The 187,591-nt window shown below is 58.7% G+C and carries 151 protein-coding genes and 10 pseudogenes; 80 read left to right on the top strand and 81 right to left on the bottom strand.

What is annotated here, in order from left to right:
* A pseudogene (locus PY650_RS08800) lies at positions 1-98 on the bottom strand (electron transfer flavoprotein subunit alpha/FixB family protein); the annotation flags it as partial.
* A gap of 240 nt (positions 99-338) precedes the next feature.
* Positions 339-2,375: an NADH:flavin oxidoreductase gene (locus PY650_RS08805; RefSeq protein ID WP_285878743.1), complete on the bottom strand. Its 2,037-nt coding sequence runs from the start codon at positions 2,373-2,375 to the stop codon at positions 339-341.
* Between the two features lie 149 nt (positions 2,376-2,524).
* On the opposite strand from PY650_RS08805, the gene PY650_RS08810 reads away from it, so the two are divergent.
* The 7 genes and pseudogenes from PY650_RS08810 to PY650_RS08840 form a co-directional block, all read left to right on the top strand.
* Positions 2,525-3,154: a TetR/AcrR family transcriptional regulator gene (locus PY650_RS08810; protein ID WP_285878744.1), complete on the top strand. Its 630-nt coding sequence runs from the start codon at positions 2,525-2,527 to the stop codon at positions 3,152-3,154.
* A gap of 13 nt (positions 3,155-3,167) precedes the next feature.
* Positions 3,168-3,962 carry a pyrroline-5-carboxylate reductase family protein gene (locus PY650_RS08815; protein WP_285878745.1) on the top strand — a complete coding sequence of 265 codons (795 nt, stop codon included), beginning with the start codon at positions 3,168-3,170 and terminating at the stop codon, positions 3,960-3,962.
* A 71-nt stretch (positions 3,963-4,033) separates the two neighbouring features.
* Entirely contained in the window at positions 4,034-5,035 is a 1,002-nt protein-coding gene (locus PY650_RS08820) for an ABC transporter substrate-binding protein (protein ID WP_285878747.1), read from the top strand.
* 93 nt (positions 5,036-5,128) lie between these two features.
* The gene (locus tag PY650_RS08825) at positions 5,129-6,016 is read left to right on the top strand and encodes an ABC transporter permease (protein WP_285878749.1); all 888 of its coding nucleotides are present in this window, start codon (positions 5,129-5,131) and stop codon (positions 6,014-6,016) included.
* A complete protein-coding gene (locus PY650_RS08830; protein WP_285878750.1) occupies positions 6,009-7,091 on the top strand; it encodes a quaternary amine ABC transporter ATP-binding protein in 1,083 nt (360 codons plus the stop codon). Before PY650_RS08825 ends, PY650_RS08830 begins: the two co-directional genes overlap by 8 nt.
* A 27-nt stretch (positions 7,092-7,118) precedes the next feature.
* Positions 7,119-7,232 (top strand): annotated as a pseudogene (locus tag PY650_RS08835) (hypothetical protein); the annotation flags it as partial.
* Positions 7,233-7,252: 20 nt separating this feature from the next.
* A pseudogene (locus PY650_RS08840) lies at positions 7,253-7,495 on the top strand (Ldh family oxidoreductase); the annotation flags it as partial.
* A gap of 255 nt (positions 7,496-7,750) precedes the next feature.
* Here PY650_RS08840 and PY650_RS08845 read toward each other — a convergent pair.
* Together PY650_RS08845 and PY650_RS08850 are read right to left on the bottom strand one after the other, a co-directional pair.
* Positions 7,751-8,803, bottom strand: a pseudogene (locus PY650_RS08845) (S-adenosylmethionine:tRNA ribosyltransferase-isomerase).
* Complete coding sequence (locus tag PY650_RS08850) at positions 8,800-9,522, bottom strand: SDR family NAD(P)-dependent oxidoreductase (protein ID WP_285878752.1); 723 nt, start codon at positions 9,520-9,522, stop codon at positions 8,800-8,802. Before PY650_RS08850 ends, PY650_RS08845 begins: the two are co-directional and overlap by 4 nt.
* Positions 9,523-9,608: 86 nt before the next feature.
* Here PY650_RS08850 and soxR point away from each other — a divergent pair, with 86 nt between their 5' ends.
* Together soxR and PY650_RS08860 are read left to right on the top strand one after the other, a co-directional pair.
* A complete protein-coding gene (gene soxR / locus PY650_RS08855; protein ID WP_285878754.1) occupies positions 9,609-10,043 on the top strand; it encodes a redox-sensitive transcriptional activator SoxR in 435 nt (144 codons plus the stop codon).
* A 291-nt stretch (positions 10,044-10,334) separates the two neighbouring features.
* Positions 10,335-12,431: a carboxy terminal-processing peptidase gene (locus tag PY650_RS08860; RefSeq protein ID WP_285878755.1), complete on the top strand. Its 2,097-nt coding sequence runs from the start codon at positions 10,335-10,337 to the stop codon at positions 12,429-12,431.
* Between the two features lie 251 nt (positions 12,432-12,682).
* Here the strand turns inward: PY650_RS08860 and PY650_RS08865 are convergent, their stop codons facing one another.
* The gene (locus tag PY650_RS08865) at positions 12,683-13,369 is read right to left on the bottom strand and encodes an SDR family NAD(P)-dependent oxidoreductase (protein WP_285878757.1); all 687 of its coding nucleotides are present in this window, start codon (positions 13,367-13,369) and stop codon (positions 12,683-12,685) included.
* A 22-nt stretch (positions 13,370-13,391) separates the two neighbouring features.
* A complete protein-coding gene (locus PY650_RS08870) occupies positions 13,392-14,231 on the bottom strand; it encodes an alpha/beta fold hydrolase (RefSeq protein WP_285878758.1) in 840 nt (279 codons plus the stop codon).
* Between the two features lie 403 nt (positions 14,232-14,634).
* On the opposite strand from PY650_RS08870, the gene PY650_RS08875 reads away from it, so the two are divergent.
* Positions 14,635-15,255, top strand: a complete 621-nt coding sequence (locus PY650_RS08875; protein WP_285878760.1) for a CGNR zinc finger domain-containing protein — start codon at positions 14,635-14,637, stop codon at positions 15,253-15,255.
* A 238-nt stretch (positions 15,256-15,493) separates the two neighbouring features.
* Here the strand turns inward: PY650_RS08875 and PY650_RS08880 are convergent, their stop codons facing one another.
* On the bottom strand, positions 15,494-16,393 hold the full coding sequence (locus tag PY650_RS08880) for a GNAT family N-acetyltransferase (RefSeq protein ID WP_285878762.1): 900 nt from the start codon (positions 16,391-16,393) through the stop codon (positions 15,494-15,496).
* Between the two features lie 238 nt (positions 16,394-16,631).
* On the opposite strand from PY650_RS08880, the gene argE reads away from it, so the two are divergent.
* The 6 genes from argE to PY650_RS08910 all read left to right on the top strand — a co-directional run bounded on the left by argE (position 16,632) and on the right by PY650_RS08910 (position 23,224).
* A complete protein-coding gene (gene argE, locus PY650_RS08885; protein ID WP_285878763.1) occupies positions 16,632-17,756 on the top strand; it encodes an acetylornithine deacetylase in 1,125 nt (374 codons plus the stop codon).
* A gap of 20 nt (positions 17,757-17,776) precedes the next feature.
* Positions 17,777-18,700 carry a 2-hydroxyacid dehydrogenase gene (locus PY650_RS08890; RefSeq protein WP_285878765.1) on the top strand — a complete coding sequence of 308 codons (924 nt, stop codon included), beginning with the start codon at positions 17,777-17,779 and terminating at the stop codon, positions 18,698-18,700.
* A gap of 22 nt (positions 18,701-18,722) precedes the next feature.
* Complete coding sequence (locus tag PY650_RS08895; RefSeq protein ID WP_285878768.1) at positions 18,723-19,079, top strand: cupin domain-containing protein; 357 nt, start codon at positions 18,723-18,725, stop codon at positions 19,077-19,079.
* A gap of 142 nt (positions 19,080-19,221) precedes the next feature.
* Positions 19,222-20,685, top strand: a complete 1,464-nt coding sequence (locus PY650_RS08900) for an aldehyde dehydrogenase family protein (protein ID WP_285878769.1) — start codon at positions 19,222-19,224, stop codon at positions 20,683-20,685.
* An 11-nt stretch (positions 20,686-20,696) separates the two neighbouring features.
* On the top strand, positions 20,697-21,737 hold the full coding sequence (locus tag PY650_RS08905; protein WP_285878770.1) for a tartrate dehydrogenase: 1,041 nt from the start codon (positions 20,697-20,699) through the stop codon (positions 21,735-21,737).
* A 29-nt stretch (positions 21,738-21,766) separates the two neighbouring features.
* On the top strand, positions 21,767-23,224 hold the full coding sequence (locus PY650_RS08910; protein WP_285878771.1) for an NAD-dependent succinate-semialdehyde dehydrogenase: 1,458 nt from the start codon (positions 21,767-21,769) through the stop codon (positions 23,222-23,224).
* Between the two features lie 91 nt (positions 23,225-23,315).
* On the opposite strand, the gene PY650_RS08915 is transcribed toward PY650_RS08910, so the two are convergent.
* Both PY650_RS08915 and PY650_RS08920 read right to left on the bottom strand, forming a co-directional pair.
* Positions 23,316-24,590: an NAD(P)/FAD-dependent oxidoreductase gene (locus tag PY650_RS08915; protein WP_285878773.1), complete on the bottom strand. Its 1,275-nt coding sequence runs from the start codon at positions 24,588-24,590 to the stop codon at positions 23,316-23,318.
* A 14-nt stretch (positions 24,591-24,604) separates the two neighbouring features.
* Positions 24,605-25,273, bottom strand: coding sequence for a haloacid dehalogenase type II (locus tag PY650_RS08920; protein ID WP_285878775.1), 669 nt, complete (start codon positions 25,271-25,273; stop codon positions 24,605-24,607).
* A 314-nt stretch (positions 25,274-25,587) separates the two neighbouring features.
* Between PY650_RS08920 and PY650_RS08925 the strand changes: the two genes are divergently transcribed.
* From PY650_RS08925 to PY650_RS08955, 7 genes are all read left to right on the top strand, one after another.
* Positions 25,588-26,427 (top strand): GNAT family N-acetyltransferase, encoded by an 840-nt coding sequence (locus PY650_RS08925; RefSeq protein ID WP_285878776.1) that lies wholly within the window; start codon positions 25,588-25,590, stop codon positions 26,425-26,427.
* 13 nt (positions 26,428-26,440) lie between these two features.
* Positions 26,441-27,814, top strand: a complete 1,374-nt coding sequence (locus PY650_RS08930; protein ID WP_285878778.1) for an aspartate aminotransferase family protein — start codon at positions 26,441-26,443, stop codon at positions 27,812-27,814.
* 235 nt (positions 27,815-28,049) lie between these two features.
* On the top strand, positions 28,050-28,772 hold the full coding sequence (locus tag PY650_RS08935; protein WP_285878780.1) for an HAD-IA family hydrolase: 723 nt from the start codon (positions 28,050-28,052) through the stop codon (positions 28,770-28,772).
* 66 nt (positions 28,773-28,838) lie between these two features.
* A complete protein-coding gene (locus tag PY650_RS08940; protein WP_285878781.1) occupies positions 28,839-30,449 on the top strand; it encodes an ABC transporter substrate-binding protein in 1,611 nt (536 codons plus the stop codon).
* Positions 30,450-30,547: 98 nt separating this feature from the next.
* Positions 30,548-31,498, top strand: coding sequence for an ABC transporter permease (locus tag PY650_RS08945; protein WP_285878782.1), 951 nt, complete (start codon positions 30,548-30,550; stop codon positions 31,496-31,498).
* Positions 31,495-32,346 (top strand): ABC transporter permease, encoded by an 852-nt coding sequence (locus PY650_RS08950; protein WP_285878784.1) that lies wholly within the window; start codon positions 31,495-31,497, stop codon positions 32,344-32,346. Before PY650_RS08945 ends, PY650_RS08950 begins: the two co-directional genes overlap by 4 nt.
* A gap of 2 nt (positions 32,347-32,348) precedes the next feature.
* Complete coding sequence (locus PY650_RS08955) at positions 32,349-34,004, top strand: ABC transporter ATP-binding protein (RefSeq protein ID WP_285878786.1); 1,656 nt, start codon at positions 32,349-32,351, stop codon at positions 34,002-34,004.
* Between the two features lie 24 nt (positions 34,005-34,028).
* On the opposite strand, the gene PY650_RS08960 is transcribed toward PY650_RS08955, so the two are convergent.
* Complete coding sequence (locus PY650_RS08960; RefSeq protein ID WP_285878788.1) at positions 34,029-34,505, bottom strand: Lrp/AsnC family transcriptional regulator; 477 nt, start codon at positions 34,503-34,505, stop codon at positions 34,029-34,031.
* Positions 34,506-34,737: 232 nt separating this feature from the next.
* On the opposite strand from PY650_RS08960, the gene PY650_RS08965 reads away from it, so the two are divergent.
* Positions 34,738-36,063, top strand: coding sequence for an NAD(P)/FAD-dependent oxidoreductase (locus tag PY650_RS08965; RefSeq protein ID WP_285878789.1), 1,326 nt, complete (start codon positions 34,738-34,740; stop codon positions 36,061-36,063).
* Positions 36,064-36,122: 59 nt separating this feature from the next.
* Positions 36,123-37,031, top strand: a complete 909-nt coding sequence (locus tag PY650_RS08970; protein WP_285878790.1) for a LysR family transcriptional regulator — start codon at positions 36,123-36,125, stop codon at positions 37,029-37,031.
* Between the two features lie 38 nt (positions 37,032-37,069).
* On the opposite strand, the gene PY650_RS08975 is transcribed toward PY650_RS08970, so the two are convergent.
* Genes PY650_RS08975 through PY650_RS08990 form a run of 4 tightly spaced genes read right to left on the bottom strand, consistent with a single transcriptional unit; the run spans position 37,070 to position 42,836 of the window.
* Positions 37,070-38,437 (bottom strand): FAD/NAD(P)-dependent oxidoreductase, encoded by a 1,368-nt coding sequence (locus PY650_RS08975; protein ID WP_285878792.1) that lies wholly within the window; start codon positions 38,435-38,437, stop codon positions 37,070-37,072.
* Positions 38,434-38,760, bottom strand: a complete 327-nt coding sequence (locus tag PY650_RS08980) for a (2Fe-2S)-binding protein (protein WP_432761508.1) — start codon at positions 38,758-38,760, stop codon at positions 38,434-38,436. The genes PY650_RS08975 and PY650_RS08980 overlap by 4 nt, the downstream gene beginning before the upstream one ends.
* A complete protein-coding gene (locus tag PY650_RS08985) occupies positions 38,757-40,745 on the bottom strand; it encodes a hydantoinase B/oxoprolinase family protein (RefSeq protein WP_285878794.1) in 1,989 nt (662 codons plus the stop codon). Before PY650_RS08985 ends, PY650_RS08980 begins: the two co-directional genes overlap by 4 nt.
* A gap of 6 nt (positions 40,746-40,751) precedes the next feature.
* Positions 40,752-42,836 (bottom strand): hydantoinase/oxoprolinase family protein, encoded by a 2,085-nt coding sequence (locus PY650_RS08990; protein WP_285878796.1) that lies wholly within the window; start codon positions 42,834-42,836, stop codon positions 40,752-40,754.
* A 213-nt stretch (positions 42,837-43,049) separates the two neighbouring features.
* On the opposite strand from PY650_RS08990, the gene PY650_RS08995 reads away from it, so the two are divergent.
* A complete protein-coding gene (locus PY650_RS08995) occupies positions 43,050-44,153 on the top strand; it encodes an NAD(P)/FAD-dependent oxidoreductase (protein ID WP_285878797.1) in 1,104 nt (367 codons plus the stop codon).
* A gap of 101 nt (positions 44,154-44,254) precedes the next feature.
* On the opposite strand, the gene PY650_RS09000 is transcribed toward PY650_RS08995, so the two are convergent.
* The 9 genes from PY650_RS09000 to PY650_RS09040 form a co-directional block, all read right to left on the bottom strand.
* Positions 44,255-45,496, bottom strand: a complete 1,242-nt coding sequence (locus tag PY650_RS09000; protein ID WP_285878799.1) for a Zn-dependent hydrolase — start codon at positions 45,494-45,496, stop codon at positions 44,255-44,257.
* The gene (locus tag PY650_RS09005; protein ID WP_285878801.1) at positions 45,493-46,335 is read right to left on the bottom strand and encodes a BtpA/SgcQ family protein; all 843 of its coding nucleotides are present in this window, start codon (positions 46,333-46,335) and stop codon (positions 45,493-45,495) included. Before PY650_RS09005 ends, PY650_RS09000 begins: the two co-directional genes overlap by 4 nt.
* Positions 46,332-47,237: a ribokinase gene (locus PY650_RS09010; protein WP_285878802.1), complete on the bottom strand. Its 906-nt coding sequence runs from the start codon at positions 47,235-47,237 to the stop codon at positions 46,332-46,334. The genes PY650_RS09005 and PY650_RS09010 overlap by 4 nt, the downstream gene beginning before the upstream one ends.
* 3 nt (positions 47,238-47,240) lie before the next feature.
* Complete coding sequence (locus PY650_RS09015; RefSeq protein WP_285878804.1) at positions 47,241-48,011, bottom strand: glutamine amidotransferase; 771 nt, start codon at positions 48,009-48,011, stop codon at positions 47,241-47,243.
* A gap of 33 nt (positions 48,012-48,044) precedes the next feature.
* Positions 48,045-49,130 (bottom strand): phosphotriesterase family protein, encoded by a 1,086-nt coding sequence (locus PY650_RS09020; protein ID WP_285878806.1) that lies wholly within the window; start codon positions 49,128-49,130, stop codon positions 48,045-48,047.
* A gap of 3 nt (positions 49,131-49,133) precedes the next feature.
* The gene (locus PY650_RS09025; RefSeq protein ID WP_285878807.1) at positions 49,134-50,072 is read right to left on the bottom strand and encodes an ABC transporter permease; all 939 of its coding nucleotides are present in this window, start codon (positions 50,070-50,072) and stop codon (positions 49,134-49,136) included.
* 83 nt (positions 50,073-50,155) lie between these two features.
* Complete coding sequence (locus tag PY650_RS09030) at positions 50,156-50,950, bottom strand: ATP-binding cassette domain-containing protein (protein WP_285878809.1); 795 nt, start codon at positions 50,948-50,950, stop codon at positions 50,156-50,158.
* 90 nt (positions 50,951-51,040) lie between these two features.
* Positions 51,041-51,982: an ABC transporter substrate-binding protein gene (locus tag PY650_RS09035; RefSeq protein ID WP_285878811.1), complete on the bottom strand. Its 942-nt coding sequence runs from the start codon at positions 51,980-51,982 to the stop codon at positions 51,041-51,043.
* Between the two features lie 137 nt (positions 51,983-52,119).
* The gene (locus PY650_RS09040) at positions 52,120-52,737 is read right to left on the bottom strand and encodes a cupin domain-containing protein (protein ID WP_285878812.1); all 618 of its coding nucleotides are present in this window, start codon (positions 52,735-52,737) and stop codon (positions 52,120-52,122) included.
* 276 nt (positions 52,738-53,013) lie between these two features.
* Here PY650_RS09040 and PY650_RS09045 point away from each other — a divergent pair, with 276 nt between their 5' ends.
* The 3 genes from PY650_RS09045 (at position 53,014) to PY650_RS09055 (ending at position 56,052) form a co-directional block, all read left to right on the top strand.
* On the top strand, positions 53,014-53,967 hold the full coding sequence (locus PY650_RS09045) for a helix-turn-helix domain-containing protein (RefSeq protein WP_285878813.1): 954 nt from the start codon (positions 53,014-53,016) through the stop codon (positions 53,965-53,967).
* Between the two features lie 132 nt (positions 53,968-54,099).
* On the top strand, positions 54,100-55,608 hold the full coding sequence (gene adh / locus PY650_RS09050; protein ID WP_285878814.1) for an aldehyde dehydrogenase: 1,509 nt from the start codon (positions 54,100-54,102) through the stop codon (positions 55,606-55,608).
* A gap of 84 nt (positions 55,609-55,692) precedes the next feature.
* Entirely contained in the window at positions 55,693-56,052 is a 360-nt protein-coding gene (locus PY650_RS09055; RefSeq protein WP_285878815.1) for a DUF779 domain-containing protein, read from the top strand.
* A 321-nt stretch (positions 56,053-56,373) separates the two neighbouring features.
* Here PY650_RS09055 and PY650_RS09060 read toward each other — a convergent pair whose 3' ends face one another.
* The gene (locus PY650_RS09060) at positions 56,374-70,680 is read right to left on the bottom strand and encodes a beta strand repeat-containing protein (RefSeq protein ID WP_285878816.1); all 14,307 of its coding nucleotides are present in this window, start codon (positions 70,678-70,680) and stop codon (positions 56,374-56,376) included.
* A gap of 411 nt (positions 70,681-71,091) precedes the next feature.
* Between PY650_RS09060 and PY650_RS09065 the strand changes: the two genes are divergently transcribed.
* Positions 71,092-72,135 (top strand): type 1 periplasmic-binding domain-containing protein, encoded by a 1,044-nt coding sequence (locus tag PY650_RS09065; RefSeq protein WP_285878817.1) that lies wholly within the window; start codon positions 71,092-71,094, stop codon positions 72,133-72,135.
* Between the two features lie 256 nt (positions 72,136-72,391).
* Positions 72,392-73,342: a transglutaminase-like cysteine peptidase gene (locus PY650_RS09070; protein WP_285878818.1), complete on the top strand. Its 951-nt coding sequence runs from the start codon at positions 72,392-72,394 to the stop codon at positions 73,340-73,342.
* 40 nt (positions 73,343-73,382) lie between these two features.
* Here PY650_RS09070 and PY650_RS09075 read toward each other — a convergent pair whose 3' ends face one another.
* The 5 genes from PY650_RS09075 to PY650_RS09095 form a co-directional block, all read right to left on the bottom strand.
* Positions 73,383-74,036 carry a ribbon-helix-helix domain-containing protein gene (locus tag PY650_RS09075; protein ID WP_285878819.1) on the bottom strand — a complete coding sequence of 218 codons (654 nt, stop codon included), beginning with the start codon at positions 74,034-74,036 and terminating at the stop codon, positions 73,383-73,385.
* Positions 74,037-74,044: 8 nt separating this feature from the next.
* Entirely contained in the window at positions 74,045-75,346 is a 1,302-nt protein-coding gene (locus PY650_RS09080) for an HlyD family type I secretion periplasmic adaptor subunit (protein ID WP_285878820.1), read from the bottom strand.
* The gene (locus PY650_RS09085) at positions 75,346-77,499 is read right to left on the bottom strand and encodes a type I secretion system permease/ATPase (protein ID WP_285878821.1); all 2,154 of its coding nucleotides are present in this window, start codon (positions 77,497-77,499) and stop codon (positions 75,346-75,348) included. Before PY650_RS09085 ends, PY650_RS09080 begins: the two co-directional genes overlap by 1 nt.
* Before the next feature lie 28 nt (positions 77,500-77,527).
* Positions 77,528-78,883 carry a TolC family outer membrane protein gene (locus PY650_RS09090; RefSeq protein WP_285878822.1) on the bottom strand — a complete coding sequence of 452 codons (1,356 nt, stop codon included), beginning with the start codon at positions 78,881-78,883 and terminating at the stop codon, positions 77,528-77,530.
* Positions 78,884-79,432: 549 nt separating this feature from the next.
* Positions 79,433-80,785: an acetyl-CoA hydrolase/transferase family protein gene (locus tag PY650_RS09095; protein ID WP_285878823.1), complete on the bottom strand. Its 1,353-nt coding sequence runs from the start codon at positions 80,783-80,785 to the stop codon at positions 79,433-79,435.
* 337 nt (positions 80,786-81,122) lie between these two features.
* Between PY650_RS09095 and PY650_RS09100 the strand changes: the two genes are divergently transcribed.
* On the top strand, positions 81,123-81,608 hold the full coding sequence (locus PY650_RS09100; RefSeq protein WP_285878824.1) for an adenosine-specific kinase: 486 nt from the start codon (positions 81,123-81,125) through the stop codon (positions 81,606-81,608).
* Positions 81,609-82,291: 683 nt separating this feature from the next.
* Here the strand turns inward: PY650_RS09100 and PY650_RS09105 are convergent.
* Entirely contained in the window at positions 82,292-83,641 is a 1,350-nt protein-coding gene (locus PY650_RS09105; RefSeq protein ID WP_285878825.1) for a carbohydrate porin, read from the bottom strand.
* Between the two features lie 221 nt (positions 83,642-83,862).
* On the opposite strand from PY650_RS09105, the gene PY650_RS09110 reads away from it, so the two are divergent.
* Together PY650_RS09110 and PY650_RS09115 are read left to right on the top strand one after the other, a co-directional pair.
* Complete coding sequence (locus tag PY650_RS09110; RefSeq protein ID WP_285878826.1) at positions 83,863-84,117, top strand: hypothetical protein; 255 nt, start codon at positions 83,863-83,865, stop codon at positions 84,115-84,117.
* A gap of 200 nt (positions 84,118-84,317) precedes the next feature.
* Entirely contained in the window at positions 84,318-86,363 is a 2,046-nt protein-coding gene (locus PY650_RS09115) for an SPFH domain-containing protein (RefSeq protein ID WP_285878827.1), read from the top strand.
* A 102-nt stretch (positions 86,364-86,465) separates the two neighbouring features.
* On the opposite strand, the gene PY650_RS09120 is transcribed toward PY650_RS09115, so the two are convergent.
* The 4 genes from PY650_RS09120 to PY650_RS09135 form a co-directional block, all read right to left on the bottom strand.
* Positions 86,466-86,963 carry a GNAT family N-acetyltransferase gene (locus PY650_RS09120; protein ID WP_285878828.1) on the bottom strand — a complete coding sequence of 166 codons (498 nt, stop codon included), beginning with the start codon at positions 86,961-86,963 and terminating at the stop codon, positions 86,466-86,468.
* A 271-nt stretch (positions 86,964-87,234) separates the two neighbouring features.
* The gene (locus PY650_RS09125) at positions 87,235-87,714 is read right to left on the bottom strand and encodes an RrF2 family transcriptional regulator (protein WP_285878829.1); all 480 of its coding nucleotides are present in this window, start codon (positions 87,712-87,714) and stop codon (positions 87,235-87,237) included.
* A gap of 163 nt (positions 87,715-87,877) precedes the next feature.
* A complete protein-coding gene (locus PY650_RS09130) occupies positions 87,878-88,015 on the bottom strand; it encodes a GTP cyclohydrolase I (protein WP_285878830.1) in 138 nt (45 codons plus the stop codon).
* A gap of 47 nt (positions 88,016-88,062) precedes the next feature.
* A complete protein-coding gene (locus PY650_RS09135) occupies positions 88,063-88,257 on the bottom strand; it encodes a tunnelling fold family protein (RefSeq protein ID WP_285878831.1) in 195 nt (64 codons plus the stop codon).
* A gap of 666 nt (positions 88,258-88,923) precedes the next feature.
* Here PY650_RS09135 and PY650_RS09140 point away from each other — a divergent pair.
* Together PY650_RS09140 and PY650_RS09145 are read left to right on the top strand one after the other, a co-directional pair.
* Positions 88,924-89,112: pseudogene (locus PY650_RS09140) on the top strand (LysR family transcriptional regulator); the annotation flags it as partial.
* A 108-nt stretch (positions 89,113-89,220) separates the two neighbouring features.
* Positions 89,221-90,339, top strand: coding sequence for an HPP family protein (locus PY650_RS09145; RefSeq protein ID WP_432761509.1), 1,119 nt, complete (start codon positions 89,221-89,223; stop codon positions 90,337-90,339).
* Positions 90,340-90,371: 32 nt separating this feature from the next.
* On the opposite strand, the pseudogene PY650_RS37355 reads toward PY650_RS09145, so the two are convergent.
* The 3 genes and pseudogenes from PY650_RS37355 to PY650_RS09160 all read right to left on the bottom strand — a co-directional run bounded on the left by PY650_RS37355 (position 90,372) and on the right by PY650_RS09160 (position 93,250).
* A pseudogene (locus tag PY650_RS37355) lies at positions 90,372-91,046 on the bottom strand (PLP-dependent transferase).
* Between the two features lie 93 nt (positions 91,047-91,139).
* The gene (locus tag PY650_RS09155) at positions 91,140-92,432 is read right to left on the bottom strand and encodes an SAM-dependent methyltransferase (protein WP_285878833.1); all 1,293 of its coding nucleotides are present in this window, start codon (positions 92,430-92,432) and stop codon (positions 91,140-91,142) included.
* Between the two features lie 581 nt (positions 92,433-93,013).
* Entirely contained in the window at positions 93,014-93,250 is a 237-nt protein-coding gene (locus tag PY650_RS09160; RefSeq protein WP_285878934.1) for a hypothetical protein, read from the bottom strand.
* Positions 93,251-93,390: 140 nt separating this feature from the next.
* On the opposite strand from PY650_RS09160, the gene PY650_RS09165 reads away from it, so the two are divergent.
* From PY650_RS09165 to fabI, 5 genes are all read left to right on the top strand, one after another.
* Positions 93,391-93,813, top strand: a complete 423-nt coding sequence (locus PY650_RS09165) for a MarR family winged helix-turn-helix transcriptional regulator (protein WP_285878834.1) — start codon at positions 93,391-93,393, stop codon at positions 93,811-93,813.
* A 346-nt stretch (positions 93,814-94,159) separates the two neighbouring features.
* The gene (locus PY650_RS09170; protein ID WP_285878835.1) at positions 94,160-96,409 is read left to right on the top strand and encodes a DUF3141 domain-containing protein; all 2,250 of its coding nucleotides are present in this window, start codon (positions 94,160-94,162) and stop codon (positions 96,407-96,409) included.
* Between the two features lie 60 nt (positions 96,410-96,469).
* On the top strand, positions 96,470-97,435 hold the full coding sequence (locus tag PY650_RS09175; protein WP_285878836.1) for a phosphate acetyltransferase: 966 nt from the start codon (positions 96,470-96,472) through the stop codon (positions 97,433-97,435).
* 4 nt (positions 97,436-97,439) lie between these two features.
* A complete protein-coding gene (locus tag PY650_RS09180; protein WP_285878837.1) occupies positions 97,440-98,609 on the top strand; it encodes an acetate/propionate family kinase in 1,170 nt (389 codons plus the stop codon).
* Between the two features lie 55 nt (positions 98,610-98,664).
* Positions 98,665-99,447 carry an enoyl-ACP reductase FabI gene (gene fabI / locus PY650_RS09185; RefSeq protein ID WP_285878838.1) on the top strand — a complete coding sequence of 261 codons (783 nt, stop codon included), beginning with the start codon at positions 98,665-98,667 and terminating at the stop codon, positions 99,445-99,447.
* Between the two features lie 106 nt (positions 99,448-99,553).
* On the opposite strand, the gene PY650_RS09190 is transcribed toward fabI, so the two are convergent.
* Positions 99,554-99,856, bottom strand: a complete 303-nt coding sequence (locus PY650_RS09190; protein ID WP_285878839.1) for an alkylphosphonate utilization protein — start codon at positions 99,854-99,856, stop codon at positions 99,554-99,556.
* Between the two features lie 167 nt (positions 99,857-100,023).
* The gene (locus PY650_RS09195) at positions 100,024-100,950 is read right to left on the bottom strand and encodes an NADP-dependent oxidoreductase (protein ID WP_285878840.1); all 927 of its coding nucleotides are present in this window, start codon (positions 100,948-100,950) and stop codon (positions 100,024-100,026) included.
* Positions 100,951-101,135: 185 nt separating this feature from the next.
* Here PY650_RS09195 and PY650_RS09200 point away from each other — a divergent pair, with 185 nt between their 5' ends.
* Genes PY650_RS09200 through PY650_RS09210 form a run of 3 tightly spaced genes read left to right on the top strand, consistent with a single transcriptional unit; the run spans position 101,136 to position 103,427 of the window.
* Positions 101,136-101,804, top strand: a complete 669-nt coding sequence (locus tag PY650_RS09200) for a GntR family transcriptional regulator (protein ID WP_285878841.1) — start codon at positions 101,136-101,138, stop codon at positions 101,802-101,804.
* Between the two features lie 10 nt (positions 101,805-101,814).
* The gene (locus tag PY650_RS09205; RefSeq protein ID WP_285878842.1) at positions 101,815-102,909 is read left to right on the top strand and encodes an LLM class flavin-dependent oxidoreductase; all 1,095 of its coding nucleotides are present in this window, start codon (positions 101,815-101,817) and stop codon (positions 102,907-102,909) included.
* An 11-nt stretch (positions 102,910-102,920) separates the two neighbouring features.
* Complete coding sequence (locus tag PY650_RS09210) at positions 102,921-103,427, top strand: flavin reductase (RefSeq protein WP_285878843.1); 507 nt, start codon at positions 102,921-102,923, stop codon at positions 103,425-103,427.
* Positions 103,428-103,431: 4 nt separating this feature from the next.
* On the opposite strand, the gene pepT is transcribed toward PY650_RS09210, so the two are convergent.
* Complete coding sequence (pepT, locus tag PY650_RS09215; RefSeq protein WP_285878844.1) at positions 103,432-104,664, bottom strand: peptidase T; 1,233 nt, start codon at positions 104,662-104,664, stop codon at positions 103,432-103,434.
* Between the two features lie 323 nt (positions 104,665-104,987).
* Here pepT and PY650_RS09220 point away from each other — a divergent pair, with 323 nt between their 5' ends.
* The 4 genes from PY650_RS09220 (at position 104,988) to PY650_RS09235 (ending at position 112,600) form a co-directional block, all read left to right on the top strand.
* Positions 104,988-106,466, top strand: coding sequence for a gluzincin family metallopeptidase (locus PY650_RS09220; RefSeq protein WP_285878845.1), 1,479 nt, complete (start codon positions 104,988-104,990; stop codon positions 106,464-106,466).
* A gap of 86 nt (positions 106,467-106,552) precedes the next feature.
* On the top strand, positions 106,553-107,179 hold the full coding sequence (locus PY650_RS09225) for a nuclear transport factor 2 family protein (RefSeq protein ID WP_285878846.1): 627 nt from the start codon (positions 106,553-106,555) through the stop codon (positions 107,177-107,179).
* A 275-nt stretch (positions 107,180-107,454) separates the two neighbouring features.
* Positions 107,455-109,326 (top strand): hypothetical protein, encoded by a 1,872-nt coding sequence (locus tag PY650_RS09230; protein WP_285878847.1) that lies wholly within the window; start codon positions 107,455-107,457, stop codon positions 109,324-109,326.
* 109 nt (positions 109,327-109,435) lie between these two features.
* Positions 109,436-112,600, top strand: a complete 3,165-nt coding sequence (locus PY650_RS09235; protein ID WP_285878848.1) for an ATP-binding protein — start codon at positions 109,436-109,438, stop codon at positions 112,598-112,600.
* A 79-nt stretch (positions 112,601-112,679) separates the two neighbouring features.
* Here PY650_RS09235 and PY650_RS09240 read toward each other — a convergent pair whose 3' ends face one another.
* The 3 genes from PY650_RS09240 to PY650_RS09250 form a co-directional block, all read right to left on the bottom strand.
* Positions 112,680-113,198, bottom strand: a complete 519-nt coding sequence (locus PY650_RS09240) for a DUF992 domain-containing protein (protein WP_285878849.1) — start codon at positions 113,196-113,198, stop codon at positions 112,680-112,682.
* Positions 113,199-113,444: 246 nt separating this feature from the next.
* Positions 113,445-114,707 carry an adenylate/guanylate cyclase domain-containing protein gene (locus PY650_RS09245; protein ID WP_285878850.1) on the bottom strand — a complete coding sequence of 421 codons (1,263 nt, stop codon included), beginning with the start codon at positions 114,705-114,707 and terminating at the stop codon, positions 113,445-113,447.
* Between the two features lie 252 nt (positions 114,708-114,959).
* The gene (locus PY650_RS09250; protein WP_349644484.1) at positions 114,960-117,065 is read right to left on the bottom strand and encodes a putative bifunctional diguanylate cyclase/phosphodiesterase; all 2,106 of its coding nucleotides are present in this window, start codon (positions 117,063-117,065) and stop codon (positions 114,960-114,962) included.
* Between the two features lie 402 nt (positions 117,066-117,467).
* Here PY650_RS09250 and PY650_RS09255 point away from each other — a divergent pair, with 402 nt between their 5' ends.
* On the top strand, positions 117,468-118,634 hold the full coding sequence (locus tag PY650_RS09255) for a M20 aminoacylase family protein (RefSeq protein ID WP_285878851.1): 1,167 nt from the start codon (positions 117,468-117,470) through the stop codon (positions 118,632-118,634).
* 62 nt (positions 118,635-118,696) lie between these two features.
* Here the strand turns inward: PY650_RS09255 and PY650_RS09260 are convergent, their stop codons facing one another.
* The gene (locus PY650_RS09260) at positions 118,697-119,521 is read right to left on the bottom strand and encodes a heparin lyase I family protein (RefSeq protein ID WP_285878852.1); all 825 of its coding nucleotides are present in this window, start codon (positions 119,519-119,521) and stop codon (positions 118,697-118,699) included.
* A gap of 1,099 nt (positions 119,522-120,620) precedes the next feature.
* Complete coding sequence (gene repC / locus PY650_RS09265) at positions 120,621-121,955, bottom strand: plasmid replication protein RepC (protein ID WP_285878853.1); 1,335 nt, start codon at positions 121,953-121,955, stop codon at positions 120,621-120,623.
* On the opposite strand from repC, the gene PY650_RS09270 reads away from it, so the two are divergent.
* Positions 121,950-122,339, top strand: coding sequence for a hypothetical protein (locus PY650_RS09270; RefSeq protein ID WP_285878854.1), 390 nt, complete (start codon positions 121,950-121,952; stop codon positions 122,337-122,339). The two genes, repC and PY650_RS09270, sit on opposite strands and share 6 nt — an antisense overlap.
* A 7-nt stretch (positions 122,340-122,346) precedes the next feature.
* On the opposite strand, the gene repB is transcribed toward PY650_RS09270, so the two are convergent.
* From repB to PY650_RS09285, 3 genes are all read right to left on the bottom strand, one after another.
* The gene (gene repB / locus PY650_RS09275; RefSeq protein WP_285878855.1) at positions 122,347-123,378 is read right to left on the bottom strand and encodes a plasmid partitioning protein RepB; all 1,032 of its coding nucleotides are present in this window, start codon (positions 123,376-123,378) and stop codon (positions 122,347-122,349) included.
* On the bottom strand, positions 123,375-124,598 hold the full coding sequence (gene repA / locus PY650_RS09280) for a plasmid partitioning protein RepA (RefSeq protein ID WP_285878856.1): 1,224 nt from the start codon (positions 124,596-124,598) through the stop codon (positions 123,375-123,377). Before repA ends, repB begins: the two co-directional genes overlap by 4 nt.
* Before the next feature lie 326 nt (positions 124,599-124,924).
* Positions 124,925-125,287, bottom strand: coding sequence for a DUF488 domain-containing protein (locus PY650_RS09285; protein WP_285878857.1), 363 nt, complete (start codon positions 125,285-125,287; stop codon positions 124,925-124,927).
* A 213-nt stretch (positions 125,288-125,500) separates the two neighbouring features.
* On the opposite strand from PY650_RS09285, the gene ltnD reads away from it, so the two are divergent.
* Positions 125,501-126,439 carry an L-threonate dehydrogenase gene (gene ltnD / locus PY650_RS09290; protein WP_285878858.1) on the top strand — a complete coding sequence of 313 codons (939 nt, stop codon included), beginning with the start codon at positions 125,501-125,503 and terminating at the stop codon, positions 126,437-126,439.
* Between the two features lie 119 nt (positions 126,440-126,558).
* Here ltnD and PY650_RS09295 read toward each other — a convergent pair whose 3' ends face one another.
* Positions 126,559-127,029, bottom strand: coding sequence for a MarR family winged helix-turn-helix transcriptional regulator (locus PY650_RS09295; RefSeq protein ID WP_285878859.1), 471 nt, complete (start codon positions 127,027-127,029; stop codon positions 126,559-126,561).
* Between the two features lie 150 nt (positions 127,030-127,179).
* On the opposite strand from PY650_RS09295, the gene PY650_RS09300 reads away from it, so the two are divergent.
* Positions 127,180-127,467 (top strand): hypothetical protein, encoded by a 288-nt coding sequence (locus PY650_RS09300; protein WP_285878860.1) that lies wholly within the window; start codon positions 127,180-127,182, stop codon positions 127,465-127,467.
* Positions 127,468-128,031: 564 nt separating this feature from the next.
* The gene (locus PY650_RS09305) at positions 128,032-129,258 is read left to right on the top strand and encodes an SLC13 family permease (protein ID WP_285878861.1); all 1,227 of its coding nucleotides are present in this window, start codon (positions 128,032-128,034) and stop codon (positions 129,256-129,258) included.
* 219 nt (positions 129,259-129,477) lie between these two features.
* On the opposite strand, the gene PY650_RS09310 is transcribed toward PY650_RS09305, so the two are convergent.
* From PY650_RS09310 to PY650_RS09355, 10 genes and pseudogenes are all read right to left on the bottom strand, one after another.
* Positions 129,478-130,470, bottom strand: a complete 993-nt coding sequence (locus tag PY650_RS09310) for a Tim44 domain-containing protein (protein ID WP_285878862.1) — start codon at positions 130,468-130,470, stop codon at positions 129,478-129,480.
* A 51-nt stretch (positions 130,471-130,521) separates the two neighbouring features.
* Positions 130,522-130,887: a hypothetical protein gene (locus tag PY650_RS09315; RefSeq protein WP_285878863.1), complete on the bottom strand. Its 366-nt coding sequence runs from the start codon at positions 130,885-130,887 to the stop codon at positions 130,522-130,524.
* Between the two features lie 95 nt (positions 130,888-130,982).
* The gene (locus PY650_RS09320) at positions 130,983-131,450 is read right to left on the bottom strand and encodes an invasion associated locus B family protein (RefSeq protein WP_349644485.1); all 468 of its coding nucleotides are present in this window, start codon (positions 131,448-131,450) and stop codon (positions 130,983-130,985) included.
* 98 nt (positions 131,451-131,548) lie between these two features.
* Positions 131,549-132,025 (bottom strand): DUF4189 domain-containing protein, encoded by a 477-nt coding sequence (locus PY650_RS09325; protein ID WP_285878866.1) that lies wholly within the window; start codon positions 132,023-132,025, stop codon positions 131,549-131,551.
* Positions 132,022-132,720, bottom strand: a complete 699-nt coding sequence (locus tag PY650_RS09330; protein WP_285878867.1) for a hypothetical protein — start codon at positions 132,718-132,720, stop codon at positions 132,022-132,024. The genes PY650_RS09325 and PY650_RS09330 overlap by 4 nt, the downstream gene beginning before the upstream one ends.
* A 14-nt stretch (positions 132,721-132,734) precedes the next feature.
* Positions 132,735-133,310 carry an invasion associated locus B family protein gene (locus PY650_RS09335; protein WP_285878869.1) on the bottom strand — a complete coding sequence of 192 codons (576 nt, stop codon included), beginning with the start codon at positions 133,308-133,310 and terminating at the stop codon, positions 132,735-132,737.
* Between the two features lie 46 nt (positions 133,311-133,356).
* Positions 133,357-133,786 (bottom strand): annotated as a pseudogene (locus PY650_RS09340) (YadA-like family protein); the annotation flags it as partial.
* Positions 133,787-133,861: 75 nt separating this feature from the next.
* On the bottom strand, positions 133,862-134,773 hold the full coding sequence (locus PY650_RS09345; protein ID WP_285878870.1) for a pirin family protein: 912 nt from the start codon (positions 134,771-134,773) through the stop codon (positions 133,862-133,864).
* 184 nt (positions 134,774-134,957) lie between these two features.
* Positions 134,958-136,439: an amidase gene (locus PY650_RS09350; protein ID WP_285878871.1), complete on the bottom strand. Its 1,482-nt coding sequence runs from the start codon at positions 136,437-136,439 to the stop codon at positions 134,958-134,960.
* A 218-nt stretch (positions 136,440-136,657) separates the two neighbouring features.
* Positions 136,658-136,940: pseudogene (locus tag PY650_RS09355) on the bottom strand (flavin-dependent oxidoreductase); the annotation flags it as partial.
* A gap of 168 nt (positions 136,941-137,108) precedes the next feature.
* Between PY650_RS09355 and PY650_RS09360 the strand changes: the two are divergent.
* A complete protein-coding gene (locus PY650_RS09360; RefSeq protein WP_285878873.1) occupies positions 137,109-137,666 on the top strand; it encodes an AAA family ATPase in 558 nt (185 codons plus the stop codon).
* 122 nt (positions 137,667-137,788) lie between these two features.
* On the opposite strand, the gene PY650_RS09365 is transcribed toward PY650_RS09360, so the two are convergent.
* From PY650_RS09365 to PY650_RS09390, 6 genes are all read right to left on the bottom strand, one after another.
* Positions 137,789-138,025: a hypothetical protein gene (locus PY650_RS09365; protein ID WP_285878874.1), complete on the bottom strand. Its 237-nt coding sequence runs from the start codon at positions 138,023-138,025 to the stop codon at positions 137,789-137,791.
* Between the two features lie 161 nt (positions 138,026-138,186).
* Positions 138,187-138,957, bottom strand: a complete 771-nt coding sequence (locus tag PY650_RS09370) for a 2-keto-4-pentenoate hydratase (protein WP_285878875.1) — start codon at positions 138,955-138,957, stop codon at positions 138,187-138,189.
* A 267-nt stretch (positions 138,958-139,224) separates the two neighbouring features.
* Positions 139,225-139,500 (bottom strand): metal-sensing transcriptional repressor, encoded by a 276-nt coding sequence (locus PY650_RS09375; protein WP_285878931.1) that lies wholly within the window; start codon positions 139,498-139,500, stop codon positions 139,225-139,227.
* 195 nt (positions 139,501-139,695) lie between these two features.
* Positions 139,696-141,042 carry a cation diffusion facilitator family transporter gene (locus PY650_RS09380; RefSeq protein ID WP_285878877.1) on the bottom strand — a complete coding sequence of 449 codons (1,347 nt, stop codon included), beginning with the start codon at positions 141,040-141,042 and terminating at the stop codon, positions 139,696-139,698.
* 241 nt (positions 141,043-141,283) lie between these two features.
* Positions 141,284-142,624, bottom strand: coding sequence for an ATP-binding protein (locus PY650_RS09385; protein WP_285878878.1), 1,341 nt, complete (start codon positions 142,622-142,624; stop codon positions 141,284-141,286).
* Positions 142,621-143,298: a response regulator transcription factor gene (locus tag PY650_RS09390; protein WP_285878879.1), complete on the bottom strand. Its 678-nt coding sequence runs from the start codon at positions 143,296-143,298 to the stop codon at positions 142,621-142,623. The genes PY650_RS09385 and PY650_RS09390 overlap by 4 nt, the downstream gene beginning before the upstream one ends.
* Before the next feature lie 413 nt (positions 143,299-143,711).
* Between PY650_RS09390 and PY650_RS09395 the strand changes: the two genes are divergently transcribed.
* Together PY650_RS09395 and PY650_RS09400 are read left to right on the top strand one after the other, a co-directional pair.
* Positions 143,712-144,578 carry a glycosyltransferase family 25 protein gene (locus tag PY650_RS09395; protein ID WP_285878880.1) on the top strand — a complete coding sequence of 289 codons (867 nt, stop codon included), beginning with the start codon at positions 143,712-143,714 and terminating at the stop codon, positions 144,576-144,578.
* Positions 144,575-145,315, top strand: coding sequence for a glycosyltransferase family 25 protein (locus tag PY650_RS09400; protein ID WP_285878881.1), 741 nt, complete (start codon positions 144,575-144,577; stop codon positions 145,313-145,315). Before PY650_RS09395 ends, PY650_RS09400 begins: the two co-directional genes overlap by 4 nt.
* A 76-nt stretch (positions 145,316-145,391) precedes the next feature.
* Here the strand turns inward: PY650_RS09400 and PY650_RS09405 are convergent, their stop codons facing one another.
* The 4 genes from PY650_RS09405 to PY650_RS09420 form a co-directional block, all read right to left on the bottom strand.
* Positions 145,392-145,940, bottom strand: a complete 549-nt coding sequence (locus tag PY650_RS09405) for an HdeD family acid-resistance protein (protein WP_285878883.1) — start codon at positions 145,938-145,940, stop codon at positions 145,392-145,394.
* A 46-nt stretch (positions 145,941-145,986) separates the two neighbouring features.
* Positions 145,987-147,243 carry an arginine deiminase gene (locus PY650_RS09410; protein ID WP_285878884.1) on the bottom strand — a complete coding sequence of 419 codons (1,257 nt, stop codon included), beginning with the start codon at positions 147,241-147,243 and terminating at the stop codon, positions 145,987-145,989.
* 14 nt (positions 147,244-147,257) lie between these two features.
* Positions 147,258-148,691 carry a basic amino acid/polyamine antiporter gene (locus tag PY650_RS09415; RefSeq protein WP_285878885.1) on the bottom strand — a complete coding sequence of 478 codons (1,434 nt, stop codon included), beginning with the start codon at positions 148,689-148,691 and terminating at the stop codon, positions 147,258-147,260.
* Positions 148,692-148,886: 195 nt separating this feature from the next.
* Positions 148,887-150,314, bottom strand: a complete 1,428-nt coding sequence (locus tag PY650_RS09420) for a basic amino acid/polyamine antiporter (protein ID WP_285878886.1) — start codon at positions 150,312-150,314, stop codon at positions 148,887-148,889.
* Positions 150,315-150,695: 381 nt separating this feature from the next.
* Between PY650_RS09420 and PY650_RS09425 the strand changes: the two genes are divergently transcribed.
* The 3 genes from PY650_RS09425 (at position 150,696) to PY650_RS09435 (ending at position 153,675) form a co-directional block, all read left to right on the top strand.
* The gene (locus PY650_RS09425) at positions 150,696-151,034 is read left to right on the top strand and encodes a hypothetical protein (RefSeq protein ID WP_285878887.1); all 339 of its coding nucleotides are present in this window, start codon (positions 150,696-150,698) and stop codon (positions 151,032-151,034) included.
* A gap of 133 nt (positions 151,035-151,167) precedes the next feature.
* Positions 151,168-152,538: a metal-dependent hydrolase family protein gene (locus tag PY650_RS09430; protein WP_285878888.1), complete on the top strand. Its 1,371-nt coding sequence runs from the start codon at positions 151,168-151,170 to the stop codon at positions 152,536-152,538.
* 93 nt (positions 152,539-152,631) lie between these two features.
* Positions 152,632-153,675 (top strand): AI-2E family transporter, encoded by a 1,044-nt coding sequence (locus tag PY650_RS09435; RefSeq protein WP_432761510.1) that lies wholly within the window; start codon positions 152,632-152,634, stop codon positions 153,673-153,675.
* Here the strand turns inward: PY650_RS09435 and PY650_RS09440 are convergent.
* Positions 153,672-155,417 carry a metallophosphoesterase family protein gene (locus PY650_RS09440; protein ID WP_285878890.1) on the bottom strand — a complete coding sequence of 582 codons (1,746 nt, stop codon included), beginning with the start codon at positions 155,415-155,417 and terminating at the stop codon, positions 153,672-153,674. The genes PY650_RS09435 and PY650_RS09440 overlap by 4 nt on opposite strands.
* A gap of 161 nt (positions 155,418-155,578) precedes the next feature.
* Positions 155,579-156,097 carry a DUF1269 domain-containing protein gene (locus tag PY650_RS09445; protein WP_285878891.1) on the bottom strand — a complete coding sequence of 173 codons (519 nt, stop codon included), beginning with the start codon at positions 156,095-156,097 and terminating at the stop codon, positions 155,579-155,581.
* Positions 156,098-156,604: 507 nt separating this feature from the next.
* Between PY650_RS09445 and PY650_RS09450 the strand changes: the two genes are divergently transcribed.
* Both PY650_RS09450 and PY650_RS09455 read left to right on the top strand, forming a co-directional pair.
* Entirely contained in the window at positions 156,605-157,381 is a 777-nt protein-coding gene (locus PY650_RS09450; protein ID WP_285878892.1) for an SDR family oxidoreductase, read from the top strand.
* Between the two features lie 149 nt (positions 157,382-157,530).
* Positions 157,531-158,589, top strand: a complete 1,059-nt coding sequence (locus PY650_RS09455; RefSeq protein WP_285878893.1) for a helix-turn-helix transcriptional regulator — start codon at positions 157,531-157,533, stop codon at positions 158,587-158,589.
* Positions 158,590-158,726: 137 nt separating this feature from the next.
* Here PY650_RS09455 and PY650_RS09460 read toward each other — a convergent pair whose 3' ends face one another.
* On the bottom strand, positions 158,727-159,866 hold the full coding sequence (locus PY650_RS09460) for a helix-turn-helix transcriptional regulator (protein WP_285878894.1): 1,140 nt from the start codon (positions 159,864-159,866) through the stop codon (positions 158,727-158,729).
* Between the two features lie 632 nt (positions 159,867-160,498).
* Between PY650_RS09460 and PY650_RS09465 the strand changes: the two genes are divergently transcribed.
* From PY650_RS09465 to PY650_RS09475, 3 genes are all read left to right on the top strand, one after another.
* Positions 160,499-161,170 carry a helix-turn-helix domain-containing protein gene (locus PY650_RS09465; protein WP_285878896.1) on the top strand — a complete coding sequence of 224 codons (672 nt, stop codon included), beginning with the start codon at positions 160,499-160,501 and terminating at the stop codon, positions 161,168-161,170.
* A gap of 156 nt (positions 161,171-161,326) precedes the next feature.
* A complete protein-coding gene (locus PY650_RS09470; RefSeq protein ID WP_285878897.1) occupies positions 161,327-162,604 on the top strand; it encodes a glycoside hydrolase family 5 protein in 1,278 nt (425 codons plus the stop codon).
* Positions 162,605-162,816: 212 nt separating this feature from the next.
* A complete protein-coding gene (locus PY650_RS09475; RefSeq protein WP_285878898.1) occupies positions 162,817-164,559 on the top strand; it encodes a GMC oxidoreductase in 1,743 nt (580 codons plus the stop codon).
* A 159-nt stretch (positions 164,560-164,718) separates the two neighbouring features.
* On the opposite strand, the pseudogene PY650_RS09480 reads toward PY650_RS09475, so the two are convergent.
* From PY650_RS09480 to PY650_RS09500, 5 genes and pseudogenes are all read right to left on the bottom strand, one after another.
* Positions 164,719-164,865, bottom strand: a pseudogene (locus PY650_RS09480) (NnrS family protein); the annotation flags it as partial.
* A 136-nt stretch (positions 164,866-165,001) separates the two neighbouring features.
* On the bottom strand, positions 165,002-165,793 hold the full coding sequence (locus PY650_RS09485; RefSeq protein ID WP_285878900.1) for a sulfite exporter TauE/SafE family protein: 792 nt from the start codon (positions 165,791-165,793) through the stop codon (positions 165,002-165,004).
* A gap of 66 nt (positions 165,794-165,859) precedes the next feature.
* Positions 165,860-166,300 carry a DUF6691 family protein gene (locus tag PY650_RS09490; protein WP_285878901.1) on the bottom strand — a complete coding sequence of 147 codons (441 nt, stop codon included), beginning with the start codon at positions 166,298-166,300 and terminating at the stop codon, positions 165,860-165,862.
* Positions 166,300-166,728: a YeeE/YedE family protein gene (locus PY650_RS09495; RefSeq protein ID WP_285878902.1), complete on the bottom strand. Its 429-nt coding sequence runs from the start codon at positions 166,726-166,728 to the stop codon at positions 166,300-166,302. The genes PY650_RS09490 and PY650_RS09495 overlap by 1 nt, the downstream gene beginning before the upstream one ends.
* Before the next feature lie 5 nt (positions 166,729-166,733).
* Positions 166,734-167,672 (bottom strand): MBL fold metallo-hydrolase, encoded by a 939-nt coding sequence (locus PY650_RS09500; protein ID WP_285878903.1) that lies wholly within the window; start codon positions 167,670-167,672, stop codon positions 166,734-166,736.
* Positions 167,673-167,799: 127 nt separating this feature from the next.
* Between PY650_RS09500 and PY650_RS09505 the strand changes: the two genes are divergently transcribed.
* The 9 genes from PY650_RS09505 to hemN all read left to right on the top strand — a co-directional run bounded on the left by PY650_RS09505 (position 167,800) and on the right by hemN (position 177,367).
* Positions 167,800-168,447, top strand: coding sequence for a peroxiredoxin (locus tag PY650_RS09505; protein ID WP_285878904.1), 648 nt, complete (start codon positions 167,800-167,802; stop codon positions 168,445-168,447).
* Entirely contained in the window at positions 168,444-168,851 is a 408-nt protein-coding gene (locus PY650_RS09510; RefSeq protein WP_285878905.1) for an ArsR/SmtB family transcription factor, read from the top strand. Before PY650_RS09505 ends, PY650_RS09510 begins: the two co-directional genes overlap by 4 nt.
* A 148-nt stretch (positions 168,852-168,999) precedes the next feature.
* The gene (locus tag PY650_RS09515; protein ID WP_285878906.1) at positions 169,000-170,040 is read left to right on the top strand and encodes a patatin-like phospholipase family protein; all 1,041 of its coding nucleotides are present in this window, start codon (positions 169,000-169,002) and stop codon (positions 170,038-170,040) included.
* 3 nt (positions 170,041-170,043) lie between these two features.
* A complete protein-coding gene (locus PY650_RS09520) occupies positions 170,044-171,498 on the top strand; it encodes a GntP family permease (RefSeq protein WP_285878907.1) in 1,455 nt (484 codons plus the stop codon).
* Positions 171,499-171,623: 125 nt separating this feature from the next.
* Positions 171,624-172,136 carry a universal stress protein gene (locus PY650_RS09525; protein ID WP_285878909.1) on the top strand — a complete coding sequence of 171 codons (513 nt, stop codon included), beginning with the start codon at positions 171,624-171,626 and terminating at the stop codon, positions 172,134-172,136.
* A 167-nt stretch (positions 172,137-172,303) separates the two neighbouring features.
* A complete protein-coding gene (locus PY650_RS09530; protein WP_285878911.1) occupies positions 172,304-172,630 on the top strand; it encodes a Rossmann-fold NAD(P)-binding domain-containing protein in 327 nt (108 codons plus the stop codon).
* A gap of 2 nt (positions 172,631-172,632) precedes the next feature.
* Entirely contained in the window at positions 172,633-172,896 is a 264-nt protein-coding gene (locus PY650_RS09535; RefSeq protein WP_285878932.1) for a hypothetical protein, read from the top strand.
* Between the two features lie 905 nt (positions 172,897-173,801).
* Positions 173,802-175,481: an FAD-dependent oxidoreductase gene (locus PY650_RS09540; RefSeq protein WP_285878912.1), complete on the top strand. Its 1,680-nt coding sequence runs from the start codon at positions 173,802-173,804 to the stop codon at positions 175,479-175,481.
* A 533-nt stretch (positions 175,482-176,014) separates the two neighbouring features.
* Positions 176,015-177,367, top strand: coding sequence for an oxygen-independent coproporphyrinogen III oxidase (gene hemN, locus PY650_RS09545; protein ID WP_285878914.1), 1,353 nt, complete (start codon positions 176,015-176,017; stop codon positions 177,365-177,367).
* Positions 177,368-177,508: 141 nt separating this feature from the next.
* Here hemN and PY650_RS09550 read toward each other — a convergent pair whose 3' ends face one another.
* Positions 177,509-177,952 carry a pseudoazurin gene (locus tag PY650_RS09550; RefSeq protein WP_285878916.1) on the bottom strand — a complete coding sequence of 148 codons (444 nt, stop codon included), beginning with the start codon at positions 177,950-177,952 and terminating at the stop codon, positions 177,509-177,511.
* A gap of 67 nt (positions 177,953-178,019) precedes the next feature.
* On the opposite strand from PY650_RS09550, the pseudogene PY650_RS09555 reads away from it, so the two are divergent.
* A pseudogene (locus PY650_RS09555) lies at positions 178,020-178,727 on the top strand (HAD-IC family P-type ATPase); the annotation flags it as partial.
* Between the two features lie 216 nt (positions 178,728-178,943).
* Here the strand turns inward: PY650_RS09555 and PY650_RS09560 are convergent.
* A complete protein-coding gene (locus PY650_RS09560; RefSeq protein WP_285878917.1) occupies positions 178,944-179,603 on the bottom strand; it encodes a CBS domain-containing protein in 660 nt (219 codons plus the stop codon).
* Positions 179,604-179,899: 296 nt separating this feature from the next.
* On the opposite strand from PY650_RS09560, the gene PY650_RS09565 reads away from it, so the two are divergent.
* Together PY650_RS09565 and PY650_RS09570 are read left to right on the top strand one after the other, a co-directional pair.
* The gene (locus PY650_RS09565; RefSeq protein ID WP_285878919.1) at positions 179,900-180,733 is read left to right on the top strand and encodes a universal stress protein; all 834 of its coding nucleotides are present in this window, start codon (positions 179,900-179,902) and stop codon (positions 180,731-180,733) included.
* A gap of 177 nt (positions 180,734-180,910) precedes the next feature.
* Complete coding sequence (locus tag PY650_RS09570) at positions 180,911-181,243, top strand: hypothetical protein (protein ID WP_285878921.1); 333 nt, start codon at positions 180,911-180,913, stop codon at positions 181,241-181,243.
* 25 nt (positions 181,244-181,268) lie between these two features.
* On the opposite strand, the gene PY650_RS09575 is transcribed toward PY650_RS09570, so the two are convergent.
* Entirely contained in the window at positions 181,269-181,994 is a 726-nt protein-coding gene (locus PY650_RS09575; protein ID WP_285878923.1) for a response regulator, read from the bottom strand.
* 145 nt (positions 181,995-182,139) lie between these two features.
* On the opposite strand from PY650_RS09575, the gene PY650_RS09580 reads away from it, so the two are divergent.
* On the top strand, positions 182,140-182,895 hold the full coding sequence (locus tag PY650_RS09580; protein WP_285878925.1) for a Crp/Fnr family transcriptional regulator: 756 nt from the start codon (positions 182,140-182,142) through the stop codon (positions 182,893-182,895).
* Positions 182,896-182,916: 21 nt separating this feature from the next.
* Positions 182,917-184,839, top strand: coding sequence for a hybrid sensor histidine kinase/response regulator (locus PY650_RS09585; RefSeq protein ID WP_285878926.1), 1,923 nt, complete (start codon positions 182,917-182,919; stop codon positions 184,837-184,839).
* A gap of 43 nt (positions 184,840-184,882) precedes the next feature.
* Here the strand turns inward: PY650_RS09585 and PY650_RS09590 are convergent, their stop codons facing one another.
* The gene (locus PY650_RS09590; RefSeq protein WP_285878927.1) at positions 184,883-185,200 is read right to left on the bottom strand and encodes an ATPase inhibitor subunit zeta; all 318 of its coding nucleotides are present in this window, start codon (positions 185,198-185,200) and stop codon (positions 184,883-184,885) included.
* 694 nt (positions 185,201-185,894) lie between these two features.
* On the opposite strand from PY650_RS09590, the gene PY650_RS09595 reads away from it, so the two are divergent.
* Together PY650_RS09595 and PY650_RS09600 are read left to right on the top strand one after the other, a co-directional pair.
* On the top strand, positions 185,895-187,424 hold the full coding sequence (locus tag PY650_RS09595) for a bifunctional aminoglycoside phosphotransferase/ATP-binding protein (protein WP_285878928.1): 1,530 nt from the start codon (positions 185,895-185,897) through the stop codon (positions 187,422-187,424).
* A 75-nt stretch (positions 187,425-187,499) separates the two neighbouring features.
* Positions 187,500-187,591, top strand: a 92-nt coding sequence (locus PY650_RS09600) for a MerR family DNA-binding transcriptional regulator (protein ID WP_285878933.1), incomplete at its 3' end; no start/stop codon positions are given.

The raw sequence follows: 187,591 nt of genomic DNA on the forward strand, positions 1-187,591 counted from the left end.
GAGATGATGATCTTCGCAGATGTCAGTTCCGGACGATCGGAGGTCGATAGCGCGTCCTTGACGAAGGTCGACAGACCGGGATTGGCGACCGCAGGGATCTCTCGACGCACAGGGTGTCAGACAGGAACTCGCTAGACCGGAAGAGGGCTGCCACTCCCTTCCCTTTGCACATCCGGGTGTTCCAGCGCCAAAAAGATTTCCAGGATCGAACAACGGCCCTCCGCATGCCTCACACATTGGTCGAAGGCTGCGAATGTAGCATTGATGAAGTGCTGCAGGTCCTCATTTCTTGGATTCATTCCGTCCCCTCCCAGCGGATCGACCAATCGTTCCGCGCGCTAGATGTCCTTCGCGATCCGAAGGCCATCGTAGATCGCCGCATGCGTATTGCGGGCCGCGACGGCATCACCTATCCGGAACAACTGAAATTTCCCTTCAGGGTTGCGAACGACAGACTGGGATCTTCCCGAAAGAAGCTGGTCGTGTGAAATTTCGCCGAAGTTGCTGGAGAGCGGCTTCAGCTCGAAATACAGCTCGTCGAGCGGAATGGTGCCGTGATTCACAACGATCTGGTCGACGACGCGCTGCTTGGAAACGCCCCCGTAGTCGCTTCCGATATTGGCGACGATCTGGTTGCCGTTCTTCTCAGCCGACTCCAGCCGGAACGTCACAGTAAAAGTGACATCGAGCTTCTGCAGCGAGCGCATGTACGGAACGAGGTTCATCGCCATGACTTCCGGCGCGAAAGAGCGGTCGGGCGTCATGATTTCGACCTTCGCTCCTGCCTTTGCCAGGAATTCAGCAGCCTGCAAACCCGCATGATCACCAGCGTCATCGAAGATCAGAACATTCGTGCCGGGTTTTGCGTCGCCTGAGATGATATCCCAGGACGAGACGACAAGTTCGTTTCCCTTTGAAAGAATCTCCGTATGTGGCAGGCCGCCCGTCGCGATGATGACGACGTCCGGATTTTCTGCGGTGACCGTTTCCGCTTCTGCCCAGGTATTGAAGTGGAACTTGACGCCATGCTTCTCGCATTGGCTCATGCGCCAGTCGATGATGCTGATCATCTCTCGCCGGCGATCGCTGCGCGCTGTAAGTCGGATCTGGCCGCCCGGATCGTTCGTGGCCTCGAAAACGACCACTTCATGCCCGCGCTCGGCCGCAACACGCGCCGCCTCAAGACCGGCCGGACCGGCTCCGACGATGACAACCTTCTTCCGGACGTCGGCCTTCGACACGATATGCGGCATGGTGAGCTCACGACCTGTCGCTGCATTATGAATACAATAGGCCGCGCCACCCTGGTAAATGCGGTCGAGACAATAATTCGCGCCGACACAAGGGCGAATGTCCTCCTCGCGTTTTTCGATGATTTTCCGCACGATGTGCGGATCGGTCATATGAGCCCGGGTCATTCCCACCATGTCCACTTTTCCGGCGGCAATGGCATGACGGGCGGTGGCAACGTCTGGAATTTTCGCGGCATGGAACGTCGGGAAGTTCGTTGCCGCGCGAATCTCGCCGGCGAAATCGAGATGCGGCGAATTCGCCATGCCCTGAATCGGAATGACATCGGTCAGGCCCGGATCTGTGTCGATGTGGCCGCGGATGACGTTCAGGTAGTCGATGAGACCGCTATCGCGCAGCCGCTTGGAAATTTCGATGCCTTCTGCCTTGCCGGTACCGCCGGGAAGACATTCGTCGGCCGTATACCGCACGCCGACAATAAAGTCGTAGCCTACGCGTTCACGTATCGCCTTGAAGACGTCCAGACCGAAGCGCATACGATTTTCCAGTGGGCCGCCATAGGAACCGTCGAGTTCGTTGGTGAGCGGTGAAGCGAACTGATCGATCAGATGGCCATAGGCCTCCAACTCCACCCCATCCATGCCACCAGCTTTCATGCGTTCGGCCGCATCCGCGAAGTCCTTGATGATGCGCTCAATATCCCAGTCTTCGACCTTCTTTGGAAACGCGCGATGCGAAGCTTCACGATGATGCGATGGTGCGACAACCGGTAGCCAATCGCCTTTGTCCCAACGCGTGCGACGCCCGAGATGGGTCAGCTGGATCATGATCGCCGCGCCCTCTTCGTGCACGGCATCCGTCATTTCCCGGATCCAGGGAACGATCTCGTCCTTATAGGCGAGCAGGTTATTGAAAACCGGCGGGCTGTCCCTCGAAACCGCGGCAGACCCGGCCGTCATTGTCAGGGCGACGCCGCCCTTTGCCCTCTCCACCGTGTAAGCCCGATACCGCTCCTTCGGCATGCCATCCTCCGGATAGGCTGGCTCATGCGAGGTCACGATGATGCGGTTGCGAAGCGTGAGATGCTTGAGCTGATAAGGCTGAAGCAGAGGATCGTTCGACATGTGTCGGGCTCCGGTTTATGGCTTGTTCGCGCTCGACGCTAGGGCAAAATGTACATTAATGTCAATAAAGAAAACAAATAAGTACGCAGCGTCGACATATATGTACATTTTTATTGAATCGGGTTTCGATTTTTGTTAGGAGATAGCTTATGGAACAGGTTTTGAATGACAGCGGCTGGCGTGGTTCGCAGGAAGGATGGTTGGAAGCCGCCTACGATTCCCTACTGGAATCAGGCGTCGATTCAGTAAAAATCCTACCGCTCGCCAAAAGGCTGAACCTTTCACGAACCAGCTTTTATTGGTTCTTCAAAGATCGTGAGGAACTGCTGAGCGCGCTGCTTGCACGCTGGCGGGAAAGAAATACTGGCGGCGTAATCAAGCAATCGGAAGCTTACGCGGAATCGCTCGCCGAGGCGATGCTAAACGTGTTTGATTGCTGGCTCGACAGGAACCTGTTCGACTCGAAATTCGAGTTTGCGGTGCGCAGTTGGGCGCTACAGTCGGAAGATATACTTGCCGAGGTTCAAAAGGCCGATCAGCTCCGGCTTGATGCTCTGAAGCGGATGTTCATCCGCTTCGGCTACGAAGAGGATCCGGCCGATGTCCGTGCGCGCACGACCTATCTTGTCCAGATCGGTTACATTTCGATGCAATCGAACGAAGACACCGCGATGCGTATGAAGCGCATCCCCGAATATATCGCCATCTATACCGGCCAAGTGCCCCAGCAAAGAGAGCTTGACCGCTTCTTTGCGCGTCATGGCCATAAGCCCGAGTGAGAGGAAAGTGGTGATGGATGGTGCTTTGCGGATTGGCATCATCGGTGGTGGCGGCTGGCTCGGCGGGGCGATTGCCGGTGCATTGCTTGATACCGGCGTGGTTGGGCCAGAGCACCTCGCCCTTTCATATCGGCGCGAACGGCCGGCGCGCTTAGGAGCTTCTTTCTGGACCGCAAATAATCAGGCACTCGTCGACCGATCGGATGTGATCGTTCTCTCCGTCCGCCCCTCCGACTGGCCTAGTATCGCCGTCAATGCACATGACAAGCTTATCATCTCCGTTATGGCCGGAATTCGCCTGGAGCAATTGGCGGCACGCCACAAGACCAAGCGTGTGGTTCGGGCCTTGCCGAACGCAGCGGCGGAAGTCGCCAAATCCTATACGCCATGGATTGCCTCGGGTCAGGCCGGTGAAGACGACCGAAAAATTGTGAGGGCCATATTTGATGCCTGCGGGACGCAAGATGAAGTCACAAGCGAAAGCGACATTGATTATCTGACCGGCCTGACCGGCTCGGGACCGGCGTTTCCCGCCCTGTTGGCCTCAGCGATGATGCGTGATGCGGTCGCTTACGGCCTGCAGAAAGAAGTCGCGCTACGAGCGGTCAGTACTGTGTTTATAGGGGCCGGCCGTTTGCTGGAGCGGCGCGACGATAGTCCCGATGCCATTGTTGAAGCGTTGGTGAACTATCGCGGCACAACGGCAGCGGGCATCGAGTCCATGCGGGCGACAGGCTTCGAAGCAGCCGTCGCCGAAGGCCTTTCGGCAGCGTTCCAGAAATCGGTGAGCATGGGGAAAGCCTTCTGACGACCGCTGGGGTGGGTTAACGCGGCGTCCCTCCCCCGGGGCAGTAGAACGCCGCAACAGAGGGAACGAAAATGAAGAAACTACTTGCATCCACATGTCTGGTATTCGGCCTTTTCGGTGGAGCGTCGATTGCAAACGCCGCAGAATGCGGGAGCGTCACCATCGCCAGCATGAACTGGCAAAGCGCGGAGGTTCTGTCGAACCTCGACAAGATCATTCTCAACGAAGGATATGGTTGCAGCGCCGAGATCACCGTCGGCGATACGGTTCCGACCATCACCTCCATGGCTGAAAAGGGCCAGCCGGATATCGCTCCGGAAGCCTGGATCGATCTTCTGCCGGAAATTGTCAAGAAAGGCACGGAAGAAGGCAAGCTGGTTATCGCCGGCACGTCCCTGCCCGATGGCGGTGTGCAGGGCTGGTGGATCCCGAAATATGTCGCAGACGCGCATCCGGATATCAAGACGATCCCGGACATGCTGAAACATCCTGAGCTCTTCCCCGATCCGGAAGACCCCAAGAAGGGTGCCATTTTCAACGGTCCGCAGGGATGGGGTGGCACCGTCGTTACCTCGCAGCTCTACAAGGCCTTCGGCGCCGAGAAGGCCGGCTTCACGCTCGTCGATACCGGATCGGCCGCCGGCCTCGACGGTTCGATCGCCAAGGCTTATGAGCGCAAGGAAGGTTGGGTCGGCTACTATTGGGCTCCGACCGCCCTGCTCGGTAAATACGCGATGGTGAAGCTCGATGCCGGTGTTCCCGGCGATGCGACCGAATGGAAGCGCTGCAACACCGTCGCGGATTGCCCTGATCCGAAGCCGAATGCATGGCCGGCCGACCATGTTGTGACGCTCGTGGCCAAATCCTTCTCCGAGAAGGTCAGCCCCGAGGTCATCGACTATCTCAAAAAGCGCTCCTGGAGCAACAATACCGTCAACAAACTGATGGCCTGGATGACCGACAACCAGGCGAGCGGTGAAGACGGCGCCAAGCACTTCCTAAAGGAAAACAAAGACATATGGACAAAGTGGGTTTCGCCGGAAGCGGCCAAGAAAATCGAAGCGACATTGTAGTCGCCCAATCAAGCGGTGCGCGAAAAGCGCACCGCTTCTCAACTGCCGATAAAATAAAAAAAGACCACGGCACTTAAGAATAAGGGGAACGTTATGGAATGGTTTTATAAATTCCCGCACATGGACGACGATGCGCTGCGCAATCTAAAGAAGGCGATCGACGACGGCTTTCGCACCTTCACCCGCGCCTATGGCGACTCGATCGAGAACTTTTTCTCCCCTTTGCAGCATTTTCTGATCGCGTCGGAACGGTTCATGACACAGACGCCCTGGCCGATCATCACCCTGATCATCCTGGCGATCGCCTGGGCGGCAAGCCGCAGCCTGAAGGTCGTCCTCGGCTGTCTCGTGACACTACTGTTGATCGGTTATTTCGACATGTGGGACGACACCATGCGCACGATCTCGATGATCTTCGTCTGCACCTTGCTGTCGGTCGCCATCGGCATTCCGATCGGGATTTTGATGTCGCGGTCGGACAGGGTGCAGAGAGTCGTCAATCCGATCCTTGACGTCATGCAGACTATGCCGAGCTTCGTCTACCTCATTCCGGTGGTCATGCTTTTGGGCATCGGCAAGGTGCCGGGACTCATAGCGGTCGTCATTTACGCCATCCCCCCGATGATTCGACTGACCGATCTCGGTATCCGCCTCGTCGACAAGGATGTGCTGGAAGCGGCCGACGCCTTCGGATCATCGGGCACGCAGAAGCTATTCAAAGTGCAGTTGCCGCTCGCTCTGCCCACCATCATGGCCGGCATCAACCAGACGATCATGATGGCGCTCGCCATGGTCGTCGTCGCCTCGATGATCGGCGTGCAGGGGCTCGGCCAGCCGGTGCTCAAAGCCATCGCCAACCAATATTTTACTTTGGGCATCTTCAACGGCCTTGCCATCGTCGGCATTGCCATCATCTTCGATCGGGTCAGCCAGGCCTACGGCAAGCGGCTCCAGAAACATCGGGAGACGGTCCATGGCTGACACGCACTTCAACGGCATCAAGATCCGTCATCTCTATAAGATCTTCGGACCGGAAGCGACGAGGCATGTCGAGGCCGTCAAGAACGGCGTCAGCAAGATCCAGCTCAACGAACGGTTCGGCCATGTTCTGGGGCTGAAGGACATCAACCTCGAAATGCCCTCCGGCTGCATCCAGGTGATCATGGGGCTGTCAGGCTCGGGCAAGTCCACGTTGATCCGGCACATCAACCGCCTGATCGACCCGACCGCTGGCGAAGTGCTCGTCAACGGCGTCGACGTCGTCAAGATGAACCAGGCCGAACTGAGGGAGTTTCGCCGGCACCAGACGGCGATGGTGTTCCAGAAATTCGCGCTCCTCCCCCATCGCAACGTGCTCGACAACACCGTCTACGGCCTTGAAGTGCAGAGCATGGAGCGGGCAAAGAGTGTCGACATCGCCATGTGTTGGCTGGAGCGCGTCGGTCTGAAGGGGTTCGAGCAGAAATATCCCAACCAGCTTTCCGGCGGCATGCAGCAGCGGGTCGGCCTTGCCCGGGCATTGGCCAACGACGCGCCGGTGCTGTTGATGGACGAGGCCTATTCGGCGCTCGACCCGCTGATCCGCACCGACATGCAATCAGTGCTTCTCGATATCCAGAAGGAGATCAAGAAGACGATCGTCTTCATCACCCACGACCTCGATGAGGCCCTCCGACTAGGCGACCAGATCGCCATTCTGCGTGATGGCGAAATCATTCAGCAAGGGACCAGCCAGGACATCGTCCTTAGGCCTGCCGATGACTATGTCGCGAATTTCGTGAAAGAGGTCAACAGAGGGCGCGTCGTTCAGGTCGAAGCCGTAATGTCACCGCTGCGCGCCGGCGTCGGACTGGGTGGGCAGATAATCGCGGCTGGCACGACGGTCGAAGATGCCGTGCGCCTGCTGGCCTCGGCGCCGGACGGAGAGGTCACGGTAGTTTCGTCGTCGGGGGAAGCGGTGGGGCTTGTCACCTTCCGTCAGCTCGCGGAAGCGATGGTCAATTCGAAAGACACATCGAAACAACACGCCGGCGGCCCCTTAGCTGCAGCACTTTGATACTACGCGAGAGAGGAGCTCCGTCGCATGCTCCTCGACACAGAGCATCCTTTGCGAAAGCAGCCCCACAATGAGCTCCACGCGAGGCCGTCCCTCTATTTCGATGGCGACACGGACGTCTGGCAGTCTGCCATCGTCGGCGTAAAGCAGAGGAACTCGCAATGCGCGCCTGCATGGCGGACGGTGCTTCGCAGGCGAGCGCTCGCTCTCTCGTAGACGCCACATTGTCGGCCGCAGTTTTTGGTCCCGCAACGCTGGGCTTTCCGCATTTCGTGGATTACCTCCATGGCTTCGCCGAAGGCCGGATCAAGGGTGACCCGCAACCCAGTCTGCAACGGAGCCTCCCCGCATTCATGATTTCGGATGCCGACGGCGGGATTGCCCAGCTCGGCTTTGACCTTGCTTCATTCCCGGTGTGACTGGAATCACCTTCCCGCCGTCCCCAACGACGGAGCTTAAGATTCCGCGCGCTGTTTTTGAATCTATCAGTCGATTTGCGGCACCCAGGCAGCGCGCAAACAGCAAAAATAGGTCGTAGACCCTCCCCAGAGCTCTCTCTCTTACCGCGCAATTGTCGCAATAGGGCATAACCAGGTGCCCATCACCGTGTATTGGCGACGCCATCGCCAGCATAGCCACGCCCAAGTAGACGCTTCGAGTCAACCACCGCGGCCCGTCGACAGAGGCAGCGGCTGGCGATCGAGCAGCATGGAATCGCCAAATTCATGCGTGCGATAGCGCCCCGCTGCAAGCGCTGCTGAAGCTATGGCGAGCAGGGCATCGTCGGCGAAGGCGTGCAGAAGCTCGAAGTGGCTTTCGCCGGGCTGGTGGACGCCCGTCAGAATTGCATCGACGACGCGGAGCGGCGTGCCCTGCGCAATGCGCCCCGTCGCAACACCATTTCCGGCGCAGACGCTGCCATCCGGATTGGCAGCCGCCTCGAGTGCGCGCACGACGCTCGTGCCGATCGCGATGATGCGGCGGCCGCGGAGCTTCGTTCGTGCGATCTGCTCTGCGGTGGACTCCAGGATGCAATAGGGCTCGTCGAAAGGAAGACGCGAGTCGAGCGCGGGATCGCCCGTGGAAGAAATGCCCGCGGCATGCGTGAGCGATGCGAATCCGATGCCGCGCCGACGCCAGTCCTGAAGCGTGCGCCAGTCGAGCGCGAAGCCTGCCGATGGCGCCTCGAACGCGAACGGCCGAGCCGCGATCTTCGTCCAAACATCCCATAGCGCCAACGGCTCGGGAACATGCGCGTATTAGATCGGCCGGCCATGCTGTGCCAAGCCCGCAAACACCGCCGCGCCGTTGCTGTGGAAGCGCAATTGAAGAAGTCGAGGGTGGTCGAGAAGGCGCTCTATACTGGCCTCGAGCCGGCCAAATTGAAAATAGTCGCCCGGTGACAGTGGGGGCGGTGCCGGACGGTCTTCCGTGCGCGTGCGATGATCGCCCGAACCGAAGGCAAGCGCCACGAAGCGGGTAGGATCGGGAGGTGATAGCCAGCCGGCCAAGCGAATCTCTATCGCCTTCCCGCTTGGCACATGGGTTCCCCACAAGCTCGCGGGCAGGGTCGCGGCATCATTGCCGACGACTAGATCACCAGGAGCCAATAACATTCCAAGTTCAGCGCGCGGCAGGTGGCGCATCGTGCGGTGCGTGTCTACGACGAGCAGCCTGCCCGAGCGCCGATCGGGGCGGTGAGCGGCAATCATGCACGTGCACCGGTGGTCAGCTTATCGCGAGCCGTCAACGCGTCGAGCATCTTTTCAATGATCTCGGCCGCGGCCAATTCGGGGGCTTTCAAGGTGAATGGATCGGAATCCGGGAGTGCCATCGCGTGAAGAGGGGTGTCCATATCGCCGGGGTCGAGCGCGAGGAACCTTATGCCGTCGGGCTTGGCCTCCTCGTCCCAAATCGCGGTAAGATGGGCAAGAGCTGCCTTGCTCGCACCGTACGCTCCCCAGCCGGGATAGGCGTTGACCGCCGCGTCGCTGGAAATGTTGATGACCAGCGCGCCGCAGCCCTCGCGCGCCGACGCGGCAAGCGCGCCGAACAGGGCTTTCGTCAGTCGGAACGCACCAAGGAGGTTGACCGCAAGCGCCGCTTCCAGCTCCTCGCACTCGGTGTCGGCCAGAAGCGCCAAAGGGACTGGGCCGAGGCTCGACGCATTATTGATCAGCACATTGACCCCGCCGAGGCTGGCAGTAACCTGCAGCGCGGTCGGATAGATGTCGTTCTTCTTGCCGACGTCGGCGACGATCCCGTGCGCGCCCGTCTCGGCGGCGATGCGTTCGACGCTCGCTGCGGTGCGAGCTATGAAGGCGACACGCGCCCCCTTCGCGGCAAGCTGTCGCACAAGCGCCAGTCCCAGCCCCGAGGTGCCGCCCGTGATGGCCACGCGAAGTCCCTGAAGATCGATAGATGTTTGCATTGCAGATGCTCCTTCAATGAGAACGCATAATCGCTACAAGTTCAAGTTAACTTGAAGTCAAGCGGGAATCGTGCTTTTGTCTATGCATGGATCCAATGCTGACAATTACTGACGTGTCGCGGCGCAGCGGCGTTGCTTCATCAGCCCTGCGTTTCTACGAGGAGCGCGGGCTGATCGCGTCTGAGCGCGCCGGCTCGGGGCATAGGCGCTATCACCGGTCCATATTGCGCCGGATCGCCTTCATCATCTTTGCACAGCGGATTGGGCTGACGCTCGAGGAGATAGGCGCCGAGCTCGCCAAGTTGCCAGCCGATCGTGTGCCATCGCGTCGGGACTGGTCGCAGTTGTCGGGCGAGTGGGCAACGCGCATCGATGAGCGCATAGCCGAATTGCAGCGGCTGCGATCCGGCCTTACCGAGTGCATCGGTTGCGGCTGTCTGTCGATCGACCGGTGTGGCCTCGCGAACCCTGCCGATGTGGCGGGACGCAAGGGGCCGGGGCCAAGGTATTGGCTGGGGTGAGTAAGCCTCCAGCTGACGATCTTGGGTGACGATGCCGTATTGGCTAGACTGCGGTCACCTCGTCCTGCGGTTCCACGATGCCAGAAGAAAGGCGAGGGTCAAAGTCGCTAGGCTTACAGAATCGATCTAATTCCGCCAGCAATTCTGTCCGCGACATACCGAAATCTCTCTCCGGGACTTTTTCAAACACGGATTCAGAGGGAGCGCGCCGATTTAGTTGCTAAAAAACCATAATTGCTCCACGAACACCACTCATTAAAGACCCAACCGTGAGAATTGGATCGAAGCTTAATGCGTTTACAATATGGTTTCCTCTGTCTGTTCCTAGCGATTGCTCCATCAGCATACGCGCTGGAAACTGGCACACCGACAGTTTTGACGCCGCTACCGCAGCAAGGACAAGCCGCTCATTTGAGCGCGCAATTTCTTGCGCGTCTCCACTATAAGCCCGTTCCGCTCGATGATGCCCTGTCGGCCAGGATCATGAACCAGTTTATCAAGTCGCTGGATCCAGACCGCGTCCTCTTCCTGCAGACGGATATCGACAAGTTCACCGCCATCAATACTAAGATTGACGATGCCATAAACCGGGAAGACCTGCAGATCCCCTTTTCCATTTTCAACGTCTATGTAAAGCGCGTTGTCGACCGCATGAACTACGCGCGCGACTTGCTCAAGCAGAGCTTTGATTTCAGTGTGCAGGAAGACTATCCCCTCGTCCGCGACAAGGAGCCCTGGCCGCAATCGGAAGCGGAAAGCAATGACCTGTGGCGCAAACGCGTCAAGAACGACTGGCTGCGTCTGAAGCTGGCAGGCAAAGACGATGCCGGCATTCGCGATACGCTCGACAAGCGCTACGAAAACTCCCTCGAGCGTGCCTATAAGTACAAGAGCGACGACGTCTTTCAGACGTTCATGGACGCCTATACAACATCGATCGACCCCCATACCGACTATTTCGGCGCAGCCGCTGCGGCGGAATTCGATATTTCAATGAAGCTTTCGCTCGTTGGCATCGGCGCGGTATTGCAGGAAAGAGATGACTACACGACGATCCGTGAGCTCGTCGCCGGCGGCCCTGCGCAAGTGTCCGGCAAGCTCGCGGCTGGCGACCGTATTGTCGGTGTCGGTCAAGGCGAGAATGGTCCGATAAAGGAAGTTGTCGGTACGCGCCTTGATGAAATCGTGCAGATGATCCGCGGCGCAAAGGGATCTGTCGTGCGCCTGGACATTCTGCCGGCGGACGCAGGAGCGGATGGCAAACATCACGTCATCAGCCTGGTGCGCGACAAGATCAGCCTTGACAAACAGGCTGCCAACAAGACGATCCTGTCGATAAAGAATGGCGACGCCACCCGCAAGATTGGGGTGATTACCTTGCCCGCTTTCTACGAAGACTTTGAGGCGCGGCAAAAGGGCGACAAGGACTACCGTAGCGCCAGCCGCGACGTCGCCAAGCTTCTCGCTGAACTGAAACAGGACAATGTCGACGGCGTTTTGATCGACTTGCGTGATAACGGCGGCGGTTCGCTAGCCGAAGCGATTGATCTGACAGGTCTATTTGTCGGCAGGGGTCCGGTGGTTCAGGAACGCGATGCCCGCGGTAAGGTGAACGTTGAAAGCGATGATCTTCCCGCGCCGGCGTGGACAGGCCCGCTGGCTGTGTTGATCAATCGTGGATCGGCGTCAGCTTCGGAGATCTTTGCCGCGGCGATTCAGGATTATGGTCGAGGTGTGATTGTCGGCGAACCCAGTTTTGGCAAGGGCACCGTCCAAACTGTGATCAATCTTGACCAGTTGACCCACGGCAGCAAGCCAAAGTTCGGCGAATTGAAATTGACGGTTGCCCAGTTTTTCCGTGTCGATGGCGGTACGACACAGTTGCGCGGCGTGACGCCCGATATCAGCTTGCCGGGCTTTTCTGATCCCAAGAGATTTGGGGAAGCGAGTTATGACAACGCATTGCCGTGGTCGAAGGTCAAACCGGCCAACTATACCCCTGAGGGCGATATGAAGACGCTGCTGCCTCAACTGCAGAGCCGCCATCAAGCTCGGGTGGCGAACGACAAGGATTTCCAACGCTTTACAGAAGACGCTGCCGAACTGAAGGCGCAGCGTGAGAAACGGGTTGTCTCCCTGAATGAAGCAGAGCGTCGCAATGAATTGATCGCTCAGGCCAATCGCCTCAAGTCCCGCCAGCAAATGAACGATGGTGTGGACACCAGTGAAGACGATGGCCTGGAGGCAAACGAGCGTAGCCTCAGTGCCGATATTGCGATTGAAAATGCCCGCAGGAATGCTAAAGACGTCTTGTTGAACGAGACCGCCTCCATTGTTGCCGACGAGGCGGATCTCCAGGCAGGCGTGTTGAAGACTGTCCCGCAATAACTGGGAAACAGTGGCAGAACGTGACAAATTATCCGCAAGCGCAGTCCTCGACCCCAGACGCCCACCGGATCGCACGCTCGCCTGTGCTCTGGTTCTAAACAACTTGACTGAGGCACGGGCGGCGTTTTTGATGACGCCGCCGGGTTTCGGCGCATATGTCCGATCCGTCTCAGACGGACTTCACCTCGCCATCGTCCATCCGGAGCGTCGTACCGTCATCCAGCGTGCGGCTGGCGAGACGATAAAGGCCATTAGCTCGGCGACCTCCTCCGGCTTGCCGTAGCGCGCAATGCCCGCCTCCTTGGGAAACCGTGCTGTCGCCTCTTCCACGCTCTGTCGTGCAGCGGCGCCCAACGCGCCAGATAACTGCGTCGGCGGCCCGTCATGACAGGTCCAGGCAGGACGCTGTTGACCTGCACACCATCCTCGATACCGCGGTCAGGGAAGGCCTTGACGGGCGCTGATATCGCTGCGTTGATCGTGCCGACCGCACCTGCTTTCGGAAAGATGGCGGAGCCGGACATCAGCACGACGGAGCCCTTGGTCTCCTTCAATGCCTGCAATGCCGGCCAGGCGGCGACTGTCAGGCGGCGCGCGCCGTGCAGTTTCAGCGCCAGGCCGTCATCCCATTGCCGGTCCGTCATCTCGAAGACGTCGATCTGCGGCACGGCGCCGGCAATGTTGAGCAGCGCGTCGATCCGCCCGAAGGCGGCGAGCGCTTTGTCGACAATGGCCTGCGCAGCGACAGGCTCTGCAAGATCCACCTCAATGACGAGTGCTCCCACCCCCGTCGCCCCAACTGCTTTCGCCGTCTCTTCCAGATTGGCCTTATTGCGGGCAACGAGCACAAGCTCCGAAAAGTCCTTGGCAAGCTGGATGGCGGTTGCCTGACCCTTACCCTGGCTGGCACCGGTAATGATAGCGACCGTGTCGGACATGGTTTTTCTGCGTTTAAAGGCTTCAGCCAAGGAAATCACGGATGGCGGCGGCAATTTCTGCCGCATGGGTTTCGAGCGCAAAATGACCGGTATCAAAGAACTTGATCACCGCCTCGGGCATGTCTCTGCGAAAGGCCTCCGCACCCGGCGGAAGGAAGAAGGGGTCGTTCTTGCCCCAGACCGCGAGGAAGCGTGGCTTGTGGTTGCGGAAATAGTCCTGGAACATTGGATAGAGCGCTACATTGCTCTTGTAATCGCCCATGAGGTCGAGCTGCACAGTTTCCGCGCCAGGCCGCGACAGGTAGAAATTGTCAAGCGAATAGCCATCCGGCGAAATTCTGTCAGGATCCGAAACGCCGTGGGTGTACTGCCATATGGTCGCCTCCGGTCCCAGGAAGGCCTTAAGTGCGTTGCGGTTTTCTTCTGTCGCATTCTGCCAATAGGCCTGGATTGGGTTCCAGCCTTCGCTCAGGCCTTCCTCATAAGCATTGCCATTCTGCGAGATAACGGCCGTGATCCGCTCCGGATGTTTCACCGCCAAACGGAAGCCCGTCGGCGCGCCATAGTCGAAGACATAGACCGCAAAGCGGTCGAAGCCAACGATCTCAGTGAAACGGTCGATCGTGTTTGCAATGCTATCGAAGCTGTTGGCGACTGGATCGTCTGACTGGCCAAAGCCCGGTAGGTCGGGCGCGATGATATGGTACCGGTCGGCCAGCAGCGGAATGAGATCGCGGAACATATGGCCAGAGGTTGGAAAGCCGTGCAGCAGCAGCAGCTTTGCGGCGCCCTTCGCGCCTGCCTCGCGATAGAAGATCTTGGTCCCGTCAACTGTGACTGTGCGGTAGGTGATCGTGGTCATCGTAATGCGTTCCTTCAGTTGATGTGGTTGGGGCAGTGATACGCGGGGGGTTTGTGGTTCCCGTGCTGCTTTTTGCCGGCTAAAAATCTCGGGTCGCAGGTAGAGCAGCAGGGCGCAGCAGTCACGCCAAAGCCCTCGGCCACGAGTGGCCCGATCACCTCGGCTCAGCCGCAGCCATCCGCCCAGGCTCCACGGACGAGCATGATGTGCATAGTCTGCTGATGCGTTGACTGAGCTGACATCCAAGTGCTCCTTAGGTCGCTGCATGTAACCTGTTTGATCGATACTAAGAGGTTATGTCAGGAAAACATAACTTGTCAATAGGCTTTTGACAGGTTACACATATGGAACGTTTTCGAGGGGCAGCCATGAATTGCAATCGGCAGCCGGAATAGGATTTGTGATGGATAACCACTCTCCCGCCCTTTTTCTGGGTGACGCGCTAGCGCTGGATTTCCTGAATTCGGTGGCAACGCCGGTCGAAGTGCCGGTCGATTGGATCGAGGATGGAGAAGGCTTTTTGCGCTGGCTTAAGCAGGCAGGCCTCGTCTCGCCAGAAGTACTTGAGGCGATACGGGCCCAGGCGCTACCGGGCGAGTTGGATAAGGTCGCCGATCAGGCAAGGAACTTACGCGAGTGGTTCCGGACTTTTGTGCGCGTGCATAAGGGAAAGCCACTGACGCCTAACGCGCTCACCGAGCTGGAACCGCTCAATCGCCTGCTGGAGCGAGACGAAGGTTACAGCCACCTAGTGACGCGACGTACAGACGAAGGCGAAGTCTTGGAACTTCAGCCGATGCGCAAGTGGCGGTCGCCGGAAGCGTTGTTGCTACCGGTCGGCGAGGCTCTCGGCCGCTTCGTCTGCACCGAGGATTTTTCGAACGTGAAGGCATGCGAAGGCCAGTCCTGCACCCTGCTGTTTGCCGATCACACCCGCGGCCACCGCAGGCGCTGGTGCAGCATGGCGCTTTGCGGCAATCGTGCCAAGCAGGCAGCGCACCGGCTTCGACTCAAGTCGGCGTAACTAGCGGCAGCGCTCTTGCCAGATGAAGGCTTACGAGCAGAAGCTGCCTTGGGTCGGTTCGAAGGTAGTTTACAGTACCTCGAGCGGACACGAACCGGCCCTAAATTCCCGTAGTCGAACTCTTAAATAGGTATGAACCTTTCGTACGCGCATCAAATGCTCCGAATACCTCTAAGGCTCAAAGGAGCTTGAACTTTAGATGCCTGGTGCGATTTAACAAGATGGCAGCGCTTGGCAACTATCCGAAAGACTGCGAAGCAAGCGCGAAAACGATCGGAGAACCATTGCTTGGGCTCCCATAGGCGGCCGCCTCACAAGAAACCATAGTCGTTACAGTGTCAAAGATGGACATGCCGCTTTGCTGGACAAAATTGGCGAATGGACCTGTATCAAAATGCGTATCGAGCCGGAGAAAGCTACCGATATGCGCGACGACATGCGGTTGAATGACGGCAATTGCGTCTTCTTCATAATAGGCGACGACAGGACCAACGACGTAACCTCGGCCGAACCGACGGCGCATGGAATAGGCCATTAGCCTGTGGCCGTCATAGAGACCGTAGCAGACGGAACTCTCAAAAAGCCGCAAAAGATGCCGGTAGCGCGACGTACCAAAAGCCGGCTCGTCGAGGGCGACGATTGCATCCAGATCACCGCGTTCGAGCCGTCTCAGTTGAAGCCCTCGCTTGAGAGGCCCCACCTGGGGAACGGAGACAACCTCGCCCTGACACTGAAAGACCGTTTGTTGCGGCGTAAAACCAAGCGCTGCGCACATTCGGCGCGCTGCTCTTGTCGCATTCAGCCTGAACCTTTCATGGTGGCATTCCGCCAGCATCCGTTTGACGAGCCACTTGGCCGTACCGTTTGTCTGGAGCCGGGGCGCAGTGATCAACATGCCGAATGTGGCGAAAGTCTCCCCATGCGGGAACCACATCGTCGAACCCGAAACCCGACCGATTTCGTCAAGAGCTACAAAGCCACGTCCGACATCGCGCAGGTGCTGCCAATCCTGCGACCGATGCGGCCATCCAACCGACATTGAGAGAGCCTGAAGCTGAGACAGATCGACATCCGCAATATCGGCAAAACGCATCTCGAATGCATCAACATGCAGTTTCTCAGGTATTTTTGTATCCATTCGCGATCCAGCCGCCATTTGATTTGCCGACCGCAGATTCGAGGAGGCCGGCTCATGCTCGACCGACCTTACCCCAAACCGCGCAAAACATTTGACTGCGTATGCAAACTGCGGCGTAAGATTTAACCGTATGAGCAGTGCTTTCGGCAGCTAAACTTCTGGCGAGCGCTTAACCTTCCCATTGATCACTACGTCAATCGCACAAGCGTTGACGGCAATCGGACATGGGAACACATCGATGCGCGCCCCGGATATCCTGGCAAAACTGGTCAGTTTCGTCTCGGTCGTCGGAACGCCGAATGCTGATATTTTGGAGTGGATCGGGACCTATCTGAAATCCTTCGACGCTACAGTCGATATCATTCCCGGCCCTGAAGGCGACCGGTCGAACCTTCTCGCGACGATCGGTCCCCGCGACAAACCGGGCTATGTCCTATCAGGCCATATGGATGTCGTGCCAGCCAACGAGGCTGGATGGACGAGCAATCCGTTCGTGCTGCGTGTAGATGGCGAACGACTGTATGGTCGCGGGACCAGCGACATGAAGGGGTTTCTGGCGGCATGTCTGGCGGCTGTGCCGATGCTTACTGCTGGCCCTCTCATGCGACCGATCCATTTTGCTTTTTCCTATGACGAGGAGGCAGGCTGCCGCGGCGTCCCGCATCTCATTGCGCGCCTGCTGGAGCTTTGCGAAACGCCACTCGGCGTCATCGTTGGGGAACCCAGCAACATGCGCGCCATCCTCGCACACAAGGGGAAATCAGCCGCTCGCGTCACCCTGAAGGGACGCTCCGGTCACTCGTCGCGGCCCGATCTAGGGCTCAACGCAATCCATGCCGCCGCCGAGGTTCTGCGGGCAGCAATTTCTACCGCCCATACTCTCGCCCAAGGACCATTCGAAGCAGAGTTCGAGCCGCCTTATTCATCGATCTCAGTCGGCACCATTCACGGCGGGCAAGCCGTCAACATCATTCCGGACCTCTGCACTCTGGAGATCGAAGCTCGGGCGATTTCCAGTATAGACCCAGCGGCGCTGCTGTCTCCGGTGAGGGAAGCCGCTGCCGCACTTGAGCATCGGGGCTTTCAAGTCCAATGGGAGCAACTAACCTCCTATCCCGCCCTCTCCCTTTCACGGCCAGCCCTTCTTGCCGATCTGCTGACTGAGCTGACGGGCACAGAGCCGCTGGCAGCCGTCAGCTACGGCACAGAAGCCGGGCTCTACCAGCGTGCCGGCCTGGAGGCGATCATCTGCGGCCCCGGCGATATCGGACGCGCGCACAAGCCGAATGAATTCATTCTCATGGACGAACTCGCCGCCTGCCAGGTCATGATCGAGGCTCTCGCGCGACGTTGCCTGGCGTGATGCCGAAGGATGAATAGCCGATGACGTTTCTTTTCAGCTCAGATGCCCGCCGCGGCCATATCTTTCGGGAAGCCTTCGCACGCGAACTGCCGGACATTCCATTTTCCATGGATCCGCCATCGGTCGATCCCGAGGCGGTGCGCTACCTGATAACCTGGACGGTTCCGGACGAACTGCCGCGTTACAGCAATCTCGAAGTGCTGTTCTCCATCGGTGCCGGCATCGATCAGTTCAGTACGGCGCACATCCCAGATCACATAAAAATCGTGCGAATGGTCGAGGACGGCATCACCAGCATGATGCAGGAATATGTGACGCTTGCCGTCCTCGCGCTTCACCGCAATCTTCCCGCCTATCTGGGTCAGCAACGCAACCAGATATGGAATGCCTTGCCGCAGATAAAGGCCGCCGACCGCCGCATCGGCATGCTCGGGCTCGGAAACCTTGGACAGGCCGTGCTCGAAAGGCTGAGGCCCTTTGGCTTCTCGCTTTCCGGCTGGAGCCGCAGTCAACACGAACTGGAAGGCGTTACCTGTTTTGCCGGCGAAGCAGGACTTCAGGCCATGCTTTCCGCCACCGACATCTTGATCTGCCTGCTTCCGCTGACCGATGAGACCCGCGCCCTCCTCAATTCCAACCTCTTTAACAAGCTGCCGCAAGGTGCCGGCCTCGTGCATGTCGGCCGCGGACCGCAGCTCGTTTCGGAAGATCTCCTGGCCGCGCTCGACAGTGGCCGGCTTGCCGGCGCCGTGATCGACGTGACCGATCCGGAACCACTGCCGCCCGGACACGCGTTTTGGAACCACGAGCGCATTTTGCTCACGCCGCATGTCGCAAGCGTCACTCAGCCCCATAGCGCCGCACGCGCCGTCGTCGACAACATCAAGCGAATACGGGCGGGACTGGACCCGGTCGGCCTCGTCGACCGCCGTCGCGGCTACTGACCCTAACTCGGAAAGGAAAACAATGTCCCTCCTCAAGACGATTGACCCGAACCCGTCCTTCGCACCACGCGAAAACGTTGTCGCTCCGGAGCGACTGATCTCGGGTAATCCGAAGCTCAAGACCTGGGCACAGGACGTTGCCAGCAACGAGACGGTTCACACCGGCGTCTGGGAGGCCACGCCCGGTGTCAGCCGTTCGATCAAGGGCGAAACCTTCGAATTCTGCCACATTCTCTCTGGCGTGGTCGAACTGACCCCGGATGACGGCGAACCGGTCATCTACAGAGCCGGCGACAGCTTCGTCATGAAGCCGGGCTTCGTCGGAATCTGGAAGACGATCGAAACGGTCCGCAAGATCTACGTCACCGTCACGCCTTGAGTTCTGAGGCGGAATTTGACCGAAGAATGCGCTGGCATGCTGCCCCAAAACGGGTTTTTGCGCCGCACGAGCCGACCCTATCGGATCAAGCTGCTTTGCCGATCCGATAGCATCTTCGTAAAAATGACCCGGAGGCATTATCATGGACCTTAGCTTCGATCCCGACAGTCTTTCTCTGCCTGTCGGACATTTCATCGGCGAGCATTTCTCTGCCGCGGACGGCGTCATTCCGATGCACCGCCCTTCCGATGGAAAGGCCTATGCCGGATGTCCCGTCGCGGACGCCAACCTCGTGGATCAGGCGGTGCAGACGGCAAAGACCGCGCTGAAGAAAAGCAATTGGGGCGGCATTCGACCGCGCGAGCGCCTGAACGTGCTTCATCGATGGGCAGACCTTATCGAACAGGAGGCCGCAATGCTGGCCAAACTCGAGGCCATCGCCTCGACGCGTCCCGTGGGCCAGCTCGTGGAAGGCGATATCGCGATTTCGGCAGAGCAGATCCGCTTCTTCGCCGAATTCGCGGACAAGGAAGGCAGCGACCTCGTGCCGACTGACGACGGCAATTTCGGCATGATCATGACAGAGCCCTATGGAGTTGTCGGAGCCATCACACCCTGGAATTTCCCGATCAACATGGCCGCGTGGAAGCTTGGCCCGGCGCTGGCCGCGGGAAACGCTGTCGTCTTGAAGCCTTCCGAAATGACACCGTTCTCCACCATCTACCTGGCTCAGCTCGCCGTGCGAGCCGGTCTTCCGGCCGGGTTGATCAACGTGGTTCTCGGCGACGGCGCAACGACCGGCAACGCGATCACCGGCCACCCGGAGATCGCCAAGATCAGCTTCACCGGCTCAACCCGGGCCGGTTCGGCGATCATGGAGAATATCGCTCGCACCGGCATAAAGCCGATGACGCTCGAACTCGGCGGCAAGAGCCCTCAGATCGTCTTCGCCGATGCGGACCTCGACAAGGCTGCGGCTGCGGTCGCGGCGAGCATCCTGGGCAATGCGGGCCAGGCCTGCGTGGCTGGATCACGGCTGATTGTCGAGAGAAAGATAGCAGCCCAGCTCATCGACGCCATCAAGAACCGGATGGAAGGCGTCATTCCCCGTCCTACCTGGGAAGCAGCGAGCCGGTACTCTCCCATCATCTCGGAGAAGCAGAGGCAGCGCATCGATGCAATCATATCGGCCACCGTCGCCGCTGGCGGAAAATGCCTTGCTGGTGGCGCATGCATGGACGCGCCAGGCTATTTTTATGCCCCGACACTGATAGCCGAAGTCGATCAGGATTCTCCGGCGATCATCGAGGAGATCTTCGGTCCGGTGCTGACGATCCAGACATTCGAGGACGAGGAGGAAGCCCTGCAACTTGCCGACCATCCGAGCTACGGGCTTGCGGCAGGCCTCTTCACCCGCGACCTCTCGCGCGCCATCCGGCTCACGCGCCGCCTTGAGGCCGGGACGGTCTGGGTGAACCGCTATAGCCGTTCGCGTGACCACATTCTGCCGACCGGCGGCTACAAGCAATCCGGCATCGGCAAGGATCTTGGCCGCGAGGCATTCCAGGCCAATCGAAAGAGCAAGAGCGTCTTGATCAGCCTTTGAGGACAAAGAACATGAAAACGCACCAGATCGCATTGATCCCAGGTGACGGCATCGGACGCGATATGACCGCTGCCGCCTGGCAGGTTCTGCAACGAGCGGCGGGTGCCTTCGGCTTCGCGCTCGACGGCATCGAATTCCCGTGGTCCTGCGCCTTCTACAAGGAAACCGGCGCCATGATGCCCGCCGATGGTATCGAGACGCTGCGCGGCTTCGATGCCATACTGCTCGGAGCCGTCGGCTGGCCGGCGGAAGTGCCGGATTCAGTGTCTCTGCATGGCCTGTTGCTGCCGATCCGGAAGAACTTCGTGCAATACGCCAATATTCGACCGCACCGACAATTGCCGGGCGTTCACGGGCCGCTCAAGGCATCCACTTTCGACATCCTCTGCATCCGCGAAAACACCGAGGGCGAATATTCCGGCGCCGGTGGCCGCATTCATCAGGGCACGCCCGACGAGGTCGCGGTCGAGACGTCGATCTTCACCCGCAAAGGCGTCGAACGCATCCTGCGTTTCGCCTTCGAACAGGCAAGAACCCGCCGGGGCAAACTCGCTTCCGTCACGAAATCCAATGCTCAGAAGCATTCCATGGTCTTCTGGGACGACATTACCCGGGAGCTCGCACGGAACTATCCGGATGTCGAGGTTACCAGTTATCACATCGATGCCATGGCTGCCCGCATGGTGATGGCGCCGGAAACACTGGACGTGGTCGTCGCATCCAATCTCTTCGGCGACATCCTCACGGATCTCGGCGCCGCAATCCAGGGCGGTCTCGGTTTTGCGGCGTCGGCCAATATCAACCCTGAGCGGAACGCGCCGTCGATGTTCGAACCCGTGCATGGGTCCGCGCCCGATATTGCGCATCTCGGCATCGCCAACCCGATCGCGACCGTGTGGTCCGGCGCCATGATGCTCGAACATCTGGGCGAGCGGGATGCGGCAAAGGCTGTCATGGCGGCAATCGAAGCGACGACGGCGAGCGGCGTTGGCACGGTTCCGGGCAAGGACCGGACCGACGCGATCACGGCCGCGCTGCTCGCTGCAATCTGACGTCTTATTGAGGAATTGAGGACCTGAACATGCAGAACCTGAAAGTACCATCCCTCTTCCGCCAGCAGGCGCTGATCGGTGGCGACTGGCAACCGGCCCGCTCGGGCAAGATTGTTTCGGTCGTCGACCCGGCAACGCAGGCCGTCATCGGAACCGTGCCGGACATGGGCGGTGACGAGACACGAGCAGCCATCGGGGCCGCCGAAGCAGCCTATGCCCCCTGGAAGAAACGCACGCATGCCGAACGCGCCGCGCTGCTGGAAGCCTGGCATGATCTAATGCTCGATAATATCGAGGATCTGGCGCTCATTCTGACGACCGAACAGGGCAAGCCGCTCGACGAAGCCCGCGGCGAAATCCGATACGGCGCGTCCTTCGTCAAATGGTTCGCCGAAGAGGCGCGGCGCATCGGTGGCCAGACTATTCCCTCACCGACTCCAGACCGCCGCATCCTGGTGCTGAAAGAGCCGGTCGGGGTGTGTGGCATCATTACCCCCTGGAACTTTCCGAACGCGATGATCACGCGCAAGCTCGCCCCGGCGCTTGCCGCTGGCTGCACGGTCGTGGTGAAACCGTCCGAATTTACCCCCTACTCGGCACTGGCGCTCGGCGTGCTCGCTGAAACGGCCGGTATCCCCGCGGGCGTCATCAATATCGTCACCGGCATGCCGACCGAGATCGGCGCCGAGATCCTTGCAAATCCGACGGTGCGCAAGATTTCCTTTACCGGGTCCACGCCGGTCGGCTCACTGCTGATGCGTGGAGCAGCGGCCAGCATCAAGCGGCTGTCCCTCGAACTCGGGGGTAATGCCCCCTTCATCGTCTTCGATGACGCAGATCTCGACCTTGCCGTGGAAGGAGCGATCATCTCCAAGTTCCGCAATGGCGGCCAGACCTGCGTCTGCGCCAACCGCATACTGGTTCAGGCCGGCGTCTATGACGCATTTGCCGAAAAGCTTGCCGCCCGCGTTGATGCCATGAAGGTCGGGCCGGGCACCGAAGCCGGCGTTGCGATCGGTCCGATGATCAACGAAGCAGCCATCGCCAAGATCAACCGCCATGTTGACGACGCGCTTTCGAAGGGCGCAACCATTGTCACGGCCGGGAGAACCCTGCCGACCGGGCGGCAATATACGGCGCCGATCGTCCTGGCCGGAGCCACCACTGCCATGCAGCTCGCTGCCGAGGAGACCTTCGGGCCGGTGGCACCGCTCTTCCGCTTCGATACGGAGGACGAGGCTATCGCTATCGCCAACGGCACGCCCTACGGGCTTGCGGCCTATTTCTATACCGACAACCTAAAGCGCGCATGGCGGGTGGGCGAGGCCCTGGAATTCGGCATGGTGGGCCTCAACACCGGCTTGATCTCCATGGAGGTCGCGCCGTTCGGTGGCGTCAAGCAATCGGGTCTCGGGCGAGAAGGCTCGCAGCTCGGAATCGAGGAATATCTGGAAACAAAGGCCTTCCATATCGGTGGCCTCACCTGAGCTGCGGGATCGATAGGCAAAAAAAGGGGGTGCAACCGCATCCCCTTTTTTTTGCGACGACGCTCCCTCGGCAGCCCGCCGCCGGCCGACATCACTGAAATTTGTCGAGCGTTTTGTAGTACAAACCTACCAGTGGGAGAAACCAAGGCTTGCCAAAATGCCCGGGAACGGCCGGCCAATCGAGCCCCTTGAGAGGGTTGCGGTCGGGCCTGCCCAGGATCGCATCGGCGATGGTCATACCGAGATGGGTGGAAAGCTGGGCGCCATGGCCAGAATAGCCCATGGCGTACCAGATCCCGTCGTGATAGCCGGCCCGCGGGTAGCGATCCTTGGTGATATCGACCAGACCGCCCCAACAATAATCGATCTCGACCTTGGCAAGCTGGGGAAATATGTGGCCAAGGCTTTCGCGCAATATCGCGCCGCTCCTGGCGTCAGAACGCTGGTCGGACGTTGCGGAGAACCGGGCCCGCCCTCCGAAGATCAGCCGGTTGTCCGGTGACAGGCGCCAGTAGTTGCCGATGTTCATCGTGTTCACACAGGTACGGTTACCCGGCATTGCCGAGGCAACTTCCGCATCCGTCAAGGGCCGGGTTGCGACGATGAAACTCCCGACCGCCATGATGCGCCGGCGGAAATAGCCGAAATTGGCCGTTGTGTAGGCACCCGTCGCAATCATGACCTGATCCGCGGTCACGGTTCCCTTGCTGGTCTTGAGGATGTGCCTACCGTTGGAGTGGCTGCGCTCCGTCACTGCCGCGCCTTCCACGATGACCGCGCCACGCCGTTTGGCCGCCTCGGCCAATCCGACGACATAGCGACCCATATGCATCATCGCGCTCTTCTTCGAAAGCATTGCGCCGTGGAAAGGCGAACCGATCTCATCCTTGAGTTCGTCCACCGAAAGCAGCGCTGTATCGGGATCGACTTCGGCATGCACCGCCTCGAAATTTTTCGCCAGGCCTTCGAAATGCTGCGCTTTCGAGGCAAGCTTCAACTTGCCGGCGCGCCGAAAATTGCAGTCGATACCCTCTTCAACGATGATCGCTTCGAGCGTGTCGATCGAAGCGTCCAATGCCTTGTAGAGCGCGACAGCTCGCTCCTTGCCCAATTCCGCCTTTGCCGCGATGTAACTGTGCGCCAGACCATTGTTGAGATGACCGCCATTGCGCCCGGAGGCACCGAACCCGACGGTCTCGGCTTCCAGAACAAGGACCTTCGCGCCCGCCATGGCGAGTTGCCGGGCTGCGCCAAGCCCGGTGAAACCGCCCCCCACGACGACAACATCGTAGTGTCCCTCGACGGGACCGACGGCTGCACCCGTAAAACGGGCAGCTGTGTCATGCCAATAGGAGGAATATTTCATCGGGCTCACCTCTCTCAAAGCCCTACGACGCCCGGTAGGCCGGATATATCCGCGATCTCGACATATCCGTAAAAGGGATTTGCGGGCTCATGGCCACGGTTGACCCAGACCTTGTTCTTGATGCCGAGGTCATGGGCCGACATCAGGTCATAGCGGAAGGACGACGAGCAGTGCAGAATATCCTCCGGACCGCAGCCGAGCATGTCGAACATATATTCGAACGCTTTGAAGCGCGGCTTGTAGGCGTTGGCTTGCTCTGCCGTAAAGACGGCATGGAAAGGCGCACCAAGCTTCTCCACATTCGACATGATTTGGCCATTCATAGCATTCGAAAGGATGACGAGCGGAATTTCCTTTGCCACCTTAGCGAGGCCAGCCGGAACGTCAGTATGTGGCCCCCAGCTGGGTACGCGCTCATAGACCATTGTGGCGTCCTCATCCTTGAAGGCAACGCCATTGCGCTTGCATGTGCGCTCAAGCGAGTTGTGCACCACCTCTGCATAGGGCTTCCAGTCGCCCATGACCTCGTCCAGCCGGTAGGCGGCAAAGTTCTTGATGAATTGCAGCATCGCCGGCTCATCGAGGCGGTCGCCATAGAGGTGGCGGGCAGCTTCCGCCATCTGGAAATTGATTAGCGTGCCGTGGCAGTCGAAGGTGATGTATTTCGGCCGGAAAGGCGCCATGTCCGTTCGTCCTCTATCTAAATGGCATCTGCGTTGAGACGATCATAGGCTGAAGTCTTACGACGGGCGTGATCGAATTGGTGTCTCCGCAAAGCATATTGTTTCGTATGGACGGCGGCGTTTGGCAGAGTGTTGCAAGGAGTAGGCATCGCGACGCCGCATTTTGGGCGGTTCGCGAGCCGCCAAGAAGGCACCGACAGCATAAGATGCGGCCAATCATATCCGCTACGGCGAAAGATATTACGGCGAACCACGCCTTCAGATGATCTGCTCCGCGGCGATCATGGAGACTTGAGGCAAGGAAAGGACGCCTCATGCGAACCGACGACATAAATCTGGTCAGCTTCACATCGGAGCACATAGGCGGCGCACTAGCTCTCTCGCGCCAGGCCAAATGGCCCCATCGTGCCGAGGACTGGCATATGGGCCTGCATTTGAGCCGTGGCATCGCGGCGATTGACGAGGCAGGCCGGGTCGTGGGCACCATCCTGATGACCCCCTATGGTGAAGATTGTGCGACGATCAACATGGTGATCGTTGACGAGACGATGCGCGGCCGCGGCCTTGGCCGCAAGCTCATGGACGAGGCGATGGCGCTTGCCGGCGATCGGTCCCTCAGGCTCATTGCGACGGCAGACGGCCTTCCGCTCTACCGCAAGCTCGGTTTTGCCGCCAAGGGCGAGATATTTCAGCATCAGGGGTACCTCACCGATCTTGCTTCTCTGGGAGACGTAGAGGCAGCAAGCGCGGGTGATTTCTCGGCCATCAAAGCCCTCGATCGCGCAGCCTTTGGCGCCGACCGCAGCGCACTGATCGATGTACTTGCGAGCGTCGCCCAAGTTGCGGTCATCAGACGTCGCGGCCGCATTGATGCCTATGGTGCGCTGCGCGCTTTTGGTCGCGGCGATGTTATCGGGCCCGTAATCGCGTCGAGCGCTGAGGACGCAAAGTCGTTGATAGCAGCGCTCGCCCTTCGCAAGTCGAGCGCCTTCCTGCGTGTCGATACGAATGAACGCTCGGGACTACCCAACTGGCTGGCGCAGATCGGTCTCAACCAAGTGGGAGGCGGCATCGCGATGCAGCGACCGGCCGGTGCATCAGTGGTCAGCCAGGGCGCAGGAATATTTGCATTGGCCAATCAGGCCCTCGGATAATCTGGAGATCATTATGCTCGCCAACTCCCTCATCGAACTCGACCGCGCACACCTCATCCATCCGGTTTCATCCTATCGCGGGCATGAAAAGCTGGGTGTGCGAGTTTTGAGATCCGCGAAGGGTGCAACTGTTACCGAAGCATCCGGCCACCAGCTGGTCGACGGATTTGCCGGGCTCTGGTGCGTGAACGCCGGCTATGGACACGAAAGCATTGTTGAGGCGGCAGCCCGCCAAATGCGCGAGCTGCCTTACGCGACCGGCTATTTCGATCTCGGCTGCGAAGCCGCTATCCGTCTCGCCGCCGAGCTCGCCGATCGCGCGCCGGGCGATCTCAATCATATCTACTTCACGCTCGGTGGATCGGATGCCGTCGATAGCACAGTCCGTTTCATCCGCTATTACTGGCACGCCAAGGGCAAGCCCGAGCGCGACCAATTCATCTCGATCGAGCAAGGCTATCACGGCTCCTCGACCGTGGGCGCCGGACTAACGGCGCTGCCCGGATTTCACGCGGGCTTTGGCGTGCCCTTTGACTGGCAGCATAAAATCCCCTCGCCCTATCCGTATCGCAATCCGGTCGGCACCAATGCGGATGCGATCATTGCCGCATCCATCCGGGATTTGAAATCGAAGATTGAGGCGATCGGCGCCGAGCGCGTTGCCGCATTCTATGCCGAGCCGATCCAGGGATCCGGCGGCGTTATCGTGCCACCGAAAGGCTGGATCAAGGCGATCCGTGACCTTTGCAGCCAGTACGATATTCTTTTCATCGCCGATGAGGTTATAACCGGCTTCGGGAGGACGGGGCCTCTGTTCGCCTGCTCGCAAGACGAAATCGTCCCGGATTTCATGACGACGGCCAAAGGCCTGACCTCGGGCTATGTGCCGATGGGCGCCGTGTTCATGTCCGATCGTGTCTACAATGTCATCGCCGATGCTGCAGGCAATACAGCCGTGGGCCATGGCTATACTTATTCGGCCCATCCCGTCAGTGCCGCGGTCGGACTCGAAGTGCTGAAGCTTTATGAAGGCGGTCTTCTTGAAAACGGCGTCAAAGCAGGCGCCCGCCTGATGGCAGGCCTGGAAAGCCTGCGTGACCATCCGCTGGTGGGCGATGTTCGTGGTCGAGGAATGTTAGCCGCAGTGGAACTCGTGGTTGACAAGATCAAGAAGACACCGCTGCCAAGCGCTGCCATGCCGGCGCGTAGGATTTTCGACCGTGCTTGGGAAAATGGCCTCGTTATCCGAGCATTCTCCCATGGCGTGCTCGGATACGCGCCGCCACTTTGCTGCACCGACGACGATATCGACGCGATCCTGGAACGCACGCGCAAGACCCTCGACCAGACATTGGAGGATCCGGATGTCCGGGAAGCAATGCGTTGAAGCGGCGGATGCCATTCTCCATCGGCGAAATATCGGACAGACCCGGAAATTCGAAATTTTGTGCCGCGACACACCATCGATTCGGCGACTCCGCCGCTCAGGAACCGCCAAACTACTTCCCAGAACGGCTGAAAGCCGGCTTTTCCGGGCTTTGCAGGGCGATTTTCGCCGATTGAACCAGAATTTTATGCTGCAACCGGTCTGTCCGCCAGCAGACCATGAAGGAGAGCGTGAGTTGGCCAGAGACTTTCAGGACTTCAAGTATCTCACTTTCGACGTCGTCGGCACACTCATCGACTTTGAAGGTGGCTTAAAGACCAGTCTTGCTGAGATCGCGGCGCAAGCCGGCCTCTCCATCGATGGCGAGGAAGCCCTGAAACTTTATCGCCTGGCGCGCTACAGCAAAGATGCCGACCTCTTTCCGGACGATCTCGTGCGGGTCTACAAGGTTATTGCGCCGAAGCTCGGTTTGCCGTCAGAAGAGCAATACGCTCAGCAATTGCGCGATTCCGTCGCGAGCTGGGAAGCGTTTGAGGACAGCGAAGCGGCGCTTGCAGAACTTGCGAAAACGCATCGCCTCATCGCCATGACAAACGCGCGCCGCTGGGCGCTCGATCATTTCGAAAAGAAATTGGGCTCGCCGTTCTTCGCGACCTTTACGGCCGACGATACCGGCACTGAAAAGCCAGACCCCGCCTTCTTCGAACAGGTATTCGAGTTCGTTGCCGGTGAAGGGGCGAGCAAGAACGATATTCTGCATGTCGCGCAGAGCCAATATCACGACATCGGCATTTCGCGGAAGCTTGGCCTGACCAATTGCTGGATCGAGCGCCGTCATGCGCAGGACGGTTACGGCGGGACGATAGAGCCCGAGACCTTCACCCAGCCAGATTACCATTTCACGTCGATGGCGGCCTTTGCCTCGGCGGTCAAGGAAAGGCTGCTCGAAAAACAATAACTCAACCTGGGAAAGCTCGCGGGCAAGACGGGCGTCCCATCAAACCAACAGAAAAAGGGGAATGAGATGACTGAAAAAATTTCAAACTGGACCTCTGCCGACGACGCAATGGTGGAGAATGCCATCAGGCGCGGGGCGACCCGACGCGATCTTCTGAAATTGATGCTGGCAGGTGGCATGGCAGCATCTGGCGCCGGCTTCATTCTCGGCCGGGCTTCGCGGGCTATTGCAGCCACGCCCGTCTCGGGCGGTGCTTTCAAGGCGGCCGGCTGGTCGTCCTCGACCGCCGACACACTGGACCCAGCAAAAGCATCCTTGTCTACCGACTATGTGCGTTGCTGTTCGCTCTACAATCGTCTGACCTTCCTCGACAAGGCCGGCGTGACACAAATGGAGCTTGCCGAGAGCATCGAAAGCAAGGACGCCAAGATCTGGACGGTCAAGCTGCGCAAGGGTGTGACATTCCATGACGGCAAGGAGCTGACGGCCGACGACGTCGTCTTCTCGCTGAAGCGCCACCTCGACCCCGGTGTCGGCTCGAAGGTCGCCAAGATCGCCGCGCAGATGACCGACTTCAAGGCCGTCGACAAGTCAACGGTCGAAATTACCTTGGCCAACCCGAATGCCGACCTGCCGACCATCCTGGCGCTGCATCACTTTATGATCGTTGCCAATGGCACGACCGACTTCTCGAAGGGCAACGGCACCGGAGCCTTCGTTCTTGAAACCTTCGATCCGGGCAATCGCTCGATCGTGGTGAAGAACAAGAACTACTGGAAGTCTGGCCAACCCCATCTCGACTCGTTCGAATTCTTCGCGATCAGTGATGACAATGCGCGTGTGAATGCCCTGCTTTCGGGCGACATTCATTTTGCCGCATCGATCAATCCACGCGCTATGAAGCTGATCGATGGTCAGTCGGGCTTTACGCTGTCGAAGACGACGAGCGGCAATTATACCAACCTCAACATGCGCCTGGACATGGCCCCGGGGAACAAAAAGGACTTCGTCGACGGGATGAAGTACCTGGTCAATCGCGAACAGATCGTCAAGTCAGCGTTGCGTGGCCTTGGGGAAGTTGCCAATGATCAGCCCGTTTCTCCGGCCAACATCTATCACAACAACGACCTGAAGCCGAAGGCCTTCGATCCGGACAAAGCCAAGTTCTATTTCCAGAAGGCAGGCGTGCTCGGCCAGTCTATTCCGGTGGTAGCCTCCGACGCAGCAACCTCGTCGATCGACATGGCCATGATCATCCAAGCCGCCGGCGCCGACATCGGCATGAAGCTTGATGTCCAGCGTGTTCCCTCCGATGGCTATTGGGACAATTATTGGCTGAAGGCGCCGATCCATTTCGGCAACATCAATCCGCGCCCGACGCCCGACATCCTGTTCTCTCTGCTCTATGCTTCAAATGCACCCTGGAACGAGAGCCAGTATAAGTCCGAAAAATTCGACAAGATGCTTGTCGAAGCTCGCGGCTTGCTCGATCATGCCAAGCGCAAGCAAATCTACGGCGAAATGCAAGCGATGGTTGCCGAAGAAGCAGGCACCATCATCCCTGCCTACATCTCGAATGTGGATGCTCTTTCGAGCAAGGTAAACGGTTTGGAAGCCAACCCGCTCGGTGGCATGATGGGCTATGCAATGGCGGAGTATCTCTGGCTCCAGGCCTGATAGCGACGGACACTTCCCCGGGACGGCTGAAATCGCCCCGGGGGACTTCCGCCCCGCGAACGCCATTCGTTTCGTAGAACGCCGCAGGAGCATTTTGTTTGAGATCCGAGGTTTCCTTACTTGTCCTAAACCGGCTCGTCATAGCGATCATCACCTTGCTGATCGTGTCTTTTGCCGTGTTTTTTGCAACCAACATGCTGCCAGGAGACACCGCCTCCATCCTGCTCGGTCAGGCGGCCACACCCGAAGCGGTTGCTGGGCTGCGCAAGGCCATGCATCTCGATGAACCGGCAATCTTGCGGTTCATGGGTTGGCTTTTGGGCCTGATGAAGGGCGACCTCGGTATATCCTATGCGAATAATATGCCTGTCGCACAGCTGATCGGTGGCCGTCTGGTGGCGACGATGGAGCTTGCCGCCATCACTACGCTCGTTTCGGTCCCGCTGGCACTCCTGCTCGGCATTACCTCAGCCATGCTTCGCGGCTCCTATTACGATCGGTTTGTCACGATCTTTTCCATCGGCGTGATATCGGTGCCCGAGTTCATGGTCGCGACGCTTGCGGTGCTCCTGTTTGCCGTCTATCTGCGCTGGCTGCCTGCACTATCCTCCGTCAACGAAGCGCATACATTCTTCGACCTCCTGAAGATCTATGCCATGCCCGTCATTACGCTCACTTTCGTCATCTCGGCGCAGATGATCCGCATGACCCGGGCGGCGCTGATCGAGACGCTGAAGACGCCCTATGTGGAAATGGCCCTGCTCAAGGGCGCCTCGCGCGGCCGCATGGTGTTCAGGCACGCATTGCCCAATGCCCTTGGGCCGATCGTCAATGCGATTGCGCTTTCGCTCTCCTACCTCGTCGGCGGCGTGATCATTGTCGAAACCATCTTCAACTATCCCGGCATCGCCAAGCTGATGGTAGACGCGGTCGCGACGCGCGATCTGCCGCTTATCCAAAGCTGCGCGATGATTTTCTGCCTTGGTTATCTCTTGTTGATTACCGCCGCTGACATTGTTGCCATCTTGTCGAATCCGAGGCTGCGATGACCACGAAAACCCTGCCTCGCCGCACTCCATCCATGCTTGGCTACAACGTTAGCCCCGTCGGCATCCTGGCCTTTGCCATCATCCTCGGGTGGACGATCGTCGCCCTGTTCGCACCCTATATTATCCCCTATTCCGTCGGTGAAATCGTCGATACGGATTATTTTGGTCCGATGAGCCACCAATTGTGGCTCGGTTCGGACTATCTCGGCCGTGACATGTTCTCGCGCGTCCTGATGGGTGCGCGCTACACGGTCGGCATTTCATTGGCTGCCGTCGCACTTTGCTGCTTTTGCGGCGTGACGCTCGGCATGATCGCCGCAGCTATCGGCGGTTGGTTTGACACAATTTTGAGCCGGTTTCTCGATGCTTTGAACTCTATCCCAAGCAAGCTTTTTGGCCTGGTCGTCGTCGCTGCCGTCGGCTCGTCCATTCCGGTGTTGATCATCACACTCGCTGTCATCTATACGCCCGGCGCCTATCGCTTTGCCCGCGCGCTTGCCGTTAACATCAACACGATGGACTTCATTACGGTTGCGCGCACTCGCGGCGAAAGGGTCGGCTACATCATCGGGTCGGAAATCCTGCCAAACATTATTCGTCCTGTTCTGGCCGATTTCGGCCTTCGCTTCGTCTTTGTCGTTCTCCTGTTGTCGGGTCTCTCCTTTCTCGGCCTTGGCCTGCAGCCGCCTTACGCCGACTGGGGAGCTTTGGTCCGCGAAAATATCGGTGGGCTGTCTTTTGCTGCACCTGCCGTGATCGTGCCTTCCTTTGCCATTGCCAGCCTCACCATCAGCGTCAACCTGCTGATCGACAACCTGCCGCGCAGGATCAGAGACAGGAACGCGTGACGATGACCAACCTCGTTGAAATCAAAAATCTGAAGGTCCAGGCGACGACAGACTCCGGTCGCACGGTCGAGATCATCAAAGGTGTCAGCTTCGACATCGCCAGAGGTGAGATTGTAGCGCTCATCGGCGAAAGCGGATCGGGCAAGACAACGATCGCGCTGACGCTCATGGGACATGCGCGGGAGGGCTGTCGCATCTCCGGCGGCAAGGTTCAAGTCGACGGGCAGGACATGGCCGCGCTCCCGGAAAGCGAACGCTCGAAGATCCGCGGCACGACGGTTGCCTATATTCCGCAAAGCGCGGCAGCGGCTTTCAATCCAGCCATCAAAATTATGGAACAGGTGATCGAGGTTACCCGCATTCACCGGCTGATGCCCCCTGAGCAGGCGCGGCGTCGCGCGATCGAGCTCTTCCGGGCTCTTTCCTTGCCAAATCCGGAAACGATCGGCGAACGATATCCGCATCAGGTCTCCGGCGGCCAATTGCAGCGGCTGGCGGCAGCCATGGCTCTGATCGGCGAACCCAAGCTGGTCATTTTTGACGAACCGACTACCGCGCTTGATGTGACGACGCAGATCGATGTGTTGAAAGCGTTCAAATCGGTCATTCGTGCCGGCGATATTGCCGGTGTCTACGTTTCGCACGATCTGGCGGTCGTGGCGCAGATCGCCGATCGCATCGCGGTGCTCAAGGGTGGTGAAATCCAGGAACTGGGAGAGACCGAAGCGATCCTGACACGGCCGAGCCACCCCTATACGCGCGAGCTGCTGGCAGCCGTCGAGCCCAAACCGGCGTTCCGTGGCACAAGCACAGACGGATCGATTGCTCCTGTGTTGAGGATCGACAGCCTGGTGGCAGGCTATGGCGACATCCTGGCCAATGGTCTGCCGGCGGTCTGCGCGGTTCAATCCGTGAGCCTTGAGGTGGAAAAGGGCAGGAATCTCGGCATCATCGGCGAATCGGGATGCGGGAAGTCGACGCTGGCGCGTGCCATCGCCGGCATATTGCCGGCTGTCTCAGGCACTATCGGCTTTAATGGCAGCAATATAGACCGTGCCGCGAAACTTAGAACGCGCGATCAACTGCGCGAGATGCAGATTGTCTTTCAATATGCCGATACGGCGCTCAACCCGGCAAAGTCGGTCGCCGATATCCTCGAGCGGCCATTGGCTTTCTACCATGGGATGGACCGCAAGGCCCGAGAGGCCAGGGTCAACCAATTGCTGGACATGGTGCGATTGCCGCGCGCGCTTCGCTACCGCTATCCGTCGGAATTGTCCGGTGGGCAGAAGCAACGCGTCAATTTTGCCCGCGCGCTTGCAGCAGAGCCGCGCTTGATTATTTGCGATGAAATCACCTCTGCCCTCGACACTGTTGTTGCGGCTGCGATCATCGACCTGCTCAAGGAACTGCAGCGCGAGCTGCATTTATCTTATGTTTTCATCAGCCATGACCTATCGGTCGTTGAGGCAATCTGCGATGAGATCGTCGTGATGTACGATGGCAGAAAAGTCGAGCAAATCACGCGCGAAACCGCAAATGCGCCTCGTCATCCCTATTCCCAATTGCTGTTCGGGTCCGTTCCGAAACTCGATCCGAAATGGCTCGATAACCTTGTCCAGGATCCGGAGCTAAAGCGTGAATATGGCCACGCCTAGCTAACGATACGACCTCGTAACCGATCACATAGGAAACAGGCTGGTCAGCGGCATGTGCGCCTTGACGATCGGTGATTTGAGCACGACGAAGCTGAAATACTTGTCTATCCCTATATCCATGTCGGTCAGCCGTTCCATGATCGTCTGATATTCTCCGATGCCGGCGGTCACGAACTTCAGCATGTAGTCGTAGCCGCCCGAGACGAGGTGGCATTCGATTACCTGATCCACCTTCTCCACCACCGAAAGAAAACGCGCGAAGTCGATCTGCCGATGATTCTTGAGAGTGACTTCCGTAAACACGGTCAGTGTCTGACCCAGTTTTCCGATGTTGATCTGGGCTGAATATCCCTCGATATAGCCTTCGTGCTGCAATTTCTTGACCCGCATCAAGCACGGGCTCGGCGACAGGTTTACCAGTTCCGCCAACTCTACATTGGTGATGCGGCCATTCTTTTGAAGTTCGTACAGGATCTTGATATCGATGCGGTCGAGCTTCATTGCTTTAAGTCTTTCAACAGAGTTCAAGGACAGCATTTTATGCTGCGAACATTCCAAGATCAAACATAACACCATGGCCGATCTTGTCTATTTCATTCTGCATGCACCGAGCTGGCATATTTAGCCGCTTGATCCACGATGAGCAGAATCTTATGCCGCGTGCGGCAGTTGTGCGGCAGCTTCATGGCCGTTCTTCCCGCTATGCTTCAGGCTCGATAGGAGACCCACATCCATGCCCGCACCGCTCACCCTGGTCGAAAGCTCCGCCGAATTGCCATCTCTTGCCGATGCCGTCGTCATCGGGGCCGGAATTGTCGGCGTTTTTGCGGCCTATTATCTGGCAAGACGCGGCCTGAAAGTCGCTCTCGTTGAGAAGGGCCGCGTCGGCGCCGAACAGTCCAGCCGTAACTGGGGCTGGTGCCGGCAGCAGAACCGCGATGCCCGCGAATTGCCGATGGCGACGAAAAGCCTCGACCTGTGGGATCAATTCGCCGCAGAGACTGGCGAGAACACCGGCTTTCGCCGCTGTGGTCTCTTATATCTGAGCAACAAAGAAGAAGAGCTTGCCGGCTGGGCCCGCTGGCGCAACTTTGCGCGCAGCGTCGGCGTGACCACGCATATGCTCGACAGCGCCCAGGCCAGCGAGCGCGGCAGGGCGACGGGCCGCATTTGGAAAGGCGGCGTCTTTTCCCCAACCGATGGCATTGCCGATCCGGCCAACGCCGCCCCGGCGGTCGCTCGAGCCCTGATGAAACTGGGGGGCAGTCTGCACCAGGACTGTGCTGCGCGCGGCATCGAGACCGAAGGTGGAAAGCTTTCAGCGGTCATTACCGAGAAAGGCACGATCAGAACCAGGACAGCCATTCTTTCGGGCGGCGCGTGGGCTTCATCCTTTTGCCGGCAGCTTGGCGTCCGCTTTCCGCAAGCGTCGATCCGCTCCTCGATCCTTTCCGTCGGCGCCGGCCATGGAGACCTCCCGGACGCTCTCCACACTGAGTATGTTTCGGTGACACGCAGGGGCGACGGCGGCCATACACTTGCGATCAGCGGTCGCGGACGGGTCGATCCCACAGCGCAAAACATGCGTTTCGCGCCGCAGTTCCTGCCGATGTTTATTCGCCGCTGGCGCGCGCTTTCCCCCGGCGGCCTCGAGGGCCTTCACAGCGGCCACGAAAGCCTGGCCAGCTGGCGGCTCGACCGGCCGACGCCGATGGAGCGAATGCGCATCCTCGATCCGGCGATCGACAGGGGCACGATCAAGCTGACGCACGACCGCGCCATCGAATTGCTGCCTGCCCTCAAGGGGCGACGCGTGAGCGCCAGTTGGGCAGGCTATATCGATAGCACTCCGGATGGCGTACCCGCGATCGGTGAAGCCTCCTTCGTTCCGGGCTTCGTCCTGGCCGCCGGTTTCAGCGGGCATGGCTTCGGCATTGGGCCTGGAGCCGGCCATCTGATCGCCGACATCATCACCGGATTGGAGCCGATCGTCGATCCGGCGCCCTATCATCCGGAGAGATTCGCGGGATTTGCTTGGGGTAAGGTGGCGGACTTCTGAAACGCCTGTATTCGGCTTAGATTGCCGCGCGACGCAACTCTAAAGGACTATTGACCCGAATGCAGGCACGTCAACTCGAAGTCTTCTGCATGCTGATGCGGTGTGGGACGGTGACCGGGGCAGCCGCCATGCTCAACATTTCGCAGCCGGCGCTGAGCCAGATTCTCCTTCACGCCGAGGACCAGATCGGTTTCAAGCTCTTCAACCGCGTCCGCGGCAAGCTTGTTGCCACGCGCGAGGCTGAAGAGCTCTATCCCGAATGCGAACGGATTTTCGCGGAACTCAGCGCGCTTCGCAGGCGCACGACAGACATGCGCTACGGCCGCACCGGCCTCATCCGGGTCGCAGCTTCCGCACCTCCCGCCATGTCGATCGTTCCCAAGGCGCTGCTTTCCTTTAGATCCGCTCATCCGGACATCGTAGTACGATCGTTGATCGCGCCGCTGGTCAACATTGTGGACATGATCCGTGACGGCGACGCGCTGCTCGGCGTCGTGATGAACAACAAGTCGCGGCCAGGCATCGAAGTTGAAACCCTCGGTCATGCCGAACTCACCTGCATCATACCGGAAGGCCACCGTCTGGCGGAGCATGACGAAATCTCATTTGCCGATCTCCAGAGCGAAACGTTGATATCCTACCGGGCCGGCACGCTACCGGGCCGGCTTCTTTTAAGCGCCGCCGCTGCGGAAAAGCAGATGTTCAACCCGGCAATCGAGATCGACATCTCCATCACAGCCCTTCCTTTCGTTCGGGACGGATTCGGTGTCGCGATAGTCGATGGTCTCTTGCCTTGGGAACAGTTTCCGGGGCTCGTGCGCCGCCCGCTGCGTCAAAAAACCCTTGTTCCGATCGCCCTGCTGACTAGCCGCGATCGGCCTCTGACGGGAACCCATCTTGCCATGCGCGACAATATCCGCGAGGCCTGCGCAGCCGTCCTCGCAAATGGCGATGAGCTCGGTCATTGAGTTGCGCGAGGTGAGAACAACGGGCTGAGCCACAAACCTTATGGCTCGCGCGCCCAGATGCCGATCGGCAGCGGACGAACGGGCGCCTGTTCGCGCAGGCGCCCGGCTTCGCATGCAGCGATGCCGGCCCTTTCGGCGATCAACTCGGCGCCAGCGAGCTGGCAGAAACGCCCCTGACAGCGGCCCATGCCGACCCGGACCAGAGATTTGACCCGATTGGCTTCCGCGCCGCCATAGTCGACGCTCTCACGTAGCTGTCCCGCCGTCACCCCCTCGCATCGACAGACCAGCGTTTCGTCCGAGGTCCGACGAACCATCTCCGCCGGCCACGGAAAGGCGCGCGCCATCGCGCGAGCAAACCGTTCGAGCCGGTCGAGCCGACGCAAATCCGCCGCAACGTCCGGCGCAGGCAATCCCATGTCGGCAAGGCAGGCGCAGGCGGCCAGTCGGCCGGCCACTTCCGCACCATCGGCTCCGAGGAGCCGTAATCCGTCGCCGGCAAGGTAAAGCCCCTCGGTGGCCCGGCCCATCCTATCCGTGCGCGGCAGCCATTGTGCCCAGCCATTGTCGTATTCGAAGTCGCAACCCGCCAGGCCGGCCAGCTGCGTCTCCGCCCGAAGATGCCAGCCAATGCCGACCATATCGCATGCGGTGAAATGCTCATCGCCGCGCCCATCGCGCCACCGCACGCCGATCGGCCCGCGTTCATCAGTATCGATGCCAACTAGCCTCACGCCGGAATGATACAGTCGGCCAAGCTTTGCGCGCATCATGAGGCCGAGCAGAACGAGGCGCGGCCGTGCCGCCGCCATACCGGGCAGACCGGCCAATTGGTCCTGGATCGTCGACGTGTCGAGGACCGCTGCCAGCTTGGCCCCGGCCTTCAGCAACTGGGTCGCCACGAGGGTAAGCAGCGGTCCGGAGCCGGCAAGGACTATCCTGCGCCCGAGTGCCACGCCTTGCGCCTTCAGCGCGATCTGCGTCGCCCCGAGACTATAGACACCGGGTGCCTGCCAACCCGGCACCGGTGCCAAACGGTCCGTTGCGCCGGTCGCAAGGATGAGCCGGTCATAAGGGAATTCCCGTCGGCCGGCCGGCGTCAATGTCTGCAGCATATGGCCCGACCGAGCGAGAACCGAGCTTTGGGGATGATAGTCGACGAGGCCGGCGGTAACCATGCTGTCGAACAAAGCATGCAGCGTGACGGCCTTGCGAGCCTCGTAGCCGTAGAGTTGTTTCGGCTTGCGATTGAACCCCTGAGGCGGCCTGCGGTATATCTGGCCGCCTGCCCTCATGCCTTCGTCGATGACGACTGGCCGGATCCCGGCAGACACCAGAAGTTCTGCAGCCCGGATGCCGGCAGGCCCCGCTCCGACGATGACGACCCTCTGTGCCCCAGGACTCATGACGGCCATCCCTGCGGGACGGCGGTAAGGAGCTTCATGCCACCGGCAATGAGCGTCGTGCAGGCTCTCAGCCGCCCGGCATCCTCCTGCCAGACCCAGCAATCCTGACAGGCTCCCATGAGGCAGAAGCCCGCCCTCTTTTCAGGCCCGAACTCGGACTGCCTCAGCGCTGGAACGTGAAGGAGCATGGCAGTTAGCACCGTGTCGCCGGCAAGCGCTTCGCATGCTTCACCGTTCAGCAGGAAGCGAACCGGAGGCCTGCCTTGCTCGGCAAGGCGCACGATCCGTCCGGTGTCCCTCATCAGCCCGTTGTCAGGTTTCATTCGGCCGCCTCTTTGGTTTCGATCGCTGGTCGAGGCATTTCCTTGAAGCGGGCGCTCACATCCGAAAGAGCCGCCGCGACGCCGTCCGGTCCGACACGTCCTTTCATGCGGCGGAAGATTTCCGTCTTTGTGAAGAAGCGCCAGTGGATGGGAAGACCGGCCAAAATTTCCGTCAGGAGGTCATAGGCGCCGGGCGTCCATTGCGCCTCGTAGCCTTCCCGCTCCGGGCCGTAGTGGAAGTGGGCGGTCGACTTGCTGCGCGAAGCCCTCAGGGCGGCCGTGACGACCTCATCGACCAAGCCGTCGCGAATGACAACACCGTAATCGCGCTCGGCAGCTTCTGGCGAAACATAGCCCCGGGCCACGTCCCGCGCCACCCGCCATGTTTCGCGGTCCAGCGGATCGCCGCGTCCGCCACCGCCGGCAGACCGGATTTCGAGGACATCGCCCGGCTGCAGAACGGCGGTATCGATGTTGCCAAGGCGGCGGTAATCTTCCCGTCCAGGATTGACAGTCATGTCCGACAAGCCGGCTGCTCGACCGCCCAGCAATCCCCACGGACGGAAGAAGCTGCGGTCGCGATTGCGGGCAGTGATGCGACTGCCCGGCGCGAACACTCGAAACGCCATTTCGGTCGCAAGACCGCCTCGCCAACGGCCGGCACCCCCGCTGTCTTTTGCCAATCCATATTTTATGAACTCGATGGGCACCTCGGTCTCGGTGATCTCGATCGGCGTGTTCTTCAGGTAGGCGGCATCCGCGCCCGATCCATTCGTTCCATCGCGATGTGGCATGGCGCCGCCGCCACCGACCACCGGATTGACCGCGGCAATCACGGTGCGACCTGTCCGCTCATCGGTCGTCATGACGTTGACGATGCAATTGTTTCCCGCCGGAGCCGCGGGCAGCTTCTCAGGCACGGCCCGGCAAAATGCGCCAAAAATGACCGAGCGCAGACGAGCGCAGGTCAGAGAACGCATACCAACGGCGGCCGGGGCAATCGGATTGAGAACGCTGCCTTTCGGAGCGATGCAGGTGAAGGGCCGCGTCAGGCCGGTGTTCAGCAGGATCTTCGGGTTCAGCGTGTAGAGCACGTAGTAGACGCCGACCAATAGCATCGTGTGGCGAGGATCGCCGCCCGATGGCACGTTGAGCGACGAGCCAAGTTGCGGGTCGGAACCCGTGAAGTCGAGCAGTGCCTCGTCTCCCTTGATCGTCAAGGTCAGCTTCAAGCGACAAGGATTAGCCTCCACAGAATCCTCGTCGGCATAGTCGACAAATTCCCAGGTCCCATCCGGCATGGCACGAAGGAGGTCCCGCGCCTGCGCCTCGGCATGGTCGAGCAGAGCGTCGGCGCCTTCCAGGAACGCCTCCTTGCCGAATTTTTCAACCATCGCAAGGATCTTCCGCTCGCCCGTATTGAGCGCACCGACGAGAGCCTTGATGTCGCCAACGTTAAGGTCCGGCTTGCGGACGTTGGTCCTCATGATCTTGAGAATATCGTCATCGAAGACACCTTCGTTGACCAGCTTCATCGGCGGAAAGCGGATGCCTTCCTGGTGAATTTCAGTGAGTGCACGCGACAGTGAGGCCGGCACGGCGCCGCCCATGTCCGTGTTATGGATATGGCCCCCGGTCCAGGCGATGATTTCGCCGTCGTAGAAGACTGGCTTCCACAAATGGGTGTCCGGCGCATGGGTCGCGACGAAGCAGGAATAGGGATCGTTGGTGAAGGCGACGTCCCCCGGCTTGTAGTCATCGATCATCTCGATCGCTCGGGTATATGTGAGACCGGGATACCAGGTCGCGCCGAGGCCCATCGGCACGCCGAACGTCTCGCCTCTACGGTTGATCAGCATGACGGTGAAGTCCTCGGTCTCCTTCACGAAGGCGGAATGGGCCGTCCGCTGGAGAGTATAAGCCATGTTTTCGGCGGCAGCTCGCGTGTGGTTGGCGAACACTTGAAGGTTCAATGGGTCGAACATGCGCTGTTACTCCGGGAAGGTGAGGTGCAGGTTCAGGTGGCGGTCGACTTCCACCTGCGTACCGCTCGGAATTGCGAAGGTCGTGTCTTCCTGCGCGACCACGGCGGGGCCTGCAAATCGTCCGCCGGGACGAAGCATGTCGCGCCGGTAAAGCCCGATCCATTCGAAGTTTTTGCCGGTAAAGACAGGTATCTCGCGCTCAGGCGATATCGCAGTGTGCGAATCCGGCGCTGCCGTCGGAAACTCCAGGATCGGTCCCGCTCCAACGGCCGACAGGCGCAAGTTGACGATTTCGATCTCCCCTTCCGGATCGTGGAAATCATAAATCCTCTCGTGAATGACATGAAAGGCGCGCGCCATGGCATCCAGATCGCCGTTGGCAATCCAAGCCACCTCAATCGGCACCTCTATCTCGAAGCTCTGACCAAGGTAGCGCATGTCGGCTGAGACGTTCAGCACAGCCGGCCCGCTATGCCCCTGATTTTTCAGCCAGCTGCGTCCTTCATCAGACAGAGCCTCGAATGCCGTGCGCAATAGCGACACCGCCTCGTCCGACAAGTGGGTAAAGATGGTACGGATAAAATCGCCGCGCAGGTCCGCGACCAGACCGCCAAGAGCCGAAACAACGCCCGGGCGCGGTGGGCCGATGACCTTCGCCATCCTGAATTCACGGGCGAGGAACGCGCCAAGCATTGGTCCGCCGCCGCCGAAGGGCATCAGCGTGAACTCCCTGAGATCGACGCCGGCGCGCGAAGCCAATTTCTCAACTTCCACGAACATTTCCGAGACGGCGATGTCCAGGATCGCCTGCGCGGACTCTTCCACCGTCCTGCCAATCCGCTCTGCAAGTCGGGTCACCGCCGCCCTGGCCAGGCCGACGTCAATCTGAAGCTGACCATAGGCCATCTGACTATGGCCCAGCCATCCGCAGACTGCCATGGCGTCAGTCACCGTCGCCTGCGTGCCTCCCCGACTGTAGCAGGCGGGGCCGGGTGTAGAGCCGGCCGACTCCGGTCCGACGCGCAGAACGCCTTGGGCGTCCACGCTCGCAATCGAGCCTCCGCCGATACCAATTGAGCTGACCGATACCGACGGGATGTGCAGCGGAAACTCGCCGATGAGTTCGCCGGAGCCAAATTGCGGCTCGCCGTCGATGATAAGAGCGAAATCCGCCGAAGTGCCGCCGATATCGAGGGTCAAAATGTGCTTCTCGCCCGCACGCCGGGCAAGCCAGGCAGCGCCGATTACGCCCGACGCTGTGCCCGAAAGCAGCATCTGCACGCAGGACCGCTTGCCCTCCGCTGCATTCATGACGCCGCCGTTCGACTTGGTCAACAATGCCGGCGCGCTGACGCCGCGCGACGCAAGTTTCTCCTCGAGCGCAGTCAGATAGCCGGAAACGCGGGGGTGGACATAGCCGTTTAGGATGGCGGTGGTTGTACGCTCGTACTCGCGGATGACGGGCCACACTTCCGACGATGTGAAGACGAAGAGATCCGGCGCAACCTCTCCAATCTTCGCTTTGACTGCGGCCTCCTGGGCGTCGCTTCGCCAGGAATGCAGAAAGGACACGATGATGCCGGACGCACCCTTTGCCTTGGCTGCGGCCACGGCATTGGTAACGTCCTCCATATCAGGCGCCTGCGCTTGACTTCCGTCGGATCTCATTCGCGCCGCAACTCCGAAGATCATGTCTCTGGAAATGAGCTGATCGGGGCGGGCGCAGAAAAGCGAATAGACATCGGGCATTCTCAATCGCGCTAACTCGATGACGTCTTCAAAGCCGGCATTGGTCAGCAGCGCGAGCGATGCGCCGCGTCGCTGGATTACGGTGTTGATTCCGACCGTCGTCCCGTGAACGAAGCGGCTTACGGTGGCAGGGTCAAGCCCTTCCCGCTCGCTGAGGAGCGAGAGGCCAATCGTCAACTCGGCGCCTGGATCATCTGGGGTCGTCAGAACCTTCAACGAGGCGACGCGGCCGGAGCGGGTCTCCAAAGCGCAGAAATCGATGAACGTTCCGCCGATATCGACACCTATATTCCAATCCTGCTCATCAGGATCGTTTGTCGTGGACGCTGTCACGCTGGCCATTCCGGTTCCTTTCTCACTGATGCGGGGAAAGTTGGCACGAATGAAACAGCAAGATCCAAGATTGAAAAAGCCAGGAGCCATAAGGTTGACTTATGTCGCGCAGTTTTGCGCGTCCCATAGGCTGGACTTATGGAGGAACTAAAACCTCGACTTTGACTCATCCCGGTCAAATCGCGGAGGCTAGGGCCATTCTGAGTGCAGGGCGGGGAGCCGATGGATGCGATCGTTCTAGGTGGCGGCTTAATGGGAGCCGCCTCCGCATATTTTTTGGCCCGGCGCGGGGTCCGCGTGACACTCGTGGAACGCAACCGGGTCGGCAGCGGAGCGACCGTCGCCTCATTTGGGAACATCCGCCGGAGCGGCCGTTATATTCCCCAGTTGGCGCTCGCACGCCGATCGCTGGCGCTGTGGGGAGAGGCTTCGAAGATGCTGGGTCGTGACGTTGAGTTCCGCGCCACCGGCCATCTGAGATTGATATTCAGCCAGGCTGGCCTCGACGAAATGCGCTCCTTCGCGGAGGCGGCCAGGCCTTGGGACCTCGACTTGGAAGAGCTTGGGCCAAAAGAAATCCGCAGCCGCTTTCCGGGTCTTGGCCCCAAAGCCATTGCTGCATCCTTTTCACCGAAAGACGGAAGCGGCAATCCTCGCCTGATAGCCCCTGCTTTCGCTGATGCTGCCCGACGTCTCGGGGCGAAGATCGTCGAAGAGGCTGACGTCCGGGCCATCACCAGAGTTGTTTCCGGCTTCAAAATCGAAACGTCCAAGGGAGACTACGCGGCAGAGGCACTGCTTAATACGGCAGGTGCCTGGGGTGCCCGTATCGCCGCACAGTTTGGCGAGAACGTCCCGATAGTTGCCAAAGGGCCGCAAATGGGCGTTACCGAACCTCTTCCCCACCGCATTCTGCCGGTCGTCGGCGTCTGGGCGCATGACCATGGCGGTGGCTATCTACGCCAGGTCGAACGCGGCAACGTCGTCTTCGGCGGCGGGGCGGAACGAACCGACGTGTCGCTGGATACGGGATACGCTACGGCAGATCCGGCACGCTTGCCCGGACAACTCCGGGCCTTGCTGCCACTGCTGCCGATGCTTGCCAACGTCGCGGTGATCCGCACCTGGTCCGGCTGCGAGGGTTATGTCGAGGACGGTCTTCCGGTGATGGGGCCGTCCGCCACGACGCCCGGTCTGTTTCATGCTTTCGGCTTCTGCGGACACGGTTTCCAATTAGGGCCCGGCGTCGGGGAAGTCATGGCGGAGATCATGAGCATGGGCAGGACAGACGTCTTTCTTGACGACTTCAAGATCAACCGATTTTGAGGTTTTCGCAAAACAGCTTTCCGTTCACGCACCCCGAGACGGAGAGTTCCAGCGCTTGAGGCCACCGGCTTTGCCTTGCCTGGAGAACCAACCGCCTGGGCCTAGAGCATACATCCCAAGGTCGCTTCCAGCAGTAGACGGGCGCCATTGATGACGTCTGCGGGCTCGACATATTCGGCCTCGTTGTGGCTAATGCCGTCACGGCAAGGCACGAAAATCATGGCGGCGGGCGCTACCCGCGCGACGAACAAGGCATCGTGGAAGGCGCCGGAAATCATCCGCTTATAAGGCAATCCGAGAGCCTGCGCAGCAGCTTCGATCCGATCCGTCATAACCTTGGAGAACCAGCCAGGCGGCATATCAAAGGACGTTGATATCCCGACGCTGCATTGTTGCGACAAAGCCGCCTCTTCGCAGGTCGCGCGAACACTTGCGTCGATGGCAGTCAAGGTCGACGCGTCCGGATGCCGGATGTCAATGGTAAAGGTCACGCGATCCGGTATGGCATTAATCGAACCCGGGTGCGCCGAAAACCGTCCGACGGTCAGCCTCGCGTCGTCGTCTTGCGGCATGATCGACATTTGCAGCCGATTGAGCGCCAATGTTGCCGCCACCATCGGATCGCGCCGGTAGGCAAGCGATGTTGTGCCCGCGTGGCCTGCACTCCCCGAAAACGTCACTGTCAGCCATCGCGTACCCTGAACGGCGGTCACGATACCTGCGGCAAGGCCTTCACGCTCAAGCGAGGGCCCCTGCTCGATATGCAGTTCGAGATAGGCCGAAATCGGTGTGCCGAGCGGGCGCATTATCGCCTCAGGCAGGGCTGCAAGTGTAGCGGTGAGTTCTTGGCTGAAGCTTTCTCCCTCGCCTGAAACAACGGATCGGAAATCGTTCGGATGCGCAGCACCGACAAACGTCATCGATCCCATGACGCCGGGCGTGAAACGGCTTCCTTCTTCGTTTGTCCAGGCGACGACTTCGATCGCAGCTTCGGTCTCATAACCCTGATCTTCCACGGCCTCCAGCACTTCAAAGGCGGCAAGCGTACCAAGCGCGCCGTCGAAGCGACCACCGGTCGGTTGGCTGTCAAGATGGCTGCCGATGAGCATTGGCGGCCGCATCGGATTGCGGCCCTCCCGACGGAGGAACAGGTTGGCGATCGGATCCTGAAAGACCTTGAAGCCGCGTGCCCTGGCAAGATCGGCGAGAAGATGCCGGGCGGCGCGATCTTCCTTGCTCAGTGCCTGCCGGTTGACCCCACCGGCACTTGTCCTACCGATTTCGGCAAAATCACTCAAGCGGCGAAGCAACCGCTCGCCACAGATCTCTGGCCTCAGCCTCATCGGCGCAAACCGGCCATAAAGCTTCCGACCCTCTTTGGATCGACAGCATTCCACCAGACGCCTTCATGTTTGAGCGAGCTAGCAACGATGACGCCGTCGACAATATCGAGAATATCGTTGGCATTCTCCGGTGTGACTCCGCTTCCCACCAGTGTCGGCAAGCCTGCCGCTTCTTTGATCATCCGGATATAGCCGAGATCAGCGGCATGGCCGGTGCGCTGGCCGGTCGCAATAACAGCATCGGCATCGAAGAAGACCAAGTCCTTGACCTGCTCTTCCACCGGCCTGTCGGCGACGATCGCATGCGCTCCATGCTTGACATGGGCATCGGCGAAAATCCGGATCCCGTTCGCCCGCAATTTGGCGCGAAAACGCATCGCGCGTGCTGCCTCGCCTTCGACGAAGCCCTCGTTGGCGACATAGGCATTGGCCCATTGATTGACGCGCACGAAGCCTGCGCCGGAAGCGCTCGCAATGGACAAAGCCGGAATGGCGGCGTTGGCAAGAACGTTGATGCCGATCGGGCGGCCAAGCTCGCGGCGGATCCTATCCGATACAACGGACATATAGGCTGCGGTTTCGGGGCCGATATCATCGGGCTTTGAGAAAGGGATGTCGCCATGGTTTTCGACGATGACGCTGTCGCAGCCGCCCTGCAAATAGGCCCTAGCATCGTCAAGACCACGTTGATAAATCACTTCGATCGCCTCGCCATCATAGCGTGGTGCACCGGGCAGCGGTGCCAGATGGACGACGCCGATCACGACCTTCGTCCTGCCGAAAAGTGAAAGAAGCGCATCACCGGACGCTTGGCCGACAGGTTTTTGAGAGAGTGTCATAGGCTTTCCGCCTCCACTGTGTTCATGAGTTTCTCAAGCTCCACCCGGCTCGGGCAGGCTTCCAAGGTTCCGCGGCGGCCGACCGCCAGAGCGGCAGCCGCTACCGCCGTCCGTGCCGATTGCGCGAGCCTCCATCCCTTCATTAGACATCCGGCGAGACACCCGCAAAAAATGTCGCCAGCGCCACTGGTATCGACCACAGCCACCTTGACCGCGGGAATGAGATCGACGGCGCCGTCTTCCAGCAGCAGACATCCGGCTGCGCCAAGCGTGACGATCGCAGCCTTCGCGCCTCGGCGAACAAGGTCTCGAGCCGCATCTTCAGGATCGGGCTTTCCGGTGGTCTCGAATGCCTCGCCTTGATTGACAATGACGACATCAACCGCTGCGAGATCCAGCGCTTCGCCCGACAAGGGGCTCGGATTGAGAATAGTGGTCGCACTTGCGGCCTTCGCAGCGCGAAGGCACGCATTTGTGACCGTCGATTTGAGATTGCCTTGCATGACCAGAATGTCGCCGTGGGCGATGAGGTTCAAAAGACCGGTCTCCCGCAAGGGGTCGAAATCGGCTGCGCAATCGATGCCGCTGACGATCAGGTTTTCCCCGTCCTGATTGACGAGGATCGTCGACCGATCGCTCGGCAAAGGCTTTGCCGACAGTTGCCGGAGATCGAACTCGTTCTTCAACCGCTCGCGGATGAAGGCGGCGGCGGGATCGGTTCCGACGGCCGCAAAAAACCGGACATCCGCGCCGGTCCTTGCCGCGGCAACGGCCTGGTTCGCACCCTTGCCGCCGACACCGTCCATATGACTTCTCGCATTGAACGTCTCTCCCGGCTGAGGAAAGCGATCGACCCGAAACGTGGTATCGACACAGACGTTGCCGACGACATGGACCGGCATGGCTCAATCCTTGGCGGTGGCGAAGGCGAGCATTTGTTCAAACAGCGTCTTGTAGCCATTCCAGGCGATAAAGCCTGGCGGCAGCCAGTGCGGCCCGACATCAGATGTCCAGGCAATCGTTCGTCCCTTGCCGTAGCGTCCCGTGACCAGCAATGGCAAGGAGCCGTAATCGGCGGAAACAGTCGCCAGGACTTCCGCTTCGTCCTTGACGACAACTTCGTTGAAACCGAGAAGAACCGGCCAGTCCTTGCCGAGCCCCGCCAGGATCGGATGGCTCTCGTCGCCGGTGACGACAGGCGTGAACCCTTCTGGCACCTCGACCCGATCGTCGACGGATAAGCACTCTACGGGCAGGACTTCTTCGACCGGCGTCTTGCGGTAGCGCGCACCGCCGTTGATGCCCTGGAAGCTGTAATAGCCGCCGAACATCAGCAAACCGCCGCCGTTGCGGACATAGTCGCGTAGCAGGCGTAGGCGGTTCGGCGTCGTCTTTGAATGGATCCAGGTATCGGGATGTAGGAGCAGTGTGTTCGCCCCGATGTCCGACAGCACAACCGCGTCATAGGCTGACAGAGCCTCGATCGTCTGCGGGAAATCGCGCTGCGCCTCATGCGCCGGCATAAAGGTGACATCGAAGTCGCTGTTGTCTAGCGCGGCAAGCAGTTCGTCGGCGCCGGTGTGATAGGTCACAGTCGGAAACTGATCGAAACCCTTGATATGGGTTGCCGTCGATACCCAGGATTCTCCAGCGAGAAGGATCGTCTTCTTGGACATGTATGCTCCTTGCGATACGGATTTCTTGGCCGGTCAAGCGGCGGAAAAAACGGATTTCGGATTGTCGGTCAGCATTTGATCAATCGCTGCCTGCTCCACACCATGGCGCCTCAGCCGTGGCACGAAATGCTTGAGGATGTAGCCGTAGCCAAAACCGCCATAGCGCGTCAGCATGATTTTCAGGAAGACGTCCTGCGACAATAGTAGCCGGTCGACAAAACCCATATCGATGAGCGCGCGAAGAGCACGGGCATTTTCCTCATCGGATGGGGATTGCGCGTCCTGATCGGCATAATAGTAGTCCATGCCGATCATGTCGTATTCGAGAAACGCACCGCGCTCAGCCAGGCTTTTCTGGTAGGCGAGGTCGTTATGGCTTGGGTTCATATGGCATAAAATGGTGTGCCGGAGATCGGCCCCCTCCTCTTCCGCAACGTCGAGCACCTTATGGGCGAGCCGCTCCCAGCCGGGAAGATGGATCGAAAGCGGCAAGCCGGTGATGCGGGAAGCACGGGCCGAGGCGCGGAGCGATTTCAACTCCTCGGACGTGAAATCCTTGCTGACGCCAACCTCGCCGATGATGCCGGCCATGATGTCCGGTTGAACGGCGCTTCCGCCGACATCATTGATGATGAACTCCGTGATGTCATCGACGTCCATCTCTTTCAGCCACTCTGGATGGGTATGCTCAAGGTAGAACCCCGTCCCCATGATGATCTTCATTCCAGACATGCGCGATATACGAGCAAGCTTTTCCGGATCGCGACCGATGCCGATATTAGTCGCCTCGATGACCGTATGGCCGCCGAGCGCTTGGAATTTCTTCAGTTCGGTAAGCGCCAGATCGCTATCGTCCAGCGAGACATTGTCGCGGTTCATATACGGATTCATCCGCAATTCGCCGACGATCTCGATATTGACCTTCTGTTCGGCAATCAGCCTGTCGTCCGGATGACAGGGGCATTTCCAAGTGCGCGCCCCGTCGAGCAGGATATGCTCGTGCATGAGCGTGATGCCAAGGCCGTCGATCGGGACCGGCCCCAGAACCGTCATGGCAGTGCCGGATGAGACACCGATGGCTGCCCGTTCCCTTGGCTGTGTTCCAAAAAGATCGTCCATGGGTCATCGGCTCCTGACGGCACCCTTGAAGATCCGGAAATTCAACCAGATCGCGATGAGGATGATGGCGCCGGTGACGATCGGCGTGAGAAATGGTGACATATGCGCAAGGATCAGGCCGTTGGCGATAACGGCGACGGTCAGTGCACCAAGAATAGTGCCCAAGATTGTGCCACGGCCTCCGAACAGGCTGGTGCCGCCGAGCACCACCGCGGCGATGACGTCGAGTTCAAAGCCCTGCCCGGCATTGGACGACCCCGAGCCGAGCCGGGCAGCGAGAATGATACCCGCCATTGCGGCGGCCGCACCGGACAGAACATAGACGCAGAGGGTGACGAAGCGGGTATTGACGCCTGCACGGCGCACAGCTTCGGCGTTGGCGCCGATACCGGTCACATAACGACCTAACGGCGTCTGGTTGAACGTAACATAGGCAAGAACCAGGGCAAGCAACGCAATCAGCGCCGGCACCGGGACCCCGAGAAACCAGGCCCTGCCGATTGCCGTGAAAGGACTTTCCGCGTCTACGGGAATGGAATAGCCAGCGGTGATCAGCAGCGCCAGACCACGTACGACCGAAAGTCCGGCGAGCGTGACGATAAAGGCCGGGATGCGCTCATAGGCGATGAAGAAACCCTGCAAGGCTCCGACGGCACCGCCCAGGACCAGCATAAGCACGACCACAAGCGGCCAGCCTATTCCCGCCTGCAGCGATGCAGCTGAAAGGGTGGCGGTCAAGGCAAGCACCGATCCCACGGAAAGATCTATGCCTCCTGTGGTGATGACGAAGGTCATCGACGCGGCGACTATCAGCAAGGGCGCGGACTGGCGAACGATATTCAACAGGTTGGGTGCCGTCAGGAAGGCGCTCGTGAAGATGGAAAAGAAGACGCAGACGACAAAGAAGAACAACGCGATCGACACGATGCTGCCGTTGCTCATGATTTTGTCGCGCCATCTGCCTTTATGAATGCGCGAGCGCGCAGTTGTCGCGGCGGGCGCATGCGCTGTGGAAGACGATGTTGTCATGCCTGAGCTCCCTGGTCCTTGCGGTGGCCGGCCGACCGGGCCTCGAATTTGCGTCCGACGATCAGATTGACGACTTCCTCGATGCTCGTATCTTCAATTTTGCGTTCGGCGACATTGCGCCCTTCATACATGACCTGGATGCGATCGCAGACGAGGAACAGGTCCTGGAGCCGATGGGTAATGAGAATGACGCTGACGCCGCGTGCACTGACCGCCTTGATCAGGTCGAGCACGGCCTCGACCTCGGCGACCGCCAGGGCTGCGGTCGGCTCATCCATGATCAGGACCGACGGGTTGAACGAAGCCGCTCTCCCGATCGCGATCGACTGACGCTGCCCGCCGGACAGATTTTCCACTTTCAATCGCGTGTCGGCAATGACGATGCCGAGCCGCTCCAGCATGTCGCGCGCTTCTTCATGCATCTTCCTGTTATCGAGAAACGGAAATCCGAACAGGCGCCGCCGGGGCTCCCGGCCAAGGAAGATGTTGCCAGCCACGTCGACGCTGTCGCAGAGGGACAGGTCCTGGTACACCATCTCGATGCGTGCAGCCCGTGAATCGGCCGGAGATGCGAAAACGACAGTCTCCCCATCGATTTCGATGGATCCGGAATCGGGGATGACCGCACCGGATAGTACCTTGCTCAGCGTTGACTTGCCGGCGCCATTGTCACCAACGAGGCCGAGAACTTCGCCAGGCCTCAGCGTCAGCGAGACATCGTCGAGCGTCTGAATCGTCTGGTAACGTTTGGAGATACCGGTCATCCTGACGCGGTAGGTTTCATCGTTCATGGCGTTTCCACCTGACAAGAGTTTCTGCTGCGCGGATGTCACGCAAACCGCGGCCATTACTGGCGGCGGTCTGCATATTCGCGGCGCCGCCTACTTGAACATGTCCCGGAACTTGTCGACATTGTCCTTGGTGACAATGGTGACCGGAACATTGATGATCTTGTCGATCGTTCCACCCTTTTTGACCTTGTCAAGCGCTTCAACCGCAGCCTTGCCTTCACCGGCCGGATCCTGCTGGATGACGGCAGTGACCCAGCCCTGGTCGATACCCTCAATCGCCTGCTTGGTCAGATCCCAACCAAAGACCTTGACGTCGCCGGTACGGCCCTGGCTTGTGACGGCCGAAACCGCACCGAGAAGCGCCGGCTCGCCGGTCGCATAAAGCGTCGTCATATCAGGATTGGCCGTCATCAGGTTTTCCGCGGCGCTGAGAGCTACGTCCTGAACATTCTGGCCATCGACCGTATCTAGAAACGTCACCTTCTCGCCGCTGTCGGCGACGGCCTTTTTGAAGCCATCGAGACGCTGATTCTGGATGAAAGAGTTGAGCGCCCCGACAACGCCGATCTTGGCGGAACCGCTCATCTTGCTCTTGACGTAATCGGCGTAGAACTTGCCGATGTCCCCACCGGCCTTGGTGTTGTCGACACCGACGAAGGCAATGTTGTCGCCATCGGGGATCTGCGCATCGATGGCAATGACCGGGATCCCGGCTTTCTTAGCCGCCGTGACTGCGGGCTTCACGCCGTTCACGTCGATCGCGACCAGGATGATACCGTCGACTTTCTGGGTGATGTAGTTCTCGATGGCGTCGTTCTGTGCGCTCGGCACGTTGTTTGCATTGAAAATAACGAGATCGGCGCCGACGGCCTTGGCGGCGGCCTTTGCCCCGTCGTTGATCTGATTGAAGAAGAGGGCCTGCTGGTTGATGGTCACCAAGGCGAAGGTTTCGGCAAAAGCGGATGCGCTGCCGAAAGCAAGTGTCAAAACTGCGGCTGCAGCGCAGCCCGCTGCATACTTGAAAAGGCGCATGTGTGTTCCCCTTGCGGAAAGGCCCGTGATCGGGCTCATTGGCATTGTCAGCAGGGGCATAATTCAAGAGACTTGAATAGTTGTCAAGTGACTTGAATTGATATGCCGGCAGGAAGCTTTCAGACTCTGTCGGACAATCAGAACGTCGCCGGCGTATTGACCCAGAATATGCTGGCGCGCGTTGTTCCGACGTTTCTGTACCAATGCGGCAACTCGGACTTGAAGACGAAGGAATCGCCGATGGAAAGCTTGAAGGTCTTCTCGCCGACCATCAGCTCGATTGAACCGGCGAGCAAATAACCAACCTCCTCACCGGCGTGCTGTATCGGCCCAGCACTTTCACCGCCTGGTTCGATGTGGTGGATATTGCATTGAAGCAAATGGCCCGGCGAATAGGGGATGATCCGCTCGAGCGAGATGCCCTCGCCGCGTCGGAGCGGATCAAGCCCGATCAGCGGGCGCGTCCCCGCGCGAAAGACGATCCCTTCCTCTCCATCCGTCTCCTCAAACATCCAGCCGATATTCGTACCGAGCACTTCCACCAGCCGATGTAGCATCGGCAAGGAGGGCGACGCCTTGCCATTTTCGATTTTCGAAAGCAGGCTTTCGGAACAATCAACTGCCGTCGCCAATGCCTTCAGCGTCATCCCGAGCGTCTGCCTGGCAAGCCGCAGCCGTATCCCCAGGCGACCTTGACTGGCCTCCGAAGGGCGATCCTCGGTGCCTAGTTGGCTTGGCTGGATGTCGATTTTCATTGAGTTCTTCATATATCCGGAATGAGTGTGCTGACATTGTAGGATAGCGGAAATTACCTGAGACTGTCCAGAATCGGAAGCTGGTTCAGTGACACACACGAGGCTTGACCATGGAACGGCTATCGGTCGCGCATCGACAGGTTGGCGCCAAGCACCAAAAAGCCGGAAGCTTCATCGATATATCCCGCAAAATATATTGGATGACGGCAGAGCCGATTATTGCAATGTGTCACTTTTTTAGCGACAGTTGATGTGGCATTCGGTGGGAGGAGACCAATGCACGAACAATCCGTCCATGCGGACGAGGTCTATGAGAGAGCGCAGTCCGCCGCGGCGAGTTCCCCGGTCGTTGCATCATGGCGGCGTTGTATGACGATGCATCGCTTGGCGCCGGAGGACAAGCGGCAGCCCCTCCGCTTGACCGAACAGGAATTCCAAGCGGCGCGCGAGCGTTCGGGAAGACTGGTGACGGAAGCGGCCGATGAATTGGACCGCCTGTTCGTGACGGTCGGCAAGGCGGGCTGCTGCCTGCTGCTGACCGACCGGGAAGGCATAGCCCTCGAACGGCGTGGCACGTCCGGAGACGACAAGGATTTCCGCGATCTCGGCCTGTGGACCGGCTCGGTCTGGACGGAGGCGAGCATCGGCACGAATGGCATAGGGACCGCTCTTGCCGACGAGCGGGCCGTGGCGATCATCCGCGACCAGCACTTCTTCTCCTCCAACATTGACCTGAGTTGTACCACCGCGCCGATCCGTGACCATCGCGGCCAACTCGCCGGAGCGCTTGATATTTCCACTCGCCGAGAGGAAGTGACCGACGTGACTCTGGCGATCCTTTCGCAGACCGTTCGCGAAGCGGCAATGAGGATCGAACTCAACCTCTTTCGCGGCGCCTTTGCTGGCGCCCGTTTTGTCATGGTTCCGACCGACAGCGGCTCGACTTCCGCGCTTCTGGCTGTCGATCGAAACGACATCGTGCTCGGCGCCACAAGGGCGGCGCGACTTGTCTTGAAGCTCGATGATCGGCGCATCGCGGCCGGCATTCCCGCGTCGGACGCGCTGCATGAAAATCAGTGCGGGGTCGGCGAAGAATTGCTGGAGGTTGAGCGGGCCGCTTTGCTGCGGGCGCTGTCGCGCGCCGGCGGCAATGTCTCACAGGCCGCCGCAACGCTCGGCATGAACCGAGCGACGCTCCATCGCAAGATAAACAAGTTCGGCCTACGTTAGCATGTTCACAGTGTCGCAGGATTGCGACACTGTGCGTTGCAGTATGGAGTGGCCACCCTGTCGCCGCGACAGGAACACGCGCAGATTTCTCCCATCGGGTTCTGCCAGAACCTGCCATCAAGGGAGGATGACATGCTGCATCAGAAAATCGTCGAGTCTCCGTTCAAGCTGAGATACGGCAACTATATCGGCGGCGAATGGCGCGAGCCGGTCGGCGGCAAATATTTCGACAACGTGACGCCTGTGACCGGCGGCAAGATCTGCGAGATCCCGCGTTCGGATGAGAAGGATATCAATGCGGCGCTCGATGCCGCCCATGCTGCCAAGGACAAATGGGCCAGGACCTCGGCCGCCGAGCGCTCCAACATCCTGATGAAGATCGCCCAACGAATGGAAGACAAGCTGGAATTGCTGGCCCAGGCCGAAACCTGGGATAACGGCAAGCCGATCCGCGAAACCATGGCGGCCGACATTCCGCTCGCGATCGACCATTTCCGCTATTTCGCTGCTTGCATCCGGGCCCAGGAAGGTTCAATTGGCGAAATTGACCACGACACGGTCGCATACCATTTCCATGAGCCGCTCGGCGTCGTCGGGCAAATCATTCCGTGGAATTTCCCGATCCTGATGGCCGCCTGGAAGCTCGCCCCGGCGCTTGCTGCCGGCAACTGCGTTGTCATCAAACCGGCAGAACAAACACCCGCCTCGCTACTCGTCTGGGCCGAATTGGTGGGCGATCTCCTGCCGCCCGGCGTGCTCAACATCGTCAACGGCTTCGGCCTCGAAGCCGGAAAGCCGCTGGCATCCAGTAACCGCATCGCCAAGATCGCCTTTACCGGCGAGACGACGACCGGCCGGCTGATCATGCAATATGCCAGCCAGAACTTGATCCCCGTGACGCTGGAACTTGGCGGCAAGTCGCCCAACATCTTCTTCGCCGACGTAATGGCTGAAGACGACGACTTCCTGGACAAGTCGCTCGAAGGCTTTGCCATGTTTGCGCTGAACCAGGGCGAAGTTTGCACCTGCCCGAGCCGCGCCCTCATCCAGGAATCGATTTACGACCGGTTCATGGAAAAGGCCGTCAAACGCGTCGAATCGATCCGCCAAGGCAATCCGCTCGACACGGAAACGATGATCGGCGCCCAGGCATCGAGCGAGCAGATGGAGAAGATCCTCGCCTATCTCGATGTCGGCCGCCAGGAAGGCGCCGAAGTGTTGACCGGCGGCTCGCGCAACGATCTCGGCGGCGAATTGTCGAGCGGCTATTACATCAAGCCGACGATCTTCCGCGGCCACAACAAAATGCGGATTTTCCAGGAGGAAATCTTCGGGCCGGTCGTTTCGGTTACGACCTTCAAGGACGAGAAGGAAGCGCTTGAAATCGCCAACGACACGCTATACGGCCTCGGCGCCGGCGTGTGGACGCGCGACGGCAACCGCGCCTATCGCTTCGGGCGGGAGATCCAGGCCGGCCGGGTCTGGACGAATTGCTACCATGCCTATCCGGCACATGCAGCTTTCGGCGGCTATAAGCAGTCCGGTCTCGGCCGAGAGACCCACAAGATGATGCTCGATCACTACCAGCAGACCAAGAACATGCTGGTCAGCTACAGCCCGAAGGCTCTTGGCTTCTTCTGATCTCCTCCCAAAAGAGCCGCTCGAAGGCCCGCGGCTGCGGCCGCGGGCCTTCGAGTTCCACACTGAGGAAAGGGGAGAAGGCAAATGGATGAAACCAGTGGCGAGCCGCACGTGCTTGCGACCGACCGGGCGCTCGAACTGATCCGTGAGATCCAACAGGACCATCCGCATATCCTCTTCCATCAATCCGGCGGGTGCTGCGACGGATCTTCGCCGATGTGCTATCCGGCAAATGAATTCATGATCGGCGACCATGACGTGAAGCTCGGTGAGGTCGGCGGCGTGCCAGTCTATATCAGCGCAAGCCAGTTCGAGGCCTGGAAACATACCCAGCTCGTCATCGACGTGGTGCCCGGGCGCGGCGGCATGTTCTCGCTCGACAACGGGCGCGAAATGCGTTTCCTGACGCGCTCCCGCCTGTTCGGCGGCGGCGAGGCCCGCTAACGGTCGGCCTCTTCCAAGAGGGATCTCAGGGTGCTCGGCGCGACCATTCCGGATCTCGATTATGTTCTCGTAATAGAAACGACGGACCTCCCGACACTGGCAAGTCCGATCCTGCGGCTGCGTCTGCGACCAGCCCTTCAAGCCGGAATGGCCATCGTTGAGCGAGCCGCAGTTGCTCAATATGCTGTGGCTGTAGGGTCCGACCATTAAGGCGACACCTCCCGATGACACATCGCTGTGCCATATCGACAGAATCAGTTTCAATGAAAAACGGCGCGTCCGAGACGCGCCGCTTCGAGATCTTGGTGTCGACGGAAGGCGTCAAGCGCCAGCGGTTTGGGTATGGGTCGTAAGCTGCTCGTCGTGATTGTTGAACAGCACATGGACGGCATCGTGGCCAGTCGGGGTGTAGTTCTGCAACGTGGCGACGACATGGGTTTCCGAACCCGTGTTGATACTGATCTTTGTCGAATTGGTTGCGGTATCGACCGCAGCCGTCATCGACGCGACAGCACTCGCCGCGGTCATGCCTGGATGTTCGCCGACCAGCGCGTTCAGCAGGTTCGAGACATCCAATCGGTCGCCCTCTCCCTTTGGGTTGAAGTCGGTGATGACGTCGCCCATGTTGAGGTTGTGCAGGGCCTGAGCATCGAGCACGAAGGTATCTGCGCCAGCGCCGCCGGTCATGGTGAAGCCGCCGCCGCTCGTCAACGTGTCGTTACCGTCGGTACCATAGAGGTGGCCGAAGTCGATCTCGGCATAGGCGCCGTCGCGGCTCAGCGAGAAGTCGCTGGCCGAGTAGTCGCCTGTAAGACCGATCGTGGCGGTGTGGGCTCCGTCGGTAACAGTCAGCACTCCGCCGCTCTTCGCCGCGTTTTCGGCATAGGAGAAGCTGGCAGTCGCAGCCGAGATGTCACCAAACCGCAGTGCGTCATTGCCGTCGAGGCCGGCGATCGTGCCTGTGAAGGCCGCCGCGTGGTCGATGGTGATGGTGGCCTGGGCGTCCCTGCTCAGGGTAATCGCCTCGTTGAATGAACCGCCGATTTCGAGGCTGGCATGACCCGACATCAGCACCGTGCCGCTGCCGCTGACGTTGCCTTCGAGATTAATGTTGCCGCCATTCGCCCACAATACGCCGTCATTGATGACGCCGCTGTGTATGTCGAGGCCGCCGGTCCCGGTCGCCTCGAGCGTGCCGGTATTGCTCACCGCGTTGACACCGGTGTCGATGACGAGCGCGTGGCTGCCGTTGGCAATGATTGTGCCCTCGTTGACTAGCGTCAGGTGACCGTCGCCGAGCTGGCCGGCGCCGGAGATGGTGTTATCAACATTGGTCAGCGTGACATCGTCGCCGCTGCCGAAAATCATGTTGGAAGCATCATCGGACAATGTCACCGTGCCGCCACCCGTCAGCGTGAGGCCGTGCTGCACGATTTCGAAGGCCGTCTCGCTACCGGTCGAGGCGAGATGGATGTTGCCGGTGTTGTCGAGCGTGCCACTGAACGGGATGAGTGCGCCGTCGGCGACCACCATGTCCCCGCTATTGTGCGTCACCACCGCCTCGTTGAAGACAAAGTCGTCGGCCGTAAGAGCCGCGGCGCTGACGCCAGCCAAGGTGATGGTCTCGCCATCGCCGAGCGTGATGACGGCATTGCCCGAGACGTCGCTCGACAGATGGGCCAGGACATCCGCGAAGCTATTGAAGCCCGCAAAGCCGATTAGATCGATCTTGTCATGCGCCGTATCGAAGCTGTGTACGACGTCAGTGCCGATGGTGTTTGCAAAGACCAGCGTGTCGTTGCCGCTCGATGCGGTGAGCGTATCGTCCCCCGACCAGGCGAAAATCGGCGAACCCTTGGCATAGGCTTCGACGTTGTCGGCCACCGTGGCCATGCCAGTCGAGCCGTCCGCATTGGTCCAGGTCTCGGTGACCTGCAGGACAAGCGCACCGGTGGCGCCATCGGGCGACCTGACCGTTAGCGACGACGGATCGTTCGTCACCACAGACCAAGTGCCATCGGCATTATGCGTGCCTTCGCTCAGTGTCCAACCTGCCGGCACTCCAGCAATGCTCAACGTGACCGCGCTGACGTGATGCGCCGGATCTGCGAGCGCGAGGTTGATGGCCTCGCCGGAAGAGCCGGCGGGCCTGAAAGCGTTCGAAGTGCCGTCTGTCCCCGTATTGCCGGCCAGATCCGTGTATTTATCGCCTTCGACCGTTACATACTTCCAGCCGTTATTGTTGGTGTTATAGGTGAAACCGACCGTATACACGTCCTGGCCGGAGCCGTTTAGGCCAAGATGCTGGAAGTTGTAGAGACTAAAAATGTTAAAGGTTGTGATGTCCGCAGCCGTAAATCCGGACACCGCCTCGCTGAAGGTGAATGTGAAGGTGCCGAGCCCGCCCCCATGGGTTTGCGTTATGGCGACTGTCGGCGCCGTCGTATCGATCTTGATATCATAGGCGCCGTTCGCAGACAGCGGGCTGGTGGTACCCGCATCCGTGAGCGAAACCCGGAAGTTATAAGTCGATCCGTTCGTCAGCGTCGGTGTGGTAATATCGACATATCCATTGCTGATGTTGGTGGCCGTTAGCGTGACCGCCGAGCCGAGCGCGGTCGTGCCGTCATATAGTTGCACCCTATCACCGCTGATCGCACCGGTTCCGCCCAGGCTTACGCGGATACCAAGATTGGTGTCATCCGTGACGGCACCATCAGCCAGGCTACCTTGGATCGACCCGACATTATCGGTGACACTGCTGATGCTCGGTGCCGACACTTGTTCGTTGGTGCCGTGGATGGTCACCACGATATCCTGTGAAGCCGTTCCGTCTGCAGACGCTACAGTCAACTTGTCCGTAACCGTCTGCCCCCCATTCAATGCCTGCACATTCGACGCGGAGTTATTGAGCGTGTAACCCCACGCACCCGTCGCGGTGTTAAACGTGAACGTACCATAGGTCGCAGTCAGCGATGACGGCGCCTGGAAATGGTTCTGGCCATTGTCCACGTCTGCAACCGTCAGCACCCCACTCGCCGTCAACTGGCCATCCTCGGTGACCGAACCGGTCGCCGCGCCCGAGATCGAGGCCGCATCGTTAGTGCCGTTGACCGTCACCACGACCGGCTGCGTCGTGGTGCCGCCTTGGCCATCGCTCACTTGGACCGTGAAGCTTTCCTTCGGATGATCTGAAGCTGTCAGCGGATCGGCCTTCGACTGATCGAGGAGATAGGTCCAGGTGCCGTTCGCATTGACGCTCAGCGTGCCGTAAGTGCCGGTGACCGACTGACTTCCATTGGCAGTCTGGCCGCTACCCGCAACCACCGACCATGTCAGCAAAGCACTGTCGACATCAGCTCCGGTCAGGTGACCCGAAACCGTATTGTGAGCGCTGTCGTTAGCAATGCCAACGCCGGCCTCGGTCACGGCACCGCTGGCGCTGTCGCCGCTACCGATCGAAATCGTCGGTGCGTCGTTCGTACCGTTGACCGTCACCACGACCTTCTGCGTCGTGATGCCGCCCTGACCGTCGCTCACTTGGACCGTGAAGCTTTCCTTCGGATGATCTGAAGCTGTCAGCGGATCGGCCTTCGACTGATTGAGGAGATAGGTCCAGGTGCCGTCCGTACCGACGCTCAGCTTGCCGTAAGAGCCCGCAACCGATCCATCTTGGTTGGCCGTCTGGCCACTGCCCGCAACCACCGACCACATCAACGACGTGTTGTCGACATCCGCCCCGGTCAGATGGCCGGAAACGGTATTGTGAGCGCTATCGTTGGCAACGCCAACGCCGGCCTCGGTCACGGCACCACTGGCACTATCGCCATTGGTAACCGTGATTGTCGGAGCATCGTTCGAGCCGATGACGGTGATGTTGACCTGCTGCGTAGCAATGCCGCCATGGCCGTCCGCGACTTCGACCGTGAAGCTGTCGACCTTCTGATCGCCAAGCTGCAGCGAGTTGGCCGCCGTTTCGTCGATCGTGTAGGTCCACTTGCCGGTGCTCGCGTCCATCTGGAGCGTGCCGTAGGTGCCCGGCATCGACGACACGGTCGTCTGGCCTGAGACGATCGACCAGGTCGCGGTGTCGCCGTGGTCGACATCGCTGCTTGCCATGCCGCCCGAAACGGACGGTGTCCCAACCACGTGACCGGTCGCATCCAGGCCCTGCTCGACGACCGAACCGGTCGTCTGGCTCGATGCCAGGATAACCGGCGCATCATTGGTGCCAGTGATCGTCAGTTCGTAAACGCCGGAGGTGACGCTGCCGTTGCGGTCCGTCACTTCAAAGGGAATGCTGAGCTTGGCGATCTCGCCAGCGCCGAGTGCGTCGAAAGCGGTTCCCGGAGTGACGGTAACGGTCGAACCGTCGAAGCTCAGCTGCGGCATGCCGAGGGTGATGTCTTGAGGACCGGAAACCACAGCATGCGCGGTGTCGAAGGTGAGTGCACCCGTGTCGCCCTTGCCGTCGGCGCCGTAGTTGAACTGGGCGGAGCCGAAGGTGAAACTGTGGGTATCGTTCTCGCTCATCGCGTCGGCGATGACCGGCAGCGACGTTGCCGATGCGGCGGTCAGTGAGACATTGGCGAGATAGGTGCCGGTGTTGTCGCTAGCAATGCCGACTTCGACGAAGGAGATCGTGTTGTCGCTGCCGTGTGCCGTCAGCGGCAGGGTGATGGTCGACATAGGCCCGGCGCCTGGCATCGGCGTCAGCGTATCGACCAGCTCTCCATTCCACCAGACCTGTACGGCCGCGGTGCCGTTGGCCGGTGTGCCATACTCGAAGCTTAGAACGTAGCTGGCACCATCGGTCAGACCGTGAACGGTCTGCGAAATCGCGATATTGCCCGGAGAAGCGCCGAGATCGATCATCGGCGCGCCGTTGGACGACGTAACGCCGTTATAGTTGCTGGCAATTTCTTCAAGGCGCACGCCGGTCTGGCCCGGCTCGGTGCCGGAAATCGTCCAGCCCGTACCTTCCGTCGCCCAGATGAAGCCACCGCCATTCGTCCAGGCGGACGCCGTGGCATGGGCAAAATCACCGTCGACCAGAAGGTTCGAGGCAACGGCATGGCCGGCTGCATCTTGTGCGCCGATAATCACCGGGAAATCGTCGGAACCGTTGATCGTCACCGTCAGCGTCTGCGTGCTGGTGCCGCCGTGGTTATCGGTGATCGTGAAGGTGAACTTGTCGGTCAGCGTCTCGTTCGGGATGAGATGCTGCACGGCAGGATCGGCATTGTTCAGGACATAGGTGTATGCACCGGTGGTGCTGTCCCACGTCAGCGTGCCGTAGGTGCCGGCAACGCCCGCATGGCCGTCGGTGACGTCACCGACCTTGGCGACTGAGAGAACATCCAGGTGGTCGACGTCGCTGGCCCCCGCAAGAAGGCTGCCGGTCGCCGTGACCGCTGTGTCCTCAGTCACCGAAGCCACCTCGGCAACAGCGATCGGCGCATCGTTCGTGCCGATGACGTTGATCGTGATCGTCGCCGAACTTTGGACACCGTGAGCGTCCTGAACGGTATAGTCGAAGACCTCCTTGACCTTTTCGCCCTGGCTGAGGGAGTTGGTCGCATCCTTCGTGTCGTCGAGCGTATAGCTGTAATCGCCGTTGGCGTAGATGGTCAGCTTGCCATAGGTGCCGTCAATGACCGTCGGGCCGGAGCTTGCCACATTGGCAACCGCAGACGGCGTCGTTCCCGCATTGATACCGACGACCGTCAGCGTATCGAACTTGTTGGTGTTCGCATCCGTTGCATGGTTGCCGTTGAGAATGAAGCCTTCGACGCTTTCGCTGGAGCTGTCTTCGGTCACCGGGCTCAAGGCGGTGAAGTTGTTTGCCACAGGCGCGACGTTCATCAGCTGGCTGAGCGACAGCGTGCCGCCGGCGCCACCGTTTTCGCCCATGAAGGTGAACTGCTCGACATTGGAGACGGTGATCGTCTCCGTGCCATTCGTCAGCGTGTAGCTGCCGGTGCCGTCATCGAGACCGGTGTGAGCAACCGTCCAGTCGGCCCATTTGCCGGCAAGCTTCAGCGTGTCGGTGTCGCTGCCTGCGGTTGCAACGGGGTCGCTATCGTTGATGACGATGTGGACATTGCCGGTGAGGCCGGTCATGTCGAACGTATCGTTGCCGCTGCCGCTGTTGACGACGATCGTGTCGGGCGCCAGCGCCGTATCGCTGACATTGCCGAAGACGACCGTGTTGCCAGCGCTGCCGCCAAGATCGAGGTAGAGGTCCTCGATACCGTCGGCACGGATACTGCCACCGCCGCTGATGCCGATGGTCAGATCGGCATGGTCATCCGCCGACACGATGTTGCCGGTATCGCTCAAGGCGATCTCGCCGATCGTGTAGGTGTGGCCGGAGCCATCGCCGACGATATGCAGTTCGTCCGTGTCGGTTTCCTTACCGCCAACCAGGGTCGCACCGCCATCGATGCGGTCGGTGCCGGAGCCTACGGTGTAGTAGATCTTGTCGCTGCCCGTACCGCCGAGGATGGTGTCGTTGCCCGTGCCGGCGACAATGGTGTCGTTGCCAGCGCCGCCGATCAGTGTGTCGTTACCAGCGCCACCGAAGATGACGTCGTCACCCGCACCGCCGTCGATGGTAACACCTCCGCCGACTGCATCGCTCATGTAGGTCTTGGAAACCGCAATCAGGTCGTTGCTGTCGGTGCCGACGATGTGTTCGACGCCCTGGAGCTGCAGGCCAGAGGTAGAGCGGTAGTCAAGGACGTAGCCGTTCGTGCCGTAACCCTGCAGATAGAGCGTATCGTCGCCGGCACCGCCGTTGACGCTGTCGCCGGTGCCGGACATGTGGTCAAGCGAGACATCGATCTTAATGCCAGCACCGAGGTCGAAACTGCGCGGTCCATAGGCCGCGGCATCAGCAATGTCGGCGGAAAGATAGATCTTGTCGTTGCCGGCGCCGGCATCGATGGTGTCAGAGCCGGTGCCGGTCCTGATGATATCGTCGCCGGAGCCGCCGATGATCGTGTCGCCGTGGTTCGAGCCCACCAAGGTTACGCCGGTTGCATTGCCGGCATTGGTCAGTGTCCAGCCATTGCCGCCGGCAGCCGACAGGTCGATGTCATGGCCGTTGGCATTGATCGTTGCCGTCCCGCTGTTGACTGTGTCGCTCGTTGCGGTCCAGTCGCCGGTGGCGGTGATGGCAGCGGTCGCACCGTTCAGCACCTTGACGATGTCCTTGTCGTGAAGATCGGTGACGGTGACCGTTCCGCCAGCGGCCACGAAGGTATCGTTACCTGCGCCGCCCATCAGCGTGTCGCCAGCGCCGCCAATCAGCGTGTCGTCGCCGCTGGTGCCGATGACATGCGTCATACCAGCCACATTGTCCCTACCGACAACATGGACCGCGCCGGCATCGGTTGCCGTGTTGGCGGCAATCGTCTGCGAGCCGACGGTCTGGCTGACGTCGGAGAGGTTGACGGTAACGCCGGTCGAGATGGCGGAGTAGTCGATCGTCTGAGCGGTTACCGTGCCGGCTGCGTTCACTTCGACCGTGAAGCTGCCGCTTGCCGTATCATTGTCGCCGTCCGTGGCCGTGTAGCCGAAGGTCAGATCGATCGCATGGCTGCCATTGGAAGCAATGGCGTCGGAGTGATCGAGCGGCTGGAGGAGCGTGAACGTATAGGAGCCGGAGCCTGCGAGCGCGAGCGCCACAGTGAAGACCACGTTGGCCGCATCCGCCTCTGTCGGCATCGATCCCGTATAGGCTACCAGCAGGCTGCCGATGAAGGCATAGGCCAACGGCTTGCCGTTCGACGACAGACCGCTCGGGCCTGTCACGTTGCTTGCGGCGGATGCGTTGCTGAAGGCGACGCTCTTGGCGCCGTCGGCGCCGAAGCTGATCGCCAGCGAGCCCGTGGCAGTCGGATGCGTCGTCGCCAGGTCGTTTTCGCCGATGCCGGCGGTAGCCACGCTTGCGATGGTCGGGACGTCGTCCTTGAAGGTGATGACGCCGGACAGGTCGGCAGACTTGCTTGCCGTATCGCCGTCGCCGTCCGTTACTGTCACCACTGCGCTCAGGGAGCCGGTAGCAAGGTTCAGGTGGTCGACTGGGTTGTTGTTGACGATGTCCTTCAATGCCACGTTTTCCGTGACGCTGAGCACGCCGCTACCGGAGTCGATGGAGATCGTAAAGGCAATGTGCGTCTTGCCGTCGGAGCCCGTATAGACGCCGTTGACCGTCCCTGCGGACTGCTGCTGCAGCGTGATCGCATGATTGTCGATGGTCGACAGGCCGGAATTCCCATTGCTGCCGACCTGCAGAGAATAGACCTGCGAGGCAAGGCCATCGGCGCCGGCATTGACGACCGCCGTGACGATCGAATGCGTTCCGGTCGTGGCGCTGACCGGGGAGGAAGACGTCAGGCCGTGTTCGTCCACGGTGATCGCCTGGCTCTTGTCGACCACGAAGAACGAGATGGACGGGCTGTCGTCGGTGACATCGACCGAGAAGCTCTGTGCACCGGTCGTGGTGTCGCCGTCGCCGTCATGGCCCGCAACCTGGAAGGTCAGCTTGATATCCGAGAGGTTGCTTTGGCCGTTGACGTCGTCGAGCGGCTTGTAAAGCGTGAAGTTGTAGGCGCCGCTTGCGTGAGCACTGTCCTGAGACAGGTCGACCTTGAAGACCCAACTCGACTGATCGGCAGCGTTGCTGCCGGTGTAGGCGATCAGCGTCATGCCGTCACTGCTGACCGAATAGGACAGCGCATGACCGCCGGAGCTGAGCTTGGTCGCATCGAGGCTCTGATTGTTGCCGTAGCTTGCGGTGAAATAGCTGCCGTTCGAATGCGCAACAAAGGTGACGGCATGGGTAGCCGGGCCATCGGCGCCGAAGGCGAAATTGAGCGCAACCGCGCCGGTGCTGATGCCGGAAGGCGACAGCGAGCCGGAATTCGTCACAAGGCTGTGCTCCGCAAGCGTCTTCATCGAGACGGCGTTGCCGATCGACGGGCCGGCATCATCGAAACGAATGCTGCTGCCGATGGAAACGGACTTGTTGACGGTGTCACCGTCGCTATCGGTCGCGCTCAACACCACCGAGAGCTTGTCAGTGAGATCGACTGTATCGCCGTCCGACTTCGACGTGTTCGGGTTGGCGAGCGACATGTACTGGGCGATGCTGACCTTGCCACTGTTGTCGAGGCGGATCGCAAAGGCGATCTCGCCGTCGGCGATCTTGCCGACAACCGTGCCGTCAGCGAGCTGCGAGAGCGTGATCGCCTGACCAACAGTCGTCTTCAAGCCGGAGTCGGCATTGTCGATATGAAGCGTCAGGCTGCTGGTCGCGCCCGACGCATCGTCGGCGCCCATCGAGACCGACGGCGAGACGACGTTGTGCTGAGCGTAGACCGTCGACATATAGGGATCGTTGCCGCCGGTGATGCCGGCAAACAGGCTCTTGACCGCATTGCTGGCGCTGACGTCGTTGTCGCCGCTGCCGCTCTCGTCGATCGTGATCGAGCCCGTGAGGGCCAGATCGACCTTCGGCGTGTCGTCGACGATCGTGACCTTCAATGCGCCGGTCAGCGTCACGCTGTCGCCGTCGCCGTCAGTCGCCTGGATGACGGAACCGAAGTCGATGGCCGAGATCGAGCCATTGCCCGAGCGCAGATCGTTGCCGGGACCGGCGACATTGTCGAGCTGATCGTACTGCTGGAAGGTGAAGTTGCCGTTGCCAGACAGCGACAACGACAGGACCGGGCGGTCGAGAAGCGGATTGTAGCCGCTGTGGTGGTCACTATCGACATAGCCGATTATCACGTTGTTGACGACGGCATAGGAGAGCGCTTCGCCACCCGAAGTCAGATGCAGAGCGGTAAGCGTCGACGCCGCATTGGCGGTGAAGCTGAAGCCGCCGCCGACCGCTGCGCCGTCAGCACCGAAGGAAACGGTGGAAGCAACGGAGCCGGATACCGTGGCCGCAAAGCCGAAACCTAACAGTGCGGGCTGAGAGGACGATCCGTCATTCGTGCCATCGAGCGGGCTGTTGCCATGCGACAGGAGATTATGAATGTCGCCCTCATCGGCCCTGACCGCAACGGTCGTGCCGGAGGCAACCGGGACGTCGTCGGTGATGGCGATCGCCAGTGAACCCTTGGCCGTATCGCCGTCGCCATCCGTGACCGTGAAGCCGAAATTCAGCGTCAGGTTTTCTTCGGTCGTCGACGACGTCGAATGGACGAGCGGCGCATCCGCGCTGAAGCTGTAGGAACCGTCTGGACCAATGGTCAGAACCGCAACGGTGGCATGACTAGAGGCGCCGGTTGCCGTCCAAGTCGTCACACCGTTCGCCGAAGACGACGCCCATGTCACGGATTCCTGGTGGCCGATGCCATGGCTGTCGAGGTAGATCGCCTTCAGCGTCGGCAGGCTGTCCATCGACACACCCTTGACGCCATCGGCACCGGCGGAGAACAGGGTCCCTGCGTCGCCGTTGATCGTCTTCGCGTCGGCGGCGCCGTCCAGGTTGCCATGTGCCTGCGCGTCGTCGTTGAGCGGCGTCGAGGTGGCATCAACCTTATAGGCGATCGGGGCATCGTCCTTGACGGTGACTGTCAGAGAGCCATTGGCCGTATCGCTGTCACCGTCGGTGACCGTGAAGTTGAAGGTTAGATCCTGCGTATTTTCCGCGGTCGGGCTTGCTGCATGGGCGACCGGCGCGCTGAGCGTGAAGCTGTAGGAACCGTCAGCGCCGATTGTCAGCGTCGCGACCGTCTGGCCACTGTCCTTGCCCGTCGCGATCCAGATCGTCTCGCCGCCCGCCGCCGTCGTCGGGCTACCCCAGACGACCGACTCGACGTGGGCAAAGCCATCCTTGCCTGTATAGATCGCGCTGAAATCCGTCGTCGCGCCGAGCGTCACCTGATGAACGCCATCCGCACCGCCCGTAAAGAGCGTGCCGCTCGCGCCACTGACAGTGTCGGTGTCGGCGACGCCGACGGTGTCTGGATTTCCGCCCTTCAGGGCATCGTCGTTCAACGTCACGCTGGTCACGGTGACGGTGTTTGCTAGCGGCACATCGTCCGTAACGTGCATGGTCAGCGAACCAGTCGATGTATCGTTGTCGCCATCGGTCACCGTGAAGGTGAAGGTCAGCGGCAAGCTTTCTTCCGTCGTGCCGGAGGTCGGGTGGACGAGTGGCGCACTGGTGCTGAACGTGTAGGAGCCATCGGCATTGATGGTCAGCGTGGCGACGGTCTCGTGATTGGCGCTGGAAGCAACCCAGGTCGTCGCACCGCCAGAAATCGTCGGCTTGCCCCAGGTAACGTCTTCCTGCTGCGCGAAACCGTTCGCATCGACATAGATCGTCTTCAGAGCCGGAAGGCTGGACTGATCGATCGAGACGCTTGCAAAACCGTCGGCGCCAGCGCTGAACAAGGCGCCGGCAGCGCCCGAGACGCTATGCGTATTGGCGTCGTTGGCATCCAGGTTTCCGCCAATCTGCGCATCATCATTCAGCGGCGAAGCGGTGTTGTCAATCGTGTGAGCGACCGGGAGGCTGTCGGCGACGTTGAGCGTCAGCGAGCCCGTTGCCTTGTCGCCATCACCATCGGTGACTTCGAAGCCGATCTTGAAATTCTCGTTGTCGGAACCCTTGGCATCGGCGAACGCGCCGGACTGCACATAGGCATAGCTGCCGTCGGCACCGACGGTCAGGGTGAAGAGAACCTGGCCCGACTCCTTGCCGATTGCGGTGTAGATGGTATTGCCCAGATTATCCGTCGCGGTGCCATAGGACAGACCTTCCTGGTGAGCGACACCATTGGCATCGATGTAGATGCCCTTGAGGCCGGTCGGATCCGTGAAGGTGACCTGCTGGAAGCCGTCGGCGCCGGCAGTAAACAGGCTGCCCGATCCGCTGCTGACGGAGTCGGCGGGACCTTCCGACGGCTTCGGCCCTTCGCTCAGCTCGACGGGTGGGTGAAGCGGCATCTGCTCTGCCGGCGTCGTGTCGTAAAGGTTGCCGGTGCCGACCGTGACGTCGCTCGCGACAGGCTTGTCGTCGGCGACGGTGACGGTGAAGGTGTTCGTGGCGGAATCGCCGTCGGAATCGGTTGCCGTATAACCGAAGGTCAGCGTGATGGCATCCGAACCCTTGGCGTCGTCGAGCGACTGGACCAGCGTGAAGTTATAGTGGCCGTTGTCCGTATCCGAGACCGTTGCATAGAAGACGATGTTCGAGCCGACCGCGCCCTTGGCATCTGCGACCGCCGTCGGCGCGACGTCGCCGGTGTAACCAACCAGCGTGCCATCCGCCAGCAGCACCGTGTGAACGGCAAGACCATGCGAGCTCAGCGCCTCGCCATCCTGGCCCTGCGTCGTGACCGTAGCGTCGGTGAAGGCGACCGAGCGATCGCTGGCGCCGCCGTGATCGGTGTTGGCGTTGTCGGCACCCCAGGAGATGTTGAGTGAACCAGCGGCCGCTGCATCGCTTTCGACATGCGGGTTCTCGTTGCCGTTCGCCAACGCGCCTTCGGTGACCGAGCCTGTATCGCCGGTGGAGGCGACAGGTTTGTCGTCGGCGACGGTGATGGTGAAGGTGTTCGTGGCGGTGTCACCATCGGAATCGGTTGCGGTGTAGCCGAAGGTCAGCGTGATGGCGTCCGAACCCTTGGCGTCGTCGAGCGACTGGACCAGTGTGAAGTTATAGTGGCCGTTGTCAGTGTCCGAGACCGTCGCATAGAAGACCACGTTGGACGCAGAGGTTGCCGTCGGAGCAGCCTCGCCGGTATAACCCACCAGCGTGCCATCGGCCAGCAGCACCGTATGAACGGCAAGACCATGCGAGCTCAGCGCGCCGTTGTCCTCACCGGTCGCAGAAACTGTGGCATTGGTGAAGGCGACAGACCGGTCGCCGGCGCCGCCCTTGTCGGTGTTGGCGTTATCAGCACCCCAGGAGATGTTGAGCGAGCCAGTGGCGATGGCATCGGTCTCGACATGCGGGTTCTCGTTGCCGCTCGCCAGCGCGCCTTCGGTGACCGAGCCTGCATCGCCGGTCGCTGCGACAGGCTTGTCGTCGGCGACGGTGATGGTGAAGGTGTTCGTGCCGGTATCGCCGTCGGAATCGGTTGCCGTATAACCGAAGGTCAGAGTGATGGCGTCCGAACCCTTGGCGTCGTCGAGCGACTGGACCAGCGTGAAGTTATAGTGGCCGTTGTCGGTGTCCGAGACCGTCGCATAGAAGACGACGTTGGATGCGGAAGTTGCCGTCGGAGCGGCTTCACCGGTATAACCCACCAGCGTACCATCGGCCAGCAGCACCGTATGAACGGCAAGACCATGCGAGCTCAGAGCGCCGTTGTCCTCACCCGTCGCAGAAACTGTGGCATTGGTGAAGGCGACCGAGCGATCACCGAGGCCGCCCTTGTCGGTGTTGGCGCTGTCAGCGCCCCAGGAAATGTTGAGCGAGCCGGTGGCCGTCGCGGCGCCGGTGGCATGGGTCAGGCTTGCGTTGCCGGCAGCCAGTGCCGCCTCTGTGACCGAACCCGCCGTGCCTACCGCTGCAACCGGCACACTGTCTGTGATGTCGACGTTCGCGATGGACGAAACCGTATGGCCGCTCGTGTCGGAGACTGTATAGCGAAATTGCAGTTCAAGCACATCGCTGGCCGAATTGGCCCCGCGCGGATGGTCGAGAGCAGCGAGCTGGGTGAAGGTGTAGTCGCCGGTCGAGGCGTTGAATACCAGCGTGAAGACCGTGACGCCATTAGCGACGCCGGTGACGGTCTGGCCGTTCTGGGTGACGACAACAGGAACGCCGCCGGAGGTCAGCCCTGACAGATGCTGAGTGCCGCTACCGGTAATTTCTGTCTCGCCAACAAGCGTGACGGTGGTGATCGCGGCATTATGGCCGCCGAAGCCGAAGCGGCCGGTGCTGCTTGTCGTGAGGAAGGCACCAGTGCTGCTGCCGCGTTCGATCAACGAAGCTGTTTCGGTCGCCTGCTGATCGATAAAGGGAACGCGAGTCTGGGTGCCAGGCAGATTGCCGCCGATACCGTTGCCGCCTATGTCGCCAGGACCGAGGAGACCAAGCAGATTAAGCGGCGTGCGAGCATTCCCAGCCTGGCTGTCCGTGAACTGGTGGCCGGAATCCGTGCTATTGCCGGCGTGAACCGAACCGTCGGGACCTTCAGCGACGTTGATGCCCTGCTGCTGAAGGGCGGCGACGACGGCCTGCTGCGGCAACGTGACTTCGCCGATCAGGAAGGTCGGGACGTGCAGCGCACCGTTGATGATGACGATGCGTGTGCCGTCGGCCTGGATGAGAACAAGGTTGCGCCCCTCGACGTGGATGTCGTCGATCGAGGTGTTCGCCGGTAGATGGACGACGTTGCCATTGTCCGGCACGATTTGGATCGGCTGCCGGTTGTCGGTGTTTTGCGGCTCGTTGGCAGCAACGCGCGCAGTCTTGCCGTTCGCCTGCTGCTCGGCTGCTTGCGCCACTTCGAAGGCGGCAACGTCAGCATTCTGCGACAACGGCAACCGCTGATCCACACTGATATCGGCTGCAAGGCCCCCGTTCCGGTCGCCCGATGCAAAATCGTTCGAAACCGCTTCATGGTCTACCGTCGAAATGCGCGAATCTTCCATAAGTCTAACTCCCGGTGTCTCGTAATTTGACGGCAATCAATTACGAGAGCGGGGCAATTGCAATACTTCGTTAACCTCACAGATATAGCCGGTTATGCAGGATCGCAGAAATATTTACCCATGGTTAACTCAACAATCAAACAACTTCTTAAGTATACCGCTTGACTTTACGGCAGTCGCTGTGTGCAAATGCGCCGCCATAGGCTGTCGCAGCCTGCGTTCGAGAATTGGGTGGAGTGAGTTGTGCCGTTTGCGATCAGCCTTTCGTTGAGCCCTGTGACTGATTGGCTGCCGGGCAGACGGCTTCGGCCGTCAGCACGCGGTGCCGTTTTTATCCTTTGCGCCGGCCTCGCCGGCTGCCAGATGGACGGTGCCGGCCTAAGTAGCAACAGCAAGAATGACGACGTAAAGATGCCGTCTACCGCAATCGAGGAAACTTACGGCGACGTCAGCGGCACGGAAATTACGCTGCTGCTGCGCAAGGGCGCCGCAGGTCTCTACGAAGGTCCAGCTCGCGACGTACGTGACGGGGCAGTGCTTGGCATCGGCGAGCTCGGCAACAATCAGATTCGGCTGCGTGTAAAAGATGTCGGCCCTGGTCTCGCAGGAATTGCGGCGCAGGTCGCCGCCGCCAAGGGCCGTAATGCCGCGCTTATCGTCAGCTACTTGCCGCCGGCTGAAACAGCCGCCATCGCCGCTATTTCCCCTGTCCAGCGTCCGCCATTGCTTAACCTTGCGAGTGCAATGGCCGGGACCAGCGGCGATGTCTTCAATCTTGCCTCGGACGAAATCGACAGCGCGACCGAGGGTGTCAAGGCGGCCGGTCCCGGAGGTCACAAGAAGGTGTCGGCGCTGGTGCCGGCTGATCTTTCTCAATCCGACAGCACCAGGTTGGGCAACGCCATCTGGAATAGTGGCAACACTTTCATGGGCCTAGGCCGTTATAATGCAAGCGACCAGGCCGCGGATATCCTTACGAAGAACCGGCCGCTCATCCAGTCGGCCGAGATCGTGGTCGTTCTCGGCGATACCTCGGAAATTGGTTCGGTGGCGAGCGCGGTGCGTAGTGCCGCCATTCCCGCGCAGGCGCTCGTGGGTACCAACAAATGGCCGCAATCGGTCTATTCAGCGTCGGCTGCGGCGGGCGCTTTTGTCGCGACAGACGATACGCAAAGCAGCGGACTGATTGCCGAACGCTACCAGCGCCACTTCAATCACCCGCTGACGACCTACGGCGCCTATGGCTATGACGCCATGGCGATCGCCTCCGGCCTCATCCGTTCCCAAGGGCCGCAAGCCATCACCACCGCAAACCTAATGAGCAAGGTCGGCTTCCGCGGCACGACAGGGCTCTTCCGCTTCAATGCCGCCGGCATGGCGGAGCGCAAAATGGTGATCAATACGATCGACGGCGGCAAGTTGAAGGTCGCCGCGCAACCCTCACAATCGTTCTGAAGCAGGCCAATTGCATCGAGCGAGGTGCGCGCTAGAGCGCGCTGTCGCTGCTGCAATTGCTGCTTCATTTGTTCTCGCGCCGGAACGGATGACTTTGGCATCAACGGCGACACCATCCTTAATGGTTTCCCACCAAACCCTACAGAATTTTATACTTATTTGATCGTTCAATTTATACTTAGATTTCCTACGTTTCCGAACGCGGAATTTAGAGATGTCGCGCATTATTCTCTCAATCAGGGAGAATTAAGCGCCAATGGAACGCAAGACCAATAAAACTATACTTGCAGCACTTGCTGCGGCTTCCCTTGCCTTTGGTCTTTCGTCACCGACGATTTGCCTTGCGGGGACGAGCGACACCGTCCGACCGGTTATGAACTTGCTTGCGGATCCGCTCTTCGACACAGTCATCGATTTCCTCGCGCCGGCCGCTGCTAACACGGCAAAGGCGATTGGGGGCATCGAACTTGCCGCGCTAAGCCAGAGCCTCACCGTCGAGCCGGCCGGCCTTCCTGGAAACGATATGGCTGTGTTGCAGCCGGTACATCCCGCACAGTCTACCAACACCCTAACTGGCGACTCAGTGTTTGGAACCGTCGCCATTCCCTTCAAGCATCTTGCGGCGCTCGACAAATTCGCGGGCCCGCTTGCCGAGATCCGGTCCGGCAAAGCGCTTGATTGCAGCGCAGACGGATGCGACGCAGCAGTAACAGCCGTCGCAGCCGCCGAGACAAAGACTGCCGGCGCCTCTATCCGCGACAAGATCAACACAATCAATTTTACCGTCAATCATGCCATCCGCTACGCCAGCGACATGGATACCTATCATGTGACGGACTACTGGGCTAAGCCGAGCGAGGCGCTGTCGCATCAGCAGGGCGACTGCGAGGACTATGCCATATTAAAGATGGCGGCCCTCTACAAGGCAGGCGTCGATCTCGACCAAATGGCGCTGGTCATCCTCTTTGACAAGCAGCGGCATTTCTATCACGCCGTTCTATCGGTCGCTGTCAACGGCAACTATCTCATCCTCGACAACATGCGCGATGAGGTATTGCCCGATAGGCGCATTGCAGAATACCTGCCGCTCTATTCGATCGTCGCCGGCCGCGGCTATCTGCACGGTTCTCGCGATCCTCATGCGCAAGCGGTTGTCGCCGCAATGCCGCTCGCTAAGGTGGCCCCTGGCGAAGGCGAGATCCACTGATCGGGTTCGTTTACCGCGGATAGCGAAAGCGACGACATCCTCAATAAACGGAAATATAACCGATCAGCATCGGGGCCTCGTGCGTCGGCGCCAGCGCCAGATTGATCTGACCCGTCAGCGATTGCGAACCGAGGCCGATCTTGAAGCCGGTGTTCAGCGTCTTGCCACGATTGGCCGATAGGACGGAGAAGGCTTCCTCGACCTGGGTGTCGATAGAAAAGCGCAATGTGCGCGCCGTCTGCAGGACGTCATCAATCAGCGGCAGGCGTTGGCGCAACATTTTCAGGAAGGCATCGTTGAAGAGTTTGATCCCGCGCTCCTGCGTCAACACCACAGCCGGCGTCGGCGATGCCTGAAGGACTGCATTGAGATTGGTCAGCGACGCGACGTCCTCGATGGCGTCCAGGCGGCTCAGCGCCCATTTGAAGCTCAGAACGCGCAACAAAGAGGCGAGATTGCCAGCCTCCGGCATATCGGTCGCCGTGTGGTAGACGATGTCGCCAATGCTGATGCCGCCAGCTTCGGACATCCGACCGAGGCCGTCCCAATAGATCCGCTCCAAGCGAATGCCGCGACGCTCGCCGCCGCCAGTCACGGCACGGAAACGTGGCTCCAGTTCGTCACCATCGACAGACGGCAAGGCTTCGCTGCGGGCCATCGTCGCGACTTCTTCCTTTCCGGCTCCCTTGCGCATTGTCGCCCTCACCGTTCCGTCAGCGCTTCGGAGCGCGCCTTGTTGATCGGTTTCATCAGATAGGCGAGGATCGACTTGCGGCCGGTCATAATCTCGGCAGAAGCCACCATGCCGGGAATGATCGGATACCGCTTACCGTCGCGCTCCAGCTCCGACTTGCCGGTCTTGATACGCACGAGGTAATAGGTCTCGTTCTTGTCCTTATCGACTAGGCTGTCGGCCGAGACGTTGACGACCGTACCGTCCAGCGCACCGAAGATCGAGAAATCATAGGCCGAGATCTTGATGACCGCCGGCTGGCCGACACGAACGAAGGCAACGTCGCGCGGTGAAATCTTCGCCTCGATCAGCAGATTGTCCGCTGTCGGCACGACGCCGGCGATGACCTTGCCGGCGTCGACATAGGCGCCGATCGTATTGACCTCCAGCGTATTGACGATGCCGTCGACAGGGGAACGGATATCCGTATGCTTCACCCGGTCGGATGCTCCACGGATCGTCTCGTCGACGACGGACAGCTCCGACAGTGCCTGTCCCTTGTCGGTTAATGCCTGTTGGCGCAGCTGCAACCCGAGGTCGTTGACTTGCAGGTTAGCCTCCTTGACGGCCGCCTGTAGGCGATCCAGACTTTCGACATAGACATTAAGCTGACCCTGCAGGTCGACCAAGTCTCGGTGGACCTTCAGGATTTCTGTTTCGGCAACAAGCTTCTTCTCGCCAAGCGGCTTCAGCAGATCATACTGCTTTTGGGCGCCGGCAATATTCTGCGTCAGGCGGTCTATGTTGGCATGAGCCTCGTCCAGCTCATTCTGATGCTGCTTCAGACGCTGATCGAGAACATCAAGCTTGTTCTGATAGGCGGCACGATCCGCCTCGAAGAGCTTTTCCTCGTTGTCGCAGACGTCTTTGGCGGCGGCCAGAATATCGGCCGGGCAGACGAATAGTGCGTCGTAAGTGCCTGCCTCCTCCAAGGCGAGGCGCTCAACCTTGGCCCCGAGAGCGCGGGCCTTGGCCACCGACTCACCAAGCGTCGATTCCGTCGTGGTATTGTCCAGTTGCACCAGAAGATCGCCCTTATGGACGACCTGACCGAGATTAACATTGATCTGCTGAACAATTCCGGGCTCGGACGACTGCACGATCTGCGTCTTGGATACCGGTATCACCTTCCCCTCGCCCCGCGCGATCTCGTCGATGTCGGCCAAGGCCGCCCACGCGATAAAAGCAGCGATCATCAATGCGCAGATGCCGAGGATCAGCCGGGCGAAAAACGGAGGGTTGTCGTGGATATTTTGAGGATGAGTACGCATCAGGGCACCGCCTTGCGCTGCATCGCCTCGATGACGGCGTTCTTCGGTCCATCGGCGATGATGCGGCCCTTGTCGATAACGATTAGCCGGTCGACGAGCTCCAACATACTGTGGCGATGGGTCGCCACCATCAGCGTTGTTTCCGGACCGAACGCACTCGTCAGCTTGTTGATCAGGTGACGTTCGCTTGCCAGATCCATCGCCCCCGAGGGTTCATCAAGAAAGACGATCTTCGGCCGGGTCAGGAGCAGGCGGGCGATGGTCAATGCCTGCTTCTGACCATTCGACAGGTTCGCGCCGCGCTCGCCGACCGGCATGTCGAAACCGCGCGGATGGACGGCGACGAATTCCTCGACACCGGTCATGCGCGAGACGGCCAGCAGCTCCTCGTCGCTGGCATCGGCCCGGCCGAGCAGCAGGTTTTCCTTCACTGTGCCAGAAAACAGGTCCGACGACTGGCCGGCAACCGCCACGGCGGCGCGCACCTCTGCCATGTGATACTGGCGGATATCGACGCCATCGATCAACACCCGGCCGCTGGAAGGCTGGAAAAGCCCGTCGAGCAGCCGGCCGAGCGTTGTCTTGCCCGAACCGATGCGCCCAATAATCCCGATCTTCTCGCCAGGCGTGACGGTGAAGGATAGCTGATTGATGACCGCCTGGTCGGAACCTGGATATTGGAAGGAGACGTTCTGGAAGCTGAATCCGCCGCTGCGAATCTGCCGGTTGACGAAGCCGACAGTCGAAGGTCGGTCATCAGGCTGTTCCATGATCTTGTCGAGAATGCGTAGCGACATGGTGGCCTGACGAAAGCGCGCCAGCGTCATGGCGATCTGTCCGAAAGGCGCGCCGGCACGGCTCGCCAGCATGACGGTCGCCACGATCGCGCCCATGGCAATTTTTCCATCGGCGAATTCATAGGTGCCCGCCACGACGATGAACACGCTAACCATCTGCTGCAACAACATCGTCAAGTTGATGGCGTTCGACGAGATGTGCTTGATGTCTTCGCTGGTGCGACTCGAATACTTCGTCAGCTCTTGCCAGCGGCGCAACATGGTCGCTTCGGCTCGAAGGCTTTTCAATGTCTCGATCGTCGAAATTGTCTCGACGAGCATCGACTGGCGACGCGATGCTTCATTCGTCGCAGTCGCCATGCGCTTGCCAATCCGCGCCTGGGCCACGAGACCGATCACGACAGACAGAACGAAGGCTACAGCCGGAATAACGACCAGCCAATCGGCGATCAAATAGATGACGATCAGGAAGATGACGACGAAGAGGCTGTCGATCAGCACACCGATAGTGTTCGAGGTGAAGAATTCGCGCACGAATTCATATTGCGTCACGCGGTTGGCATATTCGCCTGTCGACATCGGGCGGGACGCCAGCGTCGAATTCAGGATCTTGTCGAAGATCAGTTGCGACAGACGCATGTCCGCCTTGCGGCCTGCATAATCTATCAGCGCCGCGCGGGCCGTCTTCAGCAGGAAATCGAAGAGATAAGCCAGGGAAATGCCGGCGGTCAGCACCCAGAGCGTTGGAAACGCCTTGTTCGGCAGCACGCGGTCGTAGACATTCATGGTGAAGAGCGGTGAGGCCAGCGCGATGACGTTGATAAACAGCGCCGCCAGCATGACACGGGCATAGGTACGCCAGTAGGGCACCAGCGTCGTCGCCAGCCAGTGACGCTTCTCTATCTCCACCGCATGACCGACACGTGCTTCTTCCGAAGCATTCTGATAGAAGAGCGTGAAGGCAAAGGCTGCTTGTGGATTGAGCGCGGCAAGCTCGTCCCGCGTCAGATGGAGCGGCGTTTCAGCTGTTGGCGCGATGTCGATGACGTAGGAGCCATTTTCGGCCATTTCGAGCAATGGGAGCACGCCGCCACCAGCAAAGGTGACGATGGCGGGACAGTCGAAATTGCCCAGCCGGCAATCGCGCTCTTTGTGCTTCAGCACCTGCAGGCCGACGCGTTCTGACAGACGCTCGACATCGTCCTGCTCCATGGCTTCCAGAACCTCATCCGGAACGCCTGAAAACAGCACTGTATCCGAGCTCGGGCGGCCGTAAAACGCGGCGACCGATTTGAATGCCGACTTGAACGACCGAAGCGATACGCTCGCAGACACGTCAGGTGCCACGTTCAACATGGGGTACTACCAATCTGGATCGTCACGATTAACGAATCGGCTCGAGCAGATCCATCGGCAGGCCGGGCTTCTGATGCGAGTCGTATCTGGCGTAACCAGGATCAGCCGTGTTCGACGATACGGCGAACTGATCACGGGCATAAGGCGTCGCCTGATCAACCGGCTTCAGCTTCATCGTCGACAACAGACTGCCCGATGCTGCGAGGATCTTGTATTCGGCAAAGAGCGAAGCGACGTCCGCCGTCTTGGCCAAAACCTCGGTGTTGAAGCGGGTGTTCTGAGCATCCAACAGATCGAGCAATGAGCGCTGACCGACCTTGAACTGCTCGCGATAGGACGACACGAGTTGGGCGTTTGTCTTTTCCTGCCCATCCAGGATATGGGCTAGCTGGGCCTGATTGGTGCGCTCGCTCCAAGCGGAGCGAACCGACTGATCGACCTCGCGATAGCTCTGGCTCAATGCAAAACGCTGTTCGGCGGCGCGACGGACCAGTTCCTGCTGATGGGCAGTATCGATGCCGCCGTGATAGAGGTTCCACTTGGCGACGACGCCGACCTGGACGTCGTTGGTGTTGCCCTTGTTGCCATCAACATCGTCACCCATGCGGGCGCTGCCGACGAGGTCCAACTTCGGCAGGAAGGCAGCCTTGGAACCGCGGACATCGGCGTCAGCAGCGTTGACGTCAGCCTTAGCCGAGGAAATCTGCGGATTGTTCTTTTGGGCGACGAAGACGGCGTCATCCAGCGTCTTCGGCAGGTAATGCGCTACGGAGGGAGGACGCTGCGCATTGCTGATCGGCTCGCCGACGACCTGAAGGTAGCGGATCTTCGTCGCATCCAGTTCCTGCTTGGCTTCCTGAAGGCGGGCATTTGCCGCTTGCAGACGCTCGCGACCCTGATAACGATCAGCATCGGTGAGGGCACCACCTTTGATGCTTTCCTCGATGTTGCCGACCATCTGTTTATGGAACGCGACGTTCCTTTCCGCCGCCGCGACGATTTCCGTCTGCAGCATATATTCGAGATAGTTCTGGGTCACTTCAAGCGCCAAGGCTTCTGAGCGCTGCTGGACGCGAAAGGATGCGCCGTCGACACGCGCCGCCTGCTTGTCCTTTTGTGCCTTGCGATCACCGCCGTCAAACAATGTCTGCGTAATAGTCAAGCTTACATCGGCCGGATTGAGGTAATCCGTGGTGCGTGACAGGGCTCCCGACGTGACGTCGGAAAGTCTCCGGCGACCATAACCTGACTCCAGATCGACTGAAGGTAGATAGAGCCCCCTCGCTTGACGCAGCTCGAACTCCGTTGCCTCCCGATCCTGAGCAGCTTGCATGATCTGCGGATTGGTTTTCATCGTCTTGTCAATTGCCTGCTGCAATGTCACGGCGTAAGCAGCGCCGCTCAATAAAGAACTAATGGCCGCAGAAATCCCGATCGTTACAATCAATCTCGTTCTATAACCCAAAACTGAACCCTTCCCCTATAATAATACTTTGCTAATATACTTTCCAATAGCTTGTTCAACTATTAGGCTAGACGAAATCACGTCTCCTTGCAAAGTAGATTCCCATTTATTTTCCTGAAGCAGTTAATATCGCGGCGCGCAAGCCTTACCGCTAATAATTTGTTGACCATTTTTGGGCTGTTCACAGTCGCAGCACCGACGCCCGTCGATTCGGCATACAGTCGTCTCTCATGCAGAACACAAGCCTACTCGTCACTCGAGCTGAGAACGATGAGCTCCACGCAAAGCTGATTTTCGACTATCTTGAAAAAATCGGGCAAGCCCACCGCGCACATGTGCAGCGATGCCATCGATTTCGACCAATCACATCGGACACTCAGACGAATGACGGACCAGTCAGCGCGGTCGTGACTTAACCTACCGATTTCAATTGATCGGGAAGCGGATAATTACCTCAACGTTCGGTGTTCAAGTCCATGATTCTGCCGCGGCGGCGGCATAGAGTCCTGCCCCGTGAGCTGCCCGGTCCAATTCCTCGCGAAAATCCGGATGGGCGAGCGCAATCAGCGCCCTTGCTCGCTCGGCGACCGACTTGCCCTTGAGGTTTGCCCATCCATACTCCGTAACGACGATATGTGTGTCGTTGCGCGATGTCGTCACCGGTCCCGTCAGCGCCGGAACGATGCGTGAGAGCGTGCCTTTTGCTGCTGTGGAATGACAGGCGATGATTGAACGCCCGCCCCGCGACGCATAAGCGCCACGCACGAAATCGACCTGGCCGCCGGATGCGCTGAACTGTCTTCCATTCATGAATTCCGAATTACACGCGCCACTCAGGTCGATCTGCAGCGTCGCATTGACCGATACAACCCGGTTATTCTGCGCGATGACGAAGGGATTGTTCACATATTCGACCGGATAGGCCTCAACTGCCGGGTTTTTGTTCAGGAAATCGTAGAGCGCTTGATCTCCCAGGGCAAAGGTGAAGATTGACTTCCCGAGATGTGTCTGCTTGCAACTATTGTCGACCACGCCTGTCTTGACTAGCGTGGCGAGACCCGGCGTCATCATTTCTGTATGGATGCCAAGACGGCGATGTCGGGAAAGCCCGGAGCACACCGCATCAGGCAAGGCGCCGATACCCATTTGCAGGCAATCGCCATCTTCTACCAAGCCAGCGATGATCGCCCCGATGGCATCATCCACTTCATTGCGTGCAGCGGCTGGCAGAACAGGCAAGCTGACGTCGTTTTCGACCAGCGCCGTCACGCTTGATATAGGGATCATGCAATTGCCGCGCACATAGGGCATTTTTGGGTTGACCTCGAGGATCAGCTGGATCCCAGGCTTTCGTGATACCGCGAGCGAATAGTCGGTACTGGCACCGAGGCTAAAATTGCCGTCCGCGTCCATTGGAGAAACGGTCGCAATCAACGTTTCCACGCCGACATGCTCGACCATCGAGCGCGGCACCTGGCTGAAATGGCAGGGTATCAGATCTACGGCGGGCAACGCCTGCGCCGATCGTCTCTTATCGAGCGCGCGCTCCACACCGCCATGAAAGTAACTCATGGGGACGATCCGGTCGCACAGCTCGAAATCGAACACGCTGGCACCCGCAACGCCAGTACAAAGGAGATAATAGAGCCGCACATTCTTGACGGCTCCCGCACGGGCTCGTTCGGCAAATGCCGCAAGGATGGCGGGTGGCTGACCCGCAGCCAGTGGCATCGCGACCTTTGCCCCTGATGGAATCAGGGCAACCGCCCGTTCGACGGATGTCAGCCGTTCGCGATACAGCCTCTGATGGATCGTTGTCATTGGGCCCTCCTCCCAGTGCAATTCTCAGGACAACTCAGCATCCATTTCCATGTTCACATTTTTATCGGCATTTCCGATCTTTGCGCGTGCTTTCGTCTCTCGCAGAACACGCTCCATCAAAACCGCGCAATCGGTATTTTGCAAGGCATGCGGTGATGTGGCCCTCAAGTGAGAACCGCGGCGGATCGGCATTTCAGGCGACCGTCGCTGCCATCCGACCAGAGCAAGGAGGCTAAAGGCGGCAGAGCGCAGAGGCCAATCGTTCGTCTGTGTCAGCTTGAAATCACCTTTCGTCCGCCTATTTACCATCGCGTGCCGACCTTGAAGGAGCGCAGCCATGGAACTTGCTGTGGTGCCCATTGTTAAGCCGGACGCTTCCAACTTCATCTTTGGTCAGTCGCATTTTATCAAGACCGTGGAGGATCTCCACGAGGCGCTCGTGAGCGCGGTTCCCGGCATCCGCTTCGGGCTGGCCTTTTGCGAGGCCTCTGGCAAGCGGCTGGTGCGCTGGTCGGGTACTGACGAAGCCGCGATCGCCCTCGCACGCGACAATGCATCGGCCAGTGGCGCGGGCCACACTTTTCTGATCTTCCTGGGTGAAGGATTCTTTCCCGTCAACGTGCTGGGTGCGGTGCGTGCGGTGCCAGAGGTCTGCCGTATTTTCTGCGCGACGGCCAATCCGACACAGGTGATCGTTGCACAAACGGAGCTGGGCCGCGGCGTGCTCGGTGTGGTGGATGGCGCCTCCCCCGTGGGCGTCGAAACCGACATCGACATTGCATGGCGCAAAGACCTGCTGCGAAAGATCGGCTACAAGCTGTAGTGGCGGGAAGAAGCCGAGCGCGCGCCCATTGCCGGCTCGATTCCGCCGTGTTCGGCTCGCGCGCCGGCACTTGAGTGGATCCGGCAACATTCACCATTGCGTCGAAGCTCAGGCGAAGTAGGCGATCTGATTGTTGGCGCGGCGCGGGCGGCTAAAGTCACAGGATTGATCGGGGCAGATCGCCTATCGATTTTTTGGGTCGTTCGCCAAATAGTCGCCCATGATGCAGCGGGGTTTTGCGGCCATGGGCTCCACGCACCGGATCGACGATTTTTTGACGGCAGCATCAAAATTCTAATGGGATGACGGGAGCCCCACATTCCCGACCAAGGGTGCTCCGGGACTCCCGGCCGTCACGTGGGGTTCCCCGTTTCAGCAGCTGCAATAGATCGCGCGTCGTCGCGTTAAGCCATAGCAAGCTGTTTGCGTGAAAAATGCAGGATTAATATCCACAAGGCATGTGCCGTTTCAGATCGTCGGCAGGGCAAACCTGTAGAAATCGCGCCACTCGCCGTGCCCAGCGAAGATGCCGCCGTCATCAGGGCGATCCCATCCAACGGCAACGGTCGTGAGACATTCGCAGAGTTGTCCAGACCGCAACCGTCAGCGTGATCAAGCTCCAACGAGGCTTTCAGCACCACGTCGACTTCGCCGGTGGAGGTCTCAGCGTGTGAACTTGCGTATCAGAAGGTTGCCACTGCTCTGAGGCCAAAAATCGCGGCATTCTGTATCCGTGAATTGGGTCTATTGGGATCGGCTGCGTTGCCTCCGGGTCGGATGACATATTGAAAGAAAGGCTGTGCCGACAGCCATGGCGTTATGGCGGCCTGATATGTAGTTTCGATCACAGCTTCGGAACTCGGTACCGGCTGCGATGCGCCGCTGAGGGCATTCTCGGCCTTTACCAGATCCGATATGCCCGAACTCATACTGGCATAGGCAAAGCTGACACCGGCGGTATCATCGTCACGTCCCGGCAAAAGCCCTTTATAGGCAAGGCCCATATCAAGATACCAGTTCATGCTGTTGCGCTCCTGCTGGGGCGCAACAGCCATGCGGACAAAACCGCTGAGGCCATTGTCGGTGCTGGCTGGTTCTTGCCAAAGCGTCTGATCGACAACAGCATATACGGCAAAATTGCCCGAGAGTCGGCGTGGGCTTCCGCTCGACAAAGGATCGGCCAAGGAAACGCCATTCGATGCCGTGGAAAGACTGTCAAATTCCTCCGAATTATACCAGGCACCGATCTTATATGTGCCCGGCAAGCCAGGATCACCCTTCCCCGGCGTATAGGCATAAGCCGCCTCGGCAATCGCAAGCACGCCATCGCCAATTGGAAACCCCAATCCATTGGCATTGCCATTCGGATCCGATCCGGTTGGACTCCCATTGAAGACGGCGGCCTGCAGCGTCCAGGCACCGTTAGGCTTAACGATGATCTGGGCGCCGGGAACAGCAAAGGGGTACGCCGGTCCTCCTCCTGGAAGATCTGCGGCAAAAATGCCTGGCCATCCGAATGTCGAGTTGACGAAAAGGCCGGCCGTATTGCTGATCGCGAAATTTTGGTCCGCCAGAATTTGGCCGAGCTTCACCGTCACCGCGCCGTTCATAAGGCTTTGCGAGAGATAAAATTCTCCAAGCCTGACACCCGAATCGGCCTCCACCGACGTCACGGTCAGGAGATTGCCGACATTCTTCCCAGACAAGCCCTGACCCTGAATGGCATAGCCGGAAATATGAATGCTACCGCCAGTCCAACCTGCCAACCGGCCCATGTCGAAGTCGCCCTGCAATTCGAAGAGACCGTCATAGGCAGCTCCCCTTCTAACGCCACCCGAGACATTGCCGAGCACATCGCTGGTCTGCGTCATCGTGAAACTGACACCCTCATCGCGAAGCCAATTGCGATAGCCGTGCCAATCGCCGGTGAGCGTCGTTTCAGCGTAGGATGGCGGTGCTGTATCGTCGGCTTTAGCCGCCGCGCCATAAATAGCAATCACAAACGCAAGGGCAGCGACGGCTGTATTCCTCATTGCTTTTCCTTTTCACACAGCATTGATCTGACATCAGATGCGGTCAGCCGTTAAGCGCGCGGATAATTTCCTGGTAGTCAAATCTCAATTTCGCGGGCACCGCCAAATTCGAAGCTGAACATGAATGCTAGCGCATTTTTCAAAAATGCCAGCAGCGGCCATTAGTTACTATAGGCTCAGACTCTGGATTCGACTAGGAACGAGAACTCGAGTTTGTCTGAATGACCCTCGATCCCCAAGCCCCGATCGAGGGAAATCGAACCGCTGGTCCACACATCGAAGGCCAATTGCTGATATGGATCTCACAGGGTGATATGGGAACGCCAAGATCCGGCTACAGTTCAGCAGAATTAAATGCTCGAAATAGAGAAGCTGTTGGAAGTATTTATCCGATTTTGGCGTCAAACATCTTTAAACCTATAGGCGTAATTCTTACCTCAATTATCGTTATGTCTAACAAGGCAACACCGATGTGACATCACTCAGGACCACGCCGCCCCTCAAGTGGGGACTCGGGGAGGCGCGGTCATTTTCCCAGGCAATGAGCAGCCCAAGCGTTCGACACGCCCTTAGTGCGTCGAGCGTTTAGGCGCGAAATTTCCCCGTCTTATCAACCAGCACCAACCGGGCGGCTGTCGGGTGGACGAACCCGTGCGCCCATAGGAGGAGAGCAACGATGGAAGCCCTACAAAATCTCAGCCCGATGGAATGGATGGCAATCGAAATCGCCGTCCCGGTCATCGTGTTGGCAATCCTGTTCCGGTGGAGCGGCCTTATCCGCTATATTCCCAACGACAGGCTCGGTATCCTCGAAAAGCTGTGGAGTTTTCGCGGCTCCGTCAAGAATGGCTTCATTGCACTCAATGGTGAGGCCGGCTTCCAGCCGGAAGTCGTGCGCGGCGGCCTGCATTTCTTCATGCCGTTCCAGTATTCGATGCATCGCGCCGATCTCGTGACCATTCCACAGGGCCAAATCGGTTATGTCTTCGCCCGTGATGGCAAGCCGTTGCCGCCGACCCAGACGCTTGCCTCGAATATCGAGGCCGATGACTTCCAGGACGTACGCGGCTTTCTGATGAAGGGTGGCCAGAAGGGCCCGCAGCGCAAGATCCTGCGCGAAGGCACCTATGCCATCAACCTCGCGCAGTTCATCGTGCTGACCGCGCAGTCGACCTATGCCGTAAACCTGAACTCGTCGGAACAAAGACTGTTTGCGGACATGTCCGGGGTGATCACCGAGCGGAATGGCTTCGAACCTATCGTCATCCATGACGCCGAGGACATGATCGGCATCGTCACCATCCACGACGGTCCCGCACTGCCGGATGGCGAGATCATCGCGCCGACCGTTGCCAACGACCCGAAGGACCCGAACTTCCACAATAACTTCCAGGATCCGGAGAAGTTTCTCAATGCCGGCGGTTATCGTGGTCGGCAGTTGCAGGTGCTTGCCGACGGTAGCTATTTCCTCAACCGCATCTTTGCGACCGTCGAACTGGTCGACAAGACGATCATCGACGTTGGCACAGTGGGTGTCGTCGTCTCCTATACCGGCCGGCGAGGCGCGGACATTTCCGGCAAGGCCTATCGCCATGGCGAATTGGTCGAGACGGGCGCACGCGGTGTCTGGTCGACGCCGCTCCTGCCGGGCAAATATGCGTTCAACACCTATGCCGGCAATATCGTCATCGTGCCGACCACCAACTTCGTGCTCAAATGGACCAAGGAGCAATTCGGCGAGCACAGGCTCGACGAGAATCTTTCCGAAGTGTCGCTGATCACCAAGGATGCGTTTGAACCCGTGCTGCCGCTCTCGGTAGTCGTGCATATCGACTATATGAAGGCGCCCCTCGTCGTGCAGCGTTTTGGGGACATCAAACGGCTGGTCGAACAGACGCTCGATCCGATGGTCTCGGCCTATTTCAAGAATATCGCGCAGACCAAGACGTTGATCGAACTCTTGCAGGAACGCAGCGAAATTCAGCGCAAATCCGGCGACGAAATGCGCGAGAAGTTTGGCTCCTACAGCCTCGAGCTGCAGGAAGTGCTGATCGGTACGCCCCGCGCCAATAATGGTCAGAACAGCATAGAGCAGATCCTGATCCAACTGCGCGAGCGCCAGATCGCCGTTGAAAAGGTCGGGACCTATAAATTGCAAGAAGCGGCTGCGATCCAGGAGCGCACATTGCGCGAGAAGGAAGCGCTCGCCGAACAGCAGGCCAAGATCACGACATCAGCGCTCGCCATCGAGATCAGCGAGAACGAGGGCAAGGCGCAACTCGCCCGCACCCGCCAGCAGGCGGAAACCATTCAGGTCACCGCCAAGGCAGAGGCCGAGAAGGTACGCCTCGCCGGCCTCGGCGAGGCCGACCGGATCAAGGCCATCGCACTTGCCGATGCAGAACGAATCAAGGCGACCGGTTTTGCGGATGCCGAAAAGGTGCGCGCCGTCGGTTTGGCAGAGGCCGAGGCCACGGAGAAGAAGGTCGCGGCCTTCGGCGGGCCGGACTATCAGCTCAACTCGCAGGTCCTCATGCGCTTCGCCGAGGCGATCGAGAACGGCAGGCTGCCGCTTGTGCCGCAGATCCAGGTCGGCGGTGGCGCGGGCGAGAAAGGTGCCGGCAACGGTCTCGTCGAAATGATGTTGTCAATGCTGGTCGCCGACCGGCTTGGACGGCAGACACCGCCGATTGCGGTGCCGGCGCCGATGGAACAAGATTGATCGTGGATGGGCCGGTCATGCCGGCCCATTTTGCATCCTGTCAATAATTGCCGTTTCCGCTACCAGCTCGCCCACAAGCCACGTCGCTTTTCGCAACCATAGCTAATCGTACCGAGCGGCGCCTATTCGATAACGCTTTTTGATCCGGTCTACCGGTGTCCCATCGAGAAGGGGAACTCGGCTGAGCCTGTCATAGTCCTCAAAACCCATCTTCGTGTAATAGGCGAGACCGCTGACGTTGTCGGCACGTATGGTCGCATTAATGAATTCAAACCCGAGTTCTTCGGCTGCCGTTCGGGTTGCCGGAAACAGGGCGCTGCCGACGCCGGGTATCTTCGGGTTCACACGTGCAAAAGTAGCGATATCCGCATACCTAGGCGGCGGATCGCCGTAAAGGCTCAGTGATTGAAAGCCGACGAGCAACTGATCATGCTTAGCGACATGGCAGGCAAGGGCAAACTCGCCATCGATGAACCAATCCGCGAACTCGGCGAACGAAACTGGCGTCTCGATCGCCGTTGTGCCACCGATGCGGATGATCTCGTTCAGAAGGCCACACAGCTCCTCTGCGTCAGCGGTAATGGCTTTTCGAATATGCATGTCTCTGCGACCTCATCCTGTCTGCATGGCGTAATGGCGGTCTCCATAGAGCACAAGCAAGCATTTCGTCAGCTGCCCCCAGGTGGATCTTAGTCACCACGTCTTCCAGGGCGCGGAATTGTTCATCCGCATCAACGTCATCAGCCCGCCGCGTATCATTGCGGCCGTCGCTGGCTCCGGGGTTGAACCGCGGTCTGGGACTGAGGATGCGGCTTTATCACTTGCCGACGCGCAGTCGGCGCGGGTCGTGGAACTATCTTGTCGGAAACGATCACGGTTGATCCTCGCCGATCGCCTGCTTTTGACGATCATCGAGGGTGATGCCGAGCATTTGCCGCAAGGGAACTGACGGCCGAAGCAAATCAGAGAGGGTGTAGCCGTCGAGCACGTCAAGAAAGGCGGCGGAAGCCGAAGACAGCGCGCGCTTGAGAACACAGGCAGGTTGGATGGCGCAAACGATGCCGGCATTGAGTTCCATGCACGGAACGATCGCGAAATCGGGCTCGCAGGCCCGAACGATGGCGCCAACCCCAATCTCTGCCGCATCCTTGGCAAGCCGCATGCCCCCCTGGCGTCCCCGTACGGTTTCGATTAGTCCCTTTTGCCCGAGCTCATGCGTGATCTTCATGAGATGCGCCCTGGATATATCATAAGCCGCGGAAATCTCCGAGATGGTCGAGAGTTTCCCGGTGTTCAAACCGAGATACATCATCATCCGCAGGGCATAGTCGGAATAAACCGTCAATCGCATTGGCCAAGCTCTCTTCTAATCTAATCGTTTAATATAATCGCTTTTTTGTATGGCGCACGTTTTTCTCGAGCCAGTGGCGAACGAGCACCGCCATTATCGCAGGTGGCAAACCCGGTCCTAAACTCGACGATATCCGGATTGCAATGCGATGCTTAAAGATGCATCACAAATATATCTTTTTTTGAGGCTGACTCGGACGATAGGCAACATGCGCCTGACCGACGATCGGCACCAGGGGGTGCTCGCAGTGGGAATAGAAGGGGATCACCTTCACGAGGACCAGATCGGAATAACCGCCCACTTCCGTGAAGGTTCGCTGCAGTTCCTGAGCCGCGTCCTGCTTGTAGCCTACGAAAGCTCCTTGTAGGAGCGGGCCACCCGCGCGGGCATATCACGCAACCCTTCCCGCTCAGGATTATCGCCGCTCCACCGCCGAAAAACGCGGACCGCGGCTTGCGCCTGCTCGCGCTTCACGCCTCCCTCGCCATGATCGGCAAGCCTCATAGGCTCCGGTTCCGGGTTCAGCTTCAATCGGTTGTCCATTCCGCATACCAACGGTCTCTATTTCTGCAGTGGCAGGGAAAGACGCGATAAGTCATGGGAGATGAAGACGTGCCATCACCCGTTCGGTAAGCTGGTCGCATTTCCATCCGGCGAAGGGGAAGGCGTCCATAGCGATTGGTCCGATCAGCTCATTCAAGCGCTGTCGCGGTGCGCTGCGGGCCCGATGAAGTCAGCTGCAGACAGTCTCGGGTTTGATATTGAGCAACTCGGCCGGTTCTTCGACGCTCATTTCCTCGACGACGCGCGCAATGAAGACAAGGCGAAATTCGTCCGGCAGATCATCCGGCGACGATTTGATCGACCGGCGGCTTGCTTAACAATTCCGACATTGGCATCTCCATTTTCCGGTTGGATGCTCGGCGACGACGATCGTTCCCGCCAACACAGAATAATATCGAACAAAAATATTGAGCCCGGCGCCATCGTCGCCTGAACTGCTACGTCAAAGACAATCTCGGGTGGGTAATGACAGTGGCAGCGGTCCTCTGGCGACCGGCAGTCATCTCGTTTCGCTCTGAGTGCTTCAGTATAGCAAAATTGTTCCGCCGGACCCGGCGTCGGGAGCACGATACTCCGTTGATCTGCGAATATGATTTCGATATACAGAATTATGGGGACATTTAATTCAGAAATCGAGATTTATCAGTGGACTTGTCATCGATCGAGATCTTTCTTGCCGCCGATAGCAGCATCGCGAAGGCGGCAAAAGCGGTTGAACGAGTGTCGTCGAATGTGACGACGCGCGACCAGTTCCTCGAGGAGGAGCTCGGAGTTTGCCTCCTCGGCCATGACCCTTATCGCAAGAACTGTTGTTCGAGCACATTCGAGACTTTCCACGAAGTCCTTCGGACGACCAAAGGCAGAGATCCACGTCGCTGCGCGAACTAGCTGGGAAGCGTTTGTTCACCTTTCCATTTTAACTCCCATAAAACTGGCTTTACCATGCAATATTCTGAAACCCCGAAGACGGGGATGCACCCCGCTCGCTTGTTTTCACCTATCCTGGCTGGCGCAACCCTGCGTGAACGCCTGATTGCATGCCTGGGTGCCCTGATCGCCATTGGTCTTACCGGCGCCATCAGTGGCTATTTTTTTGGACAGGGGCCCTATCTTCCGCTGATCGTCGCGCCGATGGGGGCGTCGGCCGTGCTGCTCTTTGCCGTTCCGGCAAGTCCGCTTGCTCAGCCTTGGTCGATTATCGGCGGAAACACGATCTCCGCGATGATGGGGATCCTCGCTACCTATTTCATCCACGACCCGGTCATCGCAATCGGCGTCGGCGTTGCGCTTGCGATCGGCGCCATGTCTTTTACGCGCAGCCTTCACCCGCCGGGCGGTGCTGCGGCCCTTACGGCCGTCCTGGGAGGCCCCGCCGTCGCGAAGTGGGGATTTCTCTTCCCCTTCGTGCCCGTTGCATTGAATTCGTGCCTTCTCGTCGGACTAGGCTTGGCTTTTCACAAGCTATCCAAGCGTAACTATCCTCACGTGGCCCCGAAAGTCCCGGAAAACACTCACCAGACCAGCGATCTGCCTCAAGCATCGCGGGTTCGCTTTCGACATGTGGACGTCGATGCGGCTCTTGCGGCAATGAACGAGACGTTCGACATCGACCGGGCAGATCTCAGCCGGTTGGTGCAGGAGGTCGAACAGCAGGCGATTCTCCGGTCGAATAGCGGCATAAGCTGTGCCGATATCATGTCTCGCGACGTGATCGCCGTTCAGGACACCACGGAACCGGAAGAAGCCCGCCGGCTTCTGTTGAAACATAACATTCGCATCTTGCCGGTGAAGGATAGCGAGGGTCGGTTGATCGGCACAGTCGGGCTGCGGGAGCTAGCGGCCGGCAACGATACGATCAGATCGTCAATATCGAAGCCTGCAGTGGCGGCGGCGGCAGAACCTGCATTATCACTGCTGCCCGTCTTGACCGACGGACGGACGCACGCCGTCATCATCATCGATGCTGAGCGCCAGATCGTCGGTCTTATCTCGCAGACGGATCTTCTGAATGCCGTGGCTAGGCTTCTGCCGAAAGACAGCCCGGTGTCCGCGGCCGCCTGACGGCGATTGGAGTGGGAAGACCTCAGTCTTTTTCATAGGCACGGCAGTTGGGGTCTCGGAATTGATCCCCAACCGTGTCGGCCGATTAATCGATCGACGTCAGCGCGGAGAAGAGATCGGCAAGTAGATCCGTCCTGGCTACCGTTCAGATATTTTGTTGTCGAATGCATGACGAGGTCGGCACCAAGAGCAATCGGCTGCTGAAGCACAGGTGACAGAAAAGTATTGTCCACGACGAGGCAGGCGCCCGCGGATTTGGCATGCTGCGATACCCTTACGATGTCAATTACGCGCATAAGCGGGTTGCTCGGCGTTTCGACGAGGATCAGCGATGCTCTCAGCTTGACGGCTGCGGCCAATGGGATCGTCTTGCTGATCGACGAACGATATGTCGAAGTGGCGCTTATTCGCCAGAGCCAACAGCAATCTGTAGGTTCCGCCGTAACAGTCGTGCGGCGCAATCACCCTGTCGCCGGGACGTAAGAGGCAGAGGACGAGATTGACGGCGGCCATCCCCGAAGAGGTAATCACGGCACCCGCGCCGCCCTCCAATTTCGCAGGGTATCTGCCAAAATATCGCGCGTCGGATTTGAGGTTCTGGAATACTCATATTCCTGCGCTTGCCCGAACTCTCGAAACGCGAAGTTGCTGGACAGATAAAGCGGTGGGATGACCGCCCCCGTAAGCAGGATCGCTTGCGATGCCATTGGCGGCTGCGATGGTCCTGGTGTCCTTGATTATCGCCATTCGCGAGGCCGCCTTTCGTTGGTTTGGAAGTATGCCGCCCGGACCCGTGTCGATTATCGATCAGCCGAGTGTGCGATCGACAGGTTGCTTGCAATGCCGACGGAAACGGCTGCGCCCAATCCGATGGCAAGTGGTCGCGACGCGAGTTGCCGTTCCTGGTCCACCATGTAGTCCCGAGCCAGAGGCAATGTCGCGACATTGCGGGTCAGCTGAAGCTGCCAGTTCATATGGCCCATCCTGCGGAACGCCAGTTCCGAGCCAATCAGATAGAATTCGAACATGCGACAGAAGCGCTCGTCATAGATTTTCGCCAGCGTGGTGCGATGCGCCATGAAGCGCTGGCGCCAGAGTTCAAGCGTCCTGGCATAGTGAAGCCGGAGAATCTCTATATCCGTAGCCCAGAGCCCGGATTTCTCGACCACAGACATGACCTCCGACAGCGCCGGCGAATAGCCTCCGGGAAAGATGTATTTTGCGATCCAGGGATTGGTGCTGCCAGGCCCGTCCGCCCGGCCGATGGCGTGAATAAGGGCAACGCCATCATCCTTGAGCATGTTGCGCACGGTCTGGAAGAAGGTCCGGTAGTGGTTGACGCCGACATGCTCGAACATGCCGACCGAAACGATGCGGTCCACCTGCCCATTCCAGTCGCGATAGTCTGTCAGTTCGAAGCGAACGCGATCGCCGAGCCCGGCCTCCTGCGCCCGCCGTGTCGCCGCTTCCAACTGCTCGGTTGACAATGTCAGCCCGGTGACGCGGGCGCCGAATTCGCGCGCAAGATAAATCGCCATGCCGCCCCACCCGCATCCGATGTCGACCACATGCAGGTCCGGCCGATCCAGCTTCAGCTTCGAGGCTATATGACGCTTTTTCTTCAGCTGGGCTTCCTCGAGCGTTTCGTCGCCGTTCGGGAAGTAGGCACAGGAATATTGCCTGTCCTCGTCCAGCATCAGGGAATAGAGCCGCCCATCAAGATCGTAGTGGTGAGCGACATTCTTCCGCGAGCGCCCGGCCGGATTAAACTGATCCAGATGACGGCGAAACCACCGGACCTTCTCCATCAGCTTGTCGAAGAAATGCTGGCCGCCATCCATCGAATTCATGGCGAGAAAATCAAGGGTGTTGAAGAGACTGCCCTCCACCGGTTCCAGCTCGCCATCCATATAGGCCTCGCCGAGCGCCAGGGCGGGATTCAAAAGCAGGCGCCGCCGGGCGCGCTCGGTGCGGATCGCGAATGCCGCTTTCGGGCCGGTCCCCGACCCGAAATGCCGTTGAGACCCGTTGGGAAAAGTGACTGTCAGAGTTCCGATTTTAATGAGATTGGAGAATGCCGCTTCGAGAAGCATGAAATTTCGCCTTCTAACACTTATCGATCATGACCACGGGGGCTCGATCCGCAGGATCCGATAAATGACGACTATAATTTTCACTTTAAGAATGACAACATAATATTGTTCTCAGAACGAGCGTTTCATCCCATTCCGGATCGCTTCTGCGAGCGGTGTCGTCTAGCCAAGCGGCGATGCAGGAATGCTGAGTGGCGCGCGAAACATTCTAACGGGCCGCATGTCTGCCGGAATTTGCAGACAGCCCGTCCGCGACTGCGCAGCCGGCTGCTTTCTTCTGGTCCGGAGCGACCGTCATCACCTGGCCTTTGCGGCTCTATTGGACTGAGCGGCACGCAGCAAGGAAGCGTGATTCGCTAAAGCTGCTTGGTCGGAGCAATCTACGCCCCCGCCTGCTGCCAATCTCGGAGCTGAGTGAGGTCGCCATCGACGGGAAGCTCGATGCCGGTGATGTAGGAGGCATCGTCGGAGGCGAGGAAGGCGACCGCGGTTGCGACCTAGGAGGTGTAGAGATGCTGCCCCCCGGTTGCGTGTCCAACAAGCCCTATCCGCATCTGCTTCATCCCAGTCAGATCGATGGCCTACTTCTTCCAATATTTGTCGACGCATTTCTGGATTTCGGTGCGCATGAACCGACCGGAAGCGCCACGTGCACATGGGCGATCAACGATCCCGCATCGCGGATCATCTTCGCCATTCCGTCCCCGAAATTGGCGGTATGGGGCGCGCAGTTGAACGCGCAGATGGGCCAGCAGCGCGGCAGCCGTCAAGCCGTTCAGGCCGCCGCCAACGATCAGAACCGATGTATGCGTGCTCATGGGCTTCTCCTGTGCTTTGGGCACAAACGGGTTTGTTGCCGGCAGAGCCGGGTTGCAAGGCGCCAGCAGTTACTTTGATTGACAGAATTATTTGATTAATCAAAATATATCGACATGCTGAAGTAGCCTGGAGTCACGCCATGACAACATTGCCCCGCGACGAGCCCGACCGCGCCGCCAAGGCGTGGCGTTTGATGTTCGACTTCCTGATGCGCTCGGCGCCGCAGCGTCTGGAGGCGCAGCAGAAGCACGATCTGACACCGAATGATTCCCGCGCGCTGTTCTTGCTCGACGCCGACGGCAAGCCGATCGGGGCATTGGCGCGCGAATGGGGCTGCGATCCCTCGACCGCCACATGGCTGGTCGATCGGCTGGAGCGGTCCGGTCTTGCCGATCGCGTTCCCTCGCCGAGCGATCGGCGCGTGAAGCTCGTGCGCGCTACGGAAAAAGGAATCGCGACAAAGAACGATTTGCTGGCGGCCTATCATCGTCCACCGCCCGAAATCGAGAAATTGTCTCGCAGCGATCTGGAGGCGCTCATACGTGTTTGTCGAAAGCTGTGAGCTTAATGGCATGTAGGCGACGACAAAAAGTTAATGTGTCCAATACCGCAAACGTCGCATGGGCCGCAGCAGCTTGCGAGTAAGTCCTCAGTGTCTAAAGGCAACGGCCGTCAGCGATTTTGGAGCTTTGGTCGCTAGTGGTTCAGGAGGCGAGCCGAGGGCGCCCGCGTAAGCTACCGTAAAATACGTTGGTGCGGCGGCGCGGCATGCCTATGCTGCAACCGCTAATAAAGCACATGATTGACGACCTAGCCACGTGTTCACAGAGCGGACGCAGAGCGGGTATATTATCGTATAAGCATATATCTTTGAGCTCGCGCCAAGAGCGGTGAACGAGGAGTTTTGCATGCGGTACCTTCCCTATCTCCCCACAACCGATTTCGCCACTCAGTTTGGTCCAGCCGGTTTCGCCTTTGACTATGCCATGGATGCCGCCCAGCGCAGCATTCTGTTCTGGGATGTGATGCGACAGCGCGGCAATCAATCTCAGGCCCAGGCTAAAGCGACCGCGCCGCATGTACTGAGCTTTTCCCACGAGCTCTTGCTTGATGGACGGACGCTTGAGAGGCCGGTCAACTACGGGCTCGTTCGAATAGTCCCGCCGAAGGGGGTGGAGGTTGACGAAACGCGACGGCCTTTCGTGGTTGTCGACCCGCGGGCTGGGCATGGACCGGGGATCGGTGGCTTCAAGGCAGATAGCGAAATCGGTGTTGCCCTGAAGGCTGGGCACCCTTGTTATTTCATCGGCTTCCTTCCGCAACCGGTGCCGGGCCAGACGATCGAAGACATTGGTCGGGCTGAAGCAATCTTTCTGGAAAGAGTAATTTCGCTGCATCCGCAGGCTGATGCCAAGCCTTGCGTGATCGGGAACTGCCAAGCCGGTTGGGCCGTCATGATGCTGGCGTCGCTGCGCCCCGAACTGTTCGGCTCGATCATCATTGCTGGTGCGCCGCTTTCATACTGGGCAGGCGAACGCGGCAAGTATCCGATGCGCTATACCGGCGGGTTGCTTGGTGGCACCTGGCTTACCGCGCTTGCCAGCGATCTCGGCCACGGCCAGTTCGACGGCGCGTTGCTTGTGCAGAACTTCGAGAACCAGAACCCGGCCAATACGCTCTGGACAAAGCAATATAATCTTTACTCGAAGATCGACACCGAGGCACCGCGCTATCTTGGTTTCGAGCAATGGTGGGGGGCGCACGTCAGCCTCAACGCGGAGGAAATCCAGTTCATCGTTGACGAGCTTTTCGTTGGCAACAACCTCGCCGCGGGCCGCATCAACACCTCGAAGGGCGAGGCAATCGATCTTCGCAACATTCGCGCTCCCATCGTCGTCTTCTGCTCGAAGGGAGACAACATCACGCCGCCGGCGCAAGCGCTCGGCTGGATTCTGGACCTTTATGAGGATGTGAATGAAATCCGTTCGCACGGGCAGACGATCGTCTACACGGTGCACGACACAATCGGCCACTTGGGGATTTTCGTGTCCGCGAGCATCGCCCGCAAGGAGCACGGAGAATTCTCGAGCAATATCGACCTGATCGACGCGCTGCCACCCGGGCTCTACGAGGCGATCTTCGAAGCCAAGACCGATGAGACCGTCGGCGCAGACCTCGTCGAGGGCAATTGGATCATGCGCTGCGAGGCGAGAACACTCGATGACGTCCGCGCGCATGGTTGCAATGACTGCGCCGATGATCGGCGTTTTGCGACTGTTGCAAGAGTGTCGGATATCAACCTTTCGCTTTACCGGACTTTCCTCCAGCCTTTCGTCCGCACGATGGTGCCGGAAGGGGCGGCTCGACAACTACGCGAGATGCATCCGCTCAGGCTGCAGTATGACCTGTTTTCCGACGCCAATCCCTGGATGGGGCTGATTGCGGATCTCGCCGACGATGTGGCGAAAGAACGTCGTCCTGTTCCTGCGGACAATCCCTTCGTGGCCTTGGAGAAAGCGTTCTCGGGCCAGGTCGTTGCGGGGCTGGACGCATGGCGCCAAGCAATAGAGGCACTGAGCGAGGCAACCTTCCTCTCCGTCTATGGGTCGCCGATCCTACAGGCGGCTGTCGGTATCGATGCGTCGGATACCAAGCCGCAGCGGCGTGCAAGCAAGACCGCACTGCACGCGGAGGTGCTCAAGACGAGGATCGAGGAGCTCAGGGCACAAATGGGCAATGGCGGACTTCGGGAAGGGCTGGCGCGCAGCCTGCTCTATGTTGCCATCGCAAGCGGCGCGGCGGACGAACGGGGATTTGCGGCTATCAAGCGAATGCGGCGCTCGGAGAACGGAATGCCGGCAATGACCCTTTCCGAGTTTAAGGCCTTGATCCGCGACCAATTCCTCATGCTACTGATCGACGAGGAGGCGGCCGTTAACGCAATCCCGCGTCTGTTGCCGGCAGACGAGAGCGTTCGTCGTGAAGCCTTGTCCGCACTCCGTGACGTCTTGAATGCGCGCGGCGCGCTTTCTGCAGAAGCCGAACAGCGCTGGCAAAGGATCGTCGAACTCTTCGGCATTTCCGGAGAGCCGCGCGCCGATCCGGTACCGCCGCCGCCGAAGCCGACGCCGGTGAAGCCCGTCCGGCGCGCGAGCTAAGCAACAGAGACCTGAAGCCGAGAACGTGAATGCGTCTTTCAACAGGGGGAGCATACGCAGATGCCGGATCTGGAAAACGTTGGGGAAGCCGGGCGACATGAGAAATATGAGCGCCTGATAGCCATAGCCAAGCAAGCAGCGGCGATGACGACGGTCGTCGCCCATCCTTGCGACGAGACCTCGCTGCGCGGGGCAGTCGAGGCGGCCGAAGTCGGGCTGATGCGCCCGATCCTAGTCGGGCCGGCGGAAAAAGTGCGAGCCGTCGCCAAAGAGAACGACCTCGATATCTCGCCCTACGAGCTGGTCGACGCACCGCACAGCGACGCAGCCGCAGCAAAAGCAGTGGACATCGTCCGCGAGGGCCGTGCCGACCTTTTGATGAAGGGAAGCTTGCACACGGATGAGCTCATGCGGGCCGTAACCTCGTCCGCCACGGGCCTGAGGACGGCACGACGGATCAGCCATGTTTTCGTGATGGATGTCCCGAACCACACGGAAACGCTCTTCATCACCGACGCCGCCATCAACATCGCGCCGGATCTCGACGCCAAGCGCGATATCATTCAAAACGCGATCGACCTCTTTACCCAGATCGGCCTCGGCACGCCGCGGGTGGCGATCCTTTCGGCGGTCGAGACGGTCACATCGAAGATCCCTTCGACGATCGACGCTGCCGCGCTTTGCAAGATGGCCGAGCGCGGGCAGATAACAGGCGGGATTCTCGACGGACCGCTTGCCTTCGACAACGCAATCGATCCGGAAGCGGCACGGATAAAGGGCATTCAGTCACCGGTCGCCGGCCGCGCCCAAATCCTCGTCGTTCCCAATCTCGAATCCGGCAACATGCTGGCCAAGAACCTGACCTTCCTCGCCAGGGCGGACGCGGCCGGCATCGTCCTTGGTGCGCGCGTACCGATCATCCTGACATCGCGCGCGGATTCCGTGCGGGCGCGCCTTGCCTCCTGCGCCGTCGGCGTGCTGCTGGCGGATGCGCGCCGCCGCACGGCGCCGATACAGGGAGGTTGACGCCATGGATACGATCCTCGTCGTGAATGCCGGTTCCTCCAGCCTGAAATTCGAGATCTTCGCCGTGGCGGGTTCGCTCACGCGACAGATTAAAGGAAAGATGGACGGGATCGGCACCGCGCCGCACCTGACCATCAGGGGCGCCGGCGGCGATCGGCTGGCGGATGAAGACTATCCGCGCGAGACCGTTCCGGACTTGCCTGCGGCGATGCGTCTGGTGGGACAATGGCTGCGGGAACGGCACGAGGGGCAGCTGATCGCCGTCGGTCACCGGGTTGTCCATGGTGGCCCCGACCATATGCACCCGGCGCGGATCGATGAAAACGTGGTGCGGCAACTGGAGCGATATACGCCGCTTGCCCCGCTGCATCAGCCGAATAATCTTGCGCCTATCCGCGTGCTGTTAGAGCACCAACCGCATCTCGCCCAAGTCGCCTGCTTCGACACAGCCTTTCATCGCGGCCATGATCCGATGACCGACCACTATGCCATTCCGGCAAGTTATTTCGCCGAGGGTGTCCGGCGTTACGGTTTTCACGGGCTGTCCTACGAATATGTCGCCGGAAGGCTGGCGGAGATCGCGCCGGGCGGCGATGGACGCGTCATCGTTGCGCATCTCGGAAGCGGCGCCTCCATGTGTGCGCTTCATCAAGGGCGAAGTGTCGAGAGCACACTCGGCTTCACGGCGCTCGACGGATTGCCGATGGGCACGCGATGCGGGCAGATCGATCCCGGCGTGCTACTCTATCTGCTCCAACAGCATGGTATGTCGGCCGCAGAACTGCAGGATCTCCTCTACAAGGAGTCGGGCCTCAAGGGGCTTTCCGGCATCAGCAACGACGTGCGCGATCTGCTTGCAAGTGACAACGCCGGTGCTGCGCTGGCGCTCGACCATTTCGTGTACCGCATCGGCCTCAATGCCGGCTTGCTGGCGGCAGCACTGGGCGGGCTGGATGCCTTCGTCTTCACAGCTGGTGTCGGGGAAAATTCGCCGGTGATGCGCGCGCGGATTGCCGAGAAGCTCCGTTGGCTCGGAGCATCGCTCGACCCTCGGCGAAACAATGCTGGCGAGTTGCTGGTGTCGAACGATGATAGCAAGGTCGCAATCTATGTCGTGCCGACCGACGAGGAATTGATGATTGCGCGGCATACGCTGGCGGTCATCGCCGATTGACGCGGTCGTGCCGGGATGTGCGCGGCCGGTTTTTGGATCAAAGAGAGGGGCTGAGATGATTCCCGAGGTGAAGGCCAAACTTCTTGAAGGAAAACGCGGACTGGTGGTCGGCATCGCCAATGACCAATCGATTGCCTGGGGCTGCGCCCGGGCCTTCCGAGCCTTGGGCGCGGAACTTGCGGTGACCTATCTCAACGACAAGGCCAAGCCTTACGTCGAGCCCCTGGCGCAGGAGCTTGAAGCGTCTGTGTTCATGCCGCTCGACGTTTCCGTGCCAGCACAGCTGGAGGCAGTATTCGACCGCATTAAAGAGCAATGGGGCGAGCTCGATTTCGTCGTACATTCGATCGCCTTTTCGCCGAAGGATACGCTGCAGGGGCGCGTGGTCGACGTGCCGCATGATGGCTTTCTGAAGACGATCGACATTTCCTGCTGGTCGTTCATTCGCATGGCACACCTTGCAGAGCCTCTGATGAGACGTGGCGGGACGCTGTTTACCATGACGTACTACGGCAGCCAGATGGTGGTGAAGAACTACAACGTCATGGGTGTCGCCAAGGCGGCGCTGGAAAGCGCCGTCCGCTACATCGCCGCCGAACTTGGACCGAAGGGTATTCGGGTGCATGCGATATCCCCCGGCCCTCTGGCGACACGCGCAGCCTCCGGTATCCCCGAATTCGACGAGCTTCTGAATAAGGCACAGGAAACGGCGCCGACACGCAGCCTCGTCTCAATCGACGATGTCGGCATGGCAACGGCCTTCCTGGCGCATGACGCTGCACGGTTGATCACCGGCGACACGATCTACATCGACGGCGGCTACCACATCATGGATTAGGTGACCGCCTTGCTTTGCCGAAGTGCGACCCCGAGCGGGCTTGCAGCCAAAACCTTCCCCGGTCGAACCTGATCCTGGAGCAGACCGAAGGATCACGGCCCAAAAATTAGCGCTTACGCACGAACTCCGTGCGCAAGACCAGACCCTTGATCGTGTCGTGCCGGCAGTCGATCTCCTCCGGGTTGTCGGTCAGCCGGATCGACCGGATCACCGTTCCCTGCTTCAGCGTCTGGCCAGCGCCCTTGACCTTGAGGTCCTTGATCAAGACGACTGAATCTCCGTCTGAAAGAACATTGCCCGATGCATCCAGAACCTCCGCGCCCCTGGCTTTCTCCGCAGCGATTTCGGCAGCAGGCCGCCACTCGCCGGCTGCCTCGTCATAGATGTAGTCGTCGTCCTGGTCGTTCATATCAGTCGTCTCTCGTGTCTTAATGTCGGGCGGCTGCGGTCGTCTTCCGGCAGCACCGGATCGGTTAATCACGGCCTCTAACGGATAGAGGTGCCGGCGTAAAGCTTGGCGCTCACTGTTTTGGGCCACGCCATGCCGGCAGGCGCCTGGCGACGTCTGCCCGCGCCTTATCCCATCGTCAACACGAGGCGCCCCCGCGAAATCGCGCCTGCTTCCATGAGGCGGTGCGCTTCAGCGGCATCCTGCAACTGCATTGTTCGGGCGACCTGCGGCTTGAGCATGCCGGCTTCGGCGAGATCCATCATCGATTGCAGCACCTCTTTGTCATCGGTGATCATGGCGCGTGTCACCGTCACACCGAATTCGGCGCTACGATCGATGATGGGATCTGCCACCAGCCATATCAGGCGCCCGCCACGCTTCAGGACTTGATAGGACCTGTCATGGACATCGCCGCCGACTAGATCGAAAACCACGTCCCGATCGCGCAGTGCCGTGAAATCCTCCTGATCATAGGCGACGACATGATTGGCGCCGAGACCGAGTACATAATCAAGGTTCGCTGCGCGGCAGGTGGCGGTGACGTTAGCCCCGATATGGTGGCAGAGTTGCACCAGCAATCCGCCCACCGCTCCGGCACCGGCATGAACCAATACCTTGTCGCCGGACTTGACCTCGGCCGTGCGCAGGCAAATCCAGGCGCTGCGGCCGGGATTGGAAAGTGCCGCGGCTTCTACAAAATTGAGATTGTCCGGGATACGCACGGCATTCCGCGCATCGCAGGCAATTTTTTCGGCATAACAGCCCTGGGAGAACACCCCAGCCACCACGCTCGCGCGGTCGCCTATCGCGAATTCGGTTACATCGTCGCCGACTGCGATGACTTCGCCAGCGCCATCACGGCCGGGAATGCTCGGCATGGGCAGTGTGAAGTGATCTCTGAGATGACCAGCTCGGAGTTTCCAGTCGAAGGGAGCGACACTGGCCGCCGCCAGCCTGACCAATATCTGACCCCGCCCGACGCTGGGATCGGGCAAGTCGACATAGTGCATAACATTTGCAGGGCCATGCTCGCGGTACAGGATCGCCTTCATGTCCTCTCCTTAGGCCGTCGGATTTCGCGGGCTAGCCGCGGGCCTAGCTTAACAAGATTGACGACAAAATCGTATACTGATTTTTGCCAATTAATTCCAATTTCTCTCATTCTAGCGACATTTTTATTGAAAATGGCCAAAAACTGAATACGCTTTTATGGATGGAAGGGCCAAGTCAAAACCTAATGGAAACGATCTACTCCGATCTGCGGCTCAGCCTGCAGCGGAGCGAAGTGTCGCCGTCAGACCGCCTCGTGGATACCGAGATCGCGGCCTCATACGGCATATCGCGCATGCCGGCCCGTGAAGCCTTATTGCGCCTGGTGTCCGAAGGCTATCTCGTCGGAACGACGCGCGGATTTGCCGTGCGGGAACTTTCACTCGAGGATATTTCCGGCCTGTTCGAAGTGCGCCGCCAACTTGAACCGAGGGCAGCGGCAAGTGCTGCACGCGATATGACGCCCGATATCGAGGCGGCGCTGACCATGGCGTTCGACAGGATCGAGCAAACCCTGAGCGTTGGCAATATTCCCGGGCTCCTGGCCGCCAATGTAGACTTTCGCAACACGTGGCTGCGGGCAGTCACCAACCCACACATGGCGGCGACCATATCGCGTTTCATCGATTATTTTCAATCCGTCCGGGTCGGGACATTTGCCGCCCCCGCCGTCGCAGCGCGCTATTTTGAGGGGCTCTCGGCCATCCATAAAGCCTTCCTTGCCCACGATCCGTTGGCCGTACACGACCGTATGACGCTTTTCATGTTTGCCGCGGAAGAGGCCTATCTCTCCGTGCGCAAGCGCCAATTGGAAAAAGCCGAGGTCATCGGCTCCATTCGCAAAAGACGAAAATAAAGAGGGAAACATGATCAAATCACATCCGCTGAAAGGTCCGAATCGCCTGAAACTCGGCGTGTTCTCCGCCAATGCCGATGGCGGATTGGCAATCACCGATGTGCCGGAGCGCTGGGCTGCCGGCTGGCAGGACAATTTGACTGCCGCACAGATCGCCGACCGCGCCGGGCTGGAATTCTTTCTGCCGATAGCCCGCTGGCGCGGCTTCGGCGGCAAGAACCGGGTGCGCGAATGGTCGTTCGAGACCTTCACATGGGCGGCGGCGCTGGCTGCGGCCACCGAGAAGATCGGCCTGTTCATGACAGTGCATGTGCCGCTGGTGCATCCGCTTTATGCAGCCAAGTCGCTGGCGACGGTCGATCACGTCAGCCAGGGGCGAGCGGGCCTCAACATCGTCTGCGGCTGGAATCCCAAAGAATTCGGCATGTTCGGCGTTCCGTTGGTCGAAAAGGGTTATGACCAGGCCGCCGAATGGCTGGAGATCGTCGAAAAGGTCTATGCCTGCGATGAGCCCATCGACTATATCGGCGCCTACTATACGCTGAAGGACGCCGTCAGCCGTCCAGCAAGCCTGCAGATGCCGAGGCCGGTGACGATGAACGCTGCGTTTGGCGGTCCAGGCAGGGATTTTGCGGCTGCGAGCTGCGACTACCTCTTTACCACCTTCACTGAAATCGCCGATGCGGGAAAGCATGTCGCCGATATTCGCGAGCGGGCGGAGAAAAAAGGCCGAGACGTTGGCGTCTATACCGTCTGCCATGTCGTTTGCCGGCAGACTCAGCAGGAGGCGGAGGAATATTACACCCGCTACGCCGTCACCATGGCCGATCACGCTGCCGTCGATCAGCATATGGCCGGCAAGAAGGAATTCTCGCAGTCGCATGACCGCGACGCCTATGAGCGCTACCGCCAGCGCTTCGCCGGCGGCGCCGGCAGCTATCCGCTCGTCGGCACGCCGGAAAAGATCGCCGAGGAGATGATCGCCATATCGGCTCAAGGCTATGCCGGCATCGCCCTTTCTTTCGTCAACTACACGCAAGAACTGCCCTATTTCTGCGATCGGGTCATTCCGCTTCTGAAAAAAGAAGGACTTCGCGTCGAATGAAAGGCCCTAGCATGGATGATATGGCGCACGACGCGGTGGAGATGGCCCGTCTGGCCTTTCGCGAGGGAATGGCAAAGCTTGCCGCCGCCGTCAGCATCGTTACGACCGATGGTCCGGGCGGGCTCGCGGGTTTTACGGCATCTGCCGTCTGTAGCGTCACGGATACGCCGCCAACACTGATCGTCTGCCTTAACCGATCGAGCTCGGTCGCTGCCATATTCGATCGCAACCGCTCGCTTTGCGTCAACACGCTTGCCTCCGGCCGGGAGGAGCTTTCCCGACTGTTCGGCGGCTCGACACCACAGCAAGAGCGTTTCGCCGCCGGCGAATGGCTGTCCGGTAAAACCGGAGCGCCGCGTCTTAAGGATGCGATCGTCTCCTTCGATTGCGATCTCGAAAGCTCGATCGAAAGCGGCACGCATCGCGTGCTTTTTTGCCGGGTGATCGATATCGCCCATGGAAAGGAACAGGACGAGGCGCTCGTCTATTTTAAGCGGCGCTATCATCGCATCCGCTGACCGTTCAAGCGCGCTCCGCCCAGATTTTTGCGAGTTCGACAAGCGTCTTGACGGCCTTCTCCATATCCTGCCGGCTGACCCATTCGAGCGGCGAGTGAAATGCGTGGCCGCCGGCAAAGATGTTGGCGCAGGGAAGGCCCATGAAAGACAGTCGCGAACCATCGGTGCCGCCACGGATGCTGCCGCGCACCGGGATCATGCCGGCGCGTCGGACGGCCTCGATGGCGTTGTCGGCGATCTCCGGGTGGCGATCGAGGATGACCTTCATGTTGCGGTACTGCTGCTTGACCTTGAAGCTATAAGAAGAGCCCGGATATTCGCTCATCACCTTCTTTACGATCGCCTCGAGCATGGCTTCCTTGGCGGCGAGGCCAGCGTCGTTGAAGTCGCGGACGATAAAGCCGAGAGCTGCCTTTTCCATCGAGCCGGTTACGCCTGTCGGATGAACGAAGCCATCCCTGCCATCCGTCGTCTCGGGCGCCACGTCCTTCGGAAGCCGACTGATGATCGCGCCGGCGATTTTGATGGCGTTCTCCATCTTCCCCTTGGCGAAACCGGGATGGATCGCAACGCCTTGAATGGTGATCTCCACGCCGTCGGCGGAGAAGGTTTCATCCTCGATATGACCGGCCGTTTCGCCGTCTATGGTGTAGGCGAACTCGGCACCAAGCTTCGTCAGATCGACCCTATCGACCCCACGCCCGATTTCTTCATCCGTCGTGAAGAGGAGCTTGATCGTCCCATGTTTGATCTCGGGATTATCGACGAGGATTTGCGCCGCCGTCATGATCTCGGCGAGGCCGGCCTTGTCGTCGGCACCGAGCAACGTCGTGCCGTCGGAGGTGATGATATCGTTACCGATCTGATCGCTAAGCACCGGATTGTCGCTGACGCGGATGATCTGCTGCGCATCGCCCGGAAGCTGGATGTCGCCACCGCTGTAGTTTCGCACGATTTGCGGCTTGACGTTCGTTCCCGTGAAATCGGGCGCGGTATCCATATGTGAACAAAAGCAGATAACCGGGACCGGCTTATCGACATTGGAGGGAATGGTTGCATAGACGTAGCCATGCTCATCGAGGTGAGCATCCAAAAGGCCGATCGCCAGCAACTCTTCGACCAGAATACGACCCAGATTCCATTGCTTTTCGGTGGAAGGCTGTGTCGACGACTTGGGATCCGACTGAGTATCGATGACGACATAGCGAAGGAAGCGATCGGTAACGGTGTCTGTCATGAGCTCAGGGTCCGATGTGTGATTGTCGACGATGGACAGCTATAGCCCTCGACGGCATCGCCGTGAATCTATTTTCTCTTTCCCGCTACGTTTTGTCGGTGGAACAAGATGCGCTTGCGATCGGAGGCGCAATAGGCCCGCTCCACCGTCCTGGGATCGGACAAGGTCGAGCCATTTCAACTACCTCAATCGAAGTAATTAGGAATTCTAGCCCGTTTGACCGATTGAGATAACCTCAGATAGCATTTAAAATCAATGACATCCGAAGGGTGTCGATCCTATGCCGCGAAGACCGCCAAGGCGGCGCGCGTTGTCCGCTATCGATGGCATATGAAAATCCTCAATCCAGCCTGAACATACCTCTACCGGTAGTCGAGATTGAACAGGAGCAGATTATGAGCGCGCCATTGAACAATCCACCCGCTGTCACTGACCTCACCATATGGGAGGATGATCCAGCCAGCGGAGTATTCACGACAGCCCCGAAACCGGACCTCACGCTACCGCCCCTCAAGTTTTTGATTCCAGGTGCCGAACCGCCTCTCAGCAACGATGTCAACTCCGCAGCGTTCCGGTACTGGACTGCAGCTGAAGCCCTGAAACGAGGCACGAATTTCTGGGCTCCGATAGTCCCGCAACCACAATTATGGCAACGAGGCGGCGATACTCTCGAAGTGCATCTCGATCGATGGGAAGATTTGGAGGCCGACTACAACCGGGATGCATTGAATTTCTATCACGGGCCTTCGCCTTCCGGAACGGTCTATTCCTGCGCGAGCCCGGATGTCGTCTGCCATGAACTGGGGCACGCCATTCTTGATGCGATCAAGCCAGGCCTGTGGACAGCTCACCTTCAAGAGGTCGCGTCTTTTCATGAAACCTTCGCCGATATGAGTGCCATATTATGTGCGCTGCAGTTGCCGTCGTTTCGCCAGGCCATATTGGTGGAGACAAATGGCAACCTCAATAGTGACTCTCGGCTTTCGCGCATAGGCCAGCAATTGGGGGCAGCAGTGCACGTACTTTATCCAAAGGATGCCGATCCCAACTGCCTTCGTAATGCGTCGAGTTTTTTCAGCTATTGCGACCCGTCGAGCCTCCCTTCCAGCGCCCTGACGACAAGTCTCTCGTCAAATCCGCACTCCTTCTCGCGGGTGTTCACCGGCGCGCTGTTCGAAGCGCTTGCGGACATGCTGACCGTTTGTGCGGCCAATCCCAGTGCGGCGACGCCGAACGAGTTGCGAGCGGTCAGCGAGGATATGAGAGACATCTTGGCGTCTGGCGTGACGAATGCTCGTGAAATTCCGGGCTACTTTGCCGAGGTTGCCACAACCATCTCACTTGCGAGCGCTCAAAAAAATCCCGCCTATCCCGGAATATTCCTAGGCGCGTTCGTCGGCCATGCCATTTTGTCGATGGAGACGGCTGCGACCATTCAGTCATCTCTGAATATTCTTCAAGATGAATTCGTAGAGATGGCGCACGATCGCCAATTGGCTGAAGCGCTGACGGTTCTTCCGTCCTCGCGTTACGGTCTTGCCGAGGACCTTAACATCGCGATGACCACTTCACCCTTGGGTTTCATCGCTCGCAGCGCGCGCACTGATGGCAAGTCGATGGAGCACACAAGTCTCCCGGTCGCTGCCGAAGCCTTCGTCGACGAATTGTTCATGATTGGCCAGGTCGACTACAACGGGTTCGGTCTCAAAGGCTTCAAGTCCTACGGCAGACGTCGAAGCAAGACGCACGAACTTGTCCTCAGAGATGGCGGCCTGACATTGCAGAGGCGACTTTTCCATTAGCCAGATAAGTATAATGGGGATGTTAAGCGTACTAGAGGTTGTCTCGGTGGAGGTCTGCCGAGGCTCATCACCGCCGGGAGGATGGGATGGCAGCCATAAGAGGGGATTTTGCAAACCGCGTTCTGTGCACGACGTTAGCGCTTGGCATGGCCGTCGTCCTGACATCAGCTGGGCCAGCACTTGCTCAGTCGGATCCTTCTGATCCAGCATCCACGATGCCGGATTGTAGCTATCAGGGCACCAACTATCTGTTGTCTGTTACCAATCCGCCTCCCGCCGACAGGCAACTTATCATGGATCTCATCCATCGATACAATTGGGCGCTGGACGAGGGTTCGTTAATCGGGGTCGACGAGATGTTGCGCGATGATGTCACCTATGAACTTTGCAACTCCATCGAAAAGCAGGTGGCGTTGAAGACAAACAAGGTACAGCTGGAACAGTATCTCGAAGATCTTTCGAACGAATTGGGTTTCAACGGCGCTATAACCAGACATATCGAGAGCAATACACTTCTGAATGCGGTCGATGCGGACACGGTGCAGGGAAAAACAACCGTTGTCGTTACCATCCAATTTGGCGGAATCGAAACCCCGGTCCTCGACTATACGGGATCCCTTCATACCGTCTTCAGGAGAGATAATACTGGCTGGAAGTTCGCAAGCATCATCCTCATCACGGACGGCCCCAAGATCAGTTTCAGGGCGCGCTAAGCGCCCTGCTCGCTTGCTAACATGCCGAGGAGTTGATGTTGCGGCATATTGGTCTGAGATCGATCCCTATTGCGTTGGCGATGAGCTTACCGCTCGGCGCAAGCTGGCCGGCGTCAGAGCAGGCGGATACCGCTACCATTCATCGTCTTGCCGAACAGATGGCGGCCCTTGCAATCCCCAGAGCCGCCACATCGCGATGTATTAAGAACGATCATTGCGATCTGACGACGGGTTGCATCTCTCCCGCGCCTCCTGAGGAGCCCGTCGCGGAAACTATGCCAGACGACGAGAACCATCGGCTCTATCTGCGAGGTCTGCAGGTTTTTCAGCTCTGCCGCCAATTGACGCAGAGCGCGCCAACTCTTGAGGAAGCCACACTCCAGCCAGAAAGCGATGGAGGTCAGGATGCCGAGGAACGTGAATTCACAGAGACGGTAGAGCGATGGAACGACAATTTCCTGTGGGCACCAGCGTCTCAAACCAGCGATGTGATCACGCGGTTCGGCGACGAGGCCCGCGCCGTTTTCGGCCCGATCCCCGACGGCGATTGCACGGATGAGGTCGCAAAAAACATCGCGCTGGAGATCGACGGCAATGTCGTCGACTTGAAACCCAATCCCGCGAAGCCTGGAAACCCACTGGAATTCGAGCACCGCGACGCGGCCGGTGCTATCGTCAAATGGACCGGCAATATAGGGCGATGCGATAAGCCTTCGCTTGCTGGCAGCGTCACCTATTGCGGCATGAATTCGCGGATAAGCCGTATCGTTAGAGGCAATGTCGAATGGCTCACCTTCTGCCGCAAATCCACATCGAGCCTCGAACTCGAGCCCGACGCCTACTGGCAGAGATCAAATCCGAAATTCTCGCGCCTGGGTATCATCGGGTTCAACGCGGCGACCGGAGAAATCGTGTTCTTCGATGGTACGAAAAAGCGAAAGGAGTTCGACTGGACGCAAACTTTCGTGCCGCCGGGCGGTCATTCCTATTCCGACCGAGAAGGTCGCGCGAAGGCGGCGGCGCTATATGATCCGACCTTTCAGATCGCTTGCTCGGCCTGTCACGACAACAAAGGTGCCTATGTCATCGATCCGCATATCGGCATCGCCAGGGTTGGATATTCATCCAGCATAACCGGCGACAACAACCCGGCTCTCGGCCTCGGTGACTATCTGCCTCAAACGCGGCGCGGCAAAGATTCGCCTTTCCGCATCATCGGCTCTGGCTATACGAGCACCCACGCCGCCGCGATCGGGCGGGCAAAGACGGTCGTCGACCCCAGCCACAACTGCACCACCTGCCATACGCTCACGACGCAGACCACCGGGCAGCGCTTCGCCGCAGATGCTGTTGCGCAGGATCCATGGATTTCGCGGCCGCGTTGGGCGCAGCATCTGCAGCTACAAGCCGAACAGATGAAACTGCATCAGATCGACAGCCACAGGACCGAGTGGGCGCGCCAGTCGGGCCAGGGCAAGATCCACCCCTGGATGGTTCCGTTCGACGGCAACGACCTGTCGACCTCGATGCCGGGGATCAGTTCCGAAGACTGGCGCAAACTCAGCAATTGCCTTTGGGACGCCGGCGGAGCCGAATGCGGTTATCAACCGCTTTACACGCAATGCCCGGCGCCGGTTCGAGGATCGCAAGGCGACGATACCAAGCCCGCCGAATTTGCCGCTACACAGCTTCCTCTGCCGCCGGGAGAAAAAGGCGGCGGTCGCAAGCTTCGATTGAGCTGGAACTATCTGAATGATCTGGGTGGCGTCCCGGAAAGGGATGACGTCCGCTTCGATGTCGCGCTTAAGTCGGTGGCAATTCCGCCATCCGCTCAGCCGCCGGCCGAGGAAGACTACCCAACCATGGACGAGACCAAGGGTAAGGACTTCATCGCCATCGATGGCGAGATCGGCACATCAGGCACGGCGACGCTGATCCGCAATGTCGCCTATTTCGGGCACCCGAAATTCACCGAACCGGTCCCATCGACAAAGCCGCGGGAATACAGGTTGGATCTCCCGGCCCAATGTGACCGTCGCTATCTAGCCCGGATTCTTCCCAAAAGGTTCTGTTTCGATCAGAGCGGGATCAAATATGCCGACGAGGGCCATCTGCTTTATACCGACATTCGGTGTGACCTGCAGTGACGTTTTATATTCGAAATGGCTTATGAACAAAAGCCAACAATGTTAAGCTTAGGAGAGGGGTACCCAAAGCTAATGGCAATAGCATGCAGCGTTTCGCGTGGGGGAGGCCATGGACAATATAAGGAAATGGCTGAGTGAACTGAGGCTCGATCATCTCGTCGGTATCTTCGCCAAGAACCAAATAGATTTCGACAGCCTCCGCCTCCTCTCCGAAGAGGATCTGCAGGAGATGCGGATTCCTCTCGGGCCGCGCCGAAAAATCCTGGCCGGCATCAAGCTGCTAAATAGCGAACATGCGCTGTCCTCGCCGGCGGTCGAACGTCGGCAATTGACCATATTATTCTGCGATCTCGTCGGATCGACCGAATACGCAACCCAGCTCGATCCTGAGGATTTCACCAAGCTTACACAAACCTATTTGGCGGCCTGCACGCGCGCCGTAAAAAGCCATAGCGGCATCGCCGCGAACTATATCGGCGACGCATTCCAGGCCCTCTTCGGATATCCGATCGCAGAGGAAGATGATGGCGAGCGCGCACTGCGGCTTGCCTTCGATATTCTGCGGATCGTCCCACAGATCGCCGTGCCGCGCGGACCGCCCTTGCGCGTGCGGATCGGTGTCGCAAGCGGATTGGTAGTGGTCGGAGATTTCGTCGGAGCGCCTGCGGGTGTCTCGACCGTCGCTCTCGGCTCGATCCCCAATCTGGCCCAAAGGCTGCAAACGCTTGCTGAACCGCAGACGATACTCACCGATCAGAAAACCTATGACGCCACGGCCGGGGCCTTCGAGTTTACGGATCTTGGGCTGCAATCTCTCAAGGGATTTTCCTCACCGCTGCAAATCTGGCGTGCCGAAAAGGTCAAGGACCTGGAAAATCGTTTTGCAAAGAGAACGAGGCTGACGGAACTGGTGGACCGCCAGGAGGAAATGACCCACGTCCTTGGGCTGTGGCGGGAGGTGATTTCCGAGAATCGCGGCCATGCACTCTTGATCTCAGGTGAACCGGGAATCGGCAAGTCGCGGCTGGTTTTCGAGGTTCAGCGACAGATCCCACAATGCACCGTACTGACACTTCAGTGTTCCAGCGCCTATTCAAACAGCGCGCTCTTTCCGTTTCTCAGTCTGCTCAAGCGTTACGCCGGCATTGATGCCGAAGATGCGCCGGACATTTCCCTGGATAAGCTCGAGGCCGTCCTTTCGCTGAGCGAGGTGCCGATTTCGAGCTCGCTGCCGATCTTCGCCGATCTGCTGTCCGTGGAGCAAACACGTTATCCGGCTACCGATTTGACCCCGATGCGCCAACGGGATGTATCGCACAGGATCCTGATCGACTGGCTTCATCATGTTTCTCGGATCAGTCCAGTTCTGCTGACAATCGAAGACGAGCATTGGATCGACCCCTCCTCGCGCGAGGTTGTCGGAATGCTCGTCGGAGAAGCTGTCTCCTTTCCGATGCTGATCCTGATCACCTCTCGCGAGCGGTCGCTCAGCTATGGCGCAGAGCCGGAGACATTATCCAAGATTGGCTTAGAGAGGCTGAACAGCGCCGAAGCCGAATTGCTCGTTCGTCACATTGACGAAGGCAAAAGCCTGTCCAACGAGACGAGCCTGTCACTTTTGGCCAAGGCGGAGGGCGTTCCACTTTTCGTGGAGGAACTCACTCGCGCGGTGCTGGCAACAGGCACCGCCGCCGGTGGCAAAGTGCCGGATCCGCGGACGGCGACACTCGCCGTGCCCAGCTCGCTGCAATCGTCACTGCTCTCTCGTCTTGATAAGATCGGCCCGGCAAAGGCAGTGGCCCAGATCGCGGCGGTGGTGGGACGCGAATTTGACGCAAAGCTCGTCGCCCACCTTTGTGGTGTCGCACCACCCGCCCTCGATCCAACACTCCGGCGGCTCGTTGAATCGGACATAGTTATCCGGCAGCCGTCGACCGGCGGCCAGAACTACGCTTTTGCTCACTCACTTTTACAGGAATCGGCCCGCGATACCTTATTGCGCGAACGACGCCGTGAACTTCACGGAAAAGTTGCTGAAGCTATCGAGCAAGTGCACCCAAAGCTCGCGGCGGAACATCCAGAAGTCCTGGCCCAGCATTTCGCCGAAGCGGGGCTATTCGAGCGGGCTGCCGATTGCTGGCTTGCCGCAGGGCTTAACGTCGGCAAGACTTGGGCCAAGGTGGAAGCCGCGAACATGTTTGCAAACGGCCTGGAGTGCCTCGCCAAATTGCCGCCCTCGCCCGAGCGCGATCGCAAGGAGCTTCGTCTCGAACTGGAGCGCGGCGATGTGCTTTACGCGACATTCGGATATGTGACCGCCGGCGGTGGTGCTGCCTACCGCAATGTCCTGCGGCTCAGCGAAGAACTGGGAGATACCCAGGCACCGATACGCGCGCTCGACGGCATCTTTGGCACCGCCTTCAACTCCGCCCGCTTTGCAGACGCGCTCTGGGCAAGCGAACAGTTGATCGATATCGGCAAGATTCGCGGCAGCCTCAGGGCAGCCGTTCTTGGGATGCAATTCAAGGGCATGAGCCTTTTTGCACAAGGCCATTTCACACAGGCACGCGAATACCTCGAGGCGGCACTTCGCCATATCGCAGACGCCGACGAAATCGGCAGCGATTTTCCAAGCATGGCGATGTCGTATCTTGCATGGACTTTAGAACTGATTGGATTGGATCGTGAAGCCATCGAATTGTATCGCGCGGCGGAAGCTGATGCGCGTCGACATTCCGCCTACAGGCTTGCGGCCTATCTCGGCAACGGCTGCATCCTCCACGCGTTGCGCGAAGATATTAAGCCATTGCGCCGCATGGTCGATGAGCTGTCCGTTCTTGCCGAAGAAAACGGTTTTCGCATGTGGCAGAACATGGCCTATTTTTTCCATGGATGGCTCATGGTGCGATTGGACAACAACCTGTCCGGCCTCGCAAAGATGCGGCATACTTGCGACAACCTGGGAGAGCAGGAAACCGACAAATCCTGTTATCTCGGCTTGCTTGCGGATTGCTATCTGCGATCGGGAGATCTCGACGGCTGCTTGGCGACCCTGAACCAAGCCCTGGAATTGGTCGCCAATACCGGCGAAAACTATTTCACGGCCGAGCTATTGCGCTTGAAAGGCGAAGCTTTGTCACGTGCCAATTCAGCGCTGGGAGAAGCGGAGAGCTGTTTGTCCAAAGCTATCGAATTCGCCCGCCTGCAGGAAGCACGAACCTGGGAAACGAAGGCGATGGACAGCCTCCACCGCATCCAGGGATTGAACGCATGAGCCAAGTCTAATCGTCCCGTGGGCGTACCCGCTTGGAAGCAGGGCACGCCCCGGTGGGATTGGCTGGAGATAAGATACGCTAGTTTATCGCGGTCAGCGTCACCGACGTACCGGTAGCGGCAACATTGAGCCCGAGCTGGCCCGTCACGCTGATTAGCTGGAGATGGACTGAGCCCGAGGAGCCGCCCAGAAGAATGTTGGCACCAACGCCCGCGCCGACGGTTGCTTCGGCGGTGATGCCCGTATAAAGGCCACTCAACGCGCCATGATGATAGCCGGCTGTTGGCGCAAAGACGAGCCAGACAAGCCGGCTGCCAGTTGTGAAGCCGAGATCGACGCCTAATTTTCTGATGGCACCGTTATAGTGATCTATGCGCTCTCTTCCGACGGACGAACGGAAAACGCAATCGACTTCCTTCGCCGATCCGAGAACATACCCAACCCCGCCCCCGATATCGCAAGTGAGGTAACCGATCTTCACACCGTTGCGCTGGTCCGGCTCCTCGTAGGTTCTCTGCAAATCGGCCGCACGCGTGACCGCCGCGCCGGTGAAGATCAATGCCGCTGCTGATAATGCCATGGTGAGTAATTTTTTCATCTTTCCTCTCCTTGTCAGAGTATTCGGGGTGTAGGGCACCACTCGCCGAGCCATTAAAGTCGGCTCTGACTAACGCCTGTCATCACAGTACGATCCCAGAAAATTGAGGCGGCTACTATCTTTATCACGATCATAATATAAGCGTTTGCGCAAGAGACGAGAACCAATGGACGCTTCACGTTTTGCGATCAGTTTGTCCAGCTCTACGTGCGACAATTGGATCGAGCGTGCGTGCCGCGGCCGAAATTACGATCGGGCTTTCTGACGTACCACGCTACTTCCATTCGCCGCGAAAGCGAAGACGTCGACTGGTTCGCCAAGGCCCTTGAGAGGGAAGGCGCCGAGGCTTTCCATCGCGGCTTCACAGCCTGCCATATCGACGAAGGCCTTGGAAAGCAGGACGGGCCGTTTGACCTCCTTGGTCAGTGTTTCCAGTCGCGAAGCGACATTGACGGCCGGCCCGATGACCGTGAAGTCGAGGCGGCTGCGGGATCCGATGTTGCCATACATCACATCACCGACATGCACCCCGACGCCATAGCGCAGCACCTCTCGGCCATTCCGGCTATTTTCCTCATTCAGCGCGTCGACCGCCGCCTCGGCTTCGCTGATCGCTTGCAGAAGATTGGCACAAGCCTCGGGGTTGCTCAGCGGAAAAATCGCCAACAGCCCGTCACCCATGAATTTGAGGATCTCGCCGCCATGTTTCTCGATCGGCTCCGACATCGCGTCGAAATAGCCGTTCAGAAGATCGATCACGTCGTCGCGCGGCCACATGTCCGAAATCGTCGTGAAATCGCGCAGATCGCAGATGAGGATGGCTGCGCCGACGGTGGTGCCGCTGCCGCGGGTGGTTGCACCGGCAAGGATCTGCTCGCTTGCATGTGGTCCCACATAGGTGCGCAAAAGCGTCCGGGCCAGGATGTTCTTCAGCCTGATCTCGCTTACCAGCGTCAGGGCTGGCAACAGATCCTTCAGGAAAGCGACATGCTCTTCGGTAAAGCCCCCCGGCACATCGGCGGCAAAGGTGACGATATGGCGCTTGCCGAGCGTGTGGTAGATCGGCCAGGCGATGTAGTCGGTCAGTCCCTCCGCATGCATTTCCTGGTAGAGCGGGTAAGCCGGCCGATCGGTGTCATCCAGGTATTCGAGATTTTGGCGAACCTCGGTGGCACCGTTGAAAATCTCGTTGATGGGGCTCGCCAGAAACTGCGGCGTCGTCTCTACGCCATAGCTGAAAGTGCTGAGATCGGCCTCCTTAAGTCCCGTGCGCCAGAGGATTCTTGCACCGAGCCATTGCGGATGGAGGGTCCTGAAATGCAATGTCGCCCTCCCGACAGGGATGCCGGCCGCCCGCAGCTTCACGCACAGGTCCACGAGGATATTGTCGATGAAGCGTTGTTCGCGAGTGTCATGCACCAACCAATCGAGGATCGCACTCCGCCTTGTCGGCCAGCTTCCTTGGCTCTCAATATGCGATCCGACTGCCGCTTCCGGTGAAAGTTGCATTACCCATACCCCACGAATACTTACTCATTGTTGGCGCGCAAATGATCCGCGCCGAGGCGGAGAATATACGCCTGTTGTCGTGTCTCTGGAACGACAATCGGCCCTCGCACATCGATTTTGTAAACCGATGCGCGAAGGTATATCACCTTCGTGCACGGCGTATTCAAGGGCAGATAAGGTCGACGTTGGCGTTTGTTAAGAGTGAGGCGGCGGCTTATTTGGCCGCCCTTTGTCTCCAAAGCAAGGAGCAGATCAGACCGAACGGGCGATGGAATGAACTACCGGCTCCTCCATAGGCATTGCCCTGGCCGTTCTTGCAAGAAACTCCGAGCCAGTCAGGGTAATTTGGCCGCTGGTGATGATCTGGTTCAGCGGTACAGGGCGACCCAGCAAATATCCCTGTGCCTCATCACAGCCCTCCGCGCTCAAAAGCGCAAGTTGACCCTGTGTCTCGATGCCTTCCGCCAATACCGGAATCTCCAGGCTCTTGCCGAGAGCCAGCACAGCGCGAATGATCGCCTTGGCCTGCGGACTGGATTCGATTTCGCCCATAAAGGAGCGATCGAGCTTGATTTTGTCGAACGGGAAGGAGCGCAGCGTATCGAGCGACGAATACCCCGTCCCGAAATCGTCAAGGGCGATGCTAACGCCAAGTGCCTTGATTTGACGCAGCATATGGAGTGAACGCTCCCGATCGGCAAAGATGGTCGATTCCGTTAGTTCCAATTCCAGTCGATCTGCTGGCAGTCCCGTTTCAATCAAGATTTCGAGGACGAGCTTCGGCAGGTCGCTGTGCACAAATTGGACCGGAGAAAGATTGACGGCAACCTTATACGGAGGTTCCCAAGACGCTGCCTTGGTGCAGGCGGTTCGCAGCACCCATTCTCCCATCTGATGGATCAGGCCATTTTCTTCCGCCAGCGGGATGAACTCCGAAGGCGGAATGAATCCATGTTGCGCATGCTCCCAGCGAAGCAGGGCCTCATATCCGCAGATTTCGCCGGTCGAGATGGACGTCTGCACCTGGTAGTGAATATCCAACTGGTTGTTTTCGATTGCTTGCCGAAGCTCGCTCGCCAGAGTCCTGCGAGCTCTGACGATTTCATCCATTGATTGCTCGTAGAAGCAAACCGCTCGCGTGATGTCCGTCTTGGCGCGGTACATGGCGAGGTCTGCATTATTGATCAGGGCCTCTTTGTTGTAGGCATTATCGGGGTAAAGAGCAATGCCAAGGCTGGCTCCCGGAGCGACCTCATAATCGTCGAGGCGAAGTGGCCTGAAGAGAGCGGCTTCGAGACGCGCCAGAAAATCGGAAAGGCCGGCCTGGTGCTGCATGCGGTAAACGGCAGCAAATTCATCGCCGCCGAGCCGGGAAGCGAACTCGCCGTCACCCAGAAGATTACTTATGCGCCGCGCGAGGATCTTCAGCACCTCGTCGCCGGCGGCATGGCCACGGAGATCATTGATCTCTTTGAAGCGGTCAAGATCAATGCCAATCAGAGCGACCTTACCGCCCGTTTCATCGGCGATACGGAGTTCTTGATCGAGATGTTCGTTGAAGCTCACCCTGTTCGGTAGGCCGGTTAAATTGTCATTCATGGCCATGTGCCGAAGTCGTTCATAAGATTCGGCCCGCATGCTGGTATCGATAAGGTAGCTGGCAAGTCCGGCGCCGACGATGATCAACGCGACCGCGGCAACGGCCAGGGCAAGCGCCTGCAGAGCGGCCGGGTTCGAAAAAGAGCCGTCGATCAACATTGGAGAAACGTGGAACGCCGCCATTCCAGTGAAATGCAGGCTGACGATCGCCAGCACCAGAACCCCCATCGCAATATATCTGTCGCTCCGAGAGACAAGCCGCATCGCGAAATGTAGTGCCAAGCCAGAAAATATGACGGCGAGGAAGATCGATGCCACGAGGTAGGGCTTGTCCCATGAGACGATACCTTGCACCCGGTAAGCCATCATGCCGGTATAGTGCATCGCGACGATCGCAAGTCCGACGATACCACCCCCTACAATAGGTGCCAGCCGCGTTACGCCGCTCGCCGCCACAACAAGGCCCAGTTGAACACCGACCATGGCGACCAAAAGAGACACAATGGTCATGACCGGATCGAAGCTCACTGGGACATCCGGATAATAGGCCAACATCGCAATGAAATGCGTGCACCAGATCGCGGAGCCGGCTGCCGCCGTCGTCAGAAGATGCCAGCCGATCCGCTGTGCACCTGTCGTGCTGGCTGCCCGGTCGAACAGGCGGATGATAACCCAGGAGCCCGCGATGCATACAACTGCTGCAACGATTACCAGCCAGATATTATGTTTGCCGACTATGCAGCCCAATACGGTCATCATTATCTAATAGCTTTCAAGGCGCAAAAGCGCGCTTAGCATTATTCTCTAAATTCTGTTTCTTTAATTCTAGTGAAGACTAGTCAGCCATTAAGCTGCCATTCGCAACGTCGAAATTATTATCAAACCTCACCGAAATTTCCGGTCCTTGGCGGTTACGAGTGTCCTGCCCTGGATAGCGGAAATCGGCGTAAGCTTTGCAGCGTGGGATCTGCGCTCGCTTCGACTTGGTCTCCAATCGAAGGCGGCATATTCGGGGTATGTGTCTGCCGCACCTTTTGTTGCTCGCAAATGTGATTATACCGGCATGCCGCTCAAGACTATGTCAGAGATAGTGTCGGACGTTCTCCGTTTGGCGGCGGTAGTCCGAGCGCAAGCAATAGAACCATCCCAAGGAGGTGATTCATGAACCCGTCCGAAACATCGCGGATCATAGCAAACGAGGCCAAAAACTGGCGCCGCGAGATCCACCAATATCCGGAGCTTCTGTTTGACCTGCCGCGCACCTCGGCGATGGTGGTGGAGAAGTTGAAGGTTTTCGGCTGCGACGAGGTGGTGAGCGGGATTGCCAAATCGGGGGTCGTGGCGGTGATAAATGGCAACCGGGGTAATGGCAAGACAATCGCACTTCGTTGCGACATGGACGCGCTGCCGATGTCGGAACAGACAAACTTGCCCTATGCGTCGAAAGTGCCGAACATGATGCATGCCTGTGGACATGACGGCCATACGGCCATCTTGCTCGGCGCCGCCAAACGCTTTGCCGCTGATCGTGATTTCGCCGGCAAGATCGTTCTGATCTTCCAGCCGGCGGAAGAAGGTGGCGGCGGCGGACGCGTCATGCTGGAAGAAGGACTGCTTGATCGATTTGGCATCGATGAAGTCTACGGGATGCACAATCAGCCGGGGCTTGCCGTTGGTTCGTTCGCCATCCGCAGCGGCCCGATGATGGCCGCAGGCGATCGCTTCGTCATCACCATCATTGGGCGGGGCGGCCATGCGGCTTCGCCGCATCTCGCCCGCGACCCAGTGCTTGTCGCATCGCATCTCATCGTCGCGCTCCAGTCGATCGCATCGCGCTTTACCGATCCATTCGATCCGGTGGTCATCTCCGTCACCTTCATCAGCGGCGGCGACCGGAAAGCGCTGAATGTCATCCCTCCCGCGGTTGAGGTCGGCGGCACGATCCGGACCATGCTGCCAGCGACGCGCCAGGCCGTCGAGCAACGGTTTCGCGATGTGGTCTTGGGGACGGCAAAACTCTACGACGCGCAAGCAGAAATCGATTGGCGCCCGGGATATCCGGTGACCGTCAACAATGCCGAGAAGACTTCGGTTGCGATCACGGCCGCCAGGAGCATCGTCGGCGCCGAGCGTGTCGACGCGAACTGGCCGATGACGATGGGCTCGGAGGACTTTTCCTACATGCTTGAAAAGCGGCCCGGCGCGATCATCTGGCTCGGCAATGGCGACAGCGCCGACCTGCACAATCCGGCTTATGATTTCAATGACAATGCGATCGCTTACGGCATCGACTATTGGGCCGCGCTGGTGGCGCAACAACTGTCATAGCCGAGCAGGAGAGCGTAGTATTCGACTTGCTATGGGACGTCGCCCGTCAAGGGCGACGCCTGCTATTTCCCGGCAGTCTCGATCCTGATCCAATCGAGCTCCAAGGTGTCGGAGGACGGTATATAGTCGCGATACTGGCCGATCTTAAACTTCGTCATTGGCGCAGATAAGGGATCGGGCTCGTACCCGATCTTGCCCGTTATCCTGGCGATGAACCTGCCGTTCTGGTGAATCTCGATAAATGCACTGCCGTCGCGGCCCGCCTGAACACGATAGCGCATCTCGACCCACTCCCCCGCCGGCGTCGACAGGACGGGATTGCGCCCGTAGTCCACCTTCAAATTGGGCGTGCAAGCTTTTCCGTTGCTATCTTGCGGTCGGATGGACTGGCAATAGCGCGGCGGGCCATCTTTCCAGACGAGATTGCTCCCTTTCGCAGGCGCGGACGCGATCAAGCATCTGCACATGTCGTCTTGGACCGTGACATGCAGGATGCCGTCGTCGTAGCGTTGCGCGAGAAACGGGCTCGGCGACCAGCCCTCGAACTCCTGCTCATACCTGTTGTTGATCGGCTCTTGTTTCCATTGCGCCGTTATCCAGCGAATGGAATCCTTATCGTTCAGAACCTCCTTGGGCATGCGGAACCGGAAGGAATAGAGGAGCGGCACATCGGATCTTCGAAAGAAGGGCTTCTGCAGACGAAGCTCTTCACGCTGAATGCATTCGTCCTCCTGATGGGCTGCCTTGACGCGATTCCAGGCGGCTTCGTCGCAATATCGATCGGGCTCGCCAGCCGTCGGCGCCCACCTCGGCTTTGCTGTTGCAAAAAAATTCGTTCCGAGAAACTCCGGTCTGCTGATGTCCGTTACCAGGTGTTGTGCAGCCATCGTCTCCTGCGGCATTTTGCAAGCAGGCTCGCACCTCTTGCCGCCGAGCGAGGACTCGTTGACAGTAATTCCGGCAATATGATCCTTCCTGTCGGCAGGATTGGCGGAGAATGTCACTGGCGTATTTGTATTGTCGATCTGGCAGGAACACCATTGGCTCTGATTGAGTGTTGGCGACCTGAAATCATCGCGAAGAAGCTCGGCGGCCGAAGTGCTGGATGAGGCTACAGCAAATAGCGAAAGAAACTTTGCAACAGGCGTCAAGCGCCGCATCGTCATTCCCCACCGGTATGAATTGCCCCTTTGGAGGAGGTTTAAACACAGAATTTCGCCAATTGAAATGCACCTAAAAAGACGAGGGCTCGGCGTCTCCGCATTGCATTTTTTCATAGTGCTCCGGACAGCTGAACTCGTCGCTAACTAACGGCAATTTTTTGTGGTGAGAGGTACCCAGCGGAACATAGGAGAGAAGATCAAGCCGATAGGATTTGGGAACGCGTCCTGAGAGCCTTCCGCTCCCCGTTCTGCATCAGCTACCTTGCGCAGACGCGAATTTTCCGGCGGATCTAAATGGCTGTTAAATTTAAGCTAAGCTGCCAAACGGAAGCGATCTGAATATTTACTTCCGCTACGCCCTACTCCAAATGGGCGATCCAATTCCGATTTAAGGGCTGCTGCCAGTGGCGACGATCTGCAGGGTGCGAAAGACCAAGCTGAGACCGGTTTGGATGAGGAGGAAGTTACTACAATAATGCCCGAACGCAAAGTGAAATAGATGACATAATTGATCTTTTGGCGCGGATGTCGGCTGCAATGGCGGTCTAAGTGTCTGATCTACAGAAGCTGAATATCCACTCCCCTTCCCCCGTATCTAGGCTTTTTCGCAGTTGGCAAAACGAAGTACACAGTGCCTTCCGTCGCGGCCCTTAGCGAATGACAAACCCGCGATCTCTACCGCCACCGCCACCTTTGATAGCCTCTCATGCATGGTCGTTCTCGAGGATAACGTTGCTCTCATCAAAGGTTGGAGAGAGCAGTCGAGCTCAAGATTGTTGGAACTTTCATCCACCTTATCCTGTGGCGCGTGGGACGACATACTTTAACCCGCATGTCGCTCCGGCAGCCCGCGTGACCGCGCTAAAGCCATCAGCATCGGGCCGATAGCAAACTCGCCACGGTGGGCTCTTCGTGTGAGATTGCGCAGATAACCACCCGCAGATTTGATGTGTTCCGCTCTTTGGAGCATGCAGGCCATGACGGTCGCCGCATTTTGGGGGCCCATCACGTCGCATGCCTCCTGGTAAACCGATGGACTGATGGCCAACATGGAACGAATGACGATTGCTGCCGTCATAAGGTCACGCCAGTTTTCGACTTTTCCACCCGAACCGTAGGACACCACATCGGGGCAGGCCTGAATGACAAGACCGAGCGGAAATGATTTGAGCGGTGCAGATCTCGACGCCGGAGCGGCCGGTGAAGCTGTTAATCGTCCATGTTCAGGTTGAGCTGATCGAGATGCGTCTCTTGAGCGTAAATGAGGGTTTGAGAGCGGCTCGAAAGGAGGGCGCTCATCGTCGGCGAGGTCGCGCATCAAAACCTGAACCGAATTTTGGCCAGTGTCCGGTTCAGATTCAAAAATGTTTTTAAGGTTTGTATTCTGTATATGGCGCTCAGTTTGGGATTCTTTGGCGCTTTGTTTTTGTGTTTCCAGTCGTCTTTCCAATCGGATAAGCACTTCATCGCGCAGCATCTCAAGCTCTTCGAGAACCGCGTTTAAGTCGCCGATATGCGGGGTGCGTGGAATGGTTCGCGTAATCGTGCGGAAGGTTGATTGTACCATCAGCCAATCGCCAGGTGCTTGTTCCTCGAGCGCGATGTCGATCAGTTTTGCGATGTCCCGACGGCAGATTGAGAGACGTTCTTTGGTGATACGCAAGCGGTCGCGATCGGCAGCGATCCGGGTGGCGTGAGCGAAGATTTCATCAGCACGTGCAATGAGAGCTGCGACGCTGAAGCCGAAGGCCTCGTCGATTTCTCCTTTCCGATCTCGCCGGGCATATCGTTTTCCATTCGGGCTGTCTTTTCGGATGAGTAGTCCTGCGCCCACCAATGCGGCGAGATGGCGCCTCAGGGTCGCGGGAGCAATTCCATGTGCGCGCAGTGACAATTGCGCATTGGATGGAAAGATCACCAGGCCGTTTTCCTGTGACAGGGCATTCTCTGGATAAAAGCTCAGGAGCGCGTTCAATACGGCAAGCGCACGGTCGGAAATTCCATACACGATTCGGGCTTCGCAGAGCGCGCGAAACAGTTTCCACTTATCGATGGATTTTCCGGGTTCGATACTCTTGGCTTCGTATTGATTTGCCAACATGGCAAGCGTCATCGACCGCCGCCCAAAAGGCGTCGTTACGAAATTTGTCTTGTGCATATCTTCGCCTTTAATCGCAGGCAAAGCGAATACGGCCACCGAAACGACTTCGATGCATTGACAACTGATTCGGGGGGAGCTATTGATATCTTCGCTACAAGAATGCAAAGGCTCTCGAATGGTTCGCCGTTTGGGGGCCTTTTCTTTTTGCCGTCGCTTACCTTTCTCTCTTCGTTTCAACCATGGTTTCTCGGTGTTTCCACCGAGTTATCCCGCTTGTCAGCGGATACCAAACAGATCGAAGGTCGCGGCAAAAGAGCAATGATATCTTCGCTACAAGAATACAAAGGCTCTCGAATGGCTCGCCGTGAGGGCTTCTTCCGTTTATACTACGTCTATTCCAAGAACCACGCAGAGCGCGGGGTTGAAAACCCTGTCAGCTGACAGGGTTCTATGGATCATCCTGTCCGTCGGTCGCATCGAACTTCGCGATCAGCGCCGGCATTTCGCCCTCGAGGAAGGCCGCAAACCGCGTACCGCGCTCGGACTCTGGCACCAGTCGCAGCTCTTTCCTTGAAATTTGAAGCCTTGCGAGCGATTGACCGCGCCGATCCAGAAGATTGCGGCCGGGCAGGCGGGCCGCGGCAGGGTTCTTCAGAACACCCATGGCTTGGCTGAATCGTTCATTGGACATCAGTTGCAAAACCCTGTCAGTTGACAGGGTTTTTCTGATGTCGGCCAATGCGCCCGGTTTCGCCTTTAACGATCCGCCGAATTCAACCCATCGCGGCCGTCCTATTTTTGGTGCGCGACCGATCGCCTGGATGACGTCGATGGGGACGACACGATAGACCGCGCGCATGCGCGCGAGCTCTGCGTCGTCGATGCCCAGCGCAGCATAAATGTCTCTCGGCCGGATGCCGGCTTCGTCCATACGCCAAGCAAAAAGCGCACGTTCGATCCAGCTCAAATCTTGACGCGAAGCGTTCTCGATACCCTGCACAACCACAAGGTCTCGGTCTGACATCTCCAAAATTAACGCCTTTACAGGGCGCTGAAGCTCGCGCGCGGCTCGCAAACGGCGATGCCCATAAATCACCTGATATCGGCCCGTCAACGTCGGATGGACGCGGACTTGGATGGGGATTTTTTGCCCTTCTTCTTCGATGCTCCTTTTAAATTCGGCGAAGGATGCATCATTGTCGTCAGGAAGCCGGTCTGGAAAAGGTGACGGGTCGATCAAAGCAGCATCGATCTCCGTCGAACCACCCGATCCTGCTTCCAGCATGGCAAGAAGTCGATCACGCTCGCCCCTAAGGTCGCTGATGGCCTTATGGGTGGCACCAATTACGCCGGCGCCCACGCGTGCGGGCACCGGGGCAGGCGCCTGTTGCTCGGGGTTCCTTTTGGTATCGGCGTTGATGTCGGCTGCGAGCAGGCCAAAGCTTGCTGCGAGCGATGACCTTTTTGCGGGCTTCGTCATCCACGCCCCCAGCTGCTTTTTATCAAGTCCAGCATTGCTTCATTTACGGCATCCATCGCATCTCGGGCTCGCCGATGCGTATCACGGCCGACTTGGCCCATCTCCAATTCGTATAGGCTGCGTTTGGCAAGGCCAGCGGCCTCAATTGCGGTACTTTCGATCGCAGTCGGCAATATAACGTCGTCGCCGAAAAGATGGCGAAGCATGGCCACGACCTGAGACTGCGGCTGGTCATTCGGATTATGGCGGGTGATGAGATAGCGGAAAAAATCCTGCCTCAACACGGCACCGCTTTCACCCAGAACCTGAATAAGATCCCCCATCATCAGGAGGAATTGGCTCATCGAGGATACATCCAGCATTGCCGGGTGCACGGTCACAATCATCCCCGTCGAAGCGTGAATTGCGCTAAGCGTCAGAAAGCCGAGAGAAGGGGGGGTGTCCAGAATCACGACGTCGTAGCGATCATTGACCTCGTCCAGGGCGAGCTTCAGGCGCTCAAAAAACATTCCTTCGCGGCTGCCCAGTCGTTGGGCGAGAATACGAGGCGTCTCATGCTCATATTCCATTACCTCGAGATTGCCGGGAATAAGATCGATGCCATCGAAATAGGTTTGATGGATAATCTCCTGCATCGGCCGACGTTCGTCGTCATATCGCAATGCGGCGTAGATGGTCTCGTTGGCTTGCACATCGAGCTCAGGCTGGAATCCGAACATCGCCGAAAGTGAGGCCTGCGGATCGAGATCGATCGCAAGGACGCGATAACCGTGGAGCGCAAGATATTGCGCAAGATGGACGCTGGTCGTCGTCTTGGCGCTGCCGCCTTTGAAGTTTGCAACCGCGAGAACCTGGAGATGTTCTTTATCTTGCCGATAGGGGAGAAACCGTAACGCGTCCGAGGGCTTCTGCTCGGCAAACATGAGGCGCAACTCGTTAATTTGCTGCAGCGTATAGGCGCGATGGTTGTTTTCAAGGCGGCTCGGGACTGGCCCGCGGCCTTCATTGGACAAGAGCTTTAGGGTCGAATCGGGAATGGAGGTCAACTTGGAGACTTCATTCGTCATGAAGTGCCGGAGACTCTTTTTTGCCCGCGGCGGATACATGCGTTGCCGCAGCGCCTGGAGCTGGTTCGAAAGCATACCCGCGTGCCGGACGATCTTGGTCGCAGCATCCTCGGAAAAAGTATCTTCCTGCTCGATTTGTCTTGTTAGCGCCATCTGTCCCTCTTGGCGGTCTACAGTCGTTCTATCGACCACCGCCCGCTAACAAAGGACATGATTCTGTGTTTACGTCCAGCAAAATAAGGTTTGCGTCGTCTTAACGACGTCGCTCGGCAGAAAAGGGAACGACAGGTTTCCTCATGTTTCCCGTAAGTTAGCTATGCTTCTGCGTGAAAGGGATGTCTATATTAGGGCTTTGGCATTGGCAGAAGTGGTTGCATTTCAGCGGCCGAATTCTTCCTCGAAGACCGCAATACCATAATGAGTCGCGACTCGCTTTTTGTCGATGGGCAGGGGGTGTCGCGAAAAAAAATCGCTGTGGACTATGAGCCGTGAGCTTCCATGTTTTTGAGAAATTCCAAAAGCACGACTGCGTGGTTGTGTACCGGATCCTTTGCGCCGTACAGCAACGTCGCGGGCCCGTCTAAATGGCGAAGCGTCTGCACGGCCGGGTTTGATGCCAGCTCTTGCCGGTACCTTTCCCGAAAGTCCGCGAACCGTTCCGGCTTATGGCCAAACCACTTCCTGAGTTCGGGCGATGGGGCCACATCCTTGATCCAGTCAGCAAGCTTCGCTTCACCCCTGGATAGACCGCGTGGCCATAGCCGATCAACGAGCACTCGTCGCCCGTCTTCGCTTGCGGGCTCTTCATATGCTCGTTTCAACTTCAACAGCGAGGGAGCCATCCAAAAGCCTTTACCATCTCGGAATATGCCTGCCGACCATAAACCACGAGTTTACAGCGGCGATCGGCGTTGAGTATATCCGGCTGCCAGAAAAAGGGGACTAACTGCGCGACAATATTGCTCTCGCTTCGTTCAAGGCAGATCGCTAACGTTGGGAGACTGAGCCGCGCTCTAGTGCAGGTTCTGTAATACCGCCAGTGAGGAGGATGATCGATGGCAGCCCAAGCAGACAATAAGGACCGAAAGCCCAGGATAGCCGTGATAGGCCTCGGCTCCATGGGTATCGGCATGGCGCTGTCGCTTCGAAGGGCGGGGCTGGACGTGAGCGGTTTCGATGTTTCCGCGGCGTCGATGGATCGATTTCTAGGGCAGGGTGGCAGATGCGGCCGGAACCCGGCCGAGGCCGCCGAAGGGGCCGACATTGTCGTTTCCGTGGTCGTCAATGCCACGCAAACCGAGGCGGTGCTTTTCGGTGAGGACGGCGTCGCGGCGGCAATGTCTCCTGCCGGCGTTTTCATCTCCTCGGCGACGATGGATCCTGCCATCGCGAGGAAGCTGGCCGAGCGGCTGGAAAAGGACGGCCGGCACTATCTCGATGCGCCGATATCCGGGGGTGCCGCAAGGGCTGGGAGCGGCGAATTGACCGTTATGGCATCAGGTTCAGCCATAGCGTTCGAAAAGGCGCGGCCGGCACTCGATGCCATAGCGTCGAAAGTCTACGAACTCGGACCGACGGCTGGCACGGGGGCCGCATTCAAGATGATCAACCAGCTGTTGGCCGGCGTCCACATCGCTGCTGCCTGCGAAGCGATCAGCCTTGCCGCCAAACAGGGCCTTGATCTGAATATGGTCTACGAGGTTATCACGGCGTCGGCGGGCAATTCATGGATGTTTGAAAACCGCATTCCGCATGTGTTGTCAGGCGATTACAGCCCGCTCAGCGCTATCGAGATCTTCGTCAAGGATCTAGGGATCGTTCAGGATATGGCGCGCGCCGAACGGTATCCAGCACCGATCGCAGCCGCTGCGCTGCAAATGTATCTGGCCGCTGCCGGTGCCGGCATGGGGCGGGATGACGATGCCTCCGTCGCCCGAGTCTATGCGCAACTTTCCGGAGCGACACTGCCTACAAAGCAGGATCGCAAACCCTGACGTTATCGGAGGCTTTGCTTCGAAATTACCAGTCTGCGATGGAAGATTTCCTCGTTCGGAGGGCCTAGCGCATGACAAGCAGCATGGGGTGGAATCGGAAAGTCCAACTTCATCTTGCCTCAATCCAACTCTGCCAGGCGACGGAGCCTTTTGAGAGATTCGATGAGCAGTCGCTCGTTTGCCAGCATTCCTCGCAAATGGGTTCTTGCCAAATGCTCGACCAAGGCCTCTCCTTGAGGAGTGAGGCCGACGAGCACGCTTCGCTTGTCCTCAGGCGAGGGGATCCGCAATGCCAGCCCCGCGGTCGTGAGCCTGTCTACGAGCTGTACGGCGCCATGATGCTGAATAAGCATTTGATCGGCCAAATCACGCACCCTGATCTGGCCGCCGGGCGCAACCTTGATGACCAATAGCGCCTGGTATTGCTGAGACGTCACTCCCGCTTCGGAAACTGCGGCCTCGCTGAACGAAAGAAACCGCCGCACGACAAGGCGCACACCCGCAAGACCCTCGTAGACGCCAGGTTCGAGCGCCTTGTCGGTCGACGTTTCACGTTTGCTTGAGCTCTTGAGCCGCTTCCCGGGAGACATTCCAAAATTTCCTTTATTTGTATCACAGCATGATATATTTTTTAATCGTATCCGCTAGTGGAGAACCGGTGGTAGGCTCCAAGCCAGGATACCGCAACCGTTATGGTTGCAAAGCATATCTTAAATCTCAACGGTTGAAAGGGTCAGCACATGGACGACCTCAATGTCAGCATCGACGGCTCAATCATCTTGGATCGTGACGTGCGATTCTATGGGTCGGTGACCGGCACGTTGACGGTCCCACCTGGTCGCCGGTTCGAACTTCACGGAAGTATTGGAAAGGATCTTGTTATAGAGAAAGGCGCAGCCGCAATCGTTGCCGGAATAGTTCACGGCACGCTCATCAATAAGGGCGGAGATGTCGTGTTGACAGGGGTTGCGAAGAACTTGGAGGATCGTGATCCAGCCAAGCCTATAAAGAGGAAAGCTCTTACCTAAATGTTCCAACCAGCTTTATTCCGCACCACGCATCGACTACCGCGGTTACAGTTTGCAGAGTGAAGCTCGTTTTCTCGGGCCGCCCGCCCGTACACTGCTGAAAACTCGCGATCGCATGATTGGATTCAAGGTGCATTTCTAATGTTTCCTATCCTTTCGGTTCCCGCATATGCCCAAACGCCGCGAGCAACTCCCGTTACAGATCGTGCCGCCGATTGCACCGAAGTCGTGGAAAAAGTCCTCGCAAAGACAGGCGGCCGGCTCCTGTCGTTTCGTCCAGGCAAGAAGAAATGAACCCTTGTCATTCTGCTGCGAAAAGACGGCGAGCGCCCGGGAAAAATCGTGCTGCAAATCGAGCGCGACCTGGCCGCCAATAATGCGGAATAGCTTCTTAAATAACGGTACTGTGGTCTGATCTTGCGCGTGATGGCGGAAATCGACCGACCAGAATGCAGGCAGTTCATTGAAATCGTTCGTGGATGGGCCGGAACAAGAATTGTTCTGGATGGTGCGCTGATGCTAGCGTCAGGAATACCCCCTTGTTCCTCGGAGCCCTTTTTTTCGATGACTTACGTCGTTTCTATTCTTTTTGGCCTCACCTATCTCGGGATGGCGCTGGGGCGTGTCCCCGGACTGCGCATCGATAGAGCCGGCATCGCACTGATCGTCGCCGTCGTGCTCGTTGTGGCCGGCGCGGCTCCGCGCGGTACGATCGGCGAGGCCATTCACTTCCCGACTTTGCTGCTACTCGCCGGACTGATGATCCTGTCTGCCAGAGTTGGGGCAAGCGGCTTTTACGGCGAGGTTGCCACGTGGATTGCGCGCCAGGCAGGACGGCCGCGACTGCTGCTGGCTCTGACAATTGCCATTGGTGGCATCCTCTCGGCCTTTCTCGTCAACGACATCGTCGTCTTCGCAATGACCCCGCCACTTTGTGCTGGCCTTGCTGCGCGCAATCTCGATCCTCGCCCCTTCCTGCTCGGACTCGCCGCGGCAAGCAATGCCGGCTCGGCGGCGACCCTGATCGGCAACCCTCAAAATATCCTCATCGGACAGGCAGGTGCGCTTAGTTTCTGGGGCTATTTCGCTGATGCTGCTATCCCGTCTCTCGCCGGCCTCGTTATCAGCTATGCATGCGTGGCTTACGTTTGGCGGGCAAACCTCAAGGCACCATCAACAGACGCTCCGTCCAAGGCAGTGTCCTTCGACCGTCTTCAGGTGGGCATATGCGGTGCGGCGCTGCTTCTGTTGCTCATCCTGTTTGCCTCCCCTTTGCCACGGGAGATCTCCGCCCTTCTCGTCGCCGCATCACTAATTGTCAGCCGCACGCTCCCGAGCAGGCAGCTTCTCGATGAAATCGACGTGCCTTTGCTCATCCTGTTTGCGGCGCTGTTCGTTATTAACGATGCGTTTGCCCGAACCGGAATTCCGGAAGAGGCCGTTCGTACACTGGCGGCCTATAATCTGTTGCCAGATCGCGTCTCATCGCTCGTGCCGATTTCGCTGCTGCTCAGCAATACGATCGGCAATGTTCCTGCCGTCGTGATGATCCTGAAGGTCTGGCAGGGAATTCCGGAGGGGGTCTTGGTGGGGCTCGCCGTCCTTTCAACGCTTGCCGGTAACCTGCTCCTCGTCGGAAGCCTCGCCAACCTGATCGTCGCCGAACGGGCGGCTGTCCAGGGCGTGCGGCTGACATTTCGCGATCACGCCAAGGCCGGACTGCCGATGACGATCCTTTCCATGCTCGTCGCAGGGGTCTGGCTCTGGATCGGTGGCTATATGCCACTGTAGCCATCGGGAAGATAGTGGATAGGCGTCATCACGAACCTCGTGAAAGCTTCCGTTTTGGGTGAGGACCCGTCTTGAAGCCGCTGAGCGACAGCCGATGGACCAGCGCCAGAAGCCTCAATTCGCCAACGAGGCTCCCAGCCTTCTACTGGATAGGCCTATACTGGAGGAATAGGCCGGCTCTTATTGTAGATTGCCGGACACATCCAATGACGCGCAGGATCACGCGCGGTGAAGCTCCGTGCCCTGGATGGCGGAGAGCTTCCAGTCCGAACCCGGCTTGCGCACGAAGGTCCAAATCTCGGTCGTTTCCGAGGCATTGCGATCGTCGCCGTCGACCAGTCGGCCGGTCGTGCGATCGACGAGCGCGTCAATGCTCGAATAGCGCATTGCCAGTGTGGCATATTCGGCACCACCCTCCCGCCAGGCTTCGGCAATGTCGCCCTGCAGCAAGCGAACATTGGTGACACTGTTGCGGACACCCTTGGTCGCGTTCTCGCCAAGCTCCTCGGCCAGATAGGACATAGCCTCAGGCGTCGCCAGCCGGCGCAGGGTGGCGTAGTCCTCAGAACCGTAAGCCGACTGGATTTCCGTTAGAAGCTGCTCGAAACGGTCGAGATCGGCTTGCGACAAACCGATCTCGTCATTGGCCTGTCGCGTTTTCGGTGCGGCCGTCGCCGTTCCGCCGCCGATCGGAGGGATGGAAAAGGAGGGACGCTGCGATGCGTTGGCATTGTATGACGCATTCGATCCTGGTGCGGCATAGCGAGTTTGCTGACGGTTGGCAAAAAACTGTATGGCGAAGCGGATGGCCAAGAAGATTAAAACGACCTGCAGCAACATGCCGAGGAAACCGAATCCGCCACCGAAACCATGGCCAATCAACATACCCAGAAGGCCGCCGGCGATCAGTCCACCGATCATCGACCCGCCGAAACCGTTGAACAGGCCGGGACGCTGCTGCGTATTAATCGGCGGTTGGGTGGCGGTCTGCGGCTGCGTTCGAGGCGTCATCGTCCGATCGATGGGCGCGGCCTGCGTCGGAGCGGTCCGCGTTATGGCGGGAGCATCGAAGGTTCGCGTTCCGCGGCTGCCGAAACCACTGAATCCGCCGGCGCGACGTGCATTGGCATCGTCAAAGCTTGTAAGGCACGAGGCGGCGGCAAGCACGACAATGGCTGCGATCTGAGCAAAACGCGGTACTGCACTGAACATCGGTTGTTCTGTCCTTGGGCAGAAAGATGATTTGCGAGATATATAGGGACGCTATTTTGCGATTATAAGTCGGTGGAAAGGTGTTTGCCTGAAGAGGCGAGTCGGCCCCTCAATTTGCGAGGAAGCTTGCCGCGATTGTCGGTCCACCGTGGATGGGCGCTGACGATGTTCGCTGCCAATAAGCAGCATCGTCATCGGGCGCAGGCAAACCACGGTGACGGCAATGATGGCCAGGAAGATGTGGCGGGAAGGATTGGCGTTCAAGGCGCTGGAGAATGCCAGGTACGATCTGGCAGAAGCCAGTTCTGTCGCGAAAACCGCGGCCAATGCCCAGGCCGTCTTGAGGTGCTCGTTTCTCCCGATATGCACACCGACATTCACAACGAAGAATGCGCAAGCTGCAAACACCTCGGACATGATACCGAGCCGAACGCCATACCCCGCCTTCAGAGACGCGAGATATGCTCCTTGCCTCAACGCGGAATTGCCGCCTCGCGCGCCTATCGCGCACTCTAGGCGGCCACACGATCAAGGGCGGCTGAGAAGCCGCGCAGCGACACCTGAAAGCTCAGTGCCTTATCGGCATCAGCCGTAACTTTCAGGTTTAGCCGGGAGCCTGCACGAAGTTTTGTAAGTGTCGCTGAATCGACGGGAAGTAAGGCAATACATCCGGTCGGCAAACAGGTGCGGAAACGCACCGGCTTGAGAGGCGGTTGATCATCGACATTCGGCGTCACGCCGGTATTGAGGACGATCCCAAACGGGAGGAGAAGCGTTGCGACCGCGCTGCCGTCGGGGCGCGTTTGCATCTCGACCGCAAGCAGCCTCTGACCATTCTGTTGCGTCTGATCCTGGGAAATTACGCAGGCCGGTGCCTTATCGACTGCGTTACATGCAACCCGCCAGTCCTGATAGGTCTCCTGCAGCGCCGATGCTCCGTTTGGCAGAGCCGACTGAGCAAAGGCTGCCTGAGCCAGCATAAAAATCATACCCGAACAAAGAAGGGTGAACCTCGCGCGAGCTATGCCCAAGGCATGTTTCGGCGGCAGCTCTGGGAAAATGAAAGATCGCGATTGGGTCATGTGCATACCCATTCGCGGATCTTGCATTGTATTCCTGAGATCTCGCATGCCTTCATGGCAAGGTCTTCAGCTTCCCGGCGGGTTGGTGCCGATTTTGCGCTCCAGGGCGTGATGCGCTTTCCCGCTTCCTTGCCCACGGCCAGCGCACCGCAATGCTCATAGGGAAAACCGGTGTTGTCCTCATCGTCCCAATGCCGATGATTGCGGAACACGCTCACCACAACGCACGCGCTGCCTCCATTCCGCTTGCAATAGTTGCGTGCGATATCCATGGCCTCTTGCCGCTTGTCGGCGCCCCAGAAGAAGCCGTGCTTTTCATCGGGGGTAGAGTAGGCGATGGCCGCCCAGATACCGCGCTCCTCTTGAGGCGGGGGAGTTGGTGGCTCGTCTGCTTTAAAGAGATCGGCTGCCCCCAGATGGCCGTTAGAGATAATCAACATGCCTATCGCCGCAGCGGCAGACCTGAATCTCATTTTGCGCTCCCTTGTTTTCCTGCTGCCGAGGCCACGGAAATGACGACGCAACTGTTTCCGGTCGGCAGAAGCATCGCGTTGCCGCCACTGCTAAGTTCATAGACGCTGACGCTGATCTGCCCGAGATTGTTGACGAGCTTGCTTCCGTTCGGAAACTTGGCCGGAATATCTGTGCAAGGGGCTACAAACGGCGCCACGCGAACCATCGCGCCTTCGCAACCTGATGCGATCGGCGCAGCAAAAACGATGCCCGCAGCCGGACCGCTATAGCCTTGGGAGGCATAGCTCATGCCCACAAGCGCTTCCACAGCATGCTTATCCGCGGCATCGTTGTTCCAGTTCGACTGCACATTGTATTGGGTGCCGTTTGTCAGCAACTCTCCGAGAACCGGGAAGACCGTGGAGCAGGATTGCAAACCAGCCTGTTTGGCATGCTGCCGAAATGGCGTGTCGGCCAGGGCTTGATTGGCGTCGTTCGTCTCAGCGACCGCCGGCCGCGATATGAAATTCACGACCGCATCGTATCGCCAGGCGGCATAGCCGACAGCACCGACAACGGCAATTCCGAGCAGTGAGAGAACCGCCGTTTTCCACCAGTTCCGCTTGGGACGCGTTTGGTCGTCGGCTGCGCTCTGTAGAGCAACGCTGCTCTCATTCCGGGACATGATTCGATCGTGAATTGATTGCTGATTCATTGGAAATCCATCCGTCAATTGATCGCCTTAACGGCGGTAGAAAGGCCTTTGAGGGTCGCGGTCACGCTGATCGTCTTCCCATCCGTCGTCGGATAGGAGATCGTCGGCGCCGCGTTTTTCGAAATCTGTTCACGCATTGTGGCTCCCACCGGCAACATGCCAATGCAAACCACCTGGCTGCATCCATCGAGTTTGATTTGTACCGGGTCTTTGCGTCCCTCGAAGCTTAGCGAGATAACGCCATCGCTCTTGGCAATCGGCGCCGTACGCAAAATCATATAGAGCTTGCCGGCCTTGGTGGCCGCAAGCGACCAACTGAAAGCGATCTGCCCTGCCTGATCTTCGATAATCTGGGTGACGTTGCAAACCCGCTGGCGAACCTTCAGGTTTTCGTCACAGATCAGCGTCCAGTTTTCGAAGGGACGAATGGTCCTCTGATAGTCGCCAAGCTTTGCGTCCGGAGGCACCACCACTTCGGAAGGCTTTATTCGATAGCCGAAAGGACTTGCCTCCTGTCCGGCCGCGTGTGGGCCGGACAGGAGTAAGCAAACCACGAAAGCCGGGACGCCAAAGAACGCTCCTTTTAACATGTCGGGCTCAATTCAAGGTGAAGCTGAGACCAGCGCCGACACCCAATTACCCGCCCGCTGCCGTGCCTGACAAATTGCCGCGAATTCGCCCGTCTTCGCTGGTGTAACCGGCGCCGAAGGCCAAGGCGCCTTCACCCCGCCAGACGCCGCCGCCGACCGCAACGCTCAGCTTACCGGGGCGATCGTCATAACGAAGCGATGCGACAGCAAGCCCGATTGCAGCCCCCCTGCCTAGCCTCCGAGCGAACGTCCCCTAGCTCGTGGTTCAGTTGGCCAAACTTCTGGTCTGTATAGGCGTTGGCGGTGTTGATGCCATATTGAACCTGGGTATCCGTGTAGGATCTAACCTGTGTGATCCCATCGTTCAATTGGGCGACGTTGACAGCATCGGTATTGGCCACGCCCCGGCCAACATTTGAGATGACGACCGGCGCATTTACGTCGCCGCCCTGCAGCGTGATGCTGTTCTTTTTGCTCACTGGCCGCTGCCCGAGACCGGCTCAGAAAGCCGGCCGGGTTTCCGGGATTCATCTGTTCGGCGGGCGGGCGCCTCAGTGCCCCGCCTTGATGAAAGTCCCGTTCTGTAATTCGCGCATGGCCTGCCTGATCTCTTCGTGGGAGTTCATGACGATCGGTCCATGCCACGCGACCGGCTCTTGGATCGGCTTGCCGGAGACCAGCAGGAAGCGGATTCCCTTTTCGCCGGCCTGTACGGTTACTTCGTCGCCCGTATCGAAGACAACGAGCGTACGATTGCCGGACATGTCGCGAATATTCAGCTCCTCGCCATCCACTTCTTTTTCCACGCGCACGCCGAAGGGTTTCGACGCATCGCGGAAAGTGCCGGAGCCGGCAAAGATATAGGCGAAGGCATTGCGGTAGGTGTCGACCGGCAACCGTTTCTTTTTGCCCGGCGGTACGGATACGTCGAGATAGATCGGTTCGGCAGCAATGCCGTCGACCGGACCGGCCTTGCCCCAGAAGTTGCCGCAAATGACGCGCACCGCCGTGCCGTCATCATCGACAACGACGGGAATGTCGGTCGATTTGACGTCTTGGTAGCGCGGTGCCGTCATCTTAAGTGAAGAGGGCAGGTTGGCCCAGAGTTGGAAGCCATGCATGCGCCCGGCGAAATCGCCCTTCGGCATTTCCTGATGCATGATGCCGCTGCCGGCCGTCATCCACTGGATGTCGCCAGCGCCGAGCAGGCCGCGATTGCCGAGGCTGTCCCCATGCTCAACGGTGCCGGCGAGCACATAGGTAATCGTCTCAATGCCGCGATGCGGATGCCAGGGAAAGCCGCGTATGTATTCCGCCGGGTTGTCGTTGCGGAAGTCGTCCATCATCAGGAAGGGGTCGGTCATTGACGGCTCGCCAAAACCGAAGACGCGGTGGAGCTTCACCCCAGCGCCTTCCATTGTCGGAACGGCCATGCTTTCATGCTTAACGGGTCGTATTGACATCTCATCCACCTTTCGTTGGCTTGAAAGGTAGCGATGCTTCATGAGCCCGTTAAGCTTCGGTTTCGAGGAAACACTGTCCACTATCCGGCGATTAAAAAATTGATCTTGGGTCCAAGATTATCATTTGGCACCCGCCATAAGGGCGAGCAACGTCCCCGCGAATTGCGGCGAGCATGAGCTGAAGTCAGGCGACCAGAGTTCGGGCCTGCGTGATTTTGTAGGTATTCTTCCAAGGGCGAAGCCGTTCAAAGGCTGCGCAAGCAGCGAGCACATCCATGTCGCCATAACGCCTGCCGATGATCTGCAGCCCCACCGGTAACCCCCTAGACATTCCGCAGGGAACCGAAGCGGCTGCGTTACCAGTCATGTTCGTGAGGTAGGTCATGCACCAACCGATTTGAGGATCGACCTCGATGCCGTTTATCTGGCTCGGGCCATTCGTCAGCCCGCCTGTAGCATTGTCGACCGGCAAGGCGGCGGTGGTAGGGGAGGCGATCAGATCATAGTGAAGAAATAGATCGGCGAAGGCATCGAAGACGATCGAGCGCATTTCCTGATCACGTTGTCTTTCCTCCAGGGACTGCTCGGACACGCGACGCAGCCAATGCAGCAGCGGTTCCGGCATCTCATCACTGTTGTCGCCGAGAAGATCGATGCCGGAGTGCTTCAGATTTCTTAAGGCCGCGCAACTTCCCGCCGTGATGAGGCGGCACCACAGATCGCTAAGTTCCGTCACGCTGAACGGCAATACCAACTGAACTTCATCGATGGTTGCCCCGGCATCAGCAAACGCCTGGACTGCCGATGCCACACAGTCTCCCACCTCTCGTTCGACCGGAAATATTCCAAAATCAGCAGTGTACCCGATCCGCTTACCGGCAAGGCCAGCAAATGGAAGAGGTTCTGCAAAACTTGTCGGAGTGGCGATGCTGAAAGGATCATGCGGGTCATAGCCGGCCAAACTATCCATGACCAACGCGATGTCAGCGACCGTGCGCGCAATTGGCCCCTGATAAACGAAGGGCGATGTCGCCTCGAAGGCATTTGGCCTGGTGATCAGCGGAACTCTGCCGAATGACGGCTGAAACCCCACCACTCCGCACCATGATGCAGGAATGCGAATAGACCCGCCCCCGTCCGAAGCTCCGGCGACGGGAACGAGACCGTCGGCCACAGCCGCCGCACTTCCTCCCGATGATCCGCCGCTGTTTTTCGACAGCTCGAAAGGATTTTTGGTCGGCCCGAACAAAGGATTATCGGTCGTACCACGAAACCCCATGACAGGGCTGTTCGTCTTGCCGAGGAGAATGGCGCCGGCCGCTTCCATCTTCCGCGGATACGTGCTCCAGACGTTTGGGCGGTAGTCTCGCAAGCTGGGAATGCCGCCGAGGGTCGAAGGCCAACCGGGTTTGAAATCGAAGAGGTCCTTCATCAGGGATGGTAGTCCCGCCAAGGGACCAACGTTGTCTCCGCGCATGATGCGTTTTTCGAGGTCGGCCGCCTGATTGAGAGCACCCTCGAAATCCGTAAAAATCACCGCATTGATGCTGGGATTTCGTTGTTCGATGCGCTCGATGGCTGCGCGCACCGTCTCGACTGGCGAGATCGTTTTTTTCCTGACCAGTTCCGTGGTTTCGACCGCGGTTAGAGTTGGCAGATCCGTCATCTTGCTTCCTCCTCAGGTTCGTTGAACGGCAATTATCTTGGCCGGTTACGTGGCGACGGGCGACCCAGACAGAAGATCAGTGGATCGCGGCAGGCCGCCGAACTGTTTGGATCATCCTCCATGAAGATGGTGACATCAACCCAAAGCGGCAGAATACTAGACCTCTGCAATCGGTTTCGGACTACCTTTTTCGTCAAGGGCAACCATCGATCCGCGTCCTAGTGCCAACCTAACGCGGGAGCGACATGGTTGAGGATGGATTCTGTGACATGTGCGTTGTCGTCGACGCCAAGCTGGATCGGCACCGTCAGTAGCAGAGTATCAGCCTCGGCAATAGCACTTCTCGACCAGAGCGTCGGGTTCTGCAACATAGCTACGTCCGAAAATCGCTCTCGTATTGTCATCGATGATGCCGATCGTATCGTCGGATACGGATCACCAGCCGAAATGGGCGCGGCTACGGTCGGTCACCAAGGCGGAGATGCTGCGGCTGAGCGAAACACAGGCGGCGATGTCTCACGGCAATTAGGCCCGGCCGCACGCTACATGCTAGGTAGCAAACATCAAACTCAGGTTCCGTTATGAGAGGACAATTGGTGGTTTTCTTATTGACGCGGAGACGTCAGGCGGTCGAACGAAGTTGCGTTTCATCGATAGACGGAGAGAGAGATGGGCGTCAGGAATTATTTGATCGAAGGCGTTTCCGGGTCTGGCAAGACCTCAGTTGCCACCGAACTGCAGCAGCGCGGTTACCACGCCATCCACGGTGATCGTCAGTTGGCTTATCAGGGCGATCTCCAGACAGGTGAACCGCTGGATGGCTATGCGCTTGAGCAGAACACTCTGGATGTGGTCGTCCAGCACCAGCGCCACCTTTGGGATGTCGACAAAGTCAAATCACTGGTAGCTGATCAAAGCCACCCGATCTCCTTCTTCTGCGGCGGCTCGAGGAATTTCCATCACTTCATTGATCTGTTTGACGGGGTTTTCGTTCTCGACGTCGATTTGGACACGTTGAAGGGGAGGCTTGCCGGCAGACCTGAAGACGAGTTTGGTGGAAAACCAGCCGAACGAGAAATGATTGTACGGCTGCATGCGACGAAAGAAGACATTCCGAAGAGCGCGACGACCATTGACGCCACTGCGCCGCTCGCTTGCGTTGTCGACGATATTCTATCGATATGCGGAGAGATCGACCAAGGGCGGGCGTCTCGTAGTCTAAATTAATCGCGGTGACCGGCGAAGTCGCTTTCGTTCCGTCCGGCCCTCACGCCGGTTTTTCCGGCGTGATCGTTTCGGGGGCGCGGTACTGCCGCGCCTCTAGCCGTTTGCGGTCTGCTCTAGCTTAGCTAGGCCTCTTCGTAGATTAGGTCCGGTGCGACGATCCACTCGCCACGACGCAACGACATCACGTCGAGCCGTCCCCGACGATCGCGCACGGCCAATCCGACGAAATGGTAGTGGCTGCCGTTCCTGTCGATTACGGAGCCGCGTATCGGCTTGCCGCTAACGTGACCCACGACCGGCCCGACGCCCCTGGTGCCGTTGAGAACGAAATATTCGTGCGGGATGCTGCGGCTGACCATTACGCGCGAACCTCGCGGTTGACGACAAGGTTTGCAGGACCTCTTGCTCCAGGTTCCACCTTTGCGGCTGAAGGCTTCGGTCGTAGCGGCCTTTTCTTCTTGATCTCGACCACGAATGGCCTCCGTTGCGGCTGCATTTTATGTCCTTTCGAATTCCGTTTTCAGGCGAAGACGCACTCGACCTGGCCAAGTGGGCCAAAGTCGACCGCCAGATGCTGACCTGACGAGACCTGATGAATTGTCGTGCAGGAACCGGTCGCGACAACGTCGTCGGGTTCGAGCTGACGGCCGTTCGCGGCAAGTTGTCTAGCGAGCCAGGCAACGGCGTTCAAAGGATGACCCATGACCGACGCCGACTTTCCGGAAAAGACAATCTGCCTGAACAGAAAGGCCGTGACGTCGATCTCCGCTAGTTCGCCGAGTGAGACGTCGTGGAGTTCATCGCCGCAGATCGTGGCAGCATGCAGGCCGAAGTCCGCGATCGCGGCATTGTTACCCGCGAATGTCCGGCGGGTTCTGCGGCCAATGATGCCGATCGCCGGCCGACAGTCCCGGACAGCGTCGCTCAAAGTTTCGATATCGATCGGCTCGCCGGCATCGGGATAGGTTCGGCGCATCGTGATTGCGAATTCGCACTGCACGCCCATCGCTCCGGGCGGAAGCCGGAGCTCCTTTACGCCGGAAAGAAGCGACAGAGGAGGTATTTCGGAATAGACCGGCTTCGTCAGACCCAGCGCCCGGAGCGACGCATCGCTCGTACCGATGATCGCAAAGCCCTTTCGTTCGAAACCCAAAATATCCTGCGCGGTCGCCTGGATGTCGTATGCCTCCCTTTCCGAACCGATCAGGTCTAGTGGAAGATCGCAGAGATCGTCATGGAGGCGGCTTTTGGCAAGGATGCCGGCGGTGGCGTCCTTGAGTTCGAAGTACATCGCATGCTCCAATTCGCAAAATTGGTTGTGCAGGCGAAATTGGAGAGGATGGCATTAGTATTCCATTCGAGCGCATGCTCGAAGAAATCAAAATCTCATAGTGATGCTGGCTCCGCACGCCACACATTTATACAACGTTTATAAATCTCACATTGTTTCCTTATGGAATTCAAAATGCTTGGTGCAACAATCGACTGCTGCAAGGCATGAGCCTGCCCACAGAGTAGTGCTAGGGTCTCCAGCCGCCCGGAGAAACCCCTCATCTACTCAGAGATATTTCGTGATGGTCTTGAACTCGTCGATCGACTGTCGCCGGTCCCTGGGAAGCGCGCCGACCGTCTCCTCCAGGCAGTGATCAAGGTGGTCCTGGATCAGAGTCCGCTTCGCGTTGGTGATCGCCTTCTCGACCGCGGAGAGCTGCTGCGCGATGTCGAGGCATGGCTTGCCGCCCTCGATCATGGCGATGACGCTCTTCAGATGTCCTTCGGCTCGCTTGAGCCGCTTGACGATTTCCGGGTGGGTTGCGTGCGTGTGTTCTGTCATGCCGTCTGTATCCTGCAGGAGGGAATTGGTGTCAACGGACGGCGCCGTGCCGAGCCGGTGGAGGGCCGCAACGCTGCGAACGCCGAATTTCATCCGCGCGTTTCGTCCGGGCGACGTCTGCCGCGCAGTCGTTGATACCGGGACCTATCCTTGCCGGAGGCGTCGTCGAGACGCAAGGGAGAAGCAGCGTGCCGCTCAATGGTGGTGCCCTTCCGGCTCTTCCATCCGGAAGGGAAGCTCGTCCATCCGATCGCCGGCGATGAGCTTGAGGACCGCGTCGAACTCGTGAGGTTCGGCCGGAGCCTCGGTGCTTTGGAGGGTATGGTGGTCGTCGGGCGATGGGATGAGCGGGAGCGTTTCGATCACACCGCCCGGACGTTTGATCTCTACGGTAACCTGCAGGCCATGGGCATATGAGGAGATATTCAGGCGCATCCGCTCGCCCTGCGGCGTATCGACGATCTCGAGAAGGCCCGCCGCAAGCGGCGATTCTACCTTGAACGGTTCGGGCGCATGATGGTCGTGTCCGTCCGCAGCCCTGGGTGATGCTCCAGTCGTGTCTAACTGGATCGTGGCGGAACCGAGGGCCGGCAGGTGAGCTTTCAGCTCCGCCCTCAGGGCCGACAGAATTCCATTCGCCTCATCGACCGATTTCGCACCGTCGACGGCAACCGTTATATCCGTATGCAGCCTGTGGCCCAGCCAGCGGGCCTTGACGTCCTTCACCCTTCTGATGCCGGAGACGTGCTCCGCCGCATGCCGTACGTCGTCGGCGACCCCCGGCTCCACTCCGTCGAGGCTGCGCGTGATCACGGCGCGGGCCGACTGCCAGACGATACCGAAGATCGCGATCGTGATGAGTAGGCCGATGATCGGATCGGCGAGCGGAAAGCCAAGCCAGACGCCGACCGCGCCGGCAACAACCGCAAGGCTTGTCAGGCCATCGGTCCTGGCATGGTAACCGTCGGCGATCAGTGCAGCGCTGTTCATCTCGAGGCCGACCCTGATGCGGAAGATCGCCACGGCCTCGTTGCCAATGAAGCCGATCACACCAGCGACAGCGACGGTGGCGAGCTGCATGATCGGCTGCGGATGGAATAGCCGATCGACAGCCTCGTATCCAGCCACGATGGCGCTGAATAGAATGATGAGGACGATCAGCATCCCCGCCAGGTCCTCGACGCGGCCGAGGCCGTAATTGAACCTCGCCGTCGGCGGACGCCGGACCAAGGCGAATGCGATCCAGAGCGGTATGGCCGTGGTGGCATCACCGATATTGTGGATGGTGTCGGCCAGAAGTGCCACGGAGCTGGAGGCAAAGACGACGATCAATTGCAGGATCGCCGTGATAGCGAGGATGGCAAACGACCACTTGATCGCCCAAATACCGCGTTCCGACGTGGCTATGCTCGGATCGACGACACCGTGGGTATGGCCGTGCCCTCTCGCCTCCGAATGGGAATGGCCATGATCGGCATGGCTGTGATCGTGATGATGGTGGTGCGCGCCAAAACCGAACCATTCCTTGATCGTCGTGAACATGTATCCTCGTCGCCTTTTCATGCGCAGATGGGAAGCTGAATTCTCCTATCCTCCCGGAGAGGATATGGTCAAGGACGTGACACAGGTCAACGAATGAAATCGATCGTTCCGCCAACGTTGATACGTAGATATCTCCCCTGAGGACCGCCGCTCGGGTACTCGCTCAAATGAGGGTGGTTGCCGGCCAACTTGTCGTGCGCAGCAAGTCGCGCTTGAGCCCGAACCGACACCGGGACTTCACTCAGGTCCGTGACGCAGGAATTTTACGGTCAAAAGCCAAGGTCGCGACCGCTCCGCCGCTCGGAAGATTCGCCAATAGCAGCCGTCCGTGATGCGCGACCATGGTCTCGGCCACGATGGCCAGGCCAAGGCCCAATCCGTCCTTGCGATCTGTTTCACCCAATAATTCGCTGCCGCCGTCCAGGCGCCTTTGCGGGAACCCGGAACCCTGGTCCATGACTTTGATTCCACCGCTAAAGACAACGATGGTGATCACTCCGTTTTCAGGGCTGTGATGCAATGCGTTTTCAACGAGGTTGCGAAGGGCTCGAAAGATGAAATCCCTCGCACCGCTGATAAGAACAGGACCGCCTTCGGTCCTCAACTCGATATTGCGGCCAGCCTCTACGACCGCTGGGGCAAGATAACGGGCGACATCGGCGGCGACCGCTCCCAGATCGACGACGTCGGTCGCTTCATAATGCAGTGTCCTGACACGCACTCGGTCGACGAGTTGGGTTATGACGCGCTCGACGTCTTCGAAATCCTTCTCGACTGCACGTGCTATATGGTCCTGCGAGAGGGATAGGCGGGCTTTGGCAATCGCCAGTGGTGTGCGCAATTCGTGAGCCAATTGCCCAGAGAACTGCTCCAGCGATAAAAAGCCGCCCTGGAGCCGGTCGAGGGCCGCGTTTACCGATCGGATCAATGCGAGCACGTCGTTCGGCATGCCGCTTTCTGTCAGACGTGTCGCAATACTCGAAGGGCCGATTTTCGCCGCTTCTTGCGCTGCGACGCGCAGCGGCCTCAGCGCAAAGCCCAAGACAACAATGTTTGTTACCAAGAGTATCAGCACGAACGGAATCCAGATCCAGGCAATGTCTCCGACAAATTCCTCAAGGATGCTGTCAAAGAGGACGTGCTCTTTCGGGAAGGCGACCTGTATGACGCCTGCCAAGCCACCCTGGGCGATTGGCAAGGAAACTCCAAACAGCGTCTTCTGTCCTTGATGGGCTGGAAGCTGAAAATACTTGGTATGATCACCAGCATAGGGAACCAATGGTTCCTGGAGACCGGAAGAAGCAATGATTTCGCCGGCGCTGCCCACCACGGCATATTGGCCTCGCAACTCATGAATACGTGCCTTGAGAGCCAGCGCATTGGGGCTCGAAAGCTGCGGGTCCGCGACCAGTTCGTGGCGGAGATTCTCGGCAAAGGTTGATAGCGTCTCTTCGCGAAACGTCTCATTCGAGGCTTGGAAGCGGAAGTACAGGAACACTGCGCTTGCGCAAATCGCGACGAAGGCAACAATCGACATTGCCAGGATCAACCGCTGCAGAAGTGTGAGGCGCGGTCGCTTCAAGGTCGTTTTTCCCTAAGCATATAACCGATGCCGCGCATGTTGTGGATGTAGAGAGCCGATCCTGCCGCTTGAAGCTTCTTGCGTAATCGATGCAGCAGAACCTCAATGGCATTGGAGCTCAGTTCGTCGTCGAAACCATAGATTGCTTCTTCGACCTCCGCTTTCGACAGGACATGATTGGGGCGGCGCAAAAAAAGGTGCAGGGCGGCGAATTCGCGGCGGCTGAGGGATAGTGGCGTCTCGCCGACGGAGGCGGAATACTGGCTTGGATCAAATGTGACGTCACCGAGCTGCAAAATTGTGCCGTGACGAGGTTCGCCGCGACGCATGATTGCGCGCAGACGAGAAATCAGTACCCCCATCACAAATGGCTTGCAAAGATAGTCGTCGGCACCACTGTCGAGGGCATCGATAATCGAACTTGACGCATCGCGTGCGGTCAGGATCAAAAGTGGAGTCGACGGAGCAATCTTTCGCAGCGGTTCGATCAGCGTCAGGCCATCACGATCTGGCAAACCAAGATCCAATATAATGGAGTCGTAATGGATCGTCGCGACGGCTTCTTCGGCATCATGCGCATTAGAGACATGATCGACGGTGAAGCCATGGGCGCGCATGGCGTCATGTGTCACCGCGGCGAGCTTGCCATTGTCTTCGACCAATAACACGCGCATGGAATGTCCTGTCTTTGCCGTGCCGAAAGTTGCGTTGCGCGCGACATCACCAACCAAGGTGAGCGGTTTACCGGAATTTAGTGTCCTGTGCCAGAAGAAGACGTTGCTGCACTCAAGCGCAGGGCTGACGCGATTGAAAAGGAGGCCTCGCGCAGCATGAGCCGACACCATGGGCGACGGGCCTTATGAAGCGCTTGGAATGATCCATATTGCTCGGCAGGCAATGGTGGTGGTGGTGCAGAGACTGGACTAATGCGACCAACCTGTCTGTTTGCTGTCTATCCTGGAGCGAAGGTATTGAATGAAGGCAGATTTCATCTTTTCGCCAGGATTTTGTAAGCGTGCCGTAAGCCGAGCTGAACATGGTCGCTCCCGATGTGGCGGTGAAAACGCCAGTACGGAGTGGATGTGGCATGATAAATGCGAAGCCTGGCGAAGCGTCGCTGAAGATTTATTTGATCAACCTCGATCGCGCGGCCGATCGGTTGGTTACCATGCAACAGAAGCTTGCGTCCATCGGGCTGTCTGCCGAGCGAGTGTCGGCGGTAGAGGGCGCCTCCATCGAGTTTCCAATACCGGGTTTCAATGAGTTCGCCTTTCGCTTCAAACATGGTCGCCGGCGCAATCCTGGCGAAGTCGGCTGTTATCTGAGCCATATCGAGTGTGCGAGGCGTCTTCTCGCTTCGAGCGGCGAGTTTGCTCTTATTCTGGAGGATGATCTCGAGTTTCCGGATGATCTCGTGGAGCTTTTGGATGAGGCCCTCAAGCAGAACGATAAATGGGATATCCTGCGCCTTTCGACGGTTAGCGCTGGCCGAAAATTCCGCTACTCCTGGCTGACGGAAAGGCGTAGTCTGGCGGTGGCCTTAACCCGGGAAAAGGGTTCTGGCGCCTACATCATCAATCGCCGCGCAGCAGAGTGGTTTGTCCGGAAGCTTACGCCGATGCAGTTGCCCTTCGACTTGGCGTTCGATCTTGAGTTTTTCGCCGGTTTGAAGTCGGCCTTTGTCGTTCCCCTCCCCATAGATCAGCAATTGGGCCTGCCTTCGCAGATCCAGGGTAAACGCGGAGATTACCACAGATCAAAGCTGCATTACGTGACAGTCATGCCATACAGGATCTTCGTCGAGACCAGCCGGCTGCTTTTCCGGCTTGCGCGCCTACTCGGTCTTCTTGCGATCGGACGGGTAGCGGCTGCTATCCATGGAAGCAGCAGAGCCGAAAAAAGCATGTTGCCTTTGCTTGATAGCAAGGTCAAACAGGTCGGCGACCCGCGATGAAGCTCGGCGTCTACATCATCAACCTCGACAGGTCCGCCGATCGATGGGCCGCCGTGCGCGCCAAAGCAGACGAATACTGTATTGACGTCATCAGGGTGGCCGCCACCGACGGGCACGAGCTGTCGCAGGAAGATTTTCGAGACGTGGATTGGAAAGGATTCGCGCGTCATGGAGGGCGAACCATCCTTCCAGGCGAATATGGTTGCTATCGCAGCCACATCAATTGCCTCTCCACTCTTCTTGAGAGCGATTTCGACGCGGCGCTCGTCATGGAGGACGACATCCAGATCACAGTCGATCTGACGAAAAGGGCGATCGCCATTCTTGAGGCCACTCCGGATGCGGACGTCGTTAAACTCTTCAATCATCGAAGTCGCGGGTTTCTCAGCGTCGCAACAAGTGCACTCGGCGACGAAATAGGCCGGTGCCTGCATGGACCGCAAGGCTCAGCCGCCTGCTACGTCATCACCAGGCGCGGTGCTGGCAAGGTCTTGCCGTTCCTGCGCGCCATGAGGTTTCCCTTCGATGTCGCGCTCGAAAGGGGCTGGCACCACGGCTCGAAAGTGTTTACCGTCAGGCACAATATCGTGAGCTTGATGAGCCATAGCAGCGACAGTCAGATCGGGCATCGGGCGGATTACAGCCAGGTCAAATTCTTCGGCCCGAAACGCCTGCCCACGCACCTTTTGCGCGCCGCCGAATATTTCCGACGCATTCGCTACGCATTGGCGATCTGAGGTCGCCTGAAAGGCCTGCAAAATTCGCGGCGAAGTCTCGCGCCGGGGGTGGTCGGAGGCAGCGGCCGGTCCCGCCCTAATGCGCTCTGCGCGAGGATGCGGCCATCGCGAGATAGGCTCCCCCGGCCACAAGAAGGGAAATTCCCGTGACCGTCCCTGGGGTATAAATGCCAGAGAAGGGCATTTTGAACGCCAGCAAAGCACCGGCGAGAAGGGCGATAACGCCAGAAATCGCGAGCCAGCCCCAACCGATCTGGGGCCGCAGCCGTAATGCCAACAGGATATGCGCGATCCCCTGAACGATGAAGACGAGCGCGATCAGCAGGGTGAGGGCGATCGCTCCTGCCAGCGGATTGAGGTAGATCAGGACACCGCCGACAAGCTGAACAAAGCCGACCAGCAGTCCCCAGACAAAACCAGTCCAGGCCGTTACGCGAAAGGCCTGAACAAGCTGCAGGATGCCGACGGCCGCCAGGACAAGCCCCAGGACAAGACCCGCGGCGATGCTCGATATTGCGGGCAACATGATCGCGAGAACGCCGCCTAAAACGAGCGCGATGCCGAGGCAGAGAAACCAGACCCATCGGTTATGGTCGGGTCCGGCCCATTGGTTCACGTTACTCATGACGGCACCTCTGGTTCTCCCTTGCAGCGGCCTTCGCGTTGTCGCCTTAGTAGTCGACAGCGTCACGGACGATCGGGCATGTCATGCAATGGCCACCTCCGCGCCCGCGCCCGAGTTCGGCGCCGACGATGGTGATCACCTCGATGCCCTCCTTGCGCAGCAATGTGTTCACATAGGTATTGCGGTCGTAGGCATAGACGACGCCTGGCGAGGCGCAAACGAGGTTGGCGCCGCTGTCCCATTGCGTGCGCTCGCGTGTGTAATCGTTGCCACCGGTTTCGACGACGCGCATCTTCTTCAGCCCGAGTGCGTCGCGTACGGTATCGACGAAGCTGCCCTTATCCCGGTGGAACTCGACGCCGCCTTTGCCGTCCGGGCGGTAGGAGAAAGCCTCGATGCCGTCGACAATATCCGGATAGAGCAAAACACAGTCGCGGTCGGCAAAAGTGAATACCGTATCGAGATGCATGGCGGCGCGCAGCTTCGGCATGGCCGCCACGATGACACGCTCGGCCGCACCCTTCTCAAAGAGAGCCGCGGCGACCTGACTGATGGCCTGGCGTGAGGTGCGTTCGCTCATTCCGATCAGCACGTTACCCTTGCCGATCGGCATGACGTCCCCACCTTCAAACGTGGCCAGGCCCCAGTCCTTGGTGGGATCACCCCACCACACTTTGACCTTTCCCGCGAAGTCCGGATGAAACTTGTAGATCGAGGTCGTAAGGATGGTCTCCTCGTGGCGTGCGGGCCAGTAGAGCGCGTTGAGCGTCACCCCGCCATAGATCCAGCAGGTGGTGTCACGCGTGTAAAGCGTGTTCGGAAGCGGCGGGAGGAGATATTCATTGACGCCAGCCGCATCGCGGATCAGCGCCAGCTGCTCGCCACCAATGCTTTCCGGGAATTCGTAGGTCGACAAGCCGCCGATCAGAGTTTCGGCCAGTTCGCGATCCGACAGTCCTTCGAGATAGGAACGAACCTCGTTGATAAGGCCGAGCCCGATCTGGTTCGGCACGACCTGATTGTCGAGAATCCACTTCTTGGCTTCGGGAACCGCCAGCGTTTGCGTAAGGAGATTATGCATTTCCAGGACTTCGACGCCGCGGTCGCGCATCTTGGTCATGAAATCGAAGTGGTCGCGCTTGGCATTGTCGACCCAAAGGACATCGTCAAAGAGAAGGGCATCGCAATTGGTCGGTGTCAGACGCTTATGGGCGCGGCCGGGAGCGCACACCAAGACCTTGCGCAGCTGGCCAACTTCCGAATGAACACCGAAAGCTTGTTGAGTGGAGCTTGCAGAAGACATGCATTACCTCCTCTTCAGATTGTCAGGTAGCCGGTGGACAATCCGGTGATCGCGGCGATGCAGCCAATGACTGCGGCGGCGAAGATTACCCAGTCGACGGTCGTGTTGAAGATCTGCTTGCCCTGCTCGCGGCGGGCCCAGAAGTAGAGGATCGTACCGGGAGCGTAAAGAAGAGCCGATAGAAGGACGAACTTCAATCCACCGGCGATGATCATGAAGATCGTATAGATCACAGCAACGCCAGCGATGATCAGGTCGCGTCTGCGCTCCTCCGGCCTGACCTCATAGGTCTCGCCGCGCTGCGCGACGAGATAGCCGTAGGCGGCGACAAACAGATACGGGATCAATGACATGGCGCTAGTCAGGTTCAACATCAGCGCAAACGCGTCACGAGACCAGTAGGTGCTGATCACGAAAAGCTGGACGATGATGTTTGTCAGCCAAAGTGCCGCCGCCGGAACCTGGTTCTGGTTTTCGGTGCCGAAGAGGCGGGGCATGTCGTCCGTGCGAGCAGCAACGTAGAGGACTTCCGCACATACCAGCGACCACGCGAGGTAAGCGCCTAAAACCGAAATGATGACACCGGCGCTGATGAAAATCGCGCCCCACGGGCCGACGACCGCTGCCAGCACGCCCGCCATCGAAGGCTGAGTCATGCCTGCGATCTCCGGACGTTGCAGGACGGCGTATGGCAACAGCGTCACCAACACCATGAGCGCGGTAACGCCGACGAATCCGATAATGGTCGCCGCGCCCACGTCGGCGCGGGTCTGTGCGTAGCGAGAGTAATTGCTGGCGCCCTCGATACCGATGAAGACGAAGACTGTCGCCAACATCGTCGCCCGGACTTGCTCCAGAAGCGAGGCTACCGGCATCCCTTCGCCACCCCAGAAATTGGCGCGAAACAGATCGAGCTTAAAGGCGACGGCAAGCAGCACGATGAAGGTGAGGATGGGCACGACCTTGGCGACGGTGACGACAGTGTTGATAAAGGCCGCTTGTTGCACGCCTCTAAGGATCATGAAGTGGAACAGCCAGATACCGATCGAAGCGACGACGATTGCGACGAGTGTGTTGCCGTCACCGAAGACAGGAAAGAACCGGCCGAGCGTGGACTTGATCAGTACCCAGTAGGAGACGTTGCCGATGCAGCTGCCAATCCAGTAGCCGAAGGCCGACAAGAAGCCGGGATAGTCGCCGAATCCGGCTTTGGCATAGGCATAGACGCCGGCGTCGAGATCCGGCTTGCGTTCCGCCAGCGCCTGGAAGATGCGCGCGAGCATATACATGCCGCCGCCGGCGATGCACCAAGCGATGATTGCGCCAAACGGGCCGGTCGCCGCCCCGAAAGTACGAGGGAGCGAGAAGATGCCCGCACCCACCATCGAGCCGACAACCATCGCTGTCAGCGCGAAAAACGAAAACTTCTGCGTGGAGCCCGAAGCCATAAGACACCAATCCGATTGCTCGCAGGTTGCGTCTCGAGATTTTATGCCTCAAATTTACCACCAGCGAATGAGCTGAAAGTCTCACCTTTGTGCCGAGCGTCCCTTTTTTAGGAAAGGGAAATGTCGCTGTTCCGCGCGCCTGCGCTTGTCACTGGATATCACAGACAGATCAGCTCGCACGACCTGAGCAACGGCTCAGACGGTGATGCGGCCGGTAGCGATAGCATAGACTGCGACGATGGCGCCGATGGCTGCTACCGCGAACATGATCAGCTCGGCCATGCTGAAGATGGCCCTGCGCTGCTCGCGGCGCGTCATGATGAACAGAATGCTGCCGGGGCCATAAATGGCGGCGGACAGCAGGAGATGTGTGCTTCCAGCCGCATAAATCAGCCAGATTGTATAGATGAGCGCAATGCCAGATCGCGCAAGATCACCGCGATGACCGGCCGGATCGCGATCGTAGGTCTCGCCTGTCCAGGCGAGCTTAACGCCGTAGGCTGCGACAAGGAGATAGGGGATCAGTATCATCGAACTCGTGAGCTCAAGCGCAAGGCGGAATGCATATTGGGCAAACAGCGTGAGAATGAGAAATATCTGGACGACAATATTGGTGAGCCACAGCGCATTGGACGGAACGCCGTTCCTGTTCTCGTGGGAGAGAAACCGGGGCATGGTGTCGTATTTGGAGGCCGAAAAAAGGATTTCGGCGGCGAGAAGAACCCAGGACAAGTAAGCACCCGCCACGGAAATGATCAAGCCTGCGCTGACGAACAGGGCGCCCCAGGGACCGACGACGGCCTCGAGAACACCGGCCATCGACGGGTTTCTAAGCCGAGCGAGCTCTGCGTTCTGCATCACTCCATAGGACAACATCGTGACAAGAACGAGCAGGCAGAGCACTCCGAGGAATCCAAAAAGCGTCGCGATGCCGACATCGGAGCGATTGCGGGCATAGCGCGAATAGACGCTTGCCCCTTCGATCCCGACAAAGACGAAGACAGTGACGAGCATTGTCGCACGGACCTGACCTGCTATGTCTCCTAAAGTCGCCCCGCTACCCCAAAAATTGGCACCGAAGGCATCAGCCTTGAAGCCGAAGAAAACCAGGACGATGAACAGAAGTATGGGAATGATTTTCGCGAAGGTCACGATCGTGTTGAGTGCGGCCGCCTCCCTTATCCCGCGTAGGATGAGAAAATGGACAATCCAAAGAAGGACTGACGAGGTCACGATCGCGGTAATGGTGTTGCCGTCGCCGAAGACTGGAAAGAACAGGCCGAGTGTCGACTTGATGAGTACGAAATAAGACACGTTGCCGAGGAGGGCCGCCGACCAGTAGCCCAGCGCCGACAGAAAGCCGAGATAATCGCCGAAGCCGGCCTTGGCATAGGCGTAGATGCCGGCATCGAGATCTGGCTTGCGTTGGGAGAGCGACTGGAAGACGAAAGCCAGCATGAGCATGCCGACGCCGGCGATCGACCAGGCGATCACGGCTCCGAATGGTCCTGTTGCTCGACCGAAGGCTTGCGGCAGCGAGAAAATCCCTGCGCCAACCATAGAGCCGACGCACATCGCCGTCAGCGTCCATACTGAAAATTTCTGTTCAGAAGCGGAAATCATGGGGCGATGACTCGAAGCCAGGTGACTGGGCCAGGTGACTGGACCAGGCGACTGGGCCAGGTGATTGGACCGGGTGACTGGAATGCCGGGGTGCTAACGCGCATTTCTGTATTCTAGCCTTTTCCATGTGGCGCTGTGACCGGCAAAGAATCCCAAAGTTGTGCTTCCGGTCCCAATCCCTTCCGGGCGGCGGGTCGTTTTGGCCCTTAAACGTTCGTGTTGCCCGTATCCTTCTGCTCGCGATCGCAACCGCAGCCTTGGCGCTATTGAGCCGCTCTGCATAAGGTTGAGATTCCCTGCTCATCACGAACGGATGATCGTGAGCTAAGCTACGTTCGCTCATTCGGCAAAAGCTTGCCGGCAGCCAATAGGCGGGAAGCTATGTTTTCACGACGTTTCTTACTTAAGGCACTTTTGACTGGTGCCACCATCGCGCCAATAGTGGCGATCCTCCCCGCAGAAGCCGACGCTCAAAGATCTCAGAGACCGGGAGATCGGCCGAATCGCCCACCTCCACGTCCTCGCTCCGAGCGAAGGCCGCCGCCACGGCGTGGCCATGTCTGGGTACCAGGATACTGGGAATGGAGCGTCCGCAGACGCGACTATGTGTGGGTGCCTGGCCGTTGGATTGCCGCGAGACCTGGTTTCCACTATCGGCAGCCGCGCTGGACCAAACGCAACGGCGAGTGGATGTTCATCCATGGCCAATGGGTGCGGTGACCGTACTGTCGCTCAAAGTGAACGAGGCAAGCCATGTTTTCTTGCACGTCCGGGGATGCACCTGAGAAACCCGCTGAACATATCGACTGCCTCTGCCATCGCCCGGAAATCCAGTCCCTGACCCGGCGGATCAATGTGGATCTATCGCGCCGGGGCTTTGTGGCAGGTATGGCGGCATCGGTGGCGGCATTGGGGTTCGGCAGCCGCGCCAAGGCGCAGATCGCCGCTGACGCGCGGACGTCACTCCCCCATCCTGTTCACGAATTTCCGGCTGTTCGACGGTAAATCCGGTGCGCTGCAAGACGGATATCGCCTGCTTGTCGACGGAAGCCGGATCAAGTCCCTGGTACGAGAGGATCACGCCCCTCCAGAGCGCACGAAGGTCATTGATTGTGGCGGTCGCACCATCATGCCCGGCCTTATCGACGCCCATTGGCACGCCCTGTTCGCCGCCTTACCGATCCAGGTGCTGATGAGCGCGGATATCGGTTACATTTTCCTGGCTGCCAGCACGGAAGCCGAACGAACGCTGATGCGCGGCTTCACAACCGTTCGGGATGTCGGCGGGCCTGCATTCGCCTTGAAACAGGCGATCGACGACGGCCTGATTAGCGGCCCGCGAATCTATCCATCCGGAGCGATGATCACCACGAGCGGCGGGCATGGGGACCTGCGGCCACTATCAGATATACCGAGAAGCCTCGGTGGGCCTGTCAGCGTGAGCGAACAGACCGGTGGCGGTGCGGTCGCAGACAGCGCGGCGGAGGTCCAGCTCAGGGCCCGCGAGCAGCTGTTGCAGGGCGCCTCGCAACTCAAGCTGGTTGGCGGCGGCGGCGTGTCTTCGCCGCGCAGTCCGCTGGATATGTCGACCTTCAGCGAAAGCGAGCTTCGCGTAGCCGTCGAGGTCGCCAAGGACTGGAACACCTACATAACCGTACATGCCTATGCGCCGAATACGGTTCAACGAGCGATCACGGCAGGCGCCGCTTGTATCGAGCATGCGCATCTGATGGACGATGAAACGGCTAGGATGATGTCCGACAAAGGGATCTGGCTCAGCATTCAGCCCTTCCTGAACGACGATGATTCCGTCCCGCTGACAGGTCCGAGCAGAGCCAAGATGCTGCAGGTATTTGCCGGTACCAACAGTGCATATGAGCTCGCCAACAAGCATCGGATCAAGACGGCTTTCGGCACCGATCTGTTGTTTTCGGGCGCGTTGACTGTGCGTCAGGGCACTATGCTCACCCATCTGGCTAAATGGTACAATAATGCCGAAATCCTGATGATGGCGACCGCCAGGAACGCCGAGCTGCTTGCACTTTCCAACCTGCGCAATCCCTATCCTGGCAAGCTTGGAGTCATAGAAGACGGCGCTTTTGCCGATCTCTTGCTTGTGGACGGTGACCCTTTGGCGGATATCACGCTTGTCGCCAATCCCGACAAGAATTTCCTGATGATCATGAAGGACGGGAAGATATACAAGGACAAGATCAGCACGTAGGATAACGCCTTCGACCGACCGTCGTGCGGCTTCGATCTGATATCCACAAAAGTTTCGACAGTACCGACGATATCGTTTCTTACGTTCCGATGGATATTCATGGCTAATGATCGAACCATACTCGTTCTCCTCGGCATTATCGCCGCAATAGCGGTCCTTACTACTCTCCATCTTGCTGCTGTTATTTTTGCGCCGGTCGCTTGCGCTCTCTTCATCATTGCCATCGTATGGCCGATGCAAAGGACGCTTCAGTCCTATCTGCCGCAGCTCCTTGCGCTGGCGCTTGTGGTCGCGGTTGTCCTCGTTGTGTTTATCCTCTTCGCTTCCGTTGCTGCCTGGGGCTTCGGGCGTATCGCGCGATCATTGATATCGGACGCTCAACGATTCCAGATGCTTTACGACCACGCCGTCATCTGGCTGGAGGACCATGGCGTGGTCGTCGCCGGCATTTGGAGCGAGCATTTCAACATGAGTTGGGCCATGGGAATGTTGCAGGGGCTGACAGCGCGCCTCAACACCTTGATTTCTTTCTGGCTCGTGGTCCTCGTCTATGTGCTGCTCGGGCTTCTCGAAATCGCTCCCGTCAGCCGAAGGATTCGGACGTTGATGGGAACGGAAACGGCACGCATACTGATCGACGGCTGCAGCCTGACTGCCGCCAAGTTTCGCCGCTACATGCTGATCAGGACGATCATGAGCATCGTGACCGGAGCGATGGTCTGGGTGTTTGCTCTTTCGTTCGGCCTTCAATTCGCCGCCGAGTGGGGCATCATCGCCTTCACCCTGAACTACATACCATTCATCGGGCCGTTCGTCGCCACGTTGTTGCCGACGCTCTATGCACTGGCCCAATTCGAATCCCTGCAGGCCGCGCTGATTGTCTTCGCATGCCTCAATGTCGTCCAGTTCGCATTCGGCAGCTATATCGAGCCACGCGTGGCCGGCAACGCACTGGCTATTTCGTCGTTCGTGGTGCTGTTTTCGGTTTTCCTTTGGACGGTAATCTGGGGGCTGTTCGGTGCTTTCATCGGGGTTCCGATCACGATCGCCATACTGACGTTCTGTGAGCAATCTCCTGCTACACGATGGCTGGCGGATTTGCAGAGAGCCAAGGATGACGGGAAGGACCGGCGCTAAACGGAAAGATCGGAGCCTGGGACATCCACGCGTTCTGGTGGAAGCATCACCAATACGCCTTCCCGGTCGATCCCAAATGTGTGGACATGAAAATGGGTGACGTCCCGGCCTGTGCTCCCCATGACGGGAGAAGGGGCCGAGACGATTTTAAGCTTCCCACAGTGTCCTATCCAGTCGATATGGCGATGGCCATGCATGACGATGATCCTGTCGCCTAACTGCTGCAGTTGCCGTACAAACCAGGAGCCGTTGATCAAGGCGGTGCCGATCCGCACCGAAAACGCCTTCGAAAGGCCTGGATATTCGATCAGATGATGGTGCAGAGCCACAATCCAGGAAGCGCGCGGAAACCGTTTTATAACCGCCTTGATCGCTTTCGATTGTTCGGACGATATCAGCCCGAGCGCATTCGTGAAGGAGAAATGTGTCTGAGCGGTGGAATCCAGCAGGATGATTCCGAGACCTTCGTCTTCATTCGGCGGCAGGATCATCGGGAAGGCCTCCGCCCAGATCGTGGCAAGGCTCGCAGCCAGCCGAAAACCCCCGCGATCCGCGAATGTTGCGATATCGGTGCGGTAGGGCGCCAGCGCCTGGGCGAGGGTGGCGCCGAGCTCCCAGGTCGAGTGATCCACTACACGAACCCTGTTGGATTGCACCGTCGCCATTCCAGATAGCGCCCGCATCTCCCGCAGCCGTCGGGCAGGACTGATCGGTAGGTCGAGCCGGGCGGGATTGGCTCGGTCCACCACGTTGATATCGTGATTGCCGGGCAGAAGAAGCGTTCGTTCGGCCAACTCCGGATAACGCGACAGGGTGGTCGAAAATTCTGCCCATTCGGGTGATCGGCCGGCATCGGTTATATCGCCGGTGATCAGGATATGATCCAGCCGATTTTCGCTATCGATCGCCGAGAGCCTCACAAAAAGTTGCGCCAGCCGGTCGTTGCCGCGCGGTCCCGATCGTCCGCTCTCGATGCGAAAGCCATATTGCTCGCCGACGACATGGATGTCGGACAGGTGTGCGACCCGCCATTTCCGTGTCAGCTCCGATTGATGGCTGAAGCCGATGAAGCCCTGCGGCTGGTCCATTGCGGCGTCGGCGAGACCCCAGACCAGTGCGGCCCCTGCACAATAGATGCAGAGGATGATGAGCGCGTTGGCGAGGGTGGGAACGACAAGTGAAAGAGGCGCCGTCAAATCGGAGAGGTCGCCCGTCCAACGTGAATAGGGCCATGAAACGGCAATCACCGCTAGGCAGAACAGACATAGAAGCAGGCCCGCGACCGCTGCGCTCACGCCACGCAACCGGGCCCGACGCTTCTCGTTCAGCCGGCTCTCGAACATCGCTTCCAGAAAATGGCGCACAGCTTCGCGAAACAGCGCGTAAGCCGGTTGTATCGCCAGCGAATTCAGTGACCAGAAACCCTGTTCGGCAGCGCGATGGAGTGGTTTCCCGCCGAGCCAGCCGATCGCGGCAACGATCAGGAGAATGATGAATGGCCAGATGCCGCGGTAGGAACTTGCAAGGCTGCGCGAGAATTGTGCGAGCCAGGCGGTCCCGACAAGCGGCACCAACCCCAGCACCAGGGCCGGTAGGGCGACCAGCAAGAACCAGACCAGGATGAGTTTAGGAAGGCTGATTTCCGCAAGAAGGCTGCCGGTCAGAGACAGCAGCGAGCGCCGCTTGGTGCTGGAGGCGTCCGCTTCGACGTCGCCCATTTTGGGATCGATCAGCGTGGTCATCGAATAATGCCTATCTGAACGGATTACACCACGGAAAAGATCGTTTCCTCGCTCAGAATGCATTGTCGCTGCGCAAGATGGACCCTGGCGTCGATCTTGCGAACGACGCACAGGATAGATCCTGGCATCCTTTTCGGCAGTTGGTCGGGTGTCGCGCGAAACTACGTCTTTGTGCCGTCCGCTTCAGCCGCCTTGGAAGCACTTTCAAGAGCGTCGCGAAGGATCTGTTCCTTGGTTTCGTCGAGTGACGTCTTGAGCACGTGGCCGCCGTATCCCTGGATTTCTTTCAATACCTTGTCGGAGGTGATGGACTGGACCAGCAGAAATAGGGCGCCATTTCCTGGGTGCAGGCTGGCGGCAAGATCCTTCATGAAGGCGTCGTTTATACCGACATCGGTCAAGGCGCCGCCAATGGCGCCCGATGCGGCACCGACGGCCACGCCAAGGATCGGGTTGAGGAACAACACGCCTATGAGCAAGCCCCAGAAGCTGCCAGAGATCGCGCCGGTCGCCGTCGTATTCATAAGCTGGTTGAGCTTGATCTTTCCAGACTCGGTCTTGGTGGCGATGACAGCGTCGCCAAGCTTGATCAAATATTCCTTCTGCAGCTCAAGGAGCCGTTGCCGGACTTCCTCGGCCTTAGATTCCGTGGGGTAAACGATGACGATGAGATCTGACATGTGAGCTCCCTCGACGACACTGGGTTGGATCACAGGCATTGTATGTTTTCGGCTTTGCGAAGAAATTAGTTCAGAATCTCGCAACTGTGCGCACAGTCTCTTTCTGACGTGGCAATCGGAGGTCGCTCGCATCTCCAGCACTTACCGGCAGCAGTGTCCGAGGCCCGTCGCGGCGATGCGGGCCCCAGTGGGACGGGAGCGATGGGCAAACCTGGTCCTGCAATGCAATATATGGGATTCTGTGATCAGAATTGAGATTTCACGCCATTTCAAGCCCAGCTCATCCACGCTACAAAATTGGTGCTAGATATTCCGAATTGTGTGGCCAGACAGGCAATGGTTGCATCGGCCTGTTTCCAGATCTGCTTCAACGTCAAAACGTTGGAGGGGACGCCAGCCGAAATCTTGCACAGTTTTTCGGCATCTCGCTTTAGGACGTACGGCGCTGCAGCCCTCTCGGAACCGGAAGGAAGATTTTCTGCGGGTTTCAGGGAAGGAGATGTCATCTTGAAAGGGCGGGTGGCAGTCGTAACGGGTTCGACGAGCGGTATCGGCCTTGGAATTGCGTGCAAGCTAGCCGCAGGCGGCGCCGATCTTTTGATCAATGGGCCTGGAGATGCCCGGGCGAATGAAGCGCTCTGCCGGGAAATCGCCAAAGTCTATGGCGTTCGGGTGGTGTTCGGGGCAGCAGATCTCTCGAACGCGGAGGAGGCCATCGAGCTCATCGGCCATGCAACCGATGCCATGGGGCGTATCGATATCCTGGTCAACAATGCGGGCATTCAGCCACCTGATTCCGCGCTGACATCTGCCGCGAAGCAATGGGATGTAACAATCGCAATCAATCTGACAGCCGTCTGGCTGACGATACGTGCGGTTCTTCCACAGATGCTTGAGCGCCGTTGGGGAAGGATCATCAATGTTGCGCCCATGTGCCGGGCCGATGCGGAAAACAAAAGCGCCGCCCAGGCATCGAAATACGGCGTGATTGGCTTGACGAAGGATGTGGCGGTCGATCTCGCGGGCTGCGGTGTTACCTGCAATGTGATTTGTCCGGGCTGGGTGCCCAGCCCTCATGTCAGCACGATCAGTAACGATGCCAAAGGTGCCAACGATCGCCGCCCTAAGACCCGCCGGAAAACACCCGTTGGAGAGTTGCAACTATCCTATGAGCTGAAGGCGCCGGACCAGCTCGGTTCACTCGCCGCCTTTCTCTGTTCTGATGCTGCAGCTCAGGTAAACGGCGTGGCGCTGCCCGTCGACGGAGGCTGGTTCGGGCGATGATCTGGCGCCGCCGCGCGCTCATTCCCATGACGCCGATCTTCACCCGCCTATGTCTAATCTTCACGAGCACGTTCAACGCATAGCAACTATCAATAATCTTGCCTACGGCAGACGTGGCGTGGGGCCCACCAATCATCGGGAGCGTTCATATGTTCAATATGTCTAAGCTCTTGCATGCCATCGACGTCGCAGGTGTCGGCGACACGCTGACTGCTTCGATCGATTTCACCACACTGGAATATCCGCCGCACGAGCAGTTCGATGCCTTTCGGTCCATGAGGGAAGGGGTCGAGGAGGGTCGGCTTGTCCAAAGCAATGGCGCCACTTTTCCGGCGCGCCAGGTCGTTTGGGATCTCGGGAAGATGGTCTTCGCCTATACCAGGCTTCCCGGCGACGGTTGTATTTACGGGTGGCGCCATCTGAGGAAGCCGATATTCGACCATTGGTACATCTTGCTACCTCTTCAGTCCTCCGGGTACAACGATTGTGAGGAAATTCCGGCCGGCATGCCGACATTGCACTGCCTTGAAAGGCCGTTTGAATCGCAAACAGCAGCATCGGGCAGTTTGGCCCTTTACGTGCCCCACGACTTGTTCGTGGCCGGCGACCATATGGCAAACGTCGAGTTCGGCGGCGGGCTAGGCTCGCTGCTGGCGGATTACATGCTGCTTCTACACAGGTCGTTGCATGAGGTCCGATTGACCGAGACTTCCTATATCGTCGATGCCACTCGTGCCCTTCTTGCTGCATGTGTGGCTCCATCGCGCGAGGGCATCGCAAAGGCACAAAGTCCGATCGATCGGACGATCATGGAAAGGGCGCGACAGCTGATCGCGCGCAAGCTTCTGGATGCCGATTTGACGGTCGACAGTCTTTGCCGGGATCTCGGCCTTTCGAGGGCACGTCTTTATCGGCTTTTCGAAGCGGACGGCGGCATCCACGCCTACATTCGTCGCGAAAGGTTGCTTCAAACCCGTAAGGCGCTTTCCAACCAGGACGACCGGCGGCCGATCTGCCAGATCGCCGAGCAATGGGGTTTTATCGATCCCTCCGCCTTCACTCGGGCTTTCAGACACGAGTTTGGTATATCGCCACGAGATGTTCGCTCGCAAGCAATTCGCGACAGTCTGCGCGTTTTCTCCGAGACCGGGACACGGCTTGCCTTGCAGGGGCAGAGCCTTGGTAACATGCTATCCCTCGCTGGATAGATGACGTCCAGGCGCGGGCTGGCCTCAGCCACAATCAAATCAACCGCGCTTTGACGGTCTTTGCATCTGGTTTGTGGACATATCGAATCTTCGCCGACGAAATTCGCGCATAGGATGGAAACAGACCTAGCCGCCGATTATCCGTCGTCACGGCCCTCAATGAGGGAAGGGGCACGGCCGTAGTGCATATGGTAGGCGCGCGAAAAGCTTGAATAGCCTTCATAGCCGACGCGCCGCGCGATTTCGCTGATCGACAGCTGCCCAGCGCTTAGCAGATCCCTGGCTTCTTCCATTCGCACCATCTGCGCATAAGCATGGGGCGTGGCACCAAATAGCTCGCGAAAGCCTATCGTCAGCTCATTGTGGTTAAGTCCGACACGAAGTGCCATCTGCTTGATGGTGGGTTGGTTGTGGATCTCTCTCCTGTAGATCGCCGCTGCGGTTTTAATCGCTTGGGCCTTGCTCTCGGCGGAGCGCAAACGGATTGCCCTTCGCAGGGCAAGGCCATTGAGCTGGGCAACGACATCACAGATGATCTCGATCGTCTTCGCCTTGAGATACATCGTCTTCAACGGCTCTTCGTACCTGCAGGAAATAATCTGATCTGTGGTCGTGATGATGGAGGGTGTTGGCGGCAGCCTCAAGGCATCGGCCATTCCCACATCCGTGAGGAAGATTGGCTTATACAGCGCCGGAATGTTGTCTGGCCTCAGCCCGAAGTGATCGAGGAAATACTGTCTGTCGCAAGCGATCATAATCCCGCGAAATTTTGCTCCGACCGCGGTTTCCGAGATGGAGCGCGGGCAATTGGTGATCTGGATCTGCGCTGGGTTGACGCGTTCGACATGCTCACCAACACAGCGCTGATAAGAACCCTTGATGGTTATTTGAATGCAGATGAGGCCTCCGCGCGCCATTGCTATGCTATGGGATTGAAGGACTTCGAAATTCTGCACGTAAAGGAAGATGAAATCGTCGATCCGCCGATATTGGCCGTGTTCCCTGGCGCGGAAAATGCCCTCGGTGGGCCCAAGCGCATCGCTAATTCGCACGAACTCGTTATGGCGAAGTTCGCTCTGGATACCCCTCAGATCAAGTTCCAAGGATTTATGCTCCAAGGATTTTTGCATAGCGACTAACCGTAAGACACGTCTACGATAAGTTGAAGCTGATGTGGATGTCAGGTTCGGGCCTAAGCCTGACTCACGGGCAAGCCTGCAGAAGCAAAAGCAGTATTTTTCAATGGGGAAAATAATTCGCAATCGCTTAAATAACAAGTCTGAAATCGTTGGTAGAGTCGATGGTTGACAACAATCGATGATGGACTACCTTGTAATTGCGGTTGCGTCATTTTGGCATGAAATGCGCCGCATGGTTTTCCAGTTGACCAGCGAAAGACCGGCAGAAATCCGATTGCCACAGGCATTTCAGAGGGATTCCTGACCATAATAAGAACAGGATTGTGGACGTGTAAGCAGCTTCGTAGGCCTTAGCGCTTTGGAGTACGTCGATGACCAGTATGTCTCCGTTGAAAATCGATGATCGCAAACAGCTTCGTGATGGCAGGTTGTCATGCTCTATAGACTTTACGACGGCTGCTTTCCCTCCGAGAGATCAATTCGACGTTTTTCGCGCCGCTCACGAAGGCGTTTGGGATCTCTCTCTCGCCAAGAGCGAGGATGCGTCTTTTCCCGCACGCCAGATGGTTTGGGACCTTGGAAAGCTGGTTTTTACGCGGACCAAGCTACCGGGACAAGGATATGCTCACCACTGGCGGCATATCAGAAAAACCAGGCTTGATCATTGGTACGTCCTGATGCCGTTTCACTCATGCAAACCTGGCGACGCTCCCGCGAAAGGCCGGGCTTCGCCGGGCCTTTACTGCCTGTCAAAGCCTTTCGAAGCGGAGATGGAGGCGGATGGAGCCCTCACCTTGTTCATGCCGCGCGACCTGTTCGCCTCGTCCTTCGAGTTCGATGACAAGCTGAACGCGGAGGCCGCGGGCCGGCTTGGGTCGCTGCTGGGAGACTACCTGCTGCTCCTCAATCGATCCTTGCCTGAGCTCAAGACAACGGAACTCCCTCATGTCGTCGAAGCTACCCGTTGCCTCATGGAAATGTGCTTGGCGCCGTCGCGAAACCGAGTTGCGGAGGCTAAAAAACCGATCAATTTGATATTGATGGAGCGCGCACGACGGTTGATCGACCAAAGGCTTGCACAAGCCGATCTGACCCCGGATACGCTCTGCATCGCACTCGGCGTATCGAGATCCCGCCTGTACAGACTATTTGAACCGCTTGGAGGCATATCCGCCTATATCAGACGTCAGCGTCTGCTTCGCACGCGCGACGCCTTGTCCGACAGTTGCGATATGCGTCCAATCGCGTGCATAGCGGAGCAGTGGGGTTTCTACGATGCTTCCGCGTACAGCCGAACCTTCCGGCACGAGTTCGGCGTAACCCCCAAGGAAGCAAGAGAGGCCGGATGGAATGGCTGCGGATATCTCGTCGGACAATCCAGGCCTCAGGAACCCAATCGCGTCTCAAGCCTAGAATACCTGTTGCGCGGCCTTTCCGCCTGATTCCAGGCGTTATCTCATGCGTCATCGTCGACCCCGATGTGAAAAAAATTGTCATGACAATAGCGCTCCGCAATGCAAATCAGAGCGAAATCAAGCCTAAGGGGCCTTGCCTTGGCCCCATCCGGCGCCAAACTGGTGAAAACGTTGGATGTACCGATGAAACACCGTCTGCTTGCGCTTGCCGTTCTGTTGGCCGTGTCTCTGGTCCTCTTTTCACCAGCAGCCCACGCGGAGGGGTTCGTTCATGCCGATCACCAGCGGATCGTCGACGGCGACGGCAAGCCGCAAATCCTGCGCGGCATGGGGTTGGGAGGATGGATGGTCCAGGAAGGCTATATGCTGGGCCTGTCCAATCTTGGCGCCCAGCGCGTCATCCGCAGCCGCATTTCAGAGATCATCGGTGCGCGCAAGACCGAGCAGTTCTATCGGTCGTGGCGCGACAATGCCGTTACGCAAGCCGATATCGACGCAATGGCCGGTTGGGGCTTCAACAGTGTTCGACTGCCGATGCATTGGAATTTGTTCATCAAAGATACGGCAGGTAAGAGTGGCCCCGGTAAAATCGTCTGGAATGTGGAAGGGTTTCGGCGCGTCGATGCCTTGATCGCTTGGCTGAAGGCCAATCGCATGGTTCTGATCCTCGATTTGCACGCCGCGCCCGGCGGCCAGGGCAATGATCTGGCGATTTCGGACCGCGATCCCCAGAAGCCGTCGCTGTGGGAGAGCGGCGACAATCAGGCGAAGATGATCGCGTTGTGGATGGAAATCGCCCGGCGCTACAAAGAAGAGCCGACCATTGCCGGTTACGATCTGCTCAACGAACCGAACTGGGGTTTCCAGGACAAGACCGACATCCATGGCTGTAGCGAAACCGGCAACAAGCCGCTGCGGGACCTTTACGAGCGAACCATCCGGGCGATCCGCTCCGTTGATACCAATCATATGCTGATCATCGAAGGCAATTGCTGGGGTAACAACTATGCCGGTCTGCTGCCCGTCGCCGACCGCAACACGGTGCTGAGTTACCACAAATACTGGACCGCCACGACGCAGGAGACGATCGAGCCTTTCCTGAAACTACGCGCGCAATACGACATGCCGCTGTGGAACGGCGAGACGGGAGAGAACTCCAACGACTGGTATGCCCGCGCTGTCGAACTGGCGGAGAACAACGATATCGGCTGGTCTATGTGGCCGCTGAAGAAGATCGGCAGCAACAATCCGCTCGAAATTCCTGCCAATAGCCAGTACCGCAGTTTCGCCAGCTATCTGCGTGGTGAAGGCGAGAAGCCCAAAGCTGGCGATGTTTTCGCCGGGCTGATGCGCCTGGCCGCCGACAGCCGGTTTGACAGGAATATCCGGCACGCGGATGTGATCGATGCACTGTTGCGCGCCCCGCATAGCGGTCGTCCGATTTCCGATCAGGAGCCATAGGAGCATCCGGAAGAAGATCCAACTTCCGATTGGCAAGTTTCGACATCGCCGCACAAGCTAGTCTTTGGTGTTAGGCGCCGACGCATCATGGTATCGAATTTATACCGGTATTAAGGTTTCCGACTTTTTGGTTACTTGTCGAAAATTTCGGAAAGGCTAATGTATCGCCGTTGGCATCCGAATATCTGTTTGTATTGACGGAAATGACCCTGATGAAAATCGAGCGCCTGTCCAACTATGACTACAATTCGATCATTGCGGCGGACCTCGTTGTCGTAGGGGGTGGTCCCACGGGGCTGACAATAGCAGCGCAATGCGCTGGGGCGGGCAGACGGGTGCTCGTCGTCGAAAGTGGGCTTGAACTCGAAAATCCGGAGCATTCGGCACTCAACGAGGTCGAGAACGTTGGCCAGCCGATGTCCGAGGCGCAGTTTTGCAAGCGGATAACATTTCACAGCCCTCAAGCTGAGTTTTGGTCTCAGGAGGTGCAGCCCTTCGGTGTTCGCTGCCGGGCGCTCGGCGGATCGACACATGCCTGGGCTGGGAAATCGGCACCCTTCAGCCCCATTGACTTCAAGGCTCGCGCTTGGGTCCCAAATTCGGGCTGGCCGGTCGATCGCGCGCACATCGATCGTTATCTCCAGCGTGCAATGGAGGTGCTGAACCTCAGCCCCAAGGAGCCGCCGGGCCGTTTTGAAGAGGAGGGACTTCATTCCTTCTATTGGCAGTTTGCCCGCTCGCGGGTGGATCGGCTCGACGTCATGCGCTTCGGGAGCGAATTCATGGCGCGACGGCCGGATAACACTCATGTTCTTCTGAATGCGACCGTGACGCATGTCGGCCTGAGCCCAGACGGATCGCGTTTCTCACATCTCGACGTCGCAAGCATGGAAGGCAAGCGCGCCCGCATCGAGGCCAAGTTGTGCGTGCTTGCCGCGAGCGGGATTGAAAACGCCAGGCTGCTGCTAGCATCCAACGATGTGTATTCGAACGGAATTGGCAATCACCACGATGTCGTCGGGCGCTATCTGATGGATCATCCAGGAGCGCGCATCGGCAGAATTCCGACCGACCAAATGGCCGTGCTTGCCAAGCTGTTCGGCTTCTTCGGCGTTCACCACAATGGCCGTGCGCACATGTTCATGCATGGCTTGGCGCTGACACCGGAGATACAGGAGCGCGAGCAGCTGCTGAATGCCGCCGTCTACTTCGTCTCAGAGCGCGCACTGGACGATCCGTGGGATGCATTGAAGAAGCTCTTGCGCAGGCGCAGTACGAATGTCGGACGCGACCTGCTTTCGGTTGCGTCAGGTTCCGGACTTATTGCGAAGGGAATCGGAATGAAGGTCCTTTCCGACAACCGGACTCCCAAGGTCTTCAAGGATCTTGTGGTCAATACCGCAATCAGGCTGTCCCCGAATGTCGTCGCCAATGAATTCCAGGATCATGGCGTGCCGCACAAGCTGATCGGCTTGGGGATTGATGCGATCTCGGAGCAGATTCCGAACCCCGACAGCAGGATCAGTCTGAGCTCAAGGAAGGACCGGTTTGGCATTCCGCTCCCTAAGGTCGATTGGCGGATCAACGATGTCGAACGCCAGACGCTGCTCAGGATCGCCGAACTCTCACGCTCGGCCCTGATAAGCGCTGGCCTGCCTGCCCCGATGCTTGAAAATTGGGCACTCGAACGAAGACCACAGGATGTCGTCATCATCGACATGGCGCATACGCTTGGCACGACGCGGATGTCGGACAATGCGAAGACAGGCGTTGTCGACCAGAATTGCAGGGTCCACGGCTTACCCAATCTCTATGTTGCCGGCGGATCGGTGTTCCCGACCAGCGGCCATGCAAATCCCACGTTAATGATCCTGGCCTTTGCCATAAGGCTCGCCGATCACCTGAATTCGGAACTGGCAAAGGGTTTAGTCCTAGCTGGAAGTCAATCGGGATAAATTTTCAGGGTCGTCGATCGAGGGATCTGGTTTCGCAACAGCAAGAAGGGCGTCCAGCCGTTCGATTTCAACACGTGAGCCGTGTACCTTTACACCGTGAGTCCCAGAGTGGCAAAAGCGCGCGCCATAGCTACCGCCTACCGTAGTGCTCCCCATCTATGCCATCATCCAAAGCGCCATGGCCACAATGGCCCAAAGGCCAGCGCCAAGGAAGAAATTTCTGAACCCATAGGAGAAGATCACAGGTCCCGTACTTGCGATCCCCCTCGGGGCCGCCCGGCGTACCTTCTGTTCGACTTCACTCATTTCGTCGCTCCGCAATGCTGCTGTCGCCGATTTTTTTAAGCAGGGAGGGTCTTGCCTCCTTGTCGGGACGCAAGCGGCGAGAGGGTATCGTCAAGTTAGCGAACTCGGATCGCCACTAGGGCGTGAGGGGCGATTTTCAGGCGTTTAACATCTGTCCGCCGCTTCGATAGAGCATGTAGGCTGCAACAACGAAGATAAGGGTGGCAAAGAGGCTGTTCAGCGCACCCTTGCGCGCGGAAAGATGCCTGGCAAGAAAGGCGCCAAGCAGTCCGCCCGCGATGCCGCCGCCAATGAAGATCGCGGCCAGGGGCCAGTCGACATATCCGGATATGGCATAGTTCACGGCCGTGGTCAGTCCGAAGGCCGTCACGGCTACGAGGGAAGAGCCGATCGCATAGAGGATCGGCATGCCCGTGGAGGCGATTAGTCCAGGGACGATGAGGAAGCCGCCGCCTACCCCGAAGAATCCGGAGAGGGCGCCCGTCAAACCGCCGAAACCGGCGACCTTCCGCACGTTACCTCGCGAACATTGAGCGGCTGGGTCCCCTTCCGCTCCACGTTTGCGCAACATCAGAGCTCCGACGACGAGCATCAAAAGCGCGAATAGGACGAGCAGCTTCTGTCCGTCGACCATCTTGCCGATGCTCGATCCAAGGAAGGCGCCGACAATGCCCGCGACGCTATAGACGCCGGCACAACGCCATTTGACGTTGCCGAGCCTTGCATGACCGACAAGATTAGCCAAGGCATTGGCGGCAACCGCGACGGCGCTTGTTCCGATCGCCAAATGGGCGCTTGGGACGCCGACGACGTAGACCATCAAGGGCACTGCCAGAATTGATCCGCCGCCGCCGAACAGGCCGAGCGTGAAGCCGACCAGTCCGCCGGACAAAGCCCCGAGACCATATTGCATCAGATCGAGGGTCATTTGTGCAGGCAGAGGCTGCCGTCAAGCGGCCCCCTTCTTGAGCGAATGTTCATGGAATTCTCTTTTTCAGTGAGCCCGAAGCGGCGCTTCTCGCCGGGACGAGACGAGGTGGTAGGCAAACATGCCCACGAGCATGGCCACAGCGAAAACGATCGTTTCCCAGCGGCCGGTGACGAGAGATGCGATAGCCGGACCGGGGCACAGTCCGACCAGCCCCCATCCGAGGCCGAACAGAACCGCCCCAGAGACGAGCCTGCCATCGATCGTGCGGCTAGCCGGAACATGGAATTCGGTATCGAATGCCGGTCGAATGCGGCGACGCCGGATTGCATAGGCGACCGACGAGGGGATCAAAGCGCCGCCCATGACAAAGGCGAGCGTCGGGTCCCAGGCGCCGCTGACGTCGAGGAAGGCCAGCACACGCCCGGGATTAACCATGTCCGACACGACCAGTCCGACGCCGAACAGGATCCCGCAGAGGATCGAAACAAGAATGCGTCGCGTCATCACAGACCCCCAATCACGTGGCGTGTCACGAAGACTGTGGCTGCCGCAACCGCCATGAAGGTCACCGTTGCGACAATCGAGCGGGGCGAAAGCCTCGCCAGTCCGCAGACGCCGTGGCCGCTGGTGCAGCCGGAGCCAAGCCGCGTGCCAAAGCCCACCAGCAGACCGCCGATGACCAGAAAAAAAGGCGAGGATGTGATCGCGAGCTCGGCGTGCCGGATATAGACGAACGCAATCGCGCTGCCGCCAAGAATTCCGCTTAAGAAGGCGACGCCAAGCGGGCTGATGCCGACACCCGTCCATCCAAAGGCCGAGGCAGTCAACCCCGATATGCCCGCGATGCGGCCGTTGAGCAGCAGGTAGAGGGCGGCGGAAAGGCCGATCAGAAGGCCGCCGGTCAGCGGCCAGATGAAGTTGAGGTCAGACATATCGGTTACAACGCGTTGACTGGGATCTTCAGGTACTGGACGCCATTGTCCTCAGCAGGAGGTAGCTTGCCCCCGCGCATGTTGACCTGCACCGAGGGTAGTATCAGCTTGGGCATCGCCAGCGTGGCGTCCCGATGGTTGCGCATTTCCACGAATTCATCCTCTGTCACGCCTTGGTGCACATGGATGTTGCCGGTGCGTTCGGCATCCACGGTCGTCTCCCAGGCAAATTCGTCCCGCCCCGGCGCCCTGTAGTCATGGCACATGAACATGCGCGCCTCGCCCGGAAGTTGGGTCAGGCGCTTGATGGACCGATAGAGTGTTCTCGAGTCTCCGCCCGGAAAGTCGCAGCGCGCTGTGCCATAATCCGGCATGAACAGCGTGTCGCCAGGGAAGACGGCGTCGCCGATGACATAGGCCAGGCAGGCGGGCGTATGTCCCGGCACATGAAGGACAATTGCATCCAGATTGCCGATCTTGAACCGGTCGCCGTCCCGGAAAAGCTGGTCGAACTGACTGCCGTCCCTCTGGAACTCCGTACCGGCATTGAAGATCTTGCCGAAGACTTCCTGTACCCGAACGATTTCGTGGCCGATCGCAAGCTCGCCGCCGAGCTCGGATTGCAGAAGTGGCGCTGCGGAAAGGTGGTCGGCGTGGGCATGCGTCTCGAGCAGCCACTGCACTTCGAGATTTTCGGATTTTACGTAATCAATAAGGGCGCGAGCGGACACGTTCATCGTGCGCCCGGACGCGGGATCGTAATCCAGGACGCTGTCGATGATGGCGCAGGCGCTGGAGCCGGGATCGCGGACGACATGGCTGACGGTGAAGGTCGCAGGGTCAAAGAACGATTTGATTACAGGGCGTTGTGTCGAAGTTTCGAGTGCGTGCCGGACGATTTTGGAGGCATGCGAAAGATGCGTATCGGTGATGGAGCCTGACATAGTTTCCTCCTGTCGATGGCGCTAAAATACATATTTACAGTAAGTATGCAAGTGTGTATTTTCAATGGTCATGAAACTGAGCCTCCGCTATAGCCATCTAGCGGCTGTTCGACGGAAAGGATCGGCAATGGAAGCAGTGAATTCGGATAGGGATGAAGCGCCACAGGCCCTTCGGATCAACGACAAAGCGCCAGGCTTTGCCGCCCGTTCCACGGCCGGTGAGGTATCTCTGTCGACTTATCAGGGGCGTTGGCTTCTGTTTTTCTCCCACCCGGCCGACTTCACTTCTGTCTGCACCAGTGAATTCATCGCCTTTGCCCGAGCCCAGGAAAAATTCGCCAAGCTGAATTGCGACCTACTGGGATTATCGGTTGACAGCCTCTATTCGCATGTCGCCTGGCTGCGAGATATCGAACGCAGCTTCGGGGTAAAGGTGCGGTTCCCGGTCATAGAGGACTCCGCGATGGTCATTGCCCGGGCATATGGGATGCTCGACCGGTCCTCGGAAAACAGCGGCACGGTCCGTGCGACTTATGTCATCGATCAGGAGGGCACCATCCGAGCTATCGTATGGTATCCGATGAATGTCGGCCGCTCGGTGGATGAGCTTCTGCGCCTCGTTGAGGCACTGCAAACGTCGGACCGAGAATGTGCGCTCACGCCGGAAGGCTGGCGACCAGGTCAAGCGCTGATCGAGCCCGCAGCATCCTCCATGGACGACGCCGAGCAGGTGATCGAAGGCCAGACCTGGTACTATCGGGAGCGCCGTGCATGAGTGATTTGGCGCTTTTTTCCGACGCGATGCAGGACAAGGCTGCGCAAGCTGCCGACTTCATGCGGCTGTTCAGCACGCCGAGCCGGTTGATGCTCCTCTGCCACATTGCGCAGAGGGAACGTTCGGTCGGCGAGATACAGGACGAACTGGGCTTTAAGCAGCCGGCACTCTCCCAGCAACTGGCCGAACTCCGTCAAGCCGGCGTCGTCCGGACACGCCGCGAATCCCGGCAGATCTACTACTCGATTGCCGATGACCGCGTCGCCGTGGTCATGGAGATGCTTTTGGCAATGTTCTGCGGAACCGTTCCGGTTACCTCCACAGAAGCTCCTGCGGGCCGCGGCGCCGGAGCCGTCTCATTGGGCGAGATGGCGCGCTGGGCGCGGCTCGACAAAACCGACTGAAACCTCAATCCGTGAAGTCGGCGGCGCAACCCGCGGAAATGACATATCGTAGATCGCAAAAGCGATGTCTTATGAAAGCAGAGGATGACTAGCGCACAAATCTGCGATAATGTTTGTGCGCCGCACAATCTAAACATGGGCAAGGCCGATGCCGGCAACTGCGAAGGCAATGCAACGGGAGCCACTTCGCGTCGACCTAGCCCTTCAAGGCGGCGGCGCGCACGGTGCTTTTTCCTGGGGTGTCCTCGATCGCCTTTTGGAGGAGCCATGGCTGCTGATCGAAGGGATTTCGGGCACTTCGGCCGGAGCGATGAACGCGGCGGTCATGGCGCACGGCTATGCCGCCAACGGCGCCGAAGGCGCTCGCGAGGCGCTGGAGGCATTTTGGCGCAAGGTATCCGAGGCGGCGCGCTTCAGTCCCTTTCGACGCGGTCCCCTTGATTTCCTGCTCGGTCGCTGGACGCTCGACCATTCGCCGATTTTCGTGGCGATGGACATGATGGCGCGTGTGTTCTCGCCCTACGATCTCAATCCTGCCGGCTCCAACCCGCTGCGCGCCATATTGGCGGAAACCGTCGATTTCGAGCGACTAGCGGCCAGTCCAATCAAGCTGTTCGTGACAGCAACGAATGTCCGCACCGGCCGCGGCCGCGTTTTCCGCAATGGCGAGCTGACCCCGGACGTGCTGCTAGCTTCGGCATGCCTGCCGACGCTGTTTCAAGCCGTAGAGATCGATGGCGAAGCCTATTGGGACGGCGGTTACGCGGGCAATCCGACGATTACGCCGCTTGCGCGAGAATGTACATCGCAGGACACCATCCTCGTGCAGATCAATCCGGTCGAAAGGCCTGGCACACCTCGGTCCGCACGTGAGATCCTCAATCGTCTCAACGAAGTCTCTTTCAACGCAGTCCTTTTGAAGGAACTGAAGATGATCGCCTTGTTACGGAAGGTCGCACAGTTGGATAACGAGGAGGGCGCGCGCTGGGCGTCGATGCGCGTCCACCGGGTCGCAAGCGACGCCATGACCGACCTCGGCTATTCATCAAAACTCAATGCGGAGTGGGAGTTTCTGACCATGCTGCACAAGGAGGGCCGCAGGTCCGCCGATGCATTCCTAAACGCCCATGGCGGCGATCTCGGCAGCCGCTCGTCGCTTGATCTCGATATATTGCTGGAAGGGGTCTGAAAGGTGGGGCTTCTCGGCATCCTGATTGGGCTCGGGCTGCTGGTCTGGCTCGCCTTCCGTGGTTGGAGCGTCTTGTTGCTGGCGCCGTTCGGCGCGCTCGTCGCCGCGCTCTTTGCCGGCGAACCAGTGCTGGCACACTGGACGCTGACCTTCATGAACAGTGCCGCCCATTTCTTTGCTCAGTTCTTTCCGTTGTTCCTGCTCGGCGCACTCTTCGGCAAGCTGATGGAGGACAGCGGTTCAATAAGCGCCATTGCCGATTTCATGATGCGGCGGCTCGGAAAGAACCATGCAATCCTTGCCGTCGTCATCGCCGGTGCGCTGATCACCTATGGCGGCGTCAGCCTCTTTGTTGCCTTCTTCGTCCTCGCGCCAATGGCGCAGGAACTGTTCCGGTCGGCCGGCATTCCGCGGCGGCTGATGCCCGCGACGATCGTGCTTGGAACATCTACTTTCACCATGTCGGCATTTCCGGGAACGCCATCGATACAGAACGCCATACCGATGCCCTTCTTCGGTACGACGCCGTTTGCCGCGCCGGGACTCGGCATCGTCGCCTCTGCGATCATGCTTGGTTTCGGCCTATGGTGGCTTCGTCGCATCGAGGCGGCTGCGCGCAAGTCCGGCGAAGAGTTCGGAGAGGGCTCGCCCGCGACATCAGACGATCTCGCTTCCGACGAGCAGATGCGTGAACGCGCTTCGGTCGGAAGGGAATTCGACCCCGCCGAAATCGCGCATGGCAAACGTGCCCAAGTGACACCACCCATCCTTATCGCCGTGTTGCCGCTGGCCGTAGTTATCCTCGTCAATCTCAGCATGACGCTGCTAATCCTGCCGTCGCTTGATCTCGGGTTTCTTTCGGAAGCACGGTGGGGTGGGATTTCCCGCTCCGCGGTAAGCGGTGTGTGGGCCGTCGTCACGGCGCTGGGAGCCGCGGTCGCGACCGTCGTCGCGCTGAATTTCCGCCGACTGCCGACATTGCGCGCGACGATGGACGCAGGTGCCAACGCGTCGGTCCTTCCGGCGGTATCCGTCGCCAGTCTGGTAGGCTTTGGAGCGGTTGTCGCTGCAATGCCGGCCTTTGTGATCGTGCGCGACTGGGTGCTCGGTATCGGTGGAGGACCGCTCGTCTCGATTGCGGTGGCCACCAACATCCTAGCGGCGCTCACCGGCTCAGCCTCCGGCGGCCTCACGATCGCTCTCGATGCGCTTGGCGCTACCTACCTGGCGCGCGCGCAGGAGACAAGTCTCGATCCGGCACTGTTGCACCGTGTCGCGGTCATCGGAGCAGGGACGCTGGATAGCCTGCCTCACAACGGGGCAGTGGTTACGCTGCTTGCGGTTTGTGGGTCGACTCACGGCGAAAGCTACCGCGACATCGTTGTCGTCGGCATTATTGGCGCGATCCTGGCACTGATCGCAGTCATTGTTTTGGGAACCTTTCTCGGGTCATTCTGACTTCCTCGGAAAGGGAAATAACGATCGGAGTTGATCCGCCTCAATGCGGTCCGCACAGGAAGGCGTCACTCTAGCGCGCCTGCGCGGCTATTGTCCGAATTGAAACCGGCTCGGGAGGAGACGACATGTATAAGAAGATCCTAATTGCCACGGATGGGTCCGACCATGCACATAAGGCGGCCGAGATTGGTGCCGTTCTTGCAGCGGCATATGACGCCGAGGTCCATCTGGTGCACGTGTTGCTTTCCGGTGAGATCGATGAAGATTTGCGACGCATGGTGGAGACAGAACACCTCGATGATTTGTACTCCAAAGCGTCGGCCGGGCTCGTACCCGGCCTCCCGGCCACATTTTCGTCAAGGGATTCTGCTGGCAACTTTCGCATCTTGCAGGCGCTCGGCACCGAAATTCTCAACAGGGCGAGCACCGACGTCAAGACGCGCGGGGTAAAGCAAGTTTCAACTCATCTCATGGAGGGTGATGCCGCCGAACAGATCGCCAAAGTGGTCGAGGAGGTGCATCCCGACCTCGTCGTCTGTGGAGCAAGGGGCCTTTCAAGCCTATCTCAACTGGTGCTCGGCAGTGTGTCTACCAAGGTTGCCCAGCTGACCACCGTCACCTGCGTGACCGTCCGGTAGTATGCAACAAGGGCGATGATCTGCCTTTGCCGATACGTTAATCCAGCGACTTCAGGTCGCGATTATGGCGTTGTTCGAGAGTGGTTCGACGAGGATTTCCGTCCTCGGGCGGAGGTGTTTGTCCATCGATGGCACAGCCAGATTGGCATCGCGAGCGATGACCGCGTTTGCCTGTGACACCCTCGCTCAGGCTTGACGTCCGCCGCGCTCTCGTGACGAACGCATGTGGCGGCCTTGGCTTGCTGCCGCGACCCGCGCTGGCATCTTCTTGCGCCTCTGTGAGGCTCTGCAATCTCTACGCCGATGCCGTCGCCGCGGCAGCAGGCGCGATGCGCGAAGCTGGCCATGTCGTCGAAACCCTGGTCGTCGACGTGACTGACCTGCCGGCGCTGCATGCGGCGATTTCCGCAGCCCGAGTACCACATATTCGTGAACAATGCGGGCACCAATCGGTCAGGGCCATTCGTCGAGGCAGCCCGAGAATTTCGACCTGATGATGAACCTGAATGTGCGCGCTGCACTTTTTTGCGGGCGCAGGCCGTGGCCGCGGCACAGGATCGCCGCCGGAATCGCGGGTTCCATCATCAACATGTCGTTGCAAATAGGTCATGCCGGCAGTGCCGGCCATTCGCTTTATTGCGCGACCAAATGGGCGATGAGGGCTTCAGTCGCTGCATGGCCTTCAAAGCGGAGCTTTTGCGTGTCCTCAGTCGTCTTTCAAGGGTGGAGGATCTCATGGCGCCGATCGTCTTCCTGGTAAGCGACGCTTCCGCTTTGATGACAGGCTCCGCCCTCATGCTTGATTGGGGAGATGGACTGCAGATTGAACAGCAAATTGGCCGAGCGAGGCGCCGCGGCGCGACATTCAGCATCAATGCCCCGAGGCGCTTCTGCTTGATGAGATAACGTCAGTCCTGGGACCCGGAGCTTGTCGCTGAAGCTCTCGACATTACTCGCGAGCTTGCCCGCGAACGAAAGATCATGATCATGGCGACATACGAAATGCAATGTGCGCGAGAAGTATCAAACTTGGTTGTATTCTTGGAATAGGGGCGCCTTCTAGAACAGGGACTCCCGGAGCAATTCTTCAACGTCCCGGCGGGGCCGTAGACGCGTCTTCCTCAAGCAAATCATCGAGGCAAGGCGGATGTCGCTAGCACACAGTCTAATGCAAGTCTCAATGGAACGCAGAAGCGATCCTCACTTTGCCGCCGATGCGCAACTTTCGTGACTGAATATTGCGGAAAGTCTTTGCTGATGGCCATGTTAGCAAGGAAATAGTCTCCCAAAACTACGGAACTGTTCGCGCGTTCTGGAGGATCGCCCGCGAAAACTGAGCCAAAATCGTGATCGCAATGTTGAGAGCATCAAATTGAGCAGGATGTTTTCTTTTATAGCAATCTCGATCTTCGGTTGCATCGGGAATCCCTTTTGCTTCGGCTGGACGACGAACGGGACGGTAGAGCACGGTAGAGCCAACAAGCTGTGACTAATCCTTTTGCTAGAGGTAAGGGGCCATTTTCATTCTACTTTAAGTGAAATTGTTCTGCCAATGGTGAGGCACTAGCGTGCTGGCACAAGACTAATCCGCAATGCCGTCCAGGGCACGGAGGGGTGATTGCGGCTACTGCCGGAAGGACATTAGCGCGAAAACAGGGGGCGAAGATGTTTGCGGGTCCAGAGGTGTTTCACCAGGGTTTTGACGTGTGCGTCGTGGGCGCAGGTCCGGTCGGTATTGCCGCTGCGCTGGAATTGAGCAGGCGCGGCATGCGAACCCTGCTTGTCGAGGCCGGGCCAAAACAACCGAAACGACCTCAACAAAACGAAACAGGGTTCGACATAGGAGACGATATCCATCACGCCGCGGACCAAGTTACTTCGGCTACCGGACTTGGCGGTACGTCCGAACGATGGGGTGGGCAATGCGTTGAGCTCGATGATATTGACTTCGAAGCAAGAGACTATGTCGCTCACTCCGGCTGGCCTATTGCTCACGAAGAGATTTCGCGTTTCTACCAGCGGGCTCGTGCGCTTTTGAGCAGCAATGTCGCCGGCGAGCGATCGGAGCCGGAATCGGATGCCGATTTTCCAATATCCCGGGAAAGCTGGACACGAATACGCAACACGGCGAGAGCCAACAAGGCTGAGCTCGCTTCTTCGAAGAACCTCTACGTCGTCTTGGACGCGAGGGTCAAAGCTCTGGCATTCGATCCGGGGGAAGAACGGCTACATTCGATATCGATTGCCTGCCGCGGCGATTCCTACAAGCTGTGCGCAGAGCGCTATGTGCTGGCCTGTGGCGGTAGGGGCAATACCCGGCTTCTGCTAAACCTTCAGGTCGCGTTTCCGCAATTGTTCGGTGGAAGCGATGGGCCGCTCGGGCGCTTCTACATGGGGCACCTTGCTGGGCAGATCGCACAGGTCGAATTCACCGCCAAGGAGCATGCCGAACGGTATCTCTTCAAGCGCACATCCACCGGAACCTTCGTGTGCAGTCGGTTTCAACCTGGCCCCAAGCTGCAACGCGCACTCGAACTGCCGAATATCGCATTTTGGCCGACGAACCGGAGGGCCGCTTTCGGTGAGGTCGACGCGGCGCTCTCGCTGCTATATCTCTGGAATAGTAAAAAGGCCGTCGTCCACAAGGCAACATGGCGCGACGCCGACCGATCCCGTTACTATAATGTGCTGCGTAACGTACTGCGCAAACCGTTTGGCGCGAGCTATTCAGCGCTGGAGCTGGTTCGCCAGAAATACGGCCGGGCCGAACCTTATCTCCTGCTGCGCATGCCTGACATGAGATACGGCCTGCGCTACCACGGGGAGCAAATTCCAAGCAGCTCAAACCGCGCGTTCCTCAAGCGCGAGCAAGATGCGGACGGCCAGTTCAAGCTAGACGTCTCATTCCGATATTTGCCACAGGATATCAGCGGCACGCTCCAGGCGCATCTCACTCTCGATCGCTGGCTCAAGGAGCACAAAATAGGCAAGCTGATATTCGACACAGCACCAGGACATCTTGAAGAGCATATCGATTCTCAGGCCAAGGATGGCTATCATCAAATCGGGTTGACCAAGATGGGCGTGGACCGCAAGCACGCCGTTGTCAATCAGGACTGTCGCGTCATTGATATCGCTAACCTCTACGTCGCCGGTAGTTGCGTTTTCCCTACGTCAGGACAGGCTAACCCAACGCTACCCGCTGTCGCCTTCGCCATCAGGCTCGCCGAACATCTCGTTACCGAGATCCGCCGTCAAAGCACGCCGGCCGCTTTGTCGGTGACCAGCCGCTTGGAGCCCCAAATGGCTGCGGTGATACGATCCGCCTTGGATGGCGCGGCTTAAGTGGCCGAATGACATGCGCTGCGTTTGCTGGCGACGTTGGTAAGCGAGTGACACTACTAGCCACTTTAAACATTGAGCATAAGTCGACTGTTTCCGTGCGTGCAACTTTTCGTTACCCGGTTCATCACGACGATCCCGAGAGCCAAGCGCTCGCGGAGTCGGTCGTTCTAAAAAGATAGGGTAATCGGCTTCGAGCCCATCTTCGACCCGGTGAAAGGAGCAGCGCTTCGAGTTGATGATAAACGTGGTCTGACGTCATCAGCCCCAATCATCTGAAAGGAGGGGATTTCCGCCTTAGCGTTGCATCAGTCGTGGAATTTTGTCCTTCGGCCGCGCAATTCAAAGGGCGAGGCGGGCGGCGGCCGCGGCCCGCCAGATAAGCAAGATTAGCCTCGAGGCGGCCGCGCGACTTTGATTGCCAGCAAACAACCTTCATGCTCGTGCCGGTTACAGCCGGTCGTCATTGATTTAGCGCAAGGACAGATCTCGCTTCTGGCGCCAAATGCCCTTCAGTCCGCTTGAAGGAACCAATCATGTCCAATCCCCTGGTCGCCAAATACGGCGAAGCACGGTTGCCGCGCTACACCAGTTACCCGACGGCACCTGCATTTTCCTCGGCGATAGGGCCGGACGCATATGCGCAAGCACTGGCGAATCTCGACCAGGATCGGCCGGTTTCGCTTTATCTTCATGTCCCGTTCTGTCGCTCCATGTGCTGGTATTGCGGTTGTCACACGAGCATCACGCGGCAGGATCGCCCGATTCTTGAATATCTCGATGTCTTGCACCAGGAGATCGAGTTGGTCGCATTTGCTGCGCACAAACCGATCATGGTCGAGAACGTGCATTTCGGCGGTGGGACGCCAACAATCGTCAGGCCGGACGATTTTCGAGCATTAATCAAGAAGCTCAGGAGCGCGTTTGATTTCCAATCTGATTGTAGCATAGCGATCGAAATCGATCCTCGCACGCTGTCGGCCGAAATGGTAGAAGCGCTCGGCGAAAACGGCGTTGATCGGGCAAGCCTCGGCGTCCAGAGCTTCGACCCGATGGTCCAAGCAGCAATCAACCGCAAGCAATCCGTAGAACAGACGAGCGCAGCCGTGTCGCTGCTGCGAGCTTCAGGCGTTTCCAGCATCAATTTCGACCTAATCTACGGACTGCCGCATCAGACGGTTCAATCGTGCATCGATACCGTGAATGCTTCGATTGAGATGCGCCCCGAGCGATTTGCGGTGTTTGGTTATGCGCACATCCCGGCCTTCAAGAAGCATCAGCGGTTGATCGACGACGCAACGCTCCCGTGCGCCGACGAGAGAAACACGCAAGCGGAGGCGATTGCTTCACAACTGGTTGCGGCAGGCTATGTCCAGATAGGTCTCGACCATTTCGCTCTGCCCAATGACACGCTTTCTGTTGCCAGTTCCCTGGGGGAGGTGCGCCGAAATTTTCAGGGATATACGACGGACACCTGCGAGACGTTGATTGGCATCGGAGCCTCTGCCATAGGCAAATTGCCGATGGGATACGTCCAGAACGAGGTCGCACTCGGCACCTATGTCGATCGTGTCGCGTCCGGTGTTCTCGCGACCGCGAAGGGGTATCGCCTGACGGACGAAGACAGGCTTCGTGCCCGCATCATCGAGCGCCTCATGTGCGATTTCTCGGTCGACTTGAACAGCATCACTGAAAGTTCCGGCTTCGACGTCGACTATCTGCTCGTAAACAATGGCAGGCTCAAAGATCTCGAAGGCGACGGCGTGATTGAGATTGATGACGGCAAGGTTACCGTGCGCCAGGAATCGCGTTTCATGATCAGAGCTGTCGCCGCGGCCTTCGACGCCTATCTCGGCATATCCGGGCGAACACACAGCAAGGCGGCCTGAACGGCGCCCGAGCGGGGCCCTTCAGACGTGTCTCGGGCGGCAAAAGCGCATAACCGCTGATCGCACGGGCGAGGCCACGATGCCTAGGACATAAATAGGGTGACCGGGCCTCAGGCCAGGTCACCACTGGCAATTATCGCATTATTGGGTGACCTGCATGAGATCCGCGTCAAGGCGCTTTCGCGCCAGATTTGGAATCCTGGCGGTCTTTATGGCTTCGAGATTTGCCGGATGGTCTCCAACCTGGATAAACGCAACCATGCCCATGCCCGCGTGCGGCGTGCACTTCACGACATAGGCGCCGGGCACATCGAACTTGACCTGATATTGCTCGCTTGCTTTGGATTTGAATTCCGGTGCTCCGGCAGGAATGAGTTCCTTGAATGTTTCGACATTGTGGGTGTTGTCGGTCGGAATGAAGGTGATGGTATCGCCGGGTGCGATCTTGACGAAGCCTGGTTCGAACACCATCGCGCCATCCGCATCCTTGTTGAGCATCTGAATCTGGTGATCTGCCGCCATAAGTGGCATTGCCGAAGCCATCATAGCTGCGGTCGCAGCGATCAGACCGGTTTTGAAACGCATTCTCTTGTCTCCTACTTGCGATGGCCTCTGATTGGTGCCCCCGGCACGTGTAGCCGGCCCGCGGGGCGTCTATCGGCTTGGCAACTTTCAGTTCGCCTGCGCTGCCGTGTCAGGGACCCATGAAGGCAACCGGTCGCTGTCTGAGGTCGTGCTCTCCAAAGGCCATGTCGAACTGGCTCGATTCTACTTCGAAGACAGCTTGCGCCCCGGGGCTTTCGAGGCGATCCGCCAACTCGAAGCTGCCGGCATCGGAAGCTGCGTATTCTCCGGCGACCGAAGAGCGGTTGTCGAGGCGACGGCTCGCCCACTCGTTGCTGATACGTGGTACGCGCAATTGGCTCCCAAGCAGAAGGTCGAGGCCTGTACCGATCTGTGCAGCCAAGGTCACCGGGTCATGATGATCGGGGACGGCATTAACGATGCACCAGCGCTGGCCGCGGCGCATGTTTAAATGGCGCCTGCAACTGCTTCCGACGTTGGTCGACAGGCAGCTGATCTGGTTTTCCTGCACGAGAGCTTGGATGCGGTTCCGGACGCAATTGCTTTGGCGCGCCGTGCGGCTACTCTCATCCGCCAGAATTTCGCTCTGGCAATCGGCTATAACGTGATTGCCGTTCCGATCGCTATCGCCGGCTACGCGACACCGTTGATCGCCGCCATTGCCATGTCCACGTCTTCATTGATCGTGGTGACCAACGCATTGAGGCTCAATGTTCGCCTTGGTCACACCCGACGAAGCGCCGCAACATCATTGATGCGGACCGCCTTTACGTGAACCGATATGCGCGCCACCCTGAGCGCGGCTCGCGAGGCTGGTTGCGAGCCTTCGATTTGGATTCGAACGAGACGGGTTTTTTCACATGCAGAAGGGGCCAGTCTTACGCGATTTCCTGGCCCCCCGTGTTTTGATTTTGGTCAGGCGGTGGGGGGTTTCGACCTCTTTCCTTGGCGACAAGCACTACTCGGCGGCGTTCACCCCGCCGGCAAGCGCTCATGCATGGCCGCCGGTGACATGCATCCGATCGATAAACCCACCAATTCCACGGATGTCTTCCACGAGGACTTTGATTGCCTTCCGTTCCAGTTCGGACCGAACCCCACCCGCGATTGCTACCTGGGAATTTTCAACCGCGATATCGATCTTGTCACAGTCCAAACCGAGATCGGATCGCAACCGGGTCTTGATCGCCAGTCGAACCGCATCGTCGCCGGCGGCGATAACGTCTTGGGCGCTGTTGACTATCGTGCGAAAGACATCGCGCCGGTTGACGATGCCGACCAGCCGATTTTCTCTGACGATCGGAATTTGCCTGACGTGGTGCTGCTGCATGAGGCCGATGATCGAGGAAATTGGGGCGTCCGGCGCTGCGGTTACGACGTCACATGTCATGGCATCGCCGACGCACCAGCTATGGCTATGGATATACTGGTTGAGATCCTTCACCGGTTCAGCCTTGTCGGGGAGATTGGCGTCGACTTCCTTGCGCGTGAAAAGATCGTCTTCGGTCAATATCCCGCAGAGCCGATCGATATCCTCGACAACAGGCAGGCAACTCACTCCTGTATCCAGCATGAGGTTCAGTGCGTGGCGGATGCTGCAGGCCGGATCGATCGATACGATGGTCGTCGTCATAATGTCTTTTGCTTGCATGGCTTTATCCCTGAAGTTGGAAACGGCCCTCTACCCATCCTGCCGGGCAGCCGAACAGGCTGAGTATGGAGAATTGCCATCGGTTTTATGATTGACCGCGACACCTCGCATTGACCCACATCAAGCAATTCCATGGTCACACAGCCAAGCCTGCCACCGCTACGACCCACCTCCGACATGCTGCGCGCACAGGCAATATTTTCGGTCGCGTGCAGGTTCTTGACCAGGATCAAGGCGCTGCACGGGCACAGGCCTAAATTTGCAGCGAACGAACAATTCCAATCGTGAGGTGTGACATGCGAGCCAAAACCATTCTGAGCATTATTAGCGTCAATCAAAACGACGAGGATCTGCGCGCTGCGATCGAGTTGTGCCGCGCGGCGGGGGCGCATCTTTCAGTGCTGCTAACTGCGCTCGCGATACCTCCCATCGGCGGATACGGCGAAATCTCTTCATCCGCATGGGCCGAAGAACGCGAGCGCCAGTTGGAGAAACTCGGCCAGCATGTCGTGGCCGCAAAAACTCTGTTGCAATCGAGCGATATTTCATTTGATGTCGACGATCTCTTCACGGAATACGGATGGGTCGACAACGAGATCGGCGAACGTGCCCGATACGCTGACCTGACGTTGATCGGTGGTGGTCTCCTGGCGGAGGATGACATGCGCTGGCGCATTCTGGATGGCGCCCTGTTTCAATCGCCGGCGCCGATTCTCGTTGTGCCGAAAGCATATGCCGCCTCGCTTCGACCACGCACGGTGCTCCTGGCCTGGAACTCCCGCAACGAGGCAAGTCACGCGGTCCGTGCTGCGATGAACCAATTGACGGGAGCCGACAATGTGCATGTCGTTATCGTCGATCCGCACGCATCAATCCGTAGCAACGGCGAGGAGCCGGGCGCAGATATCGCCGCATTTCTAGCGCGGCATGAAGTCCGGGTCTCGGTCGATATCCTGGCAAGCGGCGGCCGCACCGTCGCCGAGGTCCTGCGCCAGCATGCCAGGGATGTTGCAGCCGACCTGATCGTCATGGGTGCCTATGGGCATTCGCGTATGCGGGAATGGATTTTTGGAGGGACCACACGCTCAATGCTGGAAACAACACCGGTCCCATTGTTGATGACGCGGTGAAACGAGCAGGAGGGCACTGCCGCGTCCTCCGATTTTGTCGTCACATCAACAGATGCATGGGAGGGGAAGATGGTTGGAACCTACGACGTCGCTTTGCTGCAATCCGATCAGATCGAGCGGGCCTACCCGCTCATCCAAGCAGCTGTCCCGGCCCTTGATCTCGCAAGCTGGCATCGGATGGCTTCCGATGCCTTCCGGCGCGAACAAATCCTCGTGGCCGTCAACCCGCGCGGATATATCCAGGGCCTCAGCATCTTTCGGCACTTCAAGCATCCCATCTTGGGAGCGCTGCTCGACGTCGTCTTTCTTTGTGCCATCAGTGCCGCCGATGAGCGTGGCGTCGCCGAAGGTTTGTTCGCAAGCATCAACTTACGGGCCAAAGAATTAAAATGCGCGCGAGTTCGCTTCTGGAATCAGGGCCCGGACAATTGGCAGCGGATGCGGGACGAGACACAATTCAACCGCCTGGATCACGGTTTGATGGTTTGGGTTGCCAATTCGCCCCGGTGAGGTGCGATACATTCAGGTGTGCCGTTTACACTTTGCCTGTGAACACGTAGCCGACGCCACGGATCGATTTGATCAATTGCGGGTGCTTGGGATCGATTTCGATCTTCTTGCGCAACCGCGCGATTTGAGCATCGATCGTCCGGTCAAAAGCTTCGAGGTTGCGACCGCGGGTGAGATCCATCAGCAGCTCGCGGCCGAGGACACGTCCGGCATGCCGCACGAAGACGACGAGCATGTCGAATTCGCCGGTGGTCAATTCGACTTCGCCGCCATCGGCCGCCAGGAGCTGACGTTTTGCGACGTCGAGTTGCCAGCCTTCGAAGCGGATGATTTCGCCGATGCTGGTCTCGGGTGCCTTGGCAACAGGCTGCCGGCGTCTAAGGATTGATTTCAGACGCGCGTGCACTTCCCTGAGGTGGAAAGGCTTGGCGATATAGTCGTCGGCTCCGACCTCGATGCCAACGATCCGGTCCACCACGTCGTCTCTGCCGGTGAGCATCATGATTGGAATGTCCGACTGCGCGCGAATTTCACGCGCGAGATCCAGCCCGTCTTCCCCTCCGGGGAGAACCAGATCCAACAGGATGATATCGAAACTCTCCTGCCGCAGGCGCGCCCGCATCTCAACGCCGCCTGACACGGCGCTCACCGCATATCCTTCGTCCTCGAAATATCGGGTCAGCATTTGCCGAATTCGCGGATCGTCGTCTACTACAAGCACATGCTCACGCCGCAGCTGGTCGGAGGCCATCACGAAAAATTCCAATAAATGTAGGCCGCGCCGCCCTGTGACAATCCGTTACAAAATCGCGCCATTTCTAACACGCGCGGCATTCGGCTGTCACGCACGGACGATCAATTATCCAACATCGACAAAACATTTGAGAGGGATTGTCATGTTGCAGGCGGGCTATGCGGTACAGGCTCCGAGCTATAGTGAAGCGGTCGTTTTCGGCGAAGAACCGATTTGCCTGCAATCGCTGTTTAGAAAGCAGCCGGTGGAACATTTAGACGCCGGCGAGTCGCTGTTTTTCGAGAGCGATCCGGCAAGACATCTTTTCGAGGTCGTTGAAGGCGTTTTACGCATCTTCAAGATCATGGCTGACGGCAGACGCGTCATCACGGGCTTTCTGTATTCCGGCGATCTTGTCGGCGTCTCGCTCAAGAATCATTATCTCTACAGTGCCGAGGCAGTGACCCCGGTTAAACTCCGTCGCTTTGCTCGCAAAGCCTTCGAGGACGCGGTCAGCGGCTCGCCGGAACTTAGGCCGCAGCTCTTTGCGCGACTATGTGACGAGATGGCGGCGGCCCAGGATCAGATGGTGTTGCTGTCGTGCAAAAATGCCGAGGAAAGACTTTGCACCTTTCTGCTGCAGCAGCTGCGGCGCGCGCGCGAGCAAGAGCGCTCGGCAAGCGTCATCGACCTGCCGATGACGCGCCTGGATATTGCCGATTATCTTGGACTGACAATCGAGACCATCTCGAGGACGATGACGAAGCTGACGAATAAAGGCGTCGTCAGCCCGGCTGGCCGCCATTCCATTCGTATTGCAAAACCCGGGACGCTCGCACATCTTGCGGGCGATGGAGATGAATGTCACGACGCCAACTCGATCGTTCTGGCCTTTGACAGCGCGGGACGGCGCCACTAGGCAATTACAAGCGAAATCAATATGAACGAGCAGTCATCATTGGCACAGGCGAGAGAAAGTGGACTGGAGGAGATTGCTCGCGTCCTGGATGGCGCGAACATCATCATTCACGGTTTCGATGGTGTCATTAGCCGATGGACGAGTGGCTGCGAGCAGCTTTACGGTTGGAGCCGTGAAGAAGCGGTTGGCCAGGTGGTTCATGACCTGCTCGCGACCGTTTTGCCGGAGCCCCTCGATCGGATACGCGAAACAGTCGCCCGGCACGGCGTCTGGCAAGGAGAGCTCGTTCATCGTCACAAGGACGGCCGGCCCATTGTCGTTGCCAGTCGGTGGGTGACGGCCTTCTCGATCGATCCAACCCGACAACTCATTGTGCAAACAAACAATGATATCAGTAACTTGAAGCGAATTCAGGCGGATCTCGCTGAGCGCGAGGCGCACCTGCGCTCGATTCTGGCAACCGTACCGGAGTCGATGATCGTCATCGACGAGGCCGGCATGATCACCTCCTTCAGCGCGGCGGCGGAGAGCCTGTTCGGATATCCGGCCGATGAGGTCGACGGAAAAAATGTCCGTATTTTGATGCCTTCCCCGGACCGCGAGGCACATGACGGCTACATCGACCACTATCTGACCACTGGCGAGCGGCGCATTATCGGCTACGGCCGCGTTGTCAGAGGGCAACGCAAGGACGGTACGATCTTTCCGATGGAGCTGTCGGTCGGCGAAGCAGTTGCAAACGGGAAGCGCATCTTTACGGGCTTCGTGCGCGACCTGACCAGCCGGCACAAGATCGAGGAAGAGCTTAGGCAGGCCCAAAAAATGGAAGCCATCGGCCAACTGACCGGCGGACTGGCGCATGATTTCAATAATCTGCTTACCGTCATCAGCGGCAATTTGGAAATGATAGAGGGAAGACTTCAGGATCAAAAGCTGTTGTCACTGTTGTCCGAGGCGCAGGCGGCTGCCGAAGATGGGGCCAAGCTGACGGGCCAGCTCCTGGCATTTGGCCGCCGCCAGCCGCTCAATCCCAAGCTGGTCGATATCGGGCAGCTTGTGGCCGGTTTTTCAGATCTTCTGCGACGAACGCTCGGAGAAAGCATCGAATTGCGAACGGTGGTGACCGGCGGCACGAACGAAGCGCTTGTCGACGGGTCGCAATTGCAGAACGCCCTTCTCAATCTGACCCTCAATGCGCGTGATGCTATGCCGCGCGGCGGCCTTTTGTCGATCGAGATTTCCCACGCGCGGCTCGATGCCGACTATGCCCAGATGTATCCGCAGGTTCGTACCGGTGAGTTCGTGCTCATCTCCGTAACCGATACCGGTGTGGGGATGTCGAGCGAGGTCCGAGAGCATGCCTTCGAGCCGTTCTTCACGACAAAAGGAATGGGTTCGGGGACCGGGCTCGGCCTCAGCATGGTTTACGGTTTTGCCAAGCAATCGGGAGGCCATGTTCAGCTCTACAGCGAGATCGGGCAGGGAACGAGCGTTCGCATCTTCCTGCCGGCGGCGCAGAAAGCCCAACCCGGCCAGCCAGCGGAACCTGCCGAAATGGGGAGGCGCCCGCATATTCCCCGCGGCTCCGAGTGCATCCTCGTCGTCGAAGATGACGCGCGCGTACGTCGCGTTGCCGTGTCGCGGCTGCTGGATGCCGGCTATAAAGTTATAGAAGCGGCAAACGGCGCCGAGGCATTGAAACTCTTCGAAGACAATCCGGAGATCGCGCTTCTTTTTACCGATGTTGTCATGCCTGGTGGCCTGACGGGCGACGAATTGGCCCAGAAAGTTCGGGCATTACGCCCGAGCATCAAGATATTGTTCACTTCCGGCTACGCCGAGCCGACGATAGCCGGCCGGGAACTTGCGGAGGCGGGCAGTTGGCTTAAGAAGCCTTACACCGCCCACGAACTCGCCATTCGTCTGCGAGAGCTGCTCGATTAAGGCATTTTCGCAGGCACCAACTGGAACCAGTTGCTGTCTTTTGTTAGCCGGCGGCGCGAACCTCTTTCGCTGCATCGAACAGAAGTTGGCGCATCTTCTCGCGCAGGCCTTTTGCATCGATCGAGGCACCTGCCGATTGCATATCCGCCTGGAGCTTGGAGAACAGCCCCTCATCCCCGGGCTCGGCCAAATCGGCGGTGATGATTTCACCGAAATAGGCGTCGAAATCCTGCCGGCCAATCAAATCGGCGGCCCAGCGAGCCAGCATCCTGTCACGTCTCGCCCTGATATGAAACGACTGTTCAAGCTTCACGACATATTCTTTTTCGGCGGCTTCTTCCCGTTCTTTGAAAATGCTCATGGCAAGTTCCTCCGAGGCAGTCATAGTGCGCATATTCGAATTTAGGTGAAACTAAAGATTGGGCATTGATGCCTGTCAAATAATCATAGATCCAACGATCTCGGCCGCGCTGACGAGCTGGCGCATATATGATTGCAGCAGTCGGGATACTGTTTTTTCGACCAAAGCGATATTGATGGTGAAGTCTTTTCTGCCAGCAATGGTCCGTCGATCGGATCAACAACGAACATTGGGCCGTCAACAGCCCGTAACCAGCCACCGTTGACTTCGCTTAGAACTGGAATATCCGCATCGAGTTGTTTGCAGGCTTCACACAATAGTCTGTTACACTCGAGATCGGCTGCGGTCTCAGGTGACCCATCCGTCTTCGTCATCACCTGATTGACGGTTTGCCATCGGTCATTGCGAGGTCACCCGCATCGCGAACGGATGGCAATAAAGCGTAAATCAATTGCTCTCGGGACAGATGGGGCACTTGTATCTCCACCCAAGAGCTTCGATGTAACATCTTAAGTGCATTAGCAATGGGTACCTTGATCCTCATCAATGTGTCCGCTGTTGGATATGATTTGGTAAAGTCACCTCGGAGGTATTTTTCCAACGGGGTGTCGGGCCGCCGCCCTTACCGTTTTTTGGGGGAGCATGAAGGCGGCGGTTCGATTGGAAGAAGATCGGCAAAATATGGGAAGCAACGATGATTGTCGACGACCAGCGAGCGGCCATAGCCTTTCTGAGCGATCCGAAATCCCACGGTCTCGATGCACCGATAGAGGTGATCGAAACGCATATCTCGCGGATCTTCCTGGCAGGCGAACGCGCCTATAAAATGAAGAAGGCCGTGAAGCTTCCCTACGTCGACTTCTCATCCGCACCCCTTCGTTTGGACGCATGCCGGAAGGAGTTGGAGCTAAATGGCGCAACCGCGCCCGGGCTCTATCTCGGCGTCAAGAGGCTGGTTAAAGACAAGAGCGGGACCGTTTGCTTCGCTGAGGATGGCGCGTGCGTCGACGCTGTCGTCGAGATGGTTCGTTTCGATCAGGATCTCCTATTCGACAGGCTTGCGGCCGCGAACAAACTTACAGATGAGTTGATGACGTCAACTGCTCGCATGATCGTCCTCTTCCATCAAGATGCCGTCGTTGCCCAAGGCGTGGACGGCGCCCGCCAAATGGAATCGGTTCTGGACATCAACGACGCCGGGTTCGCGACCAGCACCGTGTTTACCGAGCACGAGGTCGCGGCGTTCAGCCAGCTTTTTCGAGACATGCTTCAGCGGCACGCGGAGCGATTGCGACAGCGCAGCGCGGCGGGCAAGGTGAGACGGTGTCACGGCGATCTGCATCTGCGCAATATTTGCCTCCTTGATGGTCATCCACGCCTATTTGACTGCATTGAGTTCAATGATGAGATCGCCACGGTCGATGTGCTCTATGACCTTGCCTTTCTTCTTATGGACCTCTGGTATGAAGGCCATCAGCACTTCGCCAATCTCGTAGCGAACCGCTATTTCGATGAATCCGACAATGAGGAAGGGTTTATGCTCCTGCCCTTCTTGCTTGCCGTCCGTGCTGCGGTCAGGGCGCATGTCATCGCGACCCAAGCCGAAACGGCGACGGCGAACAAAGACGAATTGCGTGCCGAAGCCCGACGCTATTTCGAGCTGGCAAGAGAATTGCTCGAAACAAGGGCACCACGGCTGATCGCCCTTGGCGGACTGAGCGGGGCCGGCAAGACAACGGTTGCGGAAGCGCTCGCTCCCCACATTGGCGTGCCGCCGGGGGCACGGATTGTCGAAAGTGATCGCGTTCGCAAAGCCATGCATGGTGTTTCCGCCGAAACGCGCCTTCCGAAGGCTGCCTATCGGCCGGAAATATCCAGGAAGGTTTATGCGGAGATGGTCCTGCGGACCGATATTATTCTTGCCGATGGCGGAAGCGTCGTTGCCGACGCTGTCTTTGATGATCTCGACCACAGAAATGCAATTGAAGCACCGGCACGTCACCGGAACGTTCAATTCGATGGGCTTTGGCTTGACGCCGATCCCGCATTGCTCTGGAAGCGCGTGAGCGGTCGGCGGGGCGGCGGCCCCTCTGATGCGAATGTCGAAGTTTTGGAGATGCAACTTGCACGGCGCTCCTCCAACATGACCTGGCACAAAATCGAAGCCCGTCAGGACATTGAGGTCATTTGCCAAGATATCTTGGCGAGATCGGCTTCAAAATGACCTCCGCCAAGATCAAGGCGAGGGGTTAGAACAGTTCGCTTGCAATCTTACTGAATCTATGTATATCTCTCCAAAATGGAGAGATTTGTGAGCATAGGCGAAGCGGCGGAAGTTTTGGGCGTGTCGATCACGACATTGCGCCGATGGGAAGCTGAAGGCCGTCTGGT

Origin of the sequence: Martinezella calliandrae, assembly GCF_030272695.1 — a bacterium.
Lineage (GTDB): Bacteria > Pseudomonadota > Alphaproteobacteria > Rhizobiales > Rhizobiaceae > Rhizobium > Rhizobium calliandrae.

Excerpts from the sequence above, each read along its gene's own strand:
- hemN (WP_285878914.1), top strand. The coding sequence starts at position 176,015 with ATGTCCAATCCCCTGGTCGCCAAATACGGCGAAGCACGGTTGCCGCGC.
- PY650_RS09390 (WP_285878879.1), bottom strand. The coding sequence starts at position 143,298 with ATGCGCGTGTTATTGGTCGAAGACAATGGCAAGCTCGCCGCGGTGACA.
- PY650_RS08830 (WP_285878750.1), top strand. The coding sequence starts at position 6,009 with ATGGCTGACACGCACTTCAACGGCATCAAGATCCGTCATCTCTATAAG.
- PY650_RS09550 (WP_285878916.1), bottom strand. The coding sequence starts at position 177,952 with ATGCGTTTCAAAACCGGTCTGATCGCTGCGACCGCAGCTATGATGGCT.
- PY650_RS09425 (WP_285878887.1), top strand. The coding sequence starts at position 150,696 with ATGTTTTCACGACGTTTCTTACTTAAGGCACTTTTGACTGGTGCCACC.
- PY650_RS09535 (WP_285878932.1), top strand. The coding sequence starts at position 172,633 with ATGAACCTGAATGTGCGCGCTGCACTTTTTTGCGGGCGCAGGCCGTGG.
- fabI (WP_285878838.1), top strand. The coding sequence starts at position 98,665 with ATGATTCCCGAGGTGAAGGCCAAACTTCTTGAAGGAAAACGCGGACTG.
- PY650_RS08910 (WP_285878771.1), top strand. The coding sequence starts at position 21,767 with ATGCAGAACCTGAAAGTACCATCCCTCTTCCGCCAGCAGGCGCTGATC.
- PY650_RS09200 (WP_285878841.1), top strand. The coding sequence starts at position 101,136 with ATGGAAACGATCTACTCCGATCTGCGGCTCAGCCTGCAGCGGAGCGAA.
- PY650_RS09080 (WP_285878820.1), bottom strand. The coding sequence starts at position 75,346 with ATGCGTACTCATCCTCAAAATATCCACGACAACCCTCCGTTTTTCGCC.
- PY650_RS09030 (WP_285878809.1), bottom strand. The coding sequence starts at position 50,950 with ATGAACGATGAAACCTACCGCGTCAGGATGACCGGTATCTCCAAACGT.
- PY650_RS09430 (WP_285878888.1), top strand. The coding sequence starts at position 151,168 with ATGTGGATCTATCGCGCCGGGGCTTTGTGGCAGGTATGGCGGCATCGG.
- PY650_RS09595 (WP_285878928.1), top strand. The coding sequence starts at position 185,895 with ATGATTGTCGACGACCAGCGAGCGGCCATAGCCTTTCTGAGCGATCCG.
- PY650_RS09255 (WP_285878851.1), top strand. The coding sequence starts at position 117,468 with ATGAACCCGTCCGAAACATCGCGGATCATAGCAAACGAGGCCAAAAAC.
- PY650_RS09570 (WP_285878921.1), top strand. The coding sequence starts at position 180,911 with ATGGCTTCCGATGCCTTCCGGCGCGAACAAATCCTCGTGGCCGTCAAC.
- PY650_RS08820 (WP_285878747.1), top strand. The coding sequence starts at position 4,034 with ATGAAGAAACTACTTGCATCCACATGTCTGGTATTCGGCCTTTTCGGT.
- PY650_RS08920 (WP_285878775.1), bottom strand. The coding sequence starts at position 25,273 with ATGGCGCCTTTCCGGCCGAAATACATCACCTTCGACTGCCACGGCACG.
- PY650_RS09300 (WP_285878860.1), top strand. The coding sequence starts at position 127,180 with ATGGACGACCTCAATGTCAGCATCGACGGCTCAATCATCTTGGATCGT.
- PY650_RS08990 (WP_285878796.1), bottom strand. The coding sequence starts at position 42,836 with ATGGCCAGCGTGACAGCGTCCACGACAAACGATCCTGATGAGCAGGAT.
- PY650_RS09330 (WP_285878867.1), bottom strand. The coding sequence starts at position 132,720 with ATGAATCAGCAATCAATTCACGATCGAATCATGTCCCGGAATGAGAGC.
- PY650_RS09060 (WP_285878816.1), bottom strand. The coding sequence starts at position 70,680 with ATGGAAGATTCGCGCATTTCGACGGTAGACCATGAAGCGGTTTCGAAC.
- pepT (WP_285878844.1), bottom strand. The coding sequence starts at position 104,664 with ATGACAGACACCGTTACCGATCGCTTCCTTCGCTATGTCGTCATCGAT.
- PY650_RS09065 (WP_285878817.1), top strand. The coding sequence starts at position 71,092 with ATGCCGTCTACCGCAATCGAGGAAACTTACGGCGACGTCAGCGGCACG.
- PY650_RS09365 (WP_285878874.1), bottom strand. The coding sequence starts at position 138,025 with ATGGTCAGCCGCAGCATCCCGCACGAATATTTCGTTCTCAACGGCACC.
- PY650_RS09295 (WP_285878859.1), bottom strand. The coding sequence starts at position 127,029 with ATGTCTCCCGGGAAGCGGCTCAAGAGCTCAAGCAAACGTGAAACGTCG.
- PY650_RS08890 (WP_285878765.1), top strand. The coding sequence starts at position 17,777 with ATGACGTTTCTTTTCAGCTCAGATGCCCGCCGCGGCCATATCTTTCGG.
- PY650_RS08805 (WP_285878743.1), bottom strand. The coding sequence starts at position 2,375 with ATGTCGAACGATCCTCTGCTTCAGCCTTATCAGCTCAAGCATCTCACG.
- PY650_RS09345 (WP_285878870.1), bottom strand. The coding sequence starts at position 134,773 with ATGTCAATACGACCCGTTAAGCATGAAAGCATGGCCGTTCCGACAATG.
- PY650_RS09225 (WP_285878846.1), top strand. The coding sequence starts at position 106,553 with ATGGCAGCCATAAGAGGGGATTTTGCAAACCGCGTTCTGTGCACGACG.
- PY650_RS09250 (WP_349644484.1), bottom strand. The coding sequence starts at position 117,065 with ATGATGACCGTATTGGGCTGCATAGTCGGCAAACATAATATCTGGCTG.
- PY650_RS09580 (WP_285878925.1), top strand. The coding sequence starts at position 182,140 with ATGTTGCAGGCGGGCTATGCGGTACAGGCTCCGAGCTATAGTGAAGCG.
- PY650_RS09455 (WP_285878893.1), top strand. The coding sequence starts at position 157,531 with ATGTTCAATATGTCTAAGCTCTTGCATGCCATCGACGTCGCAGGTGTC.
- PY650_RS09510 (WP_285878905.1), top strand. The coding sequence starts at position 168,444 with ATGAGTGATTTGGCGCTTTTTTCCGACGCGATGCAGGACAAGGCTGCG.
- PY650_RS09325 (WP_285878866.1), bottom strand. The coding sequence starts at position 132,025 with ATGAGATTCAGGTCTGCCGCTGCGGCGATAGGCATGTTGATTATCTCT.
- PY650_RS09160 (WP_285878934.1), bottom strand. The coding sequence starts at position 93,250 with ATGAGCACGCATACATCGGTTCTGATCGTTGGCGGCGGCCTGAACGGC.
- PY650_RS08960 (WP_285878788.1), bottom strand. The coding sequence starts at position 34,505 with ATGAAGCTCGACCGCATCGATATCAAGATCCTGTACGAACTTCAAAAG.
- PY650_RS08975 (WP_285878792.1), bottom strand. The coding sequence starts at position 38,437 with ATGAGTCCTGGGGCACAGAGGGTCGTCATCGTCGGAGCGGGGCCTGCC.
- PY650_RS09440 (WP_285878890.1), bottom strand. The coding sequence starts at position 155,417 with ATGACCACGCTGATCGATCCCAAAATGGGCGACGTCGAAGCGGACGCC.
- PY650_RS09175 (WP_285878836.1), top strand. The coding sequence starts at position 96,470 with ATGCCGGATCTGGAAAACGTTGGGGAAGCCGGGCGACATGAGAAATAT.
- PY650_RS09100 (WP_285878824.1), top strand. The coding sequence starts at position 81,123 with ATGGAACTTGCTGTGGTGCCCATTGTTAAGCCGGACGCTTCCAACTTC.
- PY650_RS09040 (WP_285878812.1), bottom strand. The coding sequence starts at position 52,737 with ATGAAAATCGACATCCAGCCAAGCCAACTAGGCACCGAGGATCGCCCT.
- PY650_RS09320 (WP_349644485.1), bottom strand. The coding sequence starts at position 131,450 with ATGCTGGCTCAGGCAGCCTTTGCTCAGTCGGCTCTGCCAAACGGAGCA.
- PY650_RS09420 (WP_285878886.1), bottom strand. The coding sequence starts at position 150,314 with ATGATTTCCGCTTCTGAACAGAAATTTTCAGTATGGACGCTGACGGCG.
- argE (WP_285878763.1), top strand. The coding sequence starts at position 16,632 with ATGCGCGCCCCGGATATCCTGGCAAAACTGGTCAGTTTCGTCTCGGTC.
- PY650_RS08810 (WP_285878744.1), top strand. The coding sequence starts at position 2,525 with ATGGAACAGGTTTTGAATGACAGCGGCTGGCGTGGTTCGCAGGAAGGA.
- PY650_RS09070 (WP_285878818.1), top strand. The coding sequence starts at position 72,392 with ATGGAACGCAAGACCAATAAAACTATACTTGCAGCACTTGCTGCGGCT.
- PY650_RS09120 (WP_285878828.1), bottom strand. The coding sequence starts at position 86,963 with ATGCATATTCGAAAAGCCATTACCGCTGACGCAGAGGAGCTGTGTGGC.
- PY650_RS08925 (WP_285878776.1), top strand. The coding sequence starts at position 25,588 with ATGCGAACCGACGACATAAATCTGGTCAGCTTCACATCGGAGCACATA.
- PY650_RS09315 (WP_285878863.1), bottom strand. The coding sequence starts at position 130,887 with ATGTCCGAGGTGTTTGCAGCTTGCGCATTCTTCGTTGTGAATGTCGGT.
- PY650_RS09260 (WP_285878852.1), bottom strand. The coding sequence starts at position 119,521 with ATGGCTGCACAACACCTGGTAACGGACATCAGCAGACCGGAGTTTCTC.
- PY650_RS08930 (WP_285878778.1), top strand. The coding sequence starts at position 26,441 with ATGCTCGCCAACTCCCTCATCGAACTCGACCGCGCACACCTCATCCAT.
- PY650_RS08950 (WP_285878784.1), top strand. The coding sequence starts at position 31,495 with ATGACCACGAAAACCCTGCCTCGCCGCACTCCATCCATGCTTGGCTAC.
- soxR (WP_285878754.1), top strand. The coding sequence starts at position 9,609 with ATGGATCCAATGCTGACAATTACTGACGTGTCGCGGCGCAGCGGCGTT.
- PY650_RS08865 (WP_285878757.1), bottom strand. The coding sequence starts at position 13,369 with ATGTCCGACACGGTCGCTATCATTACCGGTGCCAGCCAGGGTAAGGGT.
- PY650_RS08815 (WP_285878745.1), top strand. The coding sequence starts at position 3,168 with ATGGATGGTGCTTTGCGGATTGGCATCATCGGTGGTGGCGGCTGGCTC.
- repA (WP_285878856.1), bottom strand. The coding sequence starts at position 124,598 with ATGGCGCTAACAAGACAAATCGAGCAGGAAGATACTTTTTCCGAGGAT.
- PY650_RS08905 (WP_285878770.1), top strand. The coding sequence starts at position 20,697 with ATGAAAACGCACCAGATCGCATTGATCCCAGGTGACGGCATCGGACGC.
- PY650_RS08915 (WP_285878773.1), bottom strand. The coding sequence starts at position 24,590 with ATGAAATATTCCTCCTATTGGCATGACACAGCTGCCCGTTTTACGGGT.
- PY650_RS09220 (WP_285878845.1), top strand. The coding sequence starts at position 104,988 with ATGGCATATGAAAATCCTCAATCCAGCCTGAACATACCTCTACCGGTA.
- PY650_RS09375 (WP_285878931.1), bottom strand. The coding sequence starts at position 139,500 with ATGACAGAACACACGCACGCAACCCACCCGGAAATCGTCAAGCGGCTC.
- PY650_RS09585 (WP_285878926.1), top strand. The coding sequence starts at position 182,917 with ATGAACGAGCAGTCATCATTGGCACAGGCGAGAGAAAGTGGACTGGAG.
- PY650_RS09035 (WP_285878811.1), bottom strand. The coding sequence starts at position 51,982 with ATGCGCCTTTTCAAGTATGCAGCGGGCTGCGCTGCAGCCGCAGTTTTG.
- ltnD (WP_285878858.1), top strand. The coding sequence starts at position 125,501 with ATGGCAGCCCAAGCAGACAATAAGGACCGAAAGCCCAGGATAGCCGTG.
- PY650_RS08850 (WP_285878752.1), bottom strand. The coding sequence starts at position 9,522 with ATGCAAACATCTATCGATCTTCAGGGACTTCGCGTGGCCATCACGGGC.
- PY650_RS08875 (WP_285878760.1), top strand. The coding sequence starts at position 14,635 with ATGGATAACCACTCTCCCGCCCTTTTTCTGGGTGACGCGCTAGCGCTG.
- PY650_RS09540 (WP_285878912.1), top strand. The coding sequence starts at position 173,802 with ATGTTTGCGGGTCCAGAGGTGTTTCACCAGGGTTTTGACGTGTGCGTC.
- PY650_RS09125 (WP_285878829.1), bottom strand. The coding sequence starts at position 87,714 with ATGCGATTGACGGTTTATTCCGACTATGCCCTGCGGATGATGATGTAT.
- PY650_RS09020 (WP_285878806.1), bottom strand. The coding sequence starts at position 49,130 with ATGGACGATCTTTTTGGAACACAGCCAAGGGAACGGGCAGCCATCGGT.
- PY650_RS09110 (WP_285878826.1), top strand. The coding sequence starts at position 83,863 with ATGACCCTCGATCCCCAAGCCCCGATCGAGGGAAATCGAACCGCTGGT.
- PY650_RS09015 (WP_285878804.1), bottom strand. The coding sequence starts at position 48,011 with ATGTCCAAGAAGACGATCCTTCTCGCTGGAGAATCCTGGGTATCGACG.
- PY650_RS09210 (WP_285878843.1), top strand. The coding sequence starts at position 102,921 with ATGGATGATATGGCGCACGACGCGGTGGAGATGGCCCGTCTGGCCTTT.
- PY650_RS09000 (WP_285878799.1), bottom strand. The coding sequence starts at position 45,496 with ATGAGGCTGAGGCCAGAGATCTGTGGCGAGCGGTTGCTTCGCCGCTTG.
- PY650_RS09005 (WP_285878801.1), bottom strand. The coding sequence starts at position 46,335 with ATGACACTCTCTCAAAAACCTGTCGGCCAAGCGTCCGGTGATGCGCTT.
- PY650_RS09180 (WP_285878837.1), top strand. The coding sequence starts at position 97,440 with ATGGATACGATCCTCGTCGTGAATGCCGGTTCCTCCAGCCTGAAATTC.
- PY650_RS09415 (WP_285878885.1), bottom strand. The coding sequence starts at position 148,691 with ATGGCTTCGGGCTCCACGCAGAAGTTTTCGTTTTTCGCGCTGACAGCG.
- PY650_RS09235 (WP_285878848.1), top strand. The coding sequence starts at position 109,436 with ATGGACAATATAAGGAAATGGCTGAGTGAACTGAGGCTCGATCATCTC.
- PY650_RS09485 (WP_285878900.1), bottom strand. The coding sequence starts at position 165,793 with ATGACCCTCGATCTGATGCAATATGGTCTCGGGGCTTTGTCCGGCGGA.
- PY650_RS09405 (WP_285878883.1), bottom strand. The coding sequence starts at position 145,940 with ATGAGTAACGTGAACCAATGGGCCGGACCCGACCATAACCGATGGGTC.
- PY650_RS08870 (WP_285878758.1), bottom strand. The coding sequence starts at position 14,231 with ATGACCACGATCACCTACCGCACAGTCACAGTTGACGGGACCAAGATC.
- PY650_RS09495 (WP_285878902.1), bottom strand. The coding sequence starts at position 166,728 with ATGTCTGACCTCAACTTCATCTGGCCGCTGACCGGCGGCCTTCTGATC.
- PY650_RS09165 (WP_285878834.1), top strand. The coding sequence starts at position 93,391 with ATGACAACATTGCCCCGCGACGAGCCCGACCGCGCCGCCAAGGCGTGG.
- PY650_RS09350 (WP_285878871.1), bottom strand. The coding sequence starts at position 136,439 with ATGACGGATCTGCCAACTCTAACCGCGGTCGAAACCACGGAACTGGTC.
- PY650_RS09445 (WP_285878891.1), bottom strand. The coding sequence starts at position 156,097 with ATGTCAGATCTCATCGTCATCGTTTACCCCACGGAATCTAAGGCCGAG.
- adh (WP_285878814.1), top strand. The coding sequence starts at position 54,100 with ATGCTGCATCAGAAAATCGTCGAGTCTCCGTTCAAGCTGAGATACGGC.
- PY650_RS09170 (WP_285878835.1), top strand. The coding sequence starts at position 94,160 with ATGCGGTACCTTCCCTATCTCCCCACAACCGATTTCGCCACTCAGTTT.
- PY650_RS09105 (WP_285878825.1), bottom strand. The coding sequence starts at position 83,641 with ATGAGGAATACAGCCGTCGCTGCCCTTGCGTTTGTGATTGCTATTTAT.
- PY650_RS09490 (WP_285878901.1), bottom strand. The coding sequence starts at position 166,300 with ATGACGCGACGCATTCTTGTTTCGATCCTCTGCGGGATCCTGTTCGGC.
- PY650_RS09025 (WP_285878807.1), bottom strand. The coding sequence starts at position 50,072 with ATGAGCAACGGCAGCATCGTGTCGATCGCGTTGTTCTTCTTTGTCGTC.
- PY650_RS09190 (WP_285878839.1), bottom strand. The coding sequence starts at position 99,856 with ATGAACGACCAGGACGACGACTACATCTATGACGAGGCAGCCGGCGAG.
- PY650_RS09335 (WP_285878869.1), bottom strand. The coding sequence starts at position 133,310 with ATGTTAAAAGGAGCGTTCTTTGGCGTCCCGGCTTTCGTGGTTTGCTTA.
- PY650_RS09045 (WP_285878813.1), top strand. The coding sequence starts at position 53,014 with ATGCACGAACAATCCGTCCATGCGGACGAGGTCTATGAGAGAGCGCAG.
- PY650_RS08980 (WP_432761508.1), bottom strand. The coding sequence starts at position 38,760 with ATGAAACCTGACAACGGGCTGATGAGGGACACCGGACGGATCGTGCGC.
- PY650_RS09500 (WP_285878903.1), bottom strand. The coding sequence starts at position 167,672 with ATGTCAGGCTCCATCACCGATACGCATCTTTCGCATGCCTCCAAAATC.
- repB (WP_285878855.1), bottom strand. The coding sequence starts at position 123,378 with ATGACGAAGCCCGCAAAAAGGTCATCGCTCGCAGCAAGCTTTGGCCTG.
- PY650_RS09095 (WP_285878823.1), bottom strand. The coding sequence starts at position 80,785 with ATGACAACGATCCATCAGAGGCTGTATCGCGAACGGCTGACATCCGTC.
- PY650_RS08825 (WP_285878749.1), top strand. The coding sequence starts at position 5,129 with ATGGAATGGTTTTATAAATTCCCGCACATGGACGACGATGCGCTGCGC.
- PY650_RS09515 (WP_285878906.1), top strand. The coding sequence starts at position 169,000 with ATGCCGGCAACTGCGAAGGCAATGCAACGGGAGCCACTTCGCGTCGAC.
- PY650_RS09285 (WP_285878857.1), bottom strand. The coding sequence starts at position 125,287 with ATGGCTCCCTCGCTGTTGAAGTTGAAACGAGCATATGAAGAGCCCGCA.
- PY650_RS09205 (WP_285878842.1), top strand. The coding sequence starts at position 101,815 with ATGATCAAATCACATCCGCTGAAAGGTCCGAATCGCCTGAAACTCGGC.
- PY650_RS09590 (WP_285878927.1), bottom strand. The coding sequence starts at position 185,200 with ATGAGCATTTTCAAAGAACGGGAAGAAGCCGCCGAAAAAGAATATGTC.
- PY650_RS08995 (WP_285878797.1), top strand. The coding sequence starts at position 43,050 with ATGGATGCGATCGTTCTAGGTGGCGGCTTAATGGGAGCCGCCTCCGCA.
- PY650_RS09395 (WP_285878880.1), top strand. The coding sequence starts at position 143,712 with ATGATAAATGCGAAGCCTGGCGAAGCGTCGCTGAAGATTTATTTGATC.
- PY650_RS08985 (WP_285878794.1), bottom strand. The coding sequence starts at position 40,745 with ATGTTCGACCCATTGAACCTTCAAGTGTTCGCCAACCACACGCGAGCT.
- PY650_RS09465 (WP_285878896.1), top strand. The coding sequence starts at position 160,499 with ATGGAGGCGGATGGAGCCCTCACCTTGTTCATGCCGCGCGACCTGTTC.
- PY650_RS08900 (WP_285878769.1), top strand. The coding sequence starts at position 19,222 with ATGGACCTTAGCTTCGATCCCGACAGTCTTTCTCTGCCTGTCGGACAT.
- PY650_RS09370 (WP_285878875.1), bottom strand. The coding sequence starts at position 138,957 with ATGTACTTCGAACTCAAGGACGCCACCGCCGGCATCCTTGCCAAAAGC.
- PY650_RS09075 (WP_285878819.1), bottom strand. The coding sequence starts at position 74,036 with ATGCGCAAGGGAGCCGGAAAGGAAGAAGTCGCGACGATGGCCCGCAGC.
- PY650_RS09525 (WP_285878909.1), top strand. The coding sequence starts at position 171,624 with ATGTATAAGAAGATCCTAATTGCCACGGATGGGTCCGACCATGCACAT.
- repC (WP_285878853.1), bottom strand. The coding sequence starts at position 121,955 with ATGCACAAGACAAATTTCGTAACGACGCCTTTTGGGCGGCGGTCGATG.
- PY650_RS09565 (WP_285878919.1), top strand. The coding sequence starts at position 179,900 with ATGCGAGCCAAAACCATTCTGAGCATTATTAGCGTCAATCAAAACGAC.
- PY650_RS09560 (WP_285878917.1), bottom strand. The coding sequence starts at position 179,603 with ATGCAAGCAAAAGACATTATGACGACGACCATCGTATCGATCGATCCG.
- PY650_RS08880 (WP_285878762.1), bottom strand. The coding sequence starts at position 16,393 with ATGGATACAAAAATACCTGAGAAACTGCATGTTGATGCATTCGAGATG.
- PY650_RS09470 (WP_285878897.1), top strand. The coding sequence starts at position 161,327 with ATGAAACACCGTCTGCTTGCGCTTGCCGTTCTGTTGGCCGTGTCTCTG.
- PY650_RS08895 (WP_285878768.1), top strand. The coding sequence starts at position 18,723 with ATGTCCCTCCTCAAGACGATTGACCCGAACCCGTCCTTCGCACCACGC.
- PY650_RS09475 (WP_285878898.1), top strand. The coding sequence starts at position 162,817 with ATGAAAATCGAGCGCCTGTCCAACTATGACTACAATTCGATCATTGCG.
- PY650_RS09085 (WP_285878821.1), bottom strand. The coding sequence starts at position 77,499 with ATGTTGAACGTGGCACCTGACGTGTCTGCGAGCGTATCGCTTCGGTCG.
- PY650_RS09310 (WP_285878862.1), bottom strand. The coding sequence starts at position 130,470 with ATGTTCAGTGCAGTACCGCGTTTTGCTCAGATCGCAGCCATTGTCGTG.
- PY650_RS08970 (WP_285878790.1), top strand. The coding sequence starts at position 36,123 with ATGCAGGCACGTCAACTCGAAGTCTTCTGCATGCTGATGCGGTGTGGG.
- PY650_RS09360 (WP_285878873.1), top strand. The coding sequence starts at position 137,109 with ATGGGCGTCAGGAATTATTTGATCGAAGGCGTTTCCGGGTCTGGCAAG.
- PY650_RS09305 (WP_285878861.1), top strand. The coding sequence starts at position 128,032 with ATGACTTACGTCGTTTCTATTCTTTTTGGCCTCACCTATCTCGGGATG.
- PY650_RS09115 (WP_285878827.1), top strand. The coding sequence starts at position 84,318 with ATGGAAGCCCTACAAAATCTCAGCCCGATGGAATGGATGGCAATCGAA.
- PY650_RS09145 (WP_432761509.1), top strand. The coding sequence starts at position 89,221 with ATGCAATATTCTGAAACCCCGAAGACGGGGATGCACCCCGCTCGCTTG.
- PY650_RS09245 (WP_285878850.1), bottom strand. The coding sequence starts at position 114,707 with ATGCAACTTTCACCGGAAGCGGCAGTCGGATCGCATATTGAGAGCCAA.
- PY650_RS09575 (WP_285878923.1), bottom strand. The coding sequence starts at position 181,994 with ATGGCCTCCGACCAGCTGCGGCGTGAGCATGTGCTTGTAGTAGACGAC.
- PY650_RS09400 (WP_285878881.1), top strand. The coding sequence starts at position 144,575 with ATGAAGCTCGGCGTCTACATCATCAACCTCGACAGGTCCGCCGATCGA.
- PY650_RS08965 (WP_285878789.1), top strand. The coding sequence starts at position 34,738 with ATGCCCGCACCGCTCACCCTGGTCGAAAGCTCCGCCGAATTGCCATCT.
- PY650_RS08940 (WP_285878781.1), top strand. The coding sequence starts at position 28,839 with ATGACTGAAAAAATTTCAAACTGGACCTCTGCCGACGACGCAATGGTG.
- PY650_RS09380 (WP_285878877.1), bottom strand. The coding sequence starts at position 141,042 with ATGTTCACGACGATCAAGGAATGGTTCGGTTTTGGCGCGCACCACCAT.
- PY650_RS09505 (WP_285878904.1), top strand. The coding sequence starts at position 167,800 with ATGGAAGCAGTGAATTCGGATAGGGATGAAGCGCCACAGGCCCTTCGG.
- PY650_RS09135 (WP_285878831.1), bottom strand. The coding sequence starts at position 88,257 with ATGGACAACCGATTGAAGCTGAACCCGGAACCGGAGCCTATGAGGCTT.
- PY650_RS08955 (WP_285878786.1), top strand. The coding sequence starts at position 32,349 with ATGACCAACCTCGTTGAAATCAAAAATCTGAAGGTCCAGGCGACGACA.
- PY650_RS09010 (WP_285878802.1), bottom strand. The coding sequence starts at position 47,237 with ATGCCGGTCCATGTCGTCGGCAACGTCTGTGTCGATACCACGTTTCGG.
- PY650_RS09230 (WP_285878847.1), top strand. The coding sequence starts at position 107,455 with ATGCCAGACGACGAGAACCATCGGCTCTATCTGCGAGGTCTGCAGGTT.
- PY650_RS09155 (WP_285878833.1), bottom strand. The coding sequence starts at position 92,432 with ATGCTTCTCGAAGCGGCATTCTCCAATCTCATTAAAATCGGAACTCTG.
- PY650_RS09410 (WP_285878884.1), bottom strand. The coding sequence starts at position 147,243 with ATGTCTTCTGCAAGCTCCACTCAACAAGCTTTCGGTGTTCATTCGGAA.
- PY650_RS08860 (WP_285878755.1), top strand. The coding sequence starts at position 10,335 with ATGCGTTTACAATATGGTTTCCTCTGTCTGTTCCTAGCGATTGCTCCA.
- PY650_RS09055 (WP_285878815.1), top strand. The coding sequence starts at position 55,693 with ATGGATGAAACCAGTGGCGAGCCGCACGTGCTTGCGACCGACCGGGCG.
- PY650_RS09195 (WP_285878840.1), bottom strand. The coding sequence starts at position 100,950 with ATGAAGGCGATCCTGTACCGCGAGCATGGCCCTGCAAATGTTATGCAC.
- PY650_RS09240 (WP_285878849.1), bottom strand. The coding sequence starts at position 113,198 with ATGAAAAAATTACTCACCATGGCATTATCAGCAGCGGCATTGATCTTC.